A 172,169-nucleotide genomic window follows, 5' to 3' on the forward strand; every position below is an offset into this window, starting at 1 on the left:
ATGTTATCGAACTGTACAGTTGAAGGGTTTGCTCCCCACTCTGCTATTGTAACTTTAACTTGATTAACCTGTGTTGGATCTACATCACCACTACTTTGGTTATCTGGATCATAACTTGCTCCAAATGCTGAAACTGGTGTCTCAATTGTATGCCATCCATCTTCAGTAAATTCGTGACGGAATGCCCAGTTGCCACCATCGCGGTCAACAATTAGAAATTCTGCTACTGTACCAATCGCACCATTACAGTTTACATCAATTAAATACATCACCTTTTCAGGATCTGATTCTACAACCATTGTTTCTAAAGCATCAGACTGACAACCATTGTATCCATTTGAAGTATCGCCTAACCATTTAAATTCAGCAAAAGTTCCAGTAGGACCGCCAATGATATATTCTAAAGAACCTGCATCACCATAAAAAACCCAATTATTTAATGGGCGTAATCCGCCGCCATCAAAATCAGCAACCAAATAAAGGTTGTATCCTATGTCAACATCAAGAAATGCAGATGCTTCACCAGCTGGAGTAACAACAGTTACATCAGCTCCGAGTGTTGTTCCATCAGGAACTACCATTGAAATCTCAGTTGAAGAAACCATTGTATATTCTACAGGTGCTCCTCCAAAAGTTACAGAAACAACATTCTGAAACCATTCTCCTGCAATGCTAACTGTTTCGTTTGCTTTAGGACGTTCTGGAGTAAATACCCCAATTGTTGGTTCTGGTTGAATAATTGTAAAATCATGTGTTAATACTGCACCATCTTTATTGGTAATGGTTACCACTTGAGCTCCAAATTCTGATCCTTTTGTTTCATCGAAAGGAACCTTAAACATGATTGCTAAATCTGAATTCAAAACAGGGTTGAATACTACATCAACAATACTTTCTTCTGGCGCACTAACTGCCTTGAAGGTTACTGTTTTAATATTCTGAAGATCGTTTCCTTCAGCAATGATCAAATCGTTTGGTAATCCCGAATTTATATTTAAATCGGTATCTTCCGAAACCATCACATCAACAACAGGACTTAGGCTTGAGTCATCATCACATGAATAACTCATGACACTTACCATTAGCACGACTACCGCGCTAATGATTTTGTTCATTTTATATTTAAATTTCATAATTAGAGACTTTTAGTTGTTAAAATCAAAAGGAACTGGCTCTTCTAACAATAGTGGATTCAAATCCGCTTCAGAACCTGGAATAGGCAATAAGAAATCACCTGCAGAAGGAGTAACTTTTCGAGTAGTGATGTTATTGTAATCTCCATCATTGTAATCTCCTCTTTCCTGATTTGAAAGAATAGCTATGGCTTTTGTTCTATCCATACGAGCTAAATCGTACCAATACTTGCCTTCAACAGCTAATTCCATTCTTCTTTCCTGAAGAATATCATCGAATGTTAAAGAAGCCTTATCTGCTAAACCTGCTCTTTTTCTAACTGCGTTAAATGATTCCAAAGCTTTTGAATCAGTAGTTGAAGCACTACTTCCTAGAATCGCTTCGGCATGAATTAACAATACTTCTGCATATCTAATGATGTGTGTATTCAAATTTGTTGACATGAAACCAACATCTGACCACTCATCTTTTGAGCCAACAACATATTTTCTCCAGCCTGCAATTGTACTTGTCATTCCAGCAGAAGGAACAGTATAACCACCTTCAGCAGTTACTAAATCAGGATAGAAATCACCTGGCTCCATAATCGTTTCGTGTCTTCTCAAGTCACCAGCTTCGTATGCCTTTTGAAAATCAATACTTGGTTGAAAAGTTCCCCAACCGTCACCAGCATTGGTTAATTTTGGCGAAGCTGCTAAGTATGCTTGACTTACATTTTGATATCCCCAACCTTGGTTAGCAACCCATTGTAAAGCAAAAATAGACTCACGGCTATTGTTGTTACGAGGATGAAATACATCACCGTAATTATCTAACAAACCATGCACTCCTGAATTGATTACCAATTCTGCCTTTGCCTTTGCATTAGTATAATCTTTTTGAGTAAGATATACCTTAGCCATCATCGCATTACATGCCGATTGAATAACCCTACCAGCTTCATTGTCTGACCTTTGAGCAGGAACTCTAGTTACTGCATTGTTGTAATCGTTCAAGATAAAAGTATACACATCCTCAACTGTATTTCTGTACACATCTGTTTCGGCATTGTATTGACTCATATCGTGAATAATTGGCACAGCACCCCAAGTTCTTACCAAGTAAAAATAGGCTGTTGCTCTCATAAAGTAAGCTTCACCACGAACGGCTTCAATTACTTCTTCATCAACATCACCAGCAACTTTTGTATCTAAATTGTAAAGCAATGTATTTGCAGTTGCAACAACATTGTATAAAGCATCCCATCCTTCGGTTGCAAATTGATTTCCCTGATTTACAGAGAATAAAGTAAACTGAGCAATATCAGAATAAGTTCCTGTTGAATTACCGCTGTAATTATCCCCAACGCAAATCAGGAATTTCTCGTTAAAGTAGAACCAAGGATATCCGTATAATGGAGCTCCAGCACTCATTACCTGTTCATTGGTGTTATAATAATTATCAACTACCAATGAATCTTCAGGTGCATTGTCCAGAAAGCTTTCTGAACATGACGCCGAAAGGAAAAGGAGAAATAATATGATTATTTTATTTTTCATGATTGTAATTTTTTGACGTAAACAAGTAGATTTAGAATTCAACATTAACACCCATCATAAATGTACGTGGTACAGGATAACGACCATTATCAACACCCATTAAAAGAGAATTCTGATTGTAAGCACCAATTTCAGGATCGTAACCAGAATACTTCGTAAATGTGTGTAAGTTCTGAACAGTAGCATAAACTCTTAACTTGCTGATGTAAGACAATCTTGCCAATTGCTTCTTGTTGAATGTATAAGCTAGTGTTACATTCTGAATTTTCAAGAATGAACCATCCTCAACAAAACGATCAGAAACTCTACTGTTGTTATTAGGATCACCAAATGCGAAACGAGGAATGTTAGTATCTTCATTTACTCCTGCAATAAAACGATTAGATACCGATTGAGCTTGATTACCTGTAACCTCTTTCATTCCTTCGGTTAACTTACGAGTCCAGTTGTAAATATCATTACCCTGAGATCCTTGTAATGTGAATGAAAAATCGAAATTTTTATACGACATTTCATTTGAAATACTGTAAGTAAAATCTGGGTGAGGATTACCAATGTAAGTACGATCGGCATCATCAATTTTACCATCTCCGTTGATATCTTTAAATTTGATATCTCCTACCCAAACACCATTTACTTCTCCAATATCTCCTTGAGATGGACTTGAATTTACATCAGCCTCATCTTTAAAAAGTCCTTCAACTTGATATCCGTAAAACTGCCCTACAGCTTCACCTTCAGCAGTTTTAGTCAACGTATTGTTAAATTCGAAAGTTTGAAATATTGCTCCTTCGTCACTATTCATGCTAATCAACTCATTTTTATACGTAGAGAAGACAAATGTTGATGACCAAGTAAAGTTAGGTTTCGTAATGTTTCTGGTTGTTAAAGAAATATCGATTCCTTTGTTTTCCATTTCTCCTAAATTCACCATTGGAGGTCTTAATCCCATATAAGAAGCTGAATTCATTGCTCCTAAATAACTTGGAAGCGGTTGAGGAAACAAGAAATCTTTCGAAGTCTTTTTGTATACATCAACATCCAGTTTGATTTTGTTATCCAAGAACCCAAGCTCTAAACCAATGTTAGTTGATCTTGTTGATTCCCATTTCACATCAGGATTTGCAATGTTAGCTTGTGAGAATCCAGTACCGTAAACAGTAGTGATACTTCTTAAACTTGCACCATAAGCATAGCCTCCAATATCCTGGTTTCCAACTTCACCGTAACCTGCGCGAAATTTTGCATAATTAACAACATCAACAAATTTCTCCATAAAAGGCTCCTTGGTAATTACCCAAGCACCTGAGAATGATGGAAAATAACCCCATTTGTTATTCTGTCCAAAATTCGATGATGCATCAGCACGAAGTGTTGCTGTCATTAAATATTTCCCTTTGAAACCATAGTTAAAACGACCAAAATAAGATTCGATACTATGAGTTCCCATTGAATTCCCATTGGTTGCGGTTAATGCATCCCCAGCATTCAATGCAGTAATATCATTGGTAAGAAATCCTGTTCTTGCACCACTTAGATTCTCATAAGTTGACTTTTGAGACTCATGACCAACCATTGCATTGAATGAATGATCACCAAAAGATTTTAAGTAGTTTAAATAGTTCTTCAATACCCAAAAGAAACTATCACTGCTAGATTTTGACGAAGTACTAATTTCATTCGTTTCTCTACCAATTTCATAGGTAGGATTAAATACGTTTGTCTTGTTTAAATTGAAGTCATAACCTATTTCATTTCTGAATGTTAGACCTTCAGCTAAAGTTAAATCAAGGAAAAAGTTTCCATTGATTTTATAACGCTCTAACTCACTATTTCTGATCGCTGACCATGCAACAGGATTTCGACCATTTCCAACACCAATTCCATCGGTTGGTCCACCCCAACTTCCGTCAGAATAGGTAACAGGAATGTTTGGAGATTGTCTTAGTGCTGAACTAATAACACCAGCTTCATCATCATTTAAAGTAATGTGTTCTTTTGAATTACTCATCGAAACATTGTTACCGACTTTAATCCAATCATTCACTTTATGATCCAAGTTCATACGCATTGAAAATCTGCGAAAATCTGAATTGATAACGATACCTTGCTGATCAAAATAACTTAAAGAAGTATAAAACTTAGTCTTGTCATTACCACCTGATACTGAAATTTGGTGATTTTGAATAGGAGCAGCTCGGAAAATTTCTTTTTGCCAATCGGTTCCTTCTCCTAATAACTCAGGATTTTGGAATTCGAAAGGAACATCTTTCCCTTGCGTTGTTAATACATCTGCATAGTATTCTCCATATTCTTTTAAGTTCATTACGTCGATATATTTACCAACTTGCTGAACCCCATAATAACCTTCGTACGATACTTTTGATTTTCCTTTCTTACCACTTTTAGTAGTAATCAGAACAACTCCATTTGCACCACGAGATCCATAAATGGCAGATGCAGAAGCATCTTTCAACACCTCAATCGATTCGATATCTGAAGGGTTAATACTTGAAAGAGCACTTACTTTAGTCTGACCATTACCTCCACCCAAAGCAGAGAATGTGAAAGAATCATTATTTGAATTTCCTTGCAAAGGCACACCATCAATAACGTACAATGGCTCATTATTTCCGGTTAGGGAAGTAATACCACGAACACGTAAAGAAACACCTCCACCTGGAGCACCTGAATTCTGAGTCACCGTAACACCAGCAACACGTCCTTGCAAAGCTTGGTCGATACCAGCAAATGGTTGATCTTCCATTGTTTCTCCTTTAACAGAAACAACAGATCCAGTTAAGTCACTTTTTTTCATAACACCGTAACCAACTGCTACTACTTCATTCAAGCCAATTGAAGATTCTGATAAATCAACATCAACAATAGCTTTAGTAGCTGCAATTTCTACTGTTTCGAAACCAATAAATGAAAAAACTAAAGTTCCATTATAAGCTACAGATAAATGATAGTTACCATCAATATCGGTAGTGGTACCATTCGTAGTTCCCTTTTCGATTACAGTAACACCCGGCAAAGCATCCCGAGTACCTTTTACAATTACCTTACCCGATACTACCTGCTGCTGTGAATAAGCCGACAGACTTAAAACAAGCATCAAGAGTAATAAATTAAGACTTCTTTTCATTGTTTAGTAATTAGATTAGAATAGGAATATTGAAATTCATTCAATATCAGTTAGCGAGAATAGAAGAACAACCTTAAATTTTTCATTATTGATCTTTTAAAACAATAATTCAAACCTTTGCGCTAGCTCCAACTTTTCCTCGCTTGCAAGTTTACCATTTACACCTTCGATGAAAGTTTAAAATCTTCCAAAGAAGGTTTGATATCCTCCAATAAACTAGACATAAGCCACTTACAAGTACGTGTTTTACTTTTAATTAGCGTAAAAACAATTGATATTTTAGGCATTCATCTTCATTTTTTTTTAATATTCAAAAAAAAACTCTCCTAAAACCAATGTGTAATTATTTATATAGATACTCAAAACCATCCGATTTGTTTATCTCTTTTTGATTTATCAAATAAATATTCCTCTAAGAATATACAGTATAAAAACACACTAAACCTGATGAAGAAAATACATCCTTTGTGAAACAAAATAACAGTCTACACAAACAAATTTTATTCTGTCACTTATATTTCTTAATCAGAATTAAAATACTTAAATTGAATACATAATAAATTTATTCAATAGGTTCTGAATTGGTGTAAAAAAATAAAACATGACTAACTTCAAACAAAACGAACTTACATTTCAATTAATGGTTGAAGCATCACCAAATGCTTTAGTTCTCATTAATAATATGAGTAAAATTGCCTACTTAAATAGTTTTTCTGAAGAATTGTTTCAATACAAAAAACAAGAATTGATAGGTCAGGATTTATCAATTCTAATCCCAAATAAATTTAAAAAAGAACATCCAAACCTATTAAAAACCTATTTTAACAATCCATCTAGTAGACAAATGGGCGCTAATAGAGATCTTTATGCCTTAAGAAAAGATGGGTCTGAATTTCCCGTAGAAATTGGATTAAATCCAATTGTAACTGTTGATGGTTCTCTTGTTTTGGCTTCAATTATTGATATTACCACTCGCAAAAAAGCAAATGAACAATTTCGATTGGTAGTAGAATCAGCTCCAAATGCCATTATTTTAGTTGATAACTTGGGTGTTATAAATTTGATTAATAAACAAACAGAGGTTCTTTTTGGTTATACTAGAAAGGAATTAGTAGGAAAAAAAATGGAAGTATTACTCCCATCTCGCTATAAATCTAATCACCCAAACTTACGCAATCACTTTTTAGCTGCACCACAAACAAGGGCAATGGGAGCCGGTAGAGATCTTTTTGCAATTCGAAAAGATGGAAGTGAATTTCCTGTAGAAATTGGATTAAATCCTTTAGAAACAGTAAATGGAAACCAAGTATTGGCATCGATAATTGATATTTCAGAACGAAAAAAGATTGAAGAAGCCACAAAACTACAATCAAAAAAGATAGAAGCAAAAAATAAGGAATTAGAACAATTTACTTACATCGCTTCACACGATCTTCAAGAGCCTCTTAATACAATCATCAGTTTCATCGAAATCATAGAGAATCATCCAGATAGAGATTATAATGATTTAGAAAAGGACAGTTTTAAATTCATTAATCAAGCCTCTACTCGAATGAAAGAGTTGATTAAAGGACTTTTAGATTATAGTCGGTTGGGAAACAAAGCTGAAATGAAAAAGCTAAATTCCAAATCATTAGTTCAATCCGTTTGCCACGACCTTGATTACATCATTAAGAAAACAAATGCAAAAATTACAGTTGGTGATTTGCCATTCACTTTTGCCTACGAAACAGAATTACGATTGTTATTTCAAAATTTGATTAGTAATAGCATTAAATTTATGGACCCAGAAAAAACTCCAGAAATATCAATTACTGCAAGCCAAGACAAATGCCAAACCAGTTTTTCAGTTAAAGACAACGGAATTGGAATTGATCCAAAATACAATGAAAAAATATTTACCATATTCCAACGCCTTCATGGCCGTAACGAATATGAAGGAACAGGTATTGGACTTGCTCACTGCCGCAAAATAGTAGAACTTCACAATGGAAATATCTGGGTAGAATCAGAAGTTGGAAAAGGCAGTACCTTTTACTTTACCATAAACTCAAACATTAAAAATGATGAAAAAATATAACGGCCTAAATTGCATTCTACTTATTGATGATGAAGAGTCGAATAACTACTTGCATCAAATGATAATAAAACATGCTAAAATTGACACTTTCGTGCAGGTAACCTACGATGGTATAGAAGCATTAGAGTTTTTAACATGCTCTGGTAGGTATCAGGAGGCTAAAGAATATCCGCAACCCGGAATTATATTTCTAGATATTAACATGCCTAAAATGAACGGCTGGGAGTTTTTAGAGGAGTACGTTAAACTTCCTGAAGAACAAAAAGGAAAGATTGTAATGGCAATGCTCACCTCAAGTTTAAATCAAGATGACATTGATAAGTCTGAGGAAAATAATAATTTAAAAGGATTTATTAGTAAACCCCTAACATCAAAAAAATTAATGGATGTTGTGAATAACAATTTTCAAATCGTAAAAGAGAATAAGTAGCTTTTTCAATAAAGCACAAAAAAATCGGTATTAACCGATTATACAATAATCACTGGAGCATACAATTCCTAAATAAAACAAATGCAATCATAACTTAAGCAATTTGTTCTATTCTGTATTAGGATTAATTTACAATCCAATACTATCTTATCACCATATAATTCTTCTTATCGCGCAGGCGATTCCAATCTTTTGAATTCATAGATTGAATCATTTTTGTTGTTAAATCAACAACTACAAAATCCTCATCTATTGATGAAAACATCTCCTTAATCATTCTGAAAATTTTCATATCCCTAAATTATATTGTTATTTTACCTATATAAATTTAGCACGATTATTGGAAATATTCAAGGAGATTTAGCCGGACTTAATAATTACGTAATATGAGTTTTTAAACGCGTATTTTCAGTTCACATTTACGTAATATTAATTTATCAATTCACTTTTTTACTCTGTAAAGTCGATTGAGCTAAAAAATAAATTCTTCTTATCTATTAATAATTGTTTCATTCGAGAAGGTCCACCAATTGCAATTTGATAAATAAATTTTCCTCTAAAGAAGAATCGCTTAAAATAGGTGTATTCATGCTTTCCTACCATCTGAGTATACACAATTTCTTTGCCCAGCATTCTTTTAAAAGCAACTGAATTCTCCGAAATTAAGACTGTACTTCCCCTTACCAAACTTCCCTCCTTCATCTCTTTATAATATTCTGTTGGATCGGAATGCGTAAAATCCAAACCAACACCAGAGAAATTAGAAGCAACAACACCAAAAACAGTAACCGCATCTTTGTAACTAAATACCTCTACAGTAATACCATTCAATTCTTTTCTTTGAACAAAAGGCTTTTCGGGCATATCAAAACTAATATTCGACTCAACCGATTTAGATGTTAACCATTCAATTTGCGCCGAAGCAGAACTGATTAAAAATGCGAAAACAATAAGAAAAGAAAACAGGTACTTCATACAATCAATTATTAAATCTTATCAATGATAATTTCAGAAAACAATCACACCTTAATTAATGCCTGGAAGTTTAATGCCTTTGATAGTTCGGTATAAATCGAGAGCAAAAACATCAGTCATTCCCGAAACAAAATCGAGTATTGACATGATTTTGCCATAATCGGTATCGGATTCAATATCATACTGCTCTGGAATTAAGGACAAAAGATTTTTCGAGTAGAAATTATCAGGTTCTAATACCGCCGTTACAAATTCTTGCAACAGAGTACCTAAAATTTTATAACCAGCCAGTTCAATTTCAAGAACAGAACGGTGATTGTAGATTTTAGAAACAGCAATCTTAGTGCATGTTTTATAAGCCTGCAAAGCATCTTCATTAATTTCCTTAATCAAAGTAGATTTAAACTCACCACTCATGATAAGCTCATAGTTGTTCACAAATACCGCAACACATTCCGACACCAACTTACCAATAACACCGGCACGCATATATGCAATCTGCTCATTTATATCGGTTACCTCTTTACAGGTTTCATCAATTTTATCAAAAGTAGCTTTATCCTTTTCGGGATGATAAAAACTTAATAGCAGTTTTTTTGTTTCATCTGTGCTAAGGATTTTGAGTTTGTGAGCATCCTCAATATCCATTATCTGATAACAAATATCATCTGCTGCTTCTACCAAATAGACTAAGGGATGACGAGCAAAAATACCATCCGATAATTCAGGAATTCCCAATTCTTTTGCAATTTTCAAATAATCTTCTCTTTCAGCTTGAAAAAAACCATACTTTCTCTTACCAACAACTTCAATTTTATTACTTTCCCATGGGTATTTTATAATGGCTGCAATACTTGAATAGGTTAAAGCAAAACCACCTTTTCGTCTTCCGTTAAAGGCATGAGTTAATAGGCGGAAAGCGTTGGCATTACCTTCAAAATTGCAAAGATCAGCCCACTGTTCTCTTGTAAATTTACTTTCTAGTTTTTTCCCTTCGTCATGAGTAAAATAGTAAGAGAGAGCTTCTTCTCCGGAATGACCGAAAGGTGGGTTACCTAAATCGTGAGCCAAACAGGCACCAGCTACAATACTTCCAATTTCTTTAATGCTAGAAAGATCATCTGATAAATTTAGTTGTATTAACTTATCAGCAAGCGCATTACCCAAAGAGCGACCAACACTTGAAACTTCAAGACTATGCGTTAATCTATTGTGCACGAATATACTTCCTGGAAGAGGGAATACCTGTGTTTTATTTTGTAACCTTCTGAAAGGTGATGAGAATATTAAGCGATCGTAATCTCTTTGAAATTGCGATCTAATATCTATCTGTTGTACAGAAGAAAACTGGTCTTCTTGACCAAATCGTTTTGCCGATAATAAGCTATTCCACTCCATTTTTTTCATTTAAAAATCTAAAAATACATTAAATATTTTCTTTGATCACATGTGTTCGTATTTATTCACATATATTAATAAAATCAAGCATAGTTTAACTTATTTTTGATTAATATAGCGTACATTATCGTACAGTGCATGTAATATTTACGGACACAATGGAACTAACACTGAAATGCATTAATTATACTAAAGCCCTAATTATCAACCTAATTACATCTGTGGCATATCTATTGATTATACAATGAGAATTTGAGGTGATTTTTTTCTTAACTTATTTATCGATTACAATTTGACCTTATCAGTCATATTCACTGGTTTGTCGATAAAAAAATGCGTTTATCTAAATTTGTTTGCAATGTGAATGTTTAACAGTAATATTGTTTACAGATTTTCAAATACCACTAACTATTATGATTCGACTGACAAATATTCACAAGTCCTATATTACTGGGGCAAATAAGCTTCATGTACTTAAGGGAATTGATTTGCATATTAAAGAAGGCGAGTTGATTTCCATCATGGGATCTTCAGGTTCAGGTAAATCGACACTCCTAAACATATTAGGTCTCCTTGATAATCATGACGATGGTACTTATGTCTTGAACAATCAGGAAATAAAAGCCATGAGCGAAACTAAAGCAGCAAAGCTTAGAAATAATTTATTGGGTTTTGTATTTCAATCTTTTAACCTGATATCCTTTAAAAACGCCATGGAAAATGTGGCACTCCCATTATACTATCAGAAGGTAGCACGTAGAAAACGTAATAAGCTTGCCGTTGAATATCTCGATAAAATGGGATTGAAAGAGTGGGCTGAACATATGCCAAACGAATTATCGGGTGGTCAAAAACAAAGGGTAGCTATCTCGAGAGCAATGATAACTCAACCGAAGATTATTCTTGCTGATGAGCCTACTGGTGCCCTGGATTCTCAAACCTCACTTGAGGTAATGGATCTCTTAAGAGAAATTAACCGTAGCGGAATTACAGTAATTATTGTTACTCACGAATTGGATATTGCAGAAATGACAGATCGCATCATTAATCTCAAAGATGGTTTAATTGAATCGATTATTGAAAATAAAAAAATCAATAGTTCCGAGACAATTCAAAGTCACCAAGCATAAGGCAACCTAATCAAAAAAACGCTCTACAATTAAGCTATGTTTGATAGAGATAAATGGAACGAGATATTTAGTACCATTCGTAAAAATAAAACCCGAACCTTTCTTACTGGATTTTCGGTTGCAACTGGAATCTTTATGCTGATTTTTCTTTTGGGAGCAGGTAGAGGTTTGCGTAATGGGATGAAAGATGTTTTCGCTCAGGATGCTACAAACAGTATGCAGATATATGGTGGGCGAACTACCAAAGCATATAAAGGAACACCCGAAGGAAAAAGGATTCAGATGAAAAATGCGGATTTGCTGAGTCTAAAAAAATCCATAGAAAAGATGGATGCTATTTCTGCAATGAGTTATATCCCGGGAGCAGAGGTTATATCCTATAAAGATAATTTTGGAAACTTTAATGTTTCTCCAATTCACGATACCTATAAGGAAATTACAAATTTTGATATTCTAAAAGGGCGCTTTTTGAATAAAAAAGATATAAAAGACTATCGAAAAGTTGTAATTATTCAAGATGTTGTTAAAGAAGTTCTTTTCCCAAAAGAAACAGCAGTCAACAAGTTTATTACAATCAACAACATTAAATTTAAGGTAATTGGTGTTTTTCATCAATCTAGCTTTGATGATAACTCGAGAGAAATTTATATTCCGATTACGGTAGCTCAGAAGATTTTCAATAATAACGATCATGTTCGAAGAATTTCTTTTACTCTTAGTGATGTTTCTGTTGAAGAAAGTAAAAATGTAGTACAACAAGTCATCTACAAAATGGCTGACGAGCACGGATTTAGCAAAGAAGACAAAAGTGCCTTGTGGATACAAAATAACATTGAAAACTCTCAATCTTTTGCTGCCCTTTTTAGAGGTATTGAAAAGTTTGTTTGGATCATTGGGGTTTTTACAATTTTACTGGGTGTTATTGGAGTTTTCAATATTATGATGATAGTTGTGAAAGAAAGAACCAAAGAGATCGGTATTCGAAAAGCTATTGGAGCATCTCCAATTTCTGTTGTTTCGCTTGTTTTGATGGAGGCTATTTTTATTACAGCTGCTTCGGGCTATGTTGGTTTAATCGCCGGAGTCGGACTACTTGAGACGATTTCAAAATTTAATCTTATTGAAAAACTATATCCTCCGGCGGCAATTTATTTTTTAGATCCACAAGTTGATATGGGAATAGCTGTTGGTGCAACAATTGTTCTTGTAATAACAGGTGCTTTGGCAGGTTTTTTTCCTGCACGTAGAGCTGCCTCTATTCGGCCGATTGAAGCACTGAGGGATGAATAGTATTTTGACTAAAATAAACAATCAGATCATGTTCGATTTAGATAAATGGCAGGAAATTACTTCTGCCCTCAAAAAAAATAAATTAAGAACGGCTCTTACAGGCTCAGGGGTTATGTTTGGGATTTTAATTCTCGTGACACTGCTGGGAATTGGTAGAGGTTTTCAGAATAACATACAATCTTCTTTGGGGAATTTCGCAACCAATTCTACCGTATTTTGGGTGCAAAGAACAACCAAAGCATATAAAGGATTGCCTCGAAATCGATTTTATCAGTTTACAAATGAAGATTTAGCCGCAATTAAAAGATCAGTTCCTGAATTAAAAAATATAGCTCCAGAAATTAATGGATGGAGTGGCGGTGCTACTCACAATACTTTTAGAAACGACAAAAAAGGGAATTTTAAAATTAAGGGCTCTTCTCCTGAGATGAATAAAGTGATTCCTGTGGAAGTTCTTTCAGGGCGTTTTATTAATGAAAATGACTTGAAAGAAATGAGAAAGGTAATTACCATTGGACCTCGTGTCCAAGAATTAATGTTCGACGAAGATGAAGATCCAGTTGGTCAATACCTTAAAGTAAACGGAATTTATCTACTAGTTGTAGGAACGATTAAACCATTAAGTCAAAACATGGGTAATCGTGATGACATTATTCAAATGCCATATACAACACTTCAGCGCTTGTATAACAGAGGTGATAAATTCTATTCTTTTATTGCAACGGCCAAAGTTGGTGAATCGGTTGAGGAGCTTCAAAATAGTATATTTTCAATTCTAGCTCGACGTCACAGCATTCATCCTGATGACAAACAAGCAATTGGGAATTTTAACATTGCCAAATTATTCCAAAAAATATTCGGCCTTTTCAATAGTATTGGCTTCTTATTTTGGGTGATTGGCTTTGGAGTTTTAATTACTGGAATTATTGGTGTCAGTAATATTATGCATGTTGTCGTAAAGGAACGAACTCGTGAAATTGGCGTGAAGCGTGCTCTTGGAGCCAGACCTTGGGAAATTATCAGTCAGATTGTTACTGAGGCTGTTTTCCTGACTACCTTTTCAGGCTTTTGGGGCTTGGTTATTGGAGTTCTGATAGTTGAAGGAGCGGGTAAAATGGCTGGAGATACCAATCAAATGATTTTAAACCCATACGTCGATATAAAAGTAGCTTTTATCGCACTTGGAGTTTTGGTTGTGTTTGGCTGTTTTGCCGGACTGTTACCAGCACAAAAAGCTATGAGAATTAAACCCGTTGATGCTTTACGTTACGAATAAATTACACTTGATATAACACTTGAAAATAACAATTGATATGAAAAAAGTTTTTAGAATTATAATGGTCGTAGTCTTTATCTTGCTGTTTTTTGGAACAATTGCTTTCCTATATAGTAAATCGCAAGAGAAACCTGAAGTTTATGAAACTAAGTCGCCTGAGTTAACTGATATCGTTAAGAAAACAGTAGCTACTGGTTCCGTAATTCCTCGTAAAGAGATTAAAATAAAGCCTCAAGGGGTATCTGGTATCGTTGAGACATTATTTGTTGAGCCAGGACAGATGCTTAAGAAGGGTGATAAGATTGCTAAGATTAAGATTATTCCGGATATGATTAATCTGAATTCTGCAGAATCGAGAGTTGAGAGAGCTCAAATTAGTTTTGAAGACGCTCAAATCAATTACAATCGCGATAAACTGTTGTTTGAAAAGAAAGTAATTTCTGAATCTGATTTTCAAAAGCCACGTTTGGCTTATCGAAGTGCTCAGGAAGAGTTGAAATCTGCAAAAGATAACCTTCAGCTTATTAAAGAAGGTGTGACTTCTAAATCGGGAAGTGTGACTAATACTATTATCCGTTCTACTATTGAAGGGATGATTCTTGATATTCCTGTGAAAGAAGGTTATTCGGTTATTCAAAGTAATACTTTTAACGAAGGAACAACTGTTGCTATTATCGCTGATATGGGCGAAATGATTTTCCAAGGAAAGGTTGATGAAACTGAAGTTGGAAAAATAAAGCAAGGCATGAATCTTAAGCTTACAATTGGAGCAATTGAAGATTTTAAATTCGATGCTCATTTAGAGTATATATCTCCTAAAGGTGTGGCAGAAAATGGTGCTATTCAGTTTGAAATTAAAGCAGCTGTAAAATTAAGTAATGAGTACTTTATTCGTTCCGGTTATAGTGCTAACGCTGAAATTGTACTTGATAGAAGAGAGAAAGTTTTAGCTGTAAACGAGAGCTTGTTAGAATTTAGTAACGATTCAAGTTTTGTAGAAGTTGAAACATCGGAACAAGAATTCGAACAACGCTATATTAAAACAGGTATATCGGATGGTATCAACATCGAAGTACTAGAAGGAATTACAAAAGATGATAAACTGAAAGGCGAAAAGAAGAAAAAAATTGACACAATAAAAAAAGATAAGGACGAAGCGTAAGCTTATTTTACAAATATGGCAACCCAATAAATTTGCCATCTTTATCTTAAATTTATGCCATTAATGGCCGGATATCATGTTCTCGTTAGATCAAAAAATTACACACATGAAAAAAATATTATTACCCATACTTGCCTTTATTTTTTCCATCTCGGCAGTTAATGCTCAGGAATTATGGGATTTAAAGAAGTGTATTGACTATGCGAAAGAACACAATATTTCATTGCAGTTAAGAAAACTAGATGCAGAATTTCAAAAGAATAACACTGAGCAATCTAAGTACGACCTCTTGCCAAATTTAAATGGTAGTTCAGGCTACGATTTTAATTATGGACGTACCCTTAGTGCTAGTAACACTTATGAAAATAATAATAGTCAATCAGGATCTGTAAGTTTATCATCGAATGTGACTCTTTTTAATGGTTTTCAAAAGAGGAATGCCATTAAAAAAAATGAATTGGAGTTGAATGCAGCTTTACAGGATGTGGAGAAAGCTAAAGATGATTTGGCTTTAAACATTACATCCTATTTCTTGGACATTTTATTTAAAAAAGAGCTTTTAGATATTGCTCAGGAGCAAGTAAAAGTTACCAAATTTCAAATCGAAAGAACAAGTGCATTGGTCGAAGCAGGAACGCTTCCAAAGGGAACTTTAATGGAACAAAAAGCACAAGCTGCTCGAGAAGACCTTGCAGTGGTTAATGCTCAAAATTCTCTAGACATTGCTCTCTTAGATCTTGCTCAACTTTTAGATTTAGAAAGTGCAGATCAGTTTGATATCAAAACTCCTGATCTTCCTGTATTAAATGCAACAAGATCTCTTGTGAATCCTGAATCAGTGTTTACTAGTGCATTGGAATTTCGTCCTGAGATGAAAGCAGCTAAATATAGATTGCAGAGTTCTGAAAAAGGTTTAGCAATTGCAAGAGGACAAATCACGCCTTCGCTTTCGATGTCAGGTTCTTGGGGGTCAGGTTATAGGAAAAATCAACCAGAAACAGGATTTGATGTAGGAGGAAATCCAATAGTTATTCGAAAAGAGATGAAGCTATATGATCAGTTGAAGCTTTTTGAATCAAAAAGTTTCGGTTTCAATTTGAGAATTCCTATTTTTAATGGAGGAACTGTCAACAGAGCTATTAGTAATGCTAAGATTAATATTGACCGTTCTAAGTTGAATATGGAAAATACTAAAAATATTCTTCGAAAAGAAATTCAGCAAGCTCACGCGAATGCTTTAGCAGCGATGAAAAAATATTTTTCAAGTGAAACTGCAGTTTCTTCGACGGAAGAAGCTTTCCGTTATACCGAAGAGAAATTTAATTTAGGTTTGGTAAATTCAGTTGAATACAATCAGGCAAAAAATAATCTTTTGAAAGCAAAGTCGAATCTGCTTCAAGCAAAATACGATTACATATTCAGAACAAAAATCATAGACTTCTATAATGGAGTCGAAATCAGTTTATAGTCAAGTTTACATTACCAATTCAAAACTCTCAACAATAAGTTTGTTGAGAGTTTTTTTTTACCCGAATACGTGTATTGGTTTGATCATTTGTCTTAGATATAGAACGATGATTTCTTTTTGATTGTAATTTTATATGGATAAAGTCTATTTATTTGATTAGTTATCATTCACAATTACTATTTTATCCTTTATTTTGCAGTGATTTAAATTTTTATCAGATGGCATTACTTTTACATATCGAAACATCAACAGCAGTTTGTTCTGTTGGTTTAGGAAAAGACGGAGAATTACTAGCTCTAAAAGAAACTAAAGAAGGGATGAAACACGCATCTCATCTAACGGTATTTATTGAAAACATCCTAAAGGAGAATGGTTTTTCAACTTCCGATTTAGATGGAATTGCGATTAGCATGGGCCCAGGCTCATACACTGGCTTAAGAATTGGTGTTTCTACTGCAAAAGGAATCTGTTACGGTGCTGAACTTCCTTTAATTGCCATAAGTACATTGCAAGCAATGACAAAACCATTACTAGCCAATGAAAACATTCAATCGCAATTAAAAAATCCTGAAAAGGCCTATTATTGCCCAATGATTGATGCTCGAAGAATGGAAGTGTATACCGCATTTTACAATGACAAAAATGAATTAAAAAAAGATATTTCAGCAGATATTATTGATGAAAACTCCTATGCAAAGGAGCTATCGGAAAGAGAAATTGTATTCTTTGGAGATGGTGCTGCGAAGTGCAAAGAAATCATCGAAAGTAAAAATGGCATCTTTCTTGATAATGTAACACCAACAGCAACTGGAATGATTGAATTGGCTGAAGCAAAATTTCAAAAACAAGAATTTGAAGATGTAGCCTATTTTGAGCCCTTTTATTTGAAGGATTTTGTTGCAACAACACCTAAAAAGAATATCTTTAAGTAAGAACTAATAGAAAAGCATATGCGTAAACTTTCCCTTTTCATTCTGCTATTGTTATCAAGCTACACCATATCGCTTGCAGATTTTCCTGTAGGTGCTAATGAAAAGGGAGAACATTTAAAATATGTAATTCATTACGGTATTATTCGTGGAGGCAAGGCCAGTTTAAAAATAAAAAATGAAAAATTAAATGGTGAAGATATTTACCATGCTACACTTACCGGCAAAACAGTTGGTCTTTTTAATACCTTGTACAAGGTTAGAGATACCTACGAGAGCTTTATAAATCCCAAAACCTTATTGCCCGTTAAAGCCATTAGAGACATCCGTGAGGGAAGCTATAAGAGATACAATGAAATAAAGTTTGATCGTGAAAAAAATGAGCTAACAAGTCAAAGATCTGGTGTGCACAAAGTACCTGAAGGCATTCATGACATTTTATCGGCTTTTTATTTTGCTAGAGCAAATCATTTTAATTCTGACTTGGTGGAAGGGGAGATTGTAAAAATTCAAACTTATTTTTCTGATGAATTATTTCTTCTTCAATTTCGTTTTATGGGATACGAAACCATCAACAGTAAAATTGGAAACATTAAATGTTACAAATTTATTCCGATTGTTGAAACTGGTAGAGCATTCAAAGATGAAGATGATATGAAAATATGGGTTTCGGCCGATGCAAATAGAATTCCTGTAAGAGTACAATTCGATCTTTTCATCGGCTCCTTACGTTGCGATCTGATGAATTTTTCAGACTTTTCATCCAATTCTCTTTTAAACAAGGAATAAAATATCTGCACTTCTCTACTATCTTATTCAAACAAAGCCTTGTAATATTTCAGTTTATAAATTGTTTCTCTTACTTTTGCACAACTTAGAAGTCTTAACTACTTCTAATTAGTTGAATGAAACGATAATTAAAAAAATAATTTTATATCATGGCAAGTACTGCAGATTTTAAGAATGGTATGTGTATCCATTTTAAGACTGGTTTATATACGATTGTTCAATTCCAGCATGTTAAGCCTGGTAAAGGTCCAGCTTTCGTAAGAACTAAATTAAAGAATGTAAAGACAGGTAAAATTATTGATAATACTTTTACTGCTGGTCTTAAGATTGATGTAGCTCGAATTGAGCGCCGTCCATACCAATATCTTTATAAAGATGATATGGGTTACAATTTGATGCATACTGAAACTTACGAGCAAATAGCATTAGAAGAAAATTTATTTAATCAGCCAGACCTTTTGAAAGAAGGTGATCACGTTGAGGCTGTAATTCATGCCGATACTGAAACGCCACTATACGTAGAGCTTCCTATTCATGTTATAATGAAAGTTACATACACTGAGCCAGGTTTACGTGGTGATACGTCTTCAACAAATTCACTTAAGGCTGCAACTATTGAAACGGGTGCAACTATCATGGTCCCATTATTTATTAATACTGGTGACAAAATTAAAATTGATACTCGTGATCGCTCTTACTCGGAACGTGTAAAAGCTTAATTTACATAAATTCATCATCAAAAAAGGATTCTTTATGGAATCCTTTTTTTTTATTTATAACTGAAATTTGGTAGTGATTTGATATTTCCTAAATTAGCATAAACAATAAATTCCCAATCGTGATCAAGCAACAATCTGTAAACAGCAAATTTAAGCTCGAGCTAATTCTAAAAATCACGCAAGCGATAAATGAAAATTTATCGGTTGACGAACTTTTGCAGCAATACCAAAATATTCTTTTCGAAGATCTTAAGATTGGTAAAATTGCTGTTTTTAAGTTTAATTCTCGCTGGGAAAAACTATTGGTTTCGGGTATTTCCAGAGATTATATCGACAAAATTAAAATTGAGAAACACCTATCTAATTTTTCCGAAATCACTTATATATCTAGTGATTTACCAGATGTTTTCCAATCTTTTGATTTTATCATTCCAGTATTCCATAAAAATTCAGTACTTGCCTATATTCTAATTGGTGATATTGATGAGGAAATGGAAGGAATGAGCCCAGCAATTAGACATTTAAGCTTTATACAGACCATTTCCAACATTATTATTGTTGCTATGGAGAACAAGCGCATGTATAAGCAATTGCTAATACAGGAGGCATTTAAAAAGGAAATGGAATTGGCTTCAAAAATTCAAAATCTATTAATCCCAAATCAAAGTTCTCTTCCACAAAATCAATACATTTCTACTCGTGGCTATTATCAACCACATTTAGAAATTGGCGGCGATTATTACGATTTTATCAACTTTAACAATCAAGAATTGGGTTTTTGTATTGGAGATGTATCAGGAAAAGGAATTCCTGCTGCTCTAATCATGTCTAACTTCCAAGCGACTTTGCGTGCCTTATTTCGTCCAGAAACTCCTTTGGATGAATTGATGAGACAACTAAATCAAAAGGTTTGTGAAAATTCGAGTAGCGAAAAATTCTTAACCTTCTTTATAGGAATTTACAACTACACCACAAGAAAATTAAAATATGTAAATGCCAGTCATCATCCTCCTTTGCTTTACAACTTTGAAAAGGGAGAAACTACTTTGCTTAAAGAAGGATGTATTGGATTAGGGATGTTAGATGAAATCCCTAAAATTACGGTTGGGGAAATTACCATTGAGGATAACTCTAAATTACTTTGCTATACAGATGGTTTAATTGAACTAGAAAGAGGTGATCATATGGAAGTTGGCGTTCACTTTTTAACTAAAATGTTCGCAACACCTAAAAGTTTATCCGATACCTTTAGTGATCTAATTCAACATATAGATATTGGCAAAAAGAACAAAGCAGTTATTGATGATATATCCTTATTCGGAATCGAATTTAATTCATTATAAAAAACAAAAGGATCGGCAATGCCGATCCTTTTTACTTTATAGCTATTCGTAAAATAATTACTTCTGAATAATGAAAGTACGTTCCTCTGTTTTTTCATTTGCTTCCGTAGAAGCATCTGTAACTTTCACTAACATTTTGTACTTTCCTTCTTTTGCATCGGCTGGAAGATCCATATTGAAAGTAACTACTTGAGATGTTCCTGACAATGTTCCTGACTTGTCAAAAGTAAACTCAACAGGAGTTGTTTTAACTGTCATTCCTACTGCTTGAAAAAAGTCAACACTTACAATATAAGACTTTAATGCCTCGTTATCTGTTGCCGTAAAACTTGCACTAACTGTTTCTCCAGGAGCAATTGTCTGATCTGCTGTCGGTGCAGTGATCGTAATTCCAGGAGCTACTTTATCTGTATCGTCTCCTCCTCCGCTGCTTCCACAACTCATTAATCCTAATGAAAACAATGTAACCAAGGCGTATTTTAATAATTTCATTTCTGTGATTTTAGTTTTTGATTTGATTAGCTTCTCTAAAAATAGTTGATAAGCAGCAAACTAACAAGCCACAATCAAGAAATAATTCTTTTTACCCTTCTGAACCAGTAAATACTTATCAGCAATTAAATGTTCTTTAGTCACTGTTAGTTCCGCATTAGCTTCCTTCTCCTTATTTAGACTGATAGCATTTCCTTTAAACAAACGTCTCAATTCACCTTTCGATGGAAAAACTTCTGCCTTAACTGCCAAAAGTTCCACTACGTCAACGCCATTTTCAAATTCCGTTTTATCAACATTAAATTGAGGTACACCTTCAAAAACTGAAAGAAAAGTATCTTCATCAAGTTTACGCAAAGCATCGGCTGTAGCACGACCAAATAAGATTTGAGATGCTTCAACGGCCATATCGTAATCTGCCTCAGAGTGAATCATTGTTGTCACCTCTTTAGCAAGGCGCTGCTGCAACTTACGCATATGTGGCGCCTCTTTGTGCTCTGCTACTAATGCCTCAACTTCTTCCTTAGAGATTAGTGTGAAGATTTTAATATATTTCTCTGCATCCTCATCAGAAGTATTCAACCAAAATTGGTAAAATTTATAAGGAGATGTGTATTTAGGATCAAGCCAAATGTTTCCAGATTCTGTTTTACCAAACTTACCTCCGTCTGCTTTCGTAATCAACGGACAAGTAATTGCCCATGCCTGACCACCTTCTTTACGGCGAACCAATTCTGTACCAGTCGTGATATTTCCCCACTGATCTGATCCACCCATCTGAAGTTTACAGTTCTTTGATTTATATAATTCTAGAAAATCGTTTCCTTGAACCAATTGGTAAGTAAACTCAGTAAACGACATTCCTGTTTTCGATTCTGAAGACAAACGTTTCTTCACAGAATCCTTACTCATCATGTAATTAACAGTAATATGCTTTCCAATATCACGAATAAAATCAAGAAATGAAAAATCTTTCATCCAATCGTAGTTGTTAACCATTTCAGCAGCATTATCTGCATCTGAATCGAAATCCAAGAAACCTGAAAGTTGATTTCTCAAACATTCCTGGTTGTGACGTAAGGTCTTCTCATCAAGCAAATTTCTTTCTTGTGATTTTCCTGAAGGGTCACCAATCATACCTGTTGCACCACCTACCAAAACAATTGGTTTGTGTCCGGCTACCTGAAAATGCTTAAGCATCATAACGCCCACAAGGTGTCCAATATGTAAAGAATCAGCAGTAGGGTCGATTCCCACGTATGCCGATGTCAATTCTTTTTCCAATTGTTCTTCTATACCCGGCATCATATCGTGAATCATGCCACGCCACTGTAATTCTTCTATAAAACTCATCTGTATCGTATTTTATATCCCTATAGGATTCTGTTATGCAATAATTATTTTCGGATGACAAAGATAAGAATTTTACCATTGTATTTTCCTCTATATTTTAGCTATTCCATAACGAATGATGCCAGAGCAAATGAAATCCCTAAAACCAGTAATATATTGTATATAAATGATAGCATTATAAACTTGATCGTTGTCTTAATCCATGACTGTTGATAATAAAATTTCAAAGTCAAAAAAAGCTGTAGTGGTATGAGCAGATAAAGATAAATTGCAAATGATTGTATGGCCACAACTTCCGTCAGAATTATTAATTCGCTTAAAATTACGATTACAAATATAAAGGAATGATAATTAAGCGAAATTAATAAATGCTCAAGTAAGTAACGCTTCCTGCGAATGTAAAACAAGGCTAAAAACAGCGCGAAAACTGGCAGAACAACGAGTAACAGCTGCGATAGTTTCTTAAATGCCATATCGATCATCACCTCAGGATTTAAGCGCCACATTTCAATTAAATTCTTAATGGCCTTATTTTGAGTAATAAAATCACTATTTGTCGCCCTTTTGGTTGATGCAGAAATTGAGTCTAATTCGCTTACTGGTTTTGTATCAATATCAACATTTAATATTCCTTTTTTTAAGGCTGCCTGCCTTTGCAAACTATCCATATTAATGCTGTCTTTCGAAACGATCTCTTCTAAAAAAGACAAGACTTCAACTTGTTCTCCATCTCCATTCTCAAATGTTATATTTTTTTCAGCCTCGGTTTCAGGTCTATGATTATGAGAAAGGAGTAAAAAGGCGAAAAAAGTTAAAAATAGATACAAGCGAAAAGGGGGCGTGTATCTCGCTCTTCGTCCCTTCATAAACTCTTTGGTTATAAAGCCTGGACGAACCATAAGTGGCAATAAGGTATGAAAAAAACGATTATCAATCGATAAGGCATCTCCCAAAGATTCAGAAACTACACTAAAAAATGGACGATGAAAACTTTTTACAGATTGCCCACAATTGGAGCAAAAACTACCATTAACGGGGTGCTCACAATTCGCACAGAAGCCCTCGAAATGAACTGTTTTACGTCTTGGTAATTTTTGAATGTATTTTTTGATCGTATTCTTCATTAGACGTCAATCGGAAGTTCCTTTTTCACTTTTTCTTTAATCTTATCCTTTGTTTCACCAAAATCCGAATCAAAAAGATCAAACATGGTTTCAGAAACTTTTTTCATTGGTTCGTACAAATAGCTGGATTCCTTTTTTTCATCGGAAATAAAATTAAATTTTTTATCCAGATAACTAACAAAATAGACTACGATACCTATAATTATTACTCCTTTAAGAAGACCAAATAACATCCCGAAAATTCGATTGACCATTCCTAAAGCAATAGCTTCGATTAACGAATTTAAAAGTTTCCCAATTACATTAACAATGATTACGATTACAATAAATGTCACACCAAAAGCAATATAGCCCAAGTATTCTGGGTTATAGTCGAATCGATCTCTAATAAATTGCGCTGTGAAATCTGAAAAATGAATGGCTCCATAAATCCCCAAAACCAAAGCTAGAAGCGTTGCAACTTCAAAAACTAAACCATTCTTAAATCCTTTTACCATTGCCCAAAGCAAGGGAATCCCAATTAATATATCGATTATACTCATTTGTTATCTTTTTCAAATTAGACAATGCTCACCAAATATAACTAAAAACCAACATAATTAACGTATATTAAATAGAGAAGAGACAATACAACATGTAAAATTTATATATATATTTAAAACAGTAAACTAACTTATTATGGCTTTAATAAATTCTCTGGTTAGCTGGTTTAATACAAAAAGACTTTCTCAGATCGATTTTTTCAAAAATCATCCGATAGAAACTCAAATGGAAACCCTAACCCAATTAATTGATCAAGCATCCAATACGGAATGGGGCAAGAAGTATAACTTCAAGAACATTCATTCACTTGCTGAATTCCAAGAGCGATTGCCTATAACAACCTACGAAAGTGTTGAAGGCTATATTGATCGTTTACGAAAAGGAGAACAGAATATTTTGTGGCCTAGCGAAATTAAGTGGTTTGCAAAATCATCTGGTACAACTAACTCTAAGAGCAAATTTATTCCTGTGAGCAAAGAAGCCATGGAAGATTGTCATTTTAGAGGAGGGAAAGATATTTTAACTCTTTATACTTCATTGTTTCCTGAAACAGGTATTCTCAAGGGCAAAGGACTCACTTTGGGTGGATCTCATCAAATTAACAACCTAAGCAATGAATCTTACTACGGTGATTTATCTGCTATTCTAATTCAAAACTTACCCTTTTGGGCCGATTTTATTCGTACTCCTGACACTTCGATAGTGCTTTTGGAAGAATGGGAAGAAAAGTTGAATAAAATGACCGAAGCAACACTTAACGAAAATGTAACGAGTCTTTCGGGTGTGCCTTCCTGGTATCTGGTATTACTTAAACATGTCTTAAAAGTTAGTGGTAGAAAAAGTATTCATGACATATGGCCAAATTTGGAACTTTTTGTTCATGGTGGTGTTTGTTTTGATCCATATCGTGACCAATTCAACTCATTACTTCCAACTGATAAAATGAATTATATGGAAACCTATAATGCTTCGGAAGGTTTCTTTGGTATTCAAGACGATTTGGATGACAAATCGATGTTGCTTATGCTCGATTATGGTATCTACTATGAGTTTATTCCTCTGGAAAATGTGAATGATGAAAACCCCAAAGTTATAAGTATCGAAGAGGTAGAGCTGTATAAAAACTACGCTATTATTATTACAACTAATGGTGGATTATGGCGTTATCAAATTGGTGACACCGTGCAATTCACTTCCTTAAAACCATACAAATTCAAAATTTCAGGACGAACCAAACTCTTTATTAATGCATTTGGTGAAGAGATTATAATAGACAATGCTGAAAAAGCAATGCAAGTAGCATGTTCAAAAACCAACGCCGTTCTAAAGGATTATATGGGAGCTCCAATTTTTATGGGGGATAACAGAAAAGGTGCTCATCAATGGCTTATTGAATTCGAAAAAGCTCCTGATAATATCGATGAATTTACTTTTGTTCTTGACAATGCTTTAATGAGTGTAAATTCGGACTATGAAGCCAAAAGATACAAGAGTATTACGCTAGTAAAACCACAAGTTACCATTGCTAAACCTGGTTTATTTTATCAATGGTTAAAAGAAAAGGGTAAATTAGGCGGTCAGAATAAAGTTCCGAGACTTTCGAACAACAGAAGCTTAATTGATGAGCTACTCGAAAAAAACAAGTAAACAACTATGTTACAATTTCTTATTTGGTTGATTTATATTCTTCCAGTTCAACAAGCCCCAATAATAAACCATTCTCATGATTTTTTTGTAGTGGATCATTGGGGCAATATCATCATGGTTGGAAATAACGAAATTCAAACATTCAATTCCAAAGGTGATAAAATCGCTTCTTTTTCCAATTCTATGTTAGGAGAAATAGCGACAATTGATGCCTCTAACCCTCTTCGCTTACTGGTATTTTACAAAGAATTCAACCAAGTACTCTTTCTCGATCGCAATTTAGCTGAAATTGGGACTGAAATTGACTTGTACGAATATTCTGAAAATGAAACGGAGTTGTTATGCTCTTCTCCTCATGGTGGTTTTTGGATCTATAACTCTATAGATAACCAAACGATGCATATTTCTGAATTTGGAAAAACAATCAATAAAAGTATTATATTATCTGATTTTTGGGGAAGTACAATCCCATCATCCATGCATATTTATGCAAACGACTTGTACCTTCTTTATCCTGAAAAAGGAATTTTAATATTGGACCAAAACGGACAATTCAAAAAAAAGATATCTATTCCTGAAATTCAAAATTTTCAGGTAAATCAAAATTCTATTATTTACGCCAAGCAATCTGGCCTCTACTCTTTTAATGCTCTTCAAAAAGAAGACACATTAATTTATCAATTTGAGAAGCAAGAGATTCAAAATGTAGTGATTTATGACTATAAAATCTACCTCTCCAATAAAAAATCAATATCAATTACACCATTAACTAACTGATTAAAACCAATCTGCACTTTCGTGTGACTTTTAACCAATTGATATCCAGAAATAAATTCTTAATTTTAGTTGCCTTTTTTATTTAAAGTAAACATAACATGCACATTGCAGTTGCCGGAAATATTGGTGCAGGTAAAACTACACTAGCAGGATTATTAGCAAAACATTACGGATGGGAAGCTCATTTCGAAGATGTAGATGAAAACCCGTATTTAAATGATTTTTACGACGATATGAAAAGATGGTCTTTTGCCCTGCAGATCCACTTTTTAAACAGTCGATTCAATCAAGTATTGGCATTACGAAAATCTGGAAAAGAAATTATTCAAGATAGAACGATTTACGAGGATGCTTATATTTTTGCTCCTAATTTAGAGTCGATGAGTCTGATGCCAAAAAGAGATTTTGACAATTACCTTTCTCTTTTTAACATCATGAGTTCTCTTATACAACCTCCTGATTTACTGATATACTTACGTGCCTCGATACCTACTTTGGTTGAACACATTCAAGCTAGAGGTCGCGATTACGAAGAAACCATTCGTTTGGATTATCTGAAAAGATTAAATGAGCGATACGAAGCTTGGATTAGTGGCTATAAGAATGGTAAACTTTTGATTATTGATGTAGATAACATCGATTTTATGGGTAAGCCAAAAGACCTAAGTGAAGTTATTAATAAGATTGATGCTCAACTAAACGGTCTATTTTAATTTAGGTGAATGAATTTCAAATTCATTACGAACAACTCTTAATTCAATAACACTATGCATATTGCAGTAGCCGGTAATATCGGATCTGGGAAAACTACCCTTACAGAACTCTTAGCGAAACATTACAATTGGGAAGCACATTACGAAGAAGTGGATGAAAATCCATATCTAAATGATTTCTACGATGATATGCAAAGATGGTCTTTTAATCTTCAGATCTATTTTTTAAAGAGCCGTTTCAATCAGATTATGGAAATCCGTAAATCGGGTAAAAACGTAATTCAAGATAGAACCATTTACGAAGACGCCATGATTTTTGCTCCTAATTTGTACGATATGGAGCTAATGAGCGAGCGTGATTTTAAAAACTACAATAACCTATTCGAATTGATGGGATCGATGGTTCAAGCACCAGATCTGCTAATCTATTTAAGATCTTCAGTACCTACTTTGGTTAACAACATCCAAAAAAGAGGTCGTAATTACGAAGAAACCATTCGTTTAGATTACCTAAAGAATTTGAATACTCGTTACGAAAATTGGATCAAAAATTATTCAAGAGGGAAACTACTTATTATCGATGCCGAAAATCTTGATTTTCTTGAAAACCCAGAAGATTTAAATGGGATTGTAGATAAAGTAGAAGCTCAAATTCACGGATTGTTTTAAAAACGATAAAACAATCCTATTGATAGTTCTGGCAGAGATAACTTATCTAGGCCAGAATAGGTATTAATTTCATCTGACAGATTGGGAATATATATATACCTTAAATTCATATCAAAGCACAATTCATCGGAGAGATTATACAAAAAACCAATATTGGGAGCTAATCCTACTTTATTGTCTTTTAATGTGCTTTTAAAATTTCCTGTTCCAGCTGAAATTGCCAAATAATCTACTTTATTTCTGTAAGAAAAGTATCCAAAGGCTAAAGAAGTATAAGGTCTAAAATCTCTGTCCCAGCTATCAAAATAATAAGATGCTCTAAGTAAAGCGGATCCAATATTATAATCTACATCATAACTTCCTCTGTGATCACCATCCCAAAATTCATCTTGCCCCAATAAACTATAGGATAATTCTACTCCAACACTTATCTTTTTGTTCAGCATCAATTGTCCGGCAATTCTAAAGGAAGGTCCAGCTTTCGCCTGATCTCCAAAATCACCTAAAGGGTATTGGTACCCAACTGAGGCTCCAATTAAAAATTTACCATCCTTGTAATATTGTGCGTTGCTTTTTGAAAAAAAACCAAGTATGGCAACTAAGAAGAGTAGATATCTTAAATTCATTGACTGAAACTTTAATTTTTGTACTGCTAAAATACAAAAAAATGGGAACCGATTTGGCTCCCATTTTCTATTCTTTTAAAATGATTTATTCAATCACTTTAAGTTCTTTACCTACTTTAATGAAAGCAGCTAAAGCTTTGTCAAGATGCTCTTTAGTATGAGCAGCAGATAATTGAATTCTAATACGAGCCTGCTCCTTTGGAACAACCGGGAAGAAGAAACCAATTACATAAATGCCTTCTTCCAGTAATTTTGCAGCAAACTGCTGAGATAAAACTGCATCATAAAGCATCAATGCGTTAATTGCAGAATCAGAAGGTTTCACATCGAAGCCAGCTTCACGCAATTGTGTACTGAAGTATTTTGCATTCCAGATCACCTTATCTCTCAACTCAGTTGACTCACTTAACATATCAAATACTGCGATAGAAGCACCGACGATTGCTGGTGATAATGAATTTGAGAATAAGTATGGACGAGAACGCTGACGTAACATGTCGATAATCTCTTTCTTTCCTGTTGTGAATCCACCTAATCCGCCACCTAGAGCTTTACCCAAAGTGCTTGTGATAATATCAACACGATCCATGCAGTTATGATACTCGTGAGTTCCACGACCTGTTTCTCCAATAAATCCTGAAGAGTGAGAATCGTCAACCATGACTAAAGCATTATACTTATCTGCCAGATCACAAATTTCGTTTAACTTAGCAATATCACCGTCCATAGAGAATACACCATCAGTAACGATAATTCTGTAACGTTGAGCTTGTGCAACTTTCAATTGTGCTTCCAAATCAGCCATATCAGCATGCTTGTAGCGGTAACGAGCCGATTTACACAAACGAACACCATCGATAATTGAAGCGTGATTCAATTCATCAGAAATAATGGCATCTTCTTTAGAGAAAAGTGGTTCGAAAACCCCGCCATTTGCATCAAATGCAGCAGCGTAAAGAATGGTATCTTCAGTACCAAAAAACTTGGCAATTTTACCTTCCAATTCTTTATGAATATCAGTTGTTCCGCAAATGAAACGAACCGAAGACATACCATAACCGTGAGTATCTAAGGCTTTCTTAGCACCTTCGATTACTCTTGGATGAGATGATAATCCCAAATAATTGTTGGCACAAAAATTTAATACCTCATCACCAGTTGATACTTTAATTTCAGCACCTTGAGGAGAAGTAATAATTCTCTCGTTTTTGTACAAGCCCGATTCTTTAATAGATTCGATCTCACCAGCCAAATAGTCTTTGAATTTTCCGTACATAAGTATTTGTTGTTTATTTTGTATTAGTGTTTGAGTGTATTCAAAATTTCACATCAAAATTACAATAAAATTTGTCTTCATCCGAAGTGATAAACTGTTTTTTCCATCTCTTTTTCTTCTTTCCAAAGTAAAGTTTACTGTAAATATTAAATTCTTTCAGAATTCTCCCTGTTCACCCAACTTGTCATTATCAATATTGAAAAACAAACACATAGATCCTTTTTTACTGATGTTAAAACACCATCATAAAAAGAAAATTATATTTTTTTGAAAAAATTTTGAGCGAGTTGTTGTATTATTGAACAAATCCTATTAGTTTTGCATCGCAATTTTCCTCCAGAATGTACGCCAAATGTACAACTCAGAAGAAAATTGCGAATTATATTCCTTTTTAGCTCAGTTGGTTAGAGCATCTGACTGTTAATCAGAGGGTCCCTGGTTCGAGTCCAGGAAAGGGAGCAAAAACCAATACTGTGAGGTTTTTAAAAATAATTTAGGATTGTATTCCTTTTTAGCTCAGTTGGTTAGAGCATCTGACTGTTAATCAGAGGGTCCCTGGTTCGAGTCCAGGAAAGGGAGCAAAAACCGATGCTGTGAGGTTTTTAAAAAGAATATCAGTTTATTCCTTCTTAGCTCAGTTGGTTAGAGCATCTGACTGTTAATCAGAGGGTCCTAGGTTCAAGTCCTAGAGAGGGAGCTACAGAAAGCCATTCATTGCGAATGGCTTTTTTGTGCTCTGAATTTTTATTTCCCCACAAAATTTGTGAAAAATTTAATCTTAAGCATATATTTTATAATCTTCTAAAAATAACTTACATACTGAATATAAGGGATAAGCGGTACGATTCATAAAAAAATTAAAACACAATCCCTTCTAGATCAGATAGTTATGGCACTTAACTGTTGATCAGTCCCGACTGGTCGGGATGGTTCGAGTCCAAGAGAGGGAGCAACAGAAAGCCATTCATTGCGAATGGCTTTTTTTGTGCCCTGAATTTTTATTTCCCCACAAAATTTGTGAAAAATTTAATCTTAAGCATATATTTTATAATCTTTTAAAATTACTTACATACTGAATATAAGGGATAAGCGGTACAATTCATAAGAAAATTAAAACACAATCCCTTTTAGGTCAGATAGTTATATCATCTGACTGTTAATCAGTCCCGACTGGTCGGGATGGTTCGAGTCCAAGAGAGGGAGCAACAGAAAGCCATTCATTGCGAATGGCTTTTTTTGTGCTCAAAAATTTCTCCTTCCCTGCCAAATCCTGCATATGTTTAGAAATTTCCCTAAATTAAATTTATGTTTTTCATATATATTCTATACTCGCCAACATCTGATAAATATTATTTAGGATACACTGAAAATGTTTCCAAACGAATTTTCATGCATAACAATCCCATAAGAGCAAGTTTTACTTCAAAACACAAGCCTTGGATTCTCAAAAAAGCATTTAAAGTTGGAGACAATAGAACACTTGCATTAAAAATAGAACGAAAAATAAAGAAAATGAAGAGTCGGATATATCTAGAAAAACTATTAGATCCGATGGAAGGAGAAAAAATATTTTCTGATCTCCTAAAAACAATATCCATTGACTGTTAATCAGTCCCGACTGGTCGGGATGGTTCGAGTCGAAGAGAGGGAGCTACGGAAAGCCATTCATTGCGAATGGCTTTTTTTGTGCTCAAAAATTTCTCTTTATTAAATCGAACATCTGTTCAAAAATTCTTCTATTTTTGTTAAAATTCTAAAATTCATCTTGTGAAGAACATTCGGTTTCTACTTATTCTCATAGTTATTCTATCTTTTCAGCTAAAGACTTTTAGCCAATCTCAAGATTCTATTCCCTATTTCAAGCACTCAAAAAACATTCTGAATCCAGGTTTAGGAAAAGAAGTCTTTTCGAAGAAGAATTTAATTGTTTTCGGTAGTTTGTTAGGTGGGGCTTTTTTAATGGATGAGTGGGCAAGTAATACAATACAAGACAACCAAAGTTCTTTTGCTAGCAAATACACCAATTTCTTTAATGAGTTTGGTGAAAAAAAAATGGTTGCACCGTCAATTCTTGCTGTATGGGCTATCGGGACGGTAATTAAAGATGAAAGACTCTCAACGACAGCTTTAAACTCAGGAAAAGCATTGTTAACAGGTGCTATTTTGACCGAAGGAATCAAAATAATTGCAGGAAGATCCAGACCTGATCAAAACAAAGGAAATATGCATTTTGATGCTTTTGGAGGAACCAACAACAACACCAAATCATTTCCATCAGGACATGCATTTGTAGCATGGGCAGTATTCACACCTTTTGCCGAAGAATATAGCAAATGGATTTATGCAATTCCTGCTTCGGTTAGTTTAGCCCGAATGTATCGTAATCGCCACTGGTTTTCCGATGTTGTTTTAGGAGGAGGAATTGGCTACTTTGCAGGCCTTTATTTTCACAAAAGAAAAAACCAACGTGTCCTTTTCAATGGAAATGGAATTGTAATAAAATTTTAAACAAGCTAAACTATACCACAAAAACCAAAATCATGAGCTTAACAAGTGTCTTTAAAAAATTCCCTAAAACCTTTTGGGTTGCAAATACCATTGAATTATTCGAGCGTTGGGCCTGGTATGGCTTTTTTATGCTTTTCGCGAATTACCTTACCGGATCTTCAGATGTAGGGGGACTAGAATTCTCTCAAGCGCAAAAAGGTATGCTTATGGGAATCGGCACAGGAATTCTCTATTTTCTTCCCGTAATTACTGGAGCTATTGCCGATAAATATGGATACAAAAAAGTATTGTTCATCGCATTTGTCATATACACTTCCGCCTTTATCTTGTTACCTATGTTCGATACATTTACTGGCGTATTTATCATGTATCTCTATTTGGCATTAGGAGCAGCACTTTTTAAACCTGTAATATCGGCAACCATCGCCAAAACTACCACCGACGAGACTGCCTCAATCGGATTTGGTATCTTTTACATGATGGTAAACATTGGAGCATTTTTTGGCCCAATGGTAACACTGTTATTCAAAAATTCTTCATATAACTTAGTTTTTTACATCTCTGCAGGTATTGTTGCAATAAACTTTATACTGCTGCTATTCTACAAAGAACCAGATCGTAAACCTAACAATGACACATTGAGCACTTCAATCTCTAATGTATTTAAAAACATCGGTCTGGTAATCGTTGATTTTAAATTCATGATATTTTTACTCATTATAGCAGGTTTTTGGACCATGTACAACCAATTATTTTTTACCCTGCCTGTATTTATAGCACAATGGGTTGACACATCGGTTGTTTATGACTTTTTCCACAACTTCATGCCATTCTTTAGTGAAAATTACGGCACCCATGACGGCCAAATGGAGGCAGAATTTATCACAAATTTCGATGCGATGTTCATCATCATATTTCAGATTATTGTATCTACAATTGTTATGAAATGGCAGCCACTTAAAACAATGATGACAGGATTTTTGGTTTGTGCAATTGGAATGTCACTTACTCTTTTCACCCAAAATGTTCTCTTTACATTTGCCGCAATCTACATCTTCGCAATTGGTGAGATGGCTGGATCTCCAAAAATTACGGAGTACATCGGACGAATTGCTCCTGCTGATAAAAAAGCTCTTTACATGGGTTATTCATTTATTCCAGTATTCCTTGGAAATGTATTTGCCGGTTTTATTTCTGGTAATGTTTATCAGAATATGTCTGACAAAACAACATTTGTGAAACAAGAAGTTGCTAAAAGAGGTTTGGAAATCTCTGAAAGTCTTTCCCAAAATGAATACTTCAATCAGGCTGCTGCATCTATGAATATGAATCCGAATGAATTAACGAATTATTTATGGACTTCATATAATCCATCGAAAATATGGTATGTGATTTTAGCGATTGGCCTTTTTGCCGTTGTAGCTCTTTATTTTTACGATAGATTACTACTAAATAAAAAAGCATAAACCCATTGCAAAAGAAAGGATCAAACTAATTATAAAATAAAAAAATCCCACTCAGTTGGGATTTTTTCATTTTTTTCATCAAAACAACTTGCTTAGCTAAGGTCGTCTGCATTATATTTTTTAATTTGCACTCGAATATTTCCTCCAATACTGTCACCTTTTGTTGATTTATTCGTATTACAACAACCGACCAACCATTTTTATGCTACTCAACCAATTTAATTAACATGTTAAGGCATATTATATGATAAAATTTTTACACTCAAAACTCTTTCTTTCTTTAACACTTCTTGTAACCTTCGTTTTTTCTTCGGCGGCTCAAGTTAATATTGAAGAATACTATCAATCCGCGTCTAATAAAACTGGCGGCGAACTAAAAACAGCGCTTCATTTTATCATTAGTGATCATACCGTACTGCCTTATACGTCAAAAGCAGATGGTGATGATTACAATGTATGGGAAGCACTAGAACTTACCGATGAAGATCCGGCAAACTCGAACAACGTTATCCTAATCTATACTGGCAGAAGTGATCTTAAAACACACAAAGATGATGGAACGAGTGATGCTGATGCTTGGAATAGAGAACATATTTGGGCAAAATCCCACGGTTTTGGTGGTGATCCTAGAGAAAACCCAGGTGCTGCTACCGATATTCATGCTTTACGTCCTTGCGACAAAAGCGTAAATTCAGATCGAAGCAATTTATTTTTCGACAATGGCGGTGATGCACATTCAGAAGCAACAGAATGCTCAAGTGACGACGATTCATGGGAACCACGAGATGCTGTCAAAGGTGATATTGCGAGAATGATCTTATACATGGCAGTTCGATACGAAGGTGAAGGAAACAATCCTGATTTAGAGATGACCAACGACATGACCTATAGCAAGGAAAATTATACTGCTCCTTTCTTTGGGAAATTATCTACTTTACTTGAGTGGAACTCTCTTGATCCTGTTGATGATCTCGAACTTTCTAGAAACAACAAAGTGCATGAAATTCAGGGCAATAGAAATCCGTTCATTGATCACCCAGAATGGGCCAACACCATTTGGGTTGAGACTGACAGCAACAGCCCAAGCATTACCGAATATGCTCCAGAAAATGGAACTACCTCAGTATCTTTAACTGCAAATCTTACACTAAGTTTTAACGAAGAAGTGCAAGAAGGAACTGGCAATATCGTAATAAAAAGATATAATGATGATTCTGAATTTGAAACCTTAAGTGCGGTCAACAATCCTAGAGTTACATTTACAAATAACAAAGTTCTTATCAATCCTGAGGCTAAATTTGAAGAAGGAACAAAGTATTACGTGACCATTGATAATGGTGTAATTACCGACGCATCTTCTAATTCTTTTGATGGTATATCTGATAAAGAGACTTGGAATTTTACTGCAACCTATGCTCCTCCAACTATTGTGGAATTCTCACCAGAAGATGATAGCGAATCGGTATCTGTTGATACTGATTTAGAAATCACTTTTGATAAAGACGTGCAAGCTGGAAATGGTCAAATATCGATCTATAGTAATGGAACAAAAGTCATGGAAATGTTAGCATCTGTTGCAGCTACATTTGATGGCGAGTATGTGACGATTGAGCTTTCTGAAACGCTAAATGAGAACACAGAATACAATGTTATTATTGATGAGAATGCATTTGTAAGTGCAAATGGTGCAGCTTTTAAAGGTATTGACTCGGATACTTATTGGTCCTTTACAACGGAGCTACCAACTGGCATAGATGATTTCTTTGCAGAAAAAAGTCCTTCATTCTACCCAAATCCTGCAAAAAATGAAATTCGCATAACAAATATGGAAGATGTAGAGTCTATGCATATTTCGAACTTAACGGGTCGAAACATCATGGAAATAAAATCTCCAGATTCCAGAATTTCAATAACTAATTTACCAAAAGGGATGTATTTTGTGACCTTTATTACCAAAAATGGCAATAGAGTCACCAAGAAACTTTTAAAACGATAAAAACCTCTTTAAATGATATTAAAAAGCTTACTTCTTTATAGGAGTAAGCTTTTTTTATGTCTCTACTATATTTAATTAACCCTCTACACTTTTAATTGCTTAGGTGTTGTTCTCAATACCTGAAATTAATAAATTCTATTGTATTTGACTTATTTTGAACATTAACATCAGTGCGACCTATATCATTTGCAATTCTGAACTACACTAAGAAAAAGCTAGCCTCTTCATAGCTTAGCAAAAAACGGCATGAACACAAACATTCTAAGCTAGCTTACCAAAAACAACAACACTAAATATCATTCTTAAGTAATTCCTCACAGATACATAAAGAAACAAGTACGATATCACCATTTCTATATAACAGCATAAAAAAAGCCCGAATCCTATGGATTCGGGCCTATAATAAAGATAAATATATCTTCTTAATTGTCTTCTACAGCTTCTAATTTCATTGTGGCAGTACCGTTAGCACCGTCATAAATATCATAAGTCACTTCGTAAACATTACCAACAACCAATTCAAAATTAGCTTTTAGAATCATTGTAAGCTTGGCAATAACAACAGCCTCATCAGCTTCTCCTTTACCATCTCTCACGTCAAAGTTTTTGTAATTTCCATTACCAACTAAAGCGTAATCAGCATCTACCAAAGTATATTGCTCAGTAGCAGCTTTTTCAGATTTGATAAATTTAATTGGTGGTACAAATACCCATGCTTTATCTTTAAATGCAACTAAAGCAGAAGCATCTATCGTACTTGAATATTCAACCCAAACACCATCAGTAAGAGTATACTCTTTCATCTTAGTTTCGGTAGAACCTGAATAGTACTTGTAAACTGTAGCAATTTTATCACCATCCAAGGCAAATGGGAACTTAACCCCAAGGAAATTTGGTAAATAATCTTCAGGAGCATCAGAGCTAGAGAAGTTGTTATATTTACCAGGAGCTCCCATTAAATCATAATCAGCAGCAACTAATTCATAAATATCAACACCACTTGGAGCATCTGGTGCAGCCTTATCAGACTCAGTCCAAACAGAACCATCAAATGTCCAAAATTCAGTAACATCATTTTTGTCACCAGAATCATAATACACATAGGTTATCGCTCTCTCATCACCTTCTACAGCATCAGGATACTTTCCTAATAAAAAACCAGCAAGAACTGTTGGGATATCAACTTTATAATCAAAGTTCTTATATTGTCCATATCCTAATGCCTCGTAATCCGCATCTTTTAATTCGTATGATTCAATACCTGCCAACTCTTCTAGAAAATCAAGATAATCTCCAATATAAGAAAGACTTCCTCTGTAAAAATTATAAATTACGGTATATTCAATACCAGCCTCACCATACAACTTCTTGTTGGTTAAGATATCTGCTAAATTATCTGCCGCAGTAGCGTACTTCGAGAAATTCTTGTATTTCGCAACATCTTCATTCGAAGATAGAGCAAAATCAGCTTCTGTTAGCTCGTAACCATTAGTGATAAGGGTTTTGTCTGAGAAAAATTTCTGATCAGCTAACTCATCAGCATTTGCTTTGTCAACTTCGTCATACACATCCTCCATTGGATCACAAGAAGTGAACAACAATGCAAAAATGGATGCCATATATAATATTTTTTTCATCTGTCTATCTTTTTTTATTAAACAAAAGCGTGATTAAAATTTAACTTTTAAACCTGCAGACCAAGTTCTTCCAAACCCGTAATAAACCAAAGCTTCATTTGATGTGTGATAATCACCATCTTGAGCTTTAGAAATATATTCTACATCAAATACATTGTAAGCATTTGCGTTTAAAGTAGAGCTAAGACCAGCAATTTCGAACTTGTAACGGAAACCTAAATCAATTAAGTTAACGTCTGGCATTTCCCATGAATCACCAATGTTGTCTGTTCTTGTTCTCTTTGTAGCATCAAAATCAGCATAGTGATTACCATAGTAATTGTAATCAAGAGCAACAGTTAACTTAGGCAATACTTCATAATCAACAGCAAAAGATCCAGTTAATTGTGCAGAGTTACCAACATGAACATCTTTCAAATAGGCAGTAAATTCACCAGTTAAATTTTGATCTTCATCAAAACTTGCAGCATTTACATCATTTTGATATGTCCAATCTCCGATAGAAATCATTCCTCGAACTGTTAACTTCTTAGAAGGCTTGTATTCTCCTTCAATCTCAATACCTTGGTGAAGTTGATTCAAACCAGCAATATTAACTGTCTCACCTTGAATACTCTTAACAAGACCTCTATCTTTCCAGTTTGTACGATATAAAGTTACTTTTCCTGTAAAATTGGAAGCTGTATAGCCATATCCAAGTTCAGCAGTAATGATTTTCTCATACTTTACATCTTCATTAACAGTATTTCCGTAGTTCAAGAAAACATTCGAAAAATAAGGAGTTCTCTGAACATATCCTCCATTCACAAAAACATTGTGGATTGAGTTAATTTTATAATTAAATCCTCCTTTAACATTCCAAGGAAGGAAATGTTCCCAATCAGTTTCCTGGCTTCCTGGAGCATATTGGAAATAATCAACACGCTTGTAAGATTTTCTTGAAGCAGCAGCTGAAATGAAAGCAGAATAATCATCTGTTACATATTCCGCCTGTCCAAAAAGACCTGTATATAAAACTTTACCATCATTGTGGTAAGAATACTTATCTCCTTTTTTTAACCACTTATCAGCGTCACGATTATCATTTGAATCATCCAAGAAGAATGCTCCACCTAATAAATCATCAACTTCTCTATAATGCTTACCTACATAGTAACGTGCATCTAAACCTGCAGTAAAAGTAAACTGCTTGTAGTTATGAGTTAAAGTAGAAATTAATCCAGTCCAAACGTGCTCATTAACAGAATTTCCAATAATTGCTTGAGATCCTAAAGCAGTATAAGTAGCATTTCTTGCTGCAACACCGTCAAAATCCAATAAGCCATCACCAGTTCTCATGATTTCTGCATCATCCTCGCCTGTTTTGTTATTAACACTTAACCAAGCCGATCCTTCACCAGAAACTCTTCTTCCTCCACCTGAACCGATTGAAGCATAGAATGAAGAAATTAATGAAGTTTCTTCATCGATATTCCAATAGTGATTCAACTGAGCCTGAGGTTTGTGGTAATAGTTGTAACCATATCCACCACCATACTGCTTGCCATCACGGATACCATAATCTGAATTGTATTTGAATTCATCTTTGTTATCTCTATACTGCTGAATAGTATGCTTGTTTCCACGTTGGTTGTGCCATTGTGGTGCACCAGTAATCATGAAAGATACAGTATGCTTTTCGTTTATCTTTTTAGATACACTAGCATAATAGTTCCAAGCATCAAATTCAGAACCTTTACTCCACATGTTACCATATGTATGAGAACCTAAAAGTGAAACAGCCCATCCATTATCCATTAAACCAGTAGATAAAGAGAAAACTTGCTTCTTATAACCATCATTTGCAATAGAAGACTTAACAGAACCACCTTTTTTTGCATCAGTTGATTTTGTTAGTACATTAATTGTACCACCAACAGAAGAAAGTCCAAGTTTTGAAGCTCCCAAACCACGCTGAATTTGCATAGTACGAGTCACATCAGAAAGTCCAGCCCAGTTAGACCAGTAAACTTTTCCGTTTTCCATATCATTAACAGGGATACCGTTAATCAATACTCCAACATTATTTGAATCAAAACCACGTACATAAACAGTAGCATCTCCAAATCCACCACCTTCTTTAGATGTATAGATAGATGGAGTAGATTTTAAAATTTCAGGGAACTCCTGAGATCCTAATTTGTTCTCTATTATATCCGAAGAAATAGTAGATACCGCGATAGGCGTTTGACGATCAGTAACAATCGAAGCCATAACGCTTACTTCTTTTAAACCTACAGCATCTGATTCCAATTTAATAGAACCTAAATCCTGCGCTCCGTTAATAGAAACCTCTTTTTCAAGAAATCCTACAAAACTTACAACTAACTTACTAGCTCCTTGAGGCAATTCAAGTACAAATGAGCCATCAAAACCTGTAACTGTTCCGGAAGTTGTTCCGGCAACAACGATAGATGCACCTGGTAAACTCTCACCAGTGCCACCATCTACGACCACACCCTTAACGGTGCTTTGAGCAATAGCTGCAACGGACAACATCATAACTGCTGCCATTAACAAAATACTTCTCATCATTTTTTTCATAAAAAGAATTGTTAGGTTAGTAATTGTGTGGCAAAATTGCCACAAAATCATCTTACATTTTTCCGAAGAAAAGGATCACAAAAATGGTTTGTTTTTAACTTTTTAACAAAAATTAAGCAAATTAATTTTCGTTGTTCGTCGTCTTTATTTAGCTATTCATCGAAAAAGTTCATTTTTCATCGGAAATTGGGACACATTTTCAACTTTTTACAAAATAAAAATCAGTGCAAACGAATTTAATCAATTAAAAAATGGACACGGAAGGTAATATTATTCTTTTGAAATCCATAATGATAAAACCAACCAAAAACTTAGTTTGAAAATATGATTTACACTCTGACAAACAATTCATTATTGACACTCTAGAATTGACAAGGATTATAAAGTTTCTTAAACTTCTAACACTTATTACTTATTTTAATTCTAAATTAGAATAATGTTTCATTTTTGATACCGACACAAAGAAAGCCATTCACGTCAAAACACTTGTTAATTTAACATTATCAAAATGGTAAAAAGGATCATTTTTTATAAAAAAAAAATTAATCCACTTGAAAAGACTATTTCACAAAAATAAAGCGTACTTTTGCAGCCGCATTTTGAGTAGCGCAATCGATTCACTCACAACATATTTCAACAATATGAGGGGAGCAATGCAAACTCAAGCAACATTAACATAGGAATAAGGAAAGAGTAAGTTTATCCACAATTACAAGCTTTTAGAGGATAAAAATTCTCCAATATAAAAAATTCGAGATGAGAAAACTAAGAAACATTGCCATTATCGCCCACGTAGACCATGGGAAAACAACATTGGTTGATAAAATGATAATGCATAGCGACATTTTCAGAAAGAATGAAACTCCAGGTGAGTTAATTCTAGACAACAACGATTTGGAGCGTGAAAGAGGCATTACAATTCTATCGAAAAACGTTTCTTTAGAATATAAAGGTGTTAAAATTAATATTATTGACACACCTGGTCACTCCGACTTTGGTGGTGAGGTAGAGCGTGTGTTAAACATGGCTGATGGCGTGCTTCTTCTAGTAGATGCCTTTGAAGGAACTATGCCTCAAACGCGTTTTGTATTGCAAAAAGCATTGAATTTAGGTCTTAAACCTGTTGTTGTTGTCAATAAGGTTGACAAACCTAATTGTCGTCCTGAAGAAGTACAAGAACAAGTGTTTGACTTGATGTTTAACCTTGAAGCGACTGAAGAACAACTTGATTTCCCAACTATTTATGGTTCGGCTAAACAAGGCTGGATGTCAACTGACTGGCAAAAACCAACTACAGATATCACAGCTATTCTTGATGCGGTAATCGAATTTATTCCTGAACCAAAAATGCTGGAAGGAACACCTCAAATGTTGATCACATCCTTAGATTTCTCCGCATATGTTGGTCGTATTGCTGTAGGTCGTGTTCACCGTGGCGAACTAAGAGAAGGTATGGATGTGAATTTGGTTAAGCCTGATGGTAGTATCAAAAAACAACGAATTAAAGAACTACATGTCTTTACAGGTCTTGGTAAAGAAAGAGTACAGTCTGTATCTTCAGGTGAACTTTGTGCCTTAGTAGGTATCGAAGGTTTTGATATTGGAGATTCAATTTGTGATCTTGAGGAACCAGAAGCACTAGATCCTATCGCAATTGATGAACCAACAATGAGTATGTTATTTACGATTAATAACTCTCCTTTTTACGGACAGGATGGTAAATATGTAACTTCTCGTCACTTAATAGATCGATTAAATAAAGAATTGGAGAAAAACCTTGCTCTTAGAGTTGAGGCTACTGATTCAGCTGATTCTTATAACGTATTCGGACGTGGTGTACTTCACTTGTCTGTATTGATTGAAACCATGCGTCGTGAAGGTTACGAATTACAGGTTGGTCAACCTCAGGTTATTATCAAAAACATTGGTGGTGAGAAATGCGAGCCTATCGAACTTCTATTCATCGATCTTCCGGAAGAAGTATCAGGTAAAGCCATTGAGTTGGTAACTCAGCGTAAAGGTGAGATGTTGACTATGGAACGTAAGAATGACCGTATTCATCTTGAATTCCAAATTCCATCACGTGGTATTATTGGATTAAGAAACCAGATCTTGACCGCTACTGCTGGTGAAGCTGTGATGTCACATCGTTTCCACGAATACATGCCACATAAAGGAGATATTCCTGGACGTATTAACGGTTCATTAATTGCTATGGAAACTGGTCTTACTTTTGCTTATGCATTAAATAAACTTCAGGATAGAGGAACCTTCTTTGTTGCTCCAACAACTGAAATTTACGAAGGACAGGTTATTGGTGAAAATAACCGTGCTGGAGACTTGGTACTAAATGTAACTAAGACCAAAAAATTAACTAACATGCGTACTTCAGGTACTGATGATAAGGTAAGATTAGCTCCTCCAATTATTCACTCTCTTGAGGAAGCTTTGGAGTATATTCAAAGTGATGAGTATGTTGAGGTAACACCTAATAACATTCGCTTAAGAAAAGTCATGTTGAAAGAAACGGATCGTAAAAGAGCTGGTAAAGCATAGTAAAGACTACTAATGTGATTGCAAACAGATCACATTACCAATTTATAGAAAAGAGCGATAATCCAAATGGTTGTCGCTCTTTTTATTTTAAAACAAATGAAGTGAAATTTTACTCTATTGATAATTAAGCAACTTATAACTCAACACGAATACAATTACTTGGACATATTTCTGCAGATTTTTCATTTTTAGCAATCTCATCCTCGAAAATTTCCAACACAAAAGTTCCGTTTCGAATTTCTGCCCCAATTAAATCACAACGCCCATCTTCACTATTCATACTCCAAAACTCAGGAGCTATTTCTACACAATAAGCACATCCAATACACCTACTTCTTACCTGCAACACTCTTGCCATTAGGATTTATTTTTACAAAAAATCATGAATTTCTAACAAAGATCAAAAGTAATATAAAATTATTTGAAATTTTTATCATTGATTTTCAGTCAGTTAATGCGCATGTGTGAATATTTACAGTACTATGCTTTGCATATTACCTTTTTTTGTACGTATATTTGTATAACAAGCTTGCGTGTATGCAATAGTATTATTGAAATAAAAAAAACACCCAATCATGAAAACAAATAGTTGTTCACTTTGGAAGCTCAGTATAATTATAATTGTTTTATTCTCCTGTTCGACAGAAGTTAATGCTCAATTCGCATCCATTGCCACGAAGCAAATAAAAGTTCTTTCTCCAATTATGAAGATTGCAACAGAAACAATTTATGGTGGGAACTCTGAAATGCCAAGACTAGATTTGAATTCAGAGAGAGAAAAAAGTTACATCAGCTCTAGTTTGTTCTTATTTAAAGAAAACATACAGCTATGCAAAGATATTATTACCGGAAAAAATGATAGCCTATGTACAACAAAACAAAAATCAGAAATCCCTAAGCAAATTAAAGCAGACACAACTGATATTATTAAGGAACCAAAAAGAATCCTTAAGAAGAGAAAAAGCTTTTGGAATCATCCGGGAAATACAAAAACAAGAATTTAAAAAATATTCCAAATGAAGATAGAAAATACGAAAGCCCAGATGCGAAAAGGAGTGTTGGAATATTGTATTCTTTCCATACTTTCTAATAATGATGCTTATGCTTCAGATATTATTAAGAAGCTAAAAGAAGCAAAAATGATTGTTGTGGAAGGAACACTTTATCCTTTGCTGACCCGCTTAAAAAATGCCGAATTACTCAGTTATCGCTGGGAAGAATCGACTCAAGGACCGCCTCGTAAATACTATACCATTGCAGACTTAGGAAAAGAATTTCTTGGAGAATTAAATCATTCCTGGCAAGAATTAGTTGATGCCGTAAGTACAATCAATAAGTAAGACCCTTAAACCGATATACAAATGAAAAAGACATTCACAATAAATATAAGTGGTAGCATCTTTCATATTGACGAAGATGCATACGAAAAACTCCAGGTCTATTTGAGAAGTATAAATGCTCATTATGGTGCTAGTGAAGAAGGTCGTGAGATCATAGTAGATATTGAAGCTCGTATTTCTGAAATTTTCAATGAAAAATTGAGCTCAAAAGATCAGGTAGTGAACACCGAAATGGTTGAAGAAACAATCACCATTATGGGAAAACCTGAAGAGATTTTTGCTACCGATGAAGAAAATGCTGAAAGAGAAGACGAAAATACTGAATCAGCACCTACATCTAATGGCAAAAGAAAACGCAGGCTATACAGAGATCCGGATCACCGGGTATTTGGTGGTGTTGCTAGTGGAATTTCGGCTTACTTCGGAATCGATGTTGTTGTAATTCGATTGATATTTGTACTGTTGTTTTTCTTCGGTTATGGGTTCTCTTTTCTACTATATATCATCCTTTGGATCGTAGTTCCTAAAGCAACAACAACGGCTCAAAAGCTTGAAATGAAGGGTGAGCGGGTGAATATATCCAATATTGAAAAATCGATAAAGGACGAATATGAAGAAGTGAAAAAGAAAGTTTTGAAAAAATTCGTGACAAAAATGAACCTCATGTTCGTGACGGCTTTGATCGAGTAATTGATTTTCTTGGAACAGCATTACGGCTCATTCTTAAAGTCGTAATTATACTATTGGGTATAGGATTTGTATTTGCTGGATTTGTAACACTTCTTAGCTTTATTGGTTCAATGATTTTTGCCAATAGCTTTTTTGGTCCATTCTCAGATTTTGATTTCCCTGGATCATCATTCCCTCATCTATTTCTTGACGGAACAAGCATTACACTATTCACGATTGGAATTATAATTATCATTGGAATTCCGCTTTTGCTTCTAATTTTTGCGGGCTTAAAACTTCTATTCAATTTTAAAACCAACAATAAAATAATAGGCTTTTCGGCACTTGCTGCGTGGTTACTTGGAATCATCCTTGTTATCAGCTTAAGTTTTTCTCAAGTAAAGGGATATATGCATAGCAGCACTCGTCATTCAGAGAATCATGAAGTAAAAACTTTTGCTAACGATACGCTCTATCTTAAATCGACAGATAATGTGGACTTTGACTATCACGACGGCCATCTTAGCCTCGATCAAATTAAGGTTATTACAAAAAATGATCATGAAATAATGATTGGGAAACCAACTTTAGACATCGAGAAAAGCCACACTAATAAATTTGAGATTAAGCTTCGAAAAAAATCAAGAGGCAAATCACCCGATAGAGCAATAGATAATGCAGAACATATTGAATACAAATGGACTCAAAATGATTCCCTGATTACATTCAATCAATTCTTTACGCTTCCTCTTGAATCTAAGTGGAGAAATCAGAAACTTCACATTACGATTAAAGTACCAGAAGGAAAGGTAATTTACCTAGATGATTCTATGGGTAAAATTATTCATGACATCGAAAACACATCAGATACATGGGATTACGATATGTTAGACCTTAAGTGGATCATGGAAAAAGATGGATTAAGCTTACTTGAAAATTAAAATCAATAACGTTCTTGCATTGCACTGGCTCCTTTTTCAATACACAACTTGTCGGTGTGTGCAAGAATCTTAAAATAATTAATCATGAAAAAAATAGTTCTTATTATAGCGGTAATTGCATTACCATTTTTGCTTCAAGCACAAACAAAAGGCGAAAGTTTACATGCTAAATATTCTAACATTGACGGATTTAACAGCTTTAGTTTTGCTGGTAGTTTTCTTAAAAATTTAGATTTTGACGTAGATGAAGATGAATTAGAAAAAAACATCACAGGAGACTGTAAAAACATTAAATTCCTATCATACAAACACGTGACAGGAACAGAAACAAAATTTAAAAACATTGTATCATCGCAATTAACAAAAGGGAACTCTTACAAAGAAGTACTAACAGACCGCGACGATGATGACAATTCCGACGATGTTCATTTTTACGCCAAAGCCAATGGCAAAAAGAAGTTTAGCGAATTCCACGTATTGCATCACAACGAAAACAGAACATCATTAGTATCCTTTTTCGGTGATTTTAAAGTTGATGAGTTAAAAACCTTATCACACTTTACTTTTGATGATGACGAAGATGAAAATTAATTGAAAAAATAACTAAAAAGAAGAAATATGAAACGCTTAGTAAAATCTGAGGAGAAGAAAATAGCAGGAGTGTGCGGAGGTATTTCTCAATACATTAATCCTGAACTCGACCCAATAATTATTCGTGCAGCATGGTTAATTCTCACTTTATTTAATCCACTAATGCTTCTTGCTTATTTTATTTTAGCGTTAGTATTGCCAGATACCAAATACAAAACAGTGTAACTGTTTTTATCTAAATATTACCTCATACTATTTGTTTAGTATAATTTGAATGCAGGCTTTGGCTAAATTTGGTTTAGAAAGTATTTAGTCTTTTTCATCAATCTGTAACCAAAGCATTCAAAAAAGTTAAGGTTTCTTCTCTAAACGGGAAGAAACCTTTTATTTTATTCACAATTCAATCAATTGTTTATACAACATTTCATATTTTTAGGAACTGTTAACAAAATACAAATTTGATTTGTTTTACTTTTGTGCGGCCTAAATAGAATACAATGAAAAAAATCTCTACTCTTATATTACTCTTGACGATCACATTTCAAGTGATAACAGCTCAAACAATAAGTCCATTCAATCACTTTAAGGATTTCAATCCTCAAGACAGTAGTAAATTATTCTTTCGTTTTGAGAATTTGAATTTTGTAAAAAACAATGAATACAATGGTGAACACTTAAACGGAACGACTTGGGTCGGATATTTGGCTACACCTAAGCTGGTTTATTACCCTAGTAAAAATTTTAGAATTGAAGCAGGAGCTAGACTACAAAAATATTCTGGCCGTGAAAATTTCACAGAATCGGAACCTATATTTTCAGCAATTTACAAAGCTTCAGATAAAGTAAACTTTATTCTTGGTAGCTTAAATCAAGACAACAACCACAATTTATCGGAACCAATGTTTGAACCAGAACGTTATTTTACTGATACTGGCGAAAACGGCTTTCAGCTACAATACAAATCAAGCAAATTAGAATTCGACACATGGATCAACTGGGAACAGTTTATCCTTGAGAATGATCCTTTTCAGGAAAAATTCACCTTCGGCTTAACTGGTCGTTGGAAATTAAATTCAAATGCCGCTAATAATATCTTATCCGTACCAGTGGAAATCATGTTTGCTCATCGTGGTGGTGAAATTGATAGCTCTGACGGATCAGTACAAACCATTGGGAATTTTGCCTCAGGTTTGGAGTTCGTTCGTAAAATTGAAAACTCCAAAATAAAATCATGGAGCTTTAAAACAATGGCATACTATTTCTCTGATAATTCATCCCAGAAGGAATTTACCTACGACAGAGGACATGGTTTCTATCCACAGCTTAGTATTCACACTAAAAAATCTCGTCTTAGTTTAGGCTATTGGAATGCCTACAAATTTGCTTCTTCAAGAGGATCAGAATTATTTACAACAAAAGTAATCTCAAGTGAAAACTACGCAGAAACAAGAAAAGAACTAGCTACCCTTAACTATTATTACGAGCATAAAGTAGCCAAAGGAATCCACATCGGTGGCAAATTAGATGTTTACTATGACCTAGCCAAGTCTGTTGAAAATTTTGCCACATCAATCTATTTAAGAATAAACGGAGATTTCTTTTTGAGAAATCTTAAGTGGAACTAATCCTTGATTCTATATCGGTAAGCTTTATTTTTCCATGTATCGCCAGCGTAATCAATATTTATTCTGCCGTGTTTGGTATAATTGTATCGTCTACCATCATGTTCAATCCATATTCTGTCTGATTGCTCCAGGTCTTCGCCATAAAAACTTTTATCCAGTCTTAACTTTCGTCCTAACTTACCCGGCCCATCAATATTTTCAACTGCCCGAACCAATATGGCCTGAGGATTTTCTTCTGGTCCACAAACAATATTAAACATCCAATACATTCCATATATAAGGTATACATACACCAAACCACCTTTTAGATACATTACTTCGGTTCGTTTGGTTCTTCCTTTAGCAGCATGACAAGCCAAATCCTCTTCACCGACATACATTTCAATTTCGGTGATTCGAAAAGACTCCATCTCTCCATTTTCAAATTTTCTTACAATAAGTTTCCCTATTAGCTGGTCGGCAGCTAGCCTAACATCTCGCTGGAAAAATGATCTTTTTAAACGCTGCTTCAAAACAATCATAATTTAGTATAAACAAATGTAAACAATCCTTACTAACTGCATATCAAATCATCCAAATAGAAATCTTTGTAAAAAAATGATTGAAAATGAGCTTTAAAATAAATTTATTTCCTACTTTTGCAGAGAAATTGTGACGATGGGCTTACATGTGAGGACTCCCTACCCCAACAACTTGATTCTACTACCCTTAGCAAGTAAAGGATTCATTATTGGGAAATATATCAATTTGATTTTTTGACTGACTTTACCTACTCCACTTTACCCCGATTATCCACACAGGGTTTAAGTTATTCATAAATAAATTGTTGAAAAATTGGTGTATTTATTGGAAACAGATACTTTTGCAGGCCAAATTGAATAATTGTATTGAAGTATTAATTATTAAAACTTTATAAAGTGGATACATTAAGTTACAAAACAGTTTCTGCCAATAAAGCAACCGTTTCTAAAGAGTGGGTTGTTATTGATGCAGAAAACGAAGTGTTGGGACGTCTTGCTTCTAAGGTAGCATTGTTACTAAGAGGTAAGTTGAAGCCAAACTACACTCCTCATGTTGATTGTGGAGATAACGTGATTATTATCAATGCTGAGAAAATCCGTTTGACAGGTAAGAAAATGACTGATAAGCAGTATGTTCGTTACACTGGATACCCAGGGGGACAGCGTTTTGCAAATCCGGAGATTGTTCTTGCTAAACACCCAGAGAGAGTGGTTGAGATGGCTGTTAAAGGTATGCTTCCTAAGAATCGTTTAGGTAGTCAACTTTACAGAAACCTTAACGTTTATGTAGGTCCTGAGCACAAGCACGAAGCTCAGCAGCCTAAGAAATTAGATTTAAACACTATTAAATAATAGGTATGGAAGTTATTAATGCTATTGGACGTAGAAAAGCAGCAGTTGCTCGTGTATACGTTAGCGAAGGTAAAGGTCAGATTACCATCAATAAAAAAGAGCTTAAAGAGTACTTTACTACCGGGACTCTTCAGTATGTTGTACTACAGCCATTAAACCTTCTTGAGGTTGCTGATAAGTATGATATCAAGGTTAACCTTGATGGAGGTGGAGTTACAGGTCAAGCAGAAGCACTTCGTTTGGCTATCTCTAGAGCTCTAGTTAAAATCGATGCTGAATCTAAATCAGCTTTAAGAGTAGCTGGATTCATGACACGTGATCCTCGTGAGGTTGAGCGTAAGAAACCAGGTCAACCAAAAGCTCGTAAGAAATTTCAATTTAGCAAGCGTTAATATTTTTGTGGCAGGTTTAGTATCAAAATTGTTAAGACTTCTATCAGTTTTCAACTATAGGACTACCTAGCAATTGCCATTAAGATGAATGTAAACAATTTTAAAAAAAACAAAATGTCTAATACTACATTTGAAGAATTATTAGAAGCAGGTTGTCACTTTGGTCACTTGACCAGAAAATGGAATCCAAAAATGGCTCCGTATATTTTTATGGAACGTAACGGTATTCACATTATCGACTTGCACAAAACCGCCGTTAAAGTAGACGATGCTGCTGCAGCATTGAAACAAATTGCAAAATCAGGAAGAAAGATTTTATTCGTTGCTACTAAGAAACAAGCTAAAGGTATTGTTTCTGAAAAAGTAAACAACGTTAACATGCCATATGTAACTGAGCGTTGGCCAGGTGGAATGTTAACAAACTTCCCTACTATCAGAAAGGCAGTGAAAAAGATGTCAACTATTGACAAAATGGACGCTGATGGTACTTTGAACCACCTTTCAAAAAGAGAAAGACTACAAGTATCTCGTCAGAGAGCTAAGTTAGAGAAAAACTTAGGTAGCATTGCTGATCTGACCAGATTGCCAGCAGCTTTGTTTGTAGTTGACGTAATGAAAGAATATATCGCTGTTAAAGAAGCTAACCGTTTGGGAATTCCTGTATTTGCTATGGTAGATACAAATTCAAGCCCGGAAGGTGTGGAATTTGTTATTCCAGCTAATGACGATGCTTCTAATTCAATCTCTATTATTTTAGACAAAGTTACCGGAGCAATTCAGGAAGGTTTATCTGAAAGAAAGAACGAGAAAGAAAAAGAAGCAGCTGATAAGAAATCAGCTAAGGCTAAAAAAGCTAAAAAGGAAGAAGCTCCTAAAGCAGCAGCACCAAAAGCAGCAGCAGTAGAAGCTAAGCCTGAAGCAGTTGAGGCTAAGGCTGAAGCAGCTCCAGCAGCACCAGCTACTGAAGAAGTAAAAAAAGATAAGGAGTAATAATTAACTTTAAAATTTCTATTGAGATGTCTATAAAAGCAGCAGATGTAGCCAAATTGCGTAAAGCAATGGGCGCAGGAATGATGGATTGTAAAAATGCTCTTGTTGAAGCCGAAGGTGACTTTGACAAAGCTGTTGAGATAATCCGTAAAAAAGGAATGGCTATTGCTAACAAACGTGCTGACAGAGAAGCTACTGAAGGTGTTGTTTTAGCAAAAGTTTCTGAAAACGGAAAACTAGGTGCAATGATTAGCCTAAATTGTGAAACAGACTTCGTTGCTAAGAACGATAGTTTTGTTGCATTTGCAGGTAAAATCCTTGACGTAGCTATCGCAAACAATCCAGCTGATCTTGAAGCTTTGAAAGCTATGGATCTAGAAGGAAGAAAAATTGAAGAGCACGTTACTGAACAAACTGGTGTAATCGGTGAAAAAATCGATTTAAGTTATTTCGGTAAAATTGAAGCAGAAGCTGCAGTTGCATATATCCACGCTGGAAACAAATTAGCTACGCTAATTGGTTTCAACAAAGAGGTTGATATACAAATGGGTCGTGATGTTGCTATGCAAGCAGCAGCTATGGCTCCTATTGCTGTCGATAAAGATGGTGTTGCAGAAGATGTTATTGCAAAAGAATTGGAGATTGGTAAAGAGAAAGCTCGCCTTGAAGGTAAGCCAGAAGCTATGCTTGACAAAATTGCTCAAGGTCGCTTAGGTAAATTCTTCAAAGAGACTACTTTATTGAACCAAGATTTTGTAAAAGATAACAAAATGAGCGTTAAGCAATATTTAGCAAGTGCTGATAAAGACTTAACAGCAACTTCAATGATGCGTTTCACTTTGAATGCTTAATACAATTATTATTACATATAAAAAGAGTTCCTTTTAGGGACTCTTTTTTTTTATCTTATCGTAGAATTTTCTCACCTTTGGGTATTAAAAAATTGAAATAATGGTTAAATATAAACGTGTCTTACTAAAACTTAGCGGAGAGTCGCTAATGGGAGAGCAACAATACGGTATCGATTCTCAAAGATTAAATGACTATGCAGAGCAGATTAAAGAAATTGTAGCCCAAGGGGTTCAAGTTGGTATTGTGATTGGCGGAGGAAATATTTTCCGTGGACTAAGTGGTGCTTCTAAAGGTTTTGATCGTGTTAAGGGGGACTCAATGGGAATGCTTGCTACTGTAATAAATAGTTTAGCACTAAACTCAGCACTTGAAGCTATTGGTTGTAAGTCCAGAGTACTTACTGCAATACGTATGGAGCCAATAGGAGAGTTCTATTCAAAGCAAAAGGCGGTTGACTATCTATCTGACGGATATGTGGCAATCTTCTCTGCAGGGACAGGAAATCCATATTTTACAACGGATACAGGTTCGTCTTTACGTGGTATTGAAATTGAGGCTGATGTGATGTTGAAGGGGACACGTGTTGACGGCGTGTATACAGCTGATCCTGAAAAAGATCCTACTGCGAAAAAGTATGATAAAATCAGTTTCGATGAAATTTATCACAAAGACTTGCGTGTTATGGATTTAACGGCCACGACTATGTGTAAAGAGAATAATTTACCAATCGTCGTTTTTGATATGGATACCAAAGGTAACTTGAAACAAGTAATTGAAGGTAAAAACATTGGAACATTAGTACACAACTAATCGTTCTTCATCTCTTTATGTGCTTGATCATTTTAGTTTAAATAAAAAAAAAACTATCTTTAATTGATTACAGATTTTTGTTATTTTTGTACACTATACATTGATCAATAAAACAAATTAAACTCTTTCTCCTATGAATGAAGAAGTTCAAATGTATCTAGAGGATGCAAAGGAAAAGATGGATGCAGCAATCGTGCATCTTGATGCAGAATTAGTGAAAGTTCGTGCAGGAAAAGCGAACGTAAATATGATCGCAGGCGTGTCTGTTGATTATTATGGAAGTATGGTTCCATTGACACAAGTTGCCAATGTGAGTGTTCCAGATCCTAGAACACTAGCAGTTCAGCCATGGGAAAGAGCTATGATCGTTCCTATCGAAAAGGCTATTATGAACTCTAATTTGGGTTTGAACCCAGATAATAATGGTGAGATTATTCGTATTAATATTCCAGCTCTAACTGAAGAACGTCGTAGCGATTTAGCAAAACAAGCTAAGGCGGAGTGTGAGAATGCTAAGGTAAGTGTTCGAAATGCACGTCGTGATACAATCGTTGAGCTTAAGAAATTAATTAAGGAAGGTTTATCTGAAGATGCTGAGAAAGATGCTGAAGCAGAAGTTCAATCTATGACTGATAATTTTGGTAGAAAAATTGATCAACTACTTGTTGAAAAAGAGAAAGATATTATGACAATATAATAGACAAAAAGCAGCCAAATGGCTGCTTTTTTTATGCTTCTAATTTTACACTTTATCTATAAAATAGATTTCTTTCCTTTTACAGATTTTGAATAAAGAAGTAGACCTATTGCAGTTTAAATTTAAGCTTAAACTCAAGCTCCTTCCCCATCCAATTTTTATCAGTAATACGTGGTAAAGATTTAAGAATGCGTTTGGTCTCTTTTTCGAGACTCTTGCGACCTTCCTGGACATTATTCTGAGTATTCTTAGAATCTTTTTTGGCAACAATTACTACCTCATCAATTTTCACTATATTTTCTCCTCTTTGCTGCACAATTTTTACACCTTTTACATTCCCATTTTTGTCAACTGTAGTCCTAGCAATTATATCTGCTTCTACATTGTTGTTACGAGCTACCAAAGGATACTTAACCGATCTGGCAATAAACTTTTGTAAATCCAAAGAGTTAGATATTGTCTTCTCAGACTTCTTTTCCAACTTTACATCTACCGCTTTATTAGGATTTGTAAAAGCCAACAGGCTAAACGCCAATATTGGCAATACAAGCAATCCCTTTAATCGATCAATTATTCTATTTTTATCTGATTTATTCATCATAATAATCCGTTTTTTAGTAAGACTTTTATTAAAATTATTAACTAACTGATTTTGTTTTTGGTTAGATAACAAATTGACTAATAAATATTGATAATCCTTTGGTTGTTCAATTTGCTTTATCACCGCGTTGTCAACACAAAATTCATGATTTTGGGCAATTAATTTTCGCGCCCACCAAGCAAAAGGATTCCACCATTGGAAAATTAATAAGCATTCTATTAACATCAAATCAATAGAGTGCCATCCGGCGCAATGAGCTTTTTCGTGCTCTAAAATAAGCGTACTGTCTTCCCTTTTTTTCAACTCCTCAGGAATAAAGATCGTTCTGAAAAAAGAGAAGGCTCCCATTTTCGAATCTGGTAAAATAGCCAATGAAAAACCTTTGTAGGATTTACATTCTACTTTCTTTTTTAGACTCATAATAGATGCATAGCCATATGCAAGCCGAATTAATAATACAAGGCTTATTAGACCATACAGCAAAATACAAAAAAACTCAAATGAAAAAGAAAAATGATTCATCATCGAAACTGGTACAGGATTCATTTCATTTCCCAAAACAAACGTATGTATGGGGACAATTCCACCTTCATTAGCGAATAACATCTTTTTCATCCACAAAGGCATGGCAAGTAATGGCACTATCCATGGTAAAATAAGGCTACCAATCAGCCACAGCCTATTTAATTTAAAAAAAACATCGTTTGATAATACAAGTACATATACAAGCACTGAAATCGCTAAAATACTTCCACTTTTTATCAGAAACTCTAGAAATTCTACTACCATAATTTACTTTTTATCATTTTTCTTTTCGATCAAATCAATAAGTTCCTTAAGGTCATCAACATCTAATTTCTCTTCGTTTAAGAAAAAAGAGACCACATTTTTATATGAAGAACCAAAATAATCATAAACAACATTTTTTATAAATAGTTTTCGGTATACTTCTTTAGTGATCACAGGATAATATTCATGAGTATTGCCATATGAATTGTGTGCCACATACCCTTTCTCTTCTAAGCCTCGAATAATTGTACTAAAAGTATTGTAATGAGGTTTAGGTTCAGGATGTTGTGTCATTAAATCTTTAACAAACCCTTTTCCCGCTTCCCACAATATTTTCATTACATCTTCTTCTCGTTTTGTTAATCGTTTTGTTATCATCACTTTGCCTTTTTATATACCATGAATAATGTTGACAAAACAAATATAACTAATTATTTCGTCACTGCAACTAAAAAATTAGTTAATCAACGAAAAAACCAGTTCCGGTAAATTAATTGAAGAAATTTTAAACGTGAATTATAGAATTTTTTTCGGAAAATTCTGAAGCAGAAGTTCTATATATGACTTATCATTAGATAGAATGAATCAACTATTTGTTGAGAAAGATATCCTCATAATACATCAGCTTATGAGGCATAAGAAAGCTCAGTGATTATTCACTGAGCCTAAAATTTTTTAAAATGATCTTATCGTTATTTTGCCAATGGTAATGAAAACATAAATGTACTGCCCTTTCCTTCTTCACTTAACACATTAAACTCACCATTCATTTTAGTAATAAAATCACGACAATTAAAAATACCTAAGCCTGTTCCCTTTTCTCCCATGGTTCCACTCTGAGATTCAATCATATTATCCACGAGTAACGATTCAATTTGACTCTTATTCATGCCAACACCATGATCTTTAATCATCACCCATACTTTATCCTCATCAGTCTTGGTAAAAATTTCAATTTTCCCATTAGCAGCACTAAATTTTATCGCATTCTGAATTAAATTTCGAAGAATGAAATCAAGCAACGAATAATCAGCCAGAACAGTAACATTAGGGATCTCACCAACCAATAATTTGATTTTCTTAGGATGCTTTTTAAATTGATTTATTACCAATCCAACTTGCTCCTTCAAATTCATGTTTTTGATTTTAGATTCATTTAGCTGATCATTTTCCCTGCGTCCCCAAATCAATAAATTCTCAAGAATAATGTAGGTATTGCTAGAAAGCTGTTTTAAATCTCCTAAAAGCCCTTTTCGTTCTTCTTCACTGTAATCCTTATAATCATCATACAAGATTGTTAAAAGCTGTTCAATCGTGCCAAAAGGGTTTCTTAAATCATGAGCAAGAATGGAGAAAAATCGATCCTTAGATTGAAGTAAATCTCTTAATTGTTCATTCGTTGAAAGCAATTCTTCTGTTTTTATTGCAACCGTTTTTTCCAAACGAAGATTAGCTCGTTTTAGATTCATCTGTTTGTAGTATACAATCATCCAAATAATAACAATCAGAATAATAAAAATGAAGAGCTTAAACCACAATGTTGCCCACCAAGGAGGCAAAATTTCTATCGTTAAACTGACTCCTTTTTCATTCCAAACACCAATACTATTTGCTGCCCGCACTCTAAACGTATACTCCCCATGTGGTAAGCCTGCATAACTTGCAAAATTTCTGTTTCCATCCTGATGCACCCATTCCTTATCGATGCCTTCTAATACATATTCATATTGATTTTTATGTGTTGCTGAGTAATCCAAACACGAAAATTCAAAAGACAATACATTCGATTTGTGGGTGAGTTCAATATGATCGGCATAAGAAATATCTGTACTTAGAATTTGTCTTCCGTAAAGGGTATCACCAACATTAATTTCTTTGTTAAAAATATCAAATCGCGTAATAGCAACTTTAGGCACTACTGTTTTCGAAGCAAGACTATCTGGATGAAAGGAAACCAAACCTCCATTGGTAGCGAAATAAATTTCCCCTTTTGGTGATTTTACGGCTTTTTTAAAAACCAATCCTCTAGTTCCATCTAATCTAAGAACAGTTCTTTTATTTGGATCTACTTTGGCTATTCCACTAATTCCAAATACCCACATGCAATTATTTGTTCCTTTAATTACACCGTTAATTTCTCCATGACTCAAACTTTCATCATAGTCAAAGGATTTCATTACAGATGTTGAATCGATAATTCTAAGTCCGAATTTGGACGCAAGCCATGTGTTCCCTTTTATATCCATGGCACCTGAATGAAAAATATTGTAATTCTTAATTCTTGGTATTGATTTAATTATTTTATAAGATCGATCAAGCACATTAATATCCTCCCAAGAACTAAATACCCAAATATTCTCGTTTGAATCCAGAACAATATCATTTACAAATTTATGATTCCCTATTTGGATAAATTTCTTCGTATTGGTATTGAATTCTATTAATCCCGTCATACTCGACATCCCGCACAAAATGATGCTATCATTTAGTCTTTTGAAACACTCAAAAGACTTCTTTTGAAGCGAATCAGCAGCAGAATAATCCTTTATAACATTCTTTATTATTTTACTTCGTTCATTAAACAAGTGTAATCCTCCTTCGTAAATACCCAAAAGAATTTCGTCCTTATTTAATCGGATTAAACAGCGAATCTCACTATCTTCATCCATCAACTTGTAATTGTTAACTTTTTCTGTTTTGATGTTGTATTTTGAAAATGATCCTTCGTGAAACCCCAACCAAATGAAATTGTCATCTTCTAGATACAGACCAGTTATATCATCATTAGGAAGTGATTTTTCGTTGCTTTCATCTGCTTTTAAGAAAGAAAAAGTACTTTCCTCTGTCATTTTGTTAATGCCACTTCCTAAAGTTGATATCCACAAAACACCAGCCTCATCGAAATATAGATTTCTTAAATGATTACTCGTAATACTATTTAATCTAGAATGATTCACTTTGAAATTCATAAAGGATGGCGAATCAGAGTTTAATTCGCTTGCATCTAACCTATACAAACCTTTATTGTAGGTAGCAATCCACATGTTTTTATGTGAATCCTCCACCATCGTAAAAATATTATTACACATTTGACTCTCTGCATTCTTCGTTTTTTCATGAAATCGAGTTATTTCATAGGTTTCTGGATTTATACGGTATAAGCCAAACATCCATGTTCCCAACCAAATATTCCCATTCTTATCTTCAAATAATGAAGCAGGAAATTTTCCAATTGAGTTCTCATTCTTTTCCTCATCAAATTTTAGTTTTTTTGAGATTTCTGGATAATCAAAGTATGGACCCGGTTCCATTTTATGCAGAGCACCATTCGCAACACCACCAAAATCTGTGGCAATCCAAACATTTCCCTTTTTGTCCTCTAGAACAGAAGAAATAGCATCGTCATTTAATTGCTTACCTAAGGTATTTTCATTTTTGTAGTGAAGTAACTCCAAATCATCAGTTTGGAAAATATATTCTTTTCTATTTTCATGAGTTAACCATGAAATTGTATTGTAGTTATCCTGATAGCGATACAAACCACTTCTTGATCCAATCCAAGCACCACCATTTTTTGAAGGCACGATACAGGTTACCCAATTGTAATTGTCAAATCCTGTTGGTTCTAAATTGTAAGGTTTAAAAGTGCCCTTTTCTGGATTAAAAATATTTAATCCATTCATTGTACCAACCAAATACTTATTATGGGAAAGCTCACATAAGGAGGTGACATAATTATCACTAATACTTAAACTATCTTTAGGGTCATGTCTATAGTGTTTGAACCTATGTCCATCGTATTTGTTTAAACCGCCTTCTGTACCAACCCAAATAAACCCTTTACTGTCTTGTTTTACAAATAATACATTGTTATTTCCAAGACCGTCTAATTCTGAAATGTGCTCGAATAAGTATGAATTATTTTTTTGGGCATAAGAACTTTTACCTTCGAAAATCAAAAGTAAAATTAGAATAAAACACAAGTGTAATAATTGTGTTAATAAAATTCGAATCCGAACTTTAAGGATATTCATGCACAAGTAATAAATTCAATAAAATGCTCTATTAAATTTATTACGAGTTCTACTTAATTTAGTTATGCGTTCGCCAATCGTTTCACAGTTTTCATGAAATTTTGAAGTCGCATTTCCGAAATTTTATTCTCCCAATACCCTTCTTCCTTAAAGTGGGAACCAACAATAAAAGCAGAAGCATATTCCCAATATTCTTGAATATTATCTGCAGTTATACCTGATCCAATTAAGACTGGAATCTGAATTTTATCTTTCAGGCATTTTAATTCGTGTAAATAAACCGCTTTTCCTGTCGAAGATCCTGTAATAATCACTCCATCGCTCAAGAAAAATTCTGCCGCATGTGCTGTTTCATCAATATCTACATCCGAAGTAATTGCATGCGAACTGTGTTTCTTTTTTATATCCGTGAAAACGGCAATATCTTCGGCACCAATTGTTTTCCGATAACGCATTAATTCCCCTGCGCAAGCATCAATGTAGCCTTCGTCGGCAACATGACCAAATACAAATCCTTCGGCTCTAATAAATTGAAAATTTGCAGCTTTTGCGACAGCCAGCGCTTCTTTATTAGCCCCAGCCAGAATTTGTATTCCTAATGGTAATTGCACCGCATCACGTATTGCTTTTGCTACAACAGCCATTGCAGCTGTTATTTCTGGGCCAACAGAACCTTTCAGGTAAGGAACATCGTGCATGTTCTCAATCATGACAGCATCTAAGCCAACCTCTTCGTATGTTTTTGCTTCAGCTACTGCAATATCACAAATTTCGGCAAGAGAATATTTATTTTTAGGTGTACCCGGTAAGGCTTGCACGTGCACCATTCCAATTATGGATTTTTCCAATTGAAATAACTGACTACTTTTCATATTTGAAATTTAATATTGTACGGACGCACCGCAGTGCGTCTCTACTTATTAATTTGTTTCCAATATCTTGAATAATTCATCCAATTTTGGCGTTAATATAATTTCGGTTCTACGGTTTTTGCTACGACCAACAGCTGAAGCATTTGAATCGATAGGAACATACTTGCTACGACCGGCAACGGTTAATCTTTTGGCATCAATCTGTTTGTTACGAACCAGAATACGAACAATTGAGGTAGCTCTTTTTACACTTAAATCCCAATTGTCTTTTAGTGCTCCGCTTCCATTGTAAGGAACATTGTCGGTATGTCCTTCAATCATTACATTGATATCTTTATTTTGAGCCAGAACTCCAGCTAAATGCCCTAATGCTTCAACTCCTCTTTGGTCAACTTGATAGCTTCCCGATTTGAATAGTAGCTTTTCATCCATGGAAACATATACTTTCCCATTTTTCGTAGTAATCGACAGTCCATTCCCTTCAAAACCAGTTAATGCATTCATTACCTTTTGTTTTAAGGCGCGAACTACTTCATCTTTTCTATTTAAAGCAGACTCTAACTCTTGCAAGCGCTTATCTCTCCTATTTAGCTCGGCTTGTAAGGCATCCAACTTACGCTTTCGTGCATTCATTTCTTTTTCCAAAGCCAAAACCTCATCCTCGCGCAAGCGAAGTTCATTTTGTGCTTTTTTTATCTGCCCAAGCAAAACTTTTGTCTCTTTTGCATTACCAGCTTGCATTCCTGCCAATTGACTTAGTAAATCCTGATTGCTTTTTTCAATTCTGTTTAATCGTTCTCGAGCTGATTGCAGTCTTCTAGATATATCAAGTGTATCGGACAGTAAGTTTTTATATTTCTCATCTAAAACCTCCAATCTTCCACTTAATTCAGTATTTGCCTCACTCAATTCAAGGTTTTTTTCCTTAACCATTTCTAATTCATCCTGGCAATTTTCTTGCTTGTTTTGAAGCTCTTGAAATTGTCTTGTAGGCACACAAGAAAAGCATAAAAAAACAGATACTAAGATGAATACTACGGGGCTCGCTTTTTTGAACATGTTTAAATTGTACTTTTGTTAGTAATGAAACTTGCACTTCTACAAGCAAATATAGGAATCTGCTATGGGATCACCACACACGAATGAAAGAATACTTTAGTTTTTATTATTATCTTCGTGCATAATTTTGCTTCCAGAATGATCTGTTTATCTAGCATTAGCTAAAAATAATAAACAAATTCTTATTCTGTTAAACGATTGTAAAGGGGATTTCGTACATGGCCAAGTCTGAGAAACCACTATTGGATCAAATCAACTTCCCATCCGACCTAAAAAAGGTCTCTGAAGATGATCTAATTCAAGTTTGTACAGAGCTTCGTCAGGAGATTATCGAACAAGTTTCTTGTAACCCAGGCCATTTTGGTGCCAGCCTTGGTGTTGTTGAACTCAGTGTTGCCTTACACTATGTTTTAAACACGCCTTACGATAATCTGATATGGGATGTTGGACACCAAGCTTATGGGCATAAAATCTTAACTGGTCGAAAAGATCTTTTTCATACAAACCGACAATATAAAGGAATAAGTGGTTTCCCCAATCGTGGTGAAAGCGAATACGATGCTTTTACCGTAGGTCACTCCTCAACATCCATTTCAGCTGCACTTGGTATGGCAGTTTCAGCTCAGTTGAGTGATGAAAAAGATAGAAAAACAGTTGCTGTAATTGGTGATGGTTCGATGACAGCTGGCTTAGCTTTCGAAGGCTTAAATAATGCGGCTACAAACAATGCTGACTTGCTAGTGATTTTAAATGATAACAATATGGCTATCGATCCCAATGTGGGTGGATTAAGTGAATACTTGTTAGACATTACAACTTCACAAACATATAACAAGGTAAAGAATGACGTTTGGCGTTTTCTTGGAAAATTTAATCGAGTAAATCCAAATACCCAAAAATTATTTCAGAAAGTAGAACATGGTATCAAAACTATTCTACTGAAACAAAGTAATTTGTTCGAAGCCTTAAATTTCAGATACTTTGGACCTGTTGATGGACATAATGTGAATCATATGGTCAAAGTTCTAAGTGATTTGCAAAAAATCCCAGGACCCAAAATCCTACATTGTATCACAAAAAAAGGAAAAGGTTTTGAACCTGCAGAGTTAAATCAAACTTACTGGCATGCTCCGGCTAAATTTGATGCTAGCACAGGTGAGATATTAAAGAAAGAGTCTGATTCTCCTAAAATTCCAAAATTCCAAGAAGTTTTTGGAAATACACTTGTTGAGTTAGCCGAAAAAAATGATAAGATTGTAGGTATTACACCTGCTATGCCAACGGGGTCATCATTGAATATCATGATGGAAAAAATGCCAGACAGAGCCTTTGACGTGGGAATAGCAGAACAACATGCTGTTACCTTTGCTGGTGGATTAGCTGCAAATGGAAAAATTCCATTCTGTGCTATCTATTCATCATTTATGCAACGTGCCTACGATCAAGTAATTCACGATGTTGCCCTACAAAATGTAGATGTTGTTTTCTGTTTAGACAGAGGTGGTTTGGTTGGTGCCGATGGTGCTACTCATCATGGTGTGTACGATCTTGCCTTTTTCAGATGCATTCCTAATATGACAATTTCTTCTCCTTTGGATGCTATCGAGCTGAGAAATTTGATGTTTACGGCTCAACAAGGAAATATGGGACCATTCTCTATCCGTTACCCAAGAGGGAAAGGCCGTATCATTGATTGGCAAAAGCCTTTTGAAATTCTTCCGGTTGGTAAAGGTCAAAAGTTGAGAGATGGAAAAGATTTAGCAATTCTATCTATCGGACCAATTGGTATGCAAGCAAGCGATGCCATCGATGAACTGGAAAAAGAAGGCCATTCAATTGCTCATTATGATATGCGTTTTCTTAAACCTATCGATAAAGAACTACTACACGAAGTTTTTACAAAACACAAGCAAATCATTACTATTGAGGATGGATGCATTATTGGAGGACTAGGATCAGCCATACTTGAATTCATGAGTGAACATGACTATTACGCCAAAGTAAAACGTTTGGGTGTACCTGATAAATGGGTAGAACAAGGTACTCAACAAGAGTTGTACCGAGAATGTGGCTACGACAAAAATGGTATTGTTAAAACTGTTGTTGCCGCTTTAAGTAAGCAAATCAACTAAGGACTTTCTCTGTATCCATCAGAATAAGGGTCAAGACCTTCAAAATCTCCTGTGAATGAATCAATTGTAGTTTGTAATTCTTGATTCATTTTAATGAGGTAGATTGTATCCTCAGTTTTTAACTCAATAACATTTATTTTATCACCATTGGGCTTGCTGATACTTATTAAATCATCTTCATAAATTCCATCTGGGAAATTTTTTATCAACAACTGAATTAGGTTAATTCCAATACTTTTGTAATCCTTAATTACTCTTTTCATCACTCACGGATTAATAATCTCTATCAATCTACTTTTCGTATCCCTAATAATTAGGGCAAATAAGAGTTCGTTAACTGGATATCATTTACATTTCATTACTTAATTCAATTTAAGGATTTTAAGAGAATGAAAAAAAATAATTTAAGTCTTAATCTCTATTTAGAATCTTATCATTATCTCTAAATATTGGAAACTTGCATATTTTAGTCTCCTCCAAAACATGTTAGACAACATATAAAACGTTTCCGCTCAAATATTTTCCAATTCTTTAATCTAATCTTAACATTACTAAAATTTAAAAGCCTAGTTTTGCCGTCTTATTCAAAATTTTGATGATTCGAAGATGGTAGAATTTTTCAAACGGAAAGCCGCGAATTCAAAAGATGATATTCTTTCAGGTTTAACAGTTGCTTTAGCACTTGTTCCGGAAGCCGTAGCATTTGCCTTTGTAGCGGGAGTTGATCCATTAGTTGGTCTATATGCAGCTTTCATGATTGGGTTGATTACTTCAATTTTCGGTGGTCGTCCGGGAATGATTTCAGGAGCAACCGGAGCATTAGCAGTTGTGATGGTTAGTCTTGTAAAAGATGGAAACCAAATGGGACTTGATATGGTAGAACCTGTTCAGAATATGGGTTTAAATTATCTGTTCGCAACCGTCGTTCTGGCTGGAGTTCTTCAGTTTTTAGCTGGTGTATTCAAGTTTGGTAAATTTGTCAGACTCATTCCTCATCCAGTCATGATGGGATTTGTTAATGGTTTGGCCATTGTAATTTTCATGTCGCAATTAGGCATGTTTAAAGATATTTCGGGAGCAGAACCAACTTGGTTACAAGGAATAGAGCTGTACACTATGGTTGGTTTGGTTGTATTAACCATGGGTATCATGTACCTACTACCTAAGGTCACAACTAAAGTTCCCGCAGCTTTAGCAGCTATTCTTACTGTTTCGGCTATAGCAATTTTTAGTGGGTTAGATGTGAGCACTGTAGGTTCATTTATTCGTGATGGTGGTGGAACAGGTTTAAAAGGGGGACTTCCAAGCTTTCAAACTCAATTATTTACTCTGGTTCCATTTGATTTAACAACAATCAAATTTATTCTACCATATGCTGCAATTATTGCTGCTATCGGATTGATTGAGTCCTTAATGACGCTTAACCTTCTTGATGAGATTACAGAAACGCGTGGAAATGGTAACCGCGAATGTATGGCTCAGGGAGCTGCTAATATCGTAACCGGATTCTTTGGTGGTATGGGTGGATGTGCCATGATTGGTCAGTCACTTATTAATGTAAAATCTGGTGGGCGTGGTCGCTTATCTGGTATTATCGCTGCTTTAACTTTATTAGCATTTATACTTTTTGCTTCTCCGCTTATCGAGCAGGTACCTATTGCTGCTTTGGTTGGTGTGATGTTTATGGTTGTAATCGGAACATTTGCCTGGGCTACCTTTAACGTACTCTTAAAAATACCAAAAGCCGATGCTTTTGTATTGATCTTAGTATCAGGCTTGACCGTTGTCTTCGACCTTGCTATTGCAGTGTTGGTTGGTGTTATTGTTAGTGCACTTGCCTTTTCTTGGGATAATGCTCGTAAAATTCGAGCAAGAAAATCAAATCGAGAAGATGGAACTAAAGTGTATGAAATCTGGGGTCCTTTGTTCTTCGGATCAATCACAACTTTCAATAACAAATTTGACATCGAAAATGATCCAGAATCTGTAGAAATTGATTTCATTGACTCTAGAGTAGCTGATCATTCTGGTATTGAGGCAATTAGTAATTTAGTTGCGAAATATGAGGCGGCTGGAAAAACAATTAAACTGAAGCACCTAAGTGATGACTGTATAACCCTACTACAACGTGCTGACACTCATTTTAATTCAGTTATCTTAAGAGATATTGATGATCCAAGATACTATGTTGTTACCGATAAGGTAAAAATTGAGTAAGCTTATATGATATTTGTGATGGAAATTCGTTTCCATTGCTTTTTTTCACCACCTTCCCACGCGGGAGGTGGTGTTTTTGTATTCTATAATCTATTTTTCTCTAAAATAAATTACCAAGTAATTATTCTTTTCTTTCTTGTCTTCAAGCCAGACAGGCTTTTACATTTTTTCCTTAGATGAAAAAGTAAACAAAAAATCATTGAGAACATCCTCAATCACGCGTTAACAATTTGATGGCTAAACAAAAAAACTCACTTCGTTCAAACAGCTTTTTGTTTTTAACGCCACCTTCATTAAACGGGTCCCGATCTCCGGACTCAATGTCAAATCCCAACTAATTAACAACCTACAATTAAATATATTTATTCAGATTATCCTACTAACTGGCATTCAGTTCGACACTGGGTCCCATAGGTAAAAAAGGCGTTAAAAGCAGAATTCCATGAGTAAGGAACGATCGAATAATACTTCAGAATAAAAAAATTATTCATTGAAGACAAAAATAATATCAATCTAAATTTCAAGCATAAAAAAAAGGCTTGAATTCTCATTCAAGCCCTTTCAATTTTAATTTCTATTTCAATCGAAGTTTTTTAGCTATTTCAATAGGAAGTGCATCTTTATGAAGCATTACAGATATACTCTTATACTTTATCCATGCTTCCGAAGCGTAAAAAAATCCTCCGTACTCATTTCTGTCGGTTCCCCATGAATTTTTCACCAAGTAGTATTTCGTTCCATTCTGATCTTTAGCCGTTCCTACAATATGCATCATATGATCTTCAGTTGATTCATAATTATCGAATGCTACCTGACGCATTTCCTGAGTAATTTCTTTTTCCTTTACAGGATAGTCCGTTCCATAAGCTGATTTTTGATCACGACTCATATTCTGCCATTTTGAGATTTCTGAATCTGCCATATTTTTCGACTCCGTTTCAGGCACAACTGCAACACCTTTTCTAAAAGCAAATCCTTTCTCACTCACATCGCTCCCCCAAGCAATTGTATACCCTTTCTCAATAGCATGATCAACAACCTGCATCATTTCATCCATTGGAACATTTAAAACTTCGCCCAATGACCAATTATCGGCTCCTTCAAAAATAAAGCTCTCATAAAATGGATGATGTGTATAAGAGGTGATTGTCACATAATCGTCCATGTTTAAGCCTAAATCAGAAGTGAATGATTCTGCAGTGTATTCCTTCCCTTTGTAAGTAAATGATTCTGGAATTTCGCCTAAATAAGCATCTAAAACACCGTCGAAACCTTTTCTCCAAATCGGCGTAAGCTTTTTGTTCTTATTTTTAACTACCGCATCTACGTAAGCTTTTAAAATAGCATCCATTTCACCATGAACAGGCAATGTCTCATCAAAGGTATTTCCTGTGTATACTTCTTGTGGAAGAATGCCAAACTTCTTAATCACATTCAAAGCATCCCAACCTTCAGCTCCTGCCGAGAAACTCTTCATGCCATGAAAACGCACATAATCTTTAGCTCTTAAATGGTAGTTTCTATTTACAATAAACATTTCTGAAAGATCGAATTCGCCTTTACCCTTACGAATCAATTCCGACTCTAAGAAAGAATTCATAGCATAAGCCCAACAAGTTCCCGAACGGTGCTGATCTTTTACTGGTGTAGATGCCAATTGTTTTTCAATGGTAAACTGATACGATTTCTTAGTTTCCTCATCCTTTTTAGCGAACGAAACTTGGCACAAAGCAAATGTTAGAATAGCAGTTAATAATAATCTAATTTTCATCTTTTTTATACGTTAGGTTGTTTAAATTAATTCCAATCAAGATAGACTTGATAATACAATTCTTTGCTTGTATTTTTGATTTGCATAAATTGCAATGCAAGGTAAAAAATAATAAACTATTTTGAGCGTTGTATTGTTAAGAATATGAAACAATTACTAACTAATAATTCCTTAGAAATAATGAGAAAAATCGCATCGATTGCCTTATTACTAGCAATGAGTTTAAGCTTTGTGGCTTGTAATGAAAAGCCAGTTAAACAGACTGAAGTATCGCCAACTCAAAAATTGGTTGATCAGTACGCTGAGTTTGAGTTAACAACAGACATCAGTAAATTAACTGAGAAGGAAAAGCAAATGCTTCCTATTCTGATTGAAGTGTCAGAAATTATGGAAGAGATTTTCTGGAAAGACGCTATTGGCGACAAAACAGAATACCTTTCAAAACTGACAGATCCTGCTGAGATTGCTTATTCAAAAATCAATTATGGGCCTTGGGACAGATTAGAAAATAACGAAGCTTTTCTTGAAGGTTTCGATGCCAAACCTAAAGGTGCTAATTTCTATCCTGGCGATATGACTCAAGAGGAGTTTGATGCGATTGATGATGAAATGAAAACCGATTGGTACACAAAAATTCAGCGTGATGCAAATGGTGATTTAAAAGTGGTTCCTTACCACGTAGCTTACAAAGAGCAACACGAAAAGGCATCTGCTTTATTATTAAAAGCTGCTGAGCTTGCTGAAGATACTGGTCTTAAAAAGTATTTAGAGTTACGTGCACAAGCGTTACTTACTGATGACTATTTAGCTTCGGATATGGCATGGATGGATATGCAAGACAACACTATTGATTTCGTTGTTGGTCCTATCGAAACTTACGAAGATGCTCTTTATGGATACAAAGCTTCTCACTCTGCTCAAATTTTAGTTAAGGATAAAGTTTGGTCTAAGACGCTTTCTCGTTTTGGTGCTCTTCTTCCTCGTCTGCAAGAAAGTCTTCCTGTTCCTGCAAAGTACAAAGCCGAAAAAGCGAATGCTAATGCAGATATGAATGCTTACGACGTCATTTACTACGGTGGTGACTGTAACGCAGGTAGCAAGAATATCGCTATCAACCTACCAAACGACCCAAGAGTGCATCTTGCAAAAGGTAGTCGTAAACTTCAGTTGAAGAATGCAATGCAGGCTAAATTTGATAAAATTCTAACGCCTATTTCAAACTTATTGATTGATGAATCTCAGCGTAAGCACGTGAAATTCGATGCTTTCTTCGAGAACACAATGTTCCATGAAGTTGCTCACGGTTTAGGTATCAAATACACACTTGCTGACAAAAACTTAACTGTTCGTAAAGCTCTTAAGGATGCTTATACTTCTATTGAAGAAGGTAAGGCTGACATCTTAGGTCTTTATATGGTAACTAAGCTTGCTGAGTGGGGCGAAATCAAAGACAAAGATCTAATGGATAACTATGTAACCTTTATGGCTGGTATTTTCCGTTCTGTACGTTTTGGTGCTGCAAGTGCTCACGGCAAGGCTAACATGATTCGTTTCTACCACTTTGAAGAAACTGGAGCTTTCACTCGTGATGAGGCAACAGGAACTTACAAAGTTGATTTCGAGAAAATGAAGGCTGCAATGATCTCAATGGGTGAGATGTTGATGATTCTTCAAGGTGATGCTAACTACGAAGGCGCTAAGAAATTGATCGCTGAAAAAGGTAACATTCGTGAAGCACTTCAAGCTGACCTTGATCGTGTAAACAATGCTGGTATTCCTAAAGATATCGTTTACAAGCAAGGCGTTAAAGTACTAGGTTTGTAAGCTTCAACATCTAACAATATACAAAGGCTGAATCTTTATTGATTCAGCCTTTTTTGGTTTCTATATTATAAATTGAAACTTCAAGTAAATACCTCTCTCCTAGCCTTTTTATTGTGATTGTCAAAATATTCTTCTAATTTAGCGACCTAAAGATCTTTTTGTCTTTTTTAAAGATGTAATTCTAAAAATATATCATGATTAGTCAGGAAACAAGTGTAGGAGATATTGTGAAGAGTCATTTTCAGACCGTTAAAATATTCGATGATCATCAAATTGATTTTTGCTGTGGTGGAAAACAAAGTTTATTGGAAGCATGTGAAAAAAAATCGCTTAATGCCAAAGAGTTATTGAAAAAAATAGAAATAGCCTTAAAAGAGCCAGATCTTTCCCCAAACTTTGATCATATGTCCTTAGCAGATTTAATGGGATATATCAAAGAAAAGCATCATTCCTATGTGCGTGAACAAATACCAATGATTTCTAAATTTCTTAATAAAATTGAAACCGTTCACGGCAATTTGCATCCCGAAATAGAACTGATTAACTATCATTTTAAACAAACGGTTGGACAGCTTACAAGGCATATGGAACAGGAAGAGACTGAACTTTTTCCTCTTATTGAACAATTGGAAAATGGAGAAAATAAAACAGCTCTACTTTCTGCGGAAGAAACTATTTCAACTCTTGTAAAACATCATGAAAATGAAGGATCTCGCTTTGAAGAAATTTCTGCATTAACCCTTGGTTATGAAGTGCCTGAAGGAGCTTGCAGAACCTATCGAGCTAGCTATGATTACCTACAAGCTTTCGAAAAAGACTTGCACAGACATGTTCATTTAGAAAACAATATCCTTTTTCCTAAAGCAATTGAATTGGAACAAAAGCAAAGGAAAAATAAGTAAGGAATATGCTATCGAAAACTGCCGAATACGCTATACGAGCACTGGTTTACATCCAGCTGCAAAACTGGGAAGAAAAACGTCCTGGTTTTAAAGAAATTGCTAAAAATATTGAATCTCCGGAACATTTTACTGCAAAAATATTGCAAGTACTTACTCGACACGATCTAATTAAAAGCATTAAAGGGCGAAACGGCGGTTTCTTTTTCGATAAAGAAAATGAAGACCTCCAACTACAGAAAATTATTATCGCAATAGATGGCGAAAAATCCTTTACACAATGTGGCTTTGGTTTTAAAATATGTGACCATGAGAATAAATGTCCGCTGCATGATGATTTTTCTGAATTAAGAGAAAATTATTCTTTTTTAATTCAAAAACGCACGATACAGTTCCTTGCTAAAAAAATCCTTAAAGGAGAAGCGGTTCTAAATCAGAACATTAAACAATAGTAAAGCAAAAACAATGTTGTACTTTCCTTTTTGACTGGCAAAATATTAGGGCAAACAAAAGGGAGTACTCCTCGATTTCTTCAAAAAAATAGCATTTCATCAGTATTCACTATTCTAAAACATAGTGAAACTATTTTGTGCTTTGTATCTTACCCACTATTAGGAATTGCAATTCGCAACAACTATTCTCTTATTCGTAAGTATAACTGATGGTATGAATAAATCGATTAACATTCTCTGGAGAACAAGCTTACTATTCATGCTTATTCTGCTTTTTGGCTTTCAAGCTTCGGCACGAAAACAAAGAGTATTGGTCTTGCATTCCTATCATCAAGGATTAAACTGGACTGATAATGTAAGCGAAGGCATACAATCTGTGCTTGCAAAAGATGATAATGTAGAATTGATGTTCGAATACATGGACACCAAGCGGAATTCAGATCCTGAATACTTGCATGAGTTTGCCAAGTTGTATGGCTTAAAGCATCAAAAAAATAAGTTTGCAGCTATTATTGTATCGGATAACAATGCCTTGGATTTTGTCCGAAATTACAACTCCGATTTTTTTAAGGACACACCAATTATTTTTTGTTCTATTGATCAGTTTACAAGTGAATTGGTTGAAGGAATAGATCAAGTATCAGGTGTTACCGAAGAAATTGACTCCAAAAAAACCATCGAAGTTGCCTTACAACTTCATCCGAAAGCAAAGCAATTAGTGGTTATCAATGATAATCAGACCCAATCGGCCATTTTAAATAGAAACAACATTAAATCTTTTTGGCCACAATTAGATACAGATGTAAACCTAATTTTTCTTGAGAATTTATCCATTGAGGAATTGGTAGATCAAGTTCAAAACCTTGATCCCAATAGCATTATTTACCTCATTAATTTTAGTCGCGATAAGGAAGGAAATTTCATCTCCTATCAAGAAAATATTGAGATTATACGTGCTGCGACAAAACTACCAATTTATAGTAGTTGGGAATTCTATTTTAACGAGGGAATTGTAGGTGGTATGATTACCAGCGGCTACAATCAAGGCCAATTTGCTGCCCAAATTACTTTGGATGTTTTAAACGGAGACGATTTAAACAGTATCCCTATTATACAAGGAGGATATAACGCCTTTAAGTTTGATTATGAGCAGCTTAAACGCTTTAAAATATTACCAAAGCAATTGCCTAAAGGAAGTATTATTAGCAATCAACCTCCATCCATTATTCGTCAGTACCAAACTTCCTTATTTGTCATCATATTTGGTACGCTTATCATGCTTGTTATTTTAAGGTATTCAAAAATTCGAATTCAGCAAAATGAGAAAAAATTGATTCAAGAGAATGAAGAATTGGACCGTAGAGTAGCTGAAAGGACAAAAGAAGTTGTGTTTGCAAATGAAAAACTAGAATTACAAACAGAACAAATTCTAAAACAAAATACAGAATTAGAAGATCACCGACATAACTTATTGGAGCTGGTAAAAGAGCGCACCGAAAATTTAGAGGAAGCCAATTTAGAACTGAAAAGTAGTAGGAAAAGGCTTTTGCGAATGCTTGATGCAAACTCAGATGGTGTTTGGGAGCACAATTTTGAAAACGAACAAGTATACATTAGTAAGATTATTTGGGATAAGCTTGGATACAATTCAGTTACGGCAGCCGATACGAAAGACCTTCTTTGCAAGTTGATTCATCCGGAAGATCTAATGCTGATCAAACAAAAGCACAAGAAAAATAAAATGGGCCATAGCCTTCTGTTCATTACAGAATTTCGAATCTGTACGAAAAAAAATGAATGGATGTGGTTTAAAGCAAAAGGCAAAATATTAGATTACAATGAAGAAGGTAAACCTAGAAATATTGTAGGCACTCTAATAAATATTACAGAACGTAAAGAGGCCGAAGCTAAAATTAAAGCCGAAGAACGTAAATTACGTGTATCCGAAAAAAGATGGAGATCTTTAATTGAGCAAGCATCTGATGGAATTTTAATTTATGATACAACGGGGAAAATTTTAGATGCCAATTCGGCTGCTTGCAACTGGCTAGGTTATTCTACGAGGGAGATTCTACAGCTAAATTATAGTGAAATAGACCTAAACCATAGCAGTTCTGCGCTGCATACTTATTGGCGAAAATTAACTACTTCTACCCCTTCTCTTTCTTTCGAATCTACTCAAAAGAGAAAAGATGGAAGCAATTTCCCTGTTGAAATTCACCTTAGTTTAATCGAATTACAAGACAGTAAGCTGATTTTATCTGTGATAAACGATATCAGTATAAGACAAGAAACAGAGCGGAAAATTCTAAATGCGGTTATCAATACAGAAGAGAGCGAGCGCAAAAGATTTGCAACAGATTTGCACGATTCCATTGGCCCATTACTTTCCAGTATCAACCTGTACCTATCCTCTTTAGGTAAATTTGATTCTGTAATTGAAAAAGAGCAAATCATTAAAGCTTCGGTTGATGCAGTAAATGAAGCATTGGTAAGCATCAAAGAGATATCAAATAACCTTAGCCCTCATATCTTGAATGATTTTGGATTGGAAAAAGCCATTCAATCATTCACAAATAAAATTAACCTTTCACAAACCATTAGCATCAGTTTTTATGCTGAACACATGGAAGAAAGAATCAATGAGCAGGTTGAAGTAGTTATCTTTAGAGTTGTTAATGAGCTAATTAACAACACCATTAAGCACGCAAAGGCTACTAATATTGAAATAAATTTATCCCGCGAAGGAAATCTTATTTCTCTTATTTATATTGATGATGGAATTGGTTTTGATGCCAAAGAAATTAATGCTGGCACATCGACCGGTATGGGGTTGTATAATGTATTGAGTAGAATTCGTTCTTTAAACGGTTCTCATAAAATAAAAAGCAATCCAAAAAGAGGTGGAATGATGGCATTAGTTGAAATTAACCTGTAAAAAAGAAGAGCATGACTGAGTACAAAATAATGATTGTTGATGACCACAAAATGTTTAGAAGTGGTTTGCGTTTTCTTTTAAATAACGTACCTAAAATCGAAATAGTAGGAGAAGCTTCGAATGGGAAAGAGTTTTTGGAAATGGCCGAAAACACACAAATTGATATTGTATTAATGGATATCAATATGCCCGAAATGAATGGAATCGAAGCCACACGCGAAGCCTTAAAAAGATATCCAGACATGAAAGTAATTGTTCTTTCGATGCACGGAGAAGAAGAATACTATGACCAAATGTTGGATGCTGGTGTAAAAGGTTTTTTGCTTAAGAACTCCGATGCTGACGAACTTATTTCTGCATTGGAAGCAGTCATGGCTGGAAAAAGTTATTTCTCTCAAGAACTGTTGGTTGATATTTTGGATCAGAAGCGACTTCAAAAGCTAAAAATAGAAACCGTAAAACTATCGCAACGAGAATTGGAAGTTTTAAAATTAATTTGTGATGGCTATAGCAATGCAGAAATAGCTGAAGAATTGTTTATTAGCCAAAGAACTGTTGATCGCCACAGATCGAATTTATTGAGTAAAACTTCTTGTAAAAATTCAACCTCTCTTGTTATGTACGCAGTAAAAAACAAGATTATCGAAGTAGAGTAAATTTGCTTATTTTAAGCAAATATCTTACATAAATTTTTATTCTTAAACCGTAAACATTTTGTATTTTTAGTTTTTCAAAATACTGATGTTTCAAAATGGAAAGTAACGCTCAACTAGAACTAGCTCAAAAGTTTGTACAATTTACAAACACTACAATATTCCTTACCGGTAAAGCTGGTACAGGAAAAACGACCTTTTTGAGACAATTAAAGGAAGAACTCCCGAAACGAATGGTTGTTGTTGCGCCAACAGGTGTGGCGGCAATTAATGCAGGAGGTGTTACCATTCATTCCTTTTTTCAGCTGCCTTTCGGCCCGATATTGCCAGGGCAAATTCTTAATGCAGACAAAAACTCTAAAGGAGAAAATAAATCTCCTCTTCAAAAATATCGAAAAGAAAAAATTGACATCATTAAATCACTAGACCTACTTGTTATTGATGAAATAAGTATGGTTCGTGCAGATTTATTGGATGGAATTGATGAAGTACTGAGGAAATTCAAAAATAGGAACCTCCCATTTGGTGGTGTTCAAGTTTTATTGATTGGTGACTTGCAACAATTGCCTCCAGTTGTAAAAAATGAAGAATGGTCTCTTTTGCGCCAGCATTACGATTCAGCTTTCTTTTTTAGCAGTAAAGCCTTTCAAAAATCGCAACATGTCAGCATCGAACTGAAGCATGTTTATCGTCAAAACGATGAAAATTTTATTCAAATCCTAAACGAAATCAGGAATAATAACCTGAGTCAAAAATCTTTTCAGGAATTGGAAAAAAGGTATTTGCCAAACTTTAATCCTACTGATCAGGATGGTTATATCACCCTAACAACGCATAATGCCAGAGCTCAAAAAATTAATGAAGAAAAGCTAAAGCAACTAAAAGGCAAATCGCAGAAATTTAAAGCCAACATTACGGGTACATTCCCCGAATATTCTTTCCCAACCGAAGAGCATCTGCAATTAAAGAAAGGTGCGCAAGTAATGTTTGTGAAGAATGATAGTTCGCCAGAAAAACTCTATTACAATGGTAAGATTGGAACGGTAAGTGGTTTTAAAGATGATGCAATTCTGGTACAATGTGAAAATGATCCTTTCGAAATAGAAGTGTATCCAGAAGATTGGCACAACATTAAATACAGTATAAATGCAGAAACCAAGGCAATTGAGGAAGACATATCGGGTGCTTTTTCTCAATATCCATTAAAAATGGCTTGGGCAATTACCATTCATAAAAGTCAAGGATTAACATTCGAACGAGCTGTGATTGATGCCAATGCGGCATTTGCTCACGGACAAGTTTATGTGGCTTTGAGTCGTTGTAAAACGCTGCAAGGATTGGTTTTAAAATCAACGCTAAGTAAATCGGGTATTATTTGCGACCATTCGGTTTCTCAATTTACGCAGCATTTGGAAGCAAATCCTCCACAAGAAGCAAATCTTGATAATTCCATTCGTAAATATCAATTTCAATTGCTCGAGGAGTTGTATTCTTATCATGATATTTACCGATTTTGCAATTATTGCAACAAACAACTACAAGATAATTCGAAGAGCATAAAGGGAAATTTAACCGAGAAAATGAATAATGCATTGCCCCTAATTGGTAAAGAATTACTGGAAGTTGGTGAAAAATTTGTTCCTACATTGAAACGTTTTTGCTTGGATCAACAAGATTTGCATTCTAACAAAGAGGCACAAGAAAGAATCAGTAAAGCATCGGCTTATTTTGTAAAGAAAACCGAAGAGCACCTGCAATCCATTTTGAAAGATTTTAGTTTCGAAACAGATAATCAGGGATTAAAAAAGGTAATTGAAGGTCATCTTAAAACTATAAATGAGAAAACCAGCGTTAAACTTCTTTGCTTAAAATCTTGCTTAAACGGATTTATTACGGGAGAATTTCAGGGCATTAGAGCAAAAGCTCATTTCGAAAAGCAAAGCTTCCGATTGAAAAAACCTAAAGAAGTTGTTGATGAAAATGTAAAACATCCGAAACTACTTCGCACACTAAAAAAGTGGCGCAAAGAATTAGCCGATAGAATAAATGCTCCCGTTTTTTACATTGCATCGCAACAAAGTTTGGTAGATATTGCTAATGATTTGCCCTCTACCCCCGATGCGCTTAAAAGTGTGAAAGGATTTGGAAAAAAGAAGATCGAACGCTACGGACTAGATGTGATTCATATGGTTTCGGAATACCGCCAAGGAGCGAACCTCGGACTATTGAATTTTACAAGTCCTGAACCAGTAGCTGAAAAGAAAGCTGTAGCGAAGCAAAATACCAAAGAAATTAGCTTGGATTTGTATTTAGATGGCAAAAACATACGCGAAATTGCTGCCTTTCGTGATTTAACAGTTGTAACAATCGAAAAACATTTGGCGCATTACGTTGGCCTTGGAATGTTGCCTCTCGATAAGTTTGTAGACAAAAAGAAAGTGAAGAAGATAAAGAAACAACTTGAAAAGGATGGTATTGAAATGCTGAACGAATGTAAACAGGCATTAGGCAGTGATTATAGCTATTCGGAAATTCGATTTGTTCAGGCTTTTTTACGAAACGCAAAATAACACCAATCTTGCTTCAAATAAATGGTAAATACTGATGAGCTTTTAAGCTTTGTTAACCTTCGTTCAATCCTTTTAGCATACCTAGTCGCTATATTTGTAAGGTAGAAAACAGATAAGTTTTTTTTCATAGATTAGATTTAGGTTAGAATTAGGTTTAGAGAAAATCCCGGACTTCACAGTTCGGGATTTTTCTATTGTATAAACTGATGCAAAGATTCACTTTTAAGCTTCCTTAACTTTCATTCAATCCTTTTAGCACAACTACCAATTATATTTGTACCATACAAAAACAGAGATGTTTTTTCATAGGTTAGATTTAGGTTAGTAATTAGGGTTAGAGAAAATCCCGGACTTCACAGTTCGGGATTTTTCTATTGTATATACCGATGCAAAGATTCACTTTTAAGCTTCCTTAACTTCCATTCAATCCTTTTAGCACAACTACCAGCTATATTTGTATCATACAAAACAGAGATGTTTTTTCATATAGATTAGATTTAGGTTAGAATTAGGTTTAGAGAAAATCCCAGACTTCACAGTTCGGGATTTTTCTATTGTATATACCGATGCAAAGATTCACTTTTAAGCTTCCTTAACTTTCATTCAATCCTTTTAGCACAACTACCAATTATATTTGTATCATACAAAACAGAGATGTTTTTTCATACAGATTAGATTTAGGTTAGAATTAGGTTTAGAGAAAATCCCGGACTTCACAGTTCGGGATTTTTCGTGTTTACAAGTCTGCAATTCGAAATAACTACAAAACCATTCACTACAATACTTGTCATGACAATTAAATTTATATATTTGTCATGACAAATACTTTTTAAATGAACAAAGTAGATCTAGAAACATCCGTAAATCATCATATTGCCATAAGTGCAATCATGATAAAGCGCGTATTTTATAAAATATTAAGCGACAACAAACTGAATATCACTCCAGAACAATGGAATGTTTTGTATCGCCTTACAGAAACCGATGGCATGACTATTAGTGAGTTAAGCAATGCAATATACAAAGATATGGCAAATACGAGCAGAATGACTAAAAAGCTTGAAACTGCCGGTTTTGTAGAAAAAAGAAGAGATGATATTGACAAAAGAATATTCAAACTATTTATTACTGATAAAGGCAGAGAATTAACCAATCAGCTTCATAAATGTGCCTTTGAATCTACAATGGTTGCAACCGAAGGAGTTGAAGAAAAGGCAAAAGAAATATTGGTAAAAAGCCTTAAACAAGTAATCCTTAACACAGAGAACTTTTTAAAATAAAGAGCATGAAACAACTTTCACTTACACAAAAAAAGTGGCTAAAATCTGTCCATTTAATAGCTGCAGGAGTCTGGATTACAACAGGAATAGTTATGTTTTTAGTTCAATTTTTGAGCGATGATGTACAATCTGGCGATCAACTTTATTTGATGAATAAAATCATTCATTTTATTGACATGAAAATCCTCGTTCCTTCAGCAATCCTTTGTCTACTAACTGGCTGGATGTATTCTCAATTCACAAAATGGGGCTACTTTAAACACGGCTGGTTAATCTTTAAATGGTTCATTACAGTGGCGATAATTGTACTGGGTACCATTTACTCCGATCCTTGGATTTCAAAGCTAGTTGATATTTCTGGAGAACTAGGCACAAATGCTTTAACGAATTCGGACTATCAATGGTATGATAAATCGCAAAACATCATGGGTGTTTGCATGACTAGTACACTTATTATCACCATTTTTATATCTGTATTTAAACCTGCCAAATCAAAAAAGAAAATATCCTAAGTTGATAATAAATCGACTTCATAGAAAGTTGTTTTTACAAATAGAATTCACTTTATTTGTATTGATTTTAAATAAGAAATAAAATTATTATGGAAGATATACAATCACCTTGCATTAGCATTTGCCGACAGGATAGTAACGGCGTGTGCTTTGGCTGCAGAAGAACCACAGAAGAAATTGGCAATTGGTCGCTATACACCAATGAACAAAAAGAAGAAGTAATTAAAAAGGCATCGGATCGTAGAAATGCACCCGATACCGCAACAGGTACTTTTTTTAGATAAACTACCCGATCAAATTACGACTTATTACAATAAACACTCCTTGCGAAAGCTTGGGGTGTTTTTTTATAACAAGCTCAAAAGTATTTTACCATTTCAGCACATAATGTTTACTATTAATTAGTAAATTTATGAGTTGTAGGAATCAATGTCTTGCAAAAGAAGAACTTGTTTCGCAATACGAAAACATTAGAATATCAAAACCTTACACAAGAAAACAGATAAGTAAGATAAGATGCTATGCGACTTATCTACTTGTTACAACAATATATAAATAACCAATATATGATTTTTAGGATAGCACAGTATACCAATCTTTCAGTAGAACAAAACTCTTGGGTTGTTGAATTATCTGATGAATTGAAATCCTTTTTTAATGCAAAAAATTATGGTAGAGATTTGAATGAATTATATTTTGGATTAATAACGGTGAAACCCGAATTTGAACAATTCTTTAAGAAGAAAAGACCTCGATATAGTCCAGGTGAAAAAAACTCAACAGTTGATGGACTCAAAATAAAATCAACCAACTGCGCAGAGATAGATGTGAAAATTGATTATTCGGAAATTTCGAATCTTAAAAAAGACGAACTCATTAAATTAACTTGTTTTCGAATTTTAAGCGAAATAGATTGTTTGACTAGATTGTCTAAGTTGAAAGATTTTAATTACCTGTTTTTTAAATCAGAATTTGAAGGGTATTTGAGTAGCAAATCTTATTTGATGAAATAAATACAGCTCCTAACAAAAATTAAATTGTCATGGGCGCTGATAAGCAGTTTGATCCCGATAGCTATCGGGATAGTACAATTAAGAAACACCAGCAAGCCAATAAAATTTGGCTTTGCTCCTACTTATAAACTATCTCCCTAAACATATATTTATGAAAAGAGCTCTTTACATATTGATTAGTTTAATCATTTTTAATTCATGTGAATCATCAAATGAATTAGAAGGAGTTTGGATTGGTGCATATCAAATTCATTATTCTAGCAATGAACCGTCATTATCTTCCATGAGGGAATTACTTGATTTTTCAAGTAATGAATTAATTTATAAATCATTTGATTATCCAAGCTTGGAAGAAAAGGATACTATTAAAGCGTTCAAATACTCATTAAAAGACAATAAACTTATATTTGACTCAGACACTTTTCTGATTAAAAACATTACACAAGATAGTTTAGTTCTTAGCTATTATTCTACTTATAAACGGGATCTAGTTTTTAAAAGAATTATCAAAAGGGATAAAAAAATAAATATCGAATTAAAAGAAAAGGCTTTCAGAATAATTGGCCCAAATTATTCAGATTCAATTGATTTTATAACTGATTCATTGATTTTGAATATTGGAAACGTATTTAACACAAACTATCGTCTGACAAAATGGGCTATTAATAGTTATAAATCCTTTGATTTTTTAGTTTTTGACCATTTCGATTCGCCACCACTTTTAATCGAAAAGAGTTCTGAAAACGAAATACTTTTAAAGCTATTCCATACCTCAATTCAAGACTTTAAAATGACTAAAATTGAGAAAAAAAATGAAATAAGTGGAATTGTTGGAAACTGGGTCTGGCCATTTCAAGATGGACAAGGCTTTCCGTCACCGCCGCCACCTCTAAGTTATCCTGAGAATATTGATACAAAATTATATTTAAGAATCAGAACGGATTCAATAGAGATTGAGCAATATGGAAAAGTAAGGTCAGAAAAATGGAAATTGAATTCAACAAATGGTTTCATTTATTTTCCTGAGAAAATAAAAACAAAATATGGAGTTTGGAAAATTCTAAAATTAAATAGAGATGAACTTATAATTGAAAGAAATATACGATTTTACTCTCGCGACAAAGAAAAAATTAAATTTGAAAAAATCATAAACAGCAGGTAACAACTAAGCTAAATTAGCATGGGCGTTAATGGCCAGTTTGATCCCGATAGCTATCGGGATAGTACAATAAATGAACACCAGCAAGCTATATAAATTGGTTTGCTTAAAAAATATTAACAAATTTATGCGGCTTGCTTATTTAGCGATTTGATAAGGTAACTGTTTAAATCGCCCAAGAAACTTAGCAAGACCGTTATAGGCAAAATCAATAATGACAACCAGTTATAATATTTACAATTAACATGTACCCTGCACCAAGTCATTTAAAAAATATTGTAAAAAACTCAGATCATTCAATTAGAACAAAAGTTTTTAAAGAATATGGAGAATACACAACCGTATTTTGTTTAGACCTGTCAGTTTCACAATTAAAAGCTAATTGGCTTGAAGAATACGAATCAATAGGAGGAGTTTTAATGGTTAAAAACCATGCAAATATCAAGACACTTATTTTTGATTCTAGCAAGCATGGATACAATGGCCAGTTTGATTTAGAGGAGCCTCCTAACAACAAAACAATGAAAGAAATTAGCTTAACTGGCTCTTTGAGTGAAAAAACGTTGATTCTTGCTTTTCAATATGGAGGTGATGAGAAAGATTATGCTGAAGAAAACAATAGTGAATTTCCAGAAGACTATTTTGACTGGTTTAGTGTTTACGAATTAGTAAATGGAAAGCTTTTGAAAGTATATGAATATGAGTGTGCATAAAAGATTTAGCCTAGAAAAAAAGTTAAATTTTATAGGCATTGACGAGCAGTTTGACCCCGATAGCTATCGGGATAGTTCAACTAATCCTGACGAGTCAGAACCAGCGCCTTTAAATTGGATTGTTCAAAATATATCCCGTAAAAAATCCGCTAATCATTTACGATTAGCGGATTTTTCAATTCTATCAATATTTATACCCTCTAAGACAAATTTCCCTCCTCCACTTTTTATATTTCTCAGTTTTTTATCAAACAACTTGGTTATAAATCTCTGCAAAACCATACGGCTACAATGTTTACAAAAGGTTTCGATGTTGTTTCCTGAAAGCTAAAATGACTGATACAAAAGAAGGTAGACGATGAAAAAATTGGTTAACCAATTTGGTTTTTTTAAATAATTATATATATTTGCCTAACCAACGACTGGTTAACCAATTTATTATTCTTAAATAAAACTAAGAAAATCGTATTGAAATGCCGAAAGAAATATTTGATAATCTAAGAGAAATTGTAATTGAAAAACCTTCGGATAAGATTGCCGACCAAATAAATGAACTCATTTCCTCTGGGCAATTAAAGCCAGGGGATAAATTGCCTTCTGAAAGATTGCTTAGTGAAAAACTCAACGTCGGAAGAATTTATGTTCGAGATGCAATTCGAAAACTTGAGTTTTATGGTATTGTAAAAACACTTCCACAAAGTGGAACCATCGTTGCTGACAATCAAGATTCTGCTTTTGTTGGAATGCTTACCAATGCTCTAAATTTAATCAACCCCGATTACAAATCACTTATGCAAGTACGAAATGTACTTGAAATAGAAGCAGCAGGAAGTGCAGCTGAAAAAGCTCAGCCCGAAGACATTAAACAAATGGAAGAGGCAGTAGATTTATTAGCAGAAAAGGTATCGGAAGGTGAAGCTGGTCTGGAAGAAGATTTAATGTTCCATGTTAGGATTGCAGAAGCTACGAAGAATGATGTATTGAAATATCTAATATCGTATTTGACATCTCACATGCAAAATTTTTCGAAAAAATATGATATCTGCCGAGATAAACGGAATATAAAGGCTTTGAAGGAGCACAGGCAGATTCTGGAACACATTAAAAATGGTGACATTGATAAATCCAGAGAATCGATGAGGGACCACCTATCCAGTCTATTTGATTTTACCCCTAAGCTTAAATAGCAAATATTAGTGCTGTTAAAATCTCAAATAAAGAATAATCTCGCATACTAAAAATACAATATGAATTTGAACAAAGTAATCTTTTTAATGGGTGTTTCGGGCTGCGGAAAGAGCACAATAGGCGAGTTGTTATCTGAAGAACTTAGAATTCCATTTTTTGACGGTGACGATTATCATCCCCAAGCAAACATCAAAAAAATGAGCGATGGAATACCCTTGAATGACGAAGACAGATACGATTGGCTAGTCACACTAAATAAGCTAGCTAAAAATCAATTGCAAAATAACAGTTGTGTAATCGTATGTTCAGCCTTAAAAGAAAGCTACAGAAAGATTTTAAGTAGAGATATTCCGAATCAGGTTAAATGGGTTCATTTAGAAGGAAGTTTCGATCAAATTTTTGAGCGACTAAACAGTAGAGAAAATCACTTTATGTCCTCAGATTTATTGCAATCGCAGTTCGATACTTTAGAGCAACCAAAGAATGCTTTAGTTGTAAATATTGGTTTAAAACCACAAGAAATTGTTGAAAAAATCACAAAGAAGATAAAGATGAAATCAGAATTTGGCTTATTTGGTTTAGGTGTTATGGGTAAGAGTTTAAGTAGAAACTTAGCTCAAAAAGGATTTACCATTTCACTTTTTAATCGTGAACTAAAGGGAACAGAAGAAAATGTAGCAATCGATTTTAAGAGTGCTCATAAAGAACTTGAGTCCGCAAAAGCATTTTCAGATATCGAAGCATTCGTAAACTCCTTGCAAACGCCAAGAAGAATTATGCTAATGGTAAATGCCGGTAATATTACGGATATGGTTATCGAAGATTTGATTCCTTATTTATCTGATGGTGATGTTTTGATTGATGGTGGTAATTCCAATTATTTAAAAACGAAAGAACGCTACGATTATTTAAAAGCTAAAAATATCCACTTTATCGGTGTTGGTGTTTCGGGAGGAGAAGAAGGAGCACTTAAAGGACCGTCAATTATGCCGGGAGGTAATAAAGAAATTTATAATCTGGTAAAACCTTATTTGGACAGCATTGCCGCTAAGGATAGAAACAACTTACCTTGCTGTACTTACATTGGCGAAGAAGGCAGCGGGCATTTTGTAAAAATGGTTCACAATGGTATTGAATATGTAGAGATGCAATTGTTGGCTGAAGTGTATACCATGCTAAAACATTTAGGGAATAATCCAGATGAAATTGCGGATATTTTAGAATCATTTACGTGCAAAGCCAATAGTTACTTGTTAGGAATTACTGTTGATATTCTTAGAAAAAAAGATGGTGATGACTGGTTGGTAAATAAAATAGTTGACAAAGCAGGAAATAAAGGTACTGGAAATTGGACTACTATTGCAACGGCACAATTGGGAGCTCCAAGTACACTAATTGCTTCGGCATTATTTGCTCGATACACCTCTTTCTATAAAGAAGAACGACTTGAGGCAAGCAATAACTTCAGGAGTAATCCATCAGCGATTAATCTGAATATCGAAGATGTTCTAAATGCTTATCAGTTTGCTCGAATTGTAAATCATTATCAAGGTCTTAAATTAATTTCCGAAGCTGGAAAAGCTTATAATTGGCAGTTAAACTTAAGCGAAATAGCTAGAATCTGGACAAATGGCTGCATTATTAAATCTGATTTAATAATGGACTTGATACCCGTCTTAAAAGAAGATGATAATATTTTAACATCTAAAACAATTATTGATCAAGTCAAATCATTAAAACCATCAATCAACAAAGTAGTGTCAGAGTGTATTTTAAATGAGCTAGCAATTCCTTGTTTAAGTGAATCGGTAAACTTTTTTAATGGGTACACAGCAGCATATTCAGCTGCAAATTTAATACAAGCACAACGCGATTATTTCGGAGCACATACCTATCAACGAACCGATGATGCTTCCGGAAAGTTTCACCACACCAATTGGTAGTAATAACTAACAGATAACCCAACTAAACCTTTAAATCATGCCAGAACCTCAAAAGAATAAATCATTTCTAAAAAGAATAATTGCGATAATTTTAAGTTTTGGACCCGGAATTTTTGCTATTGGATATACCATTGGAACAGGAAGTGTTACCTCTATGATTGTTGCCGGAAGTACGTATGGAATGCAATTATTATGGGTTTTACTGATCAGTTGTCTTTTTTCAGGAGTACTAATGTTTGCCTATGGTAATTACGCTTTAATATCTGGCGAAACAGCTTTGTATGGCTTTAAAAAACACATTAAAGGAGGAAGAGTCTTAGCCATTTTAATAATTATTGGGATATCCTTTGGTCAATGGAACTCTTTAATGGGGATATTGGGCATTTCAGCCAATATGTTATACGAAATTCTAGCAATGAATTTTGATGGATTAGCTCCTTACAAATATGAAACTGTACTTATCATTGCCATCGTAGTAATTGCTATTTTTTATGGTTTAATGATGGTTGGTAAATATTCTTTCTTCGAGAAAATCTTAGTCATTTTTGTAACGCTAATGGGACTTTCTTTTATTTTTTCTCTGTTCTTTGTTTTCCCACTTCCTGCTGATATTGTTAAAGGATTAATACCAACCATACCTGATGTTCCCGGGGGTAAAATGATGACAGCGGCATTTGTTGGCACAACTATGGCTGCAGCTACATTTTTATCAAGACCTCTTTTTGTAAAGGGTAAAGGATGGACAATTGAGAACTTAAAAGATCAAAAAAAGGATTCTATTGTTGCCGCTATCTTAGTATTCGTAATTAGTGGTTCGGTTATGGCGGTTGCCTGTGGTGCATTGTATTATCAAGGAAAGCCTGTAACTCAAGTATTGGATATGGCAAATACCCTAGAGCCAATTGCTGGAAATTTCGCAGTAACTATTTTCTTTTTTGGAACTTTAAGTGCTGGTCTTTCATCGATTTTTCCTTGCTTGCTAATCGCACCTTTGTTAATTGCAGATTATCAGTCTGGTGAATTAGATACTAGTTCTCGACAGTTTAAGATTATCACTTTTATAGCCTGTTTAGTTGCATTAATTGTACCTGTTTTTGGTGCAAATCCGATTGAAATGCAAATTTTATCTCAAGTTTTTAATGTATTCGTTTTGCCAATTGTAGTTCTTGGAATCATCTTAATGATCAATAATAAAAAGGTAATGAAAAACTACAAAACAAGTATTTGGGTAAACATTGGTTTGTTTTCGGCATTGTTCTTTTCATGTGTCATATCCTACACGGGTATTCTAGGGATAATAGAAGCATTATAATCTATTTAATCACTATAATTCAGATCATTACGTAAGAATAATAGAAAGTCGACTATACCGACAAGTAAAAATTTTACCATAACTATTAACTCAATAAATTTAAGATATCATGGATAATAATAAACTAACTGGCAAAAATGTACTAATCACCGCCGGTGCTCAAGGTATTGGAGAATCAATCACCAAACACTTTATTGATTGTGGTGCCCATGTTGCCATCCACTATTTTTCCAGTGCTGATACCGCAAACCAATTGGTAGAATACGCAACAAGCAAAGGACAAAAAGCGATTGCTATAAGTGGTGATTTAACAAAGGAAGACGATGCAAATGCATTGGTCGAAAAAACAGTAGAAGCATTTGGTGGTCTGGATATTCTAATCAATAACGCAGGTTCGCTTGTTGCTCGTAAAATGTTGAGTGAAATGGAAGCTGAATTCTGGCACAAGGTAATGGATATCAACCTTACATCGATGATGTTCGTAACGCGAGCAGCATCTCCTTATTTAGCAAAAAATGACAACAGCAGTATTGTCAATTTGGCATCACTTGCTGGCCGTAAAGGTGGCCACCCAGGTTCACTGGTTTACTCTACCAGCAAAGGAGCGATCCTAACCTTTACACGAGCACTTGCTTCAGAACTGGGACCTCAAGGCACAAGAGTTAATGCCGTAGCTCCAGGTCTTATTCTTGGAACCTCATTTCACAACACGCATACAACAAAAGAATCAGCAGCGGAAACAACGGCTGGCATTCCAATTCAACGAGCAGGTAATGCAGATGATGTAGCCCGAGCAGTTTTGTATCTGGCATCTGAATACGATGGTTTTATTACTGGTGCTACTCTCGACATCAATGGTGGTGTTTACAATATGTAGTTAGTCATTAAAAAATAGAAAGCACAAGGAACTATTTAGCTTCTTGTGTTTTGTTCCAATTCAATTTTCAAGAATATTCTATGCTTAAAACTCCAATAATACACCCAACAATTATGGAAGCGCTTGCGCGTTCAGGCCATTTTGCACAAGTTGTTATTGCAGATGGTAATTTACCCGTTGGTGCCATGACAGGCCCCAACTCCACCACCGTACACCTCAATTTTCGTCCGGGACTATTGGATGCTCTCACAGTTCTTGAAGGAATACTGGAAGTCTGTCCTGTTCAAGGTGCAATTGTTATGGAAAAACCTGCTGAAGCCAACGCAGAAATACACAATGCTTATAAAAAATTACTTGGAGACGTAAGTTGGGATACGATGGAGCGTTGGGATTTCTATGACAAAATTAGAGAACCTGCCACCACATTAATTATTCAAACAGGAGAACAGCGTCGCTTCGCTAATTTGATCCTTACTATCGGCGTAGTAAAAATGGCTGAAGAAAGTGACTTTTAGTATTCGGAAGTTCATTTTTAGATTAGCTTGAAACGAACAAACGCTAATGTCTATCATTAAAAATTTAGAAAAGATTTTTGAAACTAAACAATTAAAAAAATGAATAATAAAATTAGTATATCATTATCAAGCTTCATGATCCTTAGTGTTTTTCTAGTACTAAGTAGCTGTTCCAATACCGCTAAAAAATCAAATAAAAAAGAAGCTCAGGAAACCATTTTTGCTAGTGATGTTACTCCATTTTTCGATGAATGGAAATTGATTTTAGGTGATGGTTCAAATGTCGGTCATGCCAATGATTTTGAGCATAAGGACTTCTTTTATACTGCAAGTGATGGCGAAACTAACTGGGTGGTTTATAAAACACCCAATGCAGGAAATACGCATGGAACATCTAACAATACAAGAACCGAATTGGCGCAAGTAAAAAAATGGTACCCCGAAACTGCTAATGATAAATTGACTGCTACACTCAAAGTGATGAATGTTTCAACTACTGGTGATGCTCGAGTAGCAGCATCTTACGCTGTAGTTATTGGTCAGATTCATAGTGCCGATGGACATGAGAATGAACCGCTTAAAATATTTTACAAGAAATTCCCTGGGCATACCAAAGGTTCAGTTTTTTGGGATTATGAAATCAATACTGCGGGTGATGACAATTCTGGAAGATGGGATTATTCAACAGCTGTTTGGGGATATGACTTATCTGTTGTCGGGTCTGGAGAAAATACCTACCCAGAAGAACCTAAAGATGGTATTGTATTAGGTGAAGAATTCACTTATGAAATAGTGGTTAAGGATGGTATTATGAGCTTAAAATTTACAAGTGAAGGTCATGAAAGCAAATCATTCACAAAAAATATAATTGCTTCAGAATATGCTACAAAGGCTGATATTCCTAAACAAACTCAAGCATTATTTTTCCCAATTGGTCAAGACGGTGTGGAACGCGAAATTGCCTACACTGGTGAAGGATGTTTCTTTAAACTTGGCTGTTACAATCAAACCAATGGGAAATCTCCTGAAGTTAATAAGAACTGGTGTTCGGGTGCTGAAACACATGGCGGTGATGTTCAAAAACAATATGAAGATGGAAACTATGCTGAAGTTTGGTTTAAAACAGCAAGTATCTCTGTAAGTGATGCTGCCGTGTCAAATGAAGGTTATTTCACTAAAAATGATTTCTTGTACAAGAAATAAATAGGTAAGATTTTGTTTTTAATGCTATAAAAAATCCGCTAATCATTTACGACTAGCGGATTTTTCTATCTTATCAGTATTTAATATCTATATTGCTTTCGAGAACATATTCCCTTCTCCACTTTTCGAGTAGCGCAGTTTGTTATCGAATGGTTTGGCTATGTTTCTTAAGAAAATCATACCTAAATCGGTCACCACAAGTTTATCATCGGTTAATACAATGATTCCCTCATCGTGCATCACTTGCAGTTCTGCCTTAATTCCTGTTGGTAAATATTTTTTCAATTCCCCTTCAAAAGAAAGCTCTCTACGGCAAGTAATATCCAATATTGCCTGTTTTACGATTAAATCCTCATCAGTCAAAAAATATCCTTTTACAAGGTCTAATTCGCCCTTTGCACAAGCTTTCTCATACAAATTTATCTCCTTCGGATTTTGTGAATAAGCATACTTCGCGTCAGAAATAGATGAAGCACCCAAACCAATTAACAATTCGGTATGAGAAGTATTGTATCCCATAAAATTACGGTGCAGTCGATTAGCTTCACGAGCAATAAACAATTCATCATGTGGCAAAGAAAAATGATCCATTCCCACATCATCGTAACCCAATTCAGCCAATTTTTCTTTTCCTAACTCATACAATTCACGTTTTTCTGCACTATCAGGAATATCCGCGTCGGTAAACATTCGTTGTCCTTTTGTTTTCCATGGCACATGAGCGTACGAATAGTATGCAATTCGGTCCGGTTTCAATTCCGATACTTTTTCAAAAGTATCATTAATCGAGCTCAATTCTTGCTTTGGCAAACCATAAATCAAATCGAAATTTACCGAATGATAGCCAATCTCTCTTGCTGCAATGGTAACTTCTTTAACCGTTTCAAAACTTTGCTTACGATTAATCACCCTCTGTACCTCTGGATCAAAATCCTGAACGCCATAGCTCACTCTTCTAAATCCAACGTCGTATAATGCTTGTAAATGATCTCTTGTGGTATTGTTAGGATGCCCTTCGAAACTGAACTCGTGCTCAGGATGAAGTTTTGCATTTTCTTTAATTCCATTAATCAGTCTTTTTAGGTTTTCAGGGCTGAAAAATGTTGGCGTTCCACCTCCCAAATGCAACTCTCTCAAAATTGGTTGCTCTTTAAAAGTGTTCAGATAAATTTGCCATTCTTGCAAAACAGCATCAATGTATTGCTCTTCTACTCCATGATTACGCGTAATCACTTTTGTACAAGCACAGTAAGTGCAAAGTCGTTCGCAATACGGTAAGTGTACGTAAACACTAATTCCTTTTGCCTCATTCGATTCATCAAATGTTCTTTTTACCACCTTCAACCACTGTTTTACATCTGGTCGCTCATTTCCCCAAAACGGAACTGTTGGATAACTAGTGTACCTTGGTACTGGCACATTATATTTGTTGATTAATGATTCTCTGTCCATATCGAATTTTCCTTAACGGATTAATACCATACAAAGATATCTTTTTTTAGCATATATCATTCTCATTACTAATTCTAGGTACAAGATTCAATTGGTTTGATATTCTAAACTTTATTTAAAAACCATATGTTTCAAGCTGAAAAACTTTTTGTATTTTCAAGTCTCTAAAACAAATGAAGCACCTATGAATTCTAAACAAATAGTGATCGTTATTAACCCAGGATCAACATCTACAAAAGTCGCATTATACAATAGATCAGAACTTGTTTCTGAACATATTATTCGCCATTCGCAGATTGATTTAGATCAATTCTCGAAAGTTACCGACCAATTTGATTACCGATATGCAGTTGTAGAAGCTGGATTAGACAAAATGCTATCTGAAAAAGATCTTGAAATTGTTGGAATCGTTGGCCGAGGTGGAATTGTGAAACCACTAGATGGCGGAACCTATCGCATTAATGAACAATTTCTACACGATGCCAAAAATGGAACTTATGGCGATCATGCATCGAATTTGGGTAGCATGTTAGCCAACAAATTAGCAACTTATTACAAGTTAAACGAAAGCTATACGGTAGATCCTGTTTCAGCAGGTAATATTGTAGAAAAGGCGGTTTTATCGGGCGTTCCAAGCATTCAACGCAACCGAAGAGGCCATCCATTAAACATGAAAATGACTGCTCGCAAGATCGCAAAGCAACAAAGTATCCATTTTAATGATGCAAAATATGTGATTGCGCATTTGGGTGGCGGAATTTCAATTGCTGCTGTGGATGGTGGTAAAATTGTTGATGTAAACGATGCTCTTATGGGAATGGGTCCCTTCTCCCCTAACCGAGCTGGCGCATTGCCGAGTCGTGGAGTTATGGATTTGTGTTACTCCATGCCAAGAAATGAGGTTGAAAGTTTGTTAAGTAAAAACAGTGGGCTAAAAGCCTATTTGGGTGTTGATGATTTACGTGATGTTTTTACCCTAATTGATGGTGGAAATAAAAAAGCACAATTGGTTTACGATGCTTTTGTATACCAAATTGCAAAAGAAATTGGTGCTTACCATGTTGCCCTAAAATGCATGGCGAATGGAGTTATCATAACCGGAGGCATTGCCTATTCGGATCGATTTATTTCAGATCTGAAAGAATATGTAAAAGACCTAACCAATTTCTTTGTTTATCCTGGAGAAAATGAAATGGAAGCCCTTGCCGAAGGTGCTTTTAGGGTAATTGATGGTAAGGAAGTTGCATTAGAATATTAATTAAACTTAAACTCGCTACTTAAAATCAATCAACATACGCAAAATCAGACTCAAAATTGACTCGATTATTTTTCATCCGACACCTATTTTGCTATATTTAAAGAAAGAATACCAAGCCCTAATGCAATAACCTATGACTATGCAGAACCAAACGAAATCTGAATTGTACAAATCTCTTGTTTTAAACTCTGGAGATGCCATGTTTTTGTTTGATCAAAAGGGTAAAATTGTTGAAGCAAATAATTCTGCTTGTACGGGATTAAATTACAAAAAAGAGGATCTACTAAACCTCTCTGTGCCTGACATTAACCCTGAATTTCAATCACCAGATGTAATAGCAGATTTTTTTAGGAAGCTAGTAATTGAGAAGTATGTAAAACTATTCTCCAAACATCAACGAAAAGATGGACATGTATTTCCCGTTGAAATGAGCCTTTCATTACTAGAGGAAAATGGGGAACATCTTGTGCTTGGCATTGCTCGAGACATCACTGAACATGAAGAAGACAAAGCAAATCTTTTTTCTTACATCGATACCTTAGAGAAAATTCATCACATACTAGAGCAAGCTAAAGACATTGAAGAAATGCTTACGGATGTATTGAATTTGTTACAAGAAGTTTTTGAATCAGATCGAACTTTTCTTATTTCCTCGCAAGAGTTAAACGATCAATACAAAATTCGTCCTTTTGAAATCGTTCGTAAGCAAACCCAAAGGATTTTTACAAATCAAAATGAAGGTAACGCACTAACACACAGTCAAGAAATTCATGATAAAATTAAAGCAAACAAACTAGAGGTATTTTTATCGTCAAATTTCGAAGAAAACTCTTCTAACAATGTATATTCTGAGCTGATTACCCCAATGTTGAACATTGGAGTCAATCCATATTTTTTAGGTATTCATCAATGTTCTTATGACCGTAAATGGACAGAATTAGAACAAAAACTACTTCTCGATGTAAGCCGTAGGTTATCAGATGCAATCGTACGTTTGTTTAACGATCACACTTTACAGCAAAGTGAAGAAAAATACAAAACGCTTTACGATCATGCCCCATTAGGTTATCATTCTTTAGATACGAATGGAGATTTTGTTGATGTTAATAACACTTGGCTTAACCTATTGGGCTATGATAAAGAAGAGGTAATCGGCAAAAATTATGGCGATTTCCTTCATCCAGATTATCGTGATAATTTTGTGAAGAATTTTCCAACACTTAAGTCTCGAGGCTATGTACAAAATGTTCATTTTAAACTAAGACATAAAAATGGCAATTACATATACATCTCATTGGAAGGTTGCACAGGCTGCCATCCTGATGGTAGTTTTAAACAAACTTATTGTGTTATTCAAGACATTAGTGCTAGAATCAAAGCTGAAGAAGAATTAAAAGAAAGTGAAACTCGATTTAAAAACTTAGTACAATCTGTCCCAGTTCCATTAGGCTTATTAGATTCTAAAACCCTTGAAATAAAATACATCAACAACCGTTTCGTTGAAAAATTTGGTTACACAATTGAAGAAATACCAACAATAGAACGGTGGAATGAATTGGTTTACCCCGATTTAGAATATCGTGAATGGGTTGTTAACAATTGGAAAAATGCTCTTGAATATTGTATAAAATACAATACAGACATCCCAACCGATATTTACAAAATCAAATGTAAAAATGGTGATTATAAAGAAATGTCTGTCTCAGGAATTGTTCTTGGCGAAGATTTCTTAATAAATTTTGCAGATGTAACAGAGCAAAAAGAATATGAAAGAAAACTAAAACTTGCTCTAGAAAAGGCCGAAGAAAATGAAAAATTAAAAACAGCTTTCCTTGCAAACATGAGCCATGAGATTCGAACACCAATGAATGGTATCATGGGTTTTGCTGATTTATTGCAAACTCCACAACTTAGTGGTGAAAAGCATCAACGTTACGTTGATTTAATCATGAAAAGTGGAGATCGAATGTTGTCCACCATTAATGATATCATTGAAGTTTCAAAAATTGAAACCAAGCAAATCACACCAATTTATCATGAAACCAATATCAACGAAATCATTAAATATTATTACTCTTTTTTCCTCCCTGAAGCAGATATAAAAGGGATTATTCTAAATTATAAATTTGGTTTATCATCAAGTGAGGCCTTAATTTTACTAGATAAATCAATGTTGGATTCAATTTTAACCAACCTGATTAAAAATGCCATTAAGTATACCAATTCAGGAATGATTGATTTTGGCTATACTAAAAATGAGGATGAACTAGAATTCTATGTTAAAGATTCAGGTATTGGTATTCCCGAAGAGCAACAAAAAATCATATTTGAACGATTCAGACAAGTAGAGTTAGAAAGCACTAAAACAATTGAAGGATCAGGATTAGGATTATCTATAGCTAAAGCTTACACCGAATTATTGGGTGGAAAAATATGGATGGAATCAGAGGAAGGTGTTGGTTCACAATTCTACTTTACCATTCCATATCGATTAATGGAAAAATAAAATACCTATTATTATTCAATACCATATTTATCCTGCAAAGGCTTGTTAATTACGGCACGTAATTTTGCGGATAAAGCTTCTGCATCTTCCTTTTTCAAGCCAGTAGTTGGAATTATTGGGTGTATGATAACATCTGCAAATCCAGGACTGGCATTTCCTTTAAACATAGTTCCTCGTTGCAGTCTTTTCCAATTGGTCGTTTGTGTAATTGGCAAAATCGGAATTCCCATTTGAATAGCTATAGATACAGCTCCTGGTTTAAATTCACCCAAGTTTGGCGCATTTTGAGGAATCGTTCCTTCTGGCAATATTACCAATGGATTACCTTCCTTTATTACGTCCATCATTTTCTTAAAACTTTTCAATGCCCCTAGCCTATTGTGTCGATCCACTAAAATATTCATTCCAGAAGTATAAAAAATATGAAATAAGGGCCATTTTTCAATTTCCTGCTTACCTGTAAAAACAAAGTACTGCTCAAAAATAATGTACAAAGTTGCTGGATCGATAAAAGAACTATGATTAGAGCAAATCAAGAAAGGCTGATCAGTAATAATATTCTCTCTCCCCTTAACTCTCATAAATATTCCTGATCCGTAAAGCCAAACTTTTGCATATACTTTAATCACCTTAAAAGCTCTTGGGAATCGTTCCTTTTTCGATAGCAAAAACTTAAATATTGGGTAAAACAACATCAGTGTAAACGCAAAATAAAGGAAGAAATATACTTTGTATAAAAATCTGATTGGAAATATTAAAATATTCATTTTTTGAATCGTGATTTGATTTTGATTGTATGAATTATTGGACAAAAAGGTTTCACTGAATTTGCAAATTCTAAAATCCAACCTTTTACTAATTGATTCCAAAAATAAGATTTATTATTCTGATTCACCAAATCAAGTTCAAATTCTATGCTGTTAACTTCTTTTTAGGGTGATAATTGAATGATACCTGTACTTTTTAAGATTGCCCATATCTATTCGGCGAACAGATCCTTAAATACTTTAACTATACATAAACGCACTTTAAATACATAATAAAGTAAACAATAACATACAATCAACACATTGATCTGAGAAAATACTATGTGAAACACCAAAAGTGATATATTTCACATAAAAATCCTACTCCACATTACAACATATTCATAAAGCAAGCGTAATAATTGATCTAAACTACAAATAACAACATTCTGTATTGTATTTTATCTATTAACTAATACTATTAACTGCTTTAAGACTTATGTAATTCTTCCAGCATCCAATCAACTTATTAAACAATGAAAAAAACACTGATTATCTTTTTATTTTGCACTCTATTCTCGGGTATTTCTCATGCCCAATATGGTTCTTTTCGATCTTTCAGAATTGATTTAGGCGCTAGTTATGCAAATCCAAGTGGTGATGAACTAGATGCCGGTATTGGTTTTTATGCAAATCCAAAGTTTCATATGAATGATAATTTACTTTTAGGGGTAAAATATGAAACTACTGCAATTGGTGCAGCCGATGATGACTTTTTAGATGTCTCAACAATTGTATGCTATGCATCAACTATTGATTACTATGTTAGCAGTGATAATTTGCGACCTTTTGCAGGTTTAGATATTGGTATTTATGAACTAGGATCCATTAGTAGTACAATAATGAACAATACTATTGATATCGAATTAGGATCAAAATTTGGTATTGCTCCAAAAATCGGTATCAGCTTTGGGCATCTAGATTTTACACTACAACACAATATAATTTTTGACCAGAACGAACGTTTTAACGATTTCAACCACACATCTGTAAAATTAGGCTTCCATTTTGGTGGAGGAGAAAACTAAGGATTAGATGTATATACCGGTGCGCTAGGGTTCCGATAGCTATTGGAAGCAGTAATTACCCACAACTTATTACTTGTGAAGCAATTAATAAAACGAGGAGTGAAAATGAAAAGCCCGCCCCGCAAGGGAACGCTCTAAAAAGAAAATGCCACTCCGAAAGGAATGGCATTTTTTATATCTGTGTAAAGCTTATTCTTAAAACTTTCGAAATCCCATTAATCTTCTGGCTTCTTCCAGTGTTTTAGCAGCACTCTCACGTGCTTGCTCTGCACCTAAGCGAGTTACTCTTCTTAAGTACTCATCATCTTGAGAAATTTCCAGGAATCTCTCACGGATAGGAGCGTTGAAATTAATAATATCTTCAGCCAACTGCTTTTTCAAATCGCCATAGCGAATTTCACAATTGTTGTATTTGTCGTTGAAGAAATCGTAAGTATCTTTTGTTGAAACAACATCCATCAAAGTAAAAAGGTTTTGAATGGCTTCTGGCTTTTCCTGATTCATTTCAGTAGGACCACTATCAGAAACAGCTTTCATTACTTTTTTACGAAGGGTTTTAGGATCTTCAATTAAACCAATTGCATTACCTTCTGATTTACCCATTTTTCCTGAACCATCAAGACCTGGAATTTTAATAAATTCTCCGGTAAATGAATAGGGTTGTGGAATAGGGAATAAATCTTCACCGTAAGTGTTATTAAATCTCTTGGCGAATTTACGAGCCATTTCAAGGTTCTGCTCCTGATCTTTTCCAACAGGAACTTGTTTAGCTCTGTGAATTAGAATATCGGCAGCCATTAAAACAGGGTAAGTTAACAAACCTGCATTTACATTTTCAGGATGCTTACGTGCCTTATCTTTAAAAGATGTTGTACGCTCCAATTCACCAAGGTAAGCATTCATATTCATCAAAAGATACAATTCTGTAATCTCAGGTACATCGCTCTGAACATAGATACAAGCCTTTTCAGGATCGATACCACAAGCCAGATATTCAGCCAATACGTTTCTTACATTAGTGTGAAGATCGGCAGGATTTGGATGAGTAGTCAGGGAATGCCAGTCTGCAATAAAGAAAAAGCAATTGTTGTCATTCTGCATTTGCACAAAGTTCTTTATGGCACCGAAATAGTTCCCCAGGTGCAAATTACCTGTTGATCGGATTCCGCTTACTACTGTATTCATGATCTGATTTGTTAATAGCTCACAATTTGAGCCGTTTATACTTAAAAAAATTATCTCGCAAAATTATGAAACGAAACTGATAAATGAAATAAATTGGCAAAAACTTAATTTATTGCTTGAATGGTTAACCATGCCCATACGATGTATCGACACAACTTACCTACGCCCATAAAAAATGCCATCCAATAAAAATTCGTCTTTAGTAAGCCTAATCCTAAAGGAATTAAATCACCAACAAAGGGTAAAAAGGCAAAAAAAGCAAAAGCATTTCCTTTATTTTGAAGATAGTTTCTAACCTTATCGGCTTTTTCTTTTTTTACTCGAAGAGCTTTCTCAATCCACTCCCACTTTCCTAAATAACCTAAATAATAACTGGTTAAACCTCCAGCCCAGTTCCCCAAACTAGCAATTACCACCGTTAAACTGATATCGTAACCAGAATACAAACAAAGACTTACAACTGCCTCCGAACTAAATGGCAAGACTGTTGCAGCCAAAAAACTCGCCAAAAATAAGCCCCAATATCCGTATTCAAACAATTCTGCCATAAGCACACAAAAGTAGAAAGAAAGCTTAAAGAAGAAAGGAAATATCACATTTTAGGAAGCAAATAACGAACCGTTTCCCCATTTACACATTTCCTTAAAGCTCATTTAGTCATTCTCTTCAAGTTCATTCACTATATTCTCTTATCTTTGTAAAAAAATTAGAAGATTATATATGGAAACGACAAGACAAAGTAAAGTTTCAAGATTGTTATTAAAGGATTTAAGCGAAATATTTCAAAAGGAATCAAGAAACCTTTTTGGTGGTAAAATGATTTCAGTTACTACAGTTAGAATTAGCCCAGATCTAGGACTTGCTAAAGTTTATCTTAGTGTTTTTCCTTCTCAAGATAAGGAGCCAACACTAAAATTAATTAAGATGAACACGAAGAATATTCGTAGAATTCTAGGACTAAAAGTAGGAAAACAACTAAGAATTGTTCCAGAATTGGCATTTTTCATTGATGATTCTCTTGATTACATTGAAAATATCGACAATTTGCTTTCTTAATTGAATTTCAAATTAACACTATTCTCCCTCGATTAATTCCATAGCAGAATTTGAACTTAGCCTTCCATATTGCCAAACGCTATCTGTTTTCAAAGAAAAAACAGAATGTCATCAATATCATCTCGATTATTTCGGTTGTTGGTGTGGCAATAGGAACCATGGCATTGGTTATTGTTCTTTCTGCCTTTAATGGCTTAAATGGCCTAATTGAAGACCTTTATGGAAGCTTTGATCCGGATTTAAAAATACTTCCTAAAACTGGTAAAACATTTGTTCCCGATTCAACTTTCGAGCAAATTCGAAAGTTGGAGGATGTTGTGTTCTATTCTGAAGTATTAGAAGAAAATGCCTTGTTAAAATATGGCAATCGTCAACGTCCTGCAATCGTAAAAGGTGTTGACGAGAATTTTACAATGATGACAGGCATTGATACCATGATGGTAGATGGTAGTTTCGTACTGGATAGCGGGAAACATCAGTTTACCGTATTGGGTTACGGCGTAGCGCTAGATTTAGGCGTTGGGCTTACTTTTGTTGATCCTATTAAATTTTACGTTCCCAAGCGAGGCGTAAAAGTGAGTCATAATCCAATGGATGCTTTTTCAACAAAACATCTATATCCTTCGGGTTACTTCGTTATTCAGCAAGATTTCGACTCTCAATATGTTTTAGTTCCCCTTAAATTTGCACGCAGCTTATTTTCTTACAAGAAGGAAGTAAGTGCTATTGAGTTAACAATTCAAGATCAAGATAATATTGAAGATCTAAAAGATCAAATACAAAAACTTTTAGGTGATGATTTTACGGTTAAAAACCGTTTTGAATTGCATGAGGTTCTTTTTAAAATGATGCAAACAGAAAAAATGGCTATTTTCTTTATTCTAGCCTTTATTTTAATCATTGCATCTTTTAATGTTATTGGCTCTCTAACCATGCTTATTCTCGATAAAAAATCAGATATCAGTACATTGCGTAGCATGGGTGCCAACGAAAAAACAATTCAAAACATCTTTCTATTGGAAGGTTGGTTAATTTCTCTTTTAGGAGCAAGCATAGGAATTATTTTAGGTGTTTTTATTTGTTTTCTGCAATTAAAATTTGGCCTCGTTAAGTTTGCCGGCAATGGTGCATTCATTGCGGATTCCTACCCTGTTAATGTTCATTTTAGCGATATTTTTATCATCTTTACAACTGTGGTACTTATTGGTTACGCTGCATCTCGCTTTCCTGTACGTTATATCACCAAACGTTTTCTGCGATTTAATTAATTTATTTTCTCGCGAAACACCAAATTACCAATCTATATCGTTTAATTTCTGAATGGACAAAAGATCCATTTCAATGATAACTGAATTAATAATACTGTAATGAGAAAAATTATTGTTATTTGCATTTTAGCATTTGGTATTTCTTTGGCTAGTAATGCACAAGAAACAGCTCTAACATCGAAAGGAAAAGTAGTAATTCTTTACGATAACGGAACTTGGAAATATGCTGATGTAAAAGTTGCCAACGAGGCTGCACCACAAACTGTGACAGGAAATTTAGAACGCATTTTGGCACCCAAAAGCAATTCGAACGATCCAATCGTATTAAAAGATGCTGAAGTAGCAAAATCAGCATTTATTGATGGACCATCTGCAAAGCTTAAAAAATACTTTAAGGATAAGAATATTGTTCGCTGCGATTTTACCATCAGCTCGAAAGGTGGAAAAGCATTTCTTAAAACCGATTGGAAAATAATGACGGGAGAAGCTTACTCGTATTTTGGCTTTATTAAAAAGGGAAATAAGATTAGTTTAGAACTATTGGGAGGAGAAACTGTTGACTTAACGTACAATAATGAGTTTGAGCCTAAAGAATTCGAACGTTATGGCTTTTCAACTTACACGGCAGAGTTAGAATTAAGTGAAGATCAGCTTCAAAAACTTAGAGGTAAGATTGTTATGAAAGCCCATATGACTTGGAGCAAAAGAACTGAAGAATACCAGGTTGTAGATCCATCTTTCTTTATTAAAAACATTCCTCAAATAACTAAATAAATCAAATACATGAAAAATATTTGGATTCTGACTCTCATCTTATTTTGTGGTATTACTCAACTTGATGCACAAATTAAACTAAGAACACCTGAGGGAAAAGTTGTTCTTCTTTTCGACAATGGAACATGGAAATACGAAGAAGTAAAAAAAGAAATCGTTCCTGTCGTTAAAAATAAAGAGGTAATTGAAATTTCAAAACCAATTTCTACCATTAATACAGAACTTACTTCTCAAATAGTTATTAAAGGAGTAAGCGCTAAACTAAATAAGTTTTCAAAAATTAACAATACCGTAAAATCAGATTTCCAATTGATTTCCAAAGATGGGAAAGTGAAATTAATTACCAATTGGAAAGTAATGAATGATCAGGGATTTAGAATATTTGGGTATATAACTAAAAAATCGAAGATTATTTTCAGTCTTTCGAATGGCGAGAAGATTGAACTTCAATACACAAAAGACTTTGCTCCTAAAGAATATCCTAAATATAAATTCACAACCTACTCGGCGGAATTAAATATGAATGATGAACAAATCAGACAACTTCAAAAAGCATACATCCAAGAAGTGGAGATGCACTGGAGTAGAAGAATTGAATCCTATACGATTTACAATCCGGACTATTTTATGAAAGAATTACCTAAAATGATTAAATAAAAAAAGACGCTTAAAGCGTCTTTTTTGTTATTCTTCTTCTATATGGAGATCTCCCCATTCTATTGCTATTCGATCTAATATTGGCATTAAATCGGCATAATGATCTGCTCTTAGCATCTCAATTCTAGTGTGCTTAAAATTTGGTAGACCTTTAAACATTCCAGCCATATGCCTTCTCATATGCAAAATACCGCGTCTCTCGTCAATCCAATCAATTGCTGAGTCGATTTGTTCTTTTAGCATTTTAACTTGCTGAGAAACGGTTGCAGGTGGCAGTAATTCGCCAGTATTTAAATAATGCTTTACATCTCTAAAAATCCATGGTTTTCCTACCGCGGCACGACCAATCATTATCGCATCAACGCCATATTTATCAAAAGCTGCTTTTGCCTTTACAGGATTCGTAATGTCACCATTCCCAATAATCGGAATGTGCATGCGTTGGTTGTTTTTCACATCACCAATTAAAGTCCAATCAGCCTCCCCTTTGTACATTTGGCAGCGGGTTCTTCCATGAATTGTCAATCCTTGAATACCGACATCTTGCAGCTGTTCTGCCAACTCAACAATTATTTTTGAATCTTCATCCCAACCCAAACGAGTTTTTACCGTTACTGGAATATTTACTGCTTTAACTACCGCTTCTGTAATCTTTAACATTTGCGGTACGTTCCTCATCATACCCGATCCAGCACCTTTACTTGCCACTTTACGCACCGGACAACCAAAGTTTAAATCTAAAAATTCCGGATTAGCCGCTTCAACAATCTTTGCAGCTTCAACCATAGGATCAACTTCTTTACCATAAATTTGAATGGCAACAGGTCGTTCCTCTTCCAAGATGGTCAACTTCTTCATTGTGCGATTAACAGAACGAACCAATGCATCCGAGGATATAAATTCGGTGTACATTAAATCTGCTCCATAACGCTTGCACAATACTCTAAAAGGCGGATTGGTAACATCTTCCATTGGTGCTAACAAAACTGGCCTATCTCCTAAATCCAAGTTTCCTATCTTCACGTTGTAATTTTTAAATCAGGGCACAAAGATATAATAAAGTCTTAAGAGTCGAAAAGTCTAATTGTAGAAGCATCACAACTTCTTTAATTTTTTTAATTCTTGGGATTTAAAACTTGTAAGTTCTTTGTACTTTTGTTAATCATCTTAAAAAAATAATGTATCATGCTTAAAGGATCTTTGAGTCATTACTCTCCTCTTTCACAATTAATGATGAGCTTACTTGTCGTTGTTGGTTCATTTTTTCTGTGCATGTTTGTTGGTAGCGTTCTCGCCTACCTTATTTTTGATGTCAACATCTTCACCGAAACAGAAAGCATAGATATCAATGGAGATGCTGTTAATCTTTCTGTTCTTAAATTTTACCAAGCAATCTATTCAACGGGAATGTTTATTATTCCTCCTTTCATAATTGCCTTTTTTGTCCACAATAAAGTATCCACCTATCTTTTCCTAAACAAGAAAGCTTTGCTTTCGCAGATTATTCTTGCTAGTATTAGTATTGTAGTAGCCTTACCATTAATAAACCTTCTGGCCGAAATCAACTCACACTTACAACTTCCCGAATTCTTATCTGGAGTAGAACAATGGATGAGAGAAACAGAGTTGCAGGCAGAAAAGGTCACCAAGAAATTTCTTTTAATGGAAACGCCTTACGACCTTTTAATCAACTTGATTATTATTGCCATAATTCCTGCCTTTGGTGAAGAACTATTGTTTAGAGGTGTTATTCAGCGAATTTTCTCGAATCTAACTAAGAATGTACATTGGGGGATTTTTATTACCGCATTTTTATTTGCGGCCCTTCACATGCAATTTTTTGGCTTTCTACCACGAATTGCCATGGGAATGCTATTTGGATACCTCTTAATTTGGACCAAGAGTTTATGGGTTCCCATTCTTGCCCATTTGGTAAATAATGGAATGGCCGTTTGCGTTTCTTATTTTATAAACAAGGGACAACTCCCTGAAGATGTTGAGAAAATTGGTGGCTCAGGAACTGGAGTATGGATTAGCGGAATTATCTCACTAATTTTAGTTGGAACCTTATTATTTAGCCTCTACGGCTCCAGAGAAAGGCAAAGTGAGTGAGTCTTCTTCAGCTTGTTTTTGCTGTTCCAATTTTTCACGTTCCCCTTTACGCCAAACGTAAACAATACCATATTCTGAGCATTTCTCACGACGCTGATCATCTGCTAAATCAGCAAATTTAGCTTCTATTTCATTCCAAATAGATAAAATTAATTTATCTGCCTCGTCGCGATATTCAGCCACCTTTTCTGAAAAGCGTTGGGTATTATTTTGCAAGGTTTTTTGGTTGTTAAAGGCTTGTTTGAAATTTTCACAGTTAACCCTCACAAGTGCAATGGAAGGACTGTAAATTGGATTTCCACCAGTTCTTAATCGTTCCTGCTCTCCTTTAATTAAGTTTTCGCCCCACTCTATCACTTTGGCATCTTGAAGTAAGGATGGAGCCGATTTAGAAGTGATCTTCAAACCATAAAATTCACGTACTTCTGGCTTTAATTCTCCTCGAATAATAGTGAAATTAAGCACTTGAATAAAGTGAGATACATACAACCTTGCCTTGCGCAATTTTTCGTTATACTCCTTACTCCTAGTAGATTGCTGGCTTAATGCCTGGCGATGATTTCGAATTGCCAACTCATAATGCGGAACGAAAGTTTCCAACTTTTGCAATAGTAAAAAAGAAAAAGCCAGTTCATAACGATTTGTTCTAAAACTAATCTCTAGTGCTGCTTTTAAAGCTCGTACTCGTGCAGAATCAGTATTGGGAAGTCTTCTATATGGCATCTAGATAATTTTTTAGCATTCGTGATTCTCTATTGCGAAGATACAAAAAATAAGAATTCTCAAATTACCATTCGCACATGGCAATTCTATTTTTTTATGAAGTCCTACTTAACTTTTATCAACATGCTATTCTTAGGGAGGGAACACTAGTCTTGATTGATTATATTTTCGGGATAATGTAATATATGTAAATAAACATTACTTTCGAAAGCAGAATCAATTTTACAATTTAAAATGAAAAATATTTTATTACTTTTTGCCATTGTACTAACAAATTACTGTACATATGGACAACAAGACACAATCGTATATTATAAAAATCATGCTCCAATTGCAAATTCTAATGGAGCGGACCAACAAGTCATAATTCAACAAAAAAATTCCAAATCCTCAATAATGATGACTTGTTCTCTAAAGGATGGTAAATGGAAAATTGATAAAACCGAAATAATAAAATTAAAAAAAGGAAATCGATATCAGATTAGTGATGGTGAACATCAAATCACCAGATGTTTTAAGGAAGTAAATGGTGGTTACAAAGTAGAAGAATTCAATAATAAAGGAGAAATTAGGTACAAAGGACTTAGTAAAAGCAAGTTCCCATTTCACAGAGTGGGACAATGGCAAAATTTATACAATAATAAGGTTGTAGGTATTGATGTGTACAAAGATGAACTTATGACACAATCATATATAACCACAAACAAAAAGCATTTACCAACGAATTCTTACGCTAATGCTGATAGCATAGCCACCTATCAAGGCGGTGAAAAAAGATACGCGCAGGAACTAAATGCAAACATTGAATATCCAAGAATATGCCAGGAAAATGGCATTACTGGTCGTGTCCTAGTATTGTTTGCGATTAATGAGTCTGGGAAACCTTCTAATATTCAAATTCTAAAGGGAACAGACCATTACCTAAATCAGGCTGCTATAAATGCGGTTAAATCTTGTAGAAATTGGAAGCCTGCGCTAAAAAATAACAAACCTATTAAAGTATATCAAATTGCGCCCATCGATTTTCAGTTGCGTTAAAAATTTAAATTCCTTCGTTAACAACTACCCTCAATTGGGTAGTTACTTTTTAATTCCCCAACTATGTAGAACAATTCCACACTACGTCCAATATTTTCCACAAATCTTAAGAGATGAAAATTATTAAATTATTTTAACTAAGACGCAACAAAAAAGCTTATCTTTTCGTTTACAGACTGTTACTCATATTCAGAATGAAGGTAGGGTATGATTATCTCATTTCGGTATCTTTATTGTAATAGATAGATGTAGAAAATTAAAATCAAATTTTTAATCAAATCCACTGGTGTTTTTTTGCAAGCTCCAAAGGATGGTTAACAACTAAAATTTTACAAATATGAAACGAAACATTTTTACTGTTGGCGTATTACTATTTTTCTCGGCAGTTCTTTGGAGCTGTTCTGATTCAGACAGCCCAAAAATAGAAAATGAAGACCAAGACTTGGAACAAACATTAGAGGTAAAGACTCAAACTTTGAGCGAAGCTGTTAATGAGATTGTTGCCTCGCCTGGTTTCGAACTTATCACAATGAAAGAATCTTCAACCAAAGAAGGTACTACAGAAGATGATTCTGATGATAGATTCTCCATTGAGAATACAATAACTTTAGAAGATATTAAAGGTGTTTACGATTACATTCTTCCTACGGCAGAAGAGGGTACAGAAACAAAAATGTGGGGGCTCCATACAGCTTTTGAGAGAGTTGCGGATAGTAGTAATTTCGTAATTAGACTTCCTCAGGAGAAGGCTACACGACCATGGAAAATGTACACTGATGAAGATGGCGATGCTGAATTGGATAACGATTTTGTTGTTGATGCATCTCAATATTTATCTTCAACAGTAATGAATAGTGAAGGATTTGTTTTTGACTATTTATTAGATGCAGATATTACAATTGAAGAAGAAGCTGCTGGTGAAATCTTTGTTGATTGGGATATGAATATGTCAAACGGCATGAACTTCGAATATGCTTCTGAATTTGGCTTCCCAAATGGTTATTCTGTAGGACATGAATTCACGTTTGGTGATACTACTGAGTTTGCTTACAACCTAAAGATGGATGGTGATGTTCTATACATGGAAGAAGTAGAATACATTCGTGGTACTGCAGAGACAGATGCAGAGTATGAATACGCATTAACTATTGGAAACATTAAAATTGTGAAAAATTCTAGTGGCGATGAGTACATGGTTTATCGCGATGGTGAATTACAAGAAGGTGCTGTAATTTCAGTTATTGAAGATAGCAACGCTACTGAAGGTGAAAGTGAAGGCGAAGAAGAAGATGAATCAGATAATGCATTCTGTAGAGGCGGATTTGATATTAAAATCACTTTTGCCGATGAATCAGAAGTTGTTCTTTCTGAGTTAATAGGAGAAGAAACACTTGCACAGTTAGATGAAATTTTCAGTTCAATGCACGATATGTACTTTGTTAAGAAGCTAGTTGATGTAGCAGCAAGAGAGGTATCTAAAATGGCTGATGATACTGACGAATAGATAAAAGCTAAATATAATTTAAAATCCGGCTCTTGGGCCGGATTTTTTTGTTTTACCAAATCAGTAATTTATAAAATATGATTTTCAGATACACCTTGCTACTGGCATTTCTTCTTTTACAATTCAATTTGCATGCACAAAAGAAGCATATCACCAAGCAAAAAGGGAAAGCAAGTTTCTATGCTGATAAGTTTGAAGGAAGAAAGACTGCTAGTGGAGAAATCTTTCATCAAAGTGACTTCACAGCAGCTCATAAGAGCCTTCCTTTTGGCACTTGGGTGAAAGTGACTAATTTAGATAATAAGAAGGCTGTAATCGTACGAATTAACGATCGTGGTCCCTTTGTTAAAGGCAGAATAATTGACCTATCGAAATCGGCAGCGAAAGAAATTGGAAAACTTAGAAAAGGTGTTTTTTCCGTTAGTATGAAAGTCTACAAAAAAGATCGGAAAGCAATTCGTGAAATGCGAAAATTAAAAAAGAGCGCTCCCCTAAGGCAACGCTCTTCATATTTAGATTTTAATCTAATTACTCCTTAATAGTAGCACTTAAGAATTCGCGGTTCAAACGAGCAATGTTTGCAATAGAAATTCCCTTAGGACATTCTACTTCACAAGCACCTGTATTGGTACAGTTACCGAAACCTAGCTCATCCATTTTAGCCACCATGTTCTTAGCACGACGAGTAGCCTCAACACGACCTTGTGGAAGTTTTGCAAGGTGAGATACCTTAGCAGAAACAAACAACATAGCCGATGAGTTTTTACAAGTAGCTACACAAGCACCACAACCAATACAAGCCGCAGCATCCATAGCTTCTTCAGCATCATCGTAAGAAATTGGAATTGCATTTCCATCAGGTACACCACCCGTGTTTACAGAAATGTAACCACCAGACTGAAGTACTTTTTCGAAAGCAGTACGATCAACGATTAAATCTTTAAGTACTGGAAATGCACCAGCTCTCCAAGGCTCAATAGTGATAGTCTCACCTTCTTTAAACTTACGCATATGCAGTTGACAAGTTGTAATATCGTCATCTGGTCCATGAGCACGTCCGTTGATGAATAAGCTACACATACCACAGATACCTTCACGACAATCGTGATCGAAAGCGATAGGCTCTGTTCCTTTATTGATTAGCTCTTCATTTAAGATGTCAAGCATTTCAAGGAATGAAGTTCCACCAGAAATGTTGTTGATTTTATAGGACTCTAATTTCCCTTTAGATTTAGCGTCCTTTTGGCGCCAAACTCTTATCGTTAGTTCTTTTAAAATTTTATCTGCCATGGCTTACTTGTATGAACGTTGTGTTAATTCAACAGTTTCGAATACTAAATCTTCTTTGTGTAAAATAGGTGCTTCACTTTCACCTTTGTATTCCCAAGCTGATACATAAGTAAAGTTTTCGTCATCACGCTTAGCTTCACCTTCTTCAGTAGTCGATTCCTCACGGTAGTGACCACCACAAGATTCGTTACGGTTCAGTGCATCACGTGCCATCAAATCACCTAATTCAAGGAAGTCTTCAACGCGACCAGCTTTTTCAAGCTCGATGTTCATTGAATTGAACTCACCTGGAATACGAAGATCTTTGTAGAAATCCTCACGGATCTTAGCAATCTCTTCGATAGCATATTTAAGACCTTTCTCGTTACGAGCCATTCCTACGTAGTCCCACATAATGTTACCTAAACGTCTGTGGAAAGAATCTACTGACTTAGTACCCTTAATGTTGAACAAACGTTCCATACGAGTTGTAGCAGCTTTCTCTTTCTTTACAAACTCAGGATGATTCATGTCAACACGAGGCGTCTGAATCTCATCAGCCAAGTAATCACCAATAGTGTAAGGAAGGATAAAGTATCCATCAGCTAAACCTTGCATCAAAGCAGAAGCACCAAGACGGTTACCACCATGATCAGAGAAGTTAGCCTCACCAATAGCGTAAAGACCTGGGATATTAGTCATCAAGTTATAATCAACCCATACACCACCCATTGAATAGTGAATCGCAGGATAAATTTGCATTGGCTCATTATAAGGATTCGCATCAGTAATCTTCTCATACATCTGGAATAAGTTTCCATAACGAGCTTCGATAACATCGCGTCCTAAACGCTCAATTGAATATTTAAAGTCAAGATATACTGCTTTTCCAGTTTCGTTAACACCGAAACCTTCATCACAACGCTCCTTAGCAGCACGCGAAGCAACATCACGAGGAACCAAGTTACCGTATGATGGGTATCTTCTTTCCAGGTAGAAGTCACGATCCTCGTCAGAGATATCATTAGGACTCATTTGTCCTTTCTGCAATTTAACAGCATCTTCTTTTTTCTTTGGAGTCCAAACACGCCCGTCATTACGAAGTGATTCAGACATCAAAGTTAATTTAGACTGTTGCTCACCGTGAACAGGAATACAAGTTGGGTGAATTTGTACGAAACAAGGGTTTCCAAAATAAGCACCATTCTTGTAAGCTTGCCATGCAGCACCACCATTACATCCCATTGCATTAGTCGATAGGAAGAATACGTTACCGTATCCACCTGAAGCGATAACAACAGCGTGAGCACCGTGACGCTCGATTTCACCTGTAACCAGGTTACGTGTGATAATACCACGAGCTTTTCCATCGATAGTAACGATATCTAACATCTCGTTACGCTCATGCATTTCGATCTGACCTTGTCCGATCATACGGTTCATAGAAGCGTAGCAACCTAACAATAGCTGCTGACCAGTTTGACCACGAGCATAGAAAGTACGACTTACCAATACACCACCAAATGAACGGTTAGATAAAGTTCCACCATACTCACGTGCAAAAGGTACACCTTGAGCAACACATTGGTCGATGATTTCGCCACTAACTTCAGCTAAACGGTAAACGTTACCTTCGCGAGCACGATAGTCACCACCTTTAATTGTATCATAAAATAAACGATAGATTGAGTCATTATCGTTTTGATAGTTTTTTGCAGCGTTAATACCACCCTGTGCAGCAATAGAGTGAGCTCTACGACCTGAATCCTGGTAGCAAAATGCTTTTACGTTATATCCCATCTCTGCCAAAGAAGCAGCAGCAGATCCACCAGCTAAACCAGTTCCTACAACGATAATATCTAATTTTCTTTTATTAGCAGGGCTAACTACTTTAATAGCAGCTTTGTGTTTTGACCACTTTTCAGCTAATGGCCCGGCTGGAATTTTTGAATTTAATACTGTCATAACCGTTAAGTTTTAGCAATTAAGCAAAAAAGTGTAAGTACAAAGGAATGATTACAAATCCTGCAGCAATGAAAAATGCATAGAAGTAAGATACCTTCTCTAAACGTTTTCTCCAGATCTTATTGCTGAATCCAATTGATTGGAAAGCTGACCAAAATCCGTGAGCAAGGTGTAATCCTAAAAGAATACCGCCTAACACATAAAGACCAGTGTAAACTAATCCCAAAAGTACCAGCAGTAAATAAGGCTTTCACCAAAGCTGCTCCATTATGCATCTCTTCACCATGAATAGTTACAGATTCTAATCCTTCTCCCGTAATTTGGATTGGTACAAAGAAATGCATCAAGTGCATAGCGATGAAAACCAAAACAAGTCCACCTAACACAAACATGTTACGAGACGACCAAGTACTGCTGTTACCTAAGTTCTGTACTGCATACTTCTGAGGACGAGCCTTCATGTTCTGAAGTGTTAGTGTAATAGCGTAAATGATGTGGATAATGAAACCACCAAACAATACCGGCTGTAATCCAAAACGGATAACTGGCAACGACATAAAGTGAGCTCCTGCGTTGAATAATTCACCAGTACTATCAAACAACAAAAATGAGTTTAATACAAGATGAACCAACACAAAAACAATAAGAAAAAGGCCTGATAAACTCATTATCAGCTTTTTCCCAATTGATGAACTTAAAAAACTGCTCATAGGACTAAAAATTAATTAGATTGTTTTTTATAAACTTTACTATATTAATTCGCAAATGTAAATGCTCCAAAGCGCAGAAACGATATTTAGGAACATATGAAATTTATTTAGATTGATTCTATAACAAGCAAGTGTGCGAATCATTCCTTAATTTTATGATTTAAAGATAGGTATAATTCTAATTTTTAATCGATTGGAGAATTAATTCCTTAATTGATTTCCACTAAAGTTCGCAAGTTATCAAATATTTGTATGTTATAGAACAAGCTTTTAAGATATTGTTTTAATTTAGAATGCAAATTAAAGAATCAAGCATTACAGATTTTTTATCTGTCTCAAATCTAAAATATTATATTCATCCTACTATGGATCAATTTTTACAGTTTAAAAATTACGATTTACGTTACCGTGATAAAGGAAAGGGAAATACGGTGGTTTTATTACACGGATATCTGGAATCGATAGAAACATTTGCAAATTTTGCCAACGATCTTTCAAGACTGGCTAGGGTAATAACTGTAGACTTACCTGGTCATGGGATGTCGAACCTAAAAGTGAAATCTTGCAGCATTGAGGAAATGGCCGATGCGATTGATGCTTTAACAGTTCATTTGAAACTAAAAAAAATCAATATTATTGGGCATTCTATGGGTGGTTACGTTGCCTTGGCATATGCCGATAAATATGTGCATAAACTGGAAAGCTTTTGCCTTTTTCATTCATCGCCAAATGCTGATACAGAAGAGAAAAAAGAAAATCGGAAAAAAGAAATTGATTTAATTCTGGAAGGTAAAAAAGAACTCATTTGCAAGTCTAGCATCCCAAATACTTTTTCGAACAAGAATTTGAAAAAATTTGCTCATGAAATTGAAAGAATAACAAAAATTGCTTGCGAAACTCCAGATCATGGCATTGTTGCTGCATTAGAAGCGATGATGAATCGACCCGATCGAAATCATGTTTTAAAAGCTCTCGACATGCCTAAAGTGAGCATGATTGGTAAAGAAGATAATTTTACACCAATGAAAGTAGCAGGTGAAATTGCTAAAGCCAATAACTTAACCCCTTTCGTACTGCAAACATCAGGACACATGGGATTTATAGAGCAACGACAGGAATGTTTACGAGAAATTTTTAGGATTATTTATGAGTGTTAATTCATAAAAAAGGATGCTATAAATAGCATCCTTTCCATATTATATCTAAGATACAGTCTTATTTCTTTCCTCCACCAAAATGGAATCCAAGTTTAACAGACATATAGTTATACTCGTCATATCCTTTTTCTTGACCGAAAATCAAGTTGTACTGAAGAGCCATGTCGAAGTGACCATAAGAAAAACCAACTTTTGGAGCAATACCAAACTTAGATCCTAAATCATAATCTCCATTAATATCTATGGTATTTCCACCACCCAAATCAGTACTAGAATCAAATTCGATTGAACCCAATGAATAAATACCAGCATCCATTCCAACAAATGGACGGAAAGAATTGGTATTGAAATAGTAATCGAAAGTTGCAGCATAAGAAACAACAGCAGAAACATCAAATGCATCTTCATTAGCAGACCCCATAACAGCACCTTCTAATTTAGCACCTAACAATACATTATCTGTTATATGATACTTAGGATTCAAATAGTATCCAACACCAGCATCAAGAGCATCACCACCTGGCATTGCATAAAGTAAACCTGCATCTACTCGAAAAGATTTAAAAGAATCTGATTGTGCCGAAGCAACTCCTGCAAATACTACACAGGCCATAATTAGCGTAAAAATTTTTTTCATCTTACAATGTTTTAACTTAAGTTAAATTCAAATAAAAGCATTAATAAGAAAACCTACAAGTATTAAATGCTTATTAAACTTAACCAAATATTAAGACAACTGTAAAACAGCATTTTAACAAATTAGCTTTCAAATCATTTTGACAAACAGCTTGAATTAAAGTGTCAGCACATACAAAAAGGGTTTTGCCAGTATCCTAACAAAACCCTTTTCTATGTAAGCTATTCAGTATGTTTTAATTCACACCATAAAGTAACTCATATTCTCTTTTTGAAGCGCTAACATGCCATTCTTCTGGAACCACTTTCCAGTTCTGATTACAATGAATATCAACAGTACCTTTCTTTTCTTCAATCCATTTCATTAAATAAAATCGTAAATCCTTTGTTGTAGAATTAACCAGTCTTGATATTAATTCTTCCTTACTTAAGCCAGCGCCAGTAGTTAAATGATTTCCTCCTCCATTACCGCGATATGAATTTAATGCTACTCGATACATCTTGGCCTCATCAAAGGCTTCTCCATTACTCATTCGCAATATTTTAATGCGATTTCCGTATGCTTTCGAAAGATCTACCTCATAATCAATTCCCTCAGCTGAATCGTAATTAAAGAACATGGTGCTTAGGCGATTCCCTTTATCTGTTTTCTCGATAAACAGCATCGGATCTGAGGCTTTCTCCATCTTCTGAAACCAACCTTTATAACTGAATTCCAAAAATCCATGAATCTCTTTTCCCGTTAAATTCATCGTATAAAGCAAATTCTCAAATCTATATAACTTAAATAGATCTCGAACTTGGAGTTCTCCTGAGTCGATACTTGCATTAAAAGACAATGGTGCTGTAAAGGAGATATCGGCATCGGCCAAATCCAATTGAATATTGTGAATTAAATCTACAAAAGGAGAATCACCAAACATAGCCTCACTTGTTGTGATGCTTTTAGTAAATCGTCCTACTGGTCTTGACACATAGTCTTTTACTTCATCAAACAAAGGTTGAAATTTCTCATTGTATTCCTTTGAAACGGCAATATCTTTCACCTCAACCAAATTAGGTTCTATTGTTTTATTGTACTGCTTTGTTTCAGGATCTAGTTTAAAATCAATTGTTACCTCAGCAATATAACGAGCTCTACTTTTTGGATTAATCACCAAAACTTTTTCTTTATCTGGATTTTCGAACCAAAGGATATTCTCCTGGTGATCGTGTCCGCAAATCACCATATCTATTCCAGAAACATTTTTAGCAACAAGAATTGACGCATTTTCTGGATTGGTTTCGTCTCCCTCATGCTCCTCTCCAGCACCTGAATGGAAAAGACCAAGAAGCATATCTGGTTTTTCCTTTTCCTGAATAATTTTCACCCATTTTTTAGCAGAAACTTCAATTTCCTCAAAATGCATACCCGACCAAATTTTCTCTGGCAGCCATTGTGGAATAGCAGGTGTAATAAATCCTATTACAGCTATTTTAACACCTTCTTTTTCAATAATTGTATAAGGCTTAAAGTAGGGTGATCCATCAGAATTTTTCACAGCATTAGCTGCCATCCATGGAAAAGCAAATTCATTAACCAAGCGATCGTACACCTCATGGCCAGGCTCAATATCATGATTTCCAACAACGCCAGCTTCATATCCCATAAAATTCATTACTTCGGCACAAACGTGCTTTTTATCTGTTTTTTCGAAGTTTGAATAATAAACCATAGGTTCTCCTTGCAAAATATCCCCATTATCAAGCAATATTATTTCCGATTCTTCTTTCTTACGTTCTCCATCAACATAAGCATACACTTGTGATAAAGATGTTTCCGTTTCACGGTCTCCAACCAAATCGTATGGAAATAAAGCTCCATGCACATCACTTGTTCCCATTATTTTAATCTGAACATGATCCGCTTTTTTATCTGCACAGGAAGCTATAAGAAAGACACTTACAAACAGTAAATAAAAATATAATTTCTTCATTTTGATTTCATTTTTAGGGCCGATAAGATACTATAAAAATAAATACCCTAAAATCAGAAACAAAAAAACATAAAAAAAAGGCTTCAATAAAAATTGAAACCCTTTAAAAACTTACCTGTTATTCTTTAATTCATTCGTTTATGTCTTTTAGCAAAACCTTTTTTCCCTTTCGGATGGCTCATAAAAAGCACCAATTGATCTTCTGTCAAGATTTCTCTTATTTCCATTTTGTTATCAATTTGTTTTTTAGCCAATTGATTTTGAATATTTGATAAGCGATCAATATTATCCATAATGCTATTCTTATCAACTTTTTCAGCAGTCATCAAATGTTTTTGCTTCAAACGTATCACTTCCAGTTCATTTTTCAACTCTTTTGTTTCCTTAAGGTGAGCAACACGAATTTCCTTCATTTGTGCCTTTTGCTCATCACTTAAATCCAGCATATTTCTGTCTTTTCCCATTTGTTTTCCAGCCTTCTGCTTGATTCCATAACCTTTCTTTCCTTGCTGTTCGCCTCTATCTCCTTTTCGCATTCCTTGCTTCGCTCTTCCCATTTCAGCTCGGTTGGCTTGTCCCATCTGACCTTTTTTGTCACGCATCACACCTTTTCTATGCTTTGAGTGCTTCGCCATCTTCATTTGTTGTTCTTCTGTTAAAAAAGATCGAATGTCTAATTTCATCCCAATCTCCTCTTTCTTTATCTGATTTTTCAGTTCAGATATTTTATCTGCATTGGCGTAAATTTCTTTCATGTTAGGCTTCTCTGCAGAAAATAAAGTTCTCTGCTTTGCATGTAGTTCGCCCAACTCATTTTTAAGATCGATAGTTGCTTTTGCAAAGGCAATTCGAGCTTCTTTCATTTGTTCTTTTTGCACCTCGTTTAAAACAGAGGTTTGATCACCTCTTTGTTTAAAATCCCTTTTCTCTTGCTGTGCTTGTAAACCTGACATTCCTAGAAATAAAAATGCTACTAGGCTTAGTATCGATATACTTCTCTTATTTATTTTCATCTTTTTAAATTTTATCGTTCATTTTAAATCTTTCTCAAGATCTTTTTTCTTAAACATTACCTTTTTTTTGAAAATCGACTTCGGATTTTAGACTTGATCTATTCGGAAAGGTTTAATCTGAAACTTTTTGAACAAAAAAAAGACCTGCAAAATTGCAGGTCTTAACATCAAAAATATTGTTTTTAAATTATTGAAATTGCTTTTGTGATTCCAATAAAGTTTTATCTAGATCTTGTATAATTGGGTAAAATCCATCATCATCAATAACATCTCTGGCAATATAGGCTTTCACTTGTGTTTCGATAACATTTCTTGATTCGGCAAGCCCTTTATAGTCTGGTTTTACTCCTTTCTCTTTCGCATAAGCAACCAATCCCTTAATTACATCTTTAGTTTTGATATACTTTAAAATCGATTGATAATCTTTCAACTCAACCAAATCTTTACGATGATTATCAACAAAAAAGAATGCGTACTGATAGATTACTCCCTTGGTTCTTAAATCTCTGAAATAATTTGAATAACCAGTTGTATCAACAGGGATGAAAACATCTGGCATAATACCTCCACCACCATACACAATATTTCCTCCAGCGGTTTTGAATTTTAACGAATCTGCAAAATGAATTGAATCCCTTTTCTCAAATTCTCCATGAACATATCGCATGTTAATATCGTTATTGTAAGCCTCTTTTCCATTTGAGTATGATTTCTGAATACAACGGCCTGTTGGAGTATAATAGCGAGCAACTGTTAATCGCATTGCCGATCCATCAGGTAACATACGTTGTTCCTGAACCAAACCTTTACCAAATGATCGACGACCAACAACCTTACCTCTATCATTATCCTGAATAGCTCCTGCAAAAATCTCGCTTGCCGATGCTGAAAGTTCATCAATCAGAATCGTAATTGGAAGGTCTTGACAGTCCCCTCTACCAGTAGAAACATAATCGGTTTTTGCCTGTGATTTTCCTTCTGTGTAAACAATCATCTTACCCTCTGGCAAGAATTCGTTAATCATATTGGTTGCAGCTGACATATAACCACCGGTATTGCCACGTAAATCAACAATAACCTGCTTCATTCCAAGTCCGGTTAGCTTTTGTAGGCCTTCCGAAAATTCAAAATAAGTAGTTGCAGCAAATCGATTTACTTTAATATATCCTGTTGTATCCGACAACATATAAGCAACATCAACACTTGCTACAGGAATTGACCCTCTTAACAATTCCATATCAATTAAGTCCTTTTCTCCTCGTCTATAAATCCCAATTTTAACTGGCGTTCCTTTGGGTCCTTTCAAACGATCCATAATTTCCGCATCGGTCATTTTGATGCCTGCTACAAGAGAATCATCCACCTCAACAATTCTGTCGCCAGCTAAAATCCCTGCCAACTCGGAAGGACCTCCAGGGATCACACGTACAATAGCAACAGTATCCTGATAACGTATAAACTGAACACCGATGCCACCAAAATTGCCTTTTAAATCTTCATTTACTCTTTGCAAATCTTTAGCTGGAATATATACTGTGTGTGGATCCAAATCTTTTAAAATTAACGGAATAGCACTTTCAATTAATTCAGCAGATGAAACTGTATCGACGTAATCTTCCTCAATCATATCCAAAACAAAATCCAACTTGCTTCCAGAAGATGGCATCTGAAAAATTCCCTGTTGTACTCCTTCCCCTTTTTGGAAAAGAGAATTTAAGAACATTCCCAATACAATAGCCAGCGCTAACAGAATTGGGAATATTATTGTGTTTCTACTATTATTATAAGCCATATATGTATTTTAAAACTGTTCCTTTAAATTAATAAATTTCACTTCAATCCCAGCTCTTTCCAGTAAATCTTTTCCTTCAGTGCTATGATATTCTTCTGAATACACTACCCGAACAATACCAGCTTGTATAATTAGCTTCGCACATTCTATACACGGTGTAGCAGTAACATATAATGTTGCATTATCACTGCTATTGCTAGATTTTGCAACTTTCGTAATCGCATTTGCTTCAGCATGAAGAACATACGCTTTGGTTTTATAGTTTTCATCTTCACAAACATTCTCAAAACCAGATGGTGTTCCATTGTATCCATCCGAAATTATCATCTTATCCTTAACAATTAAAGCACCCACTTTTCTTCTCTCGCAATAAGAATTTTCCGCCCATACTAATGCCATTCTAACATATCTACGATCTAAGTTCTCCTGTTTCTTATCCAACTCCAATTGTTTTGTATTCTGCATATCTAATTCTTGTTTCAAATGATAAAAACAAATGTATAAAATATATTAGTACATGTTGTGGACCAACTGCATATTCATAAAAACACAACAATCTCACATTGCCACCCTAAAATCATTCTTTCATCACCAATTTGAAACCTTTTGTCAAAAGTAAACGTTTACATGAAATTAACACTCAAACCATTAAATATCATGATGTTGTTATTTTTAATCGATCTAAAGCAAAATAAAACCACAAAGACACATCTCTCCACTGCAATCTTTACATCTAATTATCAGCACTTAAGAGACTTTTTACTGACAACCAATCAAACCTAATGAATTTATTAAAGCATCAAAAACAAGACACTATAATTGTTAAAATTTCTTAAAAGAATCTAATTTACATGCCATTTCCAACTACTAAAACAACATAATAAAAAAAATAAAATCCCTGATAACCAAACTAATAATGAGCCTGCACAAATCACTATATCAAAACTTGGCAATTATTCTATGTCTTCTGATATTTAGTCTCCCACTTCAGGTATTTTCATATTTCAACTTAGAATCAAGTAATACACTACTGTTACCAGACAACTCACTAAGTGTAAGTATCGATACAGAAACGATTTGTTTTGGAGAAACAACTCAAATTCATATCGCACCAAGTGAAATCAACGTAAGTTATCAGCTATATACTGAAGGCCTAACTGTTGGAGATGCTCAAGATGGAAATGGTTCTCTTTTACACTTCACACTAACTCCAAATTATTCTGCAACCTATCAAATCATTGCAACCAACAAACTTACGTTAGAAAAATCGACCTTAAATGAATCGGTTTATTTAGAAGTAATTCGTCCGCCTGTTGATGATATTAAAGTTAATATTTCTGAAGATCAGATCTGCATTGGTGAAAAAACGATCATCTCGCTGGGCAATAGTGAAAATGGTGTTAGCTATCAACTTTACGATGGAACCTACATGCACGGAAGTCCTATTGAAGGTAATAATGCTGCTATTTCCTTTCCAGAATTTTCTCCATTTCGATCAGTTATCTATCACATCGTAGCCACAAATAAAATATGTAGCTCTACTTCAATGCTTAAACAAACAGCAAAAGTATTGGTAGGATTACCTCCAGAAGATCATCTTCATCCTACAATTAATAATCATACAGTTTGCGAAGGAGAGGAAGTTGTTATATCCCTAACACCAACCGATCCAGCAGTTAGCTACCAACTATTTGATGGTAACAAAGCTTTATGCGCACCTGTTTCTGGTAATAGCGAAGCAATTAATTTCGAACCAACTACGCCACTAACATCTACTACCTACCGAATTGAGGCCTTAGGAAACAAATGTATTAATCCTGTAGATATTAGGTACACCGTTGATGTTGATGTTCATATACACCCAACTACAAACAAAGAGATTCTTGCTAATCAAGATATTATCTGTCAAGGTGAAGAAGTGGTGCTTTCGGTAAAAGATAGTGAAGAAGGAATGTACTACCAACTTCATGATGGAGTTGATTTTATAGAACCAAACATTATTGGTAATGGAAGTACAATTGATTTCCCAGGGCTTTCACTCGTTAATTCTACGGAATTTCATGTGTATACTCATGAAGCAATTTGTTCAGATCAAATCCTCTTAAACAGCAAAAAACAAATTAACATTCTTGATATAGAACCCTTCTCGGTTGAAAGCTTTGTAACCCCATCAGATGCATGTCTTGGCGAAAATGTAGATATTGAAATCCCAATGGCAGATCTTGGTATCGAATACATCCTCCTAGAAGGGAATCAAGAAATTAATAGTATAACAGGAGCTGGAAAGAGCATTGTATTTGAAAATTTACTTCCAGATGAACAATCTCAATACAAAATACTTATTGGTAATTGCATAGATGAATTTACTGCATCGGTACCAGAATTTGAGGTTCATTCTAAACCAAGCCTACAACTTTTAAGTCGAGATGTTCATTATGGAAATGATGGCCAACTCACTATTCATGTAACCAATGGAACTCCGCCATACAAATTTGTAATTGAACCCGGACAAACCTATACCACGGAAGAAGACGTATTGGAATTAAACAATTTAGCTATTGGCACCTATCGCATTTTAGTTGTTGACGATAATTTCTGTCGCACTTCAGAAGCTGGTGAAGAAATTGAAATCAAATTTGAAGGCGATAAGCGTGTTATTGTGAACAATGCTCTAACACCCAATGGAGATGGCATTAACGATGAGTGGCTTGTTCAGTACGACCTAGAGTTGAAAGCTCCTGAAGTAGCTATTTTTAATATTTATGGGCAACAAATATTCTATTCCAAAGCATATCAAAACAATTGGAAAGGTAGCTATAATGGATCCGTTTTACCAAGTGGAACCTATTATTACAGCATCAATTTTAATACAAAAAATATCAAACCAATAAGAGGATCTTTATCCATTATTGGTAATTTTTAAAAGGATCAATCCGATAAATAGCAAGCATTTATGAGAGCCCATTTTAAGCTTATAATCTTCATCTTTCCCCTTCTATTTATTGCTGATTTTTCAGCAAAAGCACAACAGGTGCCTTTATTAGATCAATACTACATCAACCCAGTAGTTTACAATCCTGCTGCCTCAGGTGCTACCGGATTATTTAATGCTTACCTACTTCGCAATCAAAAATTCATGGATTTTGATGGCGGTCAGGTCACGCATATTTTTACTGCTGATGCTGCTTTAAATGAAGGGAGATATGGTGTCGGTTTCAATCTCACAAATGATGATGTTGGTATTTTCAACAATACACAAGCCATGTTGAACTATTCTTACCGATTAAAGATAGCCGATCAACACAACATCCGCTTTGGTGTTTCTGCAGGAATCTCTGACTTTAGAATGAACACTTCTCAAATTGTCGCCAACTCAAACGATCCTTATTTAATCAGTAGTAATTTTAAGAATTCTGAATTTATGGCGAACGTAGGTGTTTATTACAAGTACAAAAACCTCTTATTTGGCCTAACGATTCCTCAACTACTAAACAACTCAGTAAGTAATACCATCGATGGGAAGCAGAGCACCTACAATCTCAACCGACAAGTACTCGTTAGCAGTGGCTATAAATTCCCTATTGAGAGCGTTAAAGATCTTAGTATTTCTCCCTACATAATGCTCCGCTATGCCAATGCAATTCCCTTTCAATACGATCTTAATTTAATTGCTGATTTAAAAGACAAAGGATGGTTTGCAGTTAATTATAGAGACAATTTCTCTGTTGGCTTAAATTTAGGTGTTACTGTTCTTAAAAATTTTACGATAGGATATTCATATGATATTGGAATTAAAAAAACAGGGCGATATGCCTCAAACAATCATGAATTCCTTATCGGATATCGTCTTCCATTATCTGCAAACAAGAAGAAAGATCGAATTTTAGACAATGACAACAGCATTTTAAAAACTTTGCTTGCTGAGAAATACAAAAAGATCGATTATTTGAGAAAGGTTTTAGAAGAGATGGAGAATAAAGACAAACAATCGGATGCTGATCGCGATGGCGTTGCAGATGATATTGATGAGTGTCCAAATACTCCTTCTTATTACATTGTTAACGAAACAGGCTGTCCTGTAGATTCAGATGGCGATGGAATTGTTGACAGTGAAGATCTTTGCCCTGAAATTCCTGGTAGCTATGAAAACAAAGGCTGCCCCGAACAAAAAGAAGAGAAAATTGAGATGGAAGAACGTCTTGAGAATATCTATTTTTCATTCGGCAACTATACTCTAACCGAATACTCGAGAAGAAAATTAGAGACCCTTATTAGCATCTTAAAAAAGAATACGAATTACATGCTTAAAATGCATGGCCACACCGATGATATCGGCTCCAACAGATCCAATATCGAATTGGCTCACAAAAGACTAATTACCGTAAAAAATTACCTCGCTTTAAATGGAATACCAACCAATCAAATTATTGTAGTTCCACATGGCGAGAGCATGCCAGTAGTTGCCAATACCGATAGTAAAAGCAGAGCAAATAATCGAAGAGTATCTTTCGAAATTTACAACTACCAATAAAAAAGTATTACCTACAATTATTACGCAATACAACTGAAAAGCCCCAATCAAAAAATTTGATTGGGGCTTATTTATTTTGTAATGATCTTGATTCTATTTAAACAAGAAAACTTTACGCTCTTGCGTCGCAGGACGACCAATAATGTTCTTAATGTAATCTTGTACTTCATTTAAAACACCAGCCTTTTGGATATAACCTTTTCCCATTGGCATACATGCTCCCCAAGCACCACTTGGACTGCAGTCATCAAAGTCGGTTACCTTAATAATGGTATGCACTCCAACTGTAATAATGCAAGTTTTGTAATTTTTAGCCTCAGCTAGCGTCTCACTAATGTTTTCTTTTGTCAATTCAATTACCTTATCAGCCTTTGCAGCTGCTAATTCATTAACCGTATTTATAGGCTGTCCTAAATCAATATTGCTAGCACTTAATTCAATGCTTCCTTTAAGAAATTCCTTTAATACTTCAACTTTAGTATTCTGAGCGCTTAGCGTTAAACTTGCAAGTACAAAAAATATAAGAATAGATTTTTTCATGGTATAATTTTTCAGATTCAATTTGATAATTTTCAAATAAAAATATGATCAAAGCTACAAAATATGATAAAGACTTTCACAATTTTGATTAAGAATACTTAAAATAATTCATTTTAATATTCTTAAATCTACTTGCTAAAAAATATCGATAAGTGCGGTAAAACATGACCAATTACACTATAAAAGAAAAAAGTCTGGGCATCACACCAGACTTTTCCACTAACCACTAATTACTAACCTAAATCTTTAATCTATGAAAAAAACTACTACTTGTTTTATTCACTTATCAAGGTACAAAATTAATCTGTTAAGAGTCTGAAAAAGAAGTTAAAGAAGCTTAATTTACGGTCTGAAAATGACCTAGGGAGTGGAATTTATTAGACAAAAAGAAACCCGGTGTTCGGCCGGGTATCAACTTATCTAATCTTAATCTATGAAAAACCTAATCTAAATCTATATCCTAAAGATATAGTATAAAGCAGTTAACAAACCGCAACAAGTGTTAAAGAATGCTAAAAAGTTTACTGACCACTAATTTGCAAGATACTTTTTACCTGTCCTCCTACTCCTGGCTTATCAGCAGCAAAAGCTAAATCAAATGCTGCTGTTCCTACTGTAAAAGCGGAAGATCCTGATTTCCTAACAACCTCTATCCTGTTCTTATTATTGATGCTACCGGCAACAATAACAGGTTTTTTAGACGATTTACACACCTCATGAATTAAGCGTGGAATATCATTGCCAGAAAATCGGTAAGCCAATAAATCCAGACCATCAACCCCATCAATACTTGTAATTTGTTCTGCGTGCGAACTTATTTCAGAAATTGTTCCTTTTAATATGCTTGGGTGATCTTCTATACTTCCAACAAAAGGATAGTATTTTAAAGGATGATCTTTTACAATGGGCGCAATAATACTAGGTCTTGTTCCTCCCAATAAAAAATCTACATTAAGCTCCATAGCTGCCATTGCAGATTTTCTTTCACTATCAACATCTAAACTTACCACCTCTAAATAAACTTTAACACCTTCTTTTCTTAAGTCAGCTGTTAGTTCTTTCAACTCACTAAAAGGCAAGCCAACATCCTTAAAGCCTATATGTTTTACACCTTCTGCAACAATTTCCTTCACATATTTTCTAGCGTCGGGTATCGTTTGATCATTTTTAGTCAACATAAATATAAGATCCATACTCATCTTAATCGTTTAAGGTTTGTTCGTATTTGTGTTTATTGTTGTTGATACAAATATACAGTATCTCTATGATTTGAGGAGGGTACTTAAGAAATTTATAAGAATCTGAATCCTTTAAATAAAGCTAGAATTAAAACAATGCTTATTTAAGTGGGTTCAATTTTTAAACTGAAATTTTTTCCATAAAAAAAACCCTCAGTAAAAACTGAGGGTTTAGGCACTTTCAGTACCCAGGGCCGGGATCGAACCGGCACGGGTTGCCCCACTGGTGTTTGAGACCAGCGCGTCTACCAATTCCGCCACCTGGGCATTGCTTTTGATTGCGATGCAAATGTATGGAAATGTTTCATTCCTGCAAAACAAAAACAAGCTTTTTTTAAGAAAAAAAAGTCAGAGAAAAAAATCAGCACAAAAGACAGTACACGGCCGATGTGCTGAGTTTCACTTTATTAGTTTAATTTGGCATGGTATATTCCAAGCCAGCTCCTGGTCCTAATGGTAAGCCTAAAGTGATCCATCCCATCAGTAATATGACCCAAACCAGGAAGAATGCCACAGAATAAGGTAACATGGTGGCTATAATGGTACCAATACCCGATTTCTTATCGTATTTCTGAACGTAAGCAATAATCAGTGCAAAGAAACTCATCATAGGAGAAATGACATTGGTTACAGAATCACCAATACGATAAACGACCTGCGATAATTCCGGCGAGTAGCCCATCAACATAAACATCGGAATAAAGATAGGTGCCATAATGGCCCACTTAGCCGAAGCCGAGCCCATAAGCATATTAATAAGCGCCGATAAAAGCACAAAAAGAATCATTAATGGTATCATTCCAATTTCGGCAGCCATAAGCGCTCCTGCCCCTTTAATAGCCATAATAACACCAAGATTCGACCATTTGAAGTAAGCCACAAATTGTGCTGCGAAGAAAACAAGGACATAGTATCCGGCAAGCGTTTCCATGGACTTACCCATACCCTTCATGATATCAGCATCCGACTTGAATACTTTTGCTCCAAAACCATAAGCTATACCACAACCTCCAGCACCTAAAAACAAGAGTGCTACAACACCTTTTATCAGTGGTGAGGTTAGGAAACCACCATCTTCTCCTCTAAAGAAGCCATTTTCAGGGTATAAACCCCAAACAGTAATTGCTGTAAGGAAAAGCACTACATATAAAGCCCAACGTAAACCTCGTCGCTCCAAGTCATTTAAATCATGGATTTCTTCCTTATGCTCGGCTGCATCCTTATAGACACCCAAGCGAGGTTCTATCACTTTTTCGGTGACCAGCGTACCAACCGTAGCAATAACGAAGGTTGAAACCACCATAAAATAATAGTTTGCTGTTGGGTTTACAACTGCTGTTGGATCAACAATTCGAGCCGCTTCCTGAGAAAGGCCTGCTAATAATGGATCGATAGTTCCTAGAATAAGGTTTGCTGAAAATCCACCTGATACACCAGCAAAGGCGGCTGCCATACCCGCAATTGGATGACGATCGACTGCAACGAAAATAATCCCTGCCAAAGGAATTAACAGAACATATCCCACATCGGATGCTGTATTCGACAAGATACCTGCAAGTACAAGTACAAAAGTCAACATCTTTTTAGGTGCTGATAAAACGAGTTTACGAATCAGTGTTCCAATCAAACCACTACTCTCAGCGATACCAATACCCAACATGGCTACCATCACAATCCCCAAAGGTGCAAAGCCAGTAAAATTATCAACCATCTCGATAAGAATACGGTGCAAGCCATCTACAGACAGAAGGTTAACGACCTCGATAGTCTCCTTGGTACCAGGATGAACTGCCTGCCATCCAAAAAGAGAAGCCAGACCTGATAATAAAATTGCCAATACAGCAAATATTGCAAATAGGGTTGCGGGGTGCGGAAGTGCATTCCCAAATTTCTCTGTTACATTTAGGAAACGATCTGTCCAGCTTCGTCTTTTTTTATTTGTTTTTTGCATGCTAGTTAGTAGGTTAAGATTTGATTTTAGAAATCATTTTTTAAGATTGAATTACAAAAAAAGGGAAAATTGAAAGATACTGCAAATTCATTTTTCAATCAAAGCTGAAATCGTTTGCAAAACAAGCCTTAAATTTAATAGGTAATTTCCTAAGCACTATCATTTACCCGTAATTCCAACTGTAAATAGATAAGTATTTTCTATATTAGTATAAAGATTATTGATTTGTAATAATCTAGTTACGAAACTACATTTGATACAAATAACAACAAAAACATAATCAAACAATCCTAATTATGCCAAATTTAACAACGAACTATCTTGGATTGGACCTAAGTAGTCCAATTATTGCAGCAAGTTCTGGACTAACCGATTCAATTGAAAAATTAATTGAATTAGAAGTTCATGGAGCCGGTGCTATCGTATTAAAATCTTTATTCGAAGAAGAAATCATTATGGAAATGGATGAGCAAATGCTTGCCATGACCAGTCGTCCGTATGTTTATCCTGAAACCTTCGATTATATGGATGAAGATCCTAAGGAAGATACCGTACGCAAATATTTGAGGTTAATTCAAGAAGCAAAATCAGCTGTTTCGATTCCAATTATAGCAAGTATAAACTGTGTTAGCGCTCAAAAATGGACCTATTTTGCTCAAGAAATTGAAAAAGCTGGAGCTGATGCCATTGAAATTAACTTGTTTGTATTGCCAACTGACATGAACAGAACAGGTGATGAAAACGAGCAAATTTATTACGACGTATTAAAAACGGTTAAAGAACAAGTTGCCATTCCAGTAGCATTAAAAATAAGCCCATATCATTCAAACTTATCTAATCTTATTAGCCGATTAGATGAAATGGCTGTTGATGGTGTAGTGATGTTTAATCGCTTTTACAGTCCTGATTTTGACATTAATAATTTGACCGTTACAAGCGGACAAGTTTTATCAAGTTCTGACGATTACAAAAACTCATTACGATGGACAGGAATTATGTCGGAACGATTGAAATGTTCTATTGCTGGAACAACTGGAATTCACACATCCGAAAGCATTATTAAACACATACTTGCTGGAGCTGATGCAGTTCAACTGGCTTCCATCTTGTATAAAAATGGCCCTGAGTATATCGACATCCTTAACAAGGAAATTTTCTCATGGATGGAAAAGCAAGGTTTCAAGAGTCTTCAAGAATTTAAGGGGAAGATGAGCCAAAATAAATCAAACGACCCTGCGGCATTCGAAAGAGTACAATTCATGAAGCAATTCAGAAACTTCGTGATGTAAATAAAAAGTCTCAAATTTTAATTATCAATATCATCAGAACCCGAATCTAAACAATTCGGGTTTTTTCTTGCCTTTATTTAGACTAGATATATGATAAAAATCATAGCCCATTGGGCTTTCATTTGTTATCTTGTTCAAAGGATGTAAAAAATCCAAAAACACAAACCACTTTTGACTAAGATCAAGCTTTTGTCAAAGCAAAAAACGAATACAACATGAAAGAATTTGGCGTTCAGGAAACACTACAAAGATTAGGCATAAAAGAAATTAACCAAGGGGTTTCAACCGGATCAAAATGGATTGAATGCAATGGAGCTGTAACAGAATCGATTTCTCCTATTGATGGAGCTCTTATCGCAAAAGTTAAAAATGCTGATCGAGATGATTACGAAAAAGTATTGGATACAGCTCAAGATGCCTTTAAAGTTTGGCGTAAAATTCCAGCTCCTGCTCGTGGTGAAGTTGTTAGACAGATTGGGAATGCTCTTCGTGAGAATAAGGAAGATCTTGGAAAATTAGTCAGCTTCGAAATGGGTAAAATCTACCAAGAAGGTTTGGGTGAGGTTCAAGAGATGATTGATATTTGTGATTTTGCTGTCGGTCTTTCACGTCAACTATATGGTTTCACCATGCACTCAGAACGTCCCGATCATAAAATGATGGATCAATATCATCCTCTTGGCGTAGTAGGTGTTATTTCTGCCTTTAATTTCCCTGTTGCTGTTTGGGCATGGAATGCTATGATTGCAGCCGTTTGTGGCGATGTGATTATCTGGAAACCGAGTTCTAAAGTGCCTCTTTGTGCACTGGCTTGTCAGAATATTATTCAAAAAGTGTTAAAAGATAATGATGTTCCTGAGGGTGTTTTCAACCTCGTGGTTGCTAAATCATCGGTTATGGGTGATAATTTTATCGAAGATAAACGTGTTCCACTTATTTCTGTGACAGGATCAACTGCAATAGGAAAACGAGTTGCCGAAAAAGTTGGTGCTCGTTTGGGAAAAACTATTGCTGAATTAGGTGGTAACAACGCTATTATTGTTGCACCAACTGCCGATTTAGATATCGCTATACCTGGAATTGTATTCGGTTCAGTAGGAACTGCTGGTCAACGTTGTACTTCAACACGTCGATTGATTATTCATGAAGATATTTACGATGATGTGAAAAATCGCCTTTTGAGCGCTTATGCTCAGGTAGAAAAGAAAATTGGAAACCCACTTGATCCAAACACCTTAGTTGGACCTGTTATCGACGAAGATGCAGTTGATGTTTATAAGAATGCTATTGCTGAAGTGAAAAAAGCGGGCGGTAAAATTGTTTTTGGAGATAAGGTGATTGATGGCAATTACGTTTTACCAAGTTTTTGTGAGGTCGAAAATCATTGGCAAATTGTTCAGGATGAATCTTTTGTTCCTGTCTTGTACATCATGAAATACAAAACGCTTGATGAAGCTATAGAATTACACAACAATGTCCCTCAAGGTCTATCATCCTCTATCTTTACGATGAATATGAGGGAAGCTCAAACTTTTCTTTCAACAGTAGGTAGCGATTGTGGAATTGCCAATGTCAATATTGGTACATCAGGAGCTGAAATTGGTGGTGCCTTTGGTGGTGAGAAAGAAACAGGCGGCGGACGCGAATCAGGTTCTGACTCATGGAAAACCTATATGCGCCGTCAGACCAATACAATTAATTATGGAACTGATTTACCTTTGGCTCAAGGCATAAAATTTGATCTTTAGATACAACACACCAAACACTTACTTTTTATTAGGAAAATACCTCGGCACTTGTCGGGGTATTTTTTTGCACATAAAATTGCTTTCAATAAGATCTCAGAATATCCTACACATAATTTTAAAACAATCGATAAATTGTTAATTTTGATCAATCACTATACCATGCAACCGAATTTACCATGCTGAAAAAAATCCTAAGCTCTTTTTTAATCGTATTTCTTCTGGCAATCATTGTTTTAGGCTACTTGTACCTTCAAAAGCAGAAGGTTTACAAAGGTGTTGATCCTTTCTCAGCAATTCCGGTAAACTCAGAAATGATTATTCAATTTGAAAGTTTAGAACAATTAATTTCAAAATTGGAGAACAATACAGGGGTTTGGCAAGAGCTAAGCAAATTTGATGATATTGCTAATATTAACAAGAACCTTCAATTTCTTGATAGTCTGGTAAGCAATTTTAGCTCTGAAGGAGCTTTTTCATTAGATCGATCCTTTACCATGGCAAGTCATCTGCAAGGTAAAAATGAAATCGAATACCTCTACATCCTTCCCATAACGGACTATTTAGAAGAGAAAAAACTTCAGAATTCGATTATCAATTGGGTTGGACTAGAATCACCCGTTAAAGAACGATCTTATCACAACACAACCTTGTTCAGTATTCCTTTAAAAGATCCTAAAGCAAAAGGAATACACTTTGCATTTTCGAAAGGCTTATTTGTTGCCAGTAGATCCATGTTATTGGTAGAAAATTCGCTTCGCCAATTAAGTACCGAGAACTCAATTTCCAAGTCGAAAGGTTTTGAACAAATTAGAAGAACAGTTGGCAAAAATGTTGATGCAAACCTCTTTTTTAACCTAAAAACCTATCCTAAGCAAGTTTCTTTATCCTTAGATAAACAATACAGTAAGTTCATTCGCAATTATACGAATCTGGCAAACTGGACCGAACTAGATCTCAGTTTCAGAAATCGTATCATTCTGCTTAACGGATTTACCTATAGTGATCCTCAGCAAGGCAACCTGATGAATCTTTTTCTTCAACAAGAGCCAGTTAAAATGGAAATGGAATCCATCATTCCATCGAGTACCAGCATTTTAAGTATTTTGGGAATAGATGATGCTCCTTTGCACAAAGGAAAGTATCGTAAGTTTCTCGATCAGATGGGGAAATTGTCTGAATATCAAAAAAACATTAACGAGATTAAAAAGAAAACTGGCGTTGATTACGAAGAGGCTATTTATTCTATACTTCACAAAGAGATTGGACTTGCCTTTTCGGAAGGATTAACCAACAAGCGTTTTACCATTATTAGAACCAAAAGTGCAAGCATTGCAAAGGAAAAGATGCTTAAAATGATTAACGGTTATGCAAAAAAACAACAACGCACATTAGCATATTACAAGCGAACATATCAGCTCGACAAAGAAACTAGTTTCGATATTTTTCGATTACCTGAAGATCGCATTCCAGAAAAGTTATTTGGAAGCTTCTTTACGGATGCCTCATCGTCTTATTTCACCTTTATTGAGAATTACATGATAATGGGCCCGAGCATCGCTTCCTTATCGGAATTCATTCAGGAATCAGTTTTGGGAAAAACGCTTGACACCAACCAAAGCTATCAGGAAAACAAGGAGTATTTATCCAACAAAGCAAACTTCTATTTTTATACCTCAACACCAAAGGCGAATGCTTTTATTTCAAGCTTTTTAAATGCTGATTTACAGAAAGAGATAAAAAACAACAAAGAAAGTGTGAACAAATTTCAGGCAATTGGCTTACAGCTAAGCTCAAATCGAAATTTGATTTACAACAATTTATTTATTGAATACGACCCAGTTCTGGAATTAGCTCCTCAAACCGATTGGGAATCGAGACTAGACACTTGTTTTGCACACAAACCATACCTGGTTCAAAATCATTACACTAAAGAGAATGAAATTCTGGTTCAGGACATAAACAACCAGCTGCATCTTTTGAATCCTTCAGGACGTGTTTTATGGAAAAAAGAACTGGAATCTCAAATTATTGGTAAAGTTCATCAGATCGATTTGTTTAAAAATGGAAAGCTACAATACCTTTTCACAACGAAAAATAGACTTCATTTGGTCGATAGAAATGGAAATAATGTCAATAATTATCCTGTAAAGCTTAAGGCAGAAGCAGTTCGTGGCGTTTCTATTTTCGACTACGATAAAAATAAAAACTACCGCTTTTTTATTCCTTGTAAGGATCGAAAGATATATGCTTATACCAAAGAAGGAAAATCATTAACTGGTTGGAACTCTTCTAAAGCTGAAAATGAAATAACTTGCGAGATTCAACATTTTAGAATTAAGAACAAAGATTACATTGTATACGCTGACAAGTATAGATTCTATATTTTAAACCGTCGTGGTCAAGAGAGAATTAAACCAAAAGTGCAGTTTTCAAAATCAGTAAACAATCCTTTTTATCTTGAAAAAGCAGTTGGTAATATCAGCGACAGACTGGTAACGACGGACAACAATGGAAACATTTATTACTGCTATTTAAATGGTAAAGTTGAAAAGAAATCTTTTACACAACTTTCCGAAGCTCACTTTTTTACTGCGGCCGACCTAAATGCCGATGGCAAAAATGAATACCTTTTTGCAGATTACAACTTCTTGAAGATATTTAATGCAGCTGGGAAGCAAACATTAGATCAAAAATTTGACTCTAACATTAGCTTTAAACCCAATGTTTATCAATTCTCCAGAAGAAATATTGAAATTGGAATTTGTCTAGAAGACGAAAATAAAATATTCCTTATTGATCCAGCTGGAAACAAGCACAAAGGATTTCCCTTAAAAGGGAATACGGAGTTCTCGATTGGATTTTCTAAAACAGGCGATAAATCCTTTAACCTTTATGTTGGAGACAATCGAAACTTCCTTCTAAACTATTCCGTACAATAAGCGCTTTATCAGGAATAACGAGTCATTCATCTATTAAGAAAATCAACTCAATGAAGTCTTTGATTATCTAACCATGTGAAATAAATGCTTGTTATTTAAGATTGTACGATTAGGGTTTGTGCTCCATAAATCGGTACATCTTAAAAAAATGTATATTTAATTAAAACGACTATGATACTTAAATTTAAATCTCTGATCCCTTTTCTTCTTGCCAGTATTTTAGCTTTATCAACCCAATCTTGTTTCGATGGAGACGATTACGATATGGATAAGCTATCTGAACAAGTTGACTGGACTCCGAACATGATTGTCCCTGCTGGTTACGGTACTTATACTTTATGGTATTTATTGAACCAACATGAGGCCGACCCTGCCGATCAAACCATCATGTTAGATGCTGAAGGATTTTTACACATTAAGTATTTGGAAGAAGATATTTTCACTTATAATGTTGCTGATGTTTTGGATTTTCCAGCTCAATCGGCCCTTAACTTATCTTATTCTTTACCAAGTTTTGGTGTTGGAATAGATTACGGATTACTACCTACATTCTCTCCTCAAACCGATCAAATTCAAATTACAACAGGCGGCTCAACAGCTATCACGCTATATGAGTTAGATCTGAATGCGAACCTCAGATTTCTTATCTCGAATCCGTTAAATAAATTTGTAGATCTTTCAGTTTCGATTCCTAACGGAACAGTGGGTGGAGCAGCTATTAATGAAGTATTTAATTTAGATCCCAATCTTCCGAATCAAGAAAAAATATTAAACCTAGCAGATCTAAATTTACTTTTCAATACACCATATACCACCAATAACGATATTGATATTGTTTTCAACATTACTGTTATTGATGATGGTGGATTAGTAACCAGTTCAGGAGATCTTGGAATTAATCTTGAAGTTCAGAATATAGATTTTCAATTGGCGCAAGGCGATTTTGGCAACCAAAGCATTCTTCTTGATGCTGGAAATATTGATATGGATGTTGATTTTTGGGATGATATAGAAGGAGATTATCAATTTGCCAATCCTCAAATATCTCTGCAAATGGAAAATTCGGTTGGTGTTCCTTTTCAAATAAATGCTGACATAATTGGCTACGCATCGGATGGAACTAGTGCTGCATTAAATCCTGATGCATTGCAACCAAACTATCCTAATGCTGTTTCAGCAACTAATCCATTGGCGATTGATGCAATAACAGAAATCATTACCTATGATAAAAACAACTCCGATATTGTTGATCTAATGGCTTTACCTCCATCAGACAGATTAGAGTACATGGGCGATATTACCTTAAATCCTGTAGGTGCAATTGCTCCTACCCCAACAACTCCAAACCTAATTAGTAATAATTCAGCTATTGGTGTTGATATTGAAATTGATATTCCTTTGGATTTTACAGCGAACAAACTAATGCTGAGAGATACAATTGAAGATCTTGACATTAGTGATGCTGATAAAATAATGAATGCAGCTGTAGTTATTGTTACTGAAAATGGATATCCGCTTGACGTAATGATTGATAAAATTTACTTTACGGATGCAGCCTACAATATAATTGATGAAATTACAGACAATGAGGTGATAGATGCAGCTACTGTATTTACCACGGGAGCAAAAATTGGTGAAGTTGATCCTAGTTCTATTAAGGAAGTTGAACATCAAATTAAATTGACTCAAACACAGATCGAAAATCTAAATAAAACCGAAAACCTAATTATTAACGCTAGTGTGAGCACAAGTAATGGTGGAGTTCCCGTTAAATTAAAGGGAGATTATGAATTGAAATTCACCCTCTCTGTTCAGGCACAAATCGACCTTAATAACTAATCGCACTAACCATTACCGACCATGATTAAATCTATTAGTAAAACTATTTTAGCTGGATTATTCTTTTTACTGCTTGCAGTTCCTGCATCGGCACAAAAAATGAACAGCACTTTGTATTTTTTGCAAAATGCTCCTCAAGCAAATCAATTAAATCCAGCGATTCAACCTGAGTGCAAAGTATTTGTTGGCTTTCCAGCATTAAGCTCTGTTTATTTAAATTATAGCAACAGTAGCTTTGGCTACAATGATATTATTACTGATGGAACAGGTATCAGAAAAGATTCTTTGGTAGTTGATGTCAATGGTTTCCACGATGCCTTAAAAACAACCAATTTTATATCAGAACAATTCGAATTGACCCTTTTCGCACTTGGAATTCGTGCTAAAAAGTACTTTTTCACTTTAGACATTATCGAAAAACAAGATACTCGCTTTAGCTTCGACAAAGAAATGATCACTTTTCTAAAAGACGGTAATTACGATTTTAGAGGACGTACTTCCAACTGGGGAGGCCTTGGTTTAGATGCAAGTTATTATCATGAAGTTGCGCTTGGCGTATCTAAACAAGTCAATGATAAATGGACTGTTGGGATCAAGGGGAAAATTCTATTCGGTATTGCCAATCTTCACATGGAAAATTCGGACATGTCCGTTTTCACCTCCGCTACAGGAAATGAGATTGTACTCAAATCAGAGCATCTCCTTCGTGCTTCCATGCCAATTAATCAAATTGGAATCGATTCTGATGGTTTCGTAAATGATGTTGATATTGACGGGAATGATTACGATGCAGATTTCTTCACAAACACAAGTAATAAAGGTTTTGCTGTCGATTTGGGTATGACCTATCAAATGGACGAAAAAACTCGTTTATACGCAAGTATATTAGATATTGGATCTATTAAATGGAAAACAGATGGTCACGAATTTTCTCAAGATGGTTCGTTTACCTGGACAGGTGCAGATTGGTCTCAATCGGGAAATTCAAATGATCCTAACTACGAAGAAATAGAAGATGTTTTCGAAGATTTAAGTGATTCTATTGCTGATCAATTTCGAGTTTCGAACAATATCGATAGTTATTCTGTTGGCTTGCCAACAAAAATCTATTTAGGAGGAACGCATCAACTAAATAAAAAGCTTAATGTTGGTGCATTAAGTCGTACCGAAATATTTAATGGGAAAGTACAATCGGCATTAACTTTTTCGGCAAATGCTCGCTTCTTTAAAAACCTAAGCACATCGCTTAGTTATTCGGTTGTAAACAATTCTTATAATAACATAGGATTCGGCTTATCAACCAAATTAGGTCCAACACAGTTTTATGTTGTTAGCGACAATGTTATGGCTGCAATTAAGCCAAACAGTGCTCATTTGGCAAATATTCGTTTTGGTATCAACTTCCTATTTGGTTGCAGAGACAAAACAATAACAAAGAATTCTTGCTCTTTCGAGGATGAGATTAAAAACGAGAAAAAACGTTTATACAAATAGAAAATATTTTAAGAAACTCCCTATGGGGGTATTTACATTAATTCAAATTCAGGACTGCCTTTCGAGGCAGTCTTTTTTTTGCTTCAATTCGAAATTTTAAACACAAAATTATTTGTAAATCTTGCGTTAGGGATTATAGTGGAAACCCCACAGCGAAGAATGAGTGAGGAGTTGCAACGAAAAGCCCGCCCGAAGGGAACGCCCAAAAGACAATGCCAAAGAACTGCTGAAAAAAAAATGAAATGCTTATATTTGTCCTTCAAAATAAAGTAAGATTATGAAATTTATATTAATTGCAATAGGGGTTTATTTCCTGATCAAATATTTATTTAGAGCTTTTTTTCCAGTTATTGTGAAGAAGACTTTTGATAAAATGCAACAGCAACAACAAAATCAACAACAGCAATACCAACAGAAACCAGAAGGTGAAGTAACTGTTGAAAAACCTTCCGACACAGCGGGAAACCCACACAAAAAAGACATTGGCGACTATGTTGATTTTGAAGAAGTGGATGATTAGTTCATCTTATGACCTCAGTGTTAAGATTACCAATTAACTAGAGCGTTAGTTGGCATTTTTTTGTACTTTTGCTACTTGCTTTATCTTAAAGCTGTTTTATAATGCCTAAGATATCAATACCAAAATTTTTAATAAACCTCAAAATATAAGATTTATGGCTCAGGAAGATGTTTTCAAAAAACTGGTAGCTCATTGTAAAGAATACGGATTCGTATTTCAATCATCAGAAATTTATGATGGTTTATCTGCGGTTTACGATTACGCACAATTGGGTGTTGAACTAAAAAACAACATTAAAAAGTATTGGTGGGATTCAATGGTAAAACTACACGAAAATGTAGTGGGTATTGATACTGCTATTTTTATGCACCCTACCATTTGGAAAGCTTCAGGTCACGTTGATGCTTTTAACGATCCATTGATTGATAATAAGGATTCGAAGAAGCGTTACAGAGCTGATGTTTTGATTGAAGACTTGATGGCTAAGTATGAGGCTAAAATGGATAAGGAAGTTGCTAAAGCGAAGAAAAAGTTTGGCGAGAGTTTCGATGAGGCTCAATTCCGTTCTACAAATCCTCGTGTGTTGGCTAACAAAGCTAAGATGGATGCTGTGCATGCTCGTTTTGTTGAAGCTTTAGATAAAAATGACTTAGAGGAGTTGAAGCAAATTATTATCGATAATGAGATTGCTTGTCCTATTTCAGGAACCAAAAACTGGACTGATGTACGTCAGTTTAACCTGATGTTCTCAACGGATATGGGTTCTACGGCAGATGGATCAAGCAAGATTTACCTTCGTCCGGAAACGGCTCAGGGTATTTTCGTAAACTACCTGAATGTTCAGAAAACAGGTCGTATGAAAATTCCTTTCGGAATTGCTCAGATTGGTAAAGCTTTCCGTAACGAGATTGTTGCTCGTCAGTTTATTTTCCGTATGCGTGAGTTTGAACAGATGGAACTTCAGTTCTTTGTTCGTCCGGGCGACGAAATGAAATGGTTCGATAAGTGGAAAGAGACACGTATGAGCTGGCACAAAGCTTTAGGTTTTGGCGAGGATAAATACCGTTTCCACGATCACGATAAGTTGGCTCACTATGCTAACGCAGCAACTGATGTTGAATTTAAATTCCCATTCGGATTTAAAGAAGTTGAGGGTATTCACTCTCGTACTGACTTCGATTTGAAACAGCATCAGGAGTTCTCTGGTAAGAAAATTCAATATTTCGATCCTGAATTGAATAAGAGCTACGTGCCTTATGTGGTTGAAACATCAATTGGTGTTGACCGTATGTTCCTTCAGATTATGTCTGAGGCATATCAGGAAGAGAAAGTTGAGAAGGAGAATGGTAAAGTTGACGAGCGTGTGGTATTGAAATTGCCACCAGCACTAGCACCGGTTAAATTGTGTGTTATGCCATTGGTTAAGAAAGATGGTTTACCAGAAAAAGCTCGTGAGATTATCAACGATCTTAAGTTCGATTTCAATTGCCAATACGATGAGAAAGACTCTATTGGTAAGCGTTACCGTCGTCAGGATGCTATTGGTACACCTTTCTGTGTAACTTTAGATCACCAGTCGTTGGAAGATAATACGGTTACTATTCGTCACCGCGATACAATGAATCAGGAGCGCGTTGAAATTGCTAAATTGTATGACATCATCGAAAATGAAGTAAGCATGAAAAAATTATTCAAGCAATTGAAATAATATTTTCTTACAGATATACTAATGGCCATTCTCTTGAGGATGGCCTTTTTTTATTATTAGAATTCATGAATTGGTTTTGGGTAGGTATTTTTTAGAATTGTTATCTTTAATCATCCAGAACAAACCCAATCTAATATGGCAAAACTCAAATTCGCAGGCATACAAATCAATACTATTGATGCAAAAACCATTCAAGAACGGGATGCAAATTTAATGCATGCAAGCCAACTGATTAATAAACTTGAAACTGTTGATTTAATTGTACTTCCTGAGCTTTTTACCTGCGGTTATTCCCGTGAATCTTTTACCAATTTGAATATATTGGCCGAGGATGAAAAAGGAAAGAGTTTTGAGGTTTTTTCGAAAATAGCCTTAGAACGAAATTGCTACATCTGTTTTGGTTTCCCCGAAAAAAAAGATGGCAAATATTACATTTCTCAGGCAGTAATTAATCCACTAGGTCAGCTTGATGTTATCTACTCTAAGCAACACATGGCACAGTTTGGCAACTCAATGGAAAAGGAGTTCTTTGAGCGTGGTGATGAAACCATCAGCTTTGAAATCAAAGGAATTAAAATCGGTATCATGATTTGTTACGACATGCGTTTTCCTGAACTAAGTCGAAAAATGGCATTAGAACACGAGATTGATTTCCTACTTCATCCGGTTGCTTTCTCGAAGGACAACAGCTTCCCTAGCTGGCCGCATTTTGTAATCACCAGAGCACTCGAAAATCAAATCTACCTACTTAGTTTAAATCGAGCGGGAGAAGAATATGGAAATTCTCAATTTTGCCCTCCTTGGATCGATTACAACACCTCTCCTACTATTTTAAAGGATAAGGAAGATATTATCATTGGGGAAATAGATACTGATATAATCCACAAAGTACGTGAAGAATATCGCTTTAGAGAAGACAGGAAGAGTAGTTATTAATTAATAATGATAAATTATCAAAGATCTTCTGCTTTTTCACCCCTCCGTCTTCGCTCCACAATATTTTAGGGAACCCCTAAAAAGAGGAAGAAGCTTTTCGAACAACCAATAAATATCTAGTCAACTCTCAATCGTAGCAGAGGATCGGCATGAGCAACGCAAGTGGGGCCCCATAGGTGAAAAAAGCGGAAAATAGAAATGCTGTTGAGAGAGGAACGAACGAAACGATCTATTTCTATTCGCTTTTGAACCGTGATGGGTCACTGAGGTGCTGAGCCGTAGATTTTTGTTACTTTTCATCAATGGAAAAGTAAAAAATAATATTAACTGATGAATTTTACTTTCAATACTATGTCTTCTTAATTTACTCTTGTTGCATCCCTTCGTCTTGGCTCCGTGAAAAATTTCGGGATCCCAATAGGGAGAAGGGTGTTCATATCTAATCAGAACAATATTGATTCATATGTAATTAAATATTATTTTAGCCTCACTTAAACACAATCACACTAAATCACACACTAACAATGAAAAATTTACTCAGCCTGCTACTAATACTAGTAGTATCTACATGGCAATCTGCAGCTTGTACTACTGCGGTTATCTCTGGTAAACACACCAAAGACGGTCGCCCAATGATCTGGAAACTACGTGATACCGAAAGTTTCGAAAACAAAATGAAATACTTTACCGATGGAAAATATCCTTACATCGGCATGATCAATTCTAATGATGAAAAAGGAGAACAAGTTTGGGGTGGCTCCAATTCAGTTGGTTTCGCGATCATGAATTCTGCTTCCTTCAACGTAAACATGAGCGATACAACTTCTTTTAAGGATCAAGAAGGAAAGTTCATGAAGCTTGCACTACAGAAATGTGCTAACCTAGAAGAATTTGAGCAATTGCTAAAAGATCGCAAAAAACCAATGGGTCTAGCTGCACACTTTGGCGTATTGGATGCTGATGGCAATGTTGCTTTTTACGAAGTAAACAACCAAACATTTACAAAGTTTGACGCGAATGATCCTGCTCAAGCACCAAATGGCTACATCCTAAGAACCAATCACTCGTTTACTGGAAAAAAAGACATTGGCTATGGTTTTATCCGTCTTCAAACGGCTCAAAATATTTTTTATCAAGCCGATGCTTGCGGTAATATGAGTGCTCAGACAATCATTCAGAATTTTTCAAGATGTTTAAAGCATCCTGTATTGAAAAGAGATTTCAGAAAAGAGTTTGAGACTGTTCCTTATGGTCAAAACTTTGTAAACTCAGGAGATTTAATCACTCGTCATGGTTCATCATCAATGATCTTAATTGAAGGAATTAAAAAAGGCGAAGAAGCGAATATGAATACAATTTGGGCTCAAATAGGATTCCCAAATACTTCAATTGCACTACCTGTTTGGGTAAAAGGAGGCGCAAACCTACCAAAAGTACTGCAAGCTGATGGAGGTGAAAATTGCCCTTTAAATGCAATGGCAATGGAACTAAAAAACAAATGTTACCCTATTAGTCGTTCGGCAGGTTATAAATATTTAAATATTTCTGAGCTGATTAATTCAGACAAAACGGGGATTATCCAGAAATTGGAATATGCCGAAAAAGAGCTATTCAAATTTACTGAACTGAATCAAGAAAAGTGGCGCTCAAAGAAAGTTTCAAAACAAGATATTGAAGAATTCTACAATTTATTGGATAAATTTACTCTAGACACCTATGGTGGAATACTTGATGCAAAGGAATATCTAAAAATTAATAAGTAAATAAGAATTGAGTATTTAAGTTTCTCTTATATTCAATTCTTTGGAAAATTAGACATCTTACAACTTATAAGTACCCAATACACTTTAAATACTTTAGGTACTAAAAAATATTAAGTGAAGCACAGGACAAAATTGTTCTGTGCTTTTTGTATTTTAGAGCCTTAAATTGAGAATTACGAATTAGCAATTACGAATTACAAAATGAATTTTAAGTCAATATTTAAGTCCGCATTACCACATTTGGTATCCATTGTTGCCTTTATTATTATAGCATTCATCTATTTCCAACCAGCTTTGGAAGGGAAAGTGTACAAAAAAGGCGACTCGATAAATGCTTGGGGAGGGAAAAAAGAAATTATCGATTTTCGAAATGATACAGGCGAAGATCCACTATGGACCAACTCTATGTTTGGCGGAATGCCAGCCTATCAAATCAATGTCGATTATCAGGCAAAAGACATGTACTTCTTTAAGCAAATTATGGAGCTGCATACGCCTGATCCGGTTCGCTATTTACTACTATATCTTATCGGATTTTATATTCTGATGCTTTCACTTCGAATAAACCCTTGGCTGTCTTTAGCGGGAGCTATAGCTTATGCCTTTTCGACCTACTTTATCATTATTATAGGTGCTGGTCACCTTTGGAAAGTAAATGCGCTGGCTTTTATACCACCAGCTTTGGGCGGTATTCTCATGGTCTTTAGGGGGCGTTATCTGTGGGGTGGACTATTGGCAACCTTCTTCCTAATTATGGAGCTCTATTCCAACCATGTTCAAATGACTTATTACTTTGTCATCATGGTTTTCTGTATTGTGATATTCGAATTCTATCATCAATTAAAACAAAAGAACTTAGCCCATTTCTTTAAAGCTATTGGTGTTTTAGCCATCGCATCTATTATTGCACTGGGTGTTAATTTCACCAACTTATACAACTCATACGATTACACGAAATCAACAATTCGCGGGAAATCAGAACTTACTTTAGGCGATAAAGACAACAAAACTGCTGGAGTAGATAAAGATTATGGAACTTAATGGAGTTATGGTATTCAAGAAACATTAAGTTTTCTTATTCCTAATGTAAAAGGTGGAGGCGGTTCTCCGCAAGAAGGCATGCAAGTGTTGAACTACATTAATAGTGGCCAAATGAAAAGTGTTGGCGACTATTACGGATTAGAACAAGTTGACAACCATCATTATTGGGGAAATCAACCTTTTACAGTTGGGCCTGTTTACATCGGAGCAATCATTGTTTTTCTTTTCTTTTTAGGCTTATTTATTGTTGGTGGTCGCTTAAAATGGGGATTGTTAACTGCAACTATTCTGGCAATAATGCTCTCGTGGGGACATAATTTTCAGGGATTAACAGGAATCTTTTTCGATTATGTTCCTTTGTACAATAAATTTAGGGCTGTTTCATCAATTCTTATTATTGTTGAGCTTTGCATGCCTCTATTGGCCATACTTGCCGTTAAAAAAATTCTCGAAGAACCAGAAGTTTTAAAAAGCAAAATAAACATCTCATCTCTAAAAGTAAATGTACTCGTTATTCCTGCAACATTAACTGCTGGACTTGCCTTATTACTTTACCTATTACCTACTTTAGGATTAGATTTTCTGAGTGAATTCGAGCAAGGTTATTTCCAACAAATCAGCCAAGCCAATCCGAGTGCAATAGCATTTATTACCCAAATCCAAAACGACTTGGTGGATGCTAGAATAGCTATTTTTAGAGCAGATGCCTTAAGAACGATCCTTTTCATTGGCCTTGCCTTGATTGCTTTATTCGTTTTCTACAAAAAATACATCAAAACAGAACTTTTTATTGTTGCGCTTATTGTTCTTGTTGTGGCCGACTTGTATCCAATCAACAAGCGATTTACTACAAATGACAATTTTGTTGATAAGAAAGATTTGAATTTGGCTTACATGCCAACCATGGCTGATTATCAAATTCTTCAATCTGAAATAAAGAAAAAACCTGAGCTGCAATCAATCGTTAAGGATGCGGTAACGAAATATACACGTGAGCATAAAAAGTCGAGTGATTACGAAAAAGTAGCTGCACAGCTTTGGGCAGTAACCTACAATACGAATTATCGTGTTTTTGAAAAAGCAGGTTCACCATTCAAAAATGCACGAACTTCTTACTACCACAAGTCAATAGGAGGTTATCATGGAGCTAAATTGCGTCGAATTCAGGAATTGTACGATTACCACATCGAAAAAGGCAATGTGAAAGTCTTAAACATGCTTAACGCTCGCTACCTAATTACACAAGGAGAAAAGGGATTGCAAGCCAACTTCAATCCTGATGCCTTAGGCGCTGTTTGGTTGGTTAATTCGTATAAAACTGTAGCTAACTCGAACGAAGAAATAATGGCCTTACACGCTTTTAATCCTGCAATAGAAGCATTGGTTGACAAGAGATTTGAAGATCAGTTGCAAGGATTAAATATCGTTTCAGATTCTACCGCAAGTATCGAAATGAAAGAATATTCGCCAAATGCAATTTCTTACGATTACAAAGCGAATTCGGACCAATTGGCAGTATTCTCAGAAATGTATTACCAACCTGGTTGGAATGCATATATTGATGGAAAAGAAGCCAAGCATTTTAGAGCGAACTACGTATTGAGAGGAATGCGTTTACCAGCAGGAAATCACCAAATTGAGTTCAAATTTGAACCAAAAGCCTATTTCATAGGTGAGAATATTTCTTTGGCAAGTATGATTCTGTTCTTTATTCTATTGGCTGGAGGAATAGTTCTAGGAGTAAAAAACCTGATATTACAAAGTCGTAAAAATGATTAATAAAGATTCCATAGTACGAAGATTCATCAACTTTATTCAGAAAATTATTTTTCTGCATTTAGTAGTATTTTGTTTGCGAAATTTTTATTTCTTATTTGAAAAATTACTTCGAAAGGATAAGAATGTGGCCTTATTTTTCCTGACAGAAGAATTTTACTACGACAATTCAAAATACCTTTTCGAATACATGCGCGAGAAGAATGACTTTAACAGTATTCTTTTTACTGCCAATAAAGATTTGTATAAAGAAGTGAATGAGAAATTTCCTGGAGAAGTTACTTATGCTTGGTCGATGAAAGCACTAAAACTCTTTTTACGGACCAAAAATGTAATCATTTCTTACGGAACCAGTGCTGCAGTATTCTTCCCTTATTACTTGCATGAAAAATGTAAAAATATTATCTATTTAGGACATGGAACACCAGTAAAACAAATTGGCTACCAAACTCCAGTTTGGAATAAATTCGGAAAATCCTATCAGCTTCAATCCTATTCATACCTTACTGCCTGTTCAGATATTGAGTGCTTGATGCTGGCTTCTGGTTTTAGAGTTAGTTTAAATCAGATTTGGATTAGTGGAATGCCTCGATATGATTATTTACTAAGCGAAAACAATAAAAATACCAATTTGCTTCAGGAACATCCATATCTCAATAAAAAGGTAATTTTGTACGCACCCACATGGAGGGATGGCAAACTAACTGAATTTTTTCCATTTGAAGATTATACTCCAGATCAATTGCAAAAATTCTTAGAAATAAATGATGCATATCTTCTTATTCGCGGACACAAAGAATCAGTTAAACGAAAAAGTATAAAAAAGGATACTGCGTTATTTAATCTTGATAGAGTAAAAAAAGCAGAACAGGATAAATTTCCAGATGTGACGCAACTATTACCTTTTGTAGATATTTTAATCACTGATTATTCTTCCATTTTGGTCGATTTTCTACTTTTAGACAAGCCGATGTGTTTTATTCCTTACGATTTGGCAGAATACAAGAGCTATCAAGGAATCTTATTGGATTACGAGCGCAATACACCCGGTAAAAAATTCACCAGTATGAAAGAGCTTACAAGTGGGCTACAAGATTACATCGAAAATCCAAATCAAGATCAGGAATGGAGACAAACTGTATGTAGAACTTATCATCAATTTAAGGATCAAGAAAATTGTCTCCGAATTTATAAAAATATCGTAAGTCTTAAGTAAATGAAAATAATTCTACGTAGAATAAGCATTGTTATTTATGCCATTATTGGTTGGTGCATACTGCTTCCCTTAAGTTCTCTTTTTCCAAAAAAGAAAGATCTAATCGTATTTATCGGTGGTCGAAAAGAAGGTCTTTTTCAAGGAAATATTAAATTTTTATATCAACATCTTGAAAAAACACACAAGAACTTATATTTCTTAACCTATAGTAGAAAAGAATATATAGAGATAAAAAAACACTACAACAAAGTTATTTGTTACCCTAGCATTAAATCCATATACTTATTACTACGTTGTAAAATTGCAGTCGTTGATATTTATGAATGGATTAAAGATTTTAGATACTTTTTACTTTTTAGATCAAAAATAGTTCAGCTTTGGCATGGTGTGGGATTCAAACGAATTCAACTGGACAGCCCTTCTTATATCGAAGATCAGAAAAAATTTTTCCCTTCGTTAGAAGCAATTCTGTATGCACTATATCCCAAATATGATGTATTAATATCAACATCAGAATTTTATACCGAACAACTCTTCAAAAGAGCATTTAAATCAAAAAAAATTATTGAGTGCGGATATCCTAGAAATGATATTTTTTTCAGAGAAACAACTAAAAATGATTTAATTAGATGTGATATAGAAGCCTACAATAAAATATGGCAATACAAAAAAGAAGATTATAAACTAATTTTATATGCTCCTACCTATCGAGAAACTGGAGGAGACCCCATTTCAAGCCAGGCAATTCAGCTTCACGACTTAAATCAGTATGCAAAAAACAACAAGCTGATATTTGTTTTTAAATTTCACACTTACACCAATTTGTCTGATAATCAGGAATTTTTTTCTAACATTTTATCGTTCGATAATGAGCTAGATGTATATCCTGCTCTTAAAATGATGGATCTTTTAATAACAGATTATTCTTCCATTTATATGGATTACCTCTTGCTTAATAAACCCATATTGTATTATCCTTACGATTACGAAAAATATATCGAAAAAGATAGAGCTATTCAGTTCGATTATGAATGGATTACGGCAGGTGAGAAGTGTTACTCACAAAAAGAGCTTTTGGATTGGATTAGTCATATACTTATGGATGGTAAGGACACACAACAAGTTAAAAGAAGTGAGATTTGCGATCTTGCTTTTACCTATAAGGATGGAAAAGCATCGGAACGTATCAGCAACGAAATAGACAAAATGTTAATGAAATAGTTCCTAATATATCTGTCGGGCTTCACTACTAGCCAAATAAATAGTAAATTCGCACTTGTAACAAAGAATAAATTTTTTCATCTATATCAGGTAAAAACAATATGAGAAATATTGGTGTAATTTTAGCCGGAGGGAATGGTTCCCGATTTGGAGGCAATCTCCCAAAACAGTTTATAAAGGTAGCTGGCAAAACGATTATTGAACACACGTTGGATGTTTTTCAAAAATGTGAGAGTATAGATGAGGTAGCCATTGTAATAAACCCAAGCTTTACCAACGAAATAGAAACCATTGTAAACAACAATCAATACAATAAGGTTAAGAAAATATTATTGGGTGGCAAAGAGAGAAGCGATTCCAGTCTGGCAGCTATTAATGCATACCAGGATGAGGAGAATGCCGACGAAATAAAACTCATTTTTCACGATGCTGTACGTCCTTTTATCAATCGAACTATTATTAATGAAGTTATTGATAGCTTAAGCACTTGTAATGCGGTTGACGTAGCCATAAAAGCTACTGACACAATTATTGAGGTTTGTGATAAAGATAAGATTGTAAATGTCCCTAATCGAGATCAGCTTCGACAAGGACAAACACCACAAGCATTTCGTTTAAAAACTATTAAAAAAGCCTACAAAAAAGCTCTTACTGATCCGTTTTTTAAAGCAACCGACGATTGCGGTATTGTGTTAAAATACCTACCAGAAGAATCCATTACTGTGGTAGAAGGTTCGGCCGAAAACATAAAAATCACCTACGATTTAGATATGTTTATCGCCGATAAATTATTCCAGCTAAAGAATCAGGAATTTAAAACATCAGATTTTAAACCTAAGAATTTCGATCAGATTAAAAACAAATGCATTGTTATTTTTGGTGGAAGCTACGGAATAGGAAAAGACATTTATAATATTTGTAAAGAAGCAGGCGCTCAAGTTTTCTCCTTTAGCAGATCGGAAAATAAAGTAAATGTTAAAATAGTTGAGGATGTTAAAAAAAGCCTAGATGAAGTTTACCAAACAACAGGAAAAATTAATTACATCATTAACACTGCTGCTATATTGAACAAAGAAGCACTGGTAAACGTTGATCAGGAAACTGCCGAAGAAATAATTGCAGTGAACTTTCTAGGCATGGTAAATGTTGCAAAAGAAAGTTTTAAATATCTTAAAGACACTCAAGGTCATTTACTTTTATTTACTTCTAGTTCTTATACCAGAGGAAGAGCATCCTACAGTTTATACTCTTCGACAAAGGCTGCAGCTGTAAATTTCACACAAGCAATATCCGAAGAATGGAAAAATTTTGGTATTCGCGTAAATTGCATTAATCCAGAAAGAACAAGAACACCTATGCGGGTTAAAAACTTTGGCAACGAACCTGTGAATAGTCTACTTAAATCAGAAGATGTAGCAAAAATATCAATACAAACACTTTTATCTGACTTGACAGGCCAAGTAGTTTATATTAAGAAATAACTCTAGAAAATCTGCTACAAATGAAATTTGGACTATTAGTTTATTGGGATAAAGTTAGGAATATAGGGGAGTACATTCAAAGTTTAGCACCTCTTCCTTTCTTGCCTCAAGTAGATCAATTTATAAACAAAGAAACACTCTCTGACTATTCAGGAGATAAGCATAAGCTTATTTTAAATGGTTGGTTTATGCATTATCCTCAAAATTGGCCTCCGAGTAACAACATCAAACCTCTGATTATTTCATTTCATATTTCACCAAAAACCAAAGATCTATTGCTTAATGATAAAGCCATTGAGTATTATAAATTACACGAACCAATTGGTTGCAGAGATCATGATACACTTGAATTATTAAAAAACAAGGGCGTAAATGCCTATTTTTCTGGCTGCTTAACACTTGCATTAGATAGAAATCTCTACAAAGATGAGAACTATCAAGACAAGATCATTTTTAGCGATGTATTGTACAATATGGCAAGATACAACCCTAATTTAACGCTAAAGACTCTTTTCCGTAGTTTTTTACGAACACCAAAGGTGATTTATCAGGCTTGGAAAAAAAAGCAACTGATTAATAAATTGTTCCCAAAAGATATCCGAAAAAAGGCAAAGTATATTATTCAGGAACGTAGCTTAAAAAAATTCACTCATGATGAACGATTTGATGTCGCTACTGATTTCTTAAAACAGTTAGCCAATGCGAAACTTGTTGTTACTTCTCGTTTGCATACTGCTCTACCCTGTCTTGCTTTTGGAACTCCAGTTATTTTTATTGATGGAAAACTAAGCCGAAAATTTGATTCTAGTAGATTGAGTAGCTATACCGACTCGATGTTGAACACAATTAATATGAATGAAATTCAACAAAAATCTTCTGAAGAACTTCATGAAATGATAAACAAATATTCCCAAGGAAATCCTAATACTTATTTAAGATACAGAAATGAATTAATCGAACGAGTTCAGAAATTCATCAATAAAAATTAACCATACAATATGAATTGATTTTTAAATCAACACTTTAGCTTTAATGCTATTGTAAGATGAGAATTAGTCAATAAAAAAGCTGTTTCAATATTTAATTGAAACAGCTTTTTTATTTTGATTATTAAAGTCTAAATTAATTTACCGACTTAACAAGTCGTATACCATGAGCTCTATAGGTAACAAGATTATCTGGATTATTGTCATGACGATTTGCAACGCGGCAAGAATTATCATTACTTAAATAGCCAGCACCACGTCCAACACGATTTGAACCCGTTTCTGCTCCAGTAGGATTCGTCTGACTATCACTACCATAAGCTTCATACCAATCGGCACACCATTCCCACACATTGCCACTCATATCATAAATACCAAGTTCATTAGCTTGTTTTTCTCCTACAGGATGAGCAAATTCTTCTGTAGTATACTCATTCCATGCTACATCTGCATAATCATTACTACCACTATATTTATAACCTTCACTTAAATTACCACCTCTGGCGGCAAATTCCCATTCTGCTTCATAAGGTAGACGTCCTCCTGCCCATTTACAATAAGCATTGGCTCCATACCATGTTATTCCAATAGCTGGACATTCTATTGTAGGCGCATTAATAGAACTCTTAAAATCGAACTTTCCATCAACAATTGAAAGAGGACAAAAGCTTTCGTCCATATTTATGTAAGTTACATTTCCATACTCGCTGTCATTAAAAGTTCCATCACTATTACATTCTATTGCATTTAAAAATTTAATAAACTGGCCTTGCGTAACTTCATATTTACTCATTTGAAAGCTACTTACTGTAACTGTATGTACAGGATATTCATCTTCTTGAGAGAAACCACCTTCAAAAGTATTTCCCATTTGAAAAGTACCGCCTTCAACAGTAACAAACTCGATAGGCTTAATTTCAATATCTTCAGCCAATATAATTTTTAATGGTTCATTGTTATTATCAACATTATAATATTGCAAAGAGTCGGACGAAAATGAATAAACATAGCTTTTATAACCTGATTTAGAAATAGTCATATCATATGTAGAAACATTAGCTCTTAGGCTAAGAGTATTCGTAATTGCAGCAAGATCTCCTTCATACAATACAGTATCTTCATTTTTTACAACAATCGATGCTGTAGTCAAATCCCAATTTAGGATACTAGAATTATAAACAAACGTGCTAATAGAAAAGTCAAAGAATGGGACCACATCAAAACTTATGGTAGAATATCCAAAATCACTAGGAGAACTATCTCCAATAGCTAAAACTTCAGGTACCAATTTTAATACTTCATCTTTTGTCACTTCAAAATCAATAGAAAGAGGATTCTCAACTAAATAAGCTTTTTCAGAATCAACTAGAGGCGCAGCATAAATAACATTGTTAGTATCATCCATAACAAGAAACTCGGTAAGAGAATACTCTCCAACGGTTAAGCTTATTGGGCTTGCAATATAATACCCATTCATATTTAACAAATGAATATTTTCTTTGTCATAAACAACAGAACCATCTTTCCTTGTCATACTAATCACAACAGACTTTATTATCGTTTCAGATGTTTTTAAACTAGATAATCCTAAAGCTTTAACATTACTTTCAGATAAATTTATAGAAATTTCTACCTTCCCAGTAGCTTTAGCATTATCATCCTCATTATCTGAGGTTGAACATGAAATTACTGATGAGGTAATTATTAAAATAAAAACCAATCTTAATAGTTTAAATGTTTTCATATTATTTATTTAGTGTATATTTTCATTGTGAAATTAAAAAATATATCTCAAGATCCTAGTTAACATTAATAAAATAGAATGCATATACATAATAATAACATGTCCTTTTTTCAACTAAGCAAAACGACTGGGAAGGCCGTTTCGACGAATTTAAATCACTTTGTGAGGTTGTTTATCTTGAACGCACTCCATCTATTTCTACTACCGAAATAATCGAAATCATTAAAGAATAAATCTTTAGCATTTAAAATTTCAATTGCTTTTTCACAAACTTATTAAAGTCTGTGGAGATGTGTAATGCGTAAGAAATTGATACATACAATCCTCCAACTAGGCTTGAGCGGAGCACAATATCAACAAGATAGGAATCCATTCTTGGTAAGAAATAGCCGGAAAAATAGGCGATTAAAGAAATTAATATCACCAAAAGGTACTTTTTATTAAGTGGTTGAAGTTGATATTTACGATAGAGGAATAAATACTTCGCCAAATTAAAGATTAGCGTTGATAACAGAGAGGCAAAGGCAGCTCCATTTATTCCCCAAATCGGTATCATGATTGCATTTGAAACAATCACCAAAAGGCTATAAGATCCCATAAAAACTGTCTGCATTTTGTAGTAGGGAGAAGATTGAATGATCACTCCACTCACGCCAGAAAGCATTTGAATTACATGAGCAAGGCCAATAAGAAATACGACATACCTACCCTCTACAAATTTATCGCTTACAATTTCAAATACATTATCGATATTTACCCAAATACCAATGAACAAAAGACATCCAAGCATAAACTGATGCAAGCCACTTTGGGAATAAATCTGCGAGATAGTACTCAAATCATTCCTTTTCCATGCTTCAGCAATAACCGTGCTTGATATCTTTCGTAAGCTTCTCGCTGGCATAGAAACCAACACTCCAAAATAGGCCATGATACCAAAAATACCATTTGCTCCCAAGCCAATGTAACTTACAATCATGATTCGATCGATCTGATTTGCCAATTTATCGCTCAAACCATTCATAATTCCAAACAAGGACACACTGGTTATCGATTTTCGAAGTTCGGGAGTTATAAATTTTAAATTGGATGCAAAAGATATTTGACCTCTCCACCACAAAAGCATAAACAAAAATACCGTAGGAGAGCAGTAAGCCAAAACGTAATAGAACACAAACTGAGAGAAGTCAATCGCCTCAAAAACAAACAATAGAATAAAACTGAGATTGAGTAATTTAAATACAATATCTCTAAAAATAGTTCCAGATACAGCATCGTACATTACCCGGTTGTAGCCTTCGAAAAGATTATAAAATAAAGTGAAAAACACCAAGGGAATCAAGTAAATAAGGTAATCTAAATACAATGGCGATTCTTCACTATACATATTTACCGCAACAGGTTGCAAGATAAAATAGCTAATTAATGAAAGCATAAAACCAGCCATCCCAACCCAAAACAAAATAAAAAGATAGCCGTTATGATTTACATTTTCGTTTCGGAAATAAGGAAACAAACGAGCGGTAACATTGTTAAAACCAAGCGATGAAAACTGGGCTGCAACTGTAGTTATTGCACCTAGCCATAATATCAATCCAATTTGATCTGTTGCAAAAAATTTAGGAAAAAGAATGCCTGTATTTACAAGCCCCAAAATGGCACCAATATAGGAAACCACAGTTCCTTTTATAGTTTGTTGACGAATGATTCCCAAGCTGTAGAATTGAATTAAAAATGGATTTAATTACAAATTTAACAAAATAGATTTCTTGTGAAAGGGTTTCAAAATGAGAGTCTCATTCAAATTCAAGCTAGTAATGATATATTTTGAATGAAAAATTGTATTTTCGCATGACATCCAGTCAAATTTTGCTTAACATTTGATCTAACAATCAAATACAATTCTTTAATTTCGTTTAGAATGACATACAAAGAAAAAGGTACAAAACGTAGACTTCGTTCCTCATATATTACTTCGGTTATTAGTATTTCATTGGTTCTTTTCATGCTAGGATTAATGGGTTTACTGATCCTAAACGCCAATCAGCTATCCAATTATGTGAAAGAAAATATTGGTGTTTCTATAATCCTAAAAGATAAAGTTAAAGAAGTAGAAACGCGTCGTTTGCAAAAAACACTAGATGCAACAAGCTATGTAAAGTCAACTGAATTTGTCGATAAGGAAACAGCTGCCAAAGAGCTTCAAGCGGAATTGGGCGAAGATTTTATCTCCTTTTTAGGTTACAATCCCCTACTCGCTTCAATTGATGTAAAACTTTACGCTGAATATGCCAATCCTGATAGTATTGCAGTAATCGAAAAAGATTTTAAAAAATTCAGTCAGGTACAGGAGATTTCTTACCAAAAATCATTGGTTCATCTTGTTAATGAGAATGTAAAACGCATCAGTTTAATTATTTTAGGCTTTAGCGCATTGCTATTCATTATCTCTTTTACACTGATTAACAACACCATTCGCCTTTCCATTTATGCACAGCGATTCATTATCAACACCATGCAATTGGTAGGTGCCACTCGTGGATTTATTCGCAAACCCTTTATGGCTAAAACCCTAATGCAAGGAATATTGGGTGCATTAATTGCCAATGCAATGCTCTTAGGTGTAATCTATTTTTCACAAAAAGAATTAAGACAGGTTATTAATTTTACCAATGTTGAAATGATTGGAGCCTTGTTTCTAATCATTTTATTGATGGGGCTTTTTATCACCTGGATATCGACCTTATTTGCTGTAAATAAATACTTAAGACTAGAATCAAGATCTCTGTATTAGCAATCGCTTTGATTTGCAATACCGATCTTGTTGGTCGCATTTGCTATAACATAAGGCACTTTAAATAGTTTATTGTATTTTTGATCTCTAATTGTCAAAACAGACAAAATTTTCACACATGAACAATCAAGATAAAAAACTCGATTTTGCCCTTTCAAAAGAAAACTACAAGCTAATTGTAATTGGTTTCGTAATTATTATTGTAGGATTTCTATTGATGATGGGAGGCGGATCGGATGATCCTAATGTCTTTGATGAAAGCATTTTTAGTTTTAGAAGAATTACTTTAGCGCCGATGGTGGTCTTGTTTGGTTTCGCTTTCGAAATCTACGCCATCATGAAAAAGCCTAAAAAACAATAAATCTTTTTATTAACATCCTATTTGCTACCGATTGTTCAATTGGTTAGCACTCTATTTATTATTGTATGAACTGGATAGAAGCCCTTATTTTAGGATTAGTACAAGGATTAACAGAATTTTTACCTGTAAGTTCTAGCGGTCATCTGGAGATTGGGAAAGCCCTTTTAGGTGTAAATGCAGAAGATAATTTGAGATTTACAGTTGTAGTGCATGGTGCTACTGTTTTGAGTACGTTGATTGTATTTCGAAAAGATATTTGGTCCTTAATACAAGGCTTATTTGAATTCAAATGGAATGATTCAACACAGTATGTAGCGAAGATTGCTTTTTCAATGCTACCAATTGCTATTGTTGGGCTTTTCTTTAAAGATCAGGTAGAAGAAATTTTTAATACAGATAAGATTTTATTTCTTGTAGGTTGTATGCTTTTGATTACAGCTGCACTTTTAGCCTTTACTTTCTACGCTAAGCAAAAAGAGAAAGAGATAAGCTTTCGTGACGCTTTAATTATTGGCGTAGCACAAACTTTTGCTGTAATGCCAGGTATTTCACGTTCAGGTTCAACCATTGCAACAGGTTTGTTATTAGGAAATAAGAAATCGGAAGTGGCTAAGTTTTCTTTTTTAATGGTTCTTGTTCCAATTATCGGAGAAAACATACTAAGTATTTTTAAAACGGATGTTTCTACTGCTGCTAGTATTGATACATCGATTTTGGTTGTTGGTTTTATTGCTGCCTTTGCCTCTGGCTTGTTGGCATGTAGCTGGATGATTAAATTAGTGAAGAAAGGCAAACTAATTTATTTTGCAATTTATTGCTTGATTATCGGACTTATTGCCATTTTTGCATCCTAATTCTTAAAAAATGGGTTCTCCCACTTAATCCGATTATAGATGATTCAATTTGAGACTGATAATGATTTTCAAGAAGGGGCATTACTTCTTTTCAATAAGCCTTATAAATGGACATCTTTCGATTTAGTGAACAAGGTTAAGTTTAAGATAAAGCATAAATACGACTTTAAAAAGATTAAGGTTGGTCATGCAGGAACACTTGATCCATTGGCAACAGGGCTAATGATTGTTTGTACGGGGAAATACACAAAACGTATTGATACGTATCAGGCTCAAGTAAAAGAGTATATTGCGACATTGAAATTGGGATCAACCACACCATCATTCGACTTGGAAACAGAGATTGATGAAACTTACCCAACAGAACATATTGATAATGCTTTAATAGATGAAACGCTAAAAGGTTTCTTAGGTGAAATTCGTCAGAGACCACCCGCTTATTCTGCCATTAAAATTGATGGGAAAAGAGCCTATGAATATGCTCGAAAAGGACAAGAAGTTGAAATCAAAGAAAAGATTTTGGTTATCGACGAAATCGAAGTTTTAAGTTGGAAAGAAGATGTTCTTAAAATAAGAGTGGTTTGTAGTAAGGGAACATATATACGAGCATTGGCTCGCGACATAGGACAAAAATTGAATAGTGGAGCACATTTGATTGGTTTGGAACGAACTCGCATAGGCGAATTTAAAACAGATCAGGCACTTGAAATAGAAGATTTTATAAGCTATTTAGAGAATTTATAACTATCTTGCAGCCATTTTCGTAAAAAGGGAAGCTTTGCCCTTTCCTATTAACAAAAAACCAAAAATAAAAGTCATACTGCATTATGAAGTTATCTAAGTTTAAGTTTAATTTACCTCAAGAACTTATTGCTTTACATCCTGCCTACAATCGTGACGAATCTCGATTGATGGTACTTCACAAAGATACCGGAGAGATTGAGCACCGTATTTTTAAAGATGTTATCGAGTATTTCGATGATAAAGATGTTATGGTATTTAATAATACCAAGGTTTTTCCTGCCCGTTTATATGGAAATAAAGAAAAAACAGGTGCTGAAATTGAAGTATTCTTATTGCGCGAGTTAAATCGTGAGCAAAGATTATGGGATGTTTTGGTTGATCCTGCTCGTAAAATTCGTATTGGTAACAAGCTATATTTTGGTGATGATGATTTATTAGTTGCTGAGGTAATTGATAACACAACATCGAGAGGTAGAACACTTCGTTTCTTATTCGATGGGCCGTATGATGAGTTTAAAGAAGCTCTTTATAGTTTAGGTGAAACACCACTACCAAAGTTTATCAACCGTGAGGTTGAGGCAGAAGATGCTGAGCGTTTCCAAACTATTTTTGCTAAGCATGAAGGAGCTGTTGCAGCACCAACTGCTGGTATGCACTTTAGCCGTGAGCTAATGAAGCGTCTTGAGATTAAAGGAATCGATTTTGCTGAAATTACACTTCATGTTGGTTTAGGTAATTTTAGAGATGTTGATGTTGAAGATTTGACTAAGCACAGAATGGATTCAGAGCAGATTTTAATCGACGATGAGGCTGTAAGAGTTGTAAACAAAGCAAAAGACGGAAAACGTAAAGTTTGTGCTGTTGGAACAACAGTCGTTCGTACTCTTGAGAGTTCTGTTTCTACAATGGGGACACTTAAGCCATTCGAAGGTTGGACGAATAAATTTTTATTCCCTCCATACGATTTTAGTATTCCTGATGCAATGATTTCTAATTTCCACTTACCATACTCGACATTAATGATGATGGTAGCTGCTTTTGGAGGCTATGATAAAGTAATGGAATGTTATGAAGTTGCAATTAAAGAAAAGTACCGTTTTGGAACTTATGGCGATGCGATTTTAATTATATAATCAAAAGATATCTTCAAAAAAGGCTGTTGAATTCATTTTCAACAGCCTTTTTTTTGTCTTATGACAAAATTTTTACTCCTTAGAATTAACCATCCAAGATGAAAAAACATTCAAGTAATTCCAAAAGGACAGAATCAACTCTTCTGACATATCTAATTTTGGTAAAAGTATCTGGTAACACTCCAACCAAACAGTTCTTGCTTCTTTCGTGATTTTAAAATTCGCATGACGATTAATCATTTTTGGTTGGCCTCTATTCTTATTGAAATACTCAGGGCCACCCAATATCTGTATAAAAAAATCAGACGAACGTAATTTAGCGGCTTCGAACTCCTCATCTTCTTGTGGAAACAAAGGATTGAACTTGCTCAATTTAAGTAAATTGTAATGCTCATCAATTAATTTCCTGATTCCACTTTCGCCCAAAACTGATAATATTTCTGGACTTGGTTTTGTTACTTCTGGTCTTTCACCAAACTGATAATCACTTATTTTTAATTCCATTTCTTATTTCCAATTATACTTTGCTAAGTAAAAATATCAAATTTCATTCATTTTTTAGCGATACAAGAAAAAAAAGACCTTACCATCTTATTTATTTTTTCCTTTGTATACAATTCCGTAAATTTAGTTATCAATAAAGTGAGGTTCCTTTCTCTCTAAAATTGTTTAAACGACTCTATATTCTTTATTCACTAAAACCTATGCATTCAATTGCACAAAACAATTCATCACCAATGAAAAGACTTCTTATTCTATGCACGATAATGGCTTTTTTTTCAACAAGCGCCATTTCTCAAGATTGTACAATTTATATTCCTAGTGATGTAGGCACTGAATTGCATTACGAAATAAAAAATGGGAAAGGAAAACTGCAGGCTACCTATTCCCAAAAGATTATATCGATAAAGGAGAATGGTAGCGAAACTGTTTTTGAATTGCTTCAAACACATAAAGATCCTAAGGATCCGGAAAACATTATCATGCAAGATACAATTGGCTTCCGCTGCAAGGGAAATGAATTTTACATTGATATGGAAAAATACCTGAACCAAAAGCAATTGGAAGGATTCAAAAACATGGAAATAAAACTGACCACAGATGATCTGATGTACCCTTCCAAACTTTCGCCAGGTATGAATCTAAAAGATGGCTCAATAAGTATAGAGGTTGGCAATGGCATAATGAATATGACGACAAATATTGTAAATCGTAAGGTTGAAGCTCGTGAAGAGGTTACAACTCCGGCAGGTAATTTCGATTGCTATAAAATATCAGAAAATGTGCAAAGCAAAGTGGGATTTATCAAAGTAAACATCAGCAATGTGACTTGGATTATACAAGATATTGGTACCATTCGAAGTGAATCGTACAATAAAAGAGGTAAACTCGACACCGTTACCGAATTGGTAAAGATTGTAAAATAAGTCACAAGCTCCAAGCTGCAAGAAATACTTGTAACTTGGAGCTTATCACTTTTAGTTCATTATATTTCTTGGTTTTCCTTGTAACCACAAACGAATGTTCTCCACTACAATTTCAATTCGTTTATCGAAGGACTCGTTTGTTGCAAAGGCCAAATGAGGAAGCATAATCAAATTGGGAGCAGTAAAAAGAATGTGCTCTTTCTCCAATGGCGGTTCTTTCTCATAAACATCTACTGCGGCACCTGCAATTTCACCATTTTCCAATGCTTCGCACAGTGCTTCGCTGTTTACAACTGGCCCGCGAGCCGTATTTATTAAAATAGCCGAAGGCTTCATTTTTTTTAATTCCTCTTTACCAATTAATCCTTTGGTTTGATCGGTTAATGGTACGTGCAGAGAAATAATGTCTGAATCCTTTAGTAAATCCTCCATAGAAACGAATTCAACGCCTTCTACGCTCTTTTCACTTCTATTGTAGGCAATCACTCTACAGTTGAAAACCCTTGCAATCTCGGCCACTCTAAGCCCAATTGCACCAGCTCCTATAATCCCAAGTGTCTTGCCATTTAATTCGGTTCCCAAAAAGCCAGCTCTATCGCCTCCAAAACGAGTGATCGCATCTCCAGCAACTATTTTTCTATAAAGCGATAAGATCATTCCAATCGTTAACTCAGCTACTGATTCTGTAGAAAATCCTGCAGCATTACTAACCAAAATGTTACGCTCATTGCAAGCATCCATATCAATATGATCGACTCCTGTAAAAGCAACCGATATCATCGAAAGTTTTGGACAAGCTGCAATAAAACTCTTCCGAAGCGGAATGTTACTCACAATAACTGCATCAGCACCTTCTGCCCTTTTAATCAACTCTTCCTCATCCTCATTTCGGTCGGTAAAAAATATCAATTCGTGTCCTAACTTATCAAATTCAACACGCAACTGTTCATATTTACATGCTGTAATTCCAATGGGTTCAAGTATAGAAAATTTCATTATTCTGAAGTATTTGATTGATTTCTTAATTGCGATCTAAAGTAATAATAGATCCTTAATTTTTGATATGAACCATGAGATTTTTTATAGAATTGGGCTATCTGTCTAAACTCGACTTCATCTTTTTGGCTTGATCCAAAAACGAAACACAAAAGATCAAGCTGATAATATATTCAATGAACAATTCAATTTGATCATGTGTAATTCCCGATTGAACGATTTAAATTTCTGTTTTCATTTTTTTTCTTTCTATTTGCAGGTAACAGCCATAAAAAGATAAGGATATGATCAAACATTCAGCTCTTTACGAGAAACTTCAGAAGCAATATCTTCAAAACTGGACAATCTGTTCGGAACAATTCCCTGTATCCGGGAAACGCTTTTCCTATTTCGAAAAACGTATTTGGGAAATGAAATTTGATCGTTTCCTTCATGTGATAAAAAAAGAAGCGAATAATGAACATCCTGACAAAAATAGATTATTACAACAAGTCCAATCGTTTTTTAGAGAAGCACTAAACTATTCTAACGAGCATTTGCATTTCATTTTTTCGGATGACATGCTTTGTGCCACAAAAAGTTTCATTCAAAAAGCCTGGGAATTCGATTCTAATTTAGGAAACGAAGAACTTTTTCAGGCTCTCCGGAATGTTTGGATCATGCTAGGATTGCAATCATTTTTTGGAAAAAAAATACAAATAACACCATCTTTTTTAGCTTACAGCCTACTCTATCCTTATACCGACAACCTAATAGATGATGCCAGTATCAGCAAGATTGAAAAACTTGAATTCTCTGAACGATTTGCTGCTCGCCTTTCAGGAAAACAAGTTCATGCCCAATCAGTATTGGAAGAAAAAATTTACGATTTGGTAAAGATGATAGAAGGAGAATATGAGCGACAAGAATTTCCTCAGGTTTATGAAAGTTTACTTGCCATTCATGAAGCCCAAACCCAAAGCTTGACCTTGGTGAATAATAAAGAACTAATAAGCGATACAGAATGCATGAAAATATGCATCGAAAAAGGTGCTAGCTCGGTTATTGCAGATGGCTATTTGGTTTTAGGAGATCTGAGTGCAAAACAGTTTCATTTTCTTTTCGAATACGGAGCATACCTTCAAATTCTCGATGATCTACAAGATGCTCGACAAGATTACCTCGACGATATTAAAACCTGTTTCTCGAGTAATTTACCTTACGGCGATTTGGATAAAATGCTGTGCAAAACCTATTCTCTTGGAAAAAAATTCCATCAGACTTTACAGGATCTTTATCCCAACGAAATTGCTTTTCAAGGGCTAATTAAAAGGAGTTTTGGCTTGCTGTTTATCGCTTCGGTTTTTGAAAATAAAGACGATTTTAGCTCCGAGTTTATTCAAAAAATAGAGAAACATGCTCCTTTTCGATTCTCATTCCTGCAAGAACATCAAAAAGAATTAAAACCTTTTAAGGATTTAATGATGCAAAAAATGGAGGAATATAGAGACAAAGAGTTTGTAAAAATATAATCCTCTTCTTAAACGGAAAGTGCTCAGAATAAAAAAGAAAGCAATTAATAGCAAGTATAAAATATTCAGGTACCTTTATAAGCGGATTACCTATCTTTTGATATCAATCATTCACTATTATTTTTGTTGATGAGCTTTAAATAGCAATCTATCATCACATTAGCAGACTTCATATTTATAGTTGAGTTATCAGTAAACAATCCTTCCATCAGAGTACTAAAATTTAGTACACCTAAGGACTTTTAGCAAAGTGTTTACGTTCATTTTGATGACACCAATTGAATAAGTATGAATAGTAATTCGAAAGATTACTCTGGCGACAATTACATCACCACATCATTACTTCTTACAACAGGAATAGGAAATCGCCTATTTTCTTCATGCCTTTCTACTCGATGCTTTCTCTGAGCATTTCGATTTTTCAATACTCATTTATATCATTTTACTGATTTGATCAGCAGTTTGCCATGCTCCGTTTCGAATAGAAAATTGGAGCTGAATTATTGTAATAATCACACCTAACAGGTACTCAATCAAGAAGTCCTGTCTCTATAAAAAATTTACAAACCAAAAGTTAAAACATGACTGTACAAGGAAAAAAAGAAGTAACCATTGTTGGCGGAGGTAGTAGCGCACATATTTTGATTCCTTTTCTTTCCGGGGCGGGTTTCACAGTTAATATTCTCACCAGAAAACCAACGGATTGGTCCAAGAATGTAGATGTTCAATTGCATTCTATTCATGGAGAGATTCAAGAAGAATTTAATGGCAAACTCTCAAAAATTAGTTCAGATCCTGCTGAAGTTATACCACAGGCCAGCTTTGTAATTTTGTGCATGCCAGTATGCAAATACCGCATTGCGCTTCACAATCTCGCGCCTCATCTTGCGAAAGACAAAGAAGTATTTGTAGGAACAATCTACGGACAGGCAGGTTTTAACTGGATGGTAGATGAGATCACGAAAAAATTTGATTTGAGCAACATCACCACCTTTGCTATTGGCTTAATTCCATGGATTTGCCGAATAATTGAATACGGTAAAATTGGTGTGACCTACGGCTGTAAGGAAGTAAACTTGGTAGCAGTATCGCCAGCAGATCGCTTCACGGAACTAAACGAACAATTCTTAGACAATATCTGTAATAGATGGTTGAAAAAGGGTGCTTTTGTGCAGGCTGACAACTTTTTATCACTAACCTTATCGGTCGACAACCAAATTATTCACCCTTCGCGTTGTTATGGCCTTGCACTTAAATGCGATGGCAAATGGGATAAGAAAGAAGATATTCCTTATTTCTATCGCGACTACGATCAAAAATCAGCTGATTTATTGCAAGACTTAGACAAGGACTACTCTTTAATTAGAGAAGCAATCAAAGTAAAGTATCCTAAGCAGGAATTTAAGTATATGCTTGATTACATAAGCTTGGAACGACTAACTTACAAATCAGAAAACACTGATATTCGTGAGTCTTTTACTACTTCGCATACTTTAGGCGCCATTAAACCGCCAACAGTGCAGTTGGAAAGTGGCGAATGGGTAATCGACAAAGATCACCGCTTTTTTACCGACGATATTCATTATGGCCTGTGTATTGCAAAATGGCTTGCCGATCAGTTGGTACTTGAGGTTCCTACTATCGACAACATCATTTCATGGGCTCAAGAATTGCGTGGTGAGGAAATCATCGAAGGAAAAAAAATGCTATTGGATAGTGAAAGCCTAACAAAAGAGTTCACCTCTGGAATTCCACCAGTTTATGGAATCACTAGCTTGGATCAAATTGTCAACTAGTTTGTAGGATCTAGATCACATAAAAAATTCGCTAAGGACACAAGCAACATTGCCTCCTTAGCGAATTATATTTTAAACTACTTTGGTAATTTTTAGAAATTAAACTTCCCATTATTATTTTTAGCTTCTGACTCCGGAATTAACTTCTCTATAGTGTCCCAATGCTCAACAACTCTACCGTTTTCAATTCTGAAAATATCATAGAATGCCACCTTTTCTTTTAAAAAGATTCCTTCAGATACCGATAAAACAAAGTTTCCTTCACCTAAGATAATATGATTCTTTTCATAAATCATTGGCATACCAGCCTCTGCAAGTGCAGCTAAGGCTTCACCCAATCCTGCTAATCCATCTTTTACCCCGGGGTTATGCTGATCATATTGCTCTGTTGAAATATAATCAGTGATTTTATCTGGGTTGGCTCCCAGAAAAATATCATTGATTAGCTTGGTTACTAAAATTTTATTTTCTTCTGTTTTATCAAGGTCTTTAATTTCTACGGGACCATCAATTTGACTTCGTCCAGATGCAGTTTCAGTAACTTTCTCTTGTAAATTATCCCAATGTTCAACAATCAATCCATCCTCAAATCTAAAAATATCGATTCCAATTTTTGGACCGAAGAAGTTATAATCGGTATGTGCAATAACGAAGTTGCCATCACCAAATACACGTAGGGTATTTACTTTTGCACTTCCTTTAGGGAGCTGTTGCAATAAAGCGCCAAAGCCAGCTAAGCCATCTCCAACCGCTTGATTGTGCTGGATATACTTATTAGGATTGATATAGCCTATAGGTTCTGTTGCTCCTGTTTCAATACTTTTTAATAGTGCTACGACTTTGCCTTTGTTCGATAATTTCATTTTAATCTCATTATTATCAGCCTCACACGAAATAAATGAAGCCATTGTTAATACTGTAATGATAAATAATTTTCGCATTGTTTTAGTTTTAATTACAATGCAAAGATGAGACGAAAAGGAAGGCTCATAAAGGTAATAATACGCCCTTATATGATACTTTTACTCCTTAGGAGGAAATAATGCTTGCTTAAGACTGTTCTCTGAATTCTGAAGGCGTAGAATCGGTGTGCTTTCTAAAGTATTTTATAAAATTGGTTGGCTCTTCGTATCCAAGCTCGTAGGCAATTTCTTTTATGCTTTGGTTGCCATGCACCAACAAACGTTTTGCTTCTAGCAGTACTCGTTCATCTATCAATTGCTTGGGTGTTTTATCTAATAAGGAAGTGCTTGCTTTGTGCAGCTGCTTCTCCGAGATACTTATTTCTGCTGCATATTTCTTTACGGATTTTTCAGCTCTAAAATTCTGCTCTAGCTGATTTTTAAACAGAAGAAGATAATCTAAATGAGCACTTGGCTTTAGTTCTTCAAAGCCTTGCTTTTTCAATTCCCTTTCGCCTTTTAATAAGAAAACGTGCAACAAATTATGCAGGATTTGAAATTGACCTGAATCTGGGCTGCGCAGAAATTCGGTTTGCATGCTGTTAAAAATCACATTTAAATCGGAAAGGTTTGGATCCAATTTTAGGATACCAATATCATACAAATCGCTAAATAAAATACTTGACTGCAAATATTGAATGTCCTCTTTGTTCTTGCAAAAGAAACCATCGGTAAAAAGAATGGCTTTTCCTTCGTAATGCCCCTTGCTATCAAAAGTATTAATGCTGTTGTGAGGAACGAAAATAATAGAGTTGTGTTCAATTTCGATAGGCTTAAAATCAACAAAGTGGGTTCCTTCTCCTTTCTCAATCCAAACAATATGGTAAAACTGAGCCCTATGAGGAATGGTCATCATATCTTTCTTCTCGCTCAGAATTGTAGCCAAATCGAGTATTTCAAATTCGTGATTAAGCCCGTCTTTGAAGTTATATTTCTTGATGAATTCTTCCATAAGATTCGATAAATGGGTTTGCAATTGAGCTAAAATAAAGACAAAAAACTGATCCTCCAAAGCATTGGCCTAAACCATCGGTATAAGCAAATAGTAAAACAAAAAAAATGCTGACCAAACCGTCAGCATTGCTATTTTATCTCTTCTATTTTCGTCAATTCCCTTACAGTTTTTCAAAAGTTACTTCAATAAAGTCTTCCATATCGCTCTGACTGCTCACTTTTGAAGCAACCGCTAATCCTTTTAACGAAATCATTAAATAATTGGCTTGTTTGGCTATTTTCCTGGCATCTTTTTGCTTATCGAATGCCAATTTTTCTTTGAAAATTTCTTTCAGCTTATCCGTAAAGATAACAATCTCCGACATCACTATAGGGTCGAGGTCTTTTCCAAATTCACTAATTGTACTCACAATTAAGCAACCTTTAGCATCTTCTTTTTCTTTCGAGAACCGAATAAAGTCGTAAAAGTATTCTTTCACTCCTTCGATGCCATTCGGATCAGCTTTTAACTTATCTACAATACATTGTAATTTTGACTTGTAGCACTTCACGCTTTCAAGAAATACGCCTTGTTTACTGCCAAAGCTAGAATACATGGAAAATTGATTGATGCCCATTTCCTTTTCGAGCATGCGAACCGAGGTCGACTCGTAGCCTTTTTGCCAGAACAAGTGCATTGCTTTTTCAATCACTTCCGATTCTATATATTGCTTCTTTCTTGCCATAATTTTAGATTGCTAAGACAAAACTAATCAATCGCATAGGAACGAACAAATATTTCAAATCTTTATTTACTCTTTTGGTTTATAGGGTAAGGTAAAATAGAATGTAGAACCTATATCTTCTTTACTTTCAACCCAAATGTTACCACCGAGCATTTCCACATACGATTTGGAGATGGCCAAACCAAGTCCAACGCCCTGTCGCGCCATTTCATCTTCAATGTCTGCTTGAATAAACCTTTCAAAAATAGCTTTTTCCCGATCTTTCGGAATTCCAATACCTGTGTCTTTCACATAGAATTCCAGCATGTCATTCTTTCGATGATAACCCAATTCTATCGATCCATTATTGGAATATTTTATTGCATTTTTAACCAAGTTGGTTAAAATGGCAAAAACCTTCTCTCGATCTGTTTTTACAATTGAATCTTTTGAGTTCAATGTATTGTTAAAGCTAAGTAACATTCCCTTCTCTTCGACTTCGGGCTTAAAAAAGGTATAGATGTATTCAATTTGTTCATTGATGTTTGCATCACCAATCTCTAATTCCATTAAACCAGATTCGATTTTTGAAATGTCGATAATATCGTTGATGATATTTAGCATCCGCTCACCACTTTTCTCAATGATATCGATGTATCGTTTTTTCTTATCCGCTTTAAGCTTTGGTGTTTTAAGCAATTCTGCAAAACCCAAAATACCATTCATTGGTGTTCGAATTTCGTGACTCATATTGGCTAGGAAAGCAGATTTTAAGCGATCACTTTCTTCTGCCTGGTCTTTTGCATTTGTTAATTGCTTATTGGTTTGATTCAATTCTTCGTTTTGATTAGAAATCTCTTCTGCTTGCTCTTGCAGTATTAACTCAGCTTTTTTTCTATCAGAAATGTCGGATACTGATCCAGCCACGCGAATCGGTTTTCCATCTTTATCTCGAACAGATTCCCCTCGAGCAAATAACCAAACATAGTCTCCACTCTTCTTTTTCATTCGAAATTCAACTTGATAAGGAAGATTCTTTTCAAAGTGGTTTTGCAAGACCTCCGTAACCTTATTAGAATCATCAGGATGCATCCACTTGACCCAATTTGAAATTCGAGCTTCCACCTCATCAGGTTTATAACCTAAAATTTCATACAAACGATCGGACCAATAATATTCATCACTTGCCAAATCATCCCAATCCCAAATGGCATCATTTGAACCTTTTACGGCCAAAGCGAATCGTTCTTCGCTACTTTGCAGCTTTCCAATCATTTCTTGCTCCTTTGTAATATCATGCGAATTGTAAAGCACATAACTTTCCCCATCTTCAGAACTAAATATTGGGATATAGAAAGTTTTGGAGTGATATGGCTTCTCGTTAAGTGCTATGCTTTCGGTATAAACAATCTGTTTTTGACTATCAATTGCTTGCTGGTAATAATTAATTGTATAATCGAAGACATTCTGATCAAGACAAAGCACTTCTGTAATTAAATCTTGTAGACTCTTCCCAACCAAATCTTTTTCCGTAAGCTTTAATCCGAACTGATTAATTTTATCGATGTACGAATTATTTGCTGCAACAACTTCAAATTTATTGTGTCCAAGATATTTAGACAGAAGCTGCGAATCTTTTGTGTTATTAAAAATCGCTGACAAATGGTTTTGACTGTCTCGTAATTTAACTTCTATCTGTTTACGATCGGTAATATCAGTTAGTACAACTGCTATTTTTTCATCACTTACCTTCCAGGCATTAATGTTGTAATACTCATCAAACTCTTTACTGTAATTTTCATAACTAGCTGGTTCTCCCGTTTTATCAACTCTTTCATAAATCTTAAACCAGTAATCTTCAATAACTCCAAAAACTTCCCTGCCACGCTTACCAATTAATTCCGATTTCTTCTTGTTTGCCCATTTTTCAAAAGCAGTATTTACAGCCAAATGCGTAAAATCAATAGCCTTGCCATTTTTATCATAGATGAGCTTAATAACCTGAAAAATTACAAATGAAGAATCGATAATACCTTTGAAATTACTCTCAAGACTATTGATTTCTGTATCTGTTTTACTTTCCTTTTCATTAGGCTTCATATCTATTTGATTTCAAAGTGATTTACACAAGTTAAGAATATTATTTAGTAAAGATTTATAATTTTATAAAACATCTAACAATATAGATAAATACTTTAGTATCTGAATAAAAAAAGCCAATCTCCTATGAGAATGGCTTTAAGAGTATTATAACTTGATATAACTAGTTGTTCGCAGAGGCTTGTAATTCACCTTCATCTTCCACTTTAAGAATTCTTTGGTCTACAATGAATGTCGCAATGGGAAGTAAAGATGCTGCCAAACAAATGAGTGTTTTCATAAGACGCCACTTCTTTTTCATGGCATAATAGATCACCCAAATGCAATAAAATATGAATAATATACCGTGAAGGCTCCCTACGATCTTATTGGGTAAGCCCATCTCAAACCCATACTTTAGAATAATGGTTGGAATTAATAAAAGGAACGAGATGCCTTCTAAAATAGCCAGGATACGTAGCTGGCCAAGAACTGTGTTTAATTTCATTCTATTGGGGGTTGTATTGATTAATTTATAGTCACTGAAACAACAAAAACAATTAATTACAAACTGTTTTTAAATCCTGATAATCTGATAAGGATACACTTGGAATAGTCTGACCACTCAGAATTTTAATACAGCTAAGCGATTCATTTCGGTCCACCTTTATCTCCACCAGATCGAGATTATGAGTCAGATCAAGATCGGAAAGTAAATTACTCGATATGTATAAGTGCGTTAGCTTGCCATTATTTTCAAGATTAATCGTTTGGAGTTTATTATCAGAAATCAACAATATTTCCAATAATGCGTTGGAACTCAAATCTATTGTCGCAAGTTTATTGGTTGAAAGCAATAAGTATTTTAAACTAACAGAACCTTCTACATTTAAAGAGGTTAATAAATTTAGGCCGGCATTTAAAACTTCTATCGATTCATTTTCAACAGTCAATTGTTCGAAATTATTCCATGAAACATCCAACTTTTTTAGTTGCGACAATTCTGATATTCCACTAATTGAAGTAAGTAGATTCGACTGCAAATCAACAAAAATCAAATTGGTGTTCTTACTAAGATCGATACTGGTGAGCCTATTTCCTATAAGGTAAATCGTATCCAATAAGGTATTAGCACTTAAATCAATGTCTTCTATTTCTTGGTTAGCTGCGGACAAAAGTTTTAGGTTCACAAAACCTTCAATTCCTGTTAAGTCAGCAATTTTCCCAAAATTAGTTGTCAGGTTTAAATCTAAGCGAGTTATTTTCTCAGCATCTGATTTCAGTATTTTTTTATTCAGAACTCCATCCGAATCTATGCCTTGTTCAATTAGTTTCGTTTCAAAATCAGCATCGGGAATGGCAATGTATAACTCTTCTTCCGGATCTGGATTGTTGCTGTCACTTGAACAGGCAACAAACACGCAGCATGCTACGACCAATATTGTATTTAGGATTCTATTTCTTTTCATGTTGTTGCTTTTATTTTATTTAAAGCATTAAAAATATAACTTATTATTTATAATTAGTCTTAAAAAGAATAATTAACCTAGAAATAACATTCTATTTCGGCTATTGTTCTTCGCAACCTTACTCAACAGCCCATATTTTAACGGTATGATCGCTACTGGCAGTTGCATACCACTTTCCATTGGAACTGATATCGCAGCCTAAGGCCAAATCATCATTGTGTTGGGTGATGGTTTGCAGAATGGTTTCGCTTTTGATATCCCAAAGCGTAGCTACAATATTTTTTACACTGTCTTTGTAGCCAAAATGATATTCCAATACTTCCCCGAGCATTTTCTTATCGGTCCCTCCTGCTACAAGTCGATTGTTATCGATAAAGACGACTGAGTGGAGTGCCTGGTTTTCACCTTTAAGCGTATGCAGTAAATCCCAGTTCATGGTATCCCAAATCTTCACTTTTTTATCGTCGGCACCGCTTGCTAACATGCTCCCATCTGGACTAAATGCTAAACTTAGAATGCTTTGAGTATGCGCCTCAATGGCATGTAGTAACTTGCCCGATTCAACTTCATAAACTCGGATAAAATCATCATTACCTGCACTAATCAAAAGTTCTCCAGTAGGATTAAAGACAACTTCCCAAACATCATGCTCCGATTCGTGAAATTCTTTAACAATTTCGCCTGTAATCGCATCCCAAATGGTTACTTTATTGTCATTGCCTCCTGCAGCAATTAAATCCCCAGAAGGGTGATAAGTTACCGACCATAAGGTTCCTTCATTTCCCTCTAGCACCTGCAGCAATTTCCCCGACTGTACATCCCATATTCTTGCTTTTCCATCGTAAGAACCTGTACAAACCATTTTGCCATCGGGGCTGAAATCCATGGATGGAGTGCCGTATGGATGTTTTAAGTTGTGGATTACCTTCCCATCATGTCTCGACCAAATTTTAGCATTCTCATCAATTCCACCACTTAGCATGAGTGAATCATTGGGACCAAACTTTACCTCCCAGACCTCATTGTTATGTGCTGTGAATTCCTGATTAAGCGTTAGGTAAGCAGCATCCACAAGCTTTGCTTGATGGAACAATTGTTGATAAACCAGTGCTAGCAAACCAATGAATAAAAGTCCGAGTATCTTGTATTTCTTTTTCATGCTTTACTGATTTTTCGTTTCCAATTTGTTTACCACCTCTAATGCTGAAGGCAATGTTGGATCTATGGCCAAAGCTTTTTTATAGAATTGCAAGGCATTTTCTTTATCGCCAGTTTTTAGGTAGGCTTCGCCCAAACTATCCCACGCATTGGCATCGGTAGGATGCAATTCTGCATTAGCCTTTAAAATACCAATTGCATCGGAAAAGGCATTGCTGTTTAGAAAAGAATAACCCGCACGATTCAAGATCGTATTTTTTGCTGGGTGATTTCCCATTGTTTGATTGATTGCTTCGACATAGGCCAATGCAAACGCCTCTTTTGATGTGGTTTCGATGTTGGGAATAACACCCACGCCTTCCCAATTGCTTTTACTGACTGGGTGAATTGCTTGGATGTAAGGAACTGAAATGCTAAAGTTCTGATTAATTGGCATGCGTTTGGTTCTGTTCGCTCCGCCTCGTGTTGTTTCCCCAATAATCACGGCTCGATTTAAATGTTTTAGGTTGTAAGCGAAAGCTTCGGCTGCCGAAAATGTTTTCTCACTTGTCAGGATAAAGAGTTTCATATTGGGTAGTCGTTTGCCATCGATCTCTTTTTCTGTTCTGAACTCTTCGGTCTCTTTATTGAATCGAGAATAGAAGGTATTTAAGAGCACTTCATGTTGTTCAAAGAAATAACTACTCAATAGCTTCACAGTAGACGGCTGGCCTCCCCCATTCTCTCTTAAATCGATAATCAAGGCATTGGTATTGCTAAGAAACGCAAGTGCTGCCTGATAAGTTTCCTTTGCAATGGCTGCATCGGCAAAATACTTAATGTTTAGGTAGCCAATATTCCCTTCGATTACCTTAGCAACTTGCAAACCATAGTTGGAACGCTGCATGCCTTTATGCATTTTATTCGCCTGCTTTACACTATCGGCCGAGCTAAGGATTCTTTTGCTGTTGGCAATTCGTCGGGGTTCAAAATTTAACTTCAAATGCTTGTCTTTGCTAATGGCTTGAAGATCTCGAGTTAATTTCTGCGCAAAAGCTTTCGAATTGGTAATTGCATCGTAATTTCCCGATGCTAAATTGCTTTTAATGGCTGCCGACATCTTCTTTGCCACATCCAAATCGACATATCGTTCTAGCAACTGCTTTTCAACAGTTCCAATAACCTTTACAATTTCTGTTTTCTTTAGTTCTACAGGCTTGTTTTGTGCAATGGAGCTGCTCGAAAGTCCCATCATCAATAGTATCAGTAGTGCTTTTATCTGTGTTTTCATTCTTTCCGGTTTTTGGTTTATCTTTATTTTCCTGTAAACCTAAGGCTCTGTTTCTAGTGCTCCTAAGTTTATACACAAACGTAGCTTAAGGGCATACACACAGTATTTTATTCCACTCAAATGCCACTTGTGCAGAAAAAGGATGTGTTCGTGTAGAAAATTGGCCAGTACATTCAAATTGTTATTAAATGAGCAGTAAATAGCTTTAATTTGACCCTATGATATCATTTCTCAGAAAATACAAAAGCATTGTTTTCGGCTTCCTTGCTAGTGCCTTACTAGTCTTTTTACTCGACACTTTTGATGCGATCCTGATCGATAAAACTGAAATCTTGGCAAATGCGATGGCCTTTGGTCTTTTGTGTTCGCTTATCAGCATCCTGATTTACAAAGCGCCTTATATTATTGCGAACAAAGCCTTTGTATTGAAAGTATTTGGCTTGTTTGTTTTATTTGTGGCGATTCTCATGATTGATAATTACATGAGCATTGAGGACAATCCGGTAACGATCGTTCTGATTGTTGTTTTGGGAGCACTAAGCTTGCTGATGCTAGCGCCAAAGATTCTTTTCAAGTACAAATATGCCCTTCTTGTGTTCTACGGCTTGGTACTTGCTTATTTCATTTACCTGAGGGTTTTTACCGATGATAGTTCGCTCTATTTTCAGCAACAGAAAGAAATTTTTATTCTTTTACTCTCTCCCTTCTTTATCATTATTTATTTGTGGACTTATCAGCAATGGAAAGGAATGGAGCAGCTTAAAAATGAAAAAGGGAAAGCCGAATTAGAGTTGTTGAAAAATCAGGTTAACCCACATTTTCTTTTTAATACCCTGAACAACCTTTATGGCCTAACGGTAGAGAAAGCCGAAGAAGCGCCCGAAGTTGTGTTGAAACTATCGGATATGTTGCGCTATACCATTTACAAGGGCAAAGAAGATCGTGTAGCCTTGAAGGATGAGGTGAGTTATCTGGAAAATTACATTTCCCTGCACAAAATCAGGTACCAAAAACAAGTGGATATTCGTTTTGATAAGGAAATCGCGACAGATCTGAAAATTGCTCCCCTTCTTTTTATCATTCTGCTAGAAAATGCCTTTAAGCATGGGGTTGAGAGTTTAACCAATGAGGCCTATGTTCATATTGATTTGAAAAGTACAAAGGACAGCCTTATCTTTCAGATTGAGAACAACTATGAGCAAACAAAAAAGGCAGCCACAATTGGCATTGGATTGGACAATTTGAAGAAACGCTTGCAATTGATCTATCCAAACCAACACCAACTAAGCATTGAAAAAGGGAAAACCAATTTCAAAATTAGATTAGAACTACAAAAGCTATGATTAGATATGTTATTATAGATGATGAGCCCATTGCGCATCGGATAATCGAAAAATATTGTGCCGATTTGCCGCATTTGGAGAAGAAGGGTAATTGCTACAATGCTTTTGAAGCCATGCAGCTTTTAAACGAACAGGATGTTGATCTTTTGTTTCTCGATTTGAACATGCCCAAACTTTCAGGCTTCGATTTTTTAAGAACACTATCTAATCCGCCAAAAATAATTGTGACAACTGCTTATGCCGAGTTTGCCCTGGAAAGTTACGACTTGGATGTTGCCGATTATTTGTTGAAGCCTTTTGCATTTGATCGTTTTGTAAAAGCGGTGAACAAGGCCCTTAGTAAAACGACGTCGCAAGCTGCAGCACCCGTTTCTCCTGTTGCCAATACAAAGTCTACGCTCTTTTTAAAGGGAGATAAAAAATTCCATCAGATACAATGGGATCATATTTTGTTTGTGGAAGCTTATGGACATTATACGAAAGTTTATTTACAGGATGAGATGATCCTGAGCAATCAGAAGATTTCAGCATTAGAAGAATTGCTGCCTAGCGATCAGTTTTTGCGGGTTCACAAATCTTTTATCGTGGCAACGGATAAAATTAAATTTATTGAGGGCAACCGACTTACTATTCAGGAGCATGAAATTCCCATTGGGCAAACCTATAAAAGTTTGGTTAGCAAACTTTATAATTCCTAAATCAGAAAGTGTAACTTGAATGGAATTAGCTTTATAAAACAGAAATAAAATCCATTTTTTTTTAAAGATAGATGATGAAAATAGCAGTGTTTGGAGCAAGTGGAGCAACAGGGAGACTATTGGTTAAGCAATTGCTTGATGATGGACATCAGGTTAGAATTCTTGTGCGGTCGGCTGATAGCCTGCCGGATTTTTTGAAAAATCAGGAAAACTTAAGTGTAAAAGAAGCGGCTATATCTGAGCTTAGCGATGCCGATTTGGAACAGTTCGTAAGCACTTGCGATGCGCTTGCTTCCTGTTTGGGGCATAACCTGACTTGGAAAGGTATTTATGGAAAGCCTCGTAGGTTGGTTACCGATGCAACACGCAGGTTGTGCCAGGCTGTAAAGGCAAACGGATCGGGAAAGCCCATTAAATTTGTGCTGATGAACACAACTGGCAATAGAAATCGAGATTTAGAGGAAGCAATCTCTTTTGGGCAGAAGTGTGTAATTGGCCTTCTTCGCCTTTTGTTACCTCCGCATGTTGACAATGAGCAGGCTGCCGATTATTTACGAACACAGATTGGACAGAACAATAAAGCAATAGAATGGGCTGCTGTTCGTCCGGATGGTTTGGTTGATCATGAAAATGTTAGTCCATACGAGATTCATCCTTCACCCACGAGAAGTGCAATTTTTAATGCGGGGCAAACAAGTCGAATAAACGTTGGTCACTTTATGGCTGATTTAATTACCGATGAAAATACATGGGCTATTTGGAAAGGAAAAATGCCTGTGATCTATAATCGTACGACAGCAGAAAGCACTATTGAATAGCCGTAAGGGTTTGTGGCAGTTATAGGTTAAGTGTAGTAGTCTTTGCTAATTTTGTTGTGTAGATGGGAAGCAAATGCCTAGCAGCAAAGGCATAGCATTTGCTGCGGCTTCTTACTCATTTACATCATACTCGTAAGGCAACATGTCGCCCATACGTCTTGTTACCATCTCACCTTCCCAGCTGATGTCTAATTCTACAAAGCCTACTTCGTTAAAAAATACTTTTGGCTTGCGAAGAATAATTTCACTCGAATTTGATTGATACATCACGGTAAGATTAGTTGGGTAAGTAAGGTATTTTTTGTTGCTACGATCGGCACTTGACAAATTACAAGCTTCTTGAATTATCACATCTTGACTCTTGAGATTATCATTTGTTAAATTCCTCAATGAAAATCCGGCTGACAATAAATCATTTGCCCATAGTGCTCTTAAGAAATGCATTCGTGATCCTAAATAAGTACTTTCTCTTTTTGATTTATACATCTGTTTATCTGCTGCATTACAAGCCATATCTTCATTAAAGAAAATATTTCCATGAAAAGTGAACGAAGCGCTTTTTCGATAATATTCAAATTTATTGAGAGAGTAAGTGATCTTGTAACCTAAAGCACTGTTGCTAATAAGAATTGGTTTTGAGGCAAAGGCTTTTAATGTATCCCGATCGCTGCCATAGTTAAAGCTTATGTCTTGTTCGTTCGTAATTTCACAATGCATTGCATTAACCGTTCTACCCAAAAATATCCTTTTAAACACTTTTAGATTTGCTTTTCGTTGCGACACAAGAGATTTATCGAATACCTTAAGTTCTCGCATTTTATATGCTTTGGGTTTTAAGTGAACGATTATGGGTTTATCGACATCGAATTTTGGCAAGGTAACAGAATAGTATCCGATAGCGCTAATTGTTAAAGGCATGCACGTATTGTGCGGGATGTTTAAACTAAAGTCCCCATTTTTATCGGAGCTAGTACCAACAAATGTTCCGTTGAAATAGATTGTTGCAAAACAAACTTTCTCATTGGTCTTCTTTTCGAATATTGTTCCCTTAATGATAACTTGATTGTAAGACACAAAATGGAAACCAACAAGCAGTAACAATAGTAAGAGCTTCTTCATAATAGATTAAAACAATGTTGTGTGTGATTTTGTATTCTGCATAGCGAATTGGATTGCCTATTTCTTATGCAGATCGTCTAAAATAACAAAAAAGTATACTAAACAATATTATGTAATGAAGTAAAATAGGAACCTCTGATAATCTAGAATAGATCCGCATAATAACAATTTAGCACATGAGGATTTGTATTGGCTTGTTTAACACCCCTCTAAATCTCCCCTGAAGGGGAGACTTAAAAACCCCAAACCCCTAAAGGGGCTTAAAAGGAGCTGCTAAGATTCTAGTCATAGCCTGACATTTGCGGCTTGCTTATCGTCAGAATATGAGCAATTCTTAAATAAACATCCCCCTGTATCTCCCCTGAAAGGAAGACTTAAAAACCCCAAACCCCTAAAGGGGCTTAAAAAGAAGCTGCCAAGATTTTAGTCATAACCTGACATTTGCGGCTTGCTTATCGTCAGAATATGAGCAATTCTTAAATAAACATTACCCTGTAAGGGGGACTTAAAAAAATAGCACTTCCATAGCCCTTGAAGTATTGGCCTTAGAAA

At 34.9% G+C, this 172,169-nt stretch carries 147 protein-coding genes and 4 tRNA genes (1 of these 151 running past the window's edge); 96 read left to right on the forward strand and 55 right to left on the reverse strand.

Features of this window, described 5'->3' with window-relative positions; genetic code table 11:
* The 4 genes from L3049_RS10950 to L3049_RS10965 form a co-directional block, all read right to left on the reverse strand.
* Positions 1-1,133, reverse strand: the 5' portion of a protein-coding gene (locus L3049_RS10950; protein ID WP_275109848.1) for an IPT/TIG domain-containing protein. Its footprint begins 22 nt before the window's first position; only the first 1,133 of its 1,155 coding nucleotides appear in the window; the start codon lies at positions 1,131-1,133; its stop codon lies off the left edge, out of view.
* A 12-nt stretch (positions 1,134-1,145) separates the two neighbouring features.
* The gene (locus L3049_RS10955) at positions 1,146-2,672 is read right to left on the reverse strand and encodes a RagB/SusD family nutrient uptake outer membrane protein (RefSeq protein WP_275109849.1); all 1,527 of its coding nucleotides are present in this window, start codon (positions 2,670-2,672) and stop codon (positions 1,146-1,148) included.
* A gap of 31 nt (positions 2,673-2,703) precedes the next feature.
* A complete protein-coding gene (locus L3049_RS10960) occupies positions 2,704-5,820 on the reverse strand; it encodes a SusC/RagA family TonB-linked outer membrane protein (RefSeq protein WP_275109850.1) in 3,117 nt (1,038 codons plus the stop codon).
* A gap of 158 nt (positions 5,821-5,978) precedes the next feature.
* Entirely contained in the window at positions 5,979-6,107 is a 129-nt protein-coding gene (locus L3049_RS10965) for a hypothetical protein (protein ID WP_275109851.1), read from the reverse strand.
* 314 nt (positions 6,108-6,421) lie between these two features.
* Between L3049_RS10965 and L3049_RS10970 the strand changes: the two genes are divergently transcribed.
* Both L3049_RS10970 and L3049_RS10975 read left to right on the forward strand, forming a co-directional pair.
* Positions 6,422-7,900: a PAS domain-containing sensor histidine kinase gene (locus L3049_RS10970; RefSeq protein ID WP_275109852.1), complete on the forward strand. Its 1,479-nt coding sequence runs from the start codon at positions 6,422-6,424 to the stop codon at positions 7,898-7,900.
* Positions 7,887-8,330: a response regulator gene (locus L3049_RS10975; RefSeq protein WP_275109853.1), complete on the forward strand. Its 444-nt coding sequence runs from the start codon at positions 7,887-7,889 to the stop codon at positions 8,328-8,330. The genes L3049_RS10970 and L3049_RS10975 overlap by 14 nt, the downstream gene beginning before the upstream one ends.
* Positions 8,331-8,472: 142 nt before the next feature.
* Here the strand turns inward: L3049_RS10975 and L3049_RS10980 are convergent, their stop codons facing one another.
* The 3 genes from L3049_RS10980 to L3049_RS10990 form a co-directional block, all read right to left on the reverse strand.
* Positions 8,473-8,622, reverse strand: coding sequence for a hypothetical protein (locus tag L3049_RS10980; RefSeq protein ID WP_275109854.1), 150 nt, complete (start codon positions 8,620-8,622; stop codon positions 8,473-8,475).
* A gap of 158 nt (positions 8,623-8,780) precedes the next feature.
* Positions 8,781-9,305 carry a hypothetical protein gene (locus tag L3049_RS10985; RefSeq protein WP_275109855.1) on the reverse strand — a complete coding sequence of 175 codons (525 nt, stop codon included), beginning with the start codon at positions 9,303-9,305 and terminating at the stop codon, positions 8,781-8,783.
* 51 nt (positions 9,306-9,356) lie between these two features.
* On the reverse strand, positions 9,357-10,703 hold the full coding sequence (locus tag L3049_RS10990; protein ID WP_275109856.1) for a deoxyguanosinetriphosphate triphosphohydrolase: 1,347 nt from the start codon (positions 10,701-10,703) through the stop codon (positions 9,357-9,359).
* Positions 10,704-11,116: 413 nt separating this feature from the next.
* Here L3049_RS10990 and L3049_RS10995 point away from each other — a divergent pair, with 413 nt between their 5' ends.
* From L3049_RS10995 to L3049_RS11035, 9 genes are all read left to right on the forward strand, one after another.
* The gene (locus L3049_RS10995; protein WP_275109857.1) at positions 11,117-11,833 is read left to right on the forward strand and encodes an ABC transporter ATP-binding protein; all 717 of its coding nucleotides are present in this window, start codon (positions 11,117-11,119) and stop codon (positions 11,831-11,833) included.
* Positions 11,834-11,869: 36 nt separating this feature from the next.
* Positions 11,870-13,123, forward strand: coding sequence for an ABC transporter permease (locus L3049_RS11000; RefSeq protein ID WP_275109858.1), 1,254 nt, complete (start codon positions 11,870-11,872; stop codon positions 13,121-13,123).
* Positions 13,116-14,399 (forward strand): ABC transporter permease, encoded by a 1,284-nt coding sequence (locus L3049_RS11005; protein WP_275109859.1) that lies wholly within the window; start codon positions 13,116-13,118, stop codon positions 14,397-14,399. The genes L3049_RS11000 and L3049_RS11005 overlap by 8 nt, the downstream gene beginning before the upstream one ends.
* Before the next feature lie 37 nt (positions 14,400-14,436).
* On the forward strand, positions 14,437-15,561 hold the full coding sequence (locus tag L3049_RS11010; protein WP_275109860.1) for an efflux RND transporter periplasmic adaptor subunit: 1,125 nt from the start codon (positions 14,437-14,439) through the stop codon (positions 15,559-15,561).
* Positions 15,562-15,667: 106 nt separating this feature from the next.
* The gene (locus L3049_RS11015) at positions 15,668-17,029 is read left to right on the forward strand and encodes a TolC family protein (protein WP_275109861.1); all 1,362 of its coding nucleotides are present in this window, start codon (positions 15,668-15,670) and stop codon (positions 17,027-17,029) included.
* Positions 17,030-17,247: 218 nt separating this feature from the next.
* Positions 17,248-17,961, forward strand: coding sequence for a tRNA (adenosine(37)-N6)-threonylcarbamoyltransferase complex dimerization subunit type 1 TsaB (gene tsaB / locus L3049_RS11020; protein WP_275109862.1), 714 nt, complete (start codon positions 17,248-17,250; stop codon positions 17,959-17,961).
* A gap of 18 nt (positions 17,962-17,979) precedes the next feature.
* Positions 17,980-18,747, forward strand: coding sequence for a DUF3108 domain-containing protein (locus L3049_RS11025; RefSeq protein WP_275109863.1), 768 nt, complete (start codon positions 17,980-17,982; stop codon positions 18,745-18,747).
* 149 nt (positions 18,748-18,896) lie between these two features.
* Positions 18,897-19,466 carry an elongation factor P gene (gene efp / locus L3049_RS11030; protein ID WP_275109864.1) on the forward strand — a complete coding sequence of 190 codons (570 nt, stop codon included), beginning with the start codon at positions 18,897-18,899 and terminating at the stop codon, positions 19,464-19,466.
* A gap of 119 nt (positions 19,467-19,585) precedes the next feature.
* The gene (locus L3049_RS11035; RefSeq protein WP_275109865.1) at positions 19,586-20,809 is read left to right on the forward strand and encodes a GAF domain-containing SpoIIE family protein phosphatase; all 1,224 of its coding nucleotides are present in this window, start codon (positions 19,586-19,588) and stop codon (positions 20,807-20,809) included.
* 57 nt (positions 20,810-20,866) lie between these two features.
* Here L3049_RS11035 and L3049_RS11040 read toward each other — a convergent pair whose 3' ends face one another.
* From L3049_RS11040 to L3049_RS11055, 4 genes are all read right to left on the reverse strand, one after another.
* A complete protein-coding gene (locus L3049_RS11040) occupies positions 20,867-21,301 on the reverse strand; it encodes a DUF4625 domain-containing protein (RefSeq protein WP_275109866.1) in 435 nt (144 codons plus the stop codon).
* A gap of 60 nt (positions 21,302-21,361) precedes the next feature.
* Positions 21,362-22,654, reverse strand: coding sequence for a tyrosine--tRNA ligase (tyrS, locus tag L3049_RS11045; RefSeq protein WP_275109867.1), 1,293 nt, complete (start codon positions 22,652-22,654; stop codon positions 21,362-21,364).
* Between the two features lie 101 nt (positions 22,655-22,755).
* Positions 22,756-23,778: a DUF3667 domain-containing protein gene (locus tag L3049_RS11050; RefSeq protein WP_275109868.1), complete on the reverse strand. Its 1,023-nt coding sequence runs from the start codon at positions 23,776-23,778 to the stop codon at positions 22,756-22,758.
* Positions 23,778-24,320 (reverse strand): CvpA family protein, encoded by a 543-nt coding sequence (locus L3049_RS11055; protein WP_275109869.1) that lies wholly within the window; start codon positions 24,318-24,320, stop codon positions 23,778-23,780. The genes L3049_RS11050 and L3049_RS11055 overlap by 1 nt, the downstream gene beginning before the upstream one ends.
* Positions 24,321-24,456: 136 nt before the next feature.
* On the opposite strand from L3049_RS11055, the gene L3049_RS11060 reads away from it, so the two are divergent.
* The 4 genes from L3049_RS11060 to L3049_RS11075 all read left to right on the forward strand — a co-directional run bounded on the left by L3049_RS11060 (position 24,457) and on the right by L3049_RS11075 (position 28,127).
* Positions 24,457-25,968: a GH3 auxin-responsive promoter family protein gene (locus L3049_RS11060; protein ID WP_275109870.1), complete on the forward strand. Its 1,512-nt coding sequence runs from the start codon at positions 24,457-24,459 to the stop codon at positions 25,966-25,968.
* Between the two features lie 6 nt (positions 25,969-25,974).
* Positions 25,975-26,745 (forward strand): hypothetical protein, encoded by a 771-nt coding sequence (locus L3049_RS11065; RefSeq protein WP_275109871.1) that lies wholly within the window; start codon positions 25,975-25,977, stop codon positions 26,743-26,745.
* A gap of 98 nt (positions 26,746-26,843) precedes the next feature.
* Complete coding sequence (locus L3049_RS11070) at positions 26,844-27,458, forward strand: deoxynucleoside kinase (RefSeq protein ID WP_275109872.1); 615 nt, start codon at positions 26,844-26,846, stop codon at positions 27,456-27,458.
* A gap of 54 nt (positions 27,459-27,512) precedes the next feature.
* On the forward strand, positions 27,513-28,127 hold the full coding sequence (locus L3049_RS11075; RefSeq protein WP_275109873.1) for a deoxynucleoside kinase: 615 nt from the start codon (positions 27,513-27,515) through the stop codon (positions 28,125-28,127).
* Here the strand turns inward: L3049_RS11075 and L3049_RS11080 are convergent.
* Together L3049_RS11080 and kbl are read right to left on the reverse strand one after the other, a co-directional pair.
* Positions 28,124-28,753 carry an outer membrane beta-barrel protein gene (locus L3049_RS11080; RefSeq protein WP_275109874.1) on the reverse strand — a complete coding sequence of 210 codons (630 nt, stop codon included), beginning with the start codon at positions 28,751-28,753 and terminating at the stop codon, positions 28,124-28,126. The genes L3049_RS11075 and L3049_RS11080 overlap by 4 nt on opposite strands.
* An 85-nt stretch (positions 28,754-28,838) precedes the next feature.
* Positions 28,839-30,029, reverse strand: a complete 1,191-nt coding sequence (gene kbl / locus L3049_RS11085) for a glycine C-acetyltransferase (protein WP_275109875.1) — start codon at positions 30,027-30,029, stop codon at positions 28,839-28,841.
* A gap of 385 nt (positions 30,030-30,414) precedes the next feature.
* Between kbl and L3049_RS11090 the strand changes: the two genes are divergently transcribed.
* From L3049_RS11090 to L3049_RS11120, 7 genes are all read left to right on the forward strand, one after another.
* Positions 30,415-30,488 (forward strand) — tRNA-Asn (locus tag L3049_RS11090).
* A 46-nt stretch (positions 30,489-30,534) separates the two neighbouring features.
* Positions 30,535-30,608: transfer RNA gene (locus L3049_RS11095), tRNA-Asn, on the forward strand.
* A gap of 44 nt (positions 30,609-30,652) precedes the next feature.
* Positions 30,653-30,726, forward strand: a tRNA-Asn gene (locus tag L3049_RS11100).
* A 608-nt stretch (positions 30,727-31,334) separates the two neighbouring features.
* The gene (locus tag L3049_RS11105; RefSeq protein WP_275109876.1) at positions 31,335-31,637 is read left to right on the forward strand and encodes a GIY-YIG nuclease family protein; all 303 of its coding nucleotides are present in this window, start codon (positions 31,335-31,337) and stop codon (positions 31,635-31,637) included.
* Between the two features lie 159 nt (positions 31,638-31,796).
* Positions 31,797-32,537, forward strand: a complete 741-nt coding sequence (locus tag L3049_RS11110) for a phosphatase PAP2 family protein (protein WP_275109877.1) — start codon at positions 31,797-31,799, stop codon at positions 32,535-32,537.
* Between the two features lie 32 nt (positions 32,538-32,569).
* On the forward strand, positions 32,570-34,003 hold the full coding sequence (locus L3049_RS11115; RefSeq protein ID WP_275109878.1) for an MFS transporter: 1,434 nt from the start codon (positions 32,570-32,572) through the stop codon (positions 34,001-34,003).
* A gap of 244 nt (positions 34,004-34,247) precedes the next feature.
* Positions 34,248-35,999 carry an endonuclease gene (locus L3049_RS11120; RefSeq protein WP_275109879.1) on the forward strand — a complete coding sequence of 584 codons (1,752 nt, stop codon included), beginning with the start codon at positions 34,248-34,250 and terminating at the stop codon, positions 35,997-35,999.
* A gap of 422 nt (positions 36,000-36,421) precedes the next feature.
* Here L3049_RS11120 and L3049_RS11125 read toward each other — a convergent pair whose 3' ends face one another.
* Positions 36,422-37,636: a hypothetical protein gene (locus L3049_RS11125; protein ID WP_275109880.1), complete on the reverse strand. Its 1,215-nt coding sequence runs from the start codon at positions 37,634-37,636 to the stop codon at positions 36,422-36,424.
* A 33-nt stretch (positions 37,637-37,669) separates the two neighbouring features.
* Positions 37,670-40,219 carry a TonB-dependent receptor gene (locus tag L3049_RS11130; RefSeq protein WP_275109881.1) on the reverse strand — a complete coding sequence of 850 codons (2,550 nt, stop codon included), beginning with the start codon at positions 40,217-40,219 and terminating at the stop codon, positions 37,670-37,672.
* Between the two features lie 756 nt (positions 40,220-40,975).
* Here L3049_RS11130 and typA point away from each other — a divergent pair.
* Positions 40,976-42,775 carry a translational GTPase TypA gene (gene typA, locus L3049_RS11135; RefSeq protein ID WP_275109882.1) on the forward strand — a complete coding sequence of 600 codons (1,800 nt, stop codon included), beginning with the start codon at positions 40,976-40,978 and terminating at the stop codon, positions 42,773-42,775.
* Between the two features lie 133 nt (positions 42,776-42,908).
* Here typA and L3049_RS11140 read toward each other — a convergent pair whose 3' ends face one another.
* Entirely contained in the window at positions 42,909-43,133 is a 225-nt protein-coding gene (locus L3049_RS11140) for a ferredoxin (RefSeq protein ID WP_275109883.1), read from the reverse strand.
* Between the two features lie 217 nt (positions 43,134-43,350).
* On the opposite strand from L3049_RS11140, the gene L3049_RS11145 reads away from it, so the two are divergent.
* The 7 genes from L3049_RS11145 to L3049_RS11175 all read left to right on the forward strand — a co-directional run bounded on the left by L3049_RS11145 (position 43,351) and on the right by L3049_RS11175 (position 47,941).
* Entirely contained in the window at positions 43,351-43,779 is a 429-nt protein-coding gene (locus L3049_RS11145) for a hypothetical protein (protein ID WP_275109884.1), read from the forward strand.
* A 12-nt stretch (positions 43,780-43,791) separates the two neighbouring features.
* Complete coding sequence (locus L3049_RS11150; RefSeq protein WP_275109885.1) at positions 43,792-44,115, forward strand: PadR family transcriptional regulator; 324 nt, start codon at positions 43,792-43,794, stop codon at positions 44,113-44,115.
* A gap of 21 nt (positions 44,116-44,136) precedes the next feature.
* Complete coding sequence (locus L3049_RS11155; RefSeq protein WP_275109886.1) at positions 44,137-44,805, forward strand: PspC domain-containing protein; 669 nt, start codon at positions 44,137-44,139, stop codon at positions 44,803-44,805.
* Positions 44,806-44,834: 29 nt separating this feature from the next.
* Positions 44,835-45,725, forward strand: coding sequence for a hypothetical protein (locus L3049_RS11160; RefSeq protein ID WP_425440815.1), 891 nt, complete (start codon positions 44,835-44,837; stop codon positions 45,723-45,725).
* Between the two features lie 84 nt (positions 45,726-45,809).
* The gene (locus L3049_RS11165) at positions 45,810-46,316 is read left to right on the forward strand and encodes a DUF4252 domain-containing protein (protein ID WP_275109888.1); all 507 of its coding nucleotides are present in this window, start codon (positions 45,810-45,812) and stop codon (positions 46,314-46,316) included.
* Between the two features lie 27 nt (positions 46,317-46,343).
* Complete coding sequence (locus L3049_RS11170; protein ID WP_275109889.1) at positions 46,344-46,541, forward strand: PspC domain-containing protein; 198 nt, start codon at positions 46,344-46,346, stop codon at positions 46,539-46,541.
* A gap of 272 nt (positions 46,542-46,813) precedes the next feature.
* Positions 46,814-47,941 carry a hypothetical protein gene (locus L3049_RS11175; protein WP_275109890.1) on the forward strand — a complete coding sequence of 376 codons (1,128 nt, stop codon included), beginning with the start codon at positions 46,814-46,816 and terminating at the stop codon, positions 47,939-47,941.
* Here the strand turns inward: L3049_RS11175 and L3049_RS11180 are convergent.
* Entirely contained in the window at positions 47,938-48,462 is a 525-nt protein-coding gene (locus tag L3049_RS11180; protein ID WP_275109891.1) for a DNA-3-methyladenine glycosylase, read from the reverse strand. The genes L3049_RS11175 and L3049_RS11180 overlap by 4 nt on opposite strands.
* A gap of 396 nt (positions 48,463-48,858) precedes the next feature.
* Here L3049_RS11180 and rplM point away from each other — a divergent pair, with 396 nt between their 5' ends.
* From rplM to frr, 6 genes are all read left to right on the forward strand, one after another.
* Positions 48,859-49,314: a 50S ribosomal protein L13 gene (rplM, locus tag L3049_RS11185; RefSeq protein ID WP_275109892.1), complete on the forward strand. Its 456-nt coding sequence runs from the start codon at positions 48,859-48,861 to the stop codon at positions 49,312-49,314.
* Positions 49,315-49,319: 5 nt separating this feature from the next.
* Entirely contained in the window at positions 49,320-49,706 is a 387-nt protein-coding gene (gene rpsI / locus L3049_RS11190; protein WP_275109893.1) for a 30S ribosomal protein S9, read from the forward strand.
* A gap of 114 nt (positions 49,707-49,820) precedes the next feature.
* Positions 49,821-50,696 carry a 30S ribosomal protein S2 gene (gene rpsB, locus L3049_RS11195; protein WP_275109894.1) on the forward strand — a complete coding sequence of 292 codons (876 nt, stop codon included), beginning with the start codon at positions 49,821-49,823 and terminating at the stop codon, positions 50,694-50,696.
* A gap of 26 nt (positions 50,697-50,722) precedes the next feature.
* Positions 50,723-51,547, forward strand: coding sequence for a translation elongation factor Ts (gene tsf, locus L3049_RS11200; protein ID WP_275109895.1), 825 nt, complete (start codon positions 50,723-50,725; stop codon positions 51,545-51,547).
* Between the two features lie 100 nt (positions 51,548-51,647).
* Entirely contained in the window at positions 51,648-52,358 is a 711-nt protein-coding gene (gene pyrH, locus L3049_RS11205; protein ID WP_275109896.1) for a UMP kinase, read from the forward strand.
* 133 nt (positions 52,359-52,491) lie between these two features.
* A complete protein-coding gene (gene frr / locus L3049_RS11210) occupies positions 52,492-53,055 on the forward strand; it encodes a ribosome recycling factor (protein ID WP_275109897.1) in 564 nt (187 codons plus the stop codon).
* A gap of 106 nt (positions 53,056-53,161) precedes the next feature.
* Here the strand turns inward: frr and L3049_RS11215 are convergent, their stop codons facing one another.
* From L3049_RS11215 to L3049_RS11235, 5 genes are all read right to left on the reverse strand, one after another.
* Entirely contained in the window at positions 53,162-54,445 is a 1,284-nt protein-coding gene (locus tag L3049_RS11215; protein WP_275109898.1) for a M56 family metallopeptidase, read from the reverse strand.
* Between the two features lie 3 nt (positions 54,446-54,448).
* A complete protein-coding gene (locus tag L3049_RS11220) occupies positions 54,449-54,823 on the reverse strand; it encodes a BlaI/MecI/CopY family transcriptional regulator (RefSeq protein ID WP_275109899.1) in 375 nt (124 codons plus the stop codon).
* Between the two features lie 314 nt (positions 54,824-55,137).
* Positions 55,138-58,479 carry a sensor histidine kinase gene (locus tag L3049_RS11225; protein WP_275109900.1) on the reverse strand — a complete coding sequence of 1,114 codons (3,342 nt, stop codon included), beginning with the start codon at positions 58,477-58,479 and terminating at the stop codon, positions 55,138-55,140.
* A 62-nt stretch (positions 58,480-58,541) separates the two neighbouring features.
* A complete protein-coding gene (locus L3049_RS11230) occupies positions 58,542-59,351 on the reverse strand; it encodes a BtpA/SgcQ family protein (protein ID WP_275109901.1) in 810 nt (269 codons plus the stop codon).
* Positions 59,352-59,399: 48 nt separating this feature from the next.
* Positions 59,400-60,347: an OmpA family protein gene (locus L3049_RS11235; RefSeq protein WP_275109902.1), complete on the reverse strand. Its 948-nt coding sequence runs from the start codon at positions 60,345-60,347 to the stop codon at positions 59,400-59,402.
* Between the two features lie 281 nt (positions 60,348-60,628).
* Between L3049_RS11235 and dxs the strand changes: the two genes are divergently transcribed.
* A complete protein-coding gene (gene dxs / locus L3049_RS11240; protein WP_275109903.1) occupies positions 60,629-62,542 on the forward strand; it encodes a 1-deoxy-D-xylulose-5-phosphate synthase in 1,914 nt (637 codons plus the stop codon).
* On the opposite strand, the gene L3049_RS11245 is transcribed toward dxs, so the two are convergent.
* Complete coding sequence (locus L3049_RS11245) at positions 62,539-62,805, reverse strand: hypothetical protein (protein WP_275109904.1); 267 nt, start codon at positions 62,803-62,805, stop codon at positions 62,539-62,541. The two genes, dxs and L3049_RS11245, sit on opposite strands and share 4 nt — an antisense overlap.
* A 343-nt stretch (positions 62,806-63,148) precedes the next feature.
* Here L3049_RS11245 and L3049_RS11250 point away from each other — a divergent pair, with 343 nt between their 5' ends.
* Complete coding sequence (locus L3049_RS11250) at positions 63,149-64,759, forward strand: SulP family inorganic anion transporter (protein ID WP_275109905.1); 1,611 nt, start codon at positions 63,149-63,151, stop codon at positions 64,757-64,759.
* Positions 64,760-65,333: 574 nt separating this feature from the next.
* On the opposite strand, the gene L3049_RS11255 is transcribed toward L3049_RS11250, so the two are convergent.
* On the reverse strand, positions 65,334-66,530 hold the full coding sequence (locus L3049_RS11255) for a C1 family peptidase (protein WP_275109906.1): 1,197 nt from the start codon (positions 66,528-66,530) through the stop codon (positions 65,334-65,336).
* 180 nt (positions 66,531-66,710) lie between these two features.
* On the opposite strand from L3049_RS11255, the gene L3049_RS11260 reads away from it, so the two are divergent.
* The 18 genes from L3049_RS11260 to L3049_RS11345 all read left to right on the forward strand — a co-directional run bounded on the left by L3049_RS11260 (position 66,711) and on the right by L3049_RS11345 (position 87,581).
* Positions 66,711-68,354, forward strand: coding sequence for a dipeptidyl-peptidase 3 family protein (locus L3049_RS11260; protein ID WP_275109907.1), 1,644 nt, complete (start codon positions 66,711-66,713; stop codon positions 68,352-68,354).
* Positions 68,355-68,548: 194 nt separating this feature from the next.
* Positions 68,549-69,256, forward strand: coding sequence for an iron-sulfur cluster repair di-iron protein (ric, locus tag L3049_RS11265; RefSeq protein ID WP_275109908.1), 708 nt, complete (start codon positions 68,549-68,551; stop codon positions 69,254-69,256).
* Positions 69,257-69,261: 5 nt separating this feature from the next.
* On the forward strand, positions 69,262-69,705 hold the full coding sequence (locus L3049_RS11270) for an RrF2 family transcriptional regulator (RefSeq protein WP_275109909.1): 444 nt from the start codon (positions 69,262-69,264) through the stop codon (positions 69,703-69,705).
* Between the two features lie 214 nt (positions 69,706-69,919).
* Positions 69,920-72,643 (forward strand): ABC transporter substrate binding protein, encoded by a 2,724-nt coding sequence (locus L3049_RS11275; RefSeq protein WP_275109910.1) that lies wholly within the window; start codon positions 69,920-69,922, stop codon positions 72,641-72,643.
* 11 nt (positions 72,644-72,654) lie between these two features.
* Entirely contained in the window at positions 72,655-73,299 is a 645-nt protein-coding gene (locus tag L3049_RS11280) for a response regulator transcription factor (protein ID WP_275109911.1), read from the forward strand.
* Positions 73,300-73,394: 95 nt separating this feature from the next.
* Positions 73,395-75,866, forward strand: coding sequence for a helix-turn-helix domain-containing protein (locus L3049_RS11285; protein WP_275109912.1), 2,472 nt, complete (start codon positions 73,395-73,397; stop codon positions 75,864-75,866).
* An 833-nt stretch (positions 75,867-76,699) separates the two neighbouring features.
* Complete coding sequence (locus tag L3049_RS11290) at positions 76,700-77,146, forward strand: MarR family winged helix-turn-helix transcriptional regulator (protein ID WP_275109913.1); 447 nt, start codon at positions 76,700-76,702, stop codon at positions 77,144-77,146.
* Between the two features lie 5 nt (positions 77,147-77,151).
* A complete protein-coding gene (locus L3049_RS11295) occupies positions 77,152-77,658 on the forward strand; it encodes a DUF2269 family protein (protein ID WP_275109914.1) in 507 nt (168 codons plus the stop codon).
* A gap of 89 nt (positions 77,659-77,747) precedes the next feature.
* The gene (locus L3049_RS11300) at positions 77,748-77,942 is read left to right on the forward strand and encodes a DUF1289 domain-containing protein (RefSeq protein WP_275109915.1); all 195 of its coding nucleotides are present in this window, start codon (positions 77,748-77,750) and stop codon (positions 77,940-77,942) included.
* Positions 77,943-78,224: 282 nt separating this feature from the next.
* Positions 78,225-78,671: a hypothetical protein gene (locus L3049_RS11305; RefSeq protein WP_275109916.1), complete on the forward strand. Its 447-nt coding sequence runs from the start codon at positions 78,225-78,227 to the stop codon at positions 78,669-78,671.
* 151 nt (positions 78,672-78,822) lie between these two features.
* Positions 78,823-79,833 (forward strand): hypothetical protein, encoded by a 1,011-nt coding sequence (locus L3049_RS11310; protein WP_275109917.1) that lies wholly within the window; start codon positions 78,823-78,825, stop codon positions 79,831-79,833.
* 242 nt (positions 79,834-80,075) lie between these two features.
* Positions 80,076-80,543, forward strand: a complete 468-nt coding sequence (locus L3049_RS11315; protein WP_275109918.1) for a hypothetical protein — start codon at positions 80,076-80,078, stop codon at positions 80,541-80,543.
* A 473-nt stretch (positions 80,544-81,016) separates the two neighbouring features.
* The gene (locus L3049_RS11320; RefSeq protein WP_275109919.1) at positions 81,017-81,730 is read left to right on the forward strand and encodes a FadR/GntR family transcriptional regulator; all 714 of its coding nucleotides are present in this window, start codon (positions 81,017-81,019) and stop codon (positions 81,728-81,730) included.
* A 60-nt stretch (positions 81,731-81,790) separates the two neighbouring features.
* Positions 81,791-83,674, forward strand: a complete 1,884-nt coding sequence (gene gndA / locus L3049_RS11325) for an NADP-dependent phosphogluconate dehydrogenase (protein WP_275109920.1) — start codon at positions 81,791-81,793, stop codon at positions 83,672-83,674.
* Positions 83,675-83,711: 37 nt separating this feature from the next.
* Positions 83,712-84,986 carry an Nramp family divalent metal transporter gene (locus L3049_RS11330; RefSeq protein ID WP_275109921.1) on the forward strand — a complete coding sequence of 425 codons (1,275 nt, stop codon included), beginning with the start codon at positions 83,712-83,714 and terminating at the stop codon, positions 84,984-84,986.
* Positions 84,987-85,095: 109 nt separating this feature from the next.
* Positions 85,096-85,863, forward strand: a complete 768-nt coding sequence (locus L3049_RS11335; protein WP_275109922.1) for an SDR family NAD(P)-dependent oxidoreductase — start codon at positions 85,096-85,098, stop codon at positions 85,861-85,863.
* An 80-nt stretch (positions 85,864-85,943) separates the two neighbouring features.
* The gene (locus L3049_RS11340; RefSeq protein ID WP_275109923.1) at positions 85,944-86,378 is read left to right on the forward strand and encodes an RbsD/FucU family protein; all 435 of its coding nucleotides are present in this window, start codon (positions 85,944-85,946) and stop codon (positions 86,376-86,378) included.
* Between the two features lie 99 nt (positions 86,379-86,477).
* Entirely contained in the window at positions 86,478-87,581 is a 1,104-nt protein-coding gene (locus tag L3049_RS11345) for a polysaccharide lyase family 7 protein (protein ID WP_275109924.1), read from the forward strand.
* A gap of 87 nt (positions 87,582-87,668) precedes the next feature.
* Here L3049_RS11345 and hemN read toward each other — a convergent pair whose 3' ends face one another.
* Positions 87,669-89,033 (reverse strand): oxygen-independent coproporphyrinogen III oxidase, encoded by a 1,365-nt coding sequence (gene hemN, locus L3049_RS11350; RefSeq protein WP_275109925.1) that lies wholly within the window; start codon positions 89,031-89,033, stop codon positions 87,669-87,671.
* Positions 89,034-89,217: 184 nt separating this feature from the next.
* Between hemN and buk the strand changes: the two genes are divergently transcribed.
* Both buk and L3049_RS11360 read left to right on the forward strand, forming a co-directional pair.
* Positions 89,218-90,291, forward strand: a complete 1,074-nt coding sequence (gene buk, locus L3049_RS11355; protein ID WP_275109926.1) for a butyrate kinase — start codon at positions 89,218-89,220, stop codon at positions 90,289-90,291.
* 133 nt (positions 90,292-90,424) lie between these two features.
* Positions 90,425-92,797, forward strand: coding sequence for a PAS domain S-box protein (locus L3049_RS11360; protein WP_275109927.1), 2,373 nt, complete (start codon positions 90,425-90,427; stop codon positions 92,795-92,797).
* A gap of 11 nt (positions 92,798-92,808) precedes the next feature.
* Here the strand turns inward: L3049_RS11360 and L3049_RS11365 are convergent, their stop codons facing one another.
* Complete coding sequence (locus L3049_RS11365; RefSeq protein WP_275109928.1) at positions 92,809-93,465, reverse strand: lysophospholipid acyltransferase family protein; 657 nt, start codon at positions 93,463-93,465, stop codon at positions 92,809-92,811.
* Between the two features lie 614 nt (positions 93,466-94,079).
* Between L3049_RS11365 and L3049_RS11370 the strand changes: the two genes are divergently transcribed.
* Positions 94,080-94,631, forward strand: coding sequence for an outer membrane beta-barrel protein (locus L3049_RS11370; protein WP_275109929.1), 552 nt, complete (start codon positions 94,080-94,082; stop codon positions 94,629-94,631).
* A 195-nt stretch (positions 94,632-94,826) separates the two neighbouring features.
* Here the strand turns inward: L3049_RS11370 and trpS are convergent, their stop codons facing one another.
* A complete protein-coding gene (gene trpS, locus L3049_RS11375) occupies positions 94,827-95,816 on the reverse strand; it encodes a tryptophan--tRNA ligase (RefSeq protein WP_275109930.1) in 990 nt (329 codons plus the stop codon).
* Between the two features lie 104 nt (positions 95,817-95,920).
* Positions 95,921-96,364, reverse strand: a complete 444-nt coding sequence (locus L3049_RS11380; RefSeq protein ID WP_275109931.1) for a YqaA family protein — start codon at positions 96,362-96,364, stop codon at positions 95,921-95,923.
* Positions 96,365-96,536: 172 nt separating this feature from the next.
* Between L3049_RS11380 and rbfA the strand changes: the two genes are divergently transcribed.
* The 4 genes from rbfA to L3049_RS11400 all read left to right on the forward strand — a co-directional run bounded on the left by rbfA (position 96,537) and on the right by L3049_RS11400 (position 99,571).
* The gene (gene rbfA / locus L3049_RS11385) at positions 96,537-96,872 is read left to right on the forward strand and encodes a 30S ribosome-binding factor RbfA (protein WP_275109932.1); all 336 of its coding nucleotides are present in this window, start codon (positions 96,537-96,539) and stop codon (positions 96,870-96,872) included.
* A 50-nt stretch (positions 96,873-96,922) separates the two neighbouring features.
* Complete coding sequence (locus L3049_RS11390) at positions 96,923-98,140, forward strand: ABC transporter permease (RefSeq protein WP_275109933.1); 1,218 nt, start codon at positions 96,923-96,925, stop codon at positions 98,138-98,140.
* A 99-nt stretch (positions 98,141-98,239) separates the two neighbouring features.
* Entirely contained in the window at positions 98,240-98,914 is a 675-nt protein-coding gene (locus tag L3049_RS11395) for a hypothetical protein (RefSeq protein ID WP_275109934.1), read from the forward strand.
* A 9-nt stretch (positions 98,915-98,923) separates the two neighbouring features.
* Positions 98,924-99,571, forward strand: a complete 648-nt coding sequence (locus L3049_RS11400; RefSeq protein WP_275109935.1) for a hypothetical protein — start codon at positions 98,924-98,926, stop codon at positions 99,569-99,571.
* Between the two features lie 27 nt (positions 99,572-99,598).
* On the opposite strand, the gene dusB is transcribed toward L3049_RS11400, so the two are convergent.
* Positions 99,599-100,594 carry a tRNA dihydrouridine synthase DusB gene (gene dusB / locus L3049_RS11405; protein WP_275109936.1) on the reverse strand — a complete coding sequence of 332 codons (996 nt, stop codon included), beginning with the start codon at positions 100,592-100,594 and terminating at the stop codon, positions 99,599-99,601.
* 162 nt (positions 100,595-100,756) lie between these two features.
* Between dusB and L3049_RS11410 the strand changes: the two genes are divergently transcribed.
* Complete coding sequence (locus L3049_RS11410; protein WP_275109937.1) at positions 100,757-101,683, forward strand: CPBP family intramembrane glutamic endopeptidase; 927 nt, start codon at positions 100,757-100,759, stop codon at positions 101,681-101,683.
* Here L3049_RS11410 and L3049_RS11415 read toward each other — a convergent pair.
* Positions 101,642-102,406 carry a hypothetical protein gene (locus L3049_RS11415; RefSeq protein WP_275109938.1) on the reverse strand — a complete coding sequence of 255 codons (765 nt, stop codon included), beginning with the start codon at positions 102,404-102,406 and terminating at the stop codon, positions 101,642-101,644. The genes L3049_RS11410 and L3049_RS11415 overlap by 42 nt on opposite strands.
* 234 nt (positions 102,407-102,640) lie before the next feature.
* Here L3049_RS11415 and L3049_RS11420 point away from each other — a divergent pair, with 234 nt between their 5' ends.
* The 3 genes from L3049_RS11420 to L3049_RS11430 all read left to right on the forward strand — a co-directional run bounded on the left by L3049_RS11420 (position 102,641) and on the right by L3049_RS11430 (position 105,487).
* A complete protein-coding gene (locus L3049_RS11420; RefSeq protein WP_275109939.1) occupies positions 102,641-103,444 on the forward strand; it encodes an energy transducer TonB in 804 nt (267 codons plus the stop codon).
* Positions 103,445-103,781: 337 nt separating this feature from the next.
* Complete coding sequence (locus L3049_RS11425) at positions 103,782-104,948, forward strand: hypothetical protein (protein ID WP_275109940.1); 1,167 nt, start codon at positions 103,782-103,784, stop codon at positions 104,946-104,948.
* A 77-nt stretch (positions 104,949-105,025) separates the two neighbouring features.
* Positions 105,026-105,487 (forward strand): septal ring lytic transglycosylase RlpA family protein, encoded by a 462-nt coding sequence (locus L3049_RS11430; protein ID WP_275109941.1) that lies wholly within the window; start codon positions 105,026-105,028, stop codon positions 105,485-105,487.
* On the opposite strand, the gene L3049_RS11435 is transcribed toward L3049_RS11430, so the two are convergent.
* The 3 genes from L3049_RS11435 to L3049_RS11445 form a co-directional block, all read right to left on the reverse strand.
* The gene (locus L3049_RS11435; RefSeq protein WP_275109942.1) at positions 105,477-106,238 is read right to left on the reverse strand and encodes a succinate dehydrogenase/fumarate reductase iron-sulfur subunit; all 762 of its coding nucleotides are present in this window, start codon (positions 106,236-106,238) and stop codon (positions 105,477-105,479) included. The two genes, L3049_RS11430 and L3049_RS11435, sit on opposite strands and share 11 nt — an antisense overlap.
* 3 nt (positions 106,239-106,241) lie before the next feature.
* Positions 106,242-108,182, reverse strand: coding sequence for a fumarate reductase/succinate dehydrogenase flavoprotein subunit (locus L3049_RS11440; protein WP_275109943.1), 1,941 nt, complete (start codon positions 108,180-108,182; stop codon positions 106,242-106,244).
* A gap of 119 nt (positions 108,183-108,301) precedes the next feature.
* Positions 108,302-108,892 (reverse strand): succinate dehydrogenase/fumarate reductase transmembrane subunit, encoded by a 591-nt coding sequence (locus L3049_RS11445; protein WP_275109944.1) that lies wholly within the window; start codon positions 108,890-108,892, stop codon positions 108,302-108,304.
* Between the two features lie 365 nt (positions 108,893-109,257).
* On the opposite strand from L3049_RS11445, the gene L3049_RS11450 reads away from it, so the two are divergent.
* Complete coding sequence (locus L3049_RS11450; protein WP_275109945.1) at positions 109,258-110,049, forward strand: alpha/beta fold hydrolase; 792 nt, start codon at positions 109,258-109,260, stop codon at positions 110,047-110,049.
* Between the two features lie 58 nt (positions 110,050-110,107).
* Here the strand turns inward: L3049_RS11450 and L3049_RS11455 are convergent, their stop codons facing one another.
* The 5 genes from L3049_RS11455 to L3049_RS11475 form a co-directional block, all read right to left on the reverse strand.
* Positions 110,108-110,686: an outer membrane beta-barrel protein gene (locus tag L3049_RS11455; protein ID WP_275109946.1), complete on the reverse strand. Its 579-nt coding sequence runs from the start codon at positions 110,684-110,686 to the stop codon at positions 110,108-110,110.
* Between the two features lie 235 nt (positions 110,687-110,921).
* On the reverse strand, positions 110,922-112,661 hold the full coding sequence (locus L3049_RS11460) for a bifunctional metallophosphatase/5'-nucleotidase (protein ID WP_275109947.1): 1,740 nt from the start codon (positions 112,659-112,661) through the stop codon (positions 110,922-110,924).
* 125 nt (positions 112,662-112,786) lie between these two features.
* Positions 112,787-113,674, reverse strand: a complete 888-nt coding sequence (locus L3049_RS11465; protein WP_275109948.1) for a periplasmic heavy metal sensor — start codon at positions 113,672-113,674, stop codon at positions 112,787-112,789.
* 187 nt (positions 113,675-113,861) lie between these two features.
* A complete protein-coding gene (locus tag L3049_RS11470) occupies positions 113,862-115,466 on the reverse strand; it encodes a S41 family peptidase (RefSeq protein ID WP_275109949.1) in 1,605 nt (534 codons plus the stop codon).
* Positions 115,467-115,475: 9 nt separating this feature from the next.
* The gene (locus L3049_RS11475; RefSeq protein WP_275109950.1) at positions 115,476-115,931 is read right to left on the reverse strand and encodes a deoxycytidylate deaminase; all 456 of its coding nucleotides are present in this window, start codon (positions 115,929-115,931) and stop codon (positions 115,476-115,478) included.
* 451 nt (positions 115,932-116,382) lie between these two features.
* Here L3049_RS11475 and L3049_RS11480 point away from each other — a divergent pair, with 451 nt between their 5' ends.
* Entirely contained in the window at positions 116,383-118,389 is a 2,007-nt protein-coding gene (locus tag L3049_RS11480; protein ID WP_275109951.1) for a T9SS type B sorting domain-containing protein, read from the forward strand.
* Positions 118,390-118,419: 30 nt separating this feature from the next.
* On the forward strand, positions 118,420-119,997 hold the full coding sequence (locus L3049_RS11485; RefSeq protein ID WP_275109952.1) for a PorP/SprF family type IX secretion system membrane protein: 1,578 nt from the start codon (positions 118,420-118,422) through the stop codon (positions 119,995-119,997).
* A 93-nt stretch (positions 119,998-120,090) separates the two neighbouring features.
* Here L3049_RS11485 and L3049_RS11490 read toward each other — a convergent pair whose 3' ends face one another.
* The 4 genes from L3049_RS11490 to L3049_RS11505 all read right to left on the reverse strand — a co-directional run bounded on the left by L3049_RS11490 (position 120,091) and on the right by L3049_RS11505 (position 123,726).
* On the reverse strand, positions 120,091-120,537 hold the full coding sequence (locus L3049_RS11490; protein WP_275109953.1) for a hypothetical protein: 447 nt from the start codon (positions 120,535-120,537) through the stop codon (positions 120,091-120,093).
* Between the two features lie 521 nt (positions 120,538-121,058).
* Entirely contained in the window at positions 121,059-121,736 is a 678-nt protein-coding gene (locus L3049_RS11495) for a hypothetical protein (RefSeq protein ID WP_275109954.1), read from the reverse strand.
* A 224-nt stretch (positions 121,737-121,960) separates the two neighbouring features.
* A tRNA-Leu gene (locus L3049_RS11500) sits at positions 121,961-122,042 on the reverse strand.
* Between the two features lie 145 nt (positions 122,043-122,187).
* Positions 122,188-123,726 carry an AbgT family transporter gene (locus L3049_RS11505; protein ID WP_275109955.1) on the reverse strand — a complete coding sequence of 513 codons (1,539 nt, stop codon included), beginning with the start codon at positions 123,724-123,726 and terminating at the stop codon, positions 122,188-122,190.
* A 296-nt stretch (positions 123,727-124,022) separates the two neighbouring features.
* Between L3049_RS11505 and L3049_RS11510 the strand changes: the two genes are divergently transcribed.
* The 15 genes from L3049_RS11510 (at position 124,023) to L3049_RS11580 (ending at position 145,686) form a co-directional block, all read left to right on the forward strand.
* Entirely contained in the window at positions 124,023-125,015 is a 993-nt protein-coding gene (locus tag L3049_RS11510) for a dihydroorotate dehydrogenase-like protein (protein ID WP_275109956.1), read from the forward strand.
* Between the two features lie 215 nt (positions 125,016-125,230).
* Positions 125,231-126,763, forward strand: a complete 1,533-nt coding sequence (gene amaB / locus L3049_RS11515) for an L-piperidine-6-carboxylate dehydrogenase (RefSeq protein ID WP_275109957.1) — start codon at positions 125,231-125,233, stop codon at positions 126,761-126,763.
* A gap of 176 nt (positions 126,764-126,939) precedes the next feature.
* Positions 126,940-129,702, forward strand: a complete 2,763-nt coding sequence (locus tag L3049_RS11520; protein ID WP_275109958.1) for a DUF3352 domain-containing protein — start codon at positions 126,940-126,942, stop codon at positions 129,700-129,702.
* A gap of 171 nt (positions 129,703-129,873) precedes the next feature.
* Positions 129,874-131,541, forward strand: coding sequence for a hypothetical protein (locus L3049_RS11525; protein ID WP_275109959.1), 1,668 nt, complete (start codon positions 129,874-129,876; stop codon positions 131,539-131,541).
* 21 nt (positions 131,542-131,562) lie between these two features.
* Entirely contained in the window at positions 131,563-133,035 is a 1,473-nt protein-coding gene (locus L3049_RS11530; protein WP_275109960.1) for a DUF5723 family protein, read from the forward strand.
* A 277-nt stretch (positions 133,036-133,312) separates the two neighbouring features.
* On the forward strand, positions 133,313-133,555 hold the full coding sequence (locus tag L3049_RS11535; protein WP_275109961.1) for a DUF4834 family protein: 243 nt from the start codon (positions 133,313-133,315) through the stop codon (positions 133,553-133,555).
* A gap of 154 nt (positions 133,556-133,709) precedes the next feature.
* Complete coding sequence (locus L3049_RS11540; protein WP_275109962.1) at positions 133,710-135,263, forward strand: glycine--tRNA ligase; 1,554 nt, start codon at positions 133,710-133,712, stop codon at positions 135,261-135,263.
* A 135-nt stretch (positions 135,264-135,398) separates the two neighbouring features.
* Positions 135,399-136,199 (forward strand): carbon-nitrogen hydrolase family protein, encoded by an 801-nt coding sequence (locus L3049_RS11545; protein WP_275109963.1) that lies wholly within the window; start codon positions 135,399-135,401, stop codon positions 136,197-136,199.
* A 524-nt stretch (positions 136,200-136,723) separates the two neighbouring features.
* The gene (locus tag L3049_RS11550; RefSeq protein ID WP_275109964.1) at positions 136,724-137,962 is read left to right on the forward strand and encodes a carcinine hydrolase/isopenicillin-N N-acyltransferase family protein; all 1,239 of its coding nucleotides are present in this window, start codon (positions 136,724-136,726) and stop codon (positions 137,960-137,962) included.
* 201 nt (positions 137,963-138,163) lie between these two features.
* The gene (locus tag L3049_RS11555) at positions 138,164-139,003 is read left to right on the forward strand and encodes a hypothetical protein (RefSeq protein ID WP_275109965.1); all 840 of its coding nucleotides are present in this window, start codon (positions 138,164-138,166) and stop codon (positions 139,001-139,003) included.
* Positions 139,004-139,114: 111 nt separating this feature from the next.
* The gene (locus L3049_RS11560; RefSeq protein WP_275109966.1) at positions 139,115-140,782 is read left to right on the forward strand and encodes a YfhO family protein; all 1,668 of its coding nucleotides are present in this window, start codon (positions 139,115-139,117) and stop codon (positions 140,780-140,782) included.
* Complete coding sequence (locus L3049_RS11565) at positions 140,775-141,995, forward strand: CDP-glycerol glycerophosphotransferase family protein (RefSeq protein WP_275109967.1); 1,221 nt, start codon at positions 140,775-140,777, stop codon at positions 141,993-141,995. The genes L3049_RS11560 and L3049_RS11565 overlap by 8 nt, the downstream gene beginning before the upstream one ends.
* The gene (locus tag L3049_RS11570) at positions 141,996-143,216 is read left to right on the forward strand and encodes a CDP-glycerol glycerophosphotransferase family protein (RefSeq protein WP_275109968.1); all 1,221 of its coding nucleotides are present in this window, start codon (positions 141,996-141,998) and stop codon (positions 143,214-143,216) included.
* A gap of 101 nt (positions 143,217-143,317) precedes the next feature.
* Positions 143,318-144,697 (forward strand): bifunctional cytidylyltransferase/SDR family oxidoreductase, encoded by a 1,380-nt coding sequence (locus L3049_RS11575; protein ID WP_275109969.1) that lies wholly within the window; start codon positions 143,318-143,320, stop codon positions 144,695-144,697.
* A gap of 20 nt (positions 144,698-144,717) precedes the next feature.
* Positions 144,718-145,686 carry a polysaccharide pyruvyl transferase family protein gene (locus L3049_RS11580; RefSeq protein ID WP_275109970.1) on the forward strand — a complete coding sequence of 323 codons (969 nt, stop codon included), beginning with the start codon at positions 144,718-144,720 and terminating at the stop codon, positions 145,684-145,686.
* A gap of 133 nt (positions 145,687-145,819) precedes the next feature.
* On the opposite strand, the gene L3049_RS11585 is transcribed toward L3049_RS11580, so the two are convergent.
* Together L3049_RS11585 and L3049_RS11590 are read right to left on the reverse strand one after the other, a co-directional pair.
* Positions 145,820-147,427: a formylglycine-generating enzyme family protein gene (locus tag L3049_RS11585; protein WP_275109971.1), complete on the reverse strand. Its 1,608-nt coding sequence runs from the start codon at positions 147,425-147,427 to the stop codon at positions 145,820-145,822.
* Positions 147,428-147,671: 244 nt separating this feature from the next.
* A complete protein-coding gene (locus L3049_RS11590) occupies positions 147,672-149,141 on the reverse strand; it encodes a lipopolysaccharide biosynthesis protein (protein WP_275109972.1) in 1,470 nt (489 codons plus the stop codon).
* Between the two features lie 207 nt (positions 149,142-149,348).
* On the opposite strand from L3049_RS11590, the gene L3049_RS11595 reads away from it, so the two are divergent.
* The 5 genes from L3049_RS11595 to queA all read left to right on the forward strand — a co-directional run bounded on the left by L3049_RS11595 (position 149,349) and on the right by queA (position 153,313).
* Positions 149,349-150,221, forward strand: a complete 873-nt coding sequence (locus L3049_RS11595; RefSeq protein WP_275109973.1) for a cell division protein FtsX — start codon at positions 149,349-149,351, stop codon at positions 150,219-150,221.
* Positions 150,222-150,339: 118 nt separating this feature from the next.
* Positions 150,340-150,582 carry a DUF3098 domain-containing protein gene (locus tag L3049_RS11600; protein WP_275109974.1) on the forward strand — a complete coding sequence of 81 codons (243 nt, stop codon included), beginning with the start codon at positions 150,340-150,342 and terminating at the stop codon, positions 150,580-150,582.
* A 65-nt stretch (positions 150,583-150,647) separates the two neighbouring features.
* A complete protein-coding gene (locus L3049_RS11605) occupies positions 150,648-151,436 on the forward strand; it encodes an undecaprenyl-diphosphate phosphatase (protein ID WP_275109975.1) in 789 nt (262 codons plus the stop codon).
* A 39-nt stretch (positions 151,437-151,475) separates the two neighbouring features.
* Positions 151,476-152,180 carry a tRNA pseudouridine(55) synthase TruB gene (gene truB, locus L3049_RS11610; protein ID WP_275109976.1) on the forward strand — a complete coding sequence of 235 codons (705 nt, stop codon included), beginning with the start codon at positions 151,476-151,478 and terminating at the stop codon, positions 152,178-152,180.
* An 83-nt stretch (positions 152,181-152,263) separates the two neighbouring features.
* Positions 152,264-153,313, forward strand: a complete 1,050-nt coding sequence (queA, locus tag L3049_RS11615) for a tRNA preQ1(34) S-adenosylmethionine ribosyltransferase-isomerase QueA (protein WP_275109977.1) — start codon at positions 152,264-152,266, stop codon at positions 153,311-153,313.
* 72 nt (positions 153,314-153,385) lie between these two features.
* Here the strand turns inward: queA and L3049_RS11620 are convergent, their stop codons facing one another.
* Positions 153,386-153,817 carry a globin domain-containing protein gene (locus tag L3049_RS11620; protein WP_275109978.1) on the reverse strand — a complete coding sequence of 144 codons (432 nt, stop codon included), beginning with the start codon at positions 153,815-153,817 and terminating at the stop codon, positions 153,386-153,388.
* Positions 153,818-154,050: 233 nt separating this feature from the next.
* Between L3049_RS11620 and L3049_RS11625 the strand changes: the two genes are divergently transcribed.
* A complete protein-coding gene (locus L3049_RS11625; protein WP_275109979.1) occupies positions 154,051-154,740 on the forward strand; it encodes a TapB family protein in 690 nt (229 codons plus the stop codon).
* Between the two features lie 51 nt (positions 154,741-154,791).
* On the opposite strand, the gene L3049_RS11630 is transcribed toward L3049_RS11625, so the two are convergent.
* On the reverse strand, positions 154,792-155,736 hold the full coding sequence (locus L3049_RS11630) for an NAD(P)-dependent oxidoreductase (protein WP_275109980.1): 945 nt from the start codon (positions 155,734-155,736) through the stop codon (positions 154,792-154,794).
* A gap of 284 nt (positions 155,737-156,020) precedes the next feature.
* Between L3049_RS11630 and L3049_RS11635 the strand changes: the two genes are divergently transcribed.
* Together L3049_RS11635 and L3049_RS11640 are read left to right on the forward strand one after the other, a co-directional pair.
* A complete protein-coding gene (locus L3049_RS11635) occupies positions 156,021-157,247 on the forward strand; it encodes a hypothetical protein (protein ID WP_275109981.1) in 1,227 nt (408 codons plus the stop codon).
* A 581-nt stretch (positions 157,248-157,828) separates the two neighbouring features.
* Positions 157,829-159,043, forward strand: a complete 1,215-nt coding sequence (locus L3049_RS11640) for an NAD/NADP octopine/nopaline dehydrogenase family protein (RefSeq protein WP_275109982.1) — start codon at positions 157,829-157,831, stop codon at positions 159,041-159,043.
* A 92-nt stretch (positions 159,044-159,135) separates the two neighbouring features.
* On the opposite strand, the gene L3049_RS11645 is transcribed toward L3049_RS11640, so the two are convergent.
* From L3049_RS11645 to L3049_RS11680, 8 genes are all read right to left on the reverse strand, one after another.
* The gene (locus L3049_RS11645) at positions 159,136-159,984 is read right to left on the reverse strand and encodes a nuclear transport factor 2 family protein (RefSeq protein WP_275109983.1); all 849 of its coding nucleotides are present in this window, start codon (positions 159,982-159,984) and stop codon (positions 159,136-159,138) included.
* A gap of 109 nt (positions 159,985-160,093) precedes the next feature.
* Positions 160,094-160,957: a helix-turn-helix domain-containing protein gene (locus L3049_RS11650; protein WP_275109984.1), complete on the reverse strand. Its 864-nt coding sequence runs from the start codon at positions 160,955-160,957 to the stop codon at positions 160,094-160,096.
* A 163-nt stretch (positions 160,958-161,120) separates the two neighbouring features.
* The gene (locus L3049_RS11655) at positions 161,121-161,684 is read right to left on the reverse strand and encodes a TetR/AcrR family transcriptional regulator (protein ID WP_275109985.1); all 564 of its coding nucleotides are present in this window, start codon (positions 161,682-161,684) and stop codon (positions 161,121-161,123) included.
* Positions 161,685-161,750: 66 nt separating this feature from the next.
* Entirely contained in the window at positions 161,751-163,763 is a 2,013-nt protein-coding gene (locus tag L3049_RS11660; protein WP_275109986.1) for a sensor histidine kinase, read from the reverse strand.
* 163 nt (positions 163,764-163,926) lie between these two features.
* Positions 163,927-164,250 (reverse strand): DUF3817 domain-containing protein, encoded by a 324-nt coding sequence (locus L3049_RS11665; RefSeq protein ID WP_275109987.1) that lies wholly within the window; start codon positions 164,248-164,250, stop codon positions 163,927-163,929.
* A gap of 52 nt (positions 164,251-164,302) precedes the next feature.
* Positions 164,303-165,211, reverse strand: a complete 909-nt coding sequence (locus tag L3049_RS11670) for a leucine-rich repeat domain-containing protein (RefSeq protein WP_275109988.1) — start codon at positions 165,209-165,211, stop codon at positions 164,303-164,305.
* Positions 165,212-165,329: 118 nt separating this feature from the next.
* Complete coding sequence (locus L3049_RS11675) at positions 165,330-166,370, reverse strand: WD40 repeat domain-containing protein (protein ID WP_275109989.1); 1,041 nt, start codon at positions 166,368-166,370, stop codon at positions 165,330-165,332.
* A 3-nt stretch (positions 166,371-166,373) separates the two neighbouring features.
* Positions 166,374-167,639 (reverse strand): S41 family peptidase, encoded by a 1,266-nt coding sequence (locus L3049_RS11680; protein ID WP_275109990.1) that lies wholly within the window; start codon positions 167,637-167,639, stop codon positions 166,374-166,376.
* Positions 167,640-167,857: 218 nt separating this feature from the next.
* On the opposite strand from L3049_RS11680, the gene L3049_RS11685 reads away from it, so the two are divergent.
* The 3 genes from L3049_RS11685 to L3049_RS11695 all read left to right on the forward strand — a co-directional run bounded on the left by L3049_RS11685 (position 167,858) and on the right by L3049_RS11695 (position 170,498).
* Positions 167,858-168,982, forward strand: coding sequence for a sensor histidine kinase (locus L3049_RS11685; RefSeq protein ID WP_275109991.1), 1,125 nt, complete (start codon positions 167,858-167,860; stop codon positions 168,980-168,982).
* Positions 168,979-169,680, forward strand: a complete 702-nt coding sequence (locus L3049_RS11690; protein ID WP_275109992.1) for a LytR/AlgR family response regulator transcription factor — start codon at positions 168,979-168,981, stop codon at positions 169,678-169,680. Before L3049_RS11685 ends, L3049_RS11690 begins: the two co-directional genes overlap by 4 nt.
* A gap of 74 nt (positions 169,681-169,754) precedes the next feature.
* On the forward strand, positions 169,755-170,498 hold the full coding sequence (locus L3049_RS11695) for an NAD(P)-dependent oxidoreductase (RefSeq protein ID WP_275109993.1): 744 nt from the start codon (positions 169,755-169,757) through the stop codon (positions 170,496-170,498).
* A 111-nt stretch (positions 170,499-170,609) separates the two neighbouring features.
* Here the strand turns inward: L3049_RS11695 and L3049_RS11700 are convergent, their stop codons facing one another.
* A complete protein-coding gene (locus L3049_RS11700; RefSeq protein ID WP_275109994.1) occupies positions 170,610-171,617 on the reverse strand; it encodes a carboxypeptidase-like regulatory domain-containing protein in 1,008 nt (335 codons plus the stop codon).
* Positions 171,618-172,169 lie beyond the last annotated feature (552 nt).

Origin of the sequence: Labilibaculum sp. DW002 (assembly GCF_029029525.1) — a bacterium.
GTDB lineage: Bacteria > Bacteroidota > Bacteroidia > Bacteroidales > Marinifilaceae > Paralabilibaculum > Paralabilibaculum antarcticum.

Coding starts and splice junctions, on each gene's coding strand:
- L3049_RS11605 (WP_275109975.1), top strand. CDS start 150,648: ATGAACTGGATAGAAGCCCTTATTTTAGGATTAGTACAAGGATTAACA.
- L3049_RS11010 (WP_275109860.1), top strand. CDS start 14,437: ATGAAAAAAGTTTTTAGAATTATAATGGTCGTAGTCTTTATCTTGCTG.
- kbl (WP_275109875.1), bottom strand. CDS start 30,029: ATGTACGGAAAATTCAAAGACTATTTGGCTGGTGAGATCGAATCTATT.
- L3049_RS10955 (WP_275109849.1), bottom strand. CDS start 2,672: ATGAAAAATAAAATAATCATATTATTTCTCCTTTTCCTTTCGGCGTCA.
- L3049_RS11315 (WP_275109918.1), top strand. CDS start 80,076: ATGTACCCTGCACCAAGTCATTTAAAAAATATTGTAAAAAACTCAGAT.
- L3049_RS11670 (WP_275109988.1), bottom strand. CDS start 165,211: ATGAAAAGAAATAGAATCCTAAATACAATATTGGTCGTAGCATGCTGC.
- L3049_RS11525 (WP_275109959.1), top strand. CDS start 129,874: ATGATACTTAAATTTAAATCTCTGATCCCTTTTCTTCTTGCCAGTATT.
- L3049_RS11055 (WP_275109869.1), bottom strand. CDS start 24,320: ATGAGTATAATCGATATATTAATTGGGATTCCCTTGCTTTGGGCAATG.
- L3049_RS11060 (WP_275109870.1), top strand. CDS start 24,457: ATGGCTTTAATAAATTCTCTGGTTAGCTGGTTTAATACAAAAAGACTT.
- L3049_RS11425 (WP_275109940.1), top strand. CDS start 103,782: ATGAAACGAAACATTTTTACTGTTGGCGTATTACTATTTTTCTCGGCA.
- L3049_RS11435 (WP_275109942.1), bottom strand. CDS start 106,238: ATGGCAGATAAAATTTTAAAAGAACTAACGATAAGAGTTTGGCGCCAA.
- queA (WP_275109977.1), top strand. CDS start 152,264: ATGAAGTTATCTAAGTTTAAGTTTAATTTACCTCAAGAACTTATTGCT.
- L3049_RS10975 (WP_275109853.1), top strand. CDS start 7,887: ATGAAAAAATATAACGGCCTAAATTGCATTCTACTTATTGATGATGAA.
- frr (WP_275109897.1), top strand. CDS start 52,492: ATGAATGAAGAAGTTCAAATGTATCTAGAGGATGCAAAGGAAAAGATG.
- L3049_RS11105 (WP_275109876.1), top strand. CDS start 31,335: ATGTTTTTCATATATATTCTATACTCGCCAACATCTGATAAATATTAT.
- L3049_RS11445 (WP_275109944.1), bottom strand. CDS start 108,892: ATGAGCAGTTTTTTAAGTTCATCAATTGGGAAAAAGCTGATAATGAGT.
- L3049_RS11120 (WP_275109879.1), top strand. CDS start 34,248: ATGATAAAATTTTTACACTCAAAACTCTTTCTTTCTTTAACACTTCTT.
- L3049_RS11675 (WP_275109989.1), bottom strand. CDS start 166,370: ATGAAAAAGAAATACAAGATACTCGGACTTTTATTCATTGGTTTGCTA.
- L3049_RS11320 (WP_275109919.1), top strand. CDS start 81,017: ATGCCGAAAGAAATATTTGATAATCTAAGAGAAATTGTAATTGAAAAA.
- L3049_RS11690 (WP_275109992.1), top strand. CDS start 168,979: ATGATTAGATATGTTATTATAGATGATGAGCCCATTGCGCATCGGATA.
- L3049_RS11495 (WP_275109954.1), bottom strand. CDS start 121,736: ATGAGTATGGATCTTATATTTATGTTGACTAAAAATGATCAAACGATA.
- L3049_RS11065 (WP_275109871.1), top strand. CDS start 25,975: ATGTTACAATTTCTTATTTGGTTGATTTATATTCTTCCAGTTCAACAA.
- L3049_RS10970 (WP_275109852.1), top strand. CDS start 6,422: ATGACTAACTTCAAACAAAACGAACTTACATTTCAATTAATGGTTGAA.
- L3049_RS11125 (WP_275109880.1), bottom strand. CDS start 37,636: ATGAAAAAAATATTATATATGGCATCCATTTTTGCATTGTTGTTCACT.
- tyrS (WP_275109867.1), bottom strand. CDS start 22,654: ATGAGTTTTATAGAAGAATTACAGTGGCGTGGCATGATTCACGATATG.
- buk (WP_275109926.1), top strand. CDS start 89,218: ATGAATTCTAAACAAATAGTGATCGTTATTAACCCAGGATCAACATCT.
- L3049_RS11255 (WP_275109906.1), bottom strand. CDS start 66,530: ATGAAAATTAGATTATTATTAACTGCTATTCTAACATTTGCTTTGTGC.
- L3049_RS11225 (WP_275109900.1), bottom strand. CDS start 58,479: ATGAATATCCTTAAAGTTCGGATTCGAATTTTATTAACACAATTATTA.
- L3049_RS11395 (WP_275109934.1), top strand. CDS start 98,240: ATGAGAAAAATTATTGTTATTTGCATTTTAGCATTTGGTATTTCTTTG.
- L3049_RS11220 (WP_275109899.1), bottom strand. CDS start 54,823: ATGATAACAAAACGATTAACAAAACGAGAAGAAGATGTAATGAAAATA.
- L3049_RS11005 (WP_275109859.1), top strand. CDS start 13,116: ATGAATAGTATTTTGACTAAAATAAACAATCAGATCATGTTCGATTTA.
- L3049_RS11695 (WP_275109993.1), top strand. CDS start 169,755: ATGAAAATAGCAGTGTTTGGAGCAAGTGGAGCAACAGGGAGACTATTG.
- L3049_RS10960 (WP_275109850.1), bottom strand. CDS start 5,820: ATGAAAAGAAGTCTTAATTTATTACTCTTGATGCTTGTTTTAAGTCTG.
- L3049_RS11490 (WP_275109953.1), bottom strand. CDS start 120,537: ATGAAAAAATCTATTCTTATATTTTTTGTACTTGCAAGTTTAACGCTA.
- L3049_RS11600 (WP_275109974.1), top strand. CDS start 150,340: ATGAACAATCAAGATAAAAAACTCGATTTTGCCCTTTCAAAAGAAAAC.
- L3049_RS11370 (WP_275109929.1), top strand. CDS start 94,080: ATGAAAAAAACACTGATTATCTTTTTATTTTGCACTCTATTCTCGGGT.
- L3049_RS11535 (WP_275109961.1), top strand. CDS start 133,313: ATGAAATTTATATTAATTGCAATAGGGGTTTATTTCCTGATCAAATAT.
- L3049_RS11175 (WP_275109890.1), top strand. CDS start 46,814: ATGAAAAAAATCTCTACTCTTATATTACTCTTGACGATCACATTTCAA.
- L3049_RS11285 (WP_275109912.1), top strand. CDS start 73,395: ATGGAAAGTAACGCTCAACTAGAACTAGCTCAAAAGTTTGTACAATTT.
- L3049_RS11455 (WP_275109946.1), bottom strand. CDS start 110,686: ATGAAAAAAATTTTTACGCTAATTATGGCCTGTGTAGTATTTGCAGGA.
- L3049_RS11075 (WP_275109873.1), top strand. CDS start 27,513: ATGCATATTGCAGTAGCCGGTAATATCGGATCTGGGAAAACTACCCTT.
- L3049_RS11555 (WP_275109965.1), top strand. CDS start 138,164: ATGAATTTTAAGTCAATATTTAAGTCCGCATTACCACATTTGGTATCC.
- L3049_RS11635 (WP_275109981.1), top strand. CDS start 156,021: ATGATCAAACATTCAGCTCTTTACGAGAAACTTCAGAAGCAATATCTT.
- rpsB (WP_275109894.1), top strand. CDS start 49,821: ATGTCTAATACTACATTTGAAGAATTATTAGAAGCAGGTTGTCACTTT.
- truB (WP_275109976.1), top strand. CDS start 151,476: ATGATTCAATTTGAGACTGATAATGATTTTCAAGAAGGGGCATTACTT.
- efp (WP_275109864.1), top strand. CDS start 18,897: ATGGCAAGTACTGCAGATTTTAAGAATGGTATGTGTATCCATTTTAAG.
- L3049_RS11215 (WP_275109898.1), bottom strand. CDS start 54,445: ATGGTAGTAGAATTTCTAGAGTTTCTGATAAAAAGTGGAAGTATTTTA.
- L3049_RS11630 (WP_275109980.1), bottom strand. CDS start 155,736: ATGAAATTTTCTATACTTGAACCCATTGGAATTACAGCATGTAAATAT.
- L3049_RS11330 (WP_275109921.1), top strand. CDS start 83,712: ATGCCAGAACCTCAAAAGAATAAATCATTTCTAAAAAGAATAATTGCG.
- L3049_RS11280 (WP_275109911.1), top strand. CDS start 72,655: ATGACTGAGTACAAAATAATGATTGTTGATGACCACAAAATGTTTAGA.
- L3049_RS11050 (WP_275109868.1), bottom strand. CDS start 23,778: ATGAAGAATACGATCAAAAAATACATTCAAAAATTACCAAGACGTAAA.
- L3049_RS11245 (WP_275109904.1), bottom strand. CDS start 62,805: ATGAAAAGAGTAATTAAGGATTACAAAAGTATTGGAATTAACCTAATT.
- gndA (WP_275109920.1), top strand. CDS start 81,791: ATGAATTTGAACAAAGTAATCTTTTTAATGGGTGTTTCGGGCTGCGGA.
- L3049_RS11575 (WP_275109969.1), top strand. CDS start 143,318: ATGAGAAATATTGGTGTAATTTTAGCCGGAGGGAATGGTTCCCGATTT.
- L3049_RS11140 (WP_275109883.1), bottom strand. CDS start 43,133: ATGGCAAGAGTGTTGCAGGTAAGAAGTAGGTGTATTGGATGTGCTTAT.
- tsf (WP_275109895.1), top strand. CDS start 50,723: ATGTCTATAAAAGCAGCAGATGTAGCCAAATTGCGTAAAGCAATGGGC.
- L3049_RS11570 (WP_275109968.1), top strand. CDS start 141,996: ATGAAAATAATTCTACGTAGAATAAGCATTGTTATTTATGCCATTATT.
- L3049_RS11450 (WP_275109945.1), top strand. CDS start 109,258: ATGGATCAATTTTTACAGTTTAAAAATTACGATTTACGTTACCGTGAT.
- dxs (WP_275109903.1), top strand. CDS start 60,629: ATGGCCAAGTCTGAGAAACCACTATTGGATCAAATCAACTTCCCATCC.
- L3049_RS11620 (WP_275109978.1), bottom strand. CDS start 153,817: ATGGAATTAAAAATAAGTGATTATCAGTTTGGTGAAAGACCAGAAGTA.
- L3049_RS11665 (WP_275109987.1), bottom strand. CDS start 164,250: ATGAAATTAAACACAGTTCTTGGCCAGCTACGTATCCTGGCTATTTTA.
- L3049_RS11015 (WP_275109861.1), top strand. CDS start 15,668: ATGAAAAAAATATTATTACCCATACTTGCCTTTATTTTTTCCATCTCG.
- L3049_RS11115 (WP_275109878.1), top strand. CDS start 32,570: ATGAGCTTAACAAGTGTCTTTAAAAAATTCCCTAAAACCTTTTGGGTT.
- L3049_RS11700 (WP_275109994.1), bottom strand. CDS start 171,617: ATGAAGAAGCTCTTACTATTGTTACTGCTTGTTGGTTTCCATTTTGTG.
- L3049_RS11310 (WP_275109917.1), top strand. CDS start 78,823: ATGAAAAGAGCTCTTTACATATTGATTAGTTTAATCATTTTTAATTCA.
- hemN (WP_275109925.1), bottom strand. CDS start 89,033: ATGGACAGAGAATCATTAATCAACAAATATAATGTGCCAGTACCAAGG.
- L3049_RS11650 (WP_275109984.1), bottom strand. CDS start 160,957: ATGGAAGAATTCATCAAGAAATATAACTTCAAAGACGGGCTTAATCAC.
- L3049_RS11150 (WP_275109885.1), top strand. CDS start 43,792: ATGAAGATAGAAAATACGAAAGCCCAGATGCGAAAAGGAGTGTTGGAA.
- L3049_RS11485 (WP_275109952.1), top strand. CDS start 118,420: ATGAGAGCCCATTTTAAGCTTATAATCTTCATCTTTCCCCTTCTATTT.
- L3049_RS11360 (WP_275109927.1), top strand. CDS start 90,425: ATGACTATGCAGAACCAAACGAAATCTGAATTGTACAAATCTCTTGTT.
- tsaB (WP_275109862.1), top strand. CDS start 17,248: ATGGCATTACTTTTACATATCGAAACATCAACAGCAGTTTGTTCTGTT.
- L3049_RS11165 (WP_275109888.1), top strand. CDS start 45,810: ATGAAAAAAATAGTTCTTATTATAGCGGTAATTGCATTACCATTTTTG.
- L3049_RS11295 (WP_275109914.1), top strand. CDS start 77,152: ATGAAACAACTTTCACTTACACAAAAAAAGTGGCTAAAATCTGTCCAT.
- L3049_RS11685 (WP_275109991.1), top strand. CDS start 167,858: ATGATATCATTTCTCAGAAAATACAAAAGCATTGTTTTCGGCTTCCTT.
- L3049_RS11550 (WP_275109964.1), top strand. CDS start 136,724: ATGAAAAATTTACTCAGCCTGCTACTAATACTAGTAGTATCTACATGG.
- L3049_RS11460 (WP_275109947.1), bottom strand. CDS start 112,661: ATGAAGAAATTATATTTTTATTTACTGTTTGTAAGTGTCTTTCTTATA.
- L3049_RS11565 (WP_275109967.1), top strand. CDS start 140,775: ATGATTAATAAAGATTCCATAGTACGAAGATTCATCAACTTTATTCAG.
- rbfA (WP_275109932.1), top strand. CDS start 96,537: ATGGAAACGACAAGACAAAGTAAAGTTTCAAGATTGTTATTAAAGGAT.
- L3049_RS10990 (WP_275109856.1), bottom strand. CDS start 10,703: ATGGAGTGGAATAGCTTATTATCGGCAAAACGATTTGGTCAAGAAGAC.
- L3049_RS11580 (WP_275109970.1), top strand. CDS start 144,718: ATGAAATTTGGACTATTAGTTTATTGGGATAAAGTTAGGAATATAGGG.
- L3049_RS11270 (WP_275109909.1), top strand. CDS start 69,262: ATGCTATCGAAAACTGCCGAATACGCTATACGAGCACTGGTTTACATC.
- L3049_RS11260 (WP_275109907.1), top strand. CDS start 66,711: ATGAGAAAAATCGCATCGATTGCCTTATTACTAGCAATGAGTTTAAGC.
- L3049_RS11655 (WP_275109985.1), bottom strand. CDS start 161,684: ATGGCAAGAAAGAAGCAATATATAGAATCGGAAGTGATTGAAAAAGCA.
- L3049_RS11070 (WP_275109872.1), top strand. CDS start 26,844: ATGCACATTGCAGTTGCCGGAAATATTGGTGCAGGTAAAACTACACTA.
- L3049_RS11680 (WP_275109990.1), bottom strand. CDS start 167,639: ATGAAAACACAGATAAAAGCACTACTGATACTATTGATGATGGGACTT.
- rpsI (WP_275109893.1), top strand. CDS start 49,320: ATGGAAGTTATTAATGCTATTGGACGTAGAAAAGCAGCAGTTGCTCGT.
- L3049_RS11465 (WP_275109948.1), bottom strand. CDS start 113,674: ATGAAAATAAATAAGAGAAGTATATCGATACTAAGCCTAGTAGCATTT.
- L3049_RS11560 (WP_275109966.1), top strand. CDS start 139,115: ATGAAAAGTGTTGGCGACTATTACGGATTAGAACAAGTTGACAACCAT.
- L3049_RS11505 (WP_275109955.1), bottom strand. CDS start 123,726: ATGCAAAAAACAAATAAAAAAAGACGAAGCTGGACAGATCGTTTCCTA.
- L3049_RS11430 (WP_275109941.1), top strand. CDS start 105,026: ATGATTTTCAGATACACCTTGCTACTGGCATTTCTTCTTTTACAATTC.
- L3049_RS11520 (WP_275109958.1), top strand. CDS start 126,940: ATGCTGAAAAAAATCCTAAGCTCTTTTTTAATCGTATTTCTTCTGGCA.
- L3049_RS11510 (WP_275109956.1), top strand. CDS start 124,023: ATGCCAAATTTAACAACGAACTATCTTGGATTGGACCTAAGTAGTCCA.
- L3049_RS11170 (WP_275109889.1), top strand. CDS start 46,344: ATGAAACGCTTAGTAAAATCTGAGGAGAAGAAAATAGCAGGAGTGTGC.
- L3049_RS11410 (WP_275109937.1), top strand. CDS start 100,757: ATGCTTAAAGGATCTTTGAGTCATTACTCTCCTCTTTCACAATTAATG.
- trpS (WP_275109930.1), bottom strand. CDS start 95,816: ATGAATACAGTAGTAAGCGGAATCCGATCAACAGGTAATTTGCACCTG.
- L3049_RS11585 (WP_275109971.1), bottom strand. CDS start 147,427: ATGAAAACATTTAAACTATTAAGATTGGTTTTTATTTTAATAATTACC.
- L3049_RS10965 (WP_275109851.1), bottom strand. CDS start 6,107: ATGCCTAAAATATCAATTGTTTTTACGCTAATTAAAAGTAAAACACGT.
- L3049_RS11025 (WP_275109863.1), top strand. CDS start 17,980: ATGCGTAAACTTTCCCTTTTCATTCTGCTATTGTTATCAAGCTACACC.
- L3049_RS11545 (WP_275109963.1), top strand. CDS start 135,399: ATGGCAAAACTCAAATTCGCAGGCATACAAATCAATACTATTGATGCA.
- L3049_RS11595 (WP_275109973.1), top strand. CDS start 149,349: ATGACATACAAAGAAAAAGGTACAAAACGTAGACTTCGTTCCTCATAT.
- L3049_RS11400 (WP_275109935.1), top strand. CDS start 98,924: ATGAAAAATATTTGGATTCTGACTCTCATCTTATTTTGTGGTATTACT.
- amaB (WP_275109957.1), top strand. CDS start 125,231: ATGAAAGAATTTGGCGTTCAGGAAACACTACAAAGATTAGGCATAAAA.
- ric (WP_275109908.1), top strand. CDS start 68,549: ATGATTAGTCAGGAAACAAGTGTAGGAGATATTGTGAAGAGTCATTTT.
- L3049_RS11130 (WP_275109881.1), bottom strand. CDS start 40,219: ATGAAAAAAATGATGAGAAGTATTTTGTTAATGGCAGCAGTTATGATG.
- L3049_RS11340 (WP_275109923.1), top strand. CDS start 85,944: ATGCTTAAAACTCCAATAATACACCCAACAATTATGGAAGCGCTTGCG.
- L3049_RS10985 (WP_275109855.1), bottom strand. CDS start 9,305: ATGAAGTACCTGTTTTCTTTTCTTATTGTTTTCGCATTTTTAATCAGT.
- L3049_RS11275 (WP_275109910.1), top strand. CDS start 69,920: ATGAATAAATCGATTAACATTCTCTGGAGAACAAGCTTACTATTCATG.
- L3049_RS11420 (WP_275109939.1), top strand. CDS start 102,641: ATGAAAAATATTTTATTACTTTTTGCCATTGTACTAACAAATTACTGT.
- L3049_RS11080 (WP_275109874.1), bottom strand. CDS start 28,753: ATGAATTTAAGATATCTACTCTTCTTAGTTGCCATACTTGGTTTTTTT.
- typA (WP_275109882.1), top strand. CDS start 40,976: ATGAGAAAACTAAGAAACATTGCCATTATCGCCCACGTAGACCATGGG.
- L3049_RS11380 (WP_275109931.1), bottom strand. CDS start 96,364: ATGGCAGAATTGTTTGAATACGGATATTGGGGCTTATTTTTGGCGAGT.
- L3049_RS11480 (WP_275109951.1), top strand. CDS start 116,383: ATGAGCCTGCACAAATCACTATATCAAAACTTGGCAATTATTCTATGT.
- pyrH (WP_275109896.1), top strand. CDS start 51,648: ATGGTTAAATATAAACGTGTCTTACTAAAACTTAGCGGAGAGTCGCTA.
- L3049_RS11660 (WP_275109986.1), bottom strand. CDS start 163,763: ATGAAGCCTAATGAAAAGGAAAGTAAAACAGATACAGAAATCAATAGT.
- L3049_RS11345 (WP_275109924.1), top strand. CDS start 86,478: ATGAATAATAAAATTAGTATATCATTATCAAGCTTCATGATCCTTAGT.
- L3049_RS11440 (WP_275109943.1), bottom strand. CDS start 108,182: ATGACAGTATTAAATTCAAAAATTCCAGCCGGGCCATTAGCTGAAAAG.
- L3049_RS11305 (WP_275109916.1), top strand. CDS start 78,225: ATGATTTTTAGGATAGCACAGTATACCAATCTTTCAGTAGAACAAAAC.
- L3049_RS11145 (WP_275109884.1), top strand. CDS start 43,351: ATGAAAACAAATAGTTGTTCACTTTGGAAGCTCAGTATAATTATAATT.
- L3049_RS11155 (WP_275109886.1), top strand. CDS start 44,137: ATGAAAAAGACATTCACAATAAATATAAGTGGTAGCATCTTTCATATT.
- L3049_RS11470 (WP_275109949.1), bottom strand. CDS start 115,466: ATGGCTTATAATAATAGTAGAAACACAATAATATTCCCAATTCTGTTA.
- L3049_RS11230 (WP_275109901.1), bottom strand. CDS start 59,351: ATGAAAAGTAGTCAGTTATTTCAATTGGAAAAATCCATAATTGGAATG.
- L3049_RS11040 (WP_275109866.1), bottom strand. CDS start 21,301: ATGAAATTATTAAAATACGCCTTGGTTACATTGTTTTCATTAGGATTA.
- L3049_RS11530 (WP_275109960.1), top strand. CDS start 131,563: ATGATTAAATCTATTAGTAAAACTATTTTAGCTGGATTATTCTTTTTA.
- L3049_RS11640 (WP_275109982.1), top strand. CDS start 157,829: ATGACTGTACAAGGAAAAAAAGAAGTAACCATTGTTGGCGGAGGTAGT.
- L3049_RS10995 (WP_275109857.1), top strand. CDS start 11,117: ATGATTCGACTGACAAATATTCACAAGTCCTATATTACTGGGGCAAAT.
- L3049_RS11180 (WP_275109891.1), bottom strand. CDS start 48,462: ATGATTGTTTTGAAGCAGCGTTTAAAAAGATCATTTTTCCAGCGAGAT.
- L3049_RS11300 (WP_275109915.1), top strand. CDS start 77,748: ATGGAAGATATACAATCACCTTGCATTAGCATTTGCCGACAGGATAGT.
- L3049_RS11000 (WP_275109858.1), top strand. CDS start 11,870: ATGTTTGATAGAGATAAATGGAACGAGATATTTAGTACCATTCGTAAA.
- L3049_RS10980 (WP_275109854.1), bottom strand. CDS start 8,622: ATGAAAATTTTCAGAATGATTAAGGAGATGTTTTCATCAATAGATGAG.
- L3049_RS11645 (WP_275109983.1), bottom strand. CDS start 159,984: ATGCGAAAATTATTTATCATTACAGTATTAACAATGGCTTCATTTATT.
- L3049_RS11415 (WP_275109938.1), bottom strand. CDS start 102,406: ATGCCATATAGAAGACTTCCCAATACTGATTCTGCACGAGTACGAGCT.
- L3049_RS11250 (WP_275109905.1), top strand. CDS start 63,149: ATGGTAGAATTTTTCAAACGGAAAGCCGCGAATTCAAAAGATGATATT.
- L3049_RS11335 (WP_275109922.1), top strand. CDS start 85,096: ATGGATAATAATAAACTAACTGGCAAAAATGTACTAATCACCGCCGGT.
- L3049_RS11475 (WP_275109950.1), bottom strand. CDS start 115,931: ATGCAGAATACAAAACAATTGGAGTTGGATAAGAAACAGGAGAACTTA.
- L3049_RS11540 (WP_275109962.1), top strand. CDS start 133,710: ATGGCTCAGGAAGATGTTTTCAAAAAACTGGTAGCTCATTGTAAAGAA.
- L3049_RS11290 (WP_275109913.1), top strand. CDS start 76,700: ATGAACAAAGTAGATCTAGAAACATCCGTAAATCATCATATTGCCATA.
- L3049_RS11625 (WP_275109979.1), top strand. CDS start 154,051: ATGAAAAGACTTCTTATTCTATGCACGATAATGGCTTTTTTTTCAACA.